General features: G+C 67.8%; 229 protein-coding genes, 1 tRNA gene and 8 pseudogenes (1 of these 238 cut by a window edge). 121 read left to right on the forward strand and 117 right to left on the reverse strand.

Features of this window, described 5'->3' with window-relative positions; translation table 11 throughout:
• The 5 genes in view from MSG_RS05680 to MSG_RS05700 are tightly spaced (at most 23 nt apart) and all read right to left on the reverse strand, a layout consistent with a single transcriptional unit that may run on beyond the window.
• Positions 1–55, reverse strand: partial view of a SufE family protein gene (locus tag MSG_RS05680; protein ID WP_096437829.1) — the start only. The gene continues 368 nt to the left of window position 1, outside the view; 55 of the gene's 423 nt are visible here — the first part of the coding sequence; its start codon is at positions 53–55; its stop codon lies beyond the left edge, outside the window.
• 10 nt (positions 56–65) lie between these two features.
• On the reverse strand, positions 66–956 hold the full coding sequence (locus MSG_RS05685) for a sulfurtransferase (protein ID WP_096437831.1): 891 nt from the start codon (positions 954–956) through the stop codon (positions 66–68).
• A gap of 18 nt (positions 957–974) precedes the next feature.
• Positions 975–1619 carry a Maf family protein gene (locus tag MSG_RS05690; RefSeq protein WP_096437833.1) on the reverse strand — a complete coding sequence of 215 codons (645 nt, stop codon included), beginning with the start codon at positions 1617–1619 and terminating at the stop codon, positions 975–977.
• The gene (locus MSG_RS05695; RefSeq protein ID WP_232011168.1) at positions 1616–1855 is read right to left on the reverse strand and encodes an acyl-CoA carboxylase subunit epsilon; all 240 of its coding nucleotides are present in this window, start codon (positions 1853–1855) and stop codon (positions 1616–1618) included. The genes MSG_RS05690 and MSG_RS05695 overlap by 4 nt, the downstream gene beginning before the upstream one ends.
• Before the next feature lie 23 nt (positions 1856–1878).
• Complete coding sequence (locus tag MSG_RS05700; RefSeq protein WP_096437837.1) at positions 1879–3519, reverse strand: acyl-CoA carboxylase subunit beta; 1641 nt, start codon at positions 3517–3519, stop codon at positions 1879–1881.
• Between the two features lie 39 nt (positions 3520–3558).
• Here MSG_RS05700 and MSG_RS05705 point away from each other — a divergent pair, with 39 nt between their 5' ends.
• The 3 genes from MSG_RS05705 to MSG_RS05715 are packed head-to-tail and all read left to right on the forward strand — an operon-like array spanning position 3559 to position 6474.
• On the forward strand, positions 3559–5127 hold the full coding sequence (locus MSG_RS05705) for an FAD-binding protein (protein WP_096437839.1): 1569 nt from the start codon (positions 3559–3561) through the stop codon (positions 5125–5127).
• The gene (locus MSG_RS05710; protein ID WP_096437841.1) at positions 5124–5945 is read left to right on the forward strand and encodes a biotin--[acetyl-CoA-carboxylase] ligase; all 822 of its coding nucleotides are present in this window, start codon (positions 5124–5126) and stop codon (positions 5943–5945) included. Before MSG_RS05705 ends, MSG_RS05710 begins: the two co-directional genes overlap by 4 nt.
• Positions 5946–5955: 10 nt before the next feature.
• Entirely contained in the window at positions 5956–6474 is a 519-nt protein-coding gene (locus MSG_RS05715; protein WP_096437843.1) for a PH domain-containing protein, read from the forward strand.
• On the opposite strand, the gene MSG_RS05720 is transcribed toward MSG_RS05715, so the two are convergent.
• Positions 6429–7109, reverse strand: a complete 681-nt coding sequence (locus MSG_RS05720; RefSeq protein WP_096437845.1) for a GtrA family protein — start codon at positions 7107–7109, stop codon at positions 6429–6431. The two genes, MSG_RS05715 and MSG_RS05720, sit on opposite strands and share 46 nt — an antisense overlap.
• Positions 7110–7197: 88 nt before the next feature.
• On the opposite strand from MSG_RS05720, the gene MSG_RS05725 reads away from it, so the two are divergent.
• The 6 genes and pseudogenes from MSG_RS05725 to MSG_RS05750 form a co-directional block, all read left to right on the forward strand.
• On the forward strand, positions 7198–8460 hold the full coding sequence (locus MSG_RS05725; RefSeq protein ID WP_096437847.1) for a 5-(carboxyamino)imidazole ribonucleotide synthase: 1263 nt from the start codon (positions 7198–7200) through the stop codon (positions 8458–8460).
• The gene (gene purE, locus MSG_RS05730) at positions 8457–8981 is read left to right on the forward strand and encodes a 5-(carboxyamino)imidazole ribonucleotide mutase (RefSeq protein WP_258173936.1); all 525 of its coding nucleotides are present in this window, start codon (positions 8457–8459) and stop codon (positions 8979–8981) included. The genes MSG_RS05725 and purE overlap by 4 nt, the downstream gene beginning before the upstream one ends.
• A 24-nt stretch (positions 8982–9005) precedes the next feature.
• Positions 9006–10175 carry an acyl-CoA dehydrogenase gene (locus MSG_RS05735; protein WP_096437849.1) on the forward strand — a complete coding sequence of 390 codons (1170 nt, stop codon included), beginning with the start codon at positions 9006–9008 and terminating at the stop codon, positions 10173–10175.
• 110 nt (positions 10176–10285) lie between these two features.
• Positions 10286–11473 (forward strand): PP2C family protein-serine/threonine phosphatase, encoded by a 1188-nt coding sequence (locus tag MSG_RS05740; protein ID WP_096444110.1) that lies wholly within the window; start codon positions 10286–10288, stop codon positions 11471–11473.
• Positions 11473–13068, forward strand: coding sequence for a sensor histidine kinase (locus tag MSG_RS05745; protein ID WP_096437851.1), 1596 nt, complete (start codon positions 11473–11475; stop codon positions 13066–13068). Before MSG_RS05740 ends, MSG_RS05745 begins: the two co-directional genes overlap by 1 nt.
• Positions 13068–13499, forward strand: a pseudogene (locus MSG_RS05750) (response regulator); the annotation flags it as partial. The gene MSG_RS05745 and the pseudogene MSG_RS05750, both read left to right, overlap by 1 nt.
• Before the next feature lie 16 nt (positions 13500–13515).
• Here MSG_RS05750 and MSG_RS05755 read toward each other — a convergent pair.
• Both MSG_RS05755 and MSG_RS05760 read right to left on the reverse strand, forming a co-directional pair.
• Complete coding sequence (locus MSG_RS05755) at positions 13516–14706, reverse strand: CoA transferase (RefSeq protein WP_096437855.1); 1191 nt, start codon at positions 14704–14706, stop codon at positions 13516–13518.
• A 13-nt stretch (positions 14707–14719) separates the two neighbouring features.
• Positions 14720–15646, reverse strand: a complete 927-nt coding sequence (locus tag MSG_RS05760; RefSeq protein ID WP_096437857.1) for a class I SAM-dependent methyltransferase — start codon at positions 15644–15646, stop codon at positions 14720–14722.
• Between the two features lie 125 nt (positions 15647–15771).
• Between MSG_RS05760 and MSG_RS05765 the strand changes: the two genes are divergently transcribed.
• Both MSG_RS05765 and MSG_RS05770 read left to right on the forward strand, forming a co-directional pair.
• Positions 15772–17391, forward strand: coding sequence for an AMP-binding protein (locus tag MSG_RS05765; protein ID WP_181159147.1), 1620 nt, complete (start codon positions 15772–15774; stop codon positions 17389–17391).
• A 1-nt stretch (position 17392) separates the two neighbouring features.
• Positions 17393–18169 carry an SDR family NAD(P)-dependent oxidoreductase gene (locus tag MSG_RS05770; RefSeq protein ID WP_096437861.1) on the forward strand — a complete coding sequence of 259 codons (777 nt, stop codon included), beginning with the start codon at positions 17393–17395 and terminating at the stop codon, positions 18167–18169.
• Between the two features lie 6 nt (positions 18170–18175).
• Here the strand turns inward: MSG_RS05770 and ctpC are convergent, their stop codons facing one another.
• Together ctpC and MSG_RS05780 are read right to left on the reverse strand one after the other, a co-directional pair.
• Positions 18176–20299 (reverse strand): manganese-exporting P-type ATPase CtpC, encoded by a 2124-nt coding sequence (gene ctpC / locus MSG_RS05775; protein WP_096444112.1) that lies wholly within the window; start codon positions 20297–20299, stop codon positions 18176–18178.
• A gap of 49 nt (positions 20300–20348) precedes the next feature.
• Positions 20349–20630, reverse strand: a complete 282-nt coding sequence (locus tag MSG_RS05780) for a DUF1490 family protein (RefSeq protein WP_096437863.1) — start codon at positions 20628–20630, stop codon at positions 20349–20351.
• 147 nt (positions 20631–20777) lie between these two features.
• Between MSG_RS05780 and MSG_RS05785 the strand changes: the two genes are divergently transcribed.
• Complete coding sequence (locus MSG_RS05785; RefSeq protein WP_096437865.1) at positions 20778–22217, forward strand: HNH endonuclease signature motif containing protein; 1440 nt, start codon at positions 20778–20780, stop codon at positions 22215–22217.
• 142 nt (positions 22218–22359) lie between these two features.
• On the opposite strand, the gene MSG_RS05790 is transcribed toward MSG_RS05785, so the two are convergent.
• Positions 22360–23046, reverse strand: coding sequence for a TIGR03089 family protein (locus MSG_RS05790; RefSeq protein WP_096444116.1), 687 nt, complete (start codon positions 23044–23046; stop codon positions 22360–22362).
• Positions 23047–23084: 38 nt separating this feature from the next.
• On the reverse strand, positions 23085–24563 hold the full coding sequence (locus MSG_RS05795) for an LCP family protein (RefSeq protein WP_373421132.1): 1479 nt from the start codon (positions 24561–24563) through the stop codon (positions 23085–23087).
• 84 nt (positions 24564–24647) lie between these two features.
• Here MSG_RS05795 and rfbD point away from each other — a divergent pair, with 84 nt between their 5' ends.
• Genes rfbD through manB form a run of 3 tightly spaced genes read left to right on the forward strand, consistent with a single transcriptional unit; the run spans position 24648 to position 27532 of the window.
• Positions 24648–25571 carry a dTDP-4-dehydrorhamnose reductase gene (gene rfbD / locus MSG_RS05800; protein WP_096437867.1) on the forward strand — a complete coding sequence of 308 codons (924 nt, stop codon included), beginning with the start codon at positions 24648–24650 and terminating at the stop codon, positions 25569–25571.
• A 10-nt stretch (positions 25572–25581) separates the two neighbouring features.
• The gene (locus tag MSG_RS05805) at positions 25582–26454 is read left to right on the forward strand and encodes a glycosyltransferase family 2 protein (RefSeq protein WP_162899293.1); all 873 of its coding nucleotides are present in this window, start codon (positions 25582–25584) and stop codon (positions 26452–26454) included.
• 1 nt (position 26455) lies between these two features.
• Positions 26456–27532, forward strand: a complete 1077-nt coding sequence (gene manB, locus MSG_RS05810) for a mannose-1-phosphate guanylyltransferase (RefSeq protein WP_096437871.1) — start codon at positions 26456–26458, stop codon at positions 27530–27532.
• Here the strand turns inward: manB and MSG_RS05815 are convergent.
• From MSG_RS05815 to cofD, 4 genes are read right to left on the reverse strand one after another with little or no spacing between them, the layout of a single operon-like run.
• Positions 27514–28065 carry an NUDIX hydrolase gene (locus MSG_RS05815; RefSeq protein ID WP_096444120.1) on the reverse strand — a complete coding sequence of 184 codons (552 nt, stop codon included), beginning with the start codon at positions 28063–28065 and terminating at the stop codon, positions 27514–27516. The genes manB and MSG_RS05815 overlap by 19 nt on opposite strands.
• On the reverse strand, positions 28062–29657 hold the full coding sequence (locus MSG_RS05820; protein WP_096437873.1) for an Eco57I restriction-modification methylase domain-containing protein: 1596 nt from the start codon (positions 29655–29657) through the stop codon (positions 28062–28064). Before MSG_RS05820 ends, MSG_RS05815 begins: the two co-directional genes overlap by 4 nt.
• Before the next feature lie 10 nt (positions 29658–29667).
• On the reverse strand, positions 29668–31011 hold the full coding sequence (locus tag MSG_RS05825; protein ID WP_096437875.1) for a coenzyme F420-0:L-glutamate ligase: 1344 nt from the start codon (positions 31009–31011) through the stop codon (positions 29668–29670).
• Entirely contained in the window at positions 31008–32000 is a 993-nt protein-coding gene (gene cofD, locus MSG_RS05830; protein WP_096444118.1) for a 2-phospho-L-lactate transferase, read from the reverse strand. The genes MSG_RS05825 and cofD overlap by 4 nt, the downstream gene beginning before the upstream one ends.
• A gap of 365 nt (positions 32001–32365) precedes the next feature.
• On the opposite strand from cofD, the gene MSG_RS05835 reads away from it, so the two are divergent.
• Positions 32366–32704 carry a WhiB family transcriptional regulator gene (locus tag MSG_RS05835; protein WP_096444122.1) on the forward strand — a complete coding sequence of 113 codons (339 nt, stop codon included), beginning with the start codon at positions 32366–32368 and terminating at the stop codon, positions 32702–32704.
• A gap of 19 nt (positions 32705–32723) precedes the next feature.
• Here the strand turns inward: MSG_RS05835 and MSG_RS05840 are convergent, their stop codons facing one another.
• On the reverse strand, positions 32724–33146 hold the full coding sequence (locus MSG_RS05840; protein WP_096444126.1) for a metallopeptidase family protein: 423 nt from the start codon (positions 33144–33146) through the stop codon (positions 32724–32726).
• Between the two features lie 167 nt (positions 33147–33313).
• On the opposite strand from MSG_RS05840, the gene MSG_RS05845 reads away from it, so the two are divergent.
• The 4 genes from MSG_RS05845 (at position 33314) to manA (ending at position 37546) form a co-directional block, all read left to right on the forward strand.
• Positions 33314–33757 (forward strand): DUF3499 domain-containing protein, encoded by a 444-nt coding sequence (locus tag MSG_RS05845; RefSeq protein WP_181159148.1) that lies wholly within the window; start codon positions 33314–33316, stop codon positions 33755–33757.
• 71 nt (positions 33758–33828) lie between these two features.
• Positions 33829–35226, forward strand: coding sequence for a phosphomannomutase/phosphoglucomutase (locus MSG_RS05850; protein WP_096437877.1), 1398 nt, complete (start codon positions 33829–33831; stop codon positions 35224–35226).
• The gene (locus MSG_RS05855) at positions 35223–36311 is read left to right on the forward strand and encodes a TobH protein (protein WP_096437879.1); all 1089 of its coding nucleotides are present in this window, start codon (positions 35223–35225) and stop codon (positions 36309–36311) included. Before MSG_RS05850 ends, MSG_RS05855 begins: the two co-directional genes overlap by 4 nt.
• Positions 36312–36319: 8 nt before the next feature.
• On the forward strand, positions 36320–37546 hold the full coding sequence (gene manA, locus MSG_RS05860) for a mannose-6-phosphate isomerase, class I (protein WP_096437881.1): 1227 nt from the start codon (positions 36320–36322) through the stop codon (positions 37544–37546).
• Here the strand turns inward: manA and MSG_RS05865 are convergent.
• Positions 37524–38921, reverse strand: a complete 1398-nt coding sequence (locus tag MSG_RS05865) for an FAD-dependent oxidoreductase (protein WP_096437883.1) — start codon at positions 38919–38921, stop codon at positions 37524–37526. The genes manA and MSG_RS05865 overlap by 23 nt on opposite strands.
• 104 nt (positions 38922–39025) lie before the next feature.
• Between MSG_RS05865 and MSG_RS05870 the strand changes: the two genes are divergently transcribed.
• The 16 genes from MSG_RS05870 to MSG_RS05945 all read left to right on the forward strand — a co-directional run bounded on the left by MSG_RS05870 (position 39026) and on the right by MSG_RS05945 (position 57070).
• On the forward strand, positions 39026–40510 hold the full coding sequence (locus tag MSG_RS05870) for an amino acid permease (protein ID WP_096437885.1): 1485 nt from the start codon (positions 39026–39028) through the stop codon (positions 40508–40510).
• A gap of 64 nt (positions 40511–40574) precedes the next feature.
• Positions 40575–41783, forward strand: a complete 1209-nt coding sequence (locus MSG_RS05875) for an alkane 1-monooxygenase (protein WP_096437887.1) — start codon at positions 40575–40577, stop codon at positions 41781–41783.
• Positions 41780–41953 carry a rubredoxin gene (locus tag MSG_RS05880; protein ID WP_096437889.1) on the forward strand — a complete coding sequence of 58 codons (174 nt, stop codon included), beginning with the start codon at positions 41780–41782 and terminating at the stop codon, positions 41951–41953. Before MSG_RS05875 ends, MSG_RS05880 begins: the two co-directional genes overlap by 4 nt.
• On the forward strand, positions 41950–42132 hold the full coding sequence (locus MSG_RS05885) for a rubredoxin (protein WP_096437891.1): 183 nt from the start codon (positions 41950–41952) through the stop codon (positions 42130–42132). Before MSG_RS05880 ends, MSG_RS05885 begins: the two co-directional genes overlap by 4 nt.
• 40 nt (positions 42133–42172) lie before the next feature.
• Positions 42173–42778 carry a TetR family transcriptional regulator AlkX gene (alkX, locus tag MSG_RS05890; protein WP_162899152.1) on the forward strand — a complete coding sequence of 202 codons (606 nt, stop codon included), beginning with the start codon at positions 42173–42175 and terminating at the stop codon, positions 42776–42778.
• 97 nt (positions 42779–42875) lie between these two features.
• On the forward strand, positions 42876–44333 hold the full coding sequence (gene ahcY, locus MSG_RS05895; RefSeq protein WP_096437893.1) for an adenosylhomocysteinase: 1458 nt from the start codon (positions 42876–42878) through the stop codon (positions 44331–44333).
• A 38-nt stretch (positions 44334–44371) separates the two neighbouring features.
• Positions 44372–45004 carry a dTMP kinase gene (locus MSG_RS05900; RefSeq protein ID WP_096437895.1) on the forward strand — a complete coding sequence of 211 codons (633 nt, stop codon included), beginning with the start codon at positions 44372–44374 and terminating at the stop codon, positions 45002–45004.
• Positions 45005–45084: 80 nt separating this feature from the next.
• Positions 45085–45771 (forward strand): two-component system response regulator MtrA, encoded by a 687-nt coding sequence (gene mtrA / locus MSG_RS05905; RefSeq protein ID WP_066990218.1) that lies wholly within the window; start codon positions 45085–45087, stop codon positions 45769–45771.
• Between the two features lie 13 nt (positions 45772–45784).
• A complete protein-coding gene (gene mtrB / locus MSG_RS05910; RefSeq protein ID WP_096437897.1) occupies positions 45785–47476 on the forward strand; it encodes an MtrAB system histidine kinase MtrB in 1692 nt (563 codons plus the stop codon).
• 35 nt (positions 47477–47511) lie between these two features.
• Positions 47512–49251, forward strand: coding sequence for an MtrAB system accessory lipoprotein LpqB (lpqB, locus tag MSG_RS05915; protein ID WP_181159156.1), 1740 nt, complete (start codon positions 47512–47514; stop codon positions 49249–49251).
• A 43-nt stretch (positions 49252–49294) separates the two neighbouring features.
• On the forward strand, positions 49295–49933 hold the full coding sequence (locus tag MSG_RS05920) for a ComF family protein (RefSeq protein WP_096437901.1): 639 nt from the start codon (positions 49295–49297) through the stop codon (positions 49931–49933).
• 347 nt (positions 49934–50280) lie between these two features.
• The gene (hpf, locus tag MSG_RS05925) at positions 50281–50970 is read left to right on the forward strand and encodes a ribosome hibernation-promoting factor, HPF/YfiA family (RefSeq protein WP_373421133.1); all 690 of its coding nucleotides are present in this window, start codon (positions 50281–50283) and stop codon (positions 50968–50970) included.
• A gap of 111 nt (positions 50971–51081) precedes the next feature.
• Complete coding sequence (gene secA / locus MSG_RS05930; RefSeq protein ID WP_096437905.1) at positions 51082–53892, forward strand: preprotein translocase subunit SecA; 2811 nt, start codon at positions 51082–51084, stop codon at positions 53890–53892.
• An 88-nt stretch (positions 53893–53980) separates the two neighbouring features.
• Positions 53981–55366, forward strand: a complete 1386-nt coding sequence (locus tag MSG_RS05935) for an amino acid permease (RefSeq protein ID WP_096437907.1) — start codon at positions 53981–53983, stop codon at positions 55364–55366.
• A 74-nt stretch (positions 55367–55440) separates the two neighbouring features.
• Positions 55441–55923: a cation:proton antiporter regulatory subunit gene (locus MSG_RS05940; protein ID WP_096437909.1), complete on the forward strand. Its 483-nt coding sequence runs from the start codon at positions 55441–55443 to the stop codon at positions 55921–55923.
• A gap of 4 nt (positions 55924–55927) precedes the next feature.
• Positions 55928–57070, forward strand: coding sequence for a cation:proton antiporter (locus MSG_RS05945; RefSeq protein ID WP_096437911.1), 1143 nt, complete (start codon positions 55928–55930; stop codon positions 57068–57070).
• Positions 57071–57118: 48 nt separating this feature from the next.
• On the opposite strand, the gene MSG_RS05950 is transcribed toward MSG_RS05945, so the two are convergent.
• The gene (locus tag MSG_RS05950) at positions 57119–57640 is read right to left on the reverse strand and encodes an Rv3235 family protein (protein WP_096437913.1); all 522 of its coding nucleotides are present in this window, start codon (positions 57638–57640) and stop codon (positions 57119–57121) included.
• A 189-nt stretch (positions 57641–57829) separates the two neighbouring features.
• Between MSG_RS05950 and MSG_RS05955 the strand changes: the two genes are divergently transcribed.
• The 5 genes from MSG_RS05955 (at position 57830) to MSG_RS05975 (ending at position 63260) form a co-directional block, all read left to right on the forward strand.
• Entirely contained in the window at positions 57830–59239 is a 1410-nt protein-coding gene (locus tag MSG_RS05955; protein WP_096437915.1) for a WS/DGAT/MGAT family O-acyltransferase, read from the forward strand.
• A gap of 45 nt (positions 59240–59284) precedes the next feature.
• Positions 59285–60145: a polyphosphate kinase 2 gene (gene ppk2 / locus MSG_RS05960; protein WP_096437917.1), complete on the forward strand. Its 861-nt coding sequence runs from the start codon at positions 59285–59287 to the stop codon at positions 60143–60145.
• A complete protein-coding gene (locus MSG_RS05965) occupies positions 60142–60660 on the forward strand; it encodes a DUF6912 family protein (RefSeq protein WP_096437919.1) in 519 nt (172 codons plus the stop codon). The genes ppk2 and MSG_RS05965 overlap by 4 nt, the downstream gene beginning before the upstream one ends.
• Before the next feature lie 61 nt (positions 60661–60721).
• Entirely contained in the window at positions 60722–61873 is a 1152-nt protein-coding gene (locus tag MSG_RS05970) for a ferredoxin reductase (protein WP_096437921.1), read from the forward strand.
• A gap of 103 nt (positions 61874–61976) precedes the next feature.
• Entirely contained in the window at positions 61977–63260 is a 1284-nt protein-coding gene (locus MSG_RS05975; protein WP_096444130.1) for a fatty acid desaturase family protein, read from the forward strand.
• A gap of 11 nt (positions 63261–63271) precedes the next feature.
• On the opposite strand, the gene MSG_RS05980 is transcribed toward MSG_RS05975, so the two are convergent.
• The 3 genes from MSG_RS05980 to MSG_RS05990 form a co-directional block, all read right to left on the reverse strand.
• Positions 63272–64117, reverse strand: coding sequence for a mycofactocin-coupled SDR family oxidoreductase (locus tag MSG_RS05980; RefSeq protein ID WP_096437923.1), 846 nt, complete (start codon positions 64115–64117; stop codon positions 63272–63274).
• 63 nt (positions 64118–64180) lie between these two features.
• Complete coding sequence (locus MSG_RS05985; protein ID WP_096437925.1) at positions 64181–64786, reverse strand: DUF5134 domain-containing protein; 606 nt, start codon at positions 64784–64786, stop codon at positions 64181–64183.
• Between the two features lie 55 nt (positions 64787–64841).
• The gene (locus MSG_RS05990; RefSeq protein ID WP_096437927.1) at positions 64842–66788 is read right to left on the reverse strand and encodes a heavy metal translocating P-type ATPase; all 1947 of its coding nucleotides are present in this window, start codon (positions 66786–66788) and stop codon (positions 64842–64844) included.
• Positions 66789–66890: 102 nt separating this feature from the next.
• On the opposite strand from MSG_RS05990, the gene MSG_RS05995 reads away from it, so the two are divergent.
• The gene (locus tag MSG_RS05995) at positions 66891–67244 is read left to right on the forward strand and encodes an ArsR/SmtB family transcription factor (RefSeq protein WP_096437929.1); all 354 of its coding nucleotides are present in this window, start codon (positions 66891–66893) and stop codon (positions 67242–67244) included.
• 3 nt (positions 67245–67247) lie between these two features.
• Here the strand turns inward: MSG_RS05995 and MSG_RS06000 are convergent, their stop codons facing one another.
• The 3 genes from MSG_RS06000 to MSG_RS06010 form a co-directional block, all read right to left on the reverse strand.
• Positions 67248–67880 carry a cation transporter gene (locus tag MSG_RS06000; protein WP_096437931.1) on the reverse strand — a complete coding sequence of 211 codons (633 nt, stop codon included), beginning with the start codon at positions 67878–67880 and terminating at the stop codon, positions 67248–67250.
• Positions 67880–68188, reverse strand: a complete 309-nt coding sequence (locus tag MSG_RS06005) for an ArsR/SmtB family transcription factor (RefSeq protein WP_096444132.1) — start codon at positions 68186–68188, stop codon at positions 67880–67882. The genes MSG_RS06000 and MSG_RS06005 overlap by 1 nt, the downstream gene beginning before the upstream one ends.
• A gap of 121 nt (positions 68189–68309) precedes the next feature.
• Positions 68310–69044 carry a VIT1/CCC1 transporter family protein gene (locus MSG_RS06010; protein WP_096437933.1) on the reverse strand — a complete coding sequence of 245 codons (735 nt, stop codon included), beginning with the start codon at positions 69042–69044 and terminating at the stop codon, positions 68310–68312.
• A gap of 120 nt (positions 69045–69164) precedes the next feature.
• Between MSG_RS06010 and MSG_RS06015 the strand changes: the two genes are divergently transcribed.
• The 3 genes from MSG_RS06015 to MSG_RS06025 all read left to right on the forward strand — a co-directional run bounded on the left by MSG_RS06015 (position 69165) and on the right by MSG_RS06025 (position 70519).
• Positions 69165–69656 (forward strand): DUF2231 domain-containing protein, encoded by a 492-nt coding sequence (locus tag MSG_RS06015; RefSeq protein ID WP_096437935.1) that lies wholly within the window; start codon positions 69165–69167, stop codon positions 69654–69656.
• A 25-nt stretch (positions 69657–69681) separates the two neighbouring features.
• On the forward strand, positions 69682–70218 hold the full coding sequence (locus MSG_RS06020; RefSeq protein ID WP_096437937.1) for a hypothetical protein: 537 nt from the start codon (positions 69682–69684) through the stop codon (positions 70216–70218).
• A gap of 67 nt (positions 70219–70285) precedes the next feature.
• Positions 70286–70519 (forward strand): hypothetical protein, encoded by a 234-nt coding sequence (locus MSG_RS06025; protein ID WP_096444134.1) that lies wholly within the window; start codon positions 70286–70288, stop codon positions 70517–70519.
• On the opposite strand, the gene MSG_RS06030 is transcribed toward MSG_RS06025, so the two are convergent.
• The gene (locus MSG_RS06030) at positions 70490–71386 is read right to left on the reverse strand and encodes a helix-turn-helix transcriptional regulator (protein ID WP_232011169.1); all 897 of its coding nucleotides are present in this window, start codon (positions 71384–71386) and stop codon (positions 70490–70492) included. The genes MSG_RS06025 and MSG_RS06030 overlap by 30 nt on opposite strands.
• On the opposite strand from MSG_RS06030, the pseudogene MSG_RS25480 reads away from it, so the two are divergent.
• Together MSG_RS25480 and MSG_RS25485 are read left to right on the forward strand one after the other, a co-directional pair.
• Positions 71277–71540, forward strand: a pseudogene (locus MSG_RS25480) (aldo/keto reductase); the annotation flags it as partial. The gene MSG_RS06030 and the pseudogene MSG_RS25480 sit on opposite strands and share 110 nt — an antisense overlap.
• A 55-nt stretch (positions 71541–71595) precedes the next feature.
• Complete coding sequence (locus MSG_RS25485) at positions 71596–71772, forward strand: hypothetical protein (RefSeq protein WP_232011352.1); 177 nt, start codon at positions 71596–71598, stop codon at positions 71770–71772.
• A gap of 1288 nt (positions 71773–73060) precedes the next feature.
• Here the strand turns inward: MSG_RS25485 and MSG_RS06040 are convergent.
• Entirely contained in the window at positions 73061–73384 is a 324-nt protein-coding gene (locus tag MSG_RS06040; protein WP_096437941.1) for a hypothetical protein, read from the reverse strand.
• A gap of 119 nt (positions 73385–73503) precedes the next feature.
• Between MSG_RS06040 and MSG_RS06045 the strand changes: the two genes are divergently transcribed.
• Complete coding sequence (locus MSG_RS06045; RefSeq protein WP_096437943.1) at positions 73504–73869, forward strand: metal-sensitive transcriptional regulator; 366 nt, start codon at positions 73504–73506, stop codon at positions 73867–73869.
• Between the two features lie 14 nt (positions 73870–73883).
• Here MSG_RS06045 and MSG_RS06050 read toward each other — a convergent pair whose 3' ends face one another.
• Positions 73884–75071: a thiolase family protein gene (locus MSG_RS06050; protein WP_096437945.1), complete on the reverse strand. Its 1188-nt coding sequence runs from the start codon at positions 75069–75071 to the stop codon at positions 73884–73886.
• A 99-nt stretch (positions 75072–75170) separates the two neighbouring features.
• Here MSG_RS06050 and MSG_RS06055 point away from each other — a divergent pair, with 99 nt between their 5' ends.
• Positions 75171–75644, forward strand: coding sequence for a winged helix-turn-helix transcriptional regulator (locus MSG_RS06055; protein WP_096437947.1), 474 nt, complete (start codon positions 75171–75173; stop codon positions 75642–75644).
• Here MSG_RS06055 and rsgA read toward each other — a convergent pair.
• The gene (rsgA, locus tag MSG_RS06060) at positions 75631–76617 is read right to left on the reverse strand and encodes a ribosome small subunit-dependent GTPase A (protein ID WP_096437949.1); all 987 of its coding nucleotides are present in this window, start codon (positions 76615–76617) and stop codon (positions 75631–75633) included. The genes MSG_RS06055 and rsgA overlap by 14 nt on opposite strands.
• The gene (aroA, locus tag MSG_RS06065) at positions 76614–77969 is read right to left on the reverse strand and encodes a 3-phosphoshikimate 1-carboxyvinyltransferase (RefSeq protein WP_232011170.1); all 1356 of its coding nucleotides are present in this window, start codon (positions 77967–77969) and stop codon (positions 76614–76616) included. The genes rsgA and aroA overlap by 4 nt, the downstream gene beginning before the upstream one ends.
• Before the next feature lie 78 nt (positions 77970–78047).
• Between aroA and MSG_RS06070 the strand changes: the two genes are divergently transcribed.
• The 5 genes and pseudogenes from MSG_RS06070 to MSG_RS25830 all read left to right on the forward strand — a co-directional run bounded on the left by MSG_RS06070 (position 78048) and on the right by MSG_RS25830 (position 82105).
• Entirely contained in the window at positions 78048–78824 is a 777-nt protein-coding gene (locus MSG_RS06070) for an SOS response-associated peptidase (protein ID WP_096437953.1), read from the forward strand.
• A 129-nt stretch (positions 78825–78953) separates the two neighbouring features.
• Positions 78954–79094 (forward strand): annotated as a pseudogene (locus MSG_RS06080) (ATP-binding protein); the annotation flags it as partial.
• A 128-nt stretch (positions 79095–79222) separates the two neighbouring features.
• Positions 79223–80713, forward strand: coding sequence for a peptide MFS transporter (locus tag MSG_RS06085; protein ID WP_096437955.1), 1491 nt, complete (start codon positions 79223–79225; stop codon positions 80711–80713).
• 35 nt (positions 80714–80748) lie between these two features.
• On the forward strand, positions 80749–81546 hold the full coding sequence (locus tag MSG_RS25825; protein WP_170063138.1) for a PLP-dependent aminotransferase family protein: 798 nt from the start codon (positions 80749–80751) through the stop codon (positions 81544–81546).
• Positions 81473–82105, forward strand: coding sequence for a PLP-dependent aminotransferase family protein (locus MSG_RS25830; RefSeq protein WP_170063139.1), 633 nt, complete (start codon positions 81473–81475; stop codon positions 82103–82105). The genes MSG_RS25825 and MSG_RS25830 overlap by 74 nt, the downstream gene beginning before the upstream one ends.
• Before the next feature lie 154 nt (positions 82106–82259).
• Here MSG_RS25830 and MSG_RS06100 read toward each other — a convergent pair whose 3' ends face one another.
• Genes MSG_RS06100 through MSG_RS06110 form a run of 3 tightly spaced genes read right to left on the reverse strand, consistent with a single transcriptional unit; the run spans position 82260 to position 83945 of the window.
• The gene (locus MSG_RS06100; RefSeq protein WP_096437961.1) at positions 82260–82496 is read right to left on the reverse strand and encodes a hypothetical protein; all 237 of its coding nucleotides are present in this window, start codon (positions 82494–82496) and stop codon (positions 82260–82262) included.
• A gap of 53 nt (positions 82497–82549) precedes the next feature.
• Complete coding sequence (locus MSG_RS06105) at positions 82550–83182, reverse strand: TetR/AcrR family transcriptional regulator (protein ID WP_096437963.1); 633 nt, start codon at positions 83180–83182, stop codon at positions 82550–82552.
• Position 83183: 1 nt separating this feature from the next.
• Positions 83184–83945 carry an SDR family NAD(P)-dependent oxidoreductase gene (locus MSG_RS06110; protein ID WP_096437965.1) on the reverse strand — a complete coding sequence of 254 codons (762 nt, stop codon included), beginning with the start codon at positions 83943–83945 and terminating at the stop codon, positions 83184–83186.
• Positions 83946–84022: 77 nt separating this feature from the next.
• On the opposite strand from MSG_RS06110, the gene MSG_RS06115 reads away from it, so the two are divergent.
• Positions 84023–84772: an SDR family NAD(P)-dependent oxidoreductase gene (locus tag MSG_RS06115; protein ID WP_096437967.1), complete on the forward strand. Its 750-nt coding sequence runs from the start codon at positions 84023–84025 to the stop codon at positions 84770–84772.
• A gap of 26 nt (positions 84773–84798) precedes the next feature.
• On the opposite strand, the gene MSG_RS06120 is transcribed toward MSG_RS06115, so the two are convergent.
• Complete coding sequence (locus MSG_RS06120; protein ID WP_096437969.1) at positions 84799–86220, reverse strand: phytoene desaturase family protein; 1422 nt, start codon at positions 86218–86220, stop codon at positions 84799–84801.
• A complete protein-coding gene (locus MSG_RS06125; protein WP_096437971.1) occupies positions 86217–87992 on the reverse strand; it encodes a DUF3556 domain-containing protein in 1776 nt (591 codons plus the stop codon). Before MSG_RS06125 ends, MSG_RS06120 begins: the two co-directional genes overlap by 4 nt.
• A 146-nt stretch (positions 87993–88138) precedes the next feature.
• On the opposite strand from MSG_RS06125, the gene MSG_RS06130 reads away from it, so the two are divergent.
• A complete protein-coding gene (locus MSG_RS06130) occupies positions 88139–89416 on the forward strand; it encodes a PucR family transcriptional regulator (protein ID WP_232011171.1) in 1278 nt (425 codons plus the stop codon).
• 160 nt (positions 89417–89576) lie between these two features.
• Positions 89577–90164, forward strand: a complete 588-nt coding sequence (locus MSG_RS06135; RefSeq protein ID WP_096437973.1) for an HdeD family acid-resistance protein — start codon at positions 89577–89579, stop codon at positions 90162–90164.
• A gap of 5 nt (positions 90165–90169) precedes the next feature.
• Here MSG_RS06135 and MSG_RS06140 read toward each other — a convergent pair whose 3' ends face one another.
• Positions 90170–90622 carry a PucR family transcriptional regulator gene (locus MSG_RS06140; protein ID WP_096437975.1) on the reverse strand — a complete coding sequence of 151 codons (453 nt, stop codon included), beginning with the start codon at positions 90620–90622 and terminating at the stop codon, positions 90170–90172.
• 205 nt (positions 90623–90827) lie between these two features.
• Here MSG_RS06140 and MSG_RS06145 point away from each other — a divergent pair.
• A pseudogene (locus tag MSG_RS06145) lies at positions 90828–91577 on the forward strand (alpha/beta fold hydrolase).
• A 301-nt stretch (positions 91578–91878) separates the two neighbouring features.
• A complete protein-coding gene (locus MSG_RS06150) occupies positions 91879–92763 on the forward strand; it encodes a cyclopropane mycolic acid synthase family methyltransferase (protein ID WP_096437977.1) in 885 nt (294 codons plus the stop codon).
• 9 nt (positions 92764–92772) lie between these two features.
• Here MSG_RS06150 and MSG_RS06155 read toward each other — a convergent pair whose 3' ends face one another.
• On the reverse strand, positions 92773–93624 hold the full coding sequence (locus tag MSG_RS06155) for an SDR family oxidoreductase (protein WP_096437979.1): 852 nt from the start codon (positions 93622–93624) through the stop codon (positions 92773–92775).
• A gap of 278 nt (positions 93625–93902) precedes the next feature.
• Here MSG_RS06155 and MSG_RS06160 point away from each other — a divergent pair, with 278 nt between their 5' ends.
• Entirely contained in the window at positions 93903–94580 is a 678-nt protein-coding gene (locus tag MSG_RS06160) for a sigma-70 family RNA polymerase sigma factor (RefSeq protein WP_373421134.1), read from the forward strand.
• Positions 94577–94879, forward strand: coding sequence for a mycothiol system anti-sigma-R factor (gene rsrA / locus MSG_RS06165; RefSeq protein ID WP_096437981.1), 303 nt, complete (start codon positions 94577–94579; stop codon positions 94877–94879). Before MSG_RS06160 ends, rsrA begins: the two co-directional genes overlap by 4 nt.
• Positions 94880–94909: 30 nt before the next feature.
• Here rsrA and MSG_RS26095 read toward each other — a convergent pair whose 3' ends face one another.
• Positions 94910–94984: a 50S ribosomal protein bL37 gene (locus MSG_RS26095; protein ID WP_011728008.1), complete on the reverse strand. Its 75-nt coding sequence runs from the start codon at positions 94982–94984 to the stop codon at positions 94910–94912.
• 197 nt (positions 94985–95181) lie between these two features.
• On the opposite strand from MSG_RS26095, the gene MSG_RS06175 reads away from it, so the two are divergent.
• Positions 95182–95397, forward strand: a complete 216-nt coding sequence (locus MSG_RS06175; protein ID WP_067833296.1) for a biotin/lipoyl-binding carrier protein — start codon at positions 95182–95184, stop codon at positions 95395–95397.
• A 17-nt stretch (positions 95398–95414) separates the two neighbouring features.
• Positions 95415–96917: a sensor histidine kinase gene (locus tag MSG_RS06180; RefSeq protein ID WP_096437983.1), complete on the forward strand. Its 1503-nt coding sequence runs from the start codon at positions 95415–95417 to the stop codon at positions 96915–96917.
• Between the two features lie 80 nt (positions 96918–96997).
• On the opposite strand, the gene whiB1 is transcribed toward MSG_RS06180, so the two are convergent.
• Together whiB1 and MSG_RS06190 are read right to left on the reverse strand one after the other, a co-directional pair.
• Positions 96998–97252: a transcriptional regulator WhiB1 gene (whiB1, locus tag MSG_RS06185; protein ID WP_036467351.1), complete on the reverse strand. Its 255-nt coding sequence runs from the start codon at positions 97250–97252 to the stop codon at positions 96998–97000.
• 290 nt (positions 97253–97542) lie between these two features.
• A complete protein-coding gene (locus MSG_RS06190) occupies positions 97543–98511 on the reverse strand; it encodes a diacylglycerol/lipid kinase family protein (RefSeq protein WP_096437985.1) in 969 nt (322 codons plus the stop codon).
• Between the two features lie 92 nt (positions 98512–98603).
• On the opposite strand from MSG_RS06190, the gene MSG_RS06195 reads away from it, so the two are divergent.
• Positions 98604–99029, forward strand: coding sequence for a hypothetical protein (locus MSG_RS06195; RefSeq protein WP_096437987.1), 426 nt, complete (start codon positions 98604–98606; stop codon positions 99027–99029).
• Here the strand turns inward: MSG_RS06195 and MSG_RS06200 are convergent.
• From MSG_RS06200 to MSG_RS06210, 3 genes are read right to left on the reverse strand one after another with little or no spacing between them, the layout of a single operon-like run.
• Complete coding sequence (locus tag MSG_RS06200; RefSeq protein ID WP_096437989.1) at positions 98981–99463, reverse strand: GNAT family N-acetyltransferase; 483 nt, start codon at positions 99461–99463, stop codon at positions 98981–98983. The genes MSG_RS06195 and MSG_RS06200 overlap by 49 nt on opposite strands.
• Positions 99460–100560, reverse strand: a complete 1101-nt coding sequence (locus MSG_RS06205; protein ID WP_096437991.1) for an isochorismate synthase — start codon at positions 100558–100560, stop codon at positions 99460–99462. Before MSG_RS06205 ends, MSG_RS06200 begins: the two co-directional genes overlap by 4 nt.
• Positions 100557–101168, reverse strand: coding sequence for an acid phosphatase (locus tag MSG_RS06210; RefSeq protein WP_096437993.1), 612 nt, complete (start codon positions 101166–101168; stop codon positions 100557–100559). Before MSG_RS06210 ends, MSG_RS06205 begins: the two co-directional genes overlap by 4 nt.
• A gap of 80 nt (positions 101169–101248) precedes the next feature.
• On the opposite strand from MSG_RS06210, the gene MSG_RS06215 reads away from it, so the two are divergent.
• Positions 101249–102049, forward strand: a complete 801-nt coding sequence (locus MSG_RS06215; protein WP_096437995.1) for a ParA family protein — start codon at positions 101249–101251, stop codon at positions 102047–102049.
• Between the two features lie 7 nt (positions 102050–102056).
• Here the strand turns inward: MSG_RS06215 and MSG_RS06220 are convergent, their stop codons facing one another.
• On the reverse strand, positions 102057–103277 hold the full coding sequence (locus MSG_RS06220) for an Rv3212 family protein (RefSeq protein ID WP_096437997.1): 1221 nt from the start codon (positions 103275–103277) through the stop codon (positions 102057–102059).
• Positions 103278–103291: 14 nt separating this feature from the next.
• The gene (locus MSG_RS06225; RefSeq protein ID WP_096437999.1) at positions 103292–104830 is read right to left on the reverse strand and encodes a DEAD/DEAH box helicase; all 1539 of its coding nucleotides are present in this window, start codon (positions 104828–104830) and stop codon (positions 103292–103294) included.
• 241 nt (positions 104831–105071) lie between these two features.
• Here MSG_RS06225 and MSG_RS06230 point away from each other — a divergent pair, with 241 nt between their 5' ends.
• Positions 105072–105767 (forward strand): ferritin-like fold-containing protein, encoded by a 696-nt coding sequence (locus MSG_RS06230; RefSeq protein WP_096438001.1) that lies wholly within the window; start codon positions 105072–105074, stop codon positions 105765–105767.
• A gap of 63 nt (positions 105768–105830) precedes the next feature.
• Here MSG_RS06230 and MSG_RS06235 read toward each other — a convergent pair whose 3' ends face one another.
• Positions 105831–106559: an MmpS family transport accessory protein gene (locus MSG_RS06235; protein WP_096444140.1), complete on the reverse strand. Its 729-nt coding sequence runs from the start codon at positions 106557–106559 to the stop codon at positions 105831–105833.
• 193 nt (positions 106560–106752) lie between these two features.
• On the opposite strand from MSG_RS06235, the gene MSG_RS06240 reads away from it, so the two are divergent.
• Complete coding sequence (locus MSG_RS06240; protein ID WP_162899156.1) at positions 106753–107028, forward strand: DUF3107 domain-containing protein; 276 nt, start codon at positions 106753–106755, stop codon at positions 107026–107028.
• On the opposite strand, the gene MSG_RS06245 is transcribed toward MSG_RS06240, so the two are convergent.
• Positions 107015–107701: a TetR/AcrR family transcriptional regulator gene (locus tag MSG_RS06245; protein WP_096438003.1), complete on the reverse strand. Its 687-nt coding sequence runs from the start codon at positions 107699–107701 to the stop codon at positions 107015–107017. The two genes, MSG_RS06240 and MSG_RS06245, sit on opposite strands and share 14 nt — an antisense overlap.
• 174 nt (positions 107702–107875) lie before the next feature.
• Here MSG_RS06245 and MSG_RS06250 point away from each other — a divergent pair, with 174 nt between their 5' ends.
• The 3 genes from MSG_RS06250 to MSG_RS06260 all read left to right on the forward strand — a co-directional run bounded on the left by MSG_RS06250 (position 107876) and on the right by MSG_RS06260 (position 111083).
• Positions 107876–108910, forward strand: coding sequence for a DUF3152 domain-containing protein (locus MSG_RS06250; protein WP_096438005.1), 1035 nt, complete (start codon positions 107876–107878; stop codon positions 108908–108910).
• A gap of 33 nt (positions 108911–108943) precedes the next feature.
• Entirely contained in the window at positions 108944–110134 is a 1191-nt protein-coding gene (gene moeZ / locus MSG_RS06255) for an adenylyltransferase/sulfurtransferase MoeZ (protein ID WP_096438007.1), read from the forward strand.
• Between the two features lie 94 nt (positions 110135–110228).
• Entirely contained in the window at positions 110229–111083 is an 855-nt protein-coding gene (locus tag MSG_RS06260) for a TIGR02569 family protein (RefSeq protein WP_096438009.1), read from the forward strand.
• Between the two features lie 10 nt (positions 111084–111093).
• On the opposite strand, the gene MSG_RS06265 is transcribed toward MSG_RS06260, so the two are convergent.
• Both MSG_RS06265 and MSG_RS06270 read right to left on the reverse strand, forming a co-directional pair.
• Positions 111094–111402, reverse strand: a complete 309-nt coding sequence (locus MSG_RS06265; protein WP_096438011.1) for an MGMT family protein — start codon at positions 111400–111402, stop codon at positions 111094–111096.
• 1 nt (position 111403) lies between these two features.
• The gene (locus tag MSG_RS06270) at positions 111404–112189 is read right to left on the reverse strand and encodes an alpha/beta hydrolase (RefSeq protein WP_096438013.1); all 786 of its coding nucleotides are present in this window, start codon (positions 112187–112189) and stop codon (positions 111404–111406) included.
• 76 nt (positions 112190–112265) lie between these two features.
• Between MSG_RS06270 and MSG_RS06275 the strand changes: the two genes are divergently transcribed.
• From MSG_RS06275 to nudC, 4 genes are all read left to right on the forward strand, one after another.
• On the forward strand, positions 112266–115406 hold the full coding sequence (locus tag MSG_RS06275) for an ATP-dependent helicase (protein WP_096438015.1): 3141 nt from the start codon (positions 112266–112268) through the stop codon (positions 115404–115406).
• Positions 115373–118720 carry an ATP-dependent helicase gene (locus tag MSG_RS06280; protein WP_373421135.1) on the forward strand — a complete coding sequence of 1116 codons (3348 nt, stop codon included), beginning with the start codon at positions 115373–115375 and terminating at the stop codon, positions 118718–118720. Before MSG_RS06275 ends, MSG_RS06280 begins: the two co-directional genes overlap by 34 nt.
• Before the next feature lie 67 nt (positions 118721–118787).
• A complete protein-coding gene (locus MSG_RS06285; RefSeq protein WP_096438017.1) occupies positions 118788–119858 on the forward strand; it encodes a potassium channel family protein in 1071 nt (356 codons plus the stop codon).
• A gap of 18 nt (positions 119859–119876) precedes the next feature.
• Entirely contained in the window at positions 119877–120800 is a 924-nt protein-coding gene (gene nudC, locus MSG_RS06290) for an NAD(+) diphosphatase (protein ID WP_096438019.1), read from the forward strand.
• A gap of 17 nt (positions 120801–120817) precedes the next feature.
• Here nudC and MSG_RS06295 read toward each other — a convergent pair whose 3' ends face one another.
• Positions 120818–121447: a sensor domain-containing protein gene (locus MSG_RS06295; protein ID WP_096438021.1), complete on the reverse strand. Its 630-nt coding sequence runs from the start codon at positions 121445–121447 to the stop codon at positions 120818–120820.
• Between the two features lie 58 nt (positions 121448–121505).
• Complete coding sequence (gene mrx1 / locus MSG_RS06300; RefSeq protein WP_096438023.1) at positions 121506–121760, reverse strand: mycoredoxin Mrx1; 255 nt, start codon at positions 121758–121760, stop codon at positions 121506–121508.
• 204 nt (positions 121761–121964) lie between these two features.
• Here mrx1 and MSG_RS06305 point away from each other — a divergent pair, with 204 nt between their 5' ends.
• The 3 genes from MSG_RS06305 (at position 121965) to MSG_RS06310 (ending at position 124691) form a co-directional block, all read left to right on the forward strand.
• Positions 121965–124061 (forward strand): ATP-dependent DNA helicase UvrD2, encoded by a 2097-nt coding sequence (locus MSG_RS06305; RefSeq protein ID WP_170063189.1) that lies wholly within the window; start codon positions 121965–121967, stop codon positions 124059–124061.
• Between the two features lie 96 nt (positions 124062–124157).
• Positions 124158–124289 carry a hypothetical protein gene (locus MSG_RS25835; protein ID WP_258173937.1) on the forward strand — a complete coding sequence of 44 codons (132 nt, stop codon included), beginning with the start codon at positions 124158–124160 and terminating at the stop codon, positions 124287–124289.
• A 132-nt stretch (positions 124290–124421) separates the two neighbouring features.
• Positions 124422–124691: a WhiB family transcriptional regulator gene (locus MSG_RS06310; protein ID WP_096438025.1), complete on the forward strand. Its 270-nt coding sequence runs from the start codon at positions 124422–124424 to the stop codon at positions 124689–124691.
• 13 nt (positions 124692–124704) lie between these two features.
• On the opposite strand, the pseudogene MSG_RS06315 reads toward MSG_RS06310, so the two are convergent.
• Positions 124705–126049 (reverse strand): annotated as a pseudogene (locus MSG_RS06315) (macrolide-binding ATPase MABP-1).
• A gap of 47 nt (positions 126050–126096) precedes the next feature.
• Entirely contained in the window at positions 126097–126957 is an 861-nt protein-coding gene (locus MSG_RS06320) for a cyclodehydratase (RefSeq protein ID WP_096444148.1), read from the reverse strand.
• A 120-nt stretch (positions 126958–127077) separates the two neighbouring features.
• Here MSG_RS06320 and MSG_RS06325 point away from each other — a divergent pair, with 120 nt between their 5' ends.
• On the forward strand, positions 127078–127977 hold the full coding sequence (locus tag MSG_RS06325; protein ID WP_142404456.1) for an NHL repeat-containing protein: 900 nt from the start codon (positions 127078–127080) through the stop codon (positions 127975–127977).
• 9 nt (positions 127978–127986) lie between these two features.
• Here the strand turns inward: MSG_RS06325 and MSG_RS06330 are convergent, their stop codons facing one another.
• The gene (locus tag MSG_RS06330) at positions 127987–129360 is read right to left on the reverse strand and encodes a zinc-dependent metalloprotease (protein WP_170063141.1); all 1374 of its coding nucleotides are present in this window, start codon (positions 129358–129360) and stop codon (positions 127987–127989) included.
• A 78-nt stretch (positions 129361–129438) separates the two neighbouring features.
• On the opposite strand from MSG_RS06330, the gene MSG_RS06335 reads away from it, so the two are divergent.
• Positions 129439–130461 carry a YlbL family protein gene (locus tag MSG_RS06335; RefSeq protein WP_096438033.1) on the forward strand — a complete coding sequence of 341 codons (1023 nt, stop codon included), beginning with the start codon at positions 129439–129441 and terminating at the stop codon, positions 130459–130461.
• Positions 130462–130550: 89 nt separating this feature from the next.
• Positions 130551–133532, forward strand: a complete 2982-nt coding sequence (locus MSG_RS06340) for a UPF0182 family protein (protein ID WP_096438035.1) — start codon at positions 130551–130553, stop codon at positions 133530–133532.
• A gap of 3 nt (positions 133533–133535) precedes the next feature.
• On the opposite strand, the gene MSG_RS06345 is transcribed toward MSG_RS06340, so the two are convergent.
• Positions 133536–134507 (reverse strand): GlxA family transcriptional regulator, encoded by a 972-nt coding sequence (locus MSG_RS06345; RefSeq protein ID WP_096438037.1) that lies wholly within the window; start codon positions 134505–134507, stop codon positions 133536–133538.
• A gap of 73 nt (positions 134508–134580) precedes the next feature.
• Between MSG_RS06345 and MSG_RS06350 the strand changes: the two genes are divergently transcribed.
• The 4 genes from MSG_RS06350 (at position 134581) to MSG_RS06365 (ending at position 136995) form a co-directional block, all read left to right on the forward strand.
• Positions 134581–135225 (forward strand): HD domain-containing protein, encoded by a 645-nt coding sequence (locus MSG_RS06350; RefSeq protein WP_170063142.1) that lies wholly within the window; start codon positions 134581–134583, stop codon positions 135223–135225.
• A gap of 16 nt (positions 135226–135241) precedes the next feature.
• The gene (locus tag MSG_RS06355) at positions 135242–135769 is read left to right on the forward strand and encodes a cupin domain-containing protein (RefSeq protein ID WP_096438039.1); all 528 of its coding nucleotides are present in this window, start codon (positions 135242–135244) and stop codon (positions 135767–135769) included.
• A 62-nt stretch (positions 135770–135831) separates the two neighbouring features.
• Positions 135832–135908 (forward strand) — tRNA-Met (locus tag MSG_RS06360).
• Between the two features lie 565 nt (positions 135909–136473).
• Positions 136474–136995: a CGNR zinc finger domain-containing protein gene (locus MSG_RS06365; protein ID WP_118914442.1), complete on the forward strand. Its 522-nt coding sequence runs from the start codon at positions 136474–136476 to the stop codon at positions 136993–136995.
• Positions 136996–137186: 191 nt separating this feature from the next.
• Here the strand turns inward: MSG_RS06365 and fmdA are convergent, their stop codons facing one another.
• The 3 genes from fmdA to MSG_RS06380 form a co-directional block, all read right to left on the reverse strand.
• Complete coding sequence (gene fmdA, locus MSG_RS06370; RefSeq protein WP_096438041.1) at positions 137187–138440, reverse strand: formamidase; 1254 nt, start codon at positions 138438–138440, stop codon at positions 137187–137189.
• 237 nt (positions 138441–138677) lie between these two features.
• A complete protein-coding gene (locus MSG_RS06375) occupies positions 138678–138965 on the reverse strand; it encodes an FmdB family zinc ribbon protein (RefSeq protein WP_096438042.1) in 288 nt (95 codons plus the stop codon).
• Positions 138966–139000: 35 nt separating this feature from the next.
• Positions 139001–139447, reverse strand: a complete 447-nt coding sequence (locus MSG_RS06380) for a MarR family winged helix-turn-helix transcriptional regulator (protein ID WP_142404457.1) — start codon at positions 139445–139447, stop codon at positions 139001–139003.
• A 161-nt stretch (positions 139448–139608) separates the two neighbouring features.
• Between MSG_RS06380 and MSG_RS06385 the strand changes: the two genes are divergently transcribed.
• Entirely contained in the window at positions 139609–140670 is a 1062-nt protein-coding gene (locus MSG_RS06385) for a substrate-binding domain-containing protein (protein WP_232011173.1), read from the forward strand.
• Positions 140671–140764: 94 nt separating this feature from the next.
• Here the strand turns inward: MSG_RS06385 and MSG_RS06390 are convergent, their stop codons facing one another.
• The 6 genes from MSG_RS06390 to MSG_RS06415 form a co-directional block, all read right to left on the reverse strand.
• Positions 140765–141037: a hypothetical protein gene (locus tag MSG_RS06390; RefSeq protein WP_096438046.1), complete on the reverse strand. Its 273-nt coding sequence runs from the start codon at positions 141035–141037 to the stop codon at positions 140765–140767.
• Between the two features lie 264 nt (positions 141038–141301).
• Positions 141302–141574, reverse strand: coding sequence for an RNA-binding protein (locus tag MSG_RS06395; RefSeq protein WP_096438048.1), 273 nt, complete (start codon positions 141572–141574; stop codon positions 141302–141304).
• Positions 141575–141602: 28 nt separating this feature from the next.
• Positions 141603–141986: a DUF1330 domain-containing protein gene (locus MSG_RS06400; RefSeq protein WP_096438050.1), complete on the reverse strand. Its 384-nt coding sequence runs from the start codon at positions 141984–141986 to the stop codon at positions 141603–141605.
• Between the two features lie 3 nt (positions 141987–141989).
• Entirely contained in the window at positions 141990–142457 is a 468-nt protein-coding gene (locus MSG_RS06405; RefSeq protein ID WP_096438052.1) for a 2,4'-dihydroxyacetophenone dioxygenase family protein, read from the reverse strand.
• 118 nt (positions 142458–142575) lie between these two features.
• Positions 142576–142917: a helix-turn-helix domain-containing protein gene (locus MSG_RS06410; protein WP_232011174.1), complete on the reverse strand. Its 342-nt coding sequence runs from the start codon at positions 142915–142917 to the stop codon at positions 142576–142578.
• 54 nt (positions 142918–142971) lie between these two features.
• On the reverse strand, positions 142972–143433 hold the full coding sequence (locus MSG_RS06415; protein WP_308737749.1) for a winged helix-turn-helix transcriptional regulator: 462 nt from the start codon (positions 143431–143433) through the stop codon (positions 142972–142974).
• Between the two features lie 162 nt (positions 143434–143595).
• Here MSG_RS06415 and MSG_RS06420 point away from each other — a divergent pair, with 162 nt between their 5' ends.
• Complete coding sequence (locus MSG_RS06420) at positions 143596–143859, forward strand: hypothetical protein (RefSeq protein ID WP_096438058.1); 264 nt, start codon at positions 143596–143598, stop codon at positions 143857–143859.
• Positions 143860–143862: 3 nt separating this feature from the next.
• Here MSG_RS06420 and MSG_RS06425 read toward each other — a convergent pair whose 3' ends face one another.
• Entirely contained in the window at positions 143863–144351 is a 489-nt protein-coding gene (locus tag MSG_RS06425) for a glutathione peroxidase (protein WP_096438060.1), read from the reverse strand.
• Between the two features lie 175 nt (positions 144352–144526).
• Entirely contained in the window at positions 144527–145000 is a 474-nt protein-coding gene (locus MSG_RS06430) for a GtrA family protein (RefSeq protein WP_096438062.1), read from the reverse strand.
• Between the two features lie 200 nt (positions 145001–145200).
• On the opposite strand from MSG_RS06430, the gene MSG_RS06435 reads away from it, so the two are divergent.
• The 4 genes from MSG_RS06435 (at position 145201) to MSG_RS06445 (ending at position 147591) form a co-directional block, all read left to right on the forward strand.
• Positions 145201–145533 (forward strand): DUF732 domain-containing protein, encoded by a 333-nt coding sequence (locus MSG_RS06435; RefSeq protein ID WP_096438064.1) that lies wholly within the window; start codon positions 145201–145203, stop codon positions 145531–145533.
• Between the two features lie 608 nt (positions 145534–146141).
• Positions 146142–147002, forward strand: coding sequence for an MFS transporter (locus tag MSG_RS25495; protein WP_232011175.1), 861 nt, complete (start codon positions 146142–146144; stop codon positions 147000–147002).
• The gene (locus MSG_RS26290) at positions 146999–147115 is read left to right on the forward strand and encodes an MFS transporter small subunit (RefSeq protein WP_420872400.1); all 117 of its coding nucleotides are present in this window, start codon (positions 146999–147001) and stop codon (positions 147113–147115) included. The genes MSG_RS25495 and MSG_RS26290 overlap by 4 nt, the downstream gene beginning before the upstream one ends.
• Before the next feature lie 47 nt (positions 147116–147162).
• The gene (locus MSG_RS06445; RefSeq protein WP_096438066.1) at positions 147163–147591 is read left to right on the forward strand and encodes a pyridoxamine 5'-phosphate oxidase family protein; all 429 of its coding nucleotides are present in this window, start codon (positions 147163–147165) and stop codon (positions 147589–147591) included.
• A gap of 14 nt (positions 147592–147605) precedes the next feature.
• Here the strand turns inward: MSG_RS06445 and MSG_RS06450 are convergent, their stop codons facing one another.
• Together MSG_RS06450 and MSG_RS06455 are read right to left on the reverse strand one after the other, a co-directional pair.
• Positions 147606–148292, reverse strand: a complete 687-nt coding sequence (locus MSG_RS06450; RefSeq protein WP_096438068.1) for a PAS and ANTAR domain-containing protein — start codon at positions 148290–148292, stop codon at positions 147606–147608.
• Between the two features lie 284 nt (positions 148293–148576).
• A complete protein-coding gene (locus MSG_RS06455) occupies positions 148577–149026 on the reverse strand; it encodes an Hsp20/alpha crystallin family protein (protein ID WP_096438070.1) in 450 nt (149 codons plus the stop codon).
• Positions 149027–149166: 140 nt separating this feature from the next.
• Here MSG_RS06455 and MSG_RS06460 point away from each other — a divergent pair, with 140 nt between their 5' ends.
• Positions 149167–149538 (forward strand): MerR family transcriptional regulator, encoded by a 372-nt coding sequence (locus MSG_RS06460; protein ID WP_096438072.1) that lies wholly within the window; start codon positions 149167–149169, stop codon positions 149536–149538.
• Between the two features lie 76 nt (positions 149539–149614).
• Here MSG_RS06460 and MSG_RS06465 read toward each other — a convergent pair whose 3' ends face one another.
• Positions 149615–149890 (reverse strand): hypothetical protein, encoded by a 276-nt coding sequence (locus tag MSG_RS06465; protein WP_096444156.1) that lies wholly within the window; start codon positions 149888–149890, stop codon positions 149615–149617.
• A gap of 283 nt (positions 149891–150173) precedes the next feature.
• Here MSG_RS06465 and MSG_RS06470 point away from each other — a divergent pair, with 283 nt between their 5' ends.
• The gene (locus MSG_RS06470; RefSeq protein WP_096438074.1) at positions 150174–150875 is read left to right on the forward strand and encodes a GAF and ANTAR domain-containing protein; all 702 of its coding nucleotides are present in this window, start codon (positions 150174–150176) and stop codon (positions 150873–150875) included.
• 12 nt (positions 150876–150887) lie between these two features.
• Here the strand turns inward: MSG_RS06470 and MSG_RS06475 are convergent, their stop codons facing one another.
• Entirely contained in the window at positions 150888–152042 is a 1155-nt protein-coding gene (locus tag MSG_RS06475; RefSeq protein ID WP_096444158.1) for an NAD(P)/FAD-dependent oxidoreductase, read from the reverse strand.
• A gap of 80 nt (positions 152043–152122) precedes the next feature.
• Between MSG_RS06475 and MSG_RS06480 the strand changes: the two genes are divergently transcribed.
• From MSG_RS06480 to MSG_RS06495, 4 genes are all read left to right on the forward strand, one after another.
• Positions 152123–153325: a zinc-dependent alcohol dehydrogenase gene (locus MSG_RS06480; RefSeq protein ID WP_096438076.1), complete on the forward strand. Its 1203-nt coding sequence runs from the start codon at positions 152123–152125 to the stop codon at positions 153323–153325.
• 67 nt (positions 153326–153392) lie between these two features.
• Positions 153393–155549, forward strand: coding sequence for a glycogen debranching protein GlgX (glgX, locus tag MSG_RS06485; protein WP_096438078.1), 2157 nt, complete (start codon positions 153393–153395; stop codon positions 155547–155549).
• A gap of 128 nt (positions 155550–155677) precedes the next feature.
• The gene (locus MSG_RS06490) at positions 155678–157462 is read left to right on the forward strand and encodes a sensor domain-containing diguanylate cyclase (RefSeq protein WP_096438080.1); all 1785 of its coding nucleotides are present in this window, start codon (positions 155678–155680) and stop codon (positions 157460–157462) included.
• Between the two features lie 137 nt (positions 157463–157599).
• On the forward strand, positions 157600–158370 hold the full coding sequence (locus MSG_RS06495) for an SDR family oxidoreductase (RefSeq protein WP_096438082.1): 771 nt from the start codon (positions 157600–157602) through the stop codon (positions 158368–158370).
• Here MSG_RS06495 and MSG_RS06500 read toward each other — a convergent pair.
• Together MSG_RS06500 and MSG_RS06505 are read right to left on the reverse strand one after the other, a co-directional pair.
• The gene (locus tag MSG_RS06500; RefSeq protein WP_096438084.1) at positions 158356–159327 is read right to left on the reverse strand and encodes an aldo/keto reductase; all 972 of its coding nucleotides are present in this window, start codon (positions 159325–159327) and stop codon (positions 158356–158358) included. The two genes, MSG_RS06495 and MSG_RS06500, sit on opposite strands and share 15 nt — an antisense overlap.
• A 21-nt stretch (positions 159328–159348) precedes the next feature.
• Positions 159349–160404, reverse strand: coding sequence for a sensor domain-containing protein (locus MSG_RS06505; protein ID WP_096438086.1), 1056 nt, complete (start codon positions 160402–160404; stop codon positions 159349–159351).
• Between the two features lie 363 nt (positions 160405–160767).
• Between MSG_RS06505 and MSG_RS06510 the strand changes: the two genes are divergently transcribed.
• Positions 160768–161328, forward strand: coding sequence for a hemerythrin domain-containing protein (locus MSG_RS06510; protein WP_096438088.1), 561 nt, complete (start codon positions 160768–160770; stop codon positions 161326–161328).
• An 8-nt stretch (positions 161329–161336) separates the two neighbouring features.
• Here the strand turns inward: MSG_RS06510 and MSG_RS06515 are convergent.
• Positions 161337–163129, reverse strand: a pseudogene (locus MSG_RS06515) (thiamine pyrophosphate-requiring protein).
• 425 nt (positions 163130–163554) lie between these two features.
• Between MSG_RS06515 and MSG_RS25105 the strand changes: the two are divergent.
• From MSG_RS25105 to MSG_RS06530, 3 genes are all read left to right on the forward strand, one after another.
• A complete protein-coding gene (locus MSG_RS25105) occupies positions 163555–163725 on the forward strand; it encodes a hypothetical protein (protein WP_096438090.1) in 171 nt (56 codons plus the stop codon).
• Positions 163726–163949: 224 nt separating this feature from the next.
• Positions 163950–164183 carry a microaggregate-binding protein 1 gene (gene mbp1 / locus MSG_RS06525; protein ID WP_096438092.1) on the forward strand — a complete coding sequence of 78 codons (234 nt, stop codon included), beginning with the start codon at positions 163950–163952 and terminating at the stop codon, positions 164181–164183.
• Positions 164184–164356: 173 nt separating this feature from the next.
• Positions 164357–164665, forward strand: a complete 309-nt coding sequence (locus tag MSG_RS06530) for a DUF3349 domain-containing protein (protein WP_096438094.1) — start codon at positions 164357–164359, stop codon at positions 164663–164665.
• 3 nt (positions 164666–164668) lie between these two features.
• On the opposite strand, the gene MSG_RS06535 is transcribed toward MSG_RS06530, so the two are convergent.
• Genes MSG_RS06535 through MSG_RS06555 form a run of 5 tightly spaced genes read right to left on the reverse strand, consistent with a single transcriptional unit; the run spans position 164669 to position 168505 of the window.
• The gene (locus tag MSG_RS06535; RefSeq protein ID WP_096438098.1) at positions 164669–165433 is read right to left on the reverse strand and encodes an endonuclease/exonuclease/phosphatase family protein; all 765 of its coding nucleotides are present in this window, start codon (positions 165431–165433) and stop codon (positions 164669–164671) included.
• A 4-nt stretch (positions 165434–165437) separates the two neighbouring features.
• On the reverse strand, positions 165438–166067 hold the full coding sequence (locus MSG_RS06540) for an SAM-dependent methyltransferase (RefSeq protein ID WP_232011176.1): 630 nt from the start codon (positions 166065–166067) through the stop codon (positions 165438–165440).
• Complete coding sequence (locus MSG_RS06545) at positions 166064–166837, reverse strand: PIG-L deacetylase family protein (RefSeq protein WP_096438102.1); 774 nt, start codon at positions 166835–166837, stop codon at positions 166064–166066. The genes MSG_RS06540 and MSG_RS06545 overlap by 4 nt, the downstream gene beginning before the upstream one ends.
• Before the next feature lie 7 nt (positions 166838–166844).
• A complete protein-coding gene (locus MSG_RS06550) occupies positions 166845–167789 on the reverse strand; it encodes an acyl-CoA dehydrogenase family protein (protein WP_096438104.1) in 945 nt (314 codons plus the stop codon).
• A complete protein-coding gene (locus MSG_RS06555; RefSeq protein WP_096438106.1) occupies positions 167786–168505 on the reverse strand; it encodes a glycosyltransferase in 720 nt (239 codons plus the stop codon). Before MSG_RS06555 ends, MSG_RS06550 begins: the two co-directional genes overlap by 4 nt.
• A gap of 96 nt (positions 168506–168601) precedes the next feature.
• Here MSG_RS06555 and MSG_RS06560 point away from each other — a divergent pair, with 96 nt between their 5' ends.
• Complete coding sequence (locus MSG_RS06560) at positions 168602–169177, forward strand: nucleotidyltransferase family protein (RefSeq protein ID WP_096438108.1); 576 nt, start codon at positions 168602–168604, stop codon at positions 169175–169177.
• On the opposite strand, the gene MSG_RS06565 is transcribed toward MSG_RS06560, so the two are convergent.
• A complete protein-coding gene (locus MSG_RS06565) occupies positions 169178–169435 on the reverse strand; it encodes a DUF7218 family protein (RefSeq protein ID WP_096444160.1) in 258 nt (85 codons plus the stop codon). It lies immediately after the preceding gene.
• Positions 169436–169634: 199 nt separating this feature from the next.
• Between MSG_RS06565 and MSG_RS06570 the strand changes: the two are divergent.
• The 3 genes and pseudogenes from MSG_RS06570 to MSG_RS06580 form a co-directional block, all read left to right on the forward strand.
• A pseudogene (locus tag MSG_RS06570) lies at positions 169635–169748 on the forward strand (chemotaxis protein CheB); the annotation flags it as partial.
• A gap of 64 nt (positions 169749–169812) precedes the next feature.
• On the forward strand, positions 169813–170568 hold the full coding sequence (locus MSG_RS06575) for an STAS domain-containing protein (protein WP_096438110.1): 756 nt from the start codon (positions 169813–169815) through the stop codon (positions 170566–170568).
• Between the two features lie 55 nt (positions 170569–170623).
• A complete protein-coding gene (locus tag MSG_RS06580; protein WP_096438112.1) occupies positions 170624–172468 on the forward strand; it encodes a CheR family methyltransferase in 1845 nt (614 codons plus the stop codon).
• A 20-nt stretch (positions 172469–172488) separates the two neighbouring features.
• Here the strand turns inward: MSG_RS06580 and MSG_RS06585 are convergent, their stop codons facing one another.
• A complete protein-coding gene (locus MSG_RS06585; RefSeq protein ID WP_232011178.1) occupies positions 172489–173388 on the reverse strand; it encodes a chemotaxis protein CheB in 900 nt (299 codons plus the stop codon).
• Between the two features lie 175 nt (positions 173389–173563).
• Between MSG_RS06585 and MSG_RS06590 the strand changes: the two genes are divergently transcribed.
• The 3 genes from MSG_RS06590 (at position 173564) to MSG_RS06600 (ending at position 176502) form a co-directional block, all read left to right on the forward strand.
• On the forward strand, positions 173564–174673 hold the full coding sequence (locus tag MSG_RS06590) for a glycosyltransferase (RefSeq protein ID WP_096438114.1): 1110 nt from the start codon (positions 173564–173566) through the stop codon (positions 174671–174673).
• A 114-nt stretch (positions 174674–174787) separates the two neighbouring features.
• On the forward strand, positions 174788–175789 hold the full coding sequence (locus MSG_RS06595; RefSeq protein WP_232011179.1) for a helix-turn-helix transcriptional regulator: 1002 nt from the start codon (positions 174788–174790) through the stop codon (positions 175787–175789).
• Positions 175790–175983: 194 nt separating this feature from the next.
• Positions 175984–176502: an STAS domain-containing protein gene (locus tag MSG_RS06600; RefSeq protein WP_096438118.1), complete on the forward strand. Its 519-nt coding sequence runs from the start codon at positions 175984–175986 to the stop codon at positions 176500–176502.
• Positions 176503–176640: 138 nt separating this feature from the next.
• On the opposite strand, the gene MSG_RS06605 is transcribed toward MSG_RS06600, so the two are convergent.
• Positions 176641–177039, reverse strand: a complete 399-nt coding sequence (locus MSG_RS06605) for a heme-binding protein (protein WP_096438120.1) — start codon at positions 177037–177039, stop codon at positions 176641–176643.
• A 324-nt stretch (positions 177040–177363) separates the two neighbouring features.
• Here MSG_RS06605 and MSG_RS06610 point away from each other — a divergent pair, with 324 nt between their 5' ends.
• Positions 177364–177798, forward strand: coding sequence for an SRPBCC family protein (locus MSG_RS06610; RefSeq protein ID WP_096438122.1), 435 nt, complete (start codon positions 177364–177366; stop codon positions 177796–177798).
• A 26-nt stretch (positions 177799–177824) separates the two neighbouring features.
• On the opposite strand, the gene MSG_RS06615 is transcribed toward MSG_RS06610, so the two are convergent.
• The gene (locus tag MSG_RS06615) at positions 177825–178193 is read right to left on the reverse strand and encodes a hypothetical protein (protein WP_096438124.1); all 369 of its coding nucleotides are present in this window, start codon (positions 178191–178193) and stop codon (positions 177825–177827) included.
• A 125-nt stretch (positions 178194–178318) separates the two neighbouring features.
• Here MSG_RS06615 and MSG_RS06620 point away from each other — a divergent pair, with 125 nt between their 5' ends.
• On the forward strand, positions 178319–179200 hold the full coding sequence (locus tag MSG_RS06620; RefSeq protein WP_096438125.1) for a helix-turn-helix domain-containing protein: 882 nt from the start codon (positions 178319–178321) through the stop codon (positions 179198–179200).
• 15 nt (positions 179201–179215) lie between these two features.
• Here MSG_RS06620 and MSG_RS06625 read toward each other — a convergent pair whose 3' ends face one another.
• Positions 179216–180610: a flavin monoamine oxidase family protein gene (locus MSG_RS06625; RefSeq protein ID WP_096438127.1), complete on the reverse strand. Its 1395-nt coding sequence runs from the start codon at positions 180608–180610 to the stop codon at positions 179216–179218.
• A 171-nt stretch (positions 180611–180781) separates the two neighbouring features.
• On the opposite strand from MSG_RS06625, the gene MSG_RS06630 reads away from it, so the two are divergent.
• Complete coding sequence (locus tag MSG_RS06630; RefSeq protein ID WP_096438129.1) at positions 180782–181738, forward strand: alpha/beta fold hydrolase; 957 nt, start codon at positions 180782–180784, stop codon at positions 181736–181738.
• Here MSG_RS06630 and MSG_RS06635 read toward each other — a convergent pair.
• The gene (locus MSG_RS06635) at positions 181733–183076 is read right to left on the reverse strand and encodes a flavin monoamine oxidase family protein (protein ID WP_096438131.1); all 1344 of its coding nucleotides are present in this window, start codon (positions 183074–183076) and stop codon (positions 181733–181735) included. The genes MSG_RS06630 and MSG_RS06635 overlap by 6 nt on opposite strands.
• A gap of 146 nt (positions 183077–183222) precedes the next feature.
• Between MSG_RS06635 and MSG_RS06640 the strand changes: the two genes are divergently transcribed.
• Both MSG_RS06640 and MSG_RS06645 read left to right on the forward strand, forming a co-directional pair.
• Complete coding sequence (locus MSG_RS06640; RefSeq protein ID WP_096438133.1) at positions 183223–184458, forward strand: MFS transporter; 1236 nt, start codon at positions 183223–183225, stop codon at positions 184456–184458.
• Complete coding sequence (locus MSG_RS06645; protein WP_096438135.1) at positions 184455–185813, forward strand: LLM class flavin-dependent oxidoreductase; 1359 nt, start codon at positions 184455–184457, stop codon at positions 185811–185813. Before MSG_RS06640 ends, MSG_RS06645 begins: the two co-directional genes overlap by 4 nt.
• Here MSG_RS06645 and MSG_RS06650 read toward each other — a convergent pair.
• Entirely contained in the window at positions 185810–186925 is a 1116-nt protein-coding gene (locus MSG_RS06650; RefSeq protein WP_096438137.1) for a hypothetical protein, read from the reverse strand. The two genes, MSG_RS06645 and MSG_RS06650, sit on opposite strands and share 4 nt — an antisense overlap.
• Positions 186925–188061: a phosphotransferase family protein gene (locus MSG_RS06655; protein WP_096438139.1), complete on the reverse strand. Its 1137-nt coding sequence runs from the start codon at positions 188059–188061 to the stop codon at positions 186925–186927. Before MSG_RS06655 ends, MSG_RS06650 begins: the two co-directional genes overlap by 1 nt.
• 56 nt (positions 188062–188117) lie before the next feature.
• Here MSG_RS06655 and MSG_RS06660 point away from each other — a divergent pair, with 56 nt between their 5' ends.
• From MSG_RS06660 to MSG_RS06695, 8 genes are all read left to right on the forward strand, one after another.
• On the forward strand, positions 188118–188720 hold the full coding sequence (locus MSG_RS06660; protein WP_096438141.1) for a TetR/AcrR family transcriptional regulator: 603 nt from the start codon (positions 188118–188120) through the stop codon (positions 188718–188720).
• On the forward strand, positions 188717–189592 hold the full coding sequence (locus tag MSG_RS06665) for an SDR family NAD(P)-dependent oxidoreductase (protein ID WP_096438143.1): 876 nt from the start codon (positions 188717–188719) through the stop codon (positions 189590–189592). Before MSG_RS06660 ends, MSG_RS06665 begins: the two co-directional genes overlap by 4 nt.
• Before the next feature lie 86 nt (positions 189593–189678).
• Entirely contained in the window at positions 189679–190302 is a 624-nt protein-coding gene (locus MSG_RS06670; protein WP_162899162.1) for a class I SAM-dependent methyltransferase, read from the forward strand.
• A 102-nt stretch (positions 190303–190404) separates the two neighbouring features.
• On the forward strand, positions 190405–191349 hold the full coding sequence (locus tag MSG_RS06675) for a DUF4129 domain-containing protein (RefSeq protein WP_096444164.1): 945 nt from the start codon (positions 190405–190407) through the stop codon (positions 191347–191349).
• Entirely contained in the window at positions 191346–191828 is a 483-nt protein-coding gene (locus MSG_RS06680) for a hypothetical protein (RefSeq protein WP_096438147.1), read from the forward strand. Before MSG_RS06675 ends, MSG_RS06680 begins: the two co-directional genes overlap by 4 nt.
• 14 nt (positions 191829–191842) lie before the next feature.
• A complete protein-coding gene (locus MSG_RS06685) occupies positions 191843–192814 on the forward strand; it encodes an AAA family ATPase (protein ID WP_181159157.1) in 972 nt (323 codons plus the stop codon).
• A gap of 7 nt (positions 192815–192821) precedes the next feature.
• Positions 192822–194087: a DUF58 domain-containing protein gene (locus tag MSG_RS06690; RefSeq protein WP_096438151.1), complete on the forward strand. Its 1266-nt coding sequence runs from the start codon at positions 192822–192824 to the stop codon at positions 194085–194087.
• Between the two features lie 14 nt (positions 194088–194101).
• Positions 194102–194539 carry a hypothetical protein gene (locus tag MSG_RS06695; RefSeq protein WP_096438153.1) on the forward strand — a complete coding sequence of 146 codons (438 nt, stop codon included), beginning with the start codon at positions 194102–194104 and terminating at the stop codon, positions 194537–194539.
• Here MSG_RS06695 and nuoN read toward each other — a convergent pair.
• The 31 genes and pseudogenes from nuoN to MSG_RS06850 all read right to left on the reverse strand — a co-directional run bounded on the left by nuoN (position 194536) and on the right by MSG_RS06850 (position 226074).
• Positions 194536–196113, reverse strand: coding sequence for an NADH-quinone oxidoreductase subunit NuoN (nuoN, locus tag MSG_RS06700; protein ID WP_096438155.1), 1578 nt, complete (start codon positions 196111–196113; stop codon positions 194536–194538). The genes MSG_RS06695 and nuoN overlap by 4 nt on opposite strands.
• Positions 196110–197711 carry an NADH-quinone oxidoreductase subunit M gene (locus MSG_RS06705; RefSeq protein WP_096438157.1) on the reverse strand — a complete coding sequence of 534 codons (1602 nt, stop codon included), beginning with the start codon at positions 197709–197711 and terminating at the stop codon, positions 196110–196112. The genes nuoN and MSG_RS06705 overlap by 4 nt, the downstream gene beginning before the upstream one ends.
• Before the next feature lie 51 nt (positions 197712–197762).
• On the reverse strand, positions 197763–199652 hold the full coding sequence (nuoL, locus tag MSG_RS06710; protein WP_096438159.1) for an NADH-quinone oxidoreductase subunit L: 1890 nt from the start codon (positions 199650–199652) through the stop codon (positions 197763–197765).
• Positions 199653–199662: 10 nt separating this feature from the next.
• A complete protein-coding gene (gene nuoK / locus MSG_RS06715) occupies positions 199663–199962 on the reverse strand; it encodes an NADH-quinone oxidoreductase subunit NuoK (RefSeq protein ID WP_096438161.1) in 300 nt (99 codons plus the stop codon).
• Complete coding sequence (locus MSG_RS06720) at positions 199959–200723, reverse strand: NADH-quinone oxidoreductase subunit J (protein ID WP_373421136.1); 765 nt, start codon at positions 200721–200723, stop codon at positions 199959–199961. The genes nuoK and MSG_RS06720 overlap by 4 nt, the downstream gene beginning before the upstream one ends.
• A gap of 23 nt (positions 200724–200746) precedes the next feature.
• Positions 200747–201304 carry an NADH-quinone oxidoreductase subunit NuoI gene (gene nuoI, locus MSG_RS06725; RefSeq protein ID WP_232011180.1) on the reverse strand — a complete coding sequence of 186 codons (558 nt, stop codon included), beginning with the start codon at positions 201302–201304 and terminating at the stop codon, positions 200747–200749.
• Positions 201297–202571, reverse strand: a complete 1275-nt coding sequence (gene nuoH, locus MSG_RS06730) for an NADH-quinone oxidoreductase subunit NuoH (protein ID WP_170063190.1) — start codon at positions 202569–202571, stop codon at positions 201297–201299. Before nuoH ends, nuoI begins: the two co-directional genes overlap by 8 nt.
• Positions 202572–202576: 5 nt before the next feature.
• A complete protein-coding gene (locus MSG_RS06735; protein WP_096438169.1) occupies positions 202577–205000 on the reverse strand; it encodes an NADH-quinone oxidoreductase subunit G in 2424 nt (807 codons plus the stop codon).
• Entirely contained in the window at positions 204997–206334 is a 1338-nt protein-coding gene (nuoF, locus tag MSG_RS06740; RefSeq protein ID WP_096438171.1) for an NADH-quinone oxidoreductase subunit NuoF, read from the reverse strand. Before nuoF ends, MSG_RS06735 begins: the two co-directional genes overlap by 4 nt.
• The gene (gene nuoE / locus MSG_RS06745) at positions 206331–207113 is read right to left on the reverse strand and encodes an NADH-quinone oxidoreductase subunit NuoE (RefSeq protein WP_096438173.1); all 783 of its coding nucleotides are present in this window, start codon (positions 207111–207113) and stop codon (positions 206331–206333) included. The genes nuoF and nuoE overlap by 4 nt, the downstream gene beginning before the upstream one ends.
• A complete protein-coding gene (gene nuoD / locus MSG_RS06750) occupies positions 207110–208438 on the reverse strand; it encodes an NADH dehydrogenase (quinone) subunit D (protein ID WP_096438175.1) in 1329 nt (442 codons plus the stop codon). Before nuoD ends, nuoE begins: the two co-directional genes overlap by 4 nt.
• Positions 208438–209166, reverse strand: a complete 729-nt coding sequence (locus MSG_RS06755) for an NADH-quinone oxidoreductase subunit C (protein WP_096438176.1) — start codon at positions 209164–209166, stop codon at positions 208438–208440. Before MSG_RS06755 ends, nuoD begins: the two co-directional genes overlap by 1 nt.
• Positions 209163–209717: a NuoB/complex I 20 kDa subunit family protein gene (locus MSG_RS06760; protein WP_096438178.1), complete on the reverse strand. Its 555-nt coding sequence runs from the start codon at positions 209715–209717 to the stop codon at positions 209163–209165. The genes MSG_RS06755 and MSG_RS06760 overlap by 4 nt, the downstream gene beginning before the upstream one ends.
• Before the next feature lie 8 nt (positions 209718–209725).
• Positions 209726–210103, reverse strand: a complete 378-nt coding sequence (locus tag MSG_RS06765; RefSeq protein WP_096438180.1) for an NADH-quinone oxidoreductase subunit A — start codon at positions 210101–210103, stop codon at positions 209726–209728.
• Between the two features lie 250 nt (positions 210104–210353).
• A pseudogene (locus tag MSG_RS06770) lies at positions 210354–211328 on the reverse strand (MFS transporter); the annotation flags it as partial.
• Positions 211329–211397: 69 nt separating this feature from the next.
• A complete protein-coding gene (locus MSG_RS06775; protein ID WP_096438184.1) occupies positions 211398–211811 on the reverse strand; it encodes an Rv3143 family two-component system response regulator in 414 nt (137 codons plus the stop codon).
• A gap of 29 nt (positions 211812–211840) precedes the next feature.
• Positions 211841–212272, reverse strand: coding sequence for a YceI family protein (locus MSG_RS06780; RefSeq protein ID WP_096438186.1), 432 nt, complete (start codon positions 212270–212272; stop codon positions 211841–211843).
• Between the two features lie 10 nt (positions 212273–212282).
• Entirely contained in the window at positions 212283–212630 is a 348-nt protein-coding gene (locus MSG_RS06785; RefSeq protein ID WP_096438188.1) for a DUF6285 domain-containing protein, read from the reverse strand.
• The gene (locus MSG_RS06790; RefSeq protein ID WP_096438190.1) at positions 212627–213619 is read right to left on the reverse strand and encodes a phosphotransferase family protein; all 993 of its coding nucleotides are present in this window, start codon (positions 213617–213619) and stop codon (positions 212627–212629) included. Before MSG_RS06790 ends, MSG_RS06785 begins: the two co-directional genes overlap by 4 nt.
• Positions 213616–214854, reverse strand: coding sequence for an acyl-CoA dehydrogenase family protein (locus MSG_RS06795; protein ID WP_096438192.1), 1239 nt, complete (start codon positions 214852–214854; stop codon positions 213616–213618). Before MSG_RS06795 ends, MSG_RS06790 begins: the two co-directional genes overlap by 4 nt.
• An 8-nt stretch (positions 214855–214862) precedes the next feature.
• Positions 214863–215486, reverse strand: a complete 624-nt coding sequence (locus MSG_RS06800) for a TetR/AcrR family transcriptional regulator (protein WP_096438194.1) — start codon at positions 215484–215486, stop codon at positions 214863–214865.
• A complete protein-coding gene (locus tag MSG_RS06805) occupies positions 215486–216388 on the reverse strand; it encodes a hydroxymethylglutaryl-CoA lyase (RefSeq protein ID WP_096438196.1) in 903 nt (300 codons plus the stop codon). Before MSG_RS06805 ends, MSG_RS06800 begins: the two co-directional genes overlap by 1 nt.
• A gap of 48 nt (positions 216389–216436) precedes the next feature.
• Positions 216437–217642, reverse strand: coding sequence for a CaiB/BaiF CoA transferase family protein (locus MSG_RS06810; protein ID WP_096438198.1), 1206 nt, complete (start codon positions 217640–217642; stop codon positions 216437–216439).
• Entirely contained in the window at positions 217639–218826 is a 1188-nt protein-coding gene (locus MSG_RS06815) for an alpha/beta fold hydrolase (RefSeq protein WP_232011181.1), read from the reverse strand. The genes MSG_RS06810 and MSG_RS06815 overlap by 4 nt, the downstream gene beginning before the upstream one ends.
• A 19-nt stretch (positions 218827–218845) precedes the next feature.
• A complete protein-coding gene (locus MSG_RS06820) occupies positions 218846–219949 on the reverse strand; it encodes a homogentisate 1,2-dioxygenase (protein WP_096438202.1) in 1104 nt (367 codons plus the stop codon).
• Between the two features lie 102 nt (positions 219950–220051).
• Positions 220052–221023 carry an NADPH:quinone oxidoreductase family protein gene (locus MSG_RS06825; RefSeq protein ID WP_096438204.1) on the reverse strand — a complete coding sequence of 324 codons (972 nt, stop codon included), beginning with the start codon at positions 221021–221023 and terminating at the stop codon, positions 220052–220054.
• A gap of 20 nt (positions 221024–221043) precedes the next feature.
• Positions 221044–222051, reverse strand: coding sequence for an acrylyl-CoA reductase family protein (locus MSG_RS06830; protein WP_096438206.1), 1008 nt, complete (start codon positions 222049–222051; stop codon positions 221044–221046).
• A 55-nt stretch (positions 222052–222106) separates the two neighbouring features.
• Positions 222107–223315: an acyl-CoA dehydrogenase family protein gene (locus MSG_RS06835; RefSeq protein ID WP_096438208.1), complete on the reverse strand. Its 1209-nt coding sequence runs from the start codon at positions 223313–223315 to the stop codon at positions 222107–222109.
• A 25-nt stretch (positions 223316–223340) separates the two neighbouring features.
• Entirely contained in the window at positions 223341–224750 is a 1410-nt protein-coding gene (locus MSG_RS06840; RefSeq protein ID WP_096438210.1) for an acyl-CoA dehydrogenase family protein, read from the reverse strand.
• Between the two features lie 77 nt (positions 224751–224827).
• On the reverse strand, positions 224828–225610 hold the full coding sequence (gene hisN / locus MSG_RS06845; RefSeq protein WP_096438212.1) for a histidinol-phosphatase: 783 nt from the start codon (positions 225608–225610) through the stop codon (positions 224828–224830).
• Between the two features lie 35 nt (positions 225611–225645).
• A complete protein-coding gene (locus MSG_RS06850; protein ID WP_096438214.1) occupies positions 225646–226074 on the reverse strand; it encodes a pyridoxamine 5'-phosphate oxidase family protein in 429 nt (142 codons plus the stop codon).
• A gap of 121 nt (positions 226075–226195) precedes the next feature.
• On the opposite strand from MSG_RS06850, the gene MSG_RS06855 reads away from it, so the two are divergent.
• Positions 226196–226525 carry a hypothetical protein gene (locus tag MSG_RS06855; protein ID WP_096438216.1) on the forward strand — a complete coding sequence of 110 codons (330 nt, stop codon included), beginning with the start codon at positions 226196–226198 and terminating at the stop codon, positions 226523–226525.
• The last annotated feature ends 108 nt before the right edge of the window (positions 226526–226633 follow it).

Consider the following 226633-nt stretch of genomic DNA (forward strand, 5'->3'; position numbering starts at 1 on the left):
CCTGCACTTCGGCGAAGTCGGACACCACTTCGGCCAGGGGTGCGGGCATGCTCATGCGCGGGTCCTCAGGCGGGCACGGCGCCGGGGCTTTCGCCCGCGACGATCGGGACCCGCACGGTGTTGCCCCACTCGGTCCAGGATCCGTCGTAGTTGCGCACCCCGGCCTTGCCGAGCAGGTGCGTCAGCACGAACCAGGTGTGGCTGGAGCGCTCCCCGATGCGGCAGTAGACGACGGTCTTGTCGTCGGGCTGCAGAAAGCCGTAGAGCTCCTCGAGCTCCTCGCGGCTGCGGAACCGGCCGTTCTCGTCGACCGCCTTGCCCCACGGGATCGACCGGGCGGTGGGGATGTGGCCGGCGCGCAGCGCGCCCTCCTCGGGATAGTCGGGCATGTGGGTGCGCTTGCCGGTGTACTCGTCGGGCGAGCGGACATCGATCAGCGGCTGGCTGCCCAGGACCGCCAGCACGTCGTCCTTGTAGGCACGGATCGGTGCGTCGTTGCGCGTCACGACGGGATAGCCGGACGACGTCCGCGTCGGGACCTCCAGGCTGGTGTCGCGGCGCTCGGCCAACCACAGGTCGCGCCCGCCGTTGAGCAGCCGCACGTCGGGGTGACCGAACAGGGTGAACACCCACAGTGCGTAGGCCGCCCACCAGTTGCTCTTGTCGCCGTAGATGACCACGGTGTCCTCGCGGGCGATGCCTTTGCGGTCCATCAATTCGGCGAATTGCTCGCCGTCGATGTAGTCGCGGACCCGGGGGTCGTTGAGGTCGGTGTGCCAGTCGATCTTGACCGCGCCGGGGATGTGGCCGACGTCGTAGAGCAGCACGTCCTCGTCGGATTCGACAATCGCCAGCCCGGGCGAACCCAGGTGGCCGGATAACCAGTCGGCGGTGACCAATCGCTCCGGGTGGGCGTAGGCGGTCAACGTGGGGCTCGGATCGGGTGGCAGCGGCACGAAACCGAGCCTACTCACCTATTGCGGAAACGAATTGTCCGCCCACAGTGCGGCAATGGACAGGCCGGCACCGCGCAGCAGCGAACGTGTCAGGGGCAACCCGATGCCCACCACGGCCGACGGGTCGCCGTCGACGCCGTCGATGAACCAGCCGCCCAGCCCGTCGAGGGTGAAGCCGCCGGCGACCCGCAGCGACTCTCCGGAATCCAGGTAGGCCTCGAGGTCCTCGGCGTCGGGAGTTCCGAAATGCACTGTGGTGGTGGATGTTTGCGTGGATGTGTGAGTAATCTCGTTGTCTTGCAATCGGATAACGCAGTGCCCGGTGTGCAGCTGGGCGCTCTTGCCGGCCATCGAGTGCCAGAGTTCGCGTGCGGCGTCGACGGATGGCGGCTTGCCGCACAGCTGTCCGTCCAGGTGGAGCATCGAATCGCAGCCGATGACAACGCAATCGGCCGCGACGCCGTCGTCGAGCCGGCTCGCCACGTCACGCGCCTTGGCCTGCGCCAGCGCGCACACGACGTCGCCCGGCGACGCCTGGGAGCCCAGGCTCGCGGCGATGCGGTCCTCGTCGACACCGGAGACCACGACCAAGGGATCGACACCGGCCTGGCGCAGCACCTTGCGGCGACCCGGTGAGGCCGACCCGAGGACCAGCCGGGTCACCGTCGCTTCATGTGCGTGATCTGTTGCAGCGTGAGTCGCTGATAGTTGGACATCGCGAAACGCAACTTGTCGACCGGAAGTCCCCAGCGGGTGTTCTCGGCCGGCGGCTGCGGGGGCGTGCCGCCCGCGCAGCCGAGCACGGTGATCAGCGCGGCCAGCTCCGCGTCGGTGGGCTCGCCCTTGAGGATCTGGATGCGCGGCTGGGGCGCTTCGGCGGCCTGAGTCTCGTCACTCACTTCGTTCGTTCCGCTCACTCGACTCACAGCGGGATGTTCCCGTGCTTCTTCGGCGGCAGGTGGGAGATCTTGCGTTCCAGCAGACGCAGCGCGGTCGCGATGTAACCGCGGGTGTGCGAGGGCGGGATCACCGCGTCCACGTAACCGCGCTCGGCGGCGACGTAGGGGTTGACCAACGTGTCCTCGTACTCCTGCTGCAGCTGCAGCCGCAGCTCGTCGACGTCCTTGCCCTCCTTGGCGGCCTCCTTGAGCTGCTGGCGGTAGACGAATCCGACCGCCCCGGAGGCGCCCATGACCGCGATCTGGGCGGTCGGCCAGGCGATGTTGACGTCGCAGCCCATGTCCTTGGAACCCATGACGCAGTAGGCGCCGCCATAGGCCTTGCGGGTGATGACGGTGATCTTCGGGACGGTGGCCTCGCCGTAGGCGAACAGCAGCTTGGCGCCGCGCCGGATGATGCCGTTGTATTCCTGGCCGGTGCCCGGCAGGAAGCCCGGGACGTCCACCAGCATGATGATCGGGATGTTGAAGCAGTCGCAGGTCCGGACGAACCGGGCCGCCTTCTCCGAGGCGTTGATGTCCAGGCAGCCGGCAAACTGGGTGGGCTGGTTGGCCACGATCCCGACCGGCCGGCCCTCGATGCGGCCGAACCCGACGACGATGTTCTGCGCGTAGCCGTTCTGGATCTCCAGGAACTCGTCGTCGTCCAGGATCCGGGTGATGACCTCATGCATGTCGTAGGGCTGGTTCGGCGAGTCCGGAATCAGCGTGTCCAACTCGAGGTCTTCGTCGGTGAGGTTGTCCTCGATGGCTCCTTCGGGATGCGGCTCGGCGTAGCGCGGCGCGTCGGTGAAGTTGTTCGGGGGCAGGTAGCCCAGCAGGTCCCGAACCCAGTCGAAGGCGTCCTGCTCGCCGGAGGCGACGTAGTGCAGCGTGCCCGACTTGGCCATGTGGGTGTGCGCGCCGCCGAGCTCCTCCATCGTGACGTCCTCGCCGGTGACGGTCTTGATGACGTCCGGGCCGGTGATGAACATCTGGCTGGTCTGGTCGACCATGATCACGAAGTCGGTCAGCGCGGGGGAGTAGACGTGCCCGCCGGCGGCGGCGCCCATGATCAGCGAGATCTGCGGGATGACGCCGGAGGCCAGGATGTTGTTGCGGAAGATGCGGCTGTAGAGGCCCAGCGAGACGACACCCTCCTGGATGCGGGCGCCGGCGCCGTCGTTGATGCCGATCAGCGGGCGGCCGGTCTTGATGGCCAGCTCCTGGATCTTGACGATCTTTTCGCCGTACACCTCGCCCAGGCTGCCGCCGAACACGGTGGCGTCCTGGCTGAAGATGCACACGTCGCGGCCGTCGATGGTGCCGTAGCCGGTGATCACGCCGTCGCCGAGCGGGCGGTTGTGCTCCAGGCCGAAGTTCTTGCTGCGGTGCTTGGCCAGCGCGTCGAGCTCTACGAACGAGTCGTCGTCGAGCAGCGCGAGGATGCGCTCGCGGGCGGTCAGTTTGCCCTTGGCATGCACCTTCTCGACCGCTTCTTCGCCGACCGGGTGCAGTGCCTCTTCCCGGCGCTTGTGCAGCTCGGCCAGCTTGCCCGCGGTGGTGTGGATGTCGATGGTGTGCTCGGCAGCGGGTTCCGCAGTGTGGTCGGTAACGCTCGTCATGGATGTCGAGCTTAGCGGCGCAGCTAGTCTCAGCTGAGTATGGGCACGGTGGAGTGGGGCGAAGAGTGCGACGTGCTGGTCGCGGGGTCGGGCGGCGGCGGCGTCACCGGGGCATACACCGCGGCGCGCGAGGGCCTGGAGGTGCTGCTGGTCGAGGCCACCGACAAATTCGGGGGCACCACCGCGTACTCCGGTGGGGGTGGCGTCTGGTTCCCGTGCAATCCGGTGTTGATCCGCGCCGGCAATTGGGGTGGTGTCGAGGACACCATCGAGGACGCGCTCACCTATTACCGCGCCGTGGTCGGCGACCGAACCCCCCGCGAGCTGCAGGAGACCTTCGTGCGCGGCGGCGCGCCGCTGATCGAGTACCTGGAGGCCGACTCCGCGCTGAAATTCGTGCCGTTGCCCTGGCCCGACTACTACGGCAAGGCACCCAAGGCGCGGGTGGACGGTCAGCGCCACATCGCCGCAAAGCCGTTGGCGGTCGCCGCCGCGCCGGAGCTGCGCGACGCGATCCGCGGGCCGCTGGACACCGACCGGCTCGGCGTGCCGCCGCCGGCCGACTACTTTCTCGGGGGCCGCGCGCTGATCGCGCGGTTCCTCAAGGCCATCGGGCAGTACCCGAACGTGGCGCTGCGGCGCAACACGGCGCTGGTCGACCTCGTGCTGACCGACGGCCGCGTCGCCGGCGCGATCGTCGAGACCGACGGCCAACGACGCGCCATCCGCACCCGCCGGGGAGTGCTGCTGGCCGCCGGCGGCTTCGAGAACAACGACGAGCTGCGCCGCGAGTTCGGGGTGCCGGGCGTGGCGCGAGACACCATGGGCGGACCGGGAAGTCGCGGTCTGGCGCTGCAGGCCGGCATCGCCGCGGGCGCGGACACCGATCTGCTGGACCAGGCCTGGTGGTCGCCGGGCATGACGCATCCCGACGGCCGTTCGGCGTTCGCGCTGTGGTTCACCGGCGGCATCTTCGTCAACCAGGACGGCAAGCGATTCGTCAACGAGTCCCGGGCCTACGACCGGGCCGGCCGCGAGATCATCGCGCAGCTGGCCGACGGCTTGATCACGTTGCCGTACTGGATGATCTACGACGACTCCGACGGCGAGGTGCCGCCGGTGAAGGCGGCCAACGTCAGCATCGTCGAGACCGAGAAGTATGTCGCCGCCGGCCTGTGGCACACCGCGGACACCCTGGAAGGGTTGGGCGACAAGATCGGGGTGCCGGGTCCGCAACTGGCCGCAACGGTGTTGCGATTCAACGGCTTTGCGGCCTCCGGCGTCGACGAGGACTTCGGCCGCGGCGACGAGGCCTTCGATCGCGCCTTCTCCGGCGGTGCCTCGCCGCTGGTGGCGATCGACACGCCGCCGTATCACGCGGCCGCGTTCGGGATCTCCGATCTGGGCACCAAGGGCGGCCTGCGCACCGACACCGCGGCGCGGGTGCTCGACATGTCCGGAAATCCCATTCCCGGGCTGTACGCGGCGGGCAACACGATGGCCGCGCCCAGCGGCACAGCGTATCCCGGCGGCGGCAATCCGATCGGAACCAGCATGTTGTTCAGCCACTTGGCCGTCTTGGACATGAAAGACATGCTTGGCAGATGACCGACTCCGACCAACTCGGCGCGCCACTGGACGCCGCCGCGCTGCGCGCCGAGCTGATCGGCACCGGATTGGGCTGGCGACAGCTCGACGTGGTCGAGCAAACCGGTTCCACCAACGCCGATTTGCTGGCCCGCGCGGCCGCCGGTGACGACGTCGCCGGAGCGGTGCTCATCGCCGAGGATCAGACCGCGGGTCGCGGGCGGCACGGCCGCGCCTGGTCGGCAACGCCGCGGGCGCAGATCACCATGTCGGTCGGGGTGAGCGTCGTCGACGTCCCGACCGAGGGCTGGGGCTGGCTGTCGCTGGCGACCGGGGTGGCCGTCGTCGACGCGTTGGCCCCGCTGCTGGATCCGATCGGTGTGGCGGCCGGCCTGAAATGGCCCAACGACGTGCTGGCCGGGCCGGCGGATTCCCGCGCCAAGCTGGCCGGCATCCTCGCCGAGGTCACCCGGCCGGTCGTGGTAATCGGCTTGGGGCTCAACGTGTTCGGGGCGCCCGCCGGCCTCGAGGGTGCGACTTCGCTGTTGGACCTGGGGGTCGCGGCCCCGGACCGCACGCAGCTGGTCGGCCGGCTGTTGCGCGAGCTCGGGAGGCGCTTCCTCGGCTGGCGCGCGGCGCGCGGCGCGGACTGGCAGCTGGCGGCCGACTACCGGGCGCGCAGCCTGACCATCGGCGCCCGGGTGCGCGCCCAGCTGCCGGGCGGCAAGGAAGTCGTCGGAACGGCGACCGCCGTCGACGACCAGGGCAGGTTATGCCTGCAGACCGGCGCCGAAGCCGTCGTGGTTTCCGCAGGTGACGTCATTCATCTGCGGGGCTAGTGTCTCGACCATGGGCTATCCGGATAACGCGTTGGCCGCCGGCGAGCAGGTTGTCATTCACCGCCATCCGCACTGGAAGCGGCTGATCTGGCCGGTCGTGGTGTTCGTCCTGGCGACGGGGCTGGCGGCGTTCGGGTCCGGCTACGTCAACTCCACGCACTGGGAGCAGATAGCGAAGAACATCTTGCACGGCGTCATCTGGGCGGTGTGGTTGGTGATCGTCGGCTGGCTGACGCTGTGGCCGTTTTTGACCTGGCTGACCACCCATTTCGTGGTCACCAATCGGCGGGTGATGTTCCGGCACGGGGTGCTGACCCGCAGCGGCATCGACATCCCGCTGGCGCGCATCAACAGCGTGGAATTCCGGGACAGGCTGACCGAACGGCCGTTTCGGACCGGGACGCTGATTATCGAATCGGCGTCACAGGATCCGTTGGAGTTCTACGACATTCCGCGACTGCGCGACGTGCACTCGCTGCTGTATCACGAAGTCTTCGACACCCTGGGTTCCGAGGAATCGCCGAGCTGATTCGACCGGCTCGCGCGGTTGCGCCAGGCGCGCAGCAGCGTGACGTTCCCACTGAGCGAGCCACCCTCGAGCTCGTCCTCGAAGACCTCGGCGATGCCGCCGGCGGTGAGTGCGGTCTCCGCGGATTCCAGGGCCCTCTCGGGGTTGCGGGCGAACTGGTCGGGAAACACCCAGCGCCGGAAAGCCCAGAACCGGAAGGCCATCTGCAGCAGGTTGCCGATGACGTAGGCGGAGATGAAGTCCGCGATGTTCTCGACCGTCAGCGACACCATCGGCACCCGCAGCCCGAAGACGTAGCTGGAAATCCACAGCGGCGCCATGGACAGCAGCACGCCCACCCCGCTGAAGGCGAAGAACAGCAGCGCCTCGTGATGGCGCTCGCGGCCGCCCCGGTCGCGGAAACTCCACTCCCGGTTCAGCACGTAGGACGCGATGACCGCGACGATGCCCGCGACGACCTTGGCTGTCACCGGCTTGGGCTCGAGAATGGTCAGCTTCAGCGTGTAGAAAATTGCCGAGTCGATGACAAATGTGGTGCCGCCGACGATGGCGAATTTGATGAATTCGTGATGGCGCTGCGCAAAGGGCTGAAGAAACCCGGGCAAACGCGCGATCGTGGCATCGGCGAAGGACACAACAGGTGAGTGTACGGACGGACGCGAAAACGACGCAAAATGGTACGGAACAATTCCGTGTCATCGCCGGTCAACACGCCATGACACGATGATGGCCGTGCCGAGTACACGCAGCCCTTCCGCAGCTCCGTTGGTCGCGATGGTCGGGGGTGGCCAGCTCGCCCGGATGACGCACCAAGCGGCGATCGCGCTCGGGCAGTCGCTGCGGGTGCTGGCGACGTCGGCCGACGACTCCGCCGCGCAGGTGGCGCCCGACGTGGTGATCGGCTCGCACACGGAGCTGGAGGACCTGCGCCGGGTCGCGGCCGGGGCCGCCGCGCTGACCTTCGATCACGAGCACGTCCCCAGCCAGCTGCTGGAGAAGCTGGCCGCCGAGGGCGTCAACGTCGCCCCGCCGCCGGAGGCGCTGGTGCACGCCCAGGACAAGCTCGTGATGCGGCGTCGGCTCGAGGCGCTGGGCGCCCCGGTGCCGCGCTACGCCGGCATCGACAGCCTCGACGAACTCGACGCGTTCGCCGCGCGGGTGGGCGGCCCGGTGGTCGTCAAAGCGGTCCGCGGGGGTTACGACGGGCGCGGGGTGCGGATGGCCCGCGACCCGTCGCACGCCCGCGAGATCGCGGCCGCCTTCCTGGCCGACGGGGTGCCGGTGCTGGCCGAGGAGCAGGTGGACCTGCACCGCGAGCTGTCGGCGCTGGTGGCGCGCTCGCCCTTCGGCCAGGGCGCGGCCTGGCCGGTCGTCGAGACCGTGCAGGCCGACGGGATCTGCGTGCAGGTCGTCGCGCCGGCGCCGGACCTGGCCCCGGAGTCGGCGGCGACCGCCCAGCAACTCGCGCTGCGCCTGGCCGCCGAGCTCGGCGTGGTCGGCGTGCTCGCGGTCGAGCTGTTCGAGACGCCCGACGGCGCTCTGCTGGTCAACGAGTTGGCGATGCGGCCGCACAACTCCGGGCACTGGACCATGGACGGGGCCCGCACCAGCCAGTTCGAGCAGCATCTGCGGGCGGTGCTGGATTACCCGCTGGGCGACACCGACGCCATCGTGCCGGTGACGGTCATGGCCAACGTGCTCGGTGCCGCGCACGAGCCGCAGATGACGCTCGACGAGCGGCTGCACCATCTGTACGCGCGGATGCCCGACGCCCGGGTCCACCTCTACGGCAAGGCCGAACGTCCCGGTCGCAAAATCGGACACATCAACATCCTGGGCACCGCCTGCGATGCGGAGAACATCGCGAAGCTGCGTGAGCGCGGCGCGCTGGCGGCACACTGGTTGGCACACGGGCAGTGGACGGACGGATGGGATCCGCATGCCGGCGACGATGCAGAGCGAAGCGATGAGGAGGAGCGGCATTGACGACGGCGAGTAGACCGCCTCGCGTCGGGGTGATCATGGGCAGCGACAGCGACTGGTCGGTCATGGCCGACGCGGCCGCGGCGCTGGCCGAGTTCGACATCCCGGCCGAGGTCCGGGTGGTCTCGGCGCATCGCACCCCTGCCGCGATGTTCGACTACGCGCGCGGCGCGGCCGACCGTGGTCTCGAGGTGATCATCGCCGGGGCCGGCGGCGCGGCGCACCTGCCCGGCATGGTCGCGTCGGCGACGCCGCTGCCGGTGATCGGCGTCCCGGTGCCGCTGGGCCGGCTGGACGGGCTGGACTCGTTGCTTTCGATCGTGCAGATGCCCGCCGGTGTTCCGGTGGCCACTGTGTCGATCGGCGGCGGGCGCAACGCCGGCCTGCTGGCCGTGCGGGTGCTGGCGGCGTCCGACGCCGCGCTTCGGGCCCGGGTCGTCGCCTTCCAAGACGAGCTCGCGGACAGCGTGCGGGCCAAGGATGCGGCACTGCAGGAGCGCCAGGGTAAAGTTACCGGCGAGTAACGCCAAGATCAGGAGGCTCGCGAGATGGCCAGATGGGCCGGAAACCCCACGTTTGATGTGTTCAAGTTGCCCGAGGAACACGACGAGTTGCGGGCGGCGATACGGGCGCTGGCGGAAAAGGAGATCGCTCCTTACGCGGCCGACTGCGACGAGAACTCGCGGTTCCCGCAGGAGGCGCTGGACGCGCTGAACGCGTCGGGCTTCAATGCGGTCCACGTGCCCGAGGAGTACGGCGGCCAGGGCGCGGACTCCGTGGCGGCGTGCATCGTCATCGAAGAGGTCGCCCGCGTCGACGCGTCTGCGTCGTTGATCCCGGCCGTGAACAAGCTGGGCACCATGGGCCTGATCCTGCGCGGCTCCGAGGAGCTGAAGAAGCAGGTGCTGCCCTCGATCGCCGACGGCACCGCGATGGCGTCCTACGCGCTGTCCGAGCGGGAGGCCGGCAGCGACGCGGCGGCGATGAAGACCCGCGCCAAGGCCGACGGCGACGACTGGATCCTCAACGGCGCCAAGTGCTGGATCACCAACGGCGGCAAGTCGAGCTGGTACACCGTGATGGCGGTGACCGACCCGGACAAGGGTGCCAACGGCATCTCGTCGTTCATGGTGCATATCGACGATGAGGGCTTCACCGTCGGCCCGAAGGAACGCAAGCTCGGCATCAAGGGTTCGCCCACCACCGAGCTGTATTTCGAGAACTGTCGCATCCCCGGCGACCGGATCGTTGGTGAGCCCGGCACCGGTTTCAAGACCGCGCTGGCCACGCTGGACCACACCCGCCCGACCATCGGGGCGCAAGCGGTGGGCATCGCCCAGGGCGCGCTGGACGCCGCGATCGCCTACACCAAGGACCGCAAGCAGTTCGCGCAGTCGATCAGCAGCTTCCAGGGCGTGCAGTTCATGCTGGCCGACATGGCGATGAAGGTGGAGGCGGCGCGGCTGATGGTCTACAGCGCGGCGGCCCGCGCCGAGCGCGGCGAGGGCAATCTGGGCTTCATCTCGGCGGCGTCGAAGTGCTTCGCCTCCGACGTCGCGATGGAGGTCACCACCGACGCCGTGCAACTGTTCGGCGGCGCCGGCTACACGGTCGACTTCCCGGTCGAGCGGATGATGCGCGATGCCAAGATCACCCAGATCTACGAGGGCACCAATCAGATTCAGCGTGTGGTGATGTCGCGCGCCCTGCTGCGCTGAAGGTAGCTTGGTCCACACCGGGTGGCAAAACAGGCTGACCGCCCCTTTAAGATCGTCCTTTGCATGGGAGGTCGAGCACGTGGCTTCACATGCACACCTGCCGGGATTCGATGCCGGTGCGTAGCCCGGTGACTTCGGTGGCAAATCGCCAGACGCTCTCGCTGCTGTTGGTCGAGGACGACCGTGCCGATGCCCTGCTGGTCGAAGAACTGATCGCCGAGGCGGTCGACGACATCCGCGTGGTGTGGGCGCAGTCGATGGCCCATGCCGAGCGGGCGCTGGAGTCCGCCCGTCCCGATTGCGTGCTGCTGGATCTGAACCTGCCGGACGCGAACGGCATGGACGCGCTCGACCGCATCGCCAAGAACGACGTGACTCTCCCCATCGTGGTGCTGACCGGGCTCAACGACGAGTACTTCGGCGCCTCCGCGGTGGCCGCCGGGGCGCAGGACTATCTGGTCAAGGGCCGAGTCGAGCCCGAAATGCTAAGGCGCGCGGTGCTTTACGCGATCGAGCGCAAGCGCGTCGAGCTTATCGCCGCGGACCTGCACGCCAGCCAGCTGCGTGCCCGGGAGAACGCGTTGCTCGAACGGGGCCTGCTGCCCTCACCGCTGCTGCTGGACGACCCCGGCGTGGAGATCGTGGCCCGGTACCGGCCCAGCCGGGTGGACGCGCTGCTGTGCGGCGACTTCTACGACGTCGTGCAGACACCGGACCGGGTGCTGCATGTCCTGGTCGGCGATGTCGCGGGGCACGGACCCGACGAGGCGGCATTGGGCGCCGCGCTGCGAATCGCTTGGCGCGCATTGACCTTCGCCGACGTGCGCGGCACCGAATTGATGCGTCAGCTCGAGCGGGTACTGCACGCCGAACGGACCGCCACCGGGATCTTCGCGACGGTGCTGAGCCTGGAGCTTCCGCCGCGCAGTCCGCACGTCACGGGGATCCGCGCCGGTCACCCGGGAATGCTGCGGCAAGACGGCACCAACGTGGAATGGGTCGAGCCCCCCGCGGGGCCGGCGTTGGGCCTGCGCGCCGGCGATTGGGCGCAGTTCGAGATGGAATTGCCGGTGGGACAGGGGTTGATGCTGCTCACCGACGGGCTTTTCGAGGGGTACCGCGGGTCGGGCACCGAGCGGTTGGGGGAGGACGGTTTGCTTGCATTGGCTCGTTCGCGGGTGAATCTGCCCGGTCCGGCGTTCGTCGACGCGCTGATCGACGGCGCCGAGGAACTCGCCCAGCCGCGCGGCGGCCTGACCGACGACATCGCCGTGGTGCGCGTGGAGCGGACCGCCTGATGGACGCCGATTCGCACCCGTTGTGGCGCGCCCGGCTGACCGTGTGGGGATGGTTGGCGCTGGTGCTGGTCGTGATGGGCGTGCTGGTCCTGGCCGGTGCGCTGGTCGGTGCGGCGCTGCTGCACCGCACCGACACGGTGTCGCGCGAGCTGAGCGACCAGATCCAGCCGGCGCGGGCCGCCGCCATCGAGCTGCAGGCCGCGCTGCGCGACCAGGAAACCGGGATCCGCGGTTACCTGCTCGCCGCCGATCGTCAGTTCCTCACGCCGTACTACGACGGTCAACAAGCCGAACACGCGGCGGCCGAAGAGATCCGGCGGCTAGTCGGTGGGCGCCCCGACCTGATCGCCGACCTGGACGCGATCGAGCGGGCGGCCGCGAGTTGGCGGTCCAGCTACGCCGAGCCCCTGATTTCGAGTGTGACGCCCAATGCGCCCAGGGTCGTCAATGGCTCGGTCGCCGACCGCGGCAAATACGAATTCGACCATCTGCGCGGCCTTTTCGACACCCAGAACGCGGATTTCAACGCGGCCTCCAGCAACGCCGACGATCAACTCAGAAGCATCGACACCTGGCGCGATCGCACGCTGGGCGCGATCGTGCTGTTGTTCTTCGGCATGGCCGTGCTGCTGGGCTTCATGACCCGGGCCGCGATCACCGTTCCGCTGGCCCGGTTGGCCGAATCCTGCCGGCGGATCACCGACGGCAACTTCGACGAGACCATCCGACCGCCGCGGCGGCCCAAGGACATTCGCGACATGGCGATCGACGTCGAGAACATGCGCCAGCGGGTGGTGGCCGCCCTCGAGGCGTCGCGCGCGGCCGAGGCCCGGCTCGACGAACAGGCCGTCGATTTGCGGCGCTCCAATGCCGAACTCGAGCAGTTCGCCTACGTGGCGTCGCACGATCTGCAGGAACCGCTGCGCAAGGTCGCGTCGTTCTGCCAGCTGCTCGAGAAGCGCTATGGCGACCAGCTCGACGAGCCCGGAACTGAATACATCGGCTACGCGGTCGACGGCGCCAAGCGCATGCAGGTGCTGATCAACGACCTGCTCAGCTTCTCCCGGGTTGGCCGGGTGGGTACCAAACAAGCCGAGGTCGACCTGGACAGCACGCTGGATGCCGCGGTGGACAATCTCGCGACCGCCATCGAGGAGACCGGCGCGCAGGTGGTGCGGCCCGAGCGGCTGCCTCGCATCGTCGGCGATCCCACGCTGTTGACGATGTTGTGGCAGAACCTGATCGGCAATGCGATCAAGTTCCGCCACCAGGGGCGCGTCCCGCGGATCGTGATCGACTGCCGGCGCGGTGCCGAGGAATCCGACTGGCAGCTGACGTTGGCGGACAACGGCATCGGCATCCCCAAGGAATTCACCGATAAGGTCTTCGTCATCTTTCAGCGGTTGCACGGCCGCGAGGTGTATCCGGGAACCGGCGTCGGCCTGGCGCTGGTGAAGAAGATCGTCGAGTACCACGACGGGACCGTGCGCATCGACTCCACCTACACCGACGGCACGCGATTCGAGTTCACCCTGCCCGCCGCCGCAGACGTCGGGGACACCGAGCAGCAAGGCACCCTTGAAGGAGCGCACTGATGACACCAGCCGCCCGGCCGATCGAGATCCTGCTCGTCGAGGACGACCCGGGTGATGAGCTCATCACGCGAGAAGCTCTGGAGCACAACAAGTTCCAGAACAGGTTGCACGTCGCCCACGACGGCGAGCAGGGCCTGGACTTTCTGTATCGGCGCGGCGAGTTCAAGGACGCGCCGCGGCCTGACCTGATCCTGCTCGACTTGAACCTGCCGAAGTACGACGGCCGCCAGCTGCTCGAGAAGGTCAAGTCCGACGCCGACCTGTCGCGCATCCCGATTGTCGTGCTCACCACCTCCTCGGCAGAGGAGGACATCCTGCGCAGCTACAAGCTGCACGCCAACGCCTATGTCGCCAAGCCCGTCGACCTCGACCAGTTCATCAACGCGGTGCGCCAGATCGACGAGTTCTTCCTCCAGGTCGTTCGCCTGCCGGGGGGGGGTGAACTGCTCAGCCGAGGATGTCGTTGTGCTCGCCCAGCCCCGGTGGCGGCTCGGCGACGGCGGCGTCGAAGCTGGCGTAGCGCGCCGGTGTCCGCACCACCGTGACGGCGTCGTCGCCGCCGCCGACCGTGAGCGCCAGTTCGTTTTCGGCAAACAGCTCGGTGCCCACCACCTGTTTCCAGTTGTAGGCCAGGCAGGCCATCAGGCCGCCCTGCTGCAGCAGCTCCACCCATTCGGCGGCGGGCCTGGCGGCCAGCGCCTTTTCCAGCTCTTCGGTCAGCTCGTGGTAGTTGACGGCGCGCGCCCGCTGGTCGACGAACCGCTCGTCGGTCAGCAGGTCGGGCCGGTCGATGATCTCGCACAGCTTGGCCCAGTGCTTGGGCACATACGCCGACAGGACCAGGTAGCCGTCGGCGGCCTTGAACGCGTCGGATGGTTGGGTCGCAAATCCAACTCCCTTGCGCTTCTTGGCATTTAGATCAGCGACCGGCTTCGGCTTGGGTGCCTCGGTGGGCTTGTTCAGGTGGATCGTGAGCTGGCCGGCTTGCAGGCTCACCGCGACGTCGTACATCGCGACGCGCACGACATCGCCGAGGCCGTGGCGCTCCCGGTTGAGCAGCGCGGCCAGTACCGCCTGGGCCAGTACGTGCCCGCTGGCGGCGTCGACGAGCTGGAACGGGATGATCTGCGGTTTGCCGGTGGGCGTAGGCATTCCGGTCGTCATGCCCGACTCGGCGGCGACCATCAGATCGACGCCCGGCCTGCTGCCGTGCGGGCCGTTGCCACCGTAGGCCGACAGCCGCGCATAGATGAGTTTCGGGTTGCGCGAACGCAATTCGTCGGGACCCAGCCCCATGCGCTCCATGACGCCGGGCCGGAAACCCTCCAGCACCACGTCGGCGGTGTCGACGAGGTGCAAGATCTGTTGTTTGGCTTCGTCGGTCCGCAGATCGGCCATGACCGATTTCTTGCCCCGGTTGTGCGGTAGAAACAGCGTGGCCAGCGGCGGGCGCCCGGGCAGCACCGCGGTGATGTGGCGGGCCGCCTCGCCGACGGGCGCCTCGATCTTGATGACCTCGGCACCCAGGTCGGCCAGCACCTGCCCGGCCAGCGGCCCGGCGATATTCTGGGTGAAGTCGAGCACCCGGAATCCATCGAGTGGTTTGGCGGGCTTGCTATCCGGGTTGCTGTCTGGCATGCGCGGCCTTCCGTCACACTGCCTTGCGCAGTACCGCGGAGCAGTAATAGTTCTTGCCGAACGGGGCGTCTTCGCCGTCGGCTTGCAGCGGCAGCCCGTTGTCGGCCAACAGCTGATTCAGCGGGGTGTTCACCGGCTGCCAGCCGAGACCGGCAAGGTAGGTCGCAGCGTCGTTACGGTCGCCGGGGAAGCCGAGGTTGTCCAGCGCGACATCGAGTCCGTGGTCCTGCCACCTCTTGGTCGCCCCGTCCAGGGCCGCGCCGCCGTTGCCGGTATTCACGAATATCTCGGCGACCAGTCGGCTGCCGTCGGCGGACAGGTCGGTGATCTTGTCCAGTAAGCGATCCTGGGCCTCCGGCGGCAGGAACCCCAGCAGGCCTTCGGCGGCCCACGCGGCCGGCTGCTCGGTGTCGAAGCCGGCCCGTAGCAGCGCCGCCGGCCAATCGTGGCGCAGGTCGACGGGGACGGCCCGGATCTGCGCGGTGGGTTCGGCGCCCAGCGCCTCGATCGCAGCGACCTTGAACTCGATGACCTCCGGCTGGTCGATCTCGAACACCGTGGTGCCCGCAGCCCAGGGCAGCCGATAGCCGCGGGCGTCCAGGCCGGAGGCCAGGATCACGACCTGGCGGATGCCGGCGTCCGCCACGTCTTTTTGGGAGTCGGAGAAGAAGGCGTCGATGTAGCGGGTGCGAGCCGCCAGCAGGTCGGTCATCCGCTGCATGCCCCACGCGGCGCCGGGGACGTCGACCTGCTCGGCGTCCAGTTCACCGGCGGCCCACCGGGTGAAGAAGTCGACCCCGACGGCGCGTACCAGCGGTTCGGCGAACGGGTCGTCGATCAGGCCGTCGCGCGTGGCCCGGCCGCGTCCCGCGGCCACCATCGTCGCGGTGGCTCCCACACTCGTCGCCAGGTCCCAGCTGTCGTCGTCGCTGCGCGCCATGGTTAGACACAGTAACGAACCGGCCTGCCCGCGTGTCCCGTGGCCGGGGTCTGTGACCAAAGACCTCTGTCGCAATGGCAATGCGCCCTAACCAACGGCGGCCCGCCCGAGGCAGCATTCAGCTAATGATGAGACGCCTCGGTTTGGAAGCGTGGTCGCTGCTGCTCTACGCGCGGTCCGGCGGGCTGCGGATGATTCGGCCGGGTGAGATCGTGGCGGTGCTGCGCGCGGTCGAAAGGTACGGCCTGCTGGGTGCGGCGACGGTCATCACCGCCGGGCGGGATCCCGACGGGTTGGCGTTGATCGACGAGCGTGGTCCGCTGAGCTTCGGCGACCTGGACAAGCGGACCAACGCATTGGCTAACGAGTGGCGCCGCATCGGACTGGGCCCGGGCGCCAGCGTGGCCATTCTGGTGGGCAACCATCGGGGCTTCCTGGAAGCGGTCTTCGCCGCCGGCAAGTGCGGCGCGAGCATCTTGTTGCTCAACACCGGCTTTGGCAGCGTGCAACTCGCCGAGATGCTCGCCCGCGAGGGCGCCGACCTGCTGGTGTACGACGAGGAGTACAGCACCGTTGTCGCCGACGTGCACCCCAAGCTCGGGCGCCTACGCGCCTGGGCCGAAACGCCGGCGGCCGACACCCTCGACGGTCTGATCGAACGCGGCGATCCCGCGCCGCCTCCGCGTTCCGGAGGCCATCCCAAGATCGTCATCTCGACCAGCGGCACGACCGGGGTCCCCAAGGGCGCAGTACGTTCGGAGCCCTACTCGCTGATCCCGGTCGGCGGGCTGCTCGGCAAGGTGCCGTTCCGGGGCAGGGAAGTCACCGAATGCTGTGTGCCGCTGTTTCATTCGAACGGATTCAGCCAGGCAATGTACGCGACGGTGCTGGGTTCGACGCTGGTGCTGCGCCGCCACTTCGATCCCGAGCAGGCCTTGGCGAGCGTGGCCGCGCACCGGGCCAGCGCGATGATCGTCGTTCCCACCATGCTGCGGCGCATCTTGGACCTGGGCCCCGCGTCGCTGGCCGCACACGACCTGTCGTCATTGCGCATCGTGTTCATCGGCGGATCCCAGCTCGGAGCCGCGCTGGCCGCCCGCGCGCTCAAGGCATTCGGCCCGGTGGTCTACAACATGTACGGGTCCACGGAGGTCGCCTTTGCGACCATCGCCACGCCCGCCGATCTGGCCGCCGAGCCGGGCTGTGTCGGTTCGGTGGCACCCGGGTCGATGGTCAAGATCTTCACCGACGACGGGCACGAGGCACCTGCGGGAACGACGGGGCGGATCTTTGTCGGCAACATCCTGGCCTTCGAGGGATACAGCAGCGGCGGCGCGAAGGAGTCGATCCAGGGCCTGATATCCACCGGTGATGTCGGTCATTTCGACCGGGCCGGCAGGCTGTTCATCGACGGGCGCGACGACGAGATGATCGTCTCCGGGGGCGAAAACGTCTACCCGGGCGAGGTGGAAGACGCGCTCGCGCATCACCCCGGCGTGCTGGACGTGGCGGTGATCGGCGTCGACGACGAGGAATTCGGCCAGCGCCTGCGCGCCTACATCGTGCGCCGCCCCGGCGCATCGCTGACCGAGCACGACGTCACGGAATACGTGCGAAACCGGTTGGCGCGATTCAAAATTCCACGCGACGTGGTATTCGTCGACGAGCTGCCCCGCAACGCCGGGGGGAAGGTGCTCAAACGCTTGCTGAACGACCAACCTATCGAAGACCAGGCAGGGGTCTGAGATGTCCCGACCGATCGCGTTGATCACCGGGCCCACGTCGGGCTTGGGGGAGCGGTTCGCTCGGCGCTACGCCGCCGACGGCTACGACCTGGTGCTGGTGGCCCGCGACGCCGAACGGCTCAAGCAACTGGCCGCCGAGCTACACCGCGCGCACGGTGTCCACAGCGAGGTCCTGGTGGCCGACCTGACCGACCCGGCGGGTCGGACCGACGTCGCGCACCGGTTGTCCGAGGGCGTGCAGGTGCTGGTCAACAACGCCGGCGTCGGCATTGCCGGCGAGTTCTGGACCATCGATCCGGCGGTGCTGCAGGCTCAGCTGGACGTCAACGTCACCGCGGTGATGCAGCTGACCCGCGCTGCCTTGCCACCCATGGTGGCGGCCGGGTGCGGCACGATCATCAACATAGGCAGCATTGCGGCCCTGCTGCCGGGCCGGGGTTCGACGTACTCGGCGTCCAAGGCCTGGGTCGTGTCGTTTTCCGAGGGGCTGTCGAGCGGCTTGGCCGGTACCGGCGTCGGCGTGCACGCGCTGTGCCCCGGTTACATGCACACCGACTTTCACCACCGGGCGGGCATCGAAATGTCCTCGATGCCGCCGTTCATGTGGCTCGACATCGACTACGTGGTGGACAAATGCCTGTCCGGGGTTGCCAAGGGTGACATCGTGATCGTCCCGAGCCTGCAGTACAAGGTGTTGACGTCCGGGGGAAGGCTGCTGCCGCGCGGCCTTACCCGCCGGCTCACCAAGATGTTCGGGCAAGGGCAGGGTCGCACCTGAGCACCGTCAGCCGGACCTGCCGATCGCGTCGTCCGCCGTGTCCAGCCGGTAGCGGATCAGTCGTGAGCTGTTGGCTACCACCGCAACTGACGAGGCGTTGTGCAGGATCGCGGCCAGTACGGGGGACAGGGCCCCGCCCGCGCCGATGAGCAACCCGATGGCGTTGACGGCGATGGACATGCCGTAGTTCTCCCGGATGACGTCGACGGCGCGGGCGCCCAGATCCCCGACGTCGAGCAGGCGGTGCAGATCGTCGTTGGCCAGCGCGACGTCGGCGGTCTCGACGGCCACGTCGGTGCCGGCCAGACCCATCGCGATCCCGATGTCGGCCGCCGCCAGCGCCGGGGCGTCGTTGATGCCGTCGCCGACCATGCCGACGATGTAGCCCTCGCTTTGCAGCTCGCGCACCGCCGCGAGCTTGTCCTCTGGCATCACCTCGGCGCGCCACTCGTCGATGCCGAGCTCCGCGGCGACCACCCCGGCGATGTCCGGGTGGTCGCCGGTGAGCATGACGATACGGCGAATCCCATTGGCGCGTAAACCCTTCAACACCTCGGCCGCCTCGGGCCGCACCTCGTCGCGCAGGCTGATCAGGCCCACCAGGGTGCCGTCCACGGCGAGCAGCAGCGGCATCTCGGCCTGGCGCCGGAACTTGTCGACCCACTCTTGGGCCTTCTTCGACACCTTGACCTTCTCGCCGCGCAGCAACGAGGGGCTGCCCAGCAGCAGGGTGCGGCCATCGGCCCAGGTGCGCATGCCCAGCCCGACCAGCACCTCGCACTCCTCGTGCGGCGGGATGGTGATGTGGCGTTCCTCGGTCGAGCGGATCACCGCCTCAGCCAGGGGGTGCCGCGAGTGGATCTCCGAGCTGGCGGCGTACGCCAACACCTGCTCGGGCTGCCAATCCTTATGTATAGCAACGATATTCGTGACCACGGGACGCCCTACCGTCAGGGTTCCGGTCTTGTCGAACACGATCGCGTCGACCCGGGCCGCCTGCTCCAGGTGCGATCCTCCCTTGATCAGGATGCCGCGGCGCGCCCCGTTGCCGATCGCGGCGCTGATCGCCGTCGGGGTGGCCAACCCCACCGCGCAGGGGCAGGCGATCAACAGCATGGTCATCGCGCGCCGGATGTCCCCGGTGATTGCCAGGGTGATCGCAGAGACGATGAACGACGTGGGAACGAAACGGCGGGAGAAGTTTTCGCCGACAGTCTGAATGGGCGCCCGATCGTGGTGCGCCTCCTCGACGCGGGCGATGATGCGGCCGATGATGGTCTGGTTGCCGACGGCCTGCGCGCGCACCACCAGCCGTCCGCGCACCACCACCGAACCCGCGTGCACGTGCGCGCCGACCGCGACGCTGACGGGCAGGTTCTCCCCGGTGATCGCCGACTGGTTGACGACAGCCTCGCCGTCGATCACTTCGCCGTCCACCGGGATGCCGACGTGATCGTGCACCACCACCTCGTCGCCGATCTGCACGGTGTCGATCGGCACCTGAATCTCGCTGTCGCCCAGCCGGATCCATGCCGTGTCCTGGTTGCCGCGCAACAGCTCGGAAATGGCCCGCCGGGTCCGGCGCAGCGTCAAATCCTGAAGGTACTCACCGATATTCAGCAGCCACAGCACGGTCAGCGCGACCACGTTCTCGCGCAGGACGAGGCTGGCCACCGTCGCGGCCGAGACGAGCGCATCGGTGCCGGCCCGTCCCGAGCGCAATGAGCGCAGCGCCCCGCGCAGGAATGGGTAGCCGGTGAAGATCGTCGCGCCGGTGGCGACCGCTCGGCCGCTCGGGCCGAGCAGCGGCGGCCGGGCGAACACATAGCGCCGCACGCCGAGCAGCGCCAGCGCCGCGCCGCCGATCACCATGCGCAGCACGTCGATGTTGCGGATCTCCGACGAATGCGGGGCGCGGGCCGGAATCAGCTCGGCGGGTTGGCGCGCGGCGGCGTCGATCGCCGCCAGCACCGCGGCCCGGTCACAGCGGCGGGGGGAGTACCAGACGACGACGGATCCGGTGCGCGGGTAGGCGTGCACGACGCGCACCCCGAGGCATCCGGCGACAGCCTCTTCCACCGCGACGGCGCGCCGCGAGTCGGCGCGCACCCAGTCGACCAGCACGCGCATGCGGCCGGCCGCATCCGAAACTACCTCGTGCGCACGGTCATTCACCTGGTCAGTGCTCGTGATCGTGCACTTCGCCGACGGCCGGCGTGGGTGCCTCCTCGCCGATGCGCTCCCGGGCCTCGGCCACCACGTCGGCAATCTTCAGCCGGGCCGATTCCGCGGCCTCTTCGGCCTTGCGGGTTCCGCGCAGCCCGAGCTCGGCGCCCTTAACGGCGGTCTCGTGCAGCGGCGCCTTGTCCAGGGCTTTGCGTGCCAGCTCGTAGGCCGTCACTCCGACCAGACCGGTGAATACCGTCCCTGCAGCTTTAGCCAACAGTGCGTACGCCGCCATTGCCTGAACCTTTCTCCTTGTTCGCCGGAGCGTCAACCAAACCGGACCCGACGTTAACATCGATATATAGCGATATCAATATGGATCGGAGTCGTCGGCGACCCTGCCAAAAAGTTTGAGCCAGTGGATCCGGCTATAGTCGAATGTATGTTCGAATCATCGGGGCTGCGAAAGCCGACGCCGGAGTCCGCGTCGTGGCTGGAGCAGATCACTGCGGCGGCACGGATCGAAAACCGTTCTGCGGCTGCACAATTGGTGGCGATCGGGGAGTTGTTCGCCTACCGATACGCGTCGGTTTCGGCAACGGATGACTGGGCGATCGACACGCAGGCGGCGGTGGCCGCCGAGGTGGCCGCCGGCCTGCGGATCAGCCAGGGGTCGGCCGCCGGCCGGCTGCGGGCCGCCCGCGCGATGCGCGAGCGGCTGCCTGCGACGGCCGCGATCTTCATGGCGGGAGACATCGGTTACCAGGCATTCGACACGATCGTTTTTCGCACCGACCTGATCGTCGATCCCGACGTGCTGGCCCGGGTCGACGAGCTGGTGGCGGTCAACGTGACCCGCTGGCCTTCGATGACGCGCGGGCGGCTGTCCGGCAAGGTCGACGCGATCGTGGCCCGCGTCGACGCCGATGCGGTGCGCCGCCGTAAGGAGCGCCACGTGGATCGGGAGATCTGGATCGGTTCCGACGCCGACGGGATTTCCGAACTCAACGGCAGCCTGTACACCGTCGACGCCCACGCCCTGGACAGACGCCTGGATGCCCTGGCGGCCACGGTATGTGAGCACGATCCCCGCACCAAGGACCAACGCCGCGCCGACGCCTTGGGGGCGTGGGCCGCCGGGGCCGACCGGCTCGGCTGTCGCTGCGGGGCCGCCGATTGCGCCGCGGGCAAGCGGCCCGCCGCCGCACCGGTGACCATCCACGTCATCGCCGAACATGCCACCCTCGCCGGCGCCGGAACGGTACCCGCCTCCGAGTTCACTGCCGACGGGCTGATCACCGCCGAGCTGCTCGCCGAATTGGCGACATCGGCCAAATTGGTGCCGATGGCCCACCCGGGCGGAGCCCCGCCGGAGCCCGGCTACACCCCGTCCACGGCGCTGGCCAACTTCGTGCGCGCCCGCGACCTGACGTGCCGGTGGCCCGGTTGCGATGTCCCCGCGGTCGACTGTGACACCGACCATACGATCCCCTACGCCGACGGCGGTGCCACGCACGCGGCCAACCTCAAGTGCTATTGCCGAACTCATCATTTGGTGAAGACGTTCTGGGGCTGGCGCGACAAGCAACTTGCCGACGGCACCCTGATCATGACCTCCCTGTCGGGGGACACCTATGTCACGACCCCGGGCAGCGCCCTGCTCTTCTCCGGCCTGTGCCGCGCGGTGGGCGGCATGCCCGCCCTCGAAACCGGCCCGCCCCCGCAGGATTACTGCGCCGACCGTGCCGCGCTGATGCCCAAACGCCGGCGCACCCGCGGCCAAGAACGCGCCTACCGCGTGGCCGCCGAACGCCGGCAGAATCGCGACGCGCGCCTGGCCAAGATCGGACCCGCCCCGCCCGACGACCCACCGCCGTTCTGACGGCTGGTCGACGTTTCACGCAGAAGCAGCGGCGGACAAACGCCATTCGCCGGGGAATCCTTTGAGAATTTGGGTACCACGGGCTTCGAACTCGAGCCCCGAGCCGATCACGAGGTCCACGGCGTGCTGGTCCGGCCACCGTTTACAGGACGCGGGTGACCTTTTCGGTGTCGATGCGGCGTTGCAGCGCAGCGGGGTCGGGATTGGCCACCTGCACCAGCGAGGCGCCGACGGCCATGATCGCCAGCAGGTGGTCGATCAGTTCGGCGGGGCTGGGCCACGATGCGGTGGACAGCACCCGATCCTTGGCCGTCAATTCCCTTGCCGCCGCGGACTTCTCGCAGTCGGCGAGGATGTCCTGGGCCGACCGGCCGGCGAGTGCCGGGCCGGGATTTTGTTCGGCGGCGATCTGGTCACCGTGCACGCGCACCGCGGTGGCGTAGTCGGTGACGCCGATCGGCAGGTCAGGTGCGGGCCGGCCGAACGCGTCCAGCGACAGCACGGCGACCTCGGCAGCCCCGGTGGCGTCGGCCTCGTCCAGCCGGTCGGCGGTGCACAGGGCCACCTCGGCCGGCCCGGCCACGTCGAGCACGACCTCGGCGCCGATCCACCACACCCCGAACAACACCGCCGCCGTCTGCCAATGCGCCGGCAGCAAAATCCCCACCCGACTGCCCGGGCCCGCGCCCAGCTCGTCGCGTAACAGGTTGCCGGTCTTGGCCGCCCAGTTCGCCAGCGTCACCGCGGACAACTCGATGCGTAAGCCGGTGGGCCCGAAAGAATCGTCGTAGTAGGTGATGCGCGGACCGACGGGGTCGGCACGCAACATCGGATCCAGGATCGCGCCGGAAAGCGTGGCCACCGGGCCTAGTTTATGCACTCCGGCTTGTCGGACCCGGCGGTGAGGATCGGTGACGGCGCCGGCACGTCCGGATCGGCGGGGCCCCCGGAAGTCGCCCGGGCCGGCACGATGGAGGCGGTGCCGGACAAGCCGGAGCCCGGGCCGCTGTAGTCGTTGGCCAGCACCACCCGCACCGTCCCCGCCGCCAGCGATGTGTCCGGCACCACGGGCAAGCCGCCGAGTTCCTTGGAGATCTCCTGCGCGCCGCGGTCGTCGGAATTGGCGGCCCGCACCTGGCTGGCCTTCACGTGGCCGCCGTCGTTGTTGCCGACGGGGCCGGTGGTAAAGCCCTTGGAGCTCAATACATCTGAAACCGCCGCCGCCAGCCCGTTGATGTCGGTGTCGTTGACCACGCTGGCGGTCGTTTTGGCGGGGGTGTAGGCCAGCTGCTCGGTCTTGCCCTGGTTCTGGTCGTTGAGCAGGCCGGCCACCCAGTCCTGCACCTGATGCGGGTCCACCCGGACGACGCTTTGCATGCCGTCGTCACTCCAGCCGGCTCCGTCCAGCACCGGGATGGTGGCGAAGGCGACCTTGCCGCCGGCCAGCTTGGACAGCTGCTGGACGAAATCCATCACGTCCCAACCCGAGGAGATCACCACCGAACGCTGCACGGCGGCCTCCAGTCGCTTGAGCGTCGCCGGGCTGGACAGCGTCTTGCTGGAGATGATCGAATGCGCCAGCGAGGCCATCACGGCTTGCTGGCGGACCACCCGGTCCAGGTCGCCGCGCGGCAGGTCGTGGCGCTGGCGCACGAAGCTCAGCGCCTCGGGCCCGCTCAGTTTCTGCTGGCCCGCTGGGAAGTCGGCGCCCGAAAGCGGTTCGAACACCGGATCTTTGAGGCAGACCTGGACGCCGCCGAGCGCGTCGGTGATCGACGCGAAACCGAGCAGTCCGATCTCGGCGTAGTGGTCCACGGTTACCCCGGTGAGGTCGGCGACGGTCTTGATCAGCGCGTCGCGGCCGGCCTCGGTGCCCTCGGTCGCGGCCTCCTGCGCGGAAGCGCCCGCCCGGACCAGGCCGGCCCGCTTGGCCTCGCGGGTCTGACCGTAGACGCCGTTGATCTTGGTCTTGCCCAGGCCGGGCGCCGCGACATAGGAGTCCCGCGGAATCGAGATCGCGGTGGCCGACTTCCCGTTGTTCGGTATCCGGATCAGGATGATGGTGTCGGTGTTGGTGGCTTCCTCGTCGCCGGCCCGCAGCGTCGCCAGTTCCTCTTGGGAGAGCGCGTTGCCGTGCGCGTCGGTGCGGCTGTCCACGCCTACCAGCAGGATATCGATCGCGCCGTCTTGACCTATCTGGCCGCCCTTGCCCAGTGCGGACGCGGACATGTGGAAGATGCCGTCTTCGAATCCCCGGACGTTGTTCCATGCGACACCGGTGCCGATCACGACGGCGACAGCGAGCACAGTTGCAACCACACGAATCACACGGTGCACAGGCATCACATTAGGTTACTTGCGAATCACCAGTTCGCGGGTAGCCGACCCGGTGTGCCCAAGGCGTGCCTGGGACATGCCAGACTCGAAACCATGTCGGGCAGGATCGTCATCACCGGGGCCGCGGGTCAGCTGGGCGCCCGTCTAGCGGCACAGGCCATCGATCAGGGCCGCGACGTGCTGGCATGTGACTCGGCGCAGTGGAACATCACCGATCCGGCCGCGGCCTCCTCGATCGTCGAGAGCGGCGACGTGGTGATCAACTGCGCCGCCTACACCGACGTCGATGGCGCCGAGAGCGACGAGGTCACCGCGTACGCGGTGAACGCCGCCGGTCCGGACCACATCGCGCGCGCCTGCGCCCGCGCCGGCGCCCGGTTGCTGCACGTCTCCACCGACTACGTTTTCAACGCCGAGCCCTTCGACACCGACGCCGCCAATCCCCGCCCCTTCGAACCCAGCGACTCCCCGACTCCGCTGGGTGTCTACGGCCGCAGCAAACGCGCCGGCGAAGTGGCGGTGCTGGCCGCGCTCCCGGACCCCACCCAGGGCATCGTGGTCCGCACCGCCTGGGTGTACACCGGCGGCACGGGCAAGGACTTCGTGGCGGTGATGCGGCGGCTGGCGGCCGGGCACGGCCCGATCGACGTCGTCGACGACCAGACCGGCTCGCCGACCTACGTCGCCGACCTGGCCGCCGCGCTGCTGCAGATCGCCGACGACGATGTCCCCGGGCCGATCCTGCACGCCGCTAACGAGGGCGCCGTGTCCCGGTTCGAACAGGCCCGCGCCGTCTTCGAGGAATGCGGCGCCGACCCGGCCCGGGTGCGGCCCGTCAGCAGCGCGCACAATCCGCGGCCTGCGCCGCGTCCGACCTACTCGGCGCTGTCCGGCCGGGAGTCGGTGGCCGCGGGCATGGCACCGCTAAGGCCATGGCGCCCTGCGCTTGTCGCCGCGTTGGCCGCGTCCGGCGGCGCTGTCGTGCCCGATCGACCGATAGCCTCTACGCGTGACTGACGTTCTGCCGGTGGTGACGGTGACCTTCTCGCCGGGGCCACACCTGGAGCGCTTCCTGGCGTCGTTGGCGCTGGCCACCGAGCGGCCGGTCAGCGTGCTGTTGGCGGACAACGGCTCCACCGACGGGACGCCGCAGGAGGCCCTGCAGCGCTACCCGAACGTGCGGCTTTTCGACACCGGGGCCAACCTGGGCTACGGCACCGCGGTCAACCGCGCGGTGGCGCACCTGAGCCAGAGCGGGGAAGTCGACGACTGGATGATCGTGGCCAACCCGGACGTGCAGTGGGGCCCCGGCAGCATCGACGCGCTGTTCGAGGCCGTGTCCCGCTGGCCGCAAGCGGGGGCGCTGGGTCCGCTGATCCGCGACCCCGACGGCTCGGTCTATCCGTCGGCGCGCCACCTGCCCAGCCTGATCCGCGGCGGCATGCACGCGGTGGTCGGGCCGTTCTGGAAACGCAACCCGTGGACGGCCGCCTACCGCCAGGAGCGCCTCGAGCCCAGCGAGCGCCCGGTGGGCTGGCTGTCGGGATCGTGTCTGCTGTTGCGCCGGTCGGCTTTCGATCAGGTGGGGGGCTTCGACGAGCGCTACTTCATGTATATGGAGGACGTCGACCTCGGCGACCGGCTGGGCCAGGCCGGGTGGCTGTCGGTCTACGTGCCGACTGCCGAGGTCTTGCATCACAAGGGTCACTCCACCGGGCACGACCCGGAAAACCACCTGGCCGCCCACCACAGAAGCACGTACCTCTTCCTGGCGGATCGGCATGCCGGTTGGTGGCTGGCCCCGCTGCGCTGGACGCTGCGGGCGTCGCTGGCGCTGCGTTCCCGGCTGATGGTGCGCAGTTCGCGACGGAAACGTCTGCTTTCAGAAGGGCGACGCTGAATTGTCAAATCCCCCAGTCGATGTGGTGATCCTGGTCGGCGGCAAGGGCACCCGGTTGCGGCCCTTGACGTTGTCGGCGCCCAAGCCGATGCTGCCCACCGCCGGGCGGCCCTTCCTCACCCATCTGTTGTCGCGGGTGGCCGCGGCGGGTATCGAGCACGTCATCTTGTCGACGTCGTATCAGGCCTCGGTGTTCGAGGCGGAGTTCGGTGACGGCGCCCAGCTGGGCCTCGAGATCGACTACGTCACCGAATCCGACCCGCTGGGTACCGGCGGCGGCATCGCCAACGTCGCCGACAAGCTGCGCCACGACACCGTCATGGTGTTCAACGGCGACGTGCTCTCCGGCGCCGACCTGGGCCAGCTGCTCGAGTTTCACCACGACAAGCAGTCCGACGTTACCCTGCACCTGGTGCGGGTCTCTGACCCGCGCGCGTTCGGCTGCGTGCCCACCGAGGACGGCCGTGTTACCGCGTTCCTGGAGAAGACCGAGGATCCGCCGACCGACCAGATCAACGCCGGCACCTATGTTTTCGAGCGCAAGATCATCGACCGCATTCCGCGGGGCCGGGCGGTGTCGGTGGAGCGCGAGGTGTTCCCGGCGTTGCTGGCCGACGACGCCGTCAAATTCTGCGGCTACGTCGACGCCACCTATTGGCGCGACATGGGTACGCCGGAGGACTTCGTCCGCGGGTCGGCGGATCTGGTCCGCGGCATCGCGCCGTCGCCGGCGCTGGGCGGCCACCGGGGCGAGCAGCTGGTGCACGAAAGCGCGGCGGTGTCGCCGGGTGCGCTGCTGATCGGCGGCACCGCCGTCGGGCGGGGCGCCGAGATCGGGCCGGGCGTCCGGCTGGACGGCGCGGTGATCTTCGACGGCGTCAAGATCGAGGCGGGCAGCGTGATCGAGCGGTCCATCATCGGCTTCGGCGCGCGCATCGGCCCGCGCGCGCTGATCCGCGACGGGGTGATCGGCGACGGCGCCGACATCGGGGCACGTTGCGAGCTGCTGCGCGGCGCGCGGGTGTGGCCCGGCGTTTCGATCCCCGACGGCGGAATCCGCTACTCGTCCGACGTCTGAATCGCCGCGGCCCGGCTCACCAGGTAGGCCAGGGCGTGATCGGTGCCGTCGGGCAGGACGTCGGCGGGCCACCAGCGCAAGTCGTCGGACTCGTCGCTGATCGCGATTCGCGCGTCCGGCGGCGCGTGCGCGACGAACTGCAGATCCAGGTGACGGGTCGGCACACCCAGTGAGCAGGTGACCGGGTGCACGTGGATGGCGGCCAATCCGGGCGCCAAGCGCAGATCGTCCACCCCGGACTCCTCGATCGCCTCGCGCAGCGCCGCGGCCGCGATGTCGGGGTCGTCGGCGTCGCAATGCCCGCCGAGCTGTACCCACCGGCCAAGTCGCGGATGCAGGGTCAGCAGCACCCGGGTTCCGGTGGCGTCGAGCACCAGCGCCGAAGCGGTGACATGGCCCGCCGCGCACTCGCGAAGGCACGCGTCGGCGCGGGCGGCGACGAACGCCAACACCGCGTGCCGCAACGAATCCTGGGTCGGGTCGGGAGCCCGCCAGTCGGTGAGCAAGGCGCGCACCGACTCGCGAACGCTCACCGGGACCCCCGCCGTATCCTGCGGTCGCGCAGCGCGACCCAGGCCGCGCGGCACTGCGCCACGACGTCGGGCGACCAGCCGAGCCCGTCGATGAGCACCCGACGGTCGACGAGGTCGAGCGCCTTGTCGATCTCGTTGGCCTTCAGCAGCAGATCGACGTCGGCGGCAAGCTCGGCGTCGGCGTGCGCCGGTGGGGGAATGGGCAGCTGCTCGGCCTCTCGCGGCTCCAGCTCCAGGATGCCTCCACCGTAGCTGCGGCCCATGATCTCGGCGAAGGCGAACGTCGCGCTGTTGTGGAACACCGCGGCCAGCGCGGTCGGGTCCGTCGCCGGGTCGGCCAGCCGCACCCGATGGACGGTGTCGGTGCTGGTGGCCGCGGCCGCGTTGACGGTCAGCCGGGGCGCGAGGTGAATCTGCCTCAGCATGAACAGGTTTGGCATCCACAGCGACGGCGTGCTCCACCAGGGCTTTCGGATCGAGCACTTGTAGCCGCGGTCCACCCCCGCGGCCGCGCCGGCGCCGATGTGCGCGAGCAGCGCGGGGTCCGTCGGGTTTGGCGGCGCATCGAGCAGCCAGGTCCGCCGGCTCGTCGCGAGATCGCTTGCCCGGCAGTCGTTGTCGTACACCAGGCCGCACAGCTGGTTGCTGCGCGAGACCAGCGGGACGCAATACGGCGCCAACCCGAGCTCGCGGGTCTGCGCGTCGGTGAAGGTGAAGAAGCTGTTGCGGCCGGTCACGATGCCGACGTCGACCTCGGCGACGGACCCGAGCCGGGTCATCATGCCGGATGCCTTGAGGGTCCGCAGCAGCGCGATCGCCGCGGGGTCCAGGAAGTACTTGGTCCACTTCTCGTTCTCGTGCAGCAGCGCGGGTGCGGCCGGAACGTCGAGATCGGCGTGGTCGAGCGCGTCGGCGTCGGGCAGCGCCACCGTTCGTATCCGGGCGGGGCCCGCACCGGCCACGGCGCAGAACAGCACGACCTCCTGCAGGACGCCGTCGAACACCAACCGCTCGAACGTGATCAGGGTGATTTCGTGAAATCGCGCCAGCAGAAATTCGCGCAGCGGCGCGGCATAGCCGACTTGGAGCAACTCGGCGGGCAGCACCAGGCCCACCCGGCCGCCGTCGCGCACCAACGCCGTGCTCGCGACGACGAAGGGAACCCAGGCGTTGGTCAGCTTGCTGGGGCGCAGGCCCTCGCGCCGCATCAGCTCCAGCGCCGGCTCGCGCTGCTCGGCTGCCCAGTTGCCGAAGCGGATGTAGGGCGGGTTGCCCGCCACACCGTCCCAGCCGTCCCACCCGCCGGCGGCGCACGCGGTGTCCGCCAGCCAGGTGAACAGGCTGCCCGCGTCGACGGGCGCGAATTCCCGCGCCTTGGCCGCCTCGGCCGCGACGAGCTCCACGCCGTGCGCCCGGTCGCTGAGCAGGGCCAGCTCGCGCAGGATACGGCCGTCGCCGCACGACGGTTCGACGATGCGGGCACCCGCTTGGCGAACCCAGCCGGCCAGAAACCGGGCGACCGGCGCCGGCGTGTAGTACCCGCCGCGCACCTTGTCCGCCGACGCTGTCGGCTTGCCCGCGAACGTCTTCACCGGGCCAGTATCACTTGCGGATCAGCAAATCCCCGGCATCGGCGGCCTCCCGCGGGCCGCCGGGGTCTTCGGCGGCGTAGCCGATCGCGATGGCACCCAACGGCTCCCAGTCCGCCGGCAGCTCCAGCTCGGCGCGAACCAGGTCGGCCGCGAAGATCGTCGAGCCGATCCAGCAGCTGCCCACCCCGCGCACGGCCAGCGCCACCAGCAGCGCCTGCACGGCGGCGCCGACGGCGACGGTGAACATGGTGTGTTCGGCGTCGGTGCGCGCGGCGTCAGGATAGCTGTGGGCGCCGTCGAGCACCAGCATCGGGATGACGACCTCGGGGGCGTCGTAGAGAATCTGGCCGCGCCCGACGCGGCGCGCCACGGCCTCGGCGGGCTTGCCGTCGCCGGCCAGATCGGCACGCCACTTGTCCTTCATGCGGTCCAGCAGCCGGGTCCGGGTCGACGCCGTCCGCAGCCACATGAACCGCACCGGCCGGGTGTGGTGGGGGGCGGGCGCGGTCAGCGCCTCGGCGACGGCCGCCTCGATCAGCTCCGGCGCAACGGGCTCGTCCGAGAACCGGCGCACCGAGCGGCGCAGCAACTGGGCTTGCTGGCGGCCCAGCTCGATGGCCTCCGCGGTGCCCAGCCAGAACAGATCCTCCGCGCCGGCGCGCAGCAGGTCCCGGGCCGTCGTGCCGTCGTCGCTGACGGCCAGCCCGCGCACCACGGCCACCGGCAGCGCGGTCAGCTTGCCCTTGACCAGGTCGGCCGCGGCCGCGACCTCGTCGGCCACCGCGATCTCGGTGACCACTAACTCGTTGCCGTGCTCGTCGACCGCGCCCGAATAACCGTGCAACACAGCCAGACCGGCCGCGCCAATCGCGACGTCGATCTGGCCGTTGCGCCAGGCCCGGCCCATGGTGTCGGTGATGACGACGGCGACGTCGACGCCCAGCCGCTCCCGCAGCGCGCCGCGCAGCGCCGCCGCGCTGCCGTCGGGATCGACGGGCAGCAACGCCAGTTCGGCGCGGCTGACGTTGGAGCCGTCGATGCCGGCGGCGGCTTGCACCAGCCCGATCCGGTTCTCGGTGATCAGGGTCCGGCCCTTGCGGGCCAGCACCCGCACCGCCTCCTGGTCGACCAGCGTGCGGCGCAGTTCGTCGCGCTCCTCGGGGTCCTCGGGCGCCGCCACCAGCCGGCCCTCGCACTTGGACACCACCTTGCTGGTGACCACCACGACGTCGCCGTCGCGCAGCCACGGCGCGGCGCCCGCGAGAGCGGCGCCCAGATCGTCGCCGGGGCGGAACTCGGGAAGCCCCGCGACGGGGAGGATTTCGACGGCCGCGGCCGCGCCGTGCTCGATCATGGGGCGACGCCCGCCAGGTCCAGTCCGGCGCGCACCATCTCGGCCGTCGCGGTGGGGTCGGTCATCAGCAGCGGTATGGAGCGCACGGCGACGCCCTCGATGTCGGCGTGATCGCCCTCGGCCACCAGCCAGGCATCCAAGACCCCGGTGCCCCGCCGCGCGCCGAAGTGACGGCCGACCGCCTCCGCGGTGGACTCGACGCCGACGACCTTGAGGCATTCATCGGCCATGCCGCGCAACGGCTTTCCGCCGATGATCGGTGAGTAGCCGACCACCGGCGCGGCGGCCGAGCGCAGCGCCCCGCGGATACCGGGCACGGCCAGGATGGCCCCGACGCTGACGACCGGATTCGACGGTGCCAGCAAGATGACGTCGGCCTCGGCGATGGCCGTCAGCGCTTCGGTTGCGGCGCTGGCCTTTTCGGCGCCGACGAACGCGAAGCTGTGCGTCGGCACCTTGGCCCGGTAACGCACCCACCATTCCTGGAAATGGATCGCCCGGCGGCTGTCGTCTGCCGGATCGGTGATCACCACATGGGTCTCGCAGCGGTCGTCGCTGGCCGGCACCAACCGCGCGCCGGGTTGCCACCGGTCGCACAGCGCCGTGGTGATCTGTGATAGCGGGTAGCCCGCCTGCAGCATCTGGGTGCGCACTAGGTGGGTGCCCAGGTCGCGGTCGCCCAATAAAAACCAGTCTGGTTGTACGCCGTAGCGCGCCAATTCCTCTTTGGCGTGCCAGGTTTCGTCGCGGTGACCCCACCCTCGCTCGGGGTCCACGCCTCCACCTAAGGTATACATACAGGTGTCCATATCAGGACACACGCGCACTCCGTGGATCCAGGCATCGTCGCCAATGTTGACGACCGCAGTCAGCTCATGACTGGTCGTATCGGATCCCGCTGCGCCGAATTGCCCTAGGCCCAGCAGTTGTTGGACCCCGAGCAGGAAACGAGCGCCGCCGACCCCCCCGACGAGAACGGTGACCTTCACGTGAGCCTCACGAAGCACGACAGTACCGGCCGCCGACAGTGCCACTGTGAGGCCCTTTTTGACGACGACATAAGGAGTGTTGCGAGCCTGTGATCGACACGCCGAAAGCCTCTTGCAACAGAAACGCCGAAATTTGGTCACGAGATGATATGGAATTGCGGCGAAACGCTTGACCCGGCTGATCAACCCGTGTCTAATCACATCAGTGTCATTTCCCGGTTAGCCGGCCGGTTCCGGTGTCGCAGACCGAGATTCGATCACTTGTTCGAATTGTCTGTTACATCAGAACAGTGGGCAACTTTCACTCTCTCAAAATGAAGCTGAGGAGGCGGACGCGCATGTCTTATGAGCACCTTCGGGGCATTATGACTAGCACACCGCACACCGCGATTGGCTCAGCAGCGACGCCAATCGTCCGGCCGCACCTGACCGTGGTTCCGGATGCGCCAGTCGCATTCGAACCCGAGCCGTTGCCACCGGCCACCCCCGACCAATGGCAGGACCGTGCGCTGTGCGCGCAGACGGATCCCGAAGCCTTCTTTCCGGAGAAGGGCGGCTCCACCCGAGAGGCGAAGAAGATCTGCCTCGGGTGCGAGGTGCGTCATGAGTGCCTCGACTACGCCCTGGCGCACGACGAGCGCTTCGGCATCTGGGGCGGTCTGTCCGAACGGGAGCGTCGCCGCCTCAAACGCGGCATCATCTGATCTTCCGAGCCCGCCCGGGCTATTCGTCGTCGATCGTCGGATCGATGAGCGAGGGTTCGACATCAAGGTAGATGGCCACCTGAGCCACCAGGATCTCGTGCAGCAACTCGCCGAGTTCGAGCGTGTCCTTGGCCCGTCGTTCGATGGGTTTGCGGAACAACACAATTCGGGCTCGAGTGGCGTTGCCGCGGATGTCGACGCCGGCCGGGATCAGCCGGGCGAGCGCGATCGGGCCGTCGGCGACGACCTCCGGCGGCCACTGCACGCTGTCGGGGTCCTTGGCCGAGATGCGCGGGATCTCGTCGACCGCCACATCGAGTTCGGCCACGCGATCCTGCAACCTTCGCTCGATGGGTTCGTAGGCCTCCAGCACGGCCATGTCGAAGCGCTCGGCGCGGCTGCGCCACCCCGGCACCGTCGGCGGCAGCAACGGCCCGCGCATGTCACGGCCGCGCCGCACCGCACGGTGCGCCGCCGACCGGCCGCGCGAATCGCCCACGCGCCGATGGTAACGGCTTGTCCGCCGTTGGTAACGGTTCGGAACTGCGCGCCCGCCGGTTGCGCGTGTCCGGCGCTTCGGCAGCGTTTCCGCACGATAGCCTTTGCGACGTGAACGTTCCCCGTCGCTGCTGCCGGCCCGGGTGTCCGCATTACGCCGTAGCGACCTTGACGTTCGTCTACTCGGACTCGACGGCAGTCGTAGGTCCACTCGCCACCGCGCGTGAACCCCACTCGTGGGACCTGTGCGTCAACCACGCCGGCCGGATCACCGCACCTCGCGGGTGGGAGCTGGTCCGCCACGCCGGGCCCCTGAACGCCGAGCCCGCCAACCCCGACGAGGACGACCTGGTCGCCCTGGCCGATGCCGTCCGCGAGGGCAGCCCGGCGGCGGGCGCCGCCCCGTTCGTGCCGGTGAACGGATTTGCTGATCCGCACGTCCACCACACCGGGCCGCACGCCACCGTGCCAACCAGCGGACTGCTGGCGCCGCCGGAGCAACGCTCCGGTCGCCGGCGGGGACACCTGCGGGTGTTGCCCGATCCCAGCGACTAGGGGGTCGTGCGCCGGGCCGATAGGCTGACGTCGAAAGGCAAAGCGAACCACGGCGTCAGGAGGCCCCCCGCATGTCCCGGCTTGCCGAGACTGTCCACCGTGTCATCAAGGCCTACGACGTCCGTGGGCTGGTAGGTGACGAGATCGACGAGGCGTTCGTCGGCGGCGTCGGGGCGGCCTTCGCGAAGTTGGTGCGCGGCGAGGGCGCCCGGCGCGTGGCGATCGGTTACGACATGCGGGACAGCTCGCCGGCGCTCGCCGCGGCCTTCGCCGACGGGGTGACCGGTCAGGGCCTCGACGTAGTGCGCATCGGACTGGCCTCGACCGATCAGTTGTATTTCGCCTCGGGGCTGCTGGATTGCCCCGGCGCGATGTTCACCGCGAGCCACAACCCCGCCGCCTACAACGGCATCAAGCTGTGCCGGGCGGGGGCCAAACCCGTCGGGGCCGACAGCGGGCTGCGGGTGATCAGCGAGGACCTGATCGCCGGCGTCGCCCCCTACGACGGGCCGCAGGGCAGCATCTCGGATGCCGATGTGCTCGACGATTACGGCGCATTCCTGCGATCGCTGGTGGACACGTCCGGCTTGCGGCCGTTGCGGGTTGCGGTGGACGCCGGCAACGGCATGGCCGGACACACCACGCCGGCCGTGCTGGGCGCCATCGACTCGATCACCTTGGTGCCGTTGTACTTCGAGCTCGACGGTTCGTTTCCCAACCACGAGGCCAACCCGCTGGACCCGGCAAACCTGGTCGACCTGCAGGCCTGTGTGCTCGACACCGGCGCGGATATCGGGCTCGCCTTCGACGGGGACGCCGACCGCTGCTTCGTGGTCGACGAGCGCGGGGTGCCGGTCTCGCCGTCGACGGTGACCAGTCTGGTCGCTGCCCGCGAGCTGAGCCGCGAGATTGGCGCCACGATCATCCACAACGTCATCACGTCGCGCGCGGTGCCCGAACTCGTCACCGAGCGTGGTGGCACGGCCTTGCGCTCGCGGGTGGGGCACTCCTATATCAAGGCAATGATGGCCGACACCGGTGCGATCTTCGGCGGCGAGCACTCCGCGCACTACTACTTCCGGGACTTCTGGGGAGCCGACTCGGGCATGCTCGCGGCGCTGTACGTCCTGGCCGCCCTTGGTGAGCAGGACCGCCCGCTGTCCGAGCTGACCGCGGACTACCAGCGCTACGAATCGTCGGGCGAAATCAACTTCACCGTGGCCGACGCCGCGCAATGTACGGAAGCCGTGCTGAGGTCGTTCGGCAGCCGGATCCACTCCATCGATCACCTGGACGGGGTGACCGTCGACCTGGGCGACGGCAGCTGGTTCAACCTGCGCAGCTCGAACACCGAGCCGTTGTTGCGCCTCAATGCCGAGGGCCGCACCGCCGAGGACGTCGATGCGGTGGTCGCGCAGGTCAGCGCCGAGATCGGCGCGGTGGCGGTGCCCAGTGGGGCCGCACCGTGAACACCACCCGGGCGATCGATCTCGAGGACACCGACGGCCTGCTCGCCGCCGACCGCGACGGCCTGCTGCGCGCCGCCTCGTCGGCCGGCGCCCAGGTGCGGGCCGCCGCCGCCGCGGTCGACGAGGGCGCGCTGGAATCGCTGCGCACCGAGGATCGCGCCCGCAGCGTGATCTGGGTGGCTGGCCGCGGGACCGCCGAGACGGCCGGGGCGATGCTGGCGGCGACACTCGGGGGCGCGGCGTCGGCCCCGATCACGCTGGTCAGTGAGGCCCCGCCGTGGGTGGGTCCGCTCGACGTGCTGGTCGTCGCGGCCGACGATCCCGGCGATCCCGCCCTCGTCGGTGCCGCCGCGACCGGCGTGCGCCGCGGCGCGCGGGTCGTGGTCGTCGCCCCGTACGAAGGTCCGCTGCGGGACGTCACCGCCGGGCGGGCCGCGGTGCTGGCGCCGCGGTTGCGGGTGCCCGACGAGTTCGGGTTGTGCCGCTACCTGGCCGCCGGTTTGGCCACGTTGCACGCCGTGGACCCGAGGCTGAGCGTCGACCTGGCGGCGCTGGCCGACGAACTGGACGCCGAGGCGCTGCGCAACAGCGCCGGGCGCGAGCTGTTCACCAATCCGGCCAAGACCATCGCCGCGCGGATGTCCGACCGACAGGTCGCGCTCGCCGGTGACTGCGCCGCGACGCTGGCACTGGCCCGGCACGCCAGCTCGATCCTGTTGCGCATCGCCCACCACGTGGTGGCCGCCGCCGGGCTGGCCGATGCGGTGGTCGCGCTGCGCTCGGCCGCCCACGCCGGCTCCGGATTGGGTCAAGCGCCCTCCTCGGTCGACGCCTTGTTCCACGACGAAGAGATCGACGGACCGCTGCCGCAGCGGGTGCGGGTGCTGGCGCTCACCTTGACCGACGACCGGACGGTCGCGGCTGCCCGGGTGGCCGGGCTCGACGACGCGCACATCGTCACGGCCGAGGACGTGCCCGACGCGCCGCAGCCGTCGACCGGTGCGGGACGGGCCGAACAGCAACTGGCAGTATTGGCCGTCCGGCTGGAGATGGCCGCCGTTTACTTGCGACTGGTACGGGGATAAAGAAGAAAGTGGAACTGCTTCGCGGAGCCTTGCGGACCTACGCCTGGGGATCGCGCACCGCCATCGCCGAATTCACCGGGCGTCCGATCCCGGCGGCCCATCCCGAGGCCGAGCTGTGGTTCGGCGCGCACCCCGGCGACCCGGCCTGGCTCGAGACCGAGGGCGGCGAGACGTCCCTGATTCAGGCCCTGGCCGCCGACCCGGAGGGCCAGCTCGGCGCCGCGTCACGCGCCCGGTTCGGCGACGTGCTGCCGTTCCTGGTCAAGGTGCTGGCCGCCGACGAGCCGTTGTCGCTGCAGGCCCACCCCAGTGCCGAGCAGGCCGTCGAGGGTTATCTGCGCGAGGAGAAGCTGGGCATTCCGGTGGCTTCGCCGGTGCGCAACTACCGCGACACGTCGCACAAGCCCGAAGTGTTGGTGGCGCTGCAGCCGTTCGAGGCTCTGGCCGGTTTTCGCCACGCGTCGCGCACCACGGAATTGCTGCGGGCCCTGGCGGTCTCCGACCTCGACCCCTACATCGAGTTGCTGAACGATCAGTCCGACGCGGACGGATTACGGGCGCTGTTCACCACCTGGATCACCGCGCCGCAGCCGGACATCGACGTGCTCGTGCCCGCCGTACTCGACGGGGCGATCCAGTATCTCAGTTCGGGCGCAACGGAATTCGCCGCCGAAGCCAAGACGGTGCTCGAACTCGGCGAGCGCTATCCCGACGATGCCGGCGTGCTGGCGGCGTTGCTGCTCAACCGCATCACTCTGGCCCCGGGCGAGGCCATCTATCTGCCGGCCGGCAACCTGCACACCTATCTGCGCGGGTTCGCGATCGAGGTGATGGCGAACTCGGACAACGTTTTGCGCGGCGGCCTGACCCCCAAGCACGTGGATGTGCCGGAGTTGCTGCGGGTGTTGGACTTCGCGCCCACCGCCGAGTCGCAGCTGCGGCCGCACGTCCACCACGAGGGGATCGGGCTGATCTACGAGACTCCGGCCGCCGAGTTCGCGGTCGCGTTGTTGTCCATCGACGGCGAGAATCTGGGGCACGAGGTCGATGCGTCGTCGAGCCACGAAGGCCCGCAGATCCTGTTGTGCGCCGAAGGATCCACGACGGTCCACGGCAAGACCGGCTCGCTGGCGCTGACGCGCGGCCAGGCCGCCTGGGTGCCCGCCGACGACGGCCCGATCCGGCTGGTCTCGCGCGAGCCCACGAAGGTGTTCAGGGCGACCGTAGGTTTGTGACGGCCCGCTTTCTGGCGGCGTGCCGCAGTTCGCGGCGCTCGCGCAGCCACAGCCGCAGGTTGTGCGCGATGGTGCGACCGACGATACGCGGCGGCGGGACCATGCACAGGCTGTCCAGCAGCGAAAAGCGGCGCAAGAACCATTCGGCCAGAACGGGTTCGGACTCGGCCGCACCCAGGAATTGGTCGAACAGCGCACCCGACGGCCGCCACCACCAGGGGGCGGGTTCGTCGGTACTGGCGTGGTGGAAGGTGACGTCGCCGATCGAGTTCATCGTCCAGACCGGGAAGGTGGTCTTGGCTGTGGCGCGGTTGACTTCGGTGGCAAGGTCGCCGGCGGCCGGGTCTGCGTGTCGCTGTAGCGCCCGCCGCAGATGCCCGGCCTGCAGCGCCGTCATCGTCATGCCTTGTCCGAACGTGGGATTGAAGCTGACCACGGCATCGCCGAGCGGGATGATGCCGGCCGGGAAGCGGTCCAGCTTGTCGTAGCGATGCCACTTGCTCGCCGGAAATGCGTGGAATGCCGTGCTGCCCAACGGCTCCGCGTGTGCCAGCGCGTCGGTCAAGTGCCGCGGCAGGAGCCTGTCGGCCAGCGACAGCATGTCAGCGAAGGTCGTGGGCGGCTTGGCGTGAGCCACCCCGAACGTCGTGAGCACCCAGGTGCCGTCCTCGTAGCACAGCATACCCAAGCCCAGCGACTGGTCGTGGGAAGCGCCCGCGACGACGACCCGCTCCTGGATCAGTCCGTCCGGAATGCGGAAGTAATGCGTGGCGTAGTTGATGCCGATGTCCACGATCTGTTCGGCCGGGCGGGCAAATCCCCACTGCGGCAACCAGATCGGCAACCGGGTGCCGCGCCCCGCGGCGTCGACCACCAGGTCGGCGGCCACCGACTCCGGCTCCCCGCCGCCGTCGGCGGGGTCCAGCAGCACGCCGGTCACCCGCCCCCGCGCGCGGTCGAAGCGCGGCTCGGCGACCGAGCGGCGCCGGATCGCGACGTTGTCGATGTCTTGCACCCGCCGGCGGATCTGCCACTCCAGGTGGGGCCGGCTGGGGACGTAGGCGGTGAATTCGTCGCGCAGGCTGTGCCCGGTCCCCAGCACGTGACCCGCGGCGCCCAGGTGGATGCAATCCGGCCGGTTCTCCAGGATCGGCACCCCGGCGGCGACCATGTCCTTTAGCAGGCCGGGAAAGAGGTTTTCGAACTCGGCCGCCCCGCGCGCCATCAGCATGTGCAGGTGCCGGTCCTGGGGAACGGTGGCGCGGTTGGCCGGGGCATCCGGCAACTCGTCGCGCTCGTAGACGGTGACTTTCGAATAGCAATCCGCGAGCACGCGCGCCGCGCACAGTCCCGCGATGCTGCCCCCGATCACCATCGCATGGTCCGTAGCGTTTACTTCCGTGACCCCCATCTGACGCTGATTACCCAGTACTGTGCGGTTCCAACGGGCCCCAATCGAACGGGAAAGGGCTGGGCAAAATGGCCGATCGAGCCAATCGATGGCGCACGAAGTCGGTAGAACAGTCGATCGACGACACCGACGAGCCGGAGACGAAGCTGCGCAAGGACCTCTCCTGGCGCGACTTGACGGTGTTCGGTGTCGCGGTGGTGATCGGCGCCGGCATCTTCACGGTCACCGCGTCGACCACTGGCGACATCACCGGCCCCGCGATCTGGATATCGTTCGTCGTCGCGGCCATCACCTGCGCGCTGGCCGCGTTGTGTTACGCGGAATTCGCCTCGACCCTGCCGGTCGCGGGCAGCGCGTACACCTTCTCCTATGCGACCTTCGGCGAATTCGTGGCCTGGATCATCGGCTGGAACCTGTTGCTGGAGTTGGCGATCGGCGCCGCCGTGGTATCGAAGGGCTGGTCGAGTTATCTGGGTACAGTGTTCGGATTCGCCGGCGGCACAGTCAAATTGGGGCCGATCGATTTCGACTGGGGCGCGTTGCTGATCGTGTTCGGGGTGGCGGTCCTGATCGCCGTCGGCACCAAGGTGTCGTCGCGGGTCTCCGCGGTGATCACCGCGATCAAGGTGTCGGTGGTGATTCTGGTCATCGTGGTGGGCGCGTTCTACATCAAGGTCGCCAACTATTCGCCGTTCATTCCGAAACCGGAAGCCGGACAAGATTTTTCGGGCGTCAATCAATCGGTGCTGTCGCTGCTGACCGGTGCGCACAGCAGCAGTTACGGCTGGTACGGCGTGCTGGCCGGGGCGTCCATCGTGTTCTTCGCGTTCATCGGGTTCGACATTGTGGCGACCATGGCCGAGGAGACCAAGCAACCGCAGCGCGATGTTCCGAAGGGCATTCTGGTGTCGCTGGCGATCGTGACGGTCCTATACGTCGCGGTCTCGGTGGTGCTGTCCGGCATGGTGTCCTACACCCGGCTCAAGACGGTGGGCGGCAAGCCGGCGAACCTGGCCACCGCGTTCGCCGTCAATGGGATCGGTTGGGCCAGCGAAATCATCGCCATCGGGGCGCTAGCCGGTCTGACCACCGTGGTGATGGTGCTGATGCTGGGGCAGTGCCGGGTGCTGTTCGCGATGGCGCGCGACGGGCTGTTGCCGCGGTCGCTGGCCAAGACGGGCAGCCGCGGCACCCCGGTCCGGATCACCATCCTGGTCGCCGCGGTGGTGGCCGCGACCGCCGGGGTGTTCCCGATCACCAGGCTGGAGGAGATGGTCAACGTCGGGACGCTGTTCGCCTTCGTCCTGGTGTCGGCCGGCGTCATCGTGCTGCGCCGCACCCGGCCGGACCTGCCACGCGGGTTCCGCGCGCCGGGGGTGCCGCTGCTTCCCATCGCCTCGATCAGTGCCTGCGTGTGGCTGATGGTGAACCTGACCGCGCTGACCTGGGTGCGGTTCGCCGTCTGGGTGGCGGTCGGCACGGCGCTCTATCTGGGTTACGGCTACCGCCATTCCGTGCAGGGCCGCCGCAACGCCGGTGAGACGCGCGACTAGGCCGTTTTACAAACGCATACTATTTGTCTAGACACACGACGTGTCCTGTCGTATTGTCCAATGCATGACCACACTCGAAGCCCCCGTCTGGCAGGACAAGAAACGTCGCCTCTGGCTGATGGGGCTGATCGCCCCGACCGCGTTGTTCGTGATGCTCCCGCTGACCTGGGGGCTCAATCAGCTCGGCTGGCACGCCGCCGCGCAGGTGCCGCTGTGGATCGGGCCGATCCTGCTCTACGTCTTGCTGCCGATACTGGACCTGCACTTCGGGCCGGACGGGCAGAACCCGCCTGACGAGGTGATGGAGCAGCTGGAACACGACAAGTACTACCGGTACTGCACCTACGCCTACATCCCGTTCCAGTACCTCAGCGTGGTGCTGGGCGCGTACCTGTTCACCGCGTCGGATCTGCACTGGCTCGGGTTTGACGGCGGGTTGGGCTGGGCCGGAAAGCTCGGCGTGGCGCTGTCGGTCGGTGTGCTCGGCGGCGTCGGCATCAACACCGCGCACGAGATGGGCCACAAGAAGGACGCGCTGGAGCGGTGGCTGTCGAAGATTACCCTGGCGCAGACCTGCTACGGCCACTTCTACATCGAGCACAACCGTGGCCACCACGTGCACGTCGCCACCCTGGAGGATCCGGCGTCGTCGCGCTTCGGCGAGACGTTCTGGGAATTCTTGCCGCGCAGCGTCGTCGGCAGCCTGCGCTCGTCCCTGCGGCTTGAGGCCCAGCGCATCCGCAGGCAGGGTGCCAGCCCGTGGCACCCCAAGACGTACCTGTCCAACGACGTGCTCAACGCCTGGCTGATGTCGGTGGTGCTGTGGGGCGCGCTGATCGCCATCTTCGGGACGGGCCTGATCCCGTTCGTCGCCATCCAGGCGGTCTTCGGCTTCAGCCTGCTGGAAACGGTCAACTACCTCGAGCACTACGGGCTGCTGCGGGAAAAGACGGTCAACGGCCGCTACGAGCGCTGCGCGCCCGTGCACAGCTGGAACTCCGACCACGTCGTCACCAACCTGTTCCTGTACCACCTGCAGCGGCACAGCGATCACCATGCCAATCCCACCCGGCGCTACCAGACTCTGCGCAGCATGGCGGGCGCGCCCAATCTGCCGAGCGGGTACGCATCCATGATCTCGCTGACCTACTTCCCGCCGCTGTGGCGCAAGGTGATGGACCATCGGGTGCTGGCGCACTACGACGGCGACATCACCAAGGTCAACATCCACCCGCGGGTGCGCGACCGGGTGCTCGAGCGGTACGCGGCATGACCGCCTACCGCTGTCCCGGCTGCGACTACACCTACGAAGAAGCCAAAGGCGCTCCGCGGGAAGGCTTTCGGCCCGGCACGCCGTTCGCCGACATCCCCGACGACTGGTGCTGCCCCGATTGCGCCGTGCGCGAGAAGGTCGATTTCGAAGAAGTGGGAGTGAACTCGTGAATGACTACAAACTGTTCGTGTGCGTGCAGTGCGGCTTCGAGTACGACGAAGCCCGCGGCTGGCCGGAGGATGGCATCGAGCCCGGCACCCGCTGGGACGACATCCCCGACGACTGGAGCTGCCCGGATTGCGGCGCCGCCAAATCCGACTTCGAGATGGTCGAGATCGCTCGTTCCTGAGCGGCCCAACACCCCGGCGAAAGCGGCTATTGTCGCGCCTGTGAAGCGGATTCCCTACGCCGAGGCATCGCGGGATCTGCTGCGCAATTCGGTACTGGACGGCATGCGCGAGCTGCTCGGGACCCGCGATTGGTCCGCGATCACGCTGTCCGACGTGGCCCGTGCCGCGGGCATCAGCCGGCAGACGATCTACAACGAGTTCGGCTCCCGGCAGGGCCTGGCCCAGGGGTATGCGCTGCGCTTGGCCGACCGCCTGGTCGACGCGGTCCACGCCGCCATCGACGCCAACGTCGGTCACGTCTACGAAGCGTTCCTGGAGGGCTTCCGAGCCTTCTTCGCCGAATCGGCGGCCGACCCGCTGGTGATCTCGCTGCTGACCGGCGTCGCGAAGCCGGACCTGCTGCAGATCATCACCACCGACAGCGGCCCGATCATCACGCGGGCGTCGGAGCGGTTGACCGTGGCGTTCACCCACAGCTGGGTCGCCACCAGCGACGAGGACGCCGGCGTGCTGGCGCGCGCCATCGTGCGGCTGGCGCTGAGCTACGTATCGATGCCGCCGGAAGCCGACCACGACGTCGCGCAGGATCTCGCCCGGTTGATGACGCCCTTCGCGGAGCGTCACGGCGTCATCAACGTCCCCTGACCTGGCGGCCTTTCGGCCGCCTACTACAGTGGCGGAAGAACATACCTAAGCTAATTACTCCCGTGAGCTCCTGAGCCGCAGAAGGAACAGACACGCCATGACCCTGACGCCCGACGTTGTTAACGGCATCGATTTCAAGATCGCCGATTTGTCGCTCGCGGAATTCGGCCGCAAGGAACTGGACCTGGCCGAGTACGAGATGCCCGGCCTGATGTCATTGCGCCGCGAATACCACGACGTGCAGCCGCTGAAGGGAGCGCGTATCTCGGGGTCACTGCACATGACCGTGCAGACCGCGGTGCTGATCGAGACGCTGACCTCGCTGGGCGCCGAGGTCCGCTGGGCCTCTTGCAACATCTTCTCCACCCAGGACCACGCCGCAGCGGCGGTCGTCGTGGGCCCGCACGGCACGCCCGAGGAGCCCAAGGGTGTCCCGGTGTTCGCCTGGAAGGGCGAGTCGCTCGAGGAGTACTGGTGGTGCGCCGAGCAGATGCTGACCTGGCCCGGTGAGCCGGCCAACATGATCCTGGACGACGGCGGGGATGCCACCATGCTGGTGCTGCGCGGCGCCCAGTACGAGAAGGCCGGCGTGGTGCCGCCCGCCGAGGACGACGACTCGGCGGAATGGAAGGTCTTTTTGAACCTGCTGCGCAACCGGTTCGAGACCGACAAGACCAAGTGGACCAAGATCGCCGAGTCGGTCAGGGGCGTGACGGAGGAGACCACCACCGGCGTGCTGCGGCTCTACCAGTTCGCCGCGGCCGGCGACCTGGCTTTCCCGGCAATCAACGTCAACGACTCGGTCACCAAGTCCAAGTTCGACAACAAGTACGGCACCCGGCACTCGCTGCTGGACGGCATCAACCGCGGCACGGATGCGCTGATCGGCGGCAAGAACGTCCTGATCTGCGGTTTCGGCGACGTGGGTAAGGGTTGTGCGGAGGCGGCAAAGGGCCAGGGCGCCCGCGTTTCCGTCACCGAGATCGACCCCATCAACGCCTTGCAGGCGTTGATGGAGGGCTACGACGTGGTGACCGTCGAGGACGCCATCGCCGATGCCGACATCGTAGTGACCGCGACCGGCAACAAGGACATCATTTCGCTGGATCACATGAAGGCGATGAAGGACCACGCCATTTTGGGCAACATTGGCCACTTCGACAACGAGATCGATATCGCCGCCCTGGAGCGTTCCGGTGCCACCAAGCTCAACATCAAGCCGCAGGTGGATCTGTGGACGTTCAAGGACTCGGGTAAGGCGATCATCGTGTTGTCCGAGGGCCGGCTGTTGAACCTGGGTAACGCCACCGGGCACCCGTCGTTCGTGATGAGCAACAGCTTCGCCAACCAGACGATCGCCCAGATCGAGTTGTGGACCAAGAACGACGAGTACGACAACGAGGTCTACCGGCTGCCCAAGCACCTCGACGAGAAGGTGGCCCGCATCCACGTCGAGGCGCTGGGCGGGCGGCTGACCAAGCTGACCAAGGACCAGGCCGAATACCTCGGCGTCGACGTCGAGGGCCCGTTCAAGCCCGACCACTACCGCTACTGATCCGCGTCCGCGCGGCGCGGGCTCGATAGGCTCGCGCCGTGCTGATCGCGATCGAGGGCGTCGACGGCTCCGGCAAGCGGACGCTGACCGAGGGGTTGAAGGCCGCGTTCGAGGCCGCCGGCAAGACGGTGGCCACGCTGGCCTTCCCGCGGTACGGGCGATCGGTGACCGCGGACGTCGCGGCCGAGGCGTTGCACGGCGAGCACGGGGATCTCTCGTCGTCGGTGTACGCGATGGCGATGCTCTTCGCGCTGGACCGCGCCGCCGCGATCGAGGAGATCAACGGCCTTGGCCGCGACCATGACGTGGTGATCCTGGATCGCTACGTCGCCTCCAACGCCGCCTACAGCGCCGCCCGCCTGCACGAGGATGCGGCCGGACCGGCGGTGGCCTGGGTGCAGGCGCTGGAATATCAGCGGCTGGGGCTGCCGTCGCCCGACCGGCAGGTGCTGCTGGCGGTCACTGCCGAGCTGGCCGGGGAGCGGGCCCGGCGCCGCGAGGCGTCCGAGCCGGGACGTGCGCGCGACAGCTACGAGCGCGACGACGGGCTGCAGCAGCGCACCGGCGCCGTGTACGCCGAGTTGGCCGCCGCGGGCTGGGGCGGCCGGTGGCTGGTGGTCGAGGCGGACGTCGATCCGGGCCGGCTAGCCGCCGAATTGACGGCCGGATAGCACAGATTTGTCACGATTTGGCCTTATCGAGTAAGAAACGCCCGTGTGGTGCGCCGGTTTTGTCCCGATCTGGTGACACCATGGTCTTCATGAGGCAAAGAATTTTGGTCGTGGACGACGACGCGTCGCTCGCGGAGATGCTGACCATCGTTCTTCGTGGGGAGGGCTTCGACACCGCGGTGATCGGTGACGGCACGCAGGCCCTGACCGCGGTGCGCGAGCTGCGGCCCGACCTGGTGCTGCTGGACCTGATGTTGCCGGGCATGAACGGCATCGATGTGTGCCGCGTGCTGCGCGCCGACTCCGGCGTTCCGATTGTGATGCTGACCGCCAAGACCGACACGGTCGACGTGGTGCTCGGCCTGGAATCCGGCGCCGACGACTACATCATGAAGCCGTTCAAGCCCAAGGAGCTGGTCGCCCGGGTGCGGGCGCGGCTGCGGCGCAATGACGATGAGCCCGCCGAGATGTTGTCCATCGCCGACGTGGAGATCGACGTCCCGGCGCACAAGGTCACCCGCAACGGCGAGCAGATCTCGCTCACACCACTGGAGTTCGACCTCCTGGTCGCGCTGGCACGCAAACCACGCCAGGTGTTTACTCGTGATGTGCTGCTCGAACAGGTATGGGGATACCGTCACCCGGCCGACACGCGCCTGGTGAATGTGCACGTCCAGCGTCTGCGGGCCAAGGTCGAGAAAGACCCTGAGAACCCGACTGTGGTGTTGACCGTTCGAGGAGTGGGATACAAGGCCGGACCTCCGTGATCCGGGGGCGTCATTGATTTGGGGCTCGCGGCGACGTATCCACGGTCATCGCTGGGGGCGTACCGGCCCCTTGACGCGCGGCATCAGTGCACTGAATCGGGCGGTCGGCATCGCCTGGCGCCGCTCGCTGCAATTGCGCGTCGTGGCGCTGACGCTCGGCTTGTCCTTGGCCGTCATCCTGGCGCTGGGTTTCGTGCTGACCAGCCAGGTCACCAATCGCGTGCTCGACGTCAAGGTCCGGGCCGCCATCGAGCAGATCGAGCGGGCGCGCACCACCGTGGGCGGGATCGTCAACGGCGAGGAGACGCGCTCGCTGGACAGCAGCCTGCAGCTGGCCCGCAACACGCTGACCTCCAAGACTGACACGGCCTCGGGCGCCGGCCTGGCGGGCGCCTTCGACGCCGCCCTGATCGTTCCGGGCGACGGCCCGCGCGCGGCGACCACCGCCGGGCCCGTCGACCAGGTGCCCAATTCGCTGCGGGGCTTCGTCAGGGCGGGACAGGCCGCCTACCAGTACGCCACGGTGCACGGTGACGGCTTCTCGGGTCCGGCACTGATTGTCGGCACGCCGACCTCGTCGCAGGTCGCCAACCTGGAGCTCTACCTGATCTTCCCGCTGAAGAACGAGCAGGCCACCATCACGCTGGTGCGCGGCACGATGATCACCGGCGGCGCGGTACTGCTGGTGCTGCTGGCGGGGATCGCGCTGCTGGTCTCGCGGCAGGTCGTCGTGCCGGTGCGCTCGGCATCCCGGATCGCCGAGCGGTTCGCCGAGGGGCATCTGACCGAACGGATGCCGGTACGCGGTGAGGACGACATGGCCCGGCTTGCGGTGTCCTTCAACGACATGGCCGAGAGCCTGTCGCGGCAGATCACCCAGCTCGAGGAGTTCGGCAACCTGCAGCGCCGGTTCACCTCCGACGTCAGCCACGAACTGCGCACGCCGCTGACCACGGTGCGCATGGCCGCCGACCTGATCTACGACCACAGCTCCGACCTCGACCCCACGCTGCAACGCTCCACCGAGCTGATGGTCAACGAGCTGGACCGGTTCGAGACGCTGCTCAACGACCTGCTGGAGATCTCCCGCCACGACGCCGGTGTTGCCGAATTGTCCGTGGAGGCAGTCGATTTGCGCAACACCGTGCAGAGCGCGCTGGGCAACGTGGGCCATCTGGCCGAGGACGCCGGCATCGAGCTGCAGGTCGATATGCCGGCCGAAGAGGTGATCGCCGAGGTCGACCCGCGCCGGGTGGAGCGCATCCTGCGTAACCTGATCGCCAACGCCATCGACCATGCCGAGCACAAGCCGGTGGACATCCGGATGGGGGCCGACGAGGACACCGTCGCCGTCACCGTCCGCGACTACGGCGTCGGGCTGCGACCGGGGGAGGAGAAGTTGGTGTTCAGCCGGTTCTGGCGCTCCGACCCGTCGCGGGTAAGGCGTTCTGGCGGAACAGGTTTGGGCCTGGCGATCAGCGTCGAGGATGCGCGGTTGCACCAGGGCCGGCTGGAGGCGTGGGGCGAGCCCGGCCAGGGCGCCTGCTTCCGGCTGACCCTTCCGCTGGTGCGCGGTCACAAGGTCACCACCAGCCCGCTGCCCATGAAGCCGATTCCGCCGTCCGCGCAGCCGGTCGCCGAACCGCTTGCGCCGGAGCGTGATAAGCGTCAGCGTCACCGCGAGCCCGCCGAGCGGAGCGGCTGATGCGACGAAAGCCGCGGTGGAATCTCGCGGTGCTGATGTCGGTGGCGTTGCTGCTCGCGGGCTGCGCCGCGGTACCCAGCTCGTCGGCGCCGCAGGCCATCGGTACCGTCGACCGGCCGGCCCCGTCGAACCTGCCTAAGCCGACCCCGGGCATGGATCCTGACGTGCTGCTGCGCGAATTCCTCAAGGCCACGGCCGATCCGGCCAACCGGCACCTGGCGGCGCGGCAGTTCCTCACCCAATCGGCCTCCAACTCCTGGGACGACGCCGGTAGCTCGCTGCTGATCGACCATGTGGTCTTCGTGGAAACTCGTGGCGCCGAACGAGTTTCGGCGACCATGCGGGCCGACATCTTGGGCTCGCTGTCCGATGTCGGGGTCTTCCAAACGGCCGAGGGCGTGCTGCCCGACCCGGGGCCGATCGAGTTGGTGAAGACGTCGGGCGGCTGGCGAATCGACCGCCTGCCCAACGGGGTTTTCCTGGATTGGCAACAGTTCCAGGCCACCTACAAGCGCAACACGCTGTACTTCGCCGACCCGACCGGCAAGACGGTGGTGCCCGATCCGCGCTATGTCGCGGTGTCCGATCACGATCAGCTGGCCACCGAGCTGGTGTCCAAGATGCTGGCCGGCCCGCGGCCCGAGATGGCCCACACCGTGCGCAACCTGCTCGCGCCGCCGCTGCGCCTGCGCGGGCCCGTGACCCGCGCCGACGGCGGCAAGAACGGCATCGGCAAGGGCTACGGCGGCGCGCGCATAGACCTGGAGAAGCTGTCCACCACCGATCCGCACAGTCGGCAATTGCTTGCCGCACAGATCATTTGGACGCTGGCCCGCGCCGACATCCGCGGCCCGTACGTGATCAACGCCGACGGCGCGCCGCTGGACGACCGGTTCCGCGACGGCTGGACCACCTCCGACGTCGCGGCCACCGACCCCGGCGTGGCCGACGGCGCCGGTGCGGGGCTGCACGCACTGGTGAGCGGCTCGCTGGTCGGCCTCGACGGGCAACGGACCAGCCTGGTGCCCGGCGCGTTCGGGCGGATGGGCGACCAGAGCAGCGCCGCGCTGTCCCGCAGCGGCCGGCTGGTGGCGTCGGTGGTGACGCTGCACCGCGGCGCCCCCGACATGGCGGAGTCACTGTGGATCGGTGATCTCGGCGGCGAGGCCGTCCAGTCCGCCGACGGCCACAGCCTGTCGCGGCCCAGCTGGTCGCTCGACGACGCGGTCTGGGTGGTGGTCGACGCCAACAACGTGTTGCGGGCCATTGCCGAACCGGCGTCCGGCCAGCCGGCCCGCATCCCGGTGGATTCCGGCGCGGTCGCCAGCCGGTTCCCCGGGCCGATCTCGGACCTGCAGCTGTCCCGGGACAGCACACGGGCGGCGATGGTGATCGGCGGCCAGGTGATCCTCGCCGGTGTCGAGCAGACGCAGGCCGGGCAGTACGCGCTGACCTGTCCGCGGCGGTTGGGTTTCGGCCTGGGCAACACGGTGGTGTCGCTGTACTGGCGCACCGGCGACGACATCGTGGTGACGCGCAACGACACCGCCCATCCGGTGTCGTACGTGAACCTCGACGGGGTGAACTCCGACGCGCCGGCGCATGGCCTGCAGATCCCGCTCACCGCGATCGCGGCCAACCCGTCGACGGTCTACGTCGCCGCGCCCCAAGGGGTGCTGCAGTATTCGGCGTCCGCCGCCCCGGAAACCCAGCAGAGCTGGTTCGACGTGCCGGGCCTGATGACGGGCGGGGCCGTTCCGGTGCTGCCCGGCTGAGCGCCGGCCCGGACCTGTCACCGCCCGGCGCGACACTGCACGTGTGCTCGATCTTGTTTTGCCGCTGGCATGCGGCGGCTGCGGCGCCCCGGCGACCCGCTGGTGTGCTGCCTGCGACGCCGAGCTGGCCGTGGCGCCCGACGAGCCGCACCTGATCTCACCGCGCGTCGACGCGGGGGTGCCGGTATTCGCGCTCGGCCGCTACGCCGGCGCGCGCCGGCAGGCGATCCTGGCGGTCAAGGAGCACGGCCGCGGCGATCTCGTTCCGCCGCTGGCGCGCGCGCTGGCCACCGGGGTGCACCGGTTGCTGAGCTGGGGCATGGTCGAGGCCCCGCTGACGATCGTGCCCGCCCCGACGCGGCGGCAAGCCGCGCGGCGCCGCGGCGGCGACCCGGTCACCCGCATCGCCACGCATGCCGTCGCCGGCCACCCGGAGATCGGCGTCGCCGCGGCGCTGCGGCTGCGGGCGCTGACCCGCGACTCGGCGGGTCTGGGCAGCGCCGCGCGGCAGCGCAACATCGCCGGCCGGGCGGTGCTGCGGCGGCGTGCGATGCCGTCGGATCCCGAGGTCCTCGTCGTCGACGACGTCGTCACCACCGGCGCGACCGCCCGCGAGTCGGCCCGGGTGCTGGCGGCCGCCGGGGTGCGGGTGGCGGGCGTGCTGGCCCTCGCGGGGGCCTGAGCGGGGGCCCGCGCGGTTCGCCCGAAGCCGTCGAATCCGTTTCAAACCAATGAATTCGCCAAGAGGATGTGAAGAACTCGCAACGGGTCCATCAAATCGGTGGCACGGCGAGGCGAACACGAGCTAACGTCGGAACCAACCTTCAACGTCTCCAGTCGCGATCACAGTTGAGACGCCCTACGCGAAGGGGGTGAGTATTCGACACCTTGCACCGGCGGGCTGCCTGCGGCGGTGACCACTTTGCGATCCGTTCTCCAACCCCGTCGGCGCGCGTTCCTGGAAAGCCGTCACGCAGGTCGCGTGGACGTGAAAAGAGAAACGAGTTGTCGCGTATGTCAAGGCTCACCGTGGATTCCGGTCTGGTTGTGGACGAACCGCCGTTAGACATAGACCCGCAGGAAACGACCGTCAGCGCCGAGGTGGTCTTCAAGGGCCGCAACGTCGAGATTCCCGATCACTTCCGTGTCTACGTCATGCAGAAACTTGCACGTGCGGAACGATTCGACAAGACCATCTATCTGTTCGACGTCGAACTCAAACACGAACGCAACCGCCGCCAACGTAAGTCCTGTCAGCGTGTGGAGATCACCGCGCGGGGCCGTGGGCCGGTAGTCCGCGGTGAGGCGTGCGCCGACAGCTTCTATGCCGCACTCGAGGCCGCCGTCGTCCGGCTGGAGAGCCGGCTGCGCCGCGGCAAGGACCGCCGCAAGGTGCATTACGGCGAAAAGACCCCGGTTTCCCTGGCGGAGGCCACCGCGCAGCCGCCGGCGCCGGCGAAGTCCGCCACCAACGGCGACGCCGTCGAGGGGCATCAACACGACGGTGCCGCGCCCGAGCCGGACGGCGCCGATCACGAACCCGGGCGGGTGGTGCGGACCAAGGAGCACCAGGCCACGCCGATGTCGGTGGACGACGCGCTCTACGAGATGGAGCTGGTCGGGCACGACTTCTTCTTGTTCTTCGACAAGCAGACCGAGCGCCCATCCGTGGTCTACCGCCGGCACGCCTACGACTACGGGCTGATCAGACTGTCCTGACGCCGCTCCGAGCGTCGACGGCCATCGCGGGGTTGTCACCTACCATGGGAGTCGCCTCATAGAAGAAGACTCCTAACCAACAGGGAAACCATCCCAAAAGGGGACAACACCGTGCTGTCGAAGTTGCTGCGCCTTGGTGAAGGTCGCATGGTCAAACGCCTCAAGCGGGTGGCCGACTATGTCAACACGTTGTCCGACGACCTGGAAAAGCTCAGCGACGCCGAGCTGCGGGCCAAGACCGACGAGTTTCGCACCCGTCTCGAGGAGGGCGAGACCCTCGACGACCTGCTGCCCGAGGCATTCGCGGTGGCCCGCGAGGCCGCGTGGCGGGTGCTCGACCAGCGTCCCTTCGACGTCCAGGTGATGGGTGGGGCGGCCCTGCACCTGGGCAACGTCGCCGAGATGAAGACCGGTGAGGGCAAGACCCTGACCTGTGTGCTACCGGCCTACCTCAACGCGCTGGGCGGCAAGGGCGTGCACGTCGTCACCGTCAACGACTACCTGGCCAAACGCGACAGCGAGTGGATGGGCCGCGTACACCGCTTCCTGGGCCTCGAGGTGGGCGTCATCCTCGCCCAGATGACGCCCGAGCAGCGCCGCGTCGCCTACAACGCCGACGTCACCTACGGCACGAACAACGAGTTCGGCTTCGACTACCTGCGCGACAACATGGCGCACTCGCTCGACGACCTGGTGCAGCGCGGGCACAACTTCGCCATCGTCGACGAGGTCGACTCCATCCTGATCGACGAGGCTCGCACGCCGCTGATCATCTCCGGCCCCGCCGACGGCGCCTCGAACTGGTACACCGAGTTCGCCCGCATCGCGCCGCTGATGGAGAAGGACACCCACTACGAGGTCGACCTGCGCAAGCGCACGGTCGGCGTGCACGAAAAGGGCGTGGAGTTCGTCGAGGACCAGCTCGGCATCGACAACCTATACGAGGCCGCGAACTCGCCGCTGGTCAGCTACCTCAACAACGCGCTGAAGGCCAAGGAGCTGTTCAACCGCGACAAGGACTACATCGTCCGCGACGGCGAGGTGCTGATCGTCGACGAGTTCACCGGCCGCGTGCTGATCGGCCGCCGCTACAACGAGGGCATGCACCAGGCCATCGAGGCCAAGGAGCACGTCGAGATCAAGGCCGAGAACCAGACGCTGGCCACGATCACGCTGCAGAACTACTTCCGGCTCTACGACAAGCTCGCCGGGATGACCGGTACCGCCCAGACCGAGGCGGCCGAGCTACACGAGATCTACAAGCTCGGCGTGGTCTCCATCCCCACCAACAAGCCGATGGTCCGCACCGACCAGTCCGACCTCATCTACAAGACCGAAGAAGCCAAGTACATAGCGGTCGTCGACGACGTCGCGGAGCGCTACGAGAAGGGCCAGCCGGTCCTGATCGGTACCACCAGCGTCGAGCGCTCCGAGTACCTGTCGCGGCAGTTCACCAAGCGCCGCATCCCGCACAACGTGCTCAACGCGAAGTACCACGAGCAGGAGGCGGGCATCATCGCGGTGGCCGGCCGCCGCGGCGGTATCACCGTGGCCACCAACATGGCCGGCCGCGGTACCGACATCGTGCTGGGCGGCAACGTCGACTTCCTGGCCGACCAGCGGCTGCGCGAGCGCGGTCTGGACCCGGTGGAGACGCCCGAGGAGTACGAGGCGGCCTGGCACGAGGAGCTGCCGAAGGTCAAGGCGGAGGCCAGCGAGGAGGCCGCCGAGGTGATCGAGGCCGGGGGCCTGTACGTACTGGGCACCGAGCGGCACGAGTCGCGGCGCATCGACAACCAGCTGCGCGGCCGCTCCGGCCGGCAGGGCGACCCGGGCGAGTCGCGCTTCTACCTGTCGCTGGGTGATGAGCTCATGCGCCGGTTCAACGGCGCCGCGCTGGAGGCCATGCTCAACCGGCTGAATCTGCCCGACGACGTGCCGATCGAGGCCAAGATGGTCACCCGGGCGATCAAGAGCGCCCAGACCCAGGTCGAGCAGCAGAACTTCGAGGTCCGCAAGAACGTCCTGAAGTACGACGAGGTGATGAACCAGCAGCGCAAGGTGATCTACGCCGAGCGTCGCCGCATCCTCGAGGGCGAGAACCTCAAGGAGCAGGCGCTGGACATGCTCCGCGACGTCGTCACCGCCTACGTAAACGGCGCCACCGCCGACGGCTACGCCGAGGACTGGGATCTCGACGCGTTGTGGTCGGCGCTCAAGACGCTGTACCCGGTCGGCATTAACTATGCGTCGCTGACCCGGCAGGACGCCGAATCCGAGCGCGACGAGCTGACCCGCGAGGAATTGCTCGAAGCGCTGCTCAAGGATGCCGAAAACGCTTACGGCGCAAGGGAAGCCCAACTCGAGGAGCTCGCCGGAGAAGGCGCGATGCGCCAGCTGGAGCGCAATGTGCTGCTCAACGTCATCGATCGCAAGTGGCGCGAGCACCTCTACGAGATGGACTACCTCAAGGAGGGCATCGGGCTGCGCGCGATGGCCCAGCGCGACCCGCTGGTGGAGTACCAGCGCGAGGGCTACGACATGTTCATGGCCATGCTCGACGGCCTGAAGGAGGAGTCGGTCGGCTTCCTGTTCAACGTCAGCGTCGAGGCCGTGCCCGCCCCGCAGGTGGCGGTGCAGGCACAGCCGGAGGGTCTGGCGGCGCTCGGCGGCGAACCGGCGGAGCCCGCGCAGGAGAGCGTTCCAAGTACGTTGCGCGCCAAGGGTATTGACGACAGCGCGCCCGCGCTGACGTATTCCGGTCCGGCCGAGGACGGTTCGGCGGAGGTGCAGCGCAACGGCGGCGGTGCGCAGAAGACGCCGGCTGGGGTGCCCGCCGGTGCCAGCCGGCGCGAGCGGCGGGCGGCCGCGCGCCAGCAAGGCCGCGGCGCCAAGCCGCAGAAATCGGTGAAGCGGCGCTGACGCAGGCGAGGCGGTAGCAGCGCCATATTTGGTGGAGATGAGCCAAACCCTTGTCGTCACAGGCTGCTTCGTCGATCGTGAGCGCGTGATGCACCGCGCGAGTGGCGAAGTCGCTGAGCTGGTCAAAGGGCTCAAGCGCCGGCACATGAATCTGATTGCCCTCGGTGGGGTCATTGGAGCCGGACTGTTCGTCGGCAGCGGTGTCGTCATCGGCGAAGCGGGTCCGGCGGCCATCGTGTCATTCCTGATCGGCGGGACACTGACCATGCTGGTCATGCGAATGCTGGGCGAAATGGCGGTAGCCCGGCCGAGGGTCGGCGCCTTTTACGCCTATGCACGCGATGCGCTGGGACAACGCGCGGGGTTCGTTACCGGGTGGATGTATTGGTACTTCTACGTCATCGTGGTTGCGGTGGAAGCCGTTGCGGGCGGCCGGATTCTGCATCTGTGGTCGCCGGCCATCCCGCTGTGGGTGCTGAGTCTGGCCGTCATACTGCCGCTCACCGCGACCAACCTGGTGTCGGCCCGCTCCTACGGCGAGTTCGAGTACTGGTTTTCCTCGATCAAGGTGATCGCGATCGTGATCTTCGAAGCGATGGGATTGCTGTGGATCACCGGCTGGTGGCCGCACGCAACGCCGGGGCTGGGCAACCTCGTTGATCACGGCGGCTTCACCCCGATGGGCTGGGGCCCGGTGCTCGCGGCCGTGGTGCCGTGCGTTGCCTTCTACACCGGCGCGGAAATCGTGACAATCGCGGCGGCCGAATCGACTGAGCCGAAACGAGCGGTGGCGCGCGCCCTGAAATCCATCGTGCTCCGGATCGTGTTGTTTTACGTCGGGTCGATCTTCGTGGTGGTGTCGATCCAGCCGTGGAACGCACCCAACGTCGGTGTCAGCCCCTACGCGGCGGTGCTTTCGGTGCTCGGGATCCCTGGTGTCAGTGCCGTCATGAACGTTATCGTCCTGACCGCGGTGTTGTCCTGTCTGAATTCAGCGCTGTATACAGCATCACGAATGCTGTTCGCGCTCACCATAAACGGGGATGCACCGCGGTACTTCGCCAAACTGTCACGCAGCGGAGTGCCGCGCCGGGCCATTCTGTTGGGTACCACGGTCGGGTATGTGTCCGTCGCGGCCAGCTACCTCTGGGGCGACTTGGTGTTCCAGTTTCTGGTTAACTCCTACGGCGCGGTCGCGCTGTTCGTTTATCTGGTGATAGGCGTCGCCCAGGTGGTGTTGCGCAAACGGCTCGATCGCGAAGATCCAGGGGCACTCAAGCTGAAAATGTGGCTGTTTCCCTGGCTGAGCTACGCGACCATCGCGCTGATGGTAGCCGTCATCATCGCGATGGCGCTGCTGCCCAGCACCCGATCGCAATTCGTCATGAGTGGGGTCACTCTGGTGGTGATCCTCGCGGCTTACCAGTTGCGACGGCGCTTTGCGCCCAACAGCGTTGCAGTATCGAGCCACTGATGGCCATCCGCGCCGAGCTATGAGCTTGGCCTGTGACCTTCACTCGGCGCGTGCTTTCGTGAAGGATTGACGGCATGGACGTCAAGGAGGTGCTGCTGCCGGGGGTCGGCCTGCGCTACGAGTTCACCAGCCACAAGGGTGAGCGGATCGGCATCATCGCGCGGCGCGGCGGCGACTTCGACGTCGTCCTCTACGGCGCCGACGACCCCGACCAGGCTCGGCCGGTCTTTCGCCTGACCGACGAGGAGGCCGACACGGTGGCCCAGATCCTCGGCGCACCACGGATCGCCGAGCGGTTCACCGAGCTGACCCGCGAGGTGCCGGGACTTGAGGCAGGTCAGGTCGACATCGAGCCCGGCAACCCGTTCGTGGACCGCCCCTTGGGCGACACCAAGGCCCGTACCCGCACCGGCGCCTCGATCGTCGCGATCGTGCGCGACGAGGACGTGCTCGCCTCGCCGGGTCCGGCCGAGACGCTGCACGCGGGCGACGTTCTGATCGTGATCGGCACCGAAGAGGGCATCGCCGCCGTCCGGCAGATCATCGACAAGGGTTGAGCCAGTGCAGGTTTCGGGGGCGCTGCTATTCCAGCTCGGCGCCCTCCTGGCTGGGCTGGCGGTGTTGGGTGCCGTCGCACGCCGCTACGCGCTGTCGCCGATCCCGGTGTATCTGCTAGCCGGGCTTTCGCTGGGCAAGGGCGGCATCTGGCCGGTGGCGGCCGCCGGTGAGTTCATCGTGACCGGCGCGCCCATCGGTATCGTTCTGCTGCTGCTGACGCTGGGTCTGGAATTCTCGGCGACCGAGTTCGCCGCCAGCCTGCGCCACCACCTGCCGTCTGCTGGCGTCGACATCTTCCTCAACGCCACCCCTGGCGCGGCGGCCGGGTGGCTGTTGGGGTTCGACGGTGTCGCCATCCTCGCCCTGGCCGGAGTCACCTACATCTCCTCCTCGGGTGTCATCGCCCGGCTGCTCGAGGACCTGCGCCGGCTGGGCAACCGCGAAACCCCGGCCGTGCTGTCGGTACTGGTGCTCGAGGACTTCGCGATGGCCGCCTACCTGCCGCTGTTCGCCGTGCTGGCCGCCGGCGGCAGTTGGGTCGAGGCCCTCGTGGGCGCCCTCGTCGCGGTCGCAGCGCTGCTGGCCGCGTTCGCCGCGTCGTATCACTGGGGTCACCACGTGGGCCGGCTGGTGGCACACCCCGATTCCGAGCAGCTGTTGCTGCGGGTCCTCGGCGGCACCCTGCTGGTGGCGGCGCTGGCGGAGTCGCTGCACGCGTCGGCCGCGGTCGGGGCGTTCCTGGTGGGGCTGACCCTGACCGGCGAGACCGCGGACCGGGCCCGCCGGGTGCTGGGGCCGCTGCGCGATCTGTTTGCCGCGGTCTTCTTCGTGGCGATCGGGCTGTCGGTCGACCCGCACGAACTGATTCCGGTGCTGCCGGTGGCGCTTGCCCTGGCCGCCGTCACCGCCGTGACGAAGGTTGCCACCGGCGCCTTCGCCGCCCGGCGCGACGGGGTGGCGCGCCGCGGGCAGCTGCGGGCCGGTGCGGCGCTCATCGCCCGCGGCGAGTTCTCCCTGATCATCATCGGCCTGGTCGGCACAGCGGTGCCCGTCGTGGCCGCGCTGGCCACCGCGTATGTGTTCGTCATGGCGATCGTGGGCCCGGTGCTGGCGCGCTTCGCCGGCGGCGTCGGTCCCGCGCATTGACCCCGCGCATCAGCCCCGCGCATCAACCCCGCGCATCAACCCCGCGCATCAACCTATGTGCAGGGCGACGACCTGCCAGCGGGCCCCGCTCCCAGTGGGCAGCCGTTCGACGCGACAGGCGATGGCATGCATCCGGTCCCCGCGGCTGTAGGAGCCGAACACCTCGGCCGCCGTCTCGTGATCGCGATGACCGACCGGCTGCACGCGCATCCGACGCAGCACCGCGACGCCCTCCTGCGCGGCAGCGGTCCGGCTCACCGACAGCACCGGGTCGACCAGGCCGGCCACCAGCAGCGGTCGCAGCTGGGCCAGCGGGCGGCGCCGATCGATGACCTCCAGGACGCGGCGCAGCGCGGCATCGGCGAAGACCGCCGCCTGGCGCATCGGCGCGGACAACACCGTCGCCGCCGGGGGCGGTTCGCCGACCCGTCGTCCGCGGTGGGGCCGGCGCGTCGTTCGGCACAGCGCACCGGTGCGCGGCACGTCCCGGGCCGGCGGCTCGTAGTCCGCGACGGGCTCGACGGCAAACGCGTCGCGGCGGGTCGGGTCCGTGGCGGGGCTGATGGTCAACGCGCACTCTCCGTCTCATCGCTGGAACCAGCCTGCCGGAGAGTCGCAGACGATCGATTCTGAATTACCCTTGCCCGTTGCGCAATTCGCGTTCGCACACACCCGCACGGTGCCATGTCCCGGGCAGACGATTACGGTGGTGGCCAACAGCGGTGGTCGGGACGAATCGGCGAGGAGGCCAGGGCCGCAATGGTGACCCGGTTGTCCGCATCGGACGCCTCTTTTTATCGGCTGGAGAACACGGCCACCCCGATGTACGTCGGATCTTTGTCGATCCTGCGCCGCCCGCGCGCCGGATTGAGCTACGAGACGCTGCTGGCCACCGTCGAGAAGCGGCTCGCCCAGATCCCGCGGTACCGCCAGAAGGTGCGCGGGATCGGGGTCGGCGCTGCCCGGCCGTTCTGGATCGACGACGCCGACTTCGACATCACCTATCACGTGCGGCGCTCGGCGTTGCCGTCGCCGGGCAGCGACGAGCAGCTGCACGAGCTGATCGCGCGGCTGGCCGCCCGGCCGCTGGACAAGACGCGGCCGCTGTGGGAGATGTACCTGGTCGAAGGGCTGGAGAAGAACCGGGTCGCCCTGTACACCAAATCGCATCAGGCGCTGATCAACGGGATGAGCGCGCTGGAGATCGGGCACGTCATCGCCGACCGGACGCGCAATCCGCCGCCGTTCCCGGAGGACATCTGGGTGCCGGAACGCGACCCCGGCAACACCCGGCTACTGCTGGGGGCGCTCACCGATTGGGTGGCCGGACCCGGAACCCAGCTGCAGGCGGTCGGCTCCGCGCTGGCCGAGATGACGACCAACTACGGCGAACTGCTCGCCGTCGGCCGCCGCGCCGTCAACATCGTGCGCACCGCGGCGCGTGGCACCGCACCCAGCAGCCCGCTCAACGCCCGGGTGTCGCGGCACCGCCGCTTCACTGTCGCCAGCGGCAGCCTGGAGGACTACCGGGCGGTGCGGGCGCGCTACGAGTGTGACATCAACGACGTCGTGCTGGCGGTGGTGGCCGGGGCGCTGGGCAACTGGCTGATGTCGCGGGGTGTCGCGGTGTCACCGACTGCGACGGTGCGGGCGATGGCGCCCCTGTCGGTCTACGCCGAGGGCCAGCACGATTCGACCGGTCCGGGTCAGATGATCAGTCAGGTCACGCCGTTTCTGGTCGATCTGCCGGTGGGGGAGGCCAACCCCGTGGTGCGGCTGTCGCAGATCGCCCACGCCACCGAGTCGATCCCGGCGGCCGCGCGGCTGGTCGACGCCAGGACGATCGTCACGTTGTCGGGCTTTGCGCCACCGACGTTACACGCCATGGGTATCCGGGTGGCGACCAGCTTCTCGGCGCGGTTGTTCAATTTGTTGATCACCAATGCGCCTGGCGCCCAATCGCAGATGTACATCGCTGGCACCAAATTGCTCGAGACTTACGCCGTGCCGCCGCTGCTGCACAATCAGGCGCTGGCCATCAGCGTCACCTCCTACAACGGCATGTTGTATTTCGGGATCAATGCCGATCGCGACGCGATGAGCGATGTCGATCTACTGCCCGCATTGCTGAGCCAGTCCCTCGAGGAACTGCTGGAAGCTTCCCGTTAACCTTCGCCGCGTCAAAATGGCTGCGTGCGTATACCATCCGATGGTATGAGCGCGCCCAGCAGCAACGGTAAGCCAACCAAGACCAAGGCGAAGGTCAAGCCGAAAGCGGCCGCCAAGATCTCCCAGGAGGTCTACGAGGCCGAATTATTCCGACTGCAAACGGAATTCGTGAAGCTGCAGGAGTGGGTGCGTGCCGTCGGAGCCCGCGTGGTGGTGATCTTCGAGGGCCGCGACGCCGCGGGTAAGGGCGGGGCGATCAAGCGGATCACCGAATATCTCAGCCCCCGTGTCGCCCAGATCGCCGCGCTGCCGGCACCCACCGACCGCGAGCGCGGCCAGTGGTACTACCAGCGCTACATCGCGCATCTGCCCGCCAAGGGGGAGATCGTGCTCTTCGATCGCAGCTGGTACAACCGCGCCGGCGTCGAGAAGGTGATGGGCTTCTGCACGCCGCAGGAGTATGTCCTGTTCCTGCGCCAGACGCCGATCTTCGAGCAGATGCTGATCGACGACGGCATTATCTTGCGTAAGTACTGGTTCTCCGTGTCTGACGGCGAACAGCTCCGGCGATTCAAGTCACGCTTGAACGACCCTGTGCGGCAATGGAAATTGAGTCCGATGGACTTGGAATCGGTGTATCGGTGGGAGGACTATTCGCGCGCCAAGGACGAGATGATGGTGCACACCGATACCGCTGCCAGCCCGTGGTACGTGGTGGAATCCGACCTCAAGAAGCACGCGCGGCTCAACATGATGGCGCACCTGCTGAATTCCATCGACTACCACGAGGTGGACCGACCCGAAGTCAAGCTGCCGCGACGCCCGATCGTCAGCGGTAACTACCAGCGGCCGCCGCGGGAGCTGTCGAACTACGTGGAGGACTACGCGGCTACGTTGATCGGATGATGCAGGTCTATATCCCTGCCACCTTGCCGATGCTGCAGCAACTCGTCATCGACGGATCGCTGCGGCCGGTCAACGGCACCGCCTTCGCGGTGACGCCGGCGTTGCGCGAGGCCTACGCCGAGGGCGATGACGACGAACTCGCCGACGTCGCGCTGCGCGAGGCGGCGCTGGCGTCGCTGCGGTTGCTGGCCGCCCACGAGCCGGAGGGGACGGGCGAGGCCGCGCGGCCGCGGCGCGCGGTATTGTCCGCGGAGGTGGACCAATCCGGGGCGACCTTCCGGCCCGATCTCGACGACGCGGTCGTTCGGCTCGGTGGGCCGGTGACGATGGATGAGGTGATCGCCGCGTACGTCGACAACTCGGACGCCGAGCCGGCGGTGACGAAGGCGATCGAGGCGATCGACGCCGCCGACCTGGGCGACGAGGATGCCGACCTGATCGTCGGCGACGCGCTGGACCACGATCTGGCCTGGTACGCCAACCAGGAGCTGCCGTTCCTGCTGGACCTACTGTGACGCAATCGGGGCCGTCGGTCCTGGATGGGATACCGTAACCTACGGTACCGTAGGGTTGATCATGGGTAGGACATACGCATCTATCACCGCCAACGTCATCGAGACCCGGCGCGCCACGGTGGCGGGCGCCGAGCGGCACCCCGGCTGGCATGCGCTGCGCAAGCTCGTCTCGCGTATCACCACACCGTTGCTGCCGGACGACTATCTGCATTTGGCCAACCCGTTGTGGTCGGCGCGGGAGTTGCGTGGCCGGGTGGTGAAGGTTCGCCGCGAGACCGAAGACTCCGCCACCCTGGTGATCAAACCGGGCTGGGGATTCAGCTTCGACTATGAGCCCGGTCAGTACATCGGCATCGGATTGTTCGTCGACGGGCGCTGGCGCTGGCGATCGTATTCGCTGACGTCTAGCCCGGTCGCCCGGTCGGGGTCCGGCCCGGAGCGCACGGTGACCATCAGCGTCAAGGCGATGCCGGAGGGCTTTTTGTCCACCCACTTGGTCGAGGGCGTCGAGCCGGGCACGATCGTGCGCCTGGCCGCGCCGCAGGGCAACTTCGTGCTGCCTGATCCGGCGCCGTCGTCGATCCTGTTCCTCACCGCGGGGTCGGGCATCACACCGGTGATGTCGATGTTGCGGACCTTGGTGCGGCGCAATCAGATTGGTGACATCGTGCATGTCCACTCGGCGCCCAGCCGGTCTGACGTGATGTTCGGTACCGAGTTGACCGAGCTGGCCGCCGTGCATGCCGGCTATCGGTTGCAGGTGCGCCAGACCCGCACCGAGGGCCGGCTGGACCTGGCCCGGCTCGACGAGGCGGTGCCGGACTGGCGCGAACGCCAGACCTGGGCTTGCGGGCCGGAGGGCCTGCTCGCCCAGGCCGAGCAGGTGTGGGAGGCGGCCGGGGTCGGCAACCGGCTGCACCTGGAGCGCTTCGCGGTGGCCAAGGCGGCCCCCGCCGGCGCCGGCGGAACGGTCACGTTCGGCCGCAGCGGGCGCACGGTCAGCGCCGATGCCGCGACGTCGCTGATGGATGCGGGCGAGGGCGCCGGCGTGCAGATGCCGTTCGGGTGCCGCATGGGCATCTGCCAGTCGTGCGTGGTTCCGCTGTTGGAGGGCCACGTCCGCGACTTGCGCACCGGCCAGGAGCACGAGCCCGGCTCGCGGGTGCAGACGTGTGTGTCGGCCGCGTCGGGTAATTGCACCCTCGACGTCTAGACGCCGTGACATGTTAAGGCTACTCACAGGTAACCTACGCCGTCGTAGGTTACGATAACGTAGGTATGGACCGCAGAGACTACCCCCAAGGGAGGTGAAGTCGATGGCGATCACAGACGTCGACGTATTCGCGCATCTGACAGATGCTGACATCGAAAATCTGGGCGTTGAGCTCGATGCCATCCGACAGGACATCGAAGACTCACGGGGAGAGCGGGACGCCCGTTACATCCGTCGCACCATCGCAGGCCAGCGCGCGCTCGAGGTGGTCGGCCGGCTGCTGCTGACCGCCAGTTCGCGGCGCTCGGCCTGGTGGGTCGGGACCGTGACGCTGGGCGTGGCCAAGATCATCGAGAATATGGAGATCGGCCACAACGTCATGCACGGCCAGTGGGATTGGATGAACGACCCGGAGATTCACTCCTCGACGTGGGAGTGGGACATGGCCGGGTCGTCCAAGCACTGGCGCTACACCCACAACTTCGTGCACCACAAGTACACCAACATCCTCGGGATGGACGACGACGTGGGCTACGGCATGTTGCGCGTCACGCGCGATCAGCGCTGGAAGAAGTTCAACGTCTTCAACCTGGTGTGGAACACGTTGCTGGGCCTCGGCTTCGAGTGGGGCGTCGGGCTGCAGCATGTGGAGATCGGCAAGATCGTCAAGAAACGGATGGATCAGGACGAGGCGCGGCAGCGCACCGACGAGTTCCTGGCCAAGGCCGGTCGTCAGGTGCTCAAGGACTACGTCGCCTTCCCGGCGCTGACCTCGCTGTCGCCCGGCGCGACGTACCGCTCGACGCTGACGGCCAACGCCACGGCCAACGTGATCCGCAACGTCTGGGCCAACGCCGTGATCTTCTGCGGCCATTTCCCCGACGGCGCAGAGAAATTCACGAAGACCGACATGATCGGTGAATCCAGGGGGCAGTGGTACCTGCGCCAGATGCTGGGCAGCGCCAACTTCGAGGCCGGACCCGCGCTACGGTTCATGAGCGGCAACCTGTGCCACCAGATCGAACACCACCTGTACCCGGACCTGCCGAGCAATCGGTTGCACGAGATCTCGGTGCGGGTGCGCCAGGTGTGCGACAAGTACGACTTGCCTTACACCACAGGCTCGTTCCTGCTGCAGTACGCCAAGACGTGGCGCACGATGGCCAAGCTGTCGCTGCCGGACAAGTACCTGCTGGACAACGCCGACAACGCGCCCGAGACGCGCAGCGAGCGGATGTTCGCCGAGCTCGGCCCGGAATTCGCGGGCATCGACCCAGCCACCGGCCGGCGGCGCGGCCTCAAGACCGCCATCGAAACGGTGCGGGGCTGGCGGCGTCGCAAGAAGGACGCGGCGACCCGGCCCGGTGCCAACGACCTGGCGGCCTAGAACTTCGCGCCTCAGAACTTCGCGACGGCCCCCGCGTCGATCGGCAATGCCGCGCCGGTGATGTACTGCGCCTCGTCGGACGCCAGGAACAGCACCGCATTGCTGACCGCGCGCGCCTCGATGACCGGCACCGGCAGCATGTGGAAGTGCCCGAGCACCGCGGCCGTGTCGTCCATGGTCGGCTCGGGAAGGTCCGGCCGCAGCGTGCGGTGAAACTGCTCGTTGTCGATCATCGGCGTCCGGATGTTGCCCGGGTGGATCGAGTTGACCCGAATCAGCTGCGGCGCAAGCTCATTCGCCAGCGAGTTCATCAACCCGACCACACCGTGTTTCGCCGACGCGTAGTGCGCCATGTACCCGCCGCCGCGAAGTCCCAGCATGGAACTGACCAAGATGATGGACCCGCCGCGCCCGTCGGACATGTGCGGCACCGCCACCTTGATGGTGTGCCAGACGCCGGTGAGATTGATGTCGAGCATGGTCTTCCAGGCCGTTTCTTCGATCAGCGCGGCGGGTGCGGGACTGCCGCTGATGCCGGCGTTGGCGATCACCACATCGGGCCGGCCCAATTCGTCGACCCCCTGCTGCAACGCATCGCGAAGACTCGCGACGTCGCGAACATCGGCCTTGGCGGTCACGATGCGCCGGCCCGATTTTTCGACCAGGGTCGCGGTCTCGTCGAGGTCGGCCTCCGTCGCTCCCGGATAGATGACCCCCTCAACGTCGCCGCACAGGTCCACCGCGATGATGTCGGCGCCCTCCTCGGCGAGGCGGACGGCGTGCTCCCGGCCCTGGCCGCGCGCGGCGCCCGTGATGAACGCGACCTTGCCGGCGACCCTGCCAACGGTTTTCGTCATCGTGCCTCTCCTACGATCGATGGGTTACACCCGAGACGATATCGGTGATCGCCGCGGCGCTCGTTACAGGAGGGCAAAGAACATCGCGGCGGTACCCGCGGCCGTGCACGCCTGGTACAGCGGTTCCATCCGCGTGCCCGGCCGCCGGGCGATCCAACGGCAGGACCAGTACAGCGCCACGACGGCGAAGCCAAGGGCCGCGATCCAGTTCACCGCGGCGATCCACCCGAGTCCGGTTGGCGCCCGGGACATCTCATGTCCGGTCAGCTCCATTCCCGGCATGTCCATGGCCATCGCGTCCGGCGCCGGGTGGCTCGCAGGGCGCGGCATCTCGCCGCTCATCTCCGCGTACATCCACACCATTGCCGCGGCCATCACGGCGTAGTAGGAATTGGTGAGCCGCTCACCGAACGCGGAGGCGGCTCGGCCGGCCGCGTACGCGAAGGACGCGCCGGCCAGGGCGAAGAAGATCATCGGCCCGACCGCCGAGAGTTGCACGCCGATGTGCCAGGCCATCAGGATCATCGCCGCCGCCATCGTCAGATGAAACAGATGGCTCAGGGTGCCGGTTCGCTGGCTGCGTTGTGCGACAAGGACATAGACGTATGCCGCGATACCGACGCCGAAGAGCGCGGTGACGATCCACCGCAGCGTGAGGTCGCCGATCAAGAGGCGGCTCCGCCTACTAGCATGGCGCGAACGGTACCCCCCCAGGGTACTTGGGTCAAGCGACGCGGCCGAAGTCCTGCCGCCAGGCGCCGGAGCTCAGCAGCCGCAGCCCGTTGAGCGCCACTACGACCGTGGAGCCCTCGTGGCCGGCGACACCGAGCGGCAGCGGCAGGGTGCCGAGCAGGTCCCACACCACGAGCCCGGTGATGAACGTCGCCGCGATGACGAGATTGGCGACCACGACGCGGCGCGCGCGACGAGCCAGGGCAACGACCGCCGGGATGGCCGCGAGTTCGTCCCGGACGGTGACGGCATCGGCGGTTTCCAACGTCAGGTCGGCGCCGTTGCGCCCCATGGCAATCGACGCGTGCGCGGCGGCCATCGCCGGCGCGTCGTTGATCCCGTCGCCGACGAACAGCACACGGTGGCCGTCGCCCTGGAACTGGCGGACGGCGGCGACCTTGTCGTCGGGCAGCAGGTCGGCGCGCACGTCATCGATTCCGGCCTGTGCGGCCAGGTGCTCTGCGGCCGGCCGGGTATCGCCGGTCAGCAGGACCGGCGCGTTCGACGTGATCGCGGCGATCGCGCGGACCACCTTCCCGGAACCTTCGCGCGCGGTGTCGTCCAGTCCGAGAATGCCGACCAGCGTCGCATCGACGACCACGAGAACGGCGGTGGTTCCCCGGCTTTCGAGGCGGCCTACGGCAGACGGGTTGCGGTGGAATGCGCGCGGGCTCAGCACCTCGATCGCCCGGCCCACGACCCGGGCGCGCACGCCACGGCCGGGAAGGGCCTGGAAGTCGGCGGCATCGGAAAGCGCGAGCCCACGGGCGCGGGCGGCTGAGACGACCGCGCGCCCCAGCGGATGCTCGCTGAATTGTTCGGCGCTGGCGGCGATCCGCAACACGTCGTCGTCCGAGTACCGGTCGTCGGTCGCGGCGATGCTGGTGAGTTGTGGTGTTCCCGTCGTGAGGGTCCCGGTCTTGTCGATCGTCACCAGGGTGGTGTCCGCGAGGTGTTCCATCGCGACCGCCGACTTGACGAGCACGCCGTGCCGTCCGGCGTTGGCAATCGCCGAGAGCAGCGGCGGCATGGTCGCCAACACCACTGCGCACGGCGATGCCACGATCATGAACGTCATCGCCCGCAGCAGCGTGGGCTCGAGCTGGGCCCCGAGCAGCAGGGGGACCGCGAACAGGGCCACGGTCGCCGCGACGACGCCCACCGAATACCGTTGCTCGACCTTCTCGATGAACAATTGTGTCCTGGCTTTGGTGGCCGATGCCCGCGCGACCAGGGCGACGATGCGGGCGACGACGGTGTCGGAGGGCTCCGTGGTGACGCGGATGCGAAGTGCCCCAGCGCCGTTGAGCGTGCCCGCGAAGACCTGGTCGCCGACGGCCTTGCCGGCCGGCAGGGGCTCGCCGGTGACCGACGACTGGTCGACGTCCGATCCGCCGTCGACGACGACGCCGTCCGCGGAGACGCGCTCACCCGGGCGCACGCTGACCAGGTCGCCGACGTACAGCTCCGCGGCGTCGACCGGCTCTTCGGTCCCGTCGGTGTGGATGCGGACCGCGCGAGCGGGCGCGAGGTCGAGCAGCCCCCGCACCGAGTCCTCGGTGCGCTTGGTCGCCGCGTCCTCCAATGCGCCCGAGGTGGCGAAGATGACGATCAGCAGGGCCCCGTCGAAGACCTGGCCGATACCCGCCGCGCCGATGGCCGCCACCACCATGAGTAGGTCGACGTCCAGGGATCGCGACCGCAGGGCCTGCAGACCTGCCCAGGCCGGCGACCAGCCGCCGGTGCCGTAGCACGCCAGGTAGCACGTCCACGGCAGCCATTGCGGCGCGTGCCAGAGCTGGGCAGCAAGGCCGGCCAGGAACAGGAGCAACGCCGCGGTGGCCCATCGCACGGCGGGCACCGACCACAGGCCCGCGACGGTCGACGGCACGGCGCTCGCGGCGGGCGCGTGCGTCGGCGCGGCGGTGGCGGTGCTCATCCGACGCCTACTCCGATCCGTCGATAACCCGTCTTATACATGTATACATGTATACCTCTACATATATCATCTCAATTGCTCTGGCGTGCTTCAATTGAAGACATGGGGCATGGAGTGGACGGCAGGGTGACGCCGCCGGCAATACTCGATCCCGCGTCGGCGGGCAAGATCGCCGAGACCCTGCAAGCGCTGGCCTCGCCGAACCGGCTGATGATTCTGACCCGGCTGCGGCAATCCCCGTGTGCGGTCGGCGACCTTTCGACCGCGGTCGGGATGGAGCAGCCGGCGGTGTCGCACCAGCTGCGGTTGCTGCGCGCGCTCGGCCTGGTCGCGGGCGACCGCAACGGCCGCAACATCGTCTACCGCCTCTACGACAACCACGTCGCGCAATTGCTCGACGAGGCCGTCTACCACATCGAGCACCTGCGCCTCGGCGCCACGGATGCGACGGCTTAGGCCCTAGCCGCCGCAGCAGTCCGCGTCGGCTTCGCTCACGGGGGCGCAGCAGGCTTCGCCGCGCCACGCCTGTATACCCTCCCGGACGGCGATGCCGGCAATCGCCAGTGCGGCAACGGGATCCGCCCACGACCAACCCAGTAGCGAATTCAGCAACAGCCCGACCAACAACACCGACGACAGATACGTGCACAGCAGCGTCTGCTTGGAGTCGGCGACCGCCGATCGCGAGTTGAGTTCGGCACCGGCGCGGCGCTGCGCCAGCGACAGCACCGGCATCACCAGCAGGCTGACGGCCGCCAGCGCAATGCCCACCGCCGAATGCTTTGCCTCGCTGAGACCGAACAGCGAAGCGATGGATTCAGCCGTGACGTACGCGGCCAGGCCGAAGAACGAGAAAGCTATGAGCTGCAATGCGATTGGTTCGCGCGCCTCGTGTTCGCGTCCGGCGAACTGCCACGCAACGACGGCTGCGGACGACACCTCGACCACCGAGTCCAGTCCGAAGCCGATCAGCGCCGTGGACGAGGCGCGCGTGCCCGCGACGAGTGCGACCGCGGCCTCGATGACGTTGTAGGTGATGGTCGCTGCCACCAGCAGCCGGACGCGCCGTGCAAGCACCTGACGACGCGACATCAGCGCTCACAGCAATCGGGTTCGACGGCCAGCACCAGGCCGACCAGGTCGTTGAGGGCGTGGGCCAACCGCGCGTCGGCCAGCTCGTAACGGCTGCGCCGCCCCTCGGGCACCGCGATGACGAGCCCGCAGCCGCGCAGGCAAGCGAGATGATTCGACACGATCTGCCGGGACGCCCCGAGCTCCTCCGCCAAGTCGGAGGGATACCGTCCGCCGTTGCGCAGCCTGAGCAGGATCGCGGTCCGGGTCGGATCGGACAACGCGTACCCAAACCGTGTCAACGCGTCGCGATGCGCCAGGATCTGCATGTCCGGATAGTACAACGATTGCTGAATTCAGAAAATCCTGTACTTGGCGCCGAAGCCCGCCAGCCCGGGCACCGTCGTGCAGATCGGCGCCGAACGTCGCAATGTGGGCGCGGCCCCGTCGCTAGCCGACCGCGGCGCCGAAGAGATGTCCGATGCCGTAGGTGAACGCCAATCCCGCCGCGCCGCCGAGCACGACACGCAGCACCGCACGCGAGACGTTGCCGCCACCGATCCGGGCGCTGAGCGCGCCGGTGAACGCCAGGGCGACGAGCACCGCGACGAACGTCACGGGGACGCGCCAGGCGTTGGGCGGCAACAGGATTGACACCAGGGGCAACACCGCGCCGACGATGAACGACGCCGCCGAGGCGCTGGCGGCCTGCCACGGGTTGGCCAGCTCGTCGGGATCGATGTTGAGCTCGGCGTGGGCGTGAGCGGTCAGCGCGTCGTGCTCGGTCAGCTCCCGGGCGACCAGCGCGGCGGTCTGCGGTGAGAGGCCCCGGCTTTGGTAAATGGCTGTGAGTTCGGCCAATTCGGCCTCGGGCAGGTGCTTCAACTCATGCCGCTCGATGGCCAGCTGGGCCTTTTCGCTGTCGCGTTGGCTGGACACCGACACGTATTCGCCCAGCGCCATCGAGACCGCGCCGCCCACCAGCGCCGCCAGGCCGGCCGTGAAAATCGGGCCGCGTCCGGGGGTGGCCCCGGCCACGCCGACGACGATGCCGGCCACCGAGACGATGCCGTCGTTGGCGCCCAGCACCGCGGCCCGCAGGCTGTTCAGCCGGCCGGAGCTGTGGCCGGCGTGCGGTTCGGCGTCGTGCAGGTGGTCCGCCGGGTCTAGTTGGTCGTTGGTCATGCCGCTCAGCGAAGCGTATGTTCGGCCGACGCGCTAGCAAGCCAAGCCTCATCAAACTCGCCGGTCAGAGGCGTTAGCGTTGGCTCGGCCGGGGTGCCGGGCGTTAGGGTGGCGACAACCATGACGATCATCCATGACTTGCCCGCCCATGTGCTGTTTGTTCATTTCCTCGTCGTCTTGGCGCCACTGACGGCGCTGCTGGAAATCGTGTGCGCCCTGTGGCCCGCGGCGCGGCGCGGACAACTCGGCTGGCTTACCGGCATCCTCGCCGTCGTGACGATGGTGCTGACGCCGATCACCGCCGATGCCGGCGGATGGCTGTATGACCTGCGGCGCAGCCCCAGCCCGATTCTGCAGCAGCACGCCGAGCTGGGCGACACCATCGTCTATTTCGCCGTTGCGTTATTGGTCGTCGCCGCCGGTCTTTTGGTGCTGGGACGAATCGAGCGGCGGTCCGGATCGCGCGGCCGGGTCGTCAACGCCTCGGTCGCGATCGCCGCCATCGTGGTGGGTGTCGCGACGATGATCCAGATCTACCGGGTCGGCGACGCCGGCGCGCAATCGGTGTGGGGCAACGAGATAGCGCATCTGAAGCAGGCCAATCCCAAGTAGGCCGGGTTGGGGCTACCCTCGAGACATGCTCGCAGCATTTGGATTCGAAACCATGGGTGTGGTCGTGGGGGACATGTTCTTCGTTGACCCGAACCCGAACGAGGGCCAGGAAACCCCGGAACGGGGAGTCCGGCTGGAACTTCGTCTCGTCGATCGGGCCGAGCCGCAGGGGTCCATTTACGCCGGCGTCCCGATCTCCTTCAACCGCCCGGTCTGGCGGGTAGACCTGTTCGGGTCCACCGAGAGCCCGCCGGGGACCCTGGACCGGGCCCATCACCACCCCCGGTTCACGGGCTGGGAACCCGGCCGGCGGAATTTCGTGCCCGAGCTGTCGGCCGACCCGGTGGCGTGGTTGGCGGGGGAGTTGGCCGATCCGGCCGCCGTGCTGGCCAGGGCGGGAGTCGAACCCGACGAGGTCACCGAGGCCGACAAGGCGGGACTCGCCGCGGCGGCCCCGGAGATCGTGGCGGCGGTGCGACGGATGCTCGACGGCGTGCGCGACGGTGAGCTTGCGCCCGCGCCGCCCGAGCCGGTCGCGGCCGCCCGCACCGGCTGGCTCTAAGCCATTTGCGTGCCGGCGGAAGCAGGGTCGCGTAGGGTGAGCGTTAACAACGCGAGGATGGGTGCAGGTGAACAGCCAGGACTGGTACGACGCGCCGCAGATTCATCCGTCGAAGATCGGGGTCGGTGACGTTATCGGCACCGTTCGTCCCACCGCCTCGCGCCTCACCGTGAAACTGATCAGCGGGTCGCAGTCGGCACCGCGCCGGTGGACGTTCTTCACCCGTGATGCCAACGGCCAGCAGCGCACGACGACGTTTGGCGAGGACGACCTAGTTCGCCGGTACGCCAAGGCATCCTGAGGGCGAGAAGTCGGGACGCGGATCCCGTGTCCACAACTGGTCCAACGCCTCTCGGCTCTCATCGTCGGCGGCGCGGCATATCATCAGACGTTGGTCCGTATCTTGAAGGGGGATAAGGACTTCGAAGTCGACGGCGATCGCGCCGACGTCGGGATGTCGCAGGGCCTTGCTTCCCCGGCCGTTGACCGCGACGCTTCCTTCGGCCCACAACCGCGCGAACTCGTCGTCGTGAGACATGAATTCGGCGAACAGGTCGGCCAACGCCTGATCATCCTGATGGGCGGCCCACACGGCGCGCAGGTGAGCAACCCCTTCCCGCACTACGCGATCACGGTCAACGTAGTACTCGCGTATCTGGGGGTGCATCAGGCACAGCCACATCGAGTTGCGTTGCGAGGGGGGCAGGGTGTCGAAATCCACTAATAGCTGGGTTATTTCGCGGTTCCAGGCCAGGATGTCGAAGCGGTGGTTCATCAGCATCGCCGGCAGGGGCGACAGTTCATCGACCAGATCCACCAGTGGCGGGGCCGCAGCGGTGGCGAGCTTGTCCGACCTACGTGGTCGCTGCCCGGTCAGGTCGAATAGGTAGGCGCGTTCGGCGGCGGTCAGGCGCAGCGCCCGCGCTAATGACTCCACCACGTTCGCGGAGGGTCGGAGCCCGCGCGCCTGTTCCAGCCGGACGACGTAGTCGATACTGACCCCGGCCAGTTCGCTGCAAATCGAATGCAACCTGATCGAGCGCACCGGCGAACGGGACTTGATCCCCATGGCGCAGGAGATGGGATTGGGGGTGATCCCGTATGCACCGCTGGCCGGTGGGGTACTCAGCGGCAAATACAGCCGCAGCGACCTCACCGCGACGAACATCGCCTCCGGCGACGGCACCCGCAAGAGCTTCAACTCCGCCTTGGGCACGCTCACCGAGCGCAACCTCGGCATCGCCGATGCCGTGAAGTAGACGGCCAGCGAAATGGGTCGCACACCCGCGCAGGTCGGATTGGCTTGGACCCTGCGGAATCCGGGGGTGACGGCACCGATCATCGGCGCGCGCACGCCCCATCAGCTCGAGGAGAACCTTGGGTGCCCCGGATGTCAGCTTCACCGCCGGCCAGCTGACCCGCCTCGGCGAGGCCAGCGCGATCCGGCTCGGCTTCCGACACGACATTCTTGCCAGTGACCACATCCGCACTGTGACGGCGGGCGATCTGACGATCGAAAGCCGGCGCACTCCAGATTCGGTGAGCGCCGCTTGAGGCGCCTGGCCGGCTCGGGGCTCCTAGCCCAGCCGCTCGACGATGGAGCCAGAGGTTCGCAAAACAACTAGCTCGGCGGGTTCTGCGTCCTGCCGGGATTCGGAAACGCCGGGTTAGTGTAGGCCGGCGTCTGAGGCTCTTCGCCGGGATTCGAACTCTCTGCTTGTGGTGGCCCGGACACTGCCGCAGCCGGTGAAGTCGGAGGCCCTCGATGTTCGGGCGGTGGCGGCTTGGGTACCAAGTAGTTCCTCCACGCGCCCGGTGGGTTTGGTGCAGGGCCGATGGTGTTGTCCGGCCAGCGCCATGAACACCCCCCGATAGCGCCGCCGAAATCGCCTGCAGGAATGGTTAATCCAAAACCCATAAAAGTTGCACCGATGGGGGCATTACCACCTGGACCACCCAGGTTCCATCCGCCATATTCGCAGTGCCAGTGCGTGCTGTTCTCTTCGATAGGGAAATCGCAGTAGTACGACGTGGCCCCCGCCTCGAAATTACTTCCGCCAATACCGGGATAGTCGCACACGCCAGGGCCTGGAATGTTGCCGCCCGGCCCGGCCCAGGCCGCGGGGGAATTGAGGAGTGCCCATAACGTAACGCCTGGCGCTACAAGTAATCTACTTCCCTTGCTCAGCGACTCTTTCACTGTAAACACCTTCTGGCCTCGGCAGTGGCAGCACGTGCCTCGAGTCTGCATCCTGCAATAGCAGTGTGTCTACCACAATCATCAGATTCGCTGTGGCTGAACGTAAGTCCCGCGACTCGCTTCGAACTTTTCCGCCGAGCGAGCTGCCAGATCGATCTGCCGGCGAGCGGTGCGTGCATGAATATCTTCGTTGCGCGTTGGACCAGCTCCCGAACCACATGTTCCGGAGCCCATCATGCCTCGCTTCATCGGCGGCATTCCTGGAAGATACTGACCGCGGCGCTAGCACCCAAGGCGGCAAAGAGTGTCCGCCGAGCGAATCTAACCACCGCGAAAAATGTTGGTGGGTAACGCTATTGATGCGGCTACATTAATCGTCGATACCATTGGTCGTTGTCCTCCGGCTCAGCGCGAGGGCTGTCCCAAAACATGGATCCCGTCCGGGCTGGAGCCGGATCGCTGAGCGCGGGCGGACCGCTTCGTCGCCTGGTGAGAAAGCCGCCCGCAAGGATGCCGGCGACGATGACAGCACCCCACAGCACTGCCATCACCAGAGCCTCCGGCAGGCATCCAGCCCAGCCCCAGCCGATCCCGTGGAACCACATCATGTTTGCATCGCCTCCGCACTCATCACTTTGACCGCTACGGGCGGGGGCCGCTGGGCGGCATCATCGCGCCCGGTTTCATGTGCCCGTCCGGCTTCATCATTTGCTCGCCGTGCTTCATCTCGGCACAGGAGGCCATCATCCCCGATCCCATGTGGCCGTAGTGCGCGCCGCCGAAATTCCAACTCAGGAAGAAGCCCGAGAAGAAGATTGCCGCGACGATGAAGAGGCCGCCGGCGACTATTCCCACCCACGCCAATGCCTGGTTCAGGCGACTCGGTCGGTGGGGTGAGTCCGTGGGTATGTCGGTCGTGACGCCGGAGTTGTCGGCCGGTGCGGAAACGTCGCTGGCGCTTGCCATGAGTTGAATCTCCTGTCCCGAAGCAGTGGATTACTCGTCATGCTACCCCACCCAGGGTGGGGTGGGATAGCATGACCCGATGAGATGATCGCCTGACGGCAAGCCAGAGGGAGACAGCGATGCCTCAGGAAATGACAGCGAAGAAGCGGGCGGCGCTCAACCGACTCAGGACGGTGCGCGGACATCTCGACGGGATCATTCGCATGCTGGAAAACGACGCTTACTGCATTGACGTCATGAAGCAGATTTCTGCTACCCAGTCCGCGTTGGAACGGACCAACCGGGTGATGCTGCACAACCACCTGGAGACCTGCTTCTCGGAGGCGGTCATGGATGGCCGAGCAGCGATCGCGGTCGACGAACTCGTTGACGCGCTCAAGTTCAGTCCCGCGTTGACCGGGCCGGATTCCGCTTTGAATGACACCGCCCCAGGTGAAGCCGTGACCGCCGGCGCACCCTGCGCCGGTTCAGAACACCAGGCCTGACCGAAGGCTGCGACCTACCCCAGCCGCTCGATGATCGTGGCGTTGGCCATGCCGCCGCCCTCGCACATCGTTTGCAGGCCATACCGTCCACCGCGCTGTTCGAGCGCATTGACCAGCGTGGTCATGATGCGCGCACCGCTGGCGCCCAGCGGGTGGCCGATCGCGATGGCGCCGCCGTTGACGTTGGTCTTGGCCAGGTCGGCGCCGGTGTCGTTCGCCCAGGCCAGCACGACAGGGGCGAACGCCTCGTTCACCTCGAACAGGTCGATGTCGGCGAGCGTCAAACCGGCGCGCTGCAACACCTTTTCGGTGGCCGGTATGACGCCGGTGAGCATGTACAGCGGATCGGACCCCACCGCGGTCGCGGTGTGAATCCGCGCCAACGGGCGCAGGCCGAGCTTGCGGGCGACCTCGCTGGTAGTGATCAGGACCGCGGCGCTGCCGTCCGACAGCGGCGACGAGTTCCCGGGCGTGATCTCCCAATTGATCTGGGGGAAACGCTGTTCGGCCGCCTCGCTGTAGAACGCCGGCTGCAGCGCGGCCAGGGTCTTCACGGTGGTCGCGGGCCGGATGATCTCGTCGGTCTGCAGCCCGGCAATCGGAATCAGCTCGTTGTCGAACAGACCGTCCTTGGTGGCGCGGGCGGCCCGGTTGTGGCTCTCGGCGGAGAATTCGTCGAGCTGGGTGCGCGACAGGCCCCACTTGGCGGCGATCAGTTCGGCGCTGATGCCCTGGGGCACGAGGCCGTCCGGGTAGCGGTTCGTCATGTCGTTGCCGAACGGATTGCTGCCGGGCAGCACCGAGCTGCCCATCGGCACCCGGCTCATCGATTCCACGCCGCCGGCGATCACCAGGTCGTAGGCGCCGGCGAGCACGCCCTGGGCGGCGAAGCTGATGGCCTGCTGGCTGCTGCCGCATTGCCGGTCGACCGTCGTTCCCGGAACGGACTCGGGGAATCCAGCCCCCAGCAACGCGTTGCGGGCGATGTTGACGGCCTGGTCGCCGGCCTGGGTGACGGCCCCGGCGATCACGTCGTCGATCTGCACCGGGTCCACCCCGGTGCGCGCCACCAGTTCGCGCAGGCTGTGCGCCAGCAGGTCGGCCGGCAGCACATCGTGCAGGGCGCCGCTGGCCTTGCCCTTGCCGACGGGGGTGCGCACGGCGCCGACGATGACTGCGTCGCGGCCTTGAAAGCTGGTCATGACTCCTCCTTGAGTCCATTATCGGCCCTGAGTATGGCTCGATATACCCAGCAAAACGCCTAGGTATACTAAAATCAACCCAGACGGGAGGTGATTTAGATGACATTTCTGCAAGGTGTGCTGGCGGACCGGGACAAATGGTCGGCGGTCGGTCAGTGCGCGATCGAGAAGACGATGGCGGTGGTGGGCACCAAGTCCGCGATGTTGATCATGCGCGAGGCGTATTACGGCACCACGCGGTTCGACGACTTCGCCCGCCGGGTCGGCATCACCAAGGCGGCGACCTCCGCGCGGCTGGCCGAGCTGGTCGAGCTGGGGTTGCTGGAGCGGCGGCCCTACCAGGAGCCCGGGCAGCGCAGCCGCGAGGAGTACGTGCTGACCAAGGCCGGCATCGACTTCATGCCAGTGGTCTGGGCCCTTTTCGAGTGGGGGCGCAATCACCTGCCGGGGCGCAACCGGCTGCGGCTGACGCACCAGGGGTGCGGCGCCGGGGCGACCGTCGAAATCCGATGCGCCGAAGGGCATTTGGTGCCCCCCGACGAACTCGGCATGCGGCTGGCTAAGTCTCCCTGAGTGCGGCGAGCAAGCGCCGCGCGGCGGCGACGCGGCGGGCGGCCGGTCCGGTGAGCGCGTCCAGCGCGCATTCGGGGTCGGCCGGCGGTCCCATGTGTCCGCAGCCGCGCGGGCAATCCTGCACGGTCTCAGCCAGATCCGAGAAGGCCATGAGCACGTCGTCGGGCTGGATGTGGGCCAGGCCGAAGGAGCGGATGCCCGGGGTGTCGATCACCCAGCCCGACCCCTCGGTTTGCAGCGGCAGGGCCACCGACTGCGTCGACGTGTGCCGCCCGCGGCCGATATCGGTCACCTCGCCGACGGCCCGATCCGCCTCGGGCACAAGGCGATTCACCAACGTCGACTTGCCGACCCCGGAATGCCCCAGCAGGACGGTGATCCTGCCGATCAGCAGGTCGGCCACGGCCAGCAGGGGATCGTCGCGACCGGCGGCGACGACGGTCAGGTTCAGATCGGCGAATTGCTTGGCGAACGGTTCCGGCGGGGCAAGGTCAGTCTTGGTCAAGCACAGGATCGGGGTCAGCCCGCCGGCATACGCCGCGATCAGCGCCCGGTCGACCAGCCCGGTGCGAGGCGGCGGATCGGCCAGGGCCACCACGATCAGCAGCTGATCGGCGTTGGCGACCACCACGCGCTCGGTGGGATCGGTGTCGTCGGCGGTACGCCGCAACACCGTTCGCCGCTCCGCCCGGCGCACGATGCGGGCCAGGGTGTCGGTGCGCCCTGACACATCCCCGACGACGTCCACGTCGTCGCCGACGACGATCGGGGTGCGCCCAAGTTCACGGGCGCGCATCGCAGTGACCCGGCGATCGGGATCCCCGCCCAGCACGCAGCCCCAGCGGCCGCGGTCGACGCTGACCACCATGGCCGCTTCGGCGTCGGCGTGTTCGGGGCGGGTCTTGGTCCGGGGCCGTGTGCCCCGACCGGACCGGACTTTGACGTCGGATTCGTCGTAGTCGCCTGGCCTCAATCGTTGGGCTCCGCCTCAATTGTCCGACTCGTCCGCGGGCCGCCGCCGCGGCCCGCATCGTCGCCGAACCCCAACATGTTTGCCCACAGCCGCGGGAATTCCGGCAGCGTCTTGCTGGTGGCGCCGATGTCGTCGACCTCGACGCCGTCGACCCGCAGCCCGACGATCGCGCCGGCCATCGCCATCCGGTGATCGGCGTAGGCGCGCCACAATCCGGCCCGCAGCGGGGCGGCGGTGATGACGAGGCCGTCGGGCGTCTCCTGGCAGTCGCCGCCCAGCCGATTGATCTCGGTGCTCAGCGCGGCGAGCCGGTCAGTTTCGTGGCCGCGCAGATGCGCGATGCCGGACAAGCGCGACACCGATCCCGGGGTTGCCAGCGCCGCCAGCGCCGCCACCGACGGCGCCAGCTCACCGACGTCGCGCAGGTCGACGTCGAACCCCGGGTAGCCGTCCGCCGAACCCTGCACCTCGAGTGACGAATCATCGCGCGTGACAACGGCATTCAGCTTGCCCAGAACGCTCAGGATGTCGTCGGCGGCCTGCACGCTGGTCTGCGGCCAACCGGTGATGCGTACCGCCCCGCCGGTGACCACGGCCGCCGCCAGGAAGGGGACGGCGTTGGTCAGGTCGGGCTCGACCTCCCAATGCCGCGCCGCCACCTTGCCTGCCCGCACCTGCCAGCGGTTCGGGACCGAATCGTCGACCTCGACGCCGGCCTGGCGCAACATCACCACCGTCATCGCGATGTGCGGCGCCGACGGCACTGCGGAGCCGGTGTGCTGCACGGTCAGCCCGTTGGTGAACGACGCCCCGCACAGCAGCAGGCCGGACACGAACTGCGACGACGCCGAGGCGTCAATGGCCACCGTGCCGCCGGCGATCGCGCCGCTGCCCAGCACCCGGAATGGCAGGCCATTCCCGTCGATCCGCACGCCGAGGTCGCGCAGCGCGTCCAGCAGCGGAGCGATGGGCCGGGCCCGGGCCTGTTCGTCGCCGTCGAACTCGACCGCAGTGTCGGCCAGCGCGGCCAGCGGAGGGACGAACCGCAGCACCGTTCCGGCCAGGCCGGTGTCGATGCGCGCCCCGGGGTCGGGGGCGATGGCGCCGCTGACCGCCAGCTCCGAACCGGTGCCGTCGACGCGCAGGCCCAAGATTGTCAGCGCCCCGATCATCAGGTCGGTGTCGCGGCTGCGCAGCGCGCCGCTGACGGTCGACGAGCCTTTGCCCTGGGCGGCCGCCAGCGCGGCCAGCAGCAGCGTCCGGTTGGTCTGCGATTTCGAGCCCGGGACGGTGACGGTCGCGTGGACCGGTGTCGTCGCACGTGGGGCCGTCCAGGCCTGGGTTCCGCTCACCTGCACCATCCTGCCGTGTCGGTGGGTGTCGTGGATACCAGCCACCCAAAGGAGTGGGTGCGGAGCACTATGGAAGCTATGTGCGGACGGTTTGCGGTCACGACGGACCCGGCCCTGCTGGCCCAGAAGATCAAGGCGATCGACGAGGCCACCGGTACATCGGAGCGCGCATCGGAGCCGAACTACAACGTGGCGCCGACGGCCGACATCGCGACGGTGGTGTCGCGCCACAGCGAGCCAGGGGACGAGCCGACGCGCCGGGTGCGGCTGATGCGCTGGGGGCTGATCCCGCCGTGGGTCAAGCCCGGTCTGGACGGGGCCCCGGACAACAAGGGCCCGCTGCTGATCAACGCCCGCGCCGACAAGGTGACCAGCTCGCCGGCCTTCCGCGGCTCGGCCAAGTCGAAGCGGTGCCTGGTGCCAATGGACGGTTGGTACGAGTGGCGGCCCAATCCGTACAGCGCGTCCGCTGACAAGAAGGGCAAGAAGACGGCCAAGACTCCGTTCTTCATGCACCGTTACGACGGCGACATGGTATTCATGGCCGGGTTGTGGTCGGTCTGGAAACCCGCCAAAGATGCTGCGCCGCTGTTGAGTTGCACGATCATCACCACCGACGCGGTGGGCGAGCTGGCCGGCGTGCACGACCGGATGCCGCTGATGCTGGCCGAAAAGGATTGGGACGCTTGGCTGAATCCCGACGCCGAGGCGGATCCCGAGGTGCTGGCCCGCCCGCCGGATGTGCGCGGCATCGAGCTGCGCCAGGTGTCGAGGCTGGTGAACAGCATTCGCAACAACGGACCCGAGTTGCTGGTACCGGCCGAGCCGGAGCCCGAACAGATCACGCTGCTATAGCCATTTTTCGGGGTGGTGGTGGGTGTTGGTGCGGGGTTGGTTGTGGTCGAGGTGGGGTGTTGGGATCCATTGGGTGTGGCCGTTGGGTGTTTTCGGGTGGTCCAGCCGCGGGGTCCGAGGAGGCGGTGGTGGGTCGCCCGCCTCAAAGCCGCCCACAACGCTGGCCGGCTCCCTGCCGAACTGGCCAAGCTGCGCCGCATCGGCCTACTCGTCGTCGACGAAGTCGGATACATCCCCTTTGAACAGGACGCCGCTAACCTCTTCTTTCAACGGCACAATAACCACGACCACGTAGCCTACTTTTCACCGTCGCTTCTGGCCTACTTTTCGACCGTCGTCAACAACAGGTATGTGAGCACACTCACGGGTGCTGCGGCCCACTGACACAAGGATGTGCCATGACAACTCGGCTCGACCCCACCGAGGCGCGCTCGGATCGCGAACCTCAATTCTTCGGACACCCACGCCAATTGATGACCCCGGTCTCGGTCGAGGTGTGGGAAAGGTTCTCGTTCTACGGCATGCGGGCCATTCTGGCGCTGTACCTGTTGACCCCCACAGCACAAGGCGGCATGGGTCTGCCAACGGCGGCCGCGTTGTCGCTTACCGCGATCTATAGCGCCAGTGCCTACTTGACGTCGGTCTTCGGGGGATGGATAGCTGACCGATTCATCGGCGCACGCAAGACGGTTCTCAGCGGTGGTCTGATCATCATGTGCGGCCACATTATCCTGGCGATCCCTACCACGACGCTGTTTTACTTCGGGCTTACCGCCGTCGTGCTCGGGACCGGGCTGCTCAAACCCAACATCGCATCGCTGGTCGGTGCGCTCTACTCACTCGAAGACCAGCGCCGAGACTCCGGCTTCTGCTTGTTCTACATGGGCATCAACATCGGTGGCTTCGTGGCTCCGCTGGTCTGCGGGTGGCTGGGGCAGAACATCAACTACCATGCGGGATTCATGGCCGCCGCGATCGGCATGGGTATCGGGGTCGCATATTTCATCGTCAACTTCCGGGCATTACCTGACGTCGGACCACGCACGCACGACTCCGCCGCTGTTCTCGTCCATCCAGCGAAGCCAGCGGGAATCGGCGCGACGGGCTATTCCGCGGCAGCTGTTGTTTTCGTCGTCACGGCGACGTCCGTGGTCACCGGTGGCGGACTGCAGGGCGCGATCAACGCCATCAGCGCGGCGACCTTCACCATTCCGGTCGCGGTAATGCTGGTGATGATGCGCAGTGCGCGCGTCACCAGCGCCGAGCGCAGCCACCTCAAAGCCTACGTTCCGCTGTTTCTGACCTCGGTGGCGTTCTGGATGATGTTCGAACAAGGATCCACGGTGCTCTCCGAACTCGCCGCAGACCGAGTCGCAACCAACCTGTTCGGAGTTGGATTCCCCTCGTCGTGGTTTCTGTCCATCAACTCCCTGGCCATCATTATCTTCGCTCCGGTGATAGCCGCGGTGTGGATCAAACTGCGCCACCGCAATCCCGGGGCGGCCACCAGGATGGGCACCGGCACGCTGGTCGGCGGGGTCACCTTCGCTGCCGTTCCGCTGGCCCTGGCCACCGCGGGGCACGGCGGGCTCATCTCTCCGGTGTGGTTGATCGGCATCTACCTCGTTCAAGCCGTCGCCGAATTAGCCGTCTCGCCGGTGGGCATCGCCGAGACCACACGGTTGGCGCCATACGCCTACGCAAATCAGACAATGGGTTTCTGGTACCTGTCCATGGCAGCCGGAGCCGGTCTGGGTGCCCAGATGGTGAAGCTGTCCACTGTCATCCCCACCGACTACTACTACTTCCTGCTCGCCGTGATCGGCGTGGGTGTCGGTGCCGCAGTGTTGACGCTGCGTGGCCGGATCGGCAGGCTGTCCGCCGCATGACACCGCCAGATTCGCACAGCAGACGCGCTTCTGCCGTGCCCGACACCCGCCCTCATCCCTACCTGCCGAACGCGACCGAGCAGGCGGTGGCCGGAATGCTCGACGACATTGGAGTGGCGCAGCTGGACGATCTATTCACCGATGTGCCGAGCCGGTTGCGGCAACGGCGCCCATTCGGATTGCCGCCCGCGCTGCGCTCAGAAGCTGAGCTGATCCGCCACGTTCGACAACGCCTGCGCCTAAATATATCCACCGACGACGCGCTGAACTTCTGCGGCGCGGGCACGTACCAGCACGACGTGTCGTCGGTATGCAGTGAGATCGCCGGACGCGCGGAGTTCATCAGTGGCTACGCTGGTGAGCCCTACGAAGACCAGGGCAAGCATCAGGCGCTGTTCGAATATCAAGGCCTGATGGCCGATCTGTTGCAGATGGACGTTGTGTCCGTTCCCAGCTATGACGGCTATCAAGCGGCGGGGACCGCGTTGCGAATGGCGGCGCGGATCACGGGGCGGTGCCGCGCCGTGGTCTACGGTGCCATCCTCGCCGACCGCAGGTCGCGTCTCGACGAGTATGTACGCCCGACGCTGGCCCAGATGGAATATCTGGTCGGCGAGTCGGACCTGAGGCAGCTGCGGGCGGCCGTAGACGACACCTGCGCCGCGGTGCTGGTCGAACTGCCGGACGCGCACGGACTGATCGACGTCGACCTCGCCGAAGTGTCCCGCGCACGCCCACGCCGCCGGTGCCATCGTCATCGTGGCCGTGGACCCCATCGCGCTGGGACTATTGGGGGCTCCGGCAGATTTCGGCGCCGACATTGTCTGCGGTGAACTGCGGTCGCTGGGCAATGGCATGCATTTCGGCGGATCTCACTCGGGACTCCTTGCGGTGCACGATGGTCCGACGTTCGTCTACGAGTTGCGAACGCGACTGTTCGGGCTGGCACCCACCGGAACCGCTGGTGAAGTGGGATTCATCGACATCGCCTATGAACGCACCTCGCTGGCTGCGCGGGAGAACGGGGTGGAATGGATCGGCACCGCCTCGGCGCTCTCTGGGATAGTGGCGGGCACCTTCCTGGCTCTGCATGGGCCAGCCGGGCTGACCGAGTTGAGTTCCTCGATCTTCGACCGCACCTCCTATGCCATCGATCGCCTCGACGCGCTCGATGGATTCCGGGTGGCCGACGTGCACCGGCCGCACTTTCGGGAGTTCGTGTTGCACCTCCAGGACGGGGCGAAGACCGCGTCGGAGCTGTTGTCACAGTTGGCCACCCGCAACATTTTTGGTGGGGTCGCGCTGTCGAGGCAATCGATCCTGGTATGCGTCATCGAAGCCCGCTCGACCGACGACATCGAAACACTGGCTACCGCATTGGAGAATTTGTGATCGACTTTCCGACCCGACGCAGGCAATCGCACCGCCATCACGGCGTGCGGTGGAATGAGCCGCTGATCAGCGAGCTGGGTGGCCCGGGCGAGCGTGGGCTGCTACCTGCGCTGGCGTCCGCAGCGATGACGTCGAGCGGTAACCGCCGACGCCACTAGTTGCTCAGCACGAGCTTCCAGTTGCCGTTGATGTTGCGGTCCGGCACGCACCAGAAGTTGTTCCAGTTCCCCGGCGTCGAGGCCTTCACGCCCGGGCCGGCGTCCTGGCACGCCTGCCGGGTCTGGTAGTTGCCCTCGGTCTGTATCGTGTCGGCGCTGCTGATGCCCACGCCGGCCGTGATCAATCCCGCGAAGGCCAGTACCCCACCGGCGACAAGTCGCTTCATGTTCATGGGCGATAGGTTAGGCCTTGTCAGACGGCCGCATGGGCCTTTTGGCGCGATGTTTAAGTTTGCTGGGCTTGCAGCGACACGGCCGTGGCGACGGCCTGCAGCATGTCCGCCAGTTCCTCGGCGGTCCCGACGTTACGGTCGCCGGCGACGAGCCGGGAGAACACCCCGGCGATGAAGGTGGTCACCGCTGTCGTCTGGGCATCCAACAGTTCGGGATTATCGGTGTCCGGCTGCAGGTGGGCGATGGCGTCACGGGACATCATGATGATCTGCGCCGTGAAATCCCGGGACATCTCGGCCAGGCCGGGATCGCGCGCGGCCCCCAGCAGCAACTCGTGCCGGGCCCGGCTCAGCCTCAGGCCCGCGCCGTCGGCCTGCATCATGGTCACCCGCCCCAGGTGAGCGAACGGCGTGAGCGGATCGAGGGGCTCGTCGATCACTGACCGCATGTTGGCGAGGTCTATTTCGCCGACGCGCTTGGCGACCCCGCGCAGCAGGGCCGCCCGGGTTCGGTAGTAGTACGACGTGGTGCCGTCGGGGACGCCGGCGCAGCGATCCACCTGCGCGTGCGTCAGGCCCCGCGATCCCTGCGTGGCCAGCACCTCGATGGCCGCGTCGCACAGCTCGCGCCGGCGCTCGTCGCCGTCGCGTCTGCGTGCCTTGCCGGACGTCGATGCGCCGGCCATGTCAGCGCAGGACCGTTCCGCCGTCGATGTTGACGACCTGGCCATTGATCCAGCCGCCGTCGTCGGAGAGCAGGAAGGCGACTAGGTCAGCGACGTCGCCCACCTCGCCGACGCGGGCTCCGCGGATTCGTTTGAGCGCGCCCGCCTCCAAGTCCGGCCACTGCGGCGCCGAGCGGATGGCGTCGGTCGCGGTGAACCCCGGCGCGACGGCGTTGCAGCGGATGCCCTCCTTGCCCCACCTCGACGCGACATGCCGGGTGAGCGCGCCGATCCCGGCCTTCGCGGTCGCATACGCCGGTCGCGCCGGCTCGCCCTGAAACGCCGCCGCCGACGACATGTTCACAATCGAACCGCCTCCGCGGCCCAGTATCCGGGGGATGGCGTACTTCATGGCGGCCATGTACCCGCGCAGGTTGACCGCCATCACGCGATCCCACACGTCGAACTCGATGTCGGCCACGTCGGTGTCGGAGCGGATCGCGCCCATGTCGGCCCCGACGTTGAACAGCAGGTCGATTCCGCCGAAAGCCGTTGCGGCCGAATGCATCAGCTCGGCGACCGACGACGGGTCCGCCAGGTCGAACGTGACGGGTACGGCCGTGCCGCCCGCCTCGGTGATCCCGGCGGCCGTCCGTCCCGCGGCGACGTCTCCGACGACTACCCGGCAGCCCTCCGCGCCGAGGCGGGCGGCGGTCGCGGCGCCGATGCCGGTGGCGCCGCCGACCACGACGGCAACCTTGTTGGTCAGACCCTGCAGTCCCATAGCTATTGACTTTACCTCTAGAACTATAGAGGATCGCCAGTCATGGTGGCCCAGACCGACGAATTGAGGACGGACGCATGAACAGCCTGAGCTTCAACTTCACCGGCACCAACGTGCTGGTGACGGGCGGCACCAGCGGCATCGGCCACGGGATCGCCGCCGAGTTCGTCAAGGCCGGAGCCGCGGTCACCGTGACCGGCACGCGCGGCTCCACCGTGGACTACCCGGACGTGGACCTGAGCGACTTCACCTACCGCCAGTGCCAGATCCAGGATCCCGACTCCGTCGACGCCCTGGCGGACTCGCTCGGCGAACTGGACATCCTGATCAACAACGCCGGCGGCCCGTACCCTGCGGGCGACGAATACGACCCAGACGGCTACGTCGCATCGGTGGCACAGAACATGTTGGGCCCCATGCGATTAACGATGCGCTGCCACGACCGGCTGAAGTCAAGCAAGGCCAGCGGCGGCGCGAGCGTCGTCAGCATCGTCTCGATGTCGGCGTTCCGCTCGGCGGTCTTCGTGCCGGGGTACGCCTCGTCGAAGATGGGCCTGCTCGCGTTGACAATGAACCTATCCCGGCGTTGGGCCAAACACGGAATCCGCGTCAACGCGATCGCGCCAGGGCTGATCGACACCCGAATGACGCTTCCCGCCATGGGAATTCCCGAGGTGATGGACGTCGAGATCGGCTTCCACACGCCGATGGGCAGGCCGGGGACGCCGCAGGACTGTGCCGGGGCGGTGCTGTTTTTGTGCACCGACTCAGCCTCGTACATCACCGGCACCACCATCGCCGTCGACGGCGGATACCTGACGGTCTAGAAGCAACGAGATCACCATGTGAACTTCTAGCTGCGCCGGGCCAGGTATTCGAGCGCGAGTCCCGCGGCGTTGGCGCCGCACATGCCGTGCGCGCCGGGTCCCGGCGGGGTGGCCGCCGAGCAGATGTACCTGCCCGGAATGCCAATTTCATACGGCGACAGCGTGATTCGCGGACCGAACACCAGCTGGCGGATATCCTTGGCGCCGGTCATAATGTCGCCGCCGACATAGTTGGCGTTGTAGGCGGCTAGCTGCGTCGTCGAACGTACCACCTGCCCGACGATGCGATCGCGGAAACCGGGGGCGAACCGCTCGATCTGGGTGATGATCGCCTCGGTCGCGTCGCCCGGGTATCCGTTGGGCACATGGGCGTAGGTCCACAGCGGGTGGGTGTTGCCCACCGAGCGTTGCGGATCGGCCAGATACTGCTGGCCCACCAACACGAACGGCCGCTGCGGCATCCGCCCGGCGTGGACATCGCGCTCGGTGGCCGCGAGTTCGGCGTAGCTGCCGGCCAGGTGCACGGTGCCGGCCCGGTGCGCGTCGGGGTTCGTCCAGGGCACGCCGCCCTCGACGGCGAAGTCCACCTTGAACGCTCCGGGGCCCCGGCGGAACCTGGTAAATGACCGCGAAACACGTTGCGGCAGTAGATCTCCCAGAATGCTGGCGACTGCGCCGGGGGCCAGGTCGAACATTGTGACGTCAGCGGGCGGCAACTGCGACGCGGTCTGGACGCGGACGCCGGTTTCGATCTTACCGCCCAAGTCGCCCAGCACCGTCACCATGGCATTGGTGATTGCCTGCGATCCACCCTCGGCGACTGCCCAGCCGTGCCGGTGGCCGGCCGCGATGATGCCCATCCCGATGGCCGACGTCATCGGATAGTGCAGCGGGCGGAAGGCATGGGCCGCAACACCTCCGAACAAGGCGCGGCCCTGCTCGGTGCGGAACAAACGCGCGAAGGCGGACCCGGGCAGCACCGTGGGTACGCCGAAGCGGGCGAGCATCAGCGGATGGTGCGGCAACCGCAGCAGCGGGCCCATGATGTCCTCGCTGAGCGTGTCGAACCGGGCGGCCGAATACCCGAAGGCAGTGCGCCATCGCGCGCCATCGCGGCCGAGGGCGGCCGCGGTGTCTGCCACGGAGCGGTGCAGCACGCCGGCGCTGCCGTCGTCGAGGGGGTGCACGCAATCGATTTCGGGCCAGCGCCAGGTCAACCCGTGGTGCTGCAAGCCGAAGTCGCTCAGGAACTGCGAGCCGACGGCCATCGGGTGAATCGCCGAGCAGTGGTCATGCACCAAGCCGGGGATAATGGCTTCGCTGCTGCGGGCGCCGCCGCCCACTTCGTCGGCGGCCTCGAGCAGGGTGACCTGCACGCCCTCGGCGGCCAGGGTGATGGCGGCGGCGAGCCCGTTAGGGCCGCCACCCACCACCACCGCGGTGCTCATGCCAGGGCTCCGTGCTTGCTGCCGCCCAGCGACCACGTCACCTGAGTCGGGATGGGACCGTCGGGCAGCCAGGGCTGTTCCTGCACGGCGTCGGCCACCTTCCACGTACCGCGTTCGATCACCCCGAGCGCGGCGTCAATCACCTTGTAGTGCTGCACGCCGCTGCCGAACGCCTCCGACTCCACCCAGGCGATGACACACTCGCCCGGCTCGAATGCGGCTTCGGTCTGCATGGCTGCGATCAAGTCTTCATTGTGCAGGTGACCGTCGCCGAAGTTGAAACCGATCAACGAGTTGCAGATGAACTCGCCCTCTCGCACGGTGCGTACGTCGATGTCGGGCAGGTGGGTCAGCAGCAGTGAGAACAGGCCGCGGCCCTGGCTGTGCATGGTGCGCCAGGCGATCGTCCGCTGCGAGGTGATCTCCGCCCACTGCGGCTCGTAACCGAATTCGATGAATTGGTCGACCTGGTTGCGGGTCGACCGCGTGACCCGGTCGAGTTTTGCCTCGGCGCCCGGCGCGAACGCCCAGACCGCCGAGGCCCAGTTGCCCGCGTACTGCCGCATCGACGGCAAAAACGACACCTTGTCGGGCCGCAGGTTACCCAGGACAGGGAAGATCAGCAGTACTGCGGCGATGACGAGGGCGAGCCAGGACGGCTGCATGTTCCAGGCCGCGTAGCCGTTCCAGTTCGGGAAACCCAGGAATAGAAAGATCGTCGTGTATGCGAAGACCACGTTCCATTCCAGCGGCACCGCGAGCGGGAAGGTGGAAATGATGAACAGGTGGAAGCCCACCATCAACAGCACCGCGCCCAGGGTCAGCCACTTGTTGGTGGAAAAGAACAGGACCAGCGGAGCCGCGATCTCCACCGTCGTGCCGTTGACGTGTGCCATGAAGTCCGCCAGCCGTGACGGCCGCAGGTTGTCCGGGAATTGGCGGTAGTGGGCGAGCCGTACCCATTTCGGCGCGAAAATTGTGTTGCTGATCATCGGCGGAATGACGTTAGAGAAGTGCTTACCGACCTTCGAGAAGCCGGCGCCGACCCACACCACCACGATCACCATCTTCAGCGCAATGATCATATTGACGAACGGCAGGATGGTGAAGATCAGCAAGACCGGTAGGTACTGCTCCCCGCGGGCGGCGAGAAAGATGGTCTTGTCCCGCAGGCCGACCAGCACCAGCAGCGCGATGGGCGCCATCAGCAGTGCCGGGTTTACCAAGCCGGATACGTTGCTCGGCAACGCTTTTGAGAGCGAGTCGCTGTGCACGCCCGGTGCCAGTAGCGGGACGGCAAGGCTCACCAGCAATGCCAGGTAGACCGTGACATCGAACCAGCCGCGGCGGTCCCCCGCGGTGAGCGGCACCCACTTCCACGGCCGCAACCGGATGGTCCCCGGTCGTGCCCAGAACAGGATGCCGCCGGTCATCGGCTTGACCTTGCCGGCCAGCGGCCCCCAGGAGCCGGCGACCCCGATGGCTTCTAGCAACACCGTCCACAGGATGACCTTCTGGTAGACGATGGGCTGATTCCACCACTGCGCGACATGCCAAAAGGCGGGCAGTCCGGACGTCGCCGTAGCGACGGTGATGCCGCCAAGCGTGAAGAAGAAGACCAGCTTGACGATATAAATGGTGTGGACCATCCGCGGTGCGCCAAAGCCATTTTCGGCCCATTCGGTCGCGAGGATCCGCATCCGCTCCATCAGCGGCTTCGGTAGGAAAGTGTCGGGCTCGACGTCGGGCAAATGCGGCTTGGTGAATCCCATTTTGCGCGGCTCCTTTCGGGGTTCGATTGATCGGCGAAACGGCGACAAGATTAGGTACCGCGCCGATCGCAAAAACAGTGGTCACCGGACGAAGAAGTGCGCTCGAGTTGTCGCAGGAAGACAATCTCGGGGTCTACCGTCGGGGTGTGACAAAAACGCAGGCAGGCGACGACGTCGAGATCGACCGTCACGTCGCCGAGACCGCCGAGCGACTGCATAATCGGTTGCTCGAACTGACCGTGGGCATGCACCAGTTCCTTGAGGCCGAGATCCCCGAGCTGCGCGGTGACGAGCGGGTCACCGCACTGCTCAGGCCCAGCGTCGAGGGGAACGTGGACACGGTGCTGCGCGCGCTGCGCTATGGCATCGCCGTCGAACGAATCGAGCCGCCGACCGCGGCGTTCGAATATGCTCGGCGACTGGCCCAACACGGGGTGCCCGTCAACGCCCTGGTTCGTGCCTATCGCCTTGGCCAGCGGCTGATGAACGACCTGGTTTTCGGTGAGGTGCGCCTGATCGACACTGCGGAGCAGACCAGGTATTCCGTCATCGAGAAGATCTCCGGCACGATCTTCGAGTACATCGATTGGATCTCGCAACAGGTCGTCGCCGTCTATGAAGACGAGCGCGAACGGTGGCTGGAGAACCAGAACAGCCTGCGTGCCCTGCGCGTGCGTGAGGTGCTGGCGGCGTCCAAGCACTTCGACGTCGATGCCGCGACCACGGCCATCCGTTACCCGCTGCCGTGGCAGCACCTGAGCTTGGTCATGTGGTACGGGGATCCCGGCACCGAAGGCGACGAACTCACCCGGCTCCAGCGGTTCCTGCGAGATCTCGCCTATGCGGTCGACGCGGCCGCCGCCCCGCTCTTCGTGGCCGCCGATCAGACCTGCGCGTGGGGCTGGTTGCCGTACCGGGCCGCGGTGCCCGACGCTGCGGCCAAGGTTCGTCAGTTCGCCCGAGCCCGGCCCGATTGCCCGAGTGTGGCCATCGGCACGCTCGCGCACGGCGTGGAGGGTTTTCGCCAGTCGCACCGGGAAGCGCAGAACGCGCGCCGCGTCGCGATGGTCGCCAAGCGGGAGCCGACGATCATCGCGGCGACCGACCCGGGGCTTTCGATTGCCGCGTTGCTAAGCGGCGACGTCGCCGACACCCGTGCCTGGGTGGACAAGGTGCTGGGTGAGCTGGCGGGCGACGACGACAACGACGTGCGGCTGCGGGATACGTTGCGGGTGTACCTAGGGTCCGGCTGCAGCTACAAGACCGCGGCCGAGGAGCTCAACCTGCACTTCAACACCGTGAAATATCGCGTGGGCCGCGCCGTGGCCCGGCGTGGCCGCGAGATCGGCGCCGATCGGCTCGAGGTCGAACTCGCGCTGCTGATCTGCCATTGGTACGGCATCGCGGTGCTGCGGCCCAACTGATCGGGCTGTTTCAAGCGGTTGCCAGACGCGGCGTTGCCGCGCGACCGCGTACCTTACCTCAGCGGTTTCGGTCCAACATTGTTCGCAATACCTGTGTGCGATACAAAATCGTGTCGCTGCGGACATTTCGTAGACACCGGCTTCCGCTAATAATGTTGAAATGACAATTGGCGACAACACTGTATTGGAAGGTCCCCTTCAGCAGCTTGCTCGCAGCGCGTGGCAGCTGCTCCTGCTCACCGGCGTCCTAGCGGTGGCACTGGGTGTCATTATCCTCGCCTGGCCAGGTAAGACGCTGTTTGTGGCGGGTGTGCTGTTCGGTATCTACCTGGTGGTTTCGGGTCTCGGCTACGTGTTTGCCGCTTTCGGCACGCACGCTGGCGCCGCCATGCGGGTATTGACGTTCATCACGGGCATCGTGTCGCTGATTCTGGGCTTCTTCTGCTTCCGCGACAAATTCGAGGCCGTCGCGCTTTTGGCCATCTGGATCGGCATCAGCTGGCTGTTTCGCGGTTTCACCCTCCTGGCCGCGGCGCTGTCCTTTGATCATCTGCCGGGCCGCGGCTGGCAGGTGCTGTCCGGGTTGATCATCGTGATCGGCGGCGCCGTGCTGATCGTCTCGCCGCTCGACTCGATCGCCATCTTGACGCTGGTCGCCGGCGTCTGGCTGATCGCGATTGGCATCGTAGACATCATCACGAGCTTCCAGGTGCGCAGCCGAACAAAGGCGGCCAGCCCGACCGGCTAAGGCGGCTAGGGCAGCCGCCGCTCGACTTCGAAAGCCAGACACAACTCCGCGACGTCCTGCGGCCGCGACAAGTTGCGGCCGGTCAGTTCCTCGATGCGGTGCAGGCGATGCCGCACCGTATTGGGGTGGCAGAAGATTGCTGCTGCAGTGTCATTGGCGGTTCCGCCCGCGGTCACCCAGGCCCGGAACGTATCGAGCAGGATGGTGCGTTCCTCGGCGGGCAGCGCTTCCAGCTGTCCGAGAACCGACGACCTGATCTTCGCCATCACCTCCGGGGTGCTGACCGCGGCGACGGCCAGGGGAGTGTCGTCAAAGACGACGACGAGAGACTGGGTCGGCGCCTTCCCACTGGCGGCAAGTCGAGCGAACCGCAGCGCCGCGCTGGTTGCCTCGACGAGACTGTCGAGGGTGCCTGTCGTCGACGGGCCGCGGAGGTGGACGACAGGCCCGGTCGACACCGAAGATCCGCAGCGGTGGCTGGAGTCGTCTCAGAAGTGTGCTGATTCCTGGAGGTCGGACTACGCCGAGTGGCTCGCCGAGCGCAGCGGCTCGGAGGTCGATGCGCCGAAATCGCTTGGTGGTGATGGGCTTCCGCCGCTCGGGGCCGCCCCTGGCGGATACGTGATGGAGAAATAAGTGAAACGTGGCTCTCGACGAAGGTCGCTGCGAGTGGTGACGCCGAGCACCATCGGCACCGAGCGCCAGGTGCGCGCCGGCGGGCAGCGGATCCGCGTGAATGTGCGCCAGGGGACCGGTGCTCCGTTGGTGCTCTGCAACGGCATCGGGGCGAGCCTGGAAGTGCTCGATCCGTTGGTGGAGCGCCTGCGCCAGACGGTGATCCGATTTGATGCTCCCGGAACCGTGGGATCGCCCAACTCCGTTCTGCCCTAAGGGTTTCCGTACCTGGCCTGGGTGCTCGGTCGAGCGCTCTCCCAATTGGGCTTGGGCGTGGTCGACGTGTTGGGCCTGTCCTGGGGCGGTGCGATGGCACAGCAGTTCGCCTTCCAGAATCCCCGAAGGTGCCGCCGCCTGGCGCTGGTGGCGACGGGCACCGGCATTCTCATGGTGCCCGCTCATCCCACGACTCTGGCGAAAATGGCCGCTTCGCGCCGGTTCTCGGATCCGGACTACGCCGCGTCGATCGCGGGGGAGCTGTACGGCGGCACCGTACGCGCGCACGGCGAGGACGTCGCGCGACTGTTCGTGTGGCAGCTGCACGCCGGCTCGAAGGTCGGTTACTCGGGGACCGACGATCCCATCATCCCGGTGATCAACGCGCGCATCATGAACGCGTTGCTTCCCCATTCGCGGTTGCACCTGCACCCTGGCGGCCACATCGACCTGGTGTACAACGCCGTCGAGCCCGCACCCGTCGTCGAGAGGTTTCTGCACGATCCCCTGGAAAGATGTTGAGCGACAACAATTTTGGCTGTTACGAGCAGCCGGAGGCTGGGCCCGGGGCAGCGGCCGCGCTCGTCCTCCCGTATTGCTTTTCGTTATCTGGCTAACGCAGTTTGCCCGATCCGGCACCTGGCCCGGCGGTGGCCGGTATCCAACCTGTTGAGCCGTTCTATCACGACCATTGCCGAGGTCGGGAAAGTTCGCTGAATGTCGTCGCCGGCGGGTCGGATAGACTGAACTGCCGGAATGTCGATCCCCCTTCGATCGTCCGCCGGAAAGTCCACGTAAATCCAACTGCCAAAGGTGTTGCGTCTTGTCGTCAAACGAAAGCGAAAACTCAGGCTTGAAACCGCATTTCGAGGACGTGCAGGCGCACTACGACCTGTCCGACGACTTTTTTGCGCTTTTCCTGGACCCGACGCGCACCTATAGCTGCGCCTATTTCGAGCGCGACGACATGACGCTGGAAGAGGCGCAGTACGCCAAGGTCGACCTTTCGCTGGGCAAGCTCGGGCTGCAGCCCGGCATGACGCTCCTGGACGTCGGCTGTGGGTGGGGCACCACGATCGTGCGAGCGCTGGAGCGCTACGACGTCAACGTCGTCGGCCTGACGCTCAGCCGCAACCAGCAGGCGCACGTTCAGCAACGCCTGGACCAGCATTCGTCCCCGCGCACCAAGCGGGTGCTGCTGCAGGGCTGGGAGCAGTTCGACGAGAAGGTCGACCGCATCGTGTCGATCGGCGCCTTCGAGCACTTCGGGCGTGACCGGTACGACGACTTCTTCAAGACGGCCTACGCGGCGCTGCCGGACGACGGCGTGATGATGTTGCACACCATCATCCAGCCCAGCGGCGAGGAGTTCGCCGAGCGCGGCCTGCCCATCACGATGACCAAGCTGCGGTTCATGAAATTCATCATGGACGAGATCTTCCCGGGCGGGGACCTGCCGAGCGTCAAGACCGTCACCGAGCACGCGACGCGCGCCGGCTTCGGCGTCAAACTCGTCCAGCCGCTGCGCCTGCACTACGCGCGCACCCTGGACAACTGGTCGGCCGCGCTCGAGGCGCGCCGCGACGACGCCATCGCGATTCAGTCGCAAGAGGTTTACGACCGGTACATGAAGTACCTGACCGGCTGTGCCGACCTGTTCCGCGAGGGCTACACGGACGTCGCGCAGTTCACCCTCACCAAGGCGTGACCAGGGTCCCTACGACGGTCCCGAGTACCCCGGCGGGTTGACGCCCTCGACCCAGAAGTCTTCACCCAGCGTGGATCCGGGCACGCAGTCGTACACCGACAGGTCGGTGACGCCGGAGTCGACGAGCACGTCCTCGCACAGCAGGGTTCTGCCGGTGAAGTCGCGGGCCGGCTTGTTCAGGATGATGTAGGCCGCGTCGGAGTACACCTCCGGCTTGCGGGCCCGTCCCATCGCCTCGTCGCCGCCGAGCAGGTTCTGCACCGCGGCGGTGGCCACCAGCGTGCGCGGCCACAAGGTGTTCGACGCGATGCCCTCGGCGCGCATCTCCTCGGCGATCCCTAGCGCGCACAGCGTCATGCCGAATTTGGCCATCATGTATGCGGTCGGCTTGAGCCACTTGCTTTCCAGCAGCACCGGCGGCGACAGCGTCAGGATGTGCGGGTTCGCGCGGCCCTTCAGGTGCGGAATGCATGCCTGCGACACCGCATACGTCCCGCGCACCTGGATGCCGTTCATCAGGTCGAAGCGCTTCATGGGCACCTCGGTGATCGACCCCAGGTTGATCGCCGACGCGTTGTTGACGCAGATGTCGATGCCGCCGAACTGATCGACGGTTTTGGCCACGGCGGACTCGACGGAATCCGGGTCGCGGACGTCCCCGACGATCGGCAGCGCCTTGCCGCCCGCCTCCTCGAGCTCCTTGGCGGCGGTGTACACCGTGCCCGGCAGCTTGGGGTGCGGCTCTGCGGTCTTGGCGATCAGGGCGATGTTCGCCCCGTCCTGGGCGGCGCGTTTGGCGATTGCCAGGCCGATACCGCGACTGGCGCCGGAGATAAACATGGTCTTGCCATTCAGGGACATGGCGCCACATTAACGCCCTCCACCAACCGGTCGGTTCGGGGGACCGGCCGGTTGGCGATCGGGACCGGACACCGCGTCCGGAAATAGCGGCTGGTCTCGCGCCGTTGATCAAAACGGTCTCTGATGTGGACGTGGACGGACCCGGGCAAACGGCGTCGGTCCCAGCCTTTAGATTGGGAGGAGGGAGTCGGGTGTCAACGGCGACGATCTATGCGCGTCCGGTGTCGCTGGCGGTGCTGTCCAGCGACGCCTTGACAGAAGGGACCGTGTTAATCCAGATGGATGACCCTGAAGGCGGACGAGACGGAGCGACCGGCTCCGAGAACGCCGAGATCACGCTGCCCGAGGCCGAGCTGCCACAAGAGACCGACGCGGAGTTGACCGCGCGTTTCGAGCGCGACGCGATTCCGCTGCTGGATCAGCTGTACGGCGGCGCGCTGCGCATGACGCGCAATCCCGCCGACGCCGAGGACCTGCTGCAGGAGACGATGGTAAAGGCCTACGCGGGCTTCCGTTCGTTCCGTGCCGGCACCAACCTCAAGGCGTGGCTGTACCGGATTCTGACCAACACCTACATCAACAGCTACCGCAAAAAGCAGCGCCAGCCTGCGGAGTATCCGACCGAGGCAATCACCGACTGGCAACTGGCGGCCAACGCCGAGCACTCATCGACGGGCCTGCGCTCGGCCGAGGTCGAGGCGCTCGAGGCGCTGCCGGACACGGAGATCAAGGCGGCCCTGCAGGCCCTGCCCGAAGAGTTCCGGATGGCGGTCTACTACGCCGATGTCGAGGGTTTCCCGTACAAGGAGATCGCCGAGATCATGGACACGCCGATCGGCACGGTGATGTCGAGGCTGCATCGCGGCAGGCGGCAGTTGCGTAGTCTGTTGGCCGATGTGGCCAAGGACCGGGGCTTCACCCGCGGGCAGCAGGCGCACGAGGAGGTGACGTCATGAGCGAGTCCTCGCCCGCCGACGCCTCGGGCGCGACGTCCCCGCAGCCCACGAAGGCCGAGTGCGCCGAGCTGATGGCCGAGGTATGGACCCTGCTCGACGGCGAATGCACGCCGGAGACGCGGCAGAAACTCAAGCAGCACCTCGACGAATGCCCGCCGTGCCTGCGGCTGTTCGGCATCGAGGAGCAGTTCAAGGCGCTGATCGCCACCAAGTGCAGCGGCGACAAGGCCCCCGAGGGTCTCAGGGAGCGCCTGCGGCTGGAGATTCGCCGCACCACGATCATCCGCGAAGTGCCATAACGCGCGCGAGCGCGAAGCGACCCCCCGGGGTCAGGCGTTGGGGCGCTTGCCGTGGTTGGCCTTGCTGTGCTTACGGTCACGCTTTTTGCGGCCACGCTTGGCCATGGGAGAACCTCCGTCGTTCGTTCGTGATTTTTCGAGCGTCGGGCGCCCGTAGGGTTGCTCACAGTCTCTCATGGCGCGTTTCACGTGCCGCTGTGTGACCGGGTCTTGTGGTTCGATATACATGACCCTGAACAAATGCCTGGACCAGCAGCCAGCATGCAGTATCCCGAAAAGTGGCCCGAAAGAGTGGGGTGAAAATGGCCGAGGATGTTCGAGCCGAGATTGTGGCCAGCGTGCTCGAAGTCGTCGTCAACGAGGGCGACGAGATCGGCAAGGGCGACATCGTGGTGCTGCTGGAGTCCATGAAGATGGAGATTCCCGTGCTGGCCGAGGTCGGCGGCACCGTGAGCAAGGTGAGCGTCGCCGTGGGCGACGTCATCCAGGCCGGCGACCTCATCGCCGTCATCAGTTAGCCGTCGCACCGTGATCGATGTCCACTCTCGGTGATCTGCTTGCCGAGCACACCGTGCTCCCCGGCAACGCCGTGGATCATCTGCACGCGGTGGTCGGCGAGTGGCAGCTGCTGGCCGACCTGTCCTTCGCCGACTACCTGATGTGGGTCCGCCGCGACGACGGCGTCCTGGTGTGCGTGGCGCAGTGCCGTCCGACGACCGCGCCGACGGTGCTGCAGACCGACTCGGTGGGCAGCGTCGTGGCCGCCGACCGGTTGTCGCTCGTCGCGCAGGCCTTCGCATACGGCACCGCGCAGCAGGAAAGCGCTGCGGGCCAACCGGATTCGTGGCAACTGCCCGGGCCGCACGTGGTGGCGTCCCCGGTCCGCTACGCTGGCCAGGTGGTGGCGGTGCTCACTCGGCATCAAACGACGCCAGCGGCGGACCAGAACTCCGGTCACCTGGAATCCGCCTACCGCGACTGCGCCACCGACCTGGTGCACATGTTGGCGGAGGGCACTTTTCCCGATGTGCGCGACGTCGCTATGTCGCGTTCCACGCCCCGGGTGGGCGACGGGTTCATTCGCCTCGACGTCGACGGTGTGGTCGCCTACGCCAGCCCCAACGCCCTTTCGGCGTATCACCGCATGGGACTGACCAGCGAGCTGGAGGGCCACAACCTCATCAGGATCACCCGCCCGCTGATCTCCGACTCGTTCGAGGCCCAGGAGGTGGCCGAGCACATCCAGGACCTGCTGGCCGGCGGCAAGAGCATGCGCATGGAGGTCGACGCGGGGGGCGCCACCGTGTTGCTGCGTACCCTGCCGCTGATGGTGCACGGGCGCAGCGCCGGCGCGGCGATCCTCATTCGCGACGTCACCGAGGTGAAGCGGCGGGACCGGGCCCTGATCTCCAAGGACGCCACGATCCGCGAGATCCACCATCGGGTGAAGAACAACCTGCAGACCGTGGCGGCCCTGCTGCGGCTGCAGGCGCGCCGGACGGTCAACGCCGAGGGCCGCGAGGCGCTGAACGAATCGGTGCGCCGGGTGTCGTCGATCGCCCTGGTGCACGACGCCTTGTCGATGTCGGTGGACGAGCAGGTCAACCTGGACGAGGTCATCGACCGCATCCTGCCGATCATGAACGACGTGGCGTCGGTGGACCGCCCGATCCGGATCAACCGTGTCGGCGATCTCGGCGTGCTGGACTCCGACCGCGCGACGGCGCTGATCATGGTGATCACTGAGCTGGTGCAGAACGCGATCGAGCATGCGTTCGACCCGGCGATCCAGGAGGGGTCGGTGACGATTCGCGCCGAGCGCTCGGCGCGCTGGCTCGACGTCGTGGTGCACGACGACGGGCGCGGCCTGCCCGAGGGCTTCAGCCTGGAGAAATCCGACAGTCTGGGGCTGCAGATCGTACGAACGCTGGTGGCCGCCGAACTCGACGGCACGCTGGGCATGCGCGAAGCGCCGCGCGGCGGCACCGATGTGGTGCTGCGGGTGCCGATCGGCCGCCGCGCCCGATTGCTGTTGTAATCCGTGCGGCTGTGGTGGTGCCCGACGTAACAGTGCGGCCCCGACGAATTGTCGGGGCCGCACTGTTACGGAGACTGGGATCAGACTCCGCTGCGAGCCTTCGTCCGGGCGTTGCGGCGCTTCAGTGCACGCCGCTCGTCCTCACTCATGCCGCCCCAGACGCCCGAGTCCTGGCCCGTGTTCAGAGCCCAACCGAGGCACTCTGTGGTCACCGAACACCGATTGCAGACCAGTTTTGCGTCAGCGATCTGCGCGAGCGCGGGGCCGCTGTTCCCTACCGGGAAGAACAGCTCCGGGTCCTCGTCGCGACAGACCGCCTTGTGGCGCCAATCCATAAGTAACTACTCCTCAACTATGTGCGCAGCATCGCGCACTCGCGTTTTATCTTCGGCTCTTTACGCTTGCACGGTAAAGGTCGGTCACCCGAGTACCTCTACGGCTTTTTTGCATGCAACCTTTCGATCGTTTCATAGGCTCAACAGATGTCAATAGCGTGCGTTCGTCCGTGTGCTATCTCACTTTGATCACGCCGTAGCCGAGCCCTAACACCGTTGTACTACACTCACCGGTTACTTTCGACGGAAATTTTTCTTCGGCCGTCCGCACGCGGCGTCGTAGTCCCAGCTCAGCGAGCTTTTTGCTGGGGCGGGGCGGCGACCGGCAGCGCATCGTGGGCGGCCCGGAACGTCATCGTTTCCCGCATGCCCAGGTATTCGCCGTCGAACTGGCTGGCGACCGGCGCTCCCGGCGAGCTGATGCGCAGGCAGGCCGCGTCGTCGTCCCGGACCAGTTGCTTGGCCTGCGGATTCGGCCGCTTGGCCAGCAGCTGACTCAGCAGCCGCAGTGTCGGAATCGTCTTCATCTCGGTGACGGCGAACACGCCGAGCCCGGTTTCGAAGCTGCAGCCGGGGTTGGTCACCATCGGCCGGCTGTTGCTGTAGGTCCACGGCGTGGTGTTGGACACCCAGGCGAAGTTCACTCCGTCGACGGGCTCGCGGCCGGGCAGTTCCAGGGTGAGATTAGGGGCGCGGCGGCTGTAGCCGATCGTGATGGGAATGGCGACCCGCCAATACCGCAGCGGCGTCACTTTCACGCCCTTCTTGCGCTGCGCCTCGACGCCGGCCACCACCTCGGCGTCGACGCCCATGCCCGCGTTGATCACCGCCCACTGCTCGCCGCAGTCGATCAGGCTGATGCGGCGCCACGTCTGGTGGCGGCGGTAGTCGTCGATCAGCTGGATGAGTTGATTGGTGGCCGCGACCGGATCCCGCGAGATCCCCAGCGATCTGGCCAGCACATTGGCCGAGCCGCCGGGCACCACCGCGACCGCGGGCAGGTGCCCCGACGGGTTCGTGGTGCCGGGACGGCCGAGCAACCCGTTGACCACTCCGCTGACCGTGCCGTCGCCGCCGTGTACGACGACCAGGTCCATGCCGTCGGCGACGGCTTTCTGCGCGAGTTCGGTGCCGTGCCCGCGGTGGGTGGTGTGTTCGACGCTGAGTTCGAGGCGGCTCTTGAGCGCGTGCGCCAGCAGATCGCGTCCCGCGGCAGTGGTGGAAGTGGCCGTTGGGTTCACGATCAGCACCGCGCGCATGATGAACGAGCTTATGCGGGGTCGCTATGCCGTGGCCGTGGGGGAAGGGTCGCACGCTCCGAAACGCCGGGTGCCCTGACTACGCTGACGCTGTGACCGCAGCCCCTTCCGCCGTGCGCGGCGCCGGCCTGATCGTCTCGGTGCAGGGCGCGGCCGCGCTGGTGATGGCCGTCACGCTGGTGGTCCGCGCGATCGCCGGGGCCGACCAGCGCGTGGTCAACGGCCTGGGCACGGCGGCGTGGTTCGTCGTGGTGGGTGGCGTGGTGCTCGCCGCAGGCCGCGCGCTGACTCTCGGCAAGCGCTGGGGCCGCGGACCGGCCGTCTTCGCGCAGCTGTTGCTGTTACCGGTGGCCTGGTATCTCGGGGTGGGCTCGCATCAGCTGGGCTTCGGGATTGCGGTGGCCGTCGTGGCGCTGGCGGTGCTGGGCCTGCTGTTCAGTCCGCCCGCGTTGCGCTGGGCCGGCGGCGATCAGCGCGGTCCGGCCAGCTCGGCCAACGGGGACCCGGACAGCCGGTAGGTCGTCCATTCTCGTTGCGGCACTGCGCCGATGCCGTCGTAGAGCGCGACGGCATCGGAGTTCCAGTTCAGCACCGCCCACGACAGCCGCGTGTAGCCGTTGTCGACGCACTCCGCCGCCAGCGCCGCCAGCAGTGCGCGGGCCAGGCCGCGGCGGCGAAACCTCGGACGTACGAACAGGTCTTCGAGATAGATACCGGCGACGCCGTCCCACGTGGAGAAGCTGAGGAACCACAACGCCATCGCCGCGACGTCGCCGTCGACTTCGGCGACGTGCCCGTACACCGTCGGGGCATCGGCGAAAAGCGCTGCCACGATTTGCCTTTCGGTAACCGTGCACTGATCCGGGGCTCGCTCGAATTCGGCCAACCCGTGAATCATGTCGGTGATATCGGCGGCATCGGAAAGTGTTGCGCGGCGGATTGTGTGGTTCAACGCTGGACTCCCAGGGCCCGTAGGATGGTGGCGAATTTCGTTGTCGTCTCCGCGACTTCGTCGTCGGGATCGGATTCGGCGACGATGCCGCCGCCGGCGTGCGCCACGGCGGTACGGCGATCGGTCGACAGCCGCGCGCAGCGAATGGACACCACCCAGCGGCCGTCGCCGGCGGCGTCGCACCAGCCCACTGCGCCCGCGTAAAACCCGCGATCGCCCTCCAGTTCGGTGATGAGTTCGGCCGCGGCCTGGGCCGGGACCCCGCCGACCGCCGGCGTGGGATGCAGTGCCAGCGCGAGATCGATTGCAGTGATTGATGTTTCGCGCAGGCGGCCGCTGATCGGCGTGCACAGGTGCCAGACGGCCGCGGTGCGGCTGAGTTCCGGCTCGGGCGCGATGGTCAGCTCATCGCACAGCGGCGCCAGCGCGGCTCGTATCGCGTCGATCACCAGCCGGTGCTCGTGCCGGTCCTTGGCCGATGCGGCCAGCGCCGCGCCGTTGGCCGCATCGAGTTCCGGGTCGGCGGCGCGCGGGGCCGAGCCGGCGAACGGCTGACACGTCACCCGGTCGCCGGAGCGTGCGACCAGCAGCTCGGGGCTGGCGCCGACCAGTGCGGCGCCGGCGTAGTCGCCGCCCGCGGCCGTGAGGTCGACGAGATAGCCGTAGGCCGCCGGGTCCGCGGCGACTAGCCGCCGCAGGACGGCGCGGCCGTCCAGCGGCGCGTCGGCGGACAACCGCAGCGCGCGGGCCAGTACCACCTTGCTCAGCGCGGCCCCCGGCGCGATCAGCCGGTCGCGCGCCCGGCTGATCCGGGTGCGGTAGTCGGCCGGTGGCGGCACGGCGGCCGCCACGCGCACCGTCGGCAACGGCCCCGTCGTCCAGTCCGGCAACGCGTCGGGGCGCAGCACCGCGCCCGGTGCCAGCAGGGCGGCCGGCCTGCTCACGTCAAAAGGTAACGCCCCCAACACGATTGGCACCAACCCCGAGCGCAGCGCCTGCTGGGCCGCGGCCACCTCGCGGTAGCGCGCCCGGACTCCGTCGGCGATCAGGGTGCCGGCCGGCCCGCTCAGCGCGAAGGGCGGTTCGGCGGACGTCACCCGGGCGCGATGGCCTGCGGGAGGCCGGTCAGTCCGAGTGCGGCGAGTTGTCGCACGCCGTGCTCGAACCCGCACACGGCGATCGAGCCGGCCAACATCCAGAACCGGCTGCCCTCGACGAGCGGCAGCTCCACCCAGCGGGTGATCACCGAACGGGAGAAGTGGCTGTGGCCGACGAACACCACGTCGCGCGAGCTCATGTGATCCAGAGCGAACGCGACGGCGCGATCGGCGCGGTCGCTGACTTGGGCCACACTCTCGCCCCCGGGGCAGCCGTGGGTCCAGACCAGCCAATCGGGGACCGACTCCTGTATCTGCGGGGTCGTCAACCCCTCGTAGGAACCGTAATCCCATTCGGCGAGCAGCTCAGTCACCTCGTCCACGGTGAGTCCGGCCAACTTCGCGGTGATCAGGGCGCGTATCCGCGGGCTGCTGATCACCAGCGGGTCGGTCAGTTTGAGTTCGCGCAACACATGCCCGGCCAGCTCGGCCTGGAGCCGGCCGGTATCGGTCAGCTCAATGTCGGTGCGGCCGGTGTGCTGCCCGGACTTCGACCATTCGGTTTCCCCGTGGCGGAGCAGGATCAATCGGTGTTTTTGCACGACCATGCCCAGAATTCTGCCGGACGACTCGCCGTCGCCGAAGAGGGAAGCCGTAGCACCCGCCCAGAACGTGCCAGGATGGCAGGGTGAGTGACTTGCGCGTACTGGCGGTGGCCAACCAGAAGGGTGGCGTTGCCAAAACGACGACGGTCGCCTCGCTCGGCGCGGCGCTGGCCGAAAGCGGCCGGCGGGTGCTGCTGGTCGATCTGGATCCGCAGGGCTGTCTGACGTTTTCGCTCGGCCACGATCCCGACAAGTTGCCGGTCTCCGTGCACGAGGTGCTGCTCGGCGATATCGAGCCGAGTGCGGCGCTGGTCACGACCATAGAGGGAATGACGCTGTTACCGGCCAACATTGACCTCGCCGGTGCCGAGGCGATGCTGTTGATGCGGGCCGGCCGCGAGTACGCGCTCAAACGCGCACTGGCCAAGCTGAGCGATCAGTTCGACGTGGTGATCCTGGACTGCCCGCCGTCGCTGGGGGTGCTCACGCTCAACGGGCTGACGGCCGCCGACGAGGTCATCGTGCCGCTGCAGTGCGAGACGCTGGCCCACCGCGGTGTCGGCCAATTCCTGCGCACGGTCGCCGATGTGCAGGCGATCACCAACCCGGATCTGAAGCTGCTGGGCGCCCTGCCGACGCTGTACGACTCGCGCACCACGCACACCCGCGACGTGCTGCTCGACGTCGCCGATCGCTACGAGCTACCGGTGCTCGCGCCACCGATCCCGCGCACGGTTCGCTTCGCCGAGGCCAGCGCGTCGGGCTCGTCGGTGATGGCGGGCCGCAAGAACAAGGGTGCGGTCGCCTACGCGCAGCTGGCCCAGGCGCTGATCAAGCACTGGAAGTCCGGCAAGCCGCTGCCGACGTACGCCGTCGAAGCCTAGCGGCGGGTCAGCCGAGGGCCACCACGGTGTCGCCCCGCTGCTCGAACACGCGTGACCCCGAGACCGCCGGAACCACCGGCACTCCCGGTGCGCCGGGGGCCCGGAGCACCGGGATGTAGCGCTCGTTGGCGCCGCTGACGGGGTCATAGACCCCGATCGCCCCGGTCACCGGGATCAACAGCTTGCCGGCCATCATCGCGCCCGGCCCCAGCGGCGCGGTCGCCTCACCGGCGGCCACCGTGTAGCGCGGCGTCAGGGTGGCCGCGTCGAAGACCAACACCGAATCGCCAGTCCACCAGGTGACCGAGTTGCCCGCCAGCGACGCCACCGCCGCGGGCGACGGCGCCCTGGGCAGCAGCGTGCTCGACACCGCGGTGCCGGTCTCGTCGATCACGTCGACGTGGGGCTGCGGCAGCGGCACGTACACGGCGGTGTTGTTCTCGCGCACCGCCACGACGCGTGCACCGGAGTCCGCACGAATGCCGGGCTCCGACACGGCGTGCTGGGCGGGCTCGTCGTCCTCCTTGCCCGGGCGCAACAGCACCAGCCGCAGGTCGGCCTGGTTGGCGCAGCTCTCCAGCACCGAGACCGTCGAGGTGCTGGCCGCCGCCGAGATCAGCCGGCATCCGGAGTGCAGGCCCCGCGCCGAGGGCTTGACCCGGGCATCGGTCTCGCCGTACGCCAGCATCCGGACCATGTCCGAGCGCCACAGTTCCAGGCGGGTGTCGCCGGTCGACAGCACCGTCATGCCATCGGAGGACAGCCGGACGCGCGGATCGGCGTAGCTGCTGCGGGCGGCCCCGCGCCGGCCGGTGGACCCGTCGAGGGTGGTGACCTGCCCGCAGCCGCGGTCGTCCTTGAAGACCGCGACGGCGAAGCGGTAGATCCACGAGACGCCGCACAGGTCGGCGTCGCGGGCGTAGCTCCAGCGCGTCTGTCCCGTGGCGGGATCGCGCCCGTCCACCTCGCGGCCCATGCCGGTGGTGAGTGTCCCGCTGACCACGACCGGCGCCGTGGTGGCGGGGCTGGCCGCGGTCCACAGCTGGTGCAGCGCCGCCGGCACTTCCCGGGCTGGCGTGGGATTGGGCAACGGAACCGCCGCCGGCCGGCTGGTGGTGGCCCGTGCGTCGCTGGTCCACCAGATCAGCGCGGCCGCGGCGGCGACGACGACCACGATCGCCGCGGCGGCCAGCAGGTCACCCTTGGTCCGGCGTTCGGGTTTGACCATGCGCCAGCGACGGCTCAGTTGGCGGTAGCGGCGGCGGCGTTCTCGGTCGGCTTGCGGCGGCGACGACGCCGGGTAGAGCCGCCGGTCCCGGCGCCGTTGGTGGGGGAGCCGCCCGCGGGTGCGTCCGCGGCACCGTCACCGTTGGTGCTCGCGGCGGCGTTGCCGGTGGGGTGCCCGGTGACGGGCTCGCCACCCCGGGTCCGCCGGCGCCGGTTGCTGGACCGGTTGCGGGCGGGCTTCTGGCCGTCGCCGCCGCCCGAACTCTCGGTGACGCGACGCTTCACCGGCGACTTACGGGGCGTGCCGACGGCGCCGCCGGCGTCGGTCGGAATGCCCAGCTCGCTGTACAGGTGCGGCGAGTTGGAGTACGTCTCGGCCGGGTCCGGGGAGCCAAGGTCGAGCGCCTTGTCGATCATCGTCCAGCGGGGCAGCTCGTCCCAGTCGACCAGGGTGATCGCGATGCCGGTCTTGCCCGCGCGGCCAGTGCGCCCGATGCGGTGCACGTAGGCCTGCTCGTCCTCGGGGATCTGGTAGTTGATCACGTGGGTGATGTCGTCGATGTCGATGCCGCGGGCGGCGACGTCGGTGGCGACCAGCACATCGATGTCGCCGGCGCGGAAGGCCTTCAGCGCCTTCTCGCGCGCGATCTGGCCCAGGTCGCCGTGCACGGCGCCGACCTTGAATCCGCGCTCGGCCAGCTCGTCGGCCACCTTCTGCGCGGTCCGCTTGGTGCGGGTGAAGATCATCGTCGCGCCGCGGCCGTTCGCCTGCAGGATGCGGCTGACCATCTCGACCTTGTCCAACGCGTGGGCGCGGTAGACGAACTGCTCGGTGGTGTCGTGGGTGGCCGCGCCCTGCACGCCCTCGGCCCTGATATGGGTGGGCTGGACCATGAATGTGCGGGCCAGCGTGATGATCGGGCCCGGCATGGTCGCCGAGAACAACATCGACTGCCGGTCGGCCGGGATCTGCCGCAGGATGCGCTCGATGTCGGGCAGGAACCCGAGGTCGAGCATCTCGTCGGCCTCATCGAGCACCAGCACCGACAGCCCGCCCAGCTGCAGGTGGCCCTGCTGGGCCAGGTCGAGCAGGCGGCCCGGCGTGCCTACGACGACGTCGGCGCCGGTCCGCAGGGCCTCGATCTGGGGCTCGTAGGCCCGTCCACCGTAGATGGACACGACCGCCAGCGGACGCCCCTGATCGGCGGTCAGGTACTTGGCCGCGGTGGCCAGGTCCTCGGCCACCTGCAGGCACAGTTCGCGGGTGGGCACGACGATCAGAGCCCGGGGCGCGCCGGTGAGCGGTCGCGTGGCGGCGGCGGCGGTGATGCGTTGCAGCAGCGGCACGCCGAACCCGAAGGTCTTGCCCATGCCGGTGCGGGCCTGGCCGATCACGTCGTCGCCGGCCAGCGCCAGCGGCAGGGTCAGTTCTTGGATGGCAAAGGCATGCTCAATGCCCTGTTCGGCCAGGGCGCGGACGATTTCGTCGCGCACGCCGAGTTGAGCGAATGTGGTTTTGGGGGTGGTTTCGGTCGCACTTGTCAGAGCGGTCATATGTGGTTGATGTGCCTTTCGGTGACATGGAATTGTTCGGTGTTCTCGATTGCGGTCACGCGCGCACGAATTCCGACTCCAAGTCGCCGAGTCGCCGGCCCTAACTCTCGGGTGGGCCCGCGGTGCACGCACATTTCGCCGATAGCGACGGTCAGAGAAATACAGTCCCTATCTATTTGCATGATAGCTGGTCGACAGCTGGCGCCCAGCTAGTCCTAAAACCGCCGACTAGAGTGATGCCATGACTTCGGCCTCCTCCGCCGACCAGGTGGACGATTCGCCTACCTCCCGCGTCACCGCAGACCATCCCGGGTTCAACGAGCTCTTCGCGGTCCTGGCCTACGGCGAGGTGGCGGCGTTCTACCGTCTGACCGACGAGGCTCGCATGGCCCCCGATCTGCGCGGGCGCATCTCGATGGCGAGCATGGCCGCCGCGGAGATGAAGCACTACGAGCTGCTGCGCGACGCCCTGGAAAGCCGTGGTGTCGACGTCGTTCCGGCGATGTCGAAGTACGTCGCCGCGCTGGAGAACTACCACCGTCTCACGATGCCGAGCACCTGGCTGGAAGCCCTGGTGAAGACTTACGTCGGCGACGCGCTGGCCGCCGACCTGTATCTCGAGATCGCCGACAGCCTGCCCGACGGGGTCGCCGACGTCGTGCGGGCGGCGCTGTCGGAGACCGGGCACTCGCAGTTCGTCGTCGCCGAGGTGCGCGCCGCGGTCACCGCGAGCGGCAAGCAACGTAGCCGGCTGGCGCTGTGGTCGCGCCGGCTGTTGGGCGAGGCGATCACCCAGGCCCAGTACCTGCTGGCCGATCACGACGAGCTGGTCGACCTGCTGATGTCGGGGACGGGCGGCCTGGGGCAGCTCAGCGCGTTCTTCGACCGGTTGCAGGAGACCCACGACCGGCGGATGCGCGAACTCGGGCTCGGCTAGCGGGCCGTCAGCCGTGATCGCAAGCGCGGCGTAGCCGGGCGCAGCGGGTCACGGCCATCGGACTCAGCGGGTGCAGGTCGCCATCGATGAGTTGTTGGTCGACGACGCGACGACCTGGCCCTCTGCGTTGACCACCGAGCAATTCAGGTGGCTGTAAATGCTTTGCGCGATCACCGATTCGGTCGTCACGCCCGGATTGAGCACCACCATCTTCGACCAGGGCAGCGAGACGTTGAACTCCGTCACCGGATAGCCGCGGGCATCGGTGTAGACGATGTTCACCAGGTCCAGCAGCTGCTTGGTGCCCGCGACGCTGTAGATGACGGTGCGCGGGCTCAGCGCGGCCGTCGGCGGCTGCGCAGGCGGCGCCAGGGCCCGCGGCGGCAGGTAGGTGGGCAGCGGCGCGGCGGTGATGGTTCCCGGCGCCGCGCTCGGCGGGGCCAGCGTGGTGACGGTCTCGGGCGGTAGCTGGGGCACGTTCGAGGGCGCCGGGCTGGCCGACGCGCTGGGCGGGCTCAGGGTGCGCGGCGCGGATGTCACCGGGCGGGGACCCGGACCCACCGTGGCCTTCGTCGAGGCGCTGTCGCCGCTGTTGATGATCACCGCGGTGGCGACGGCGCCCACCGCCACGATCACGCCGAGGAAGGCTGCGACGGGGCGCCAGCGGGGGTCCGACGGCCATACCAGTTCGCCGTAGCCCTCGTCCTCGTAGTCCGAGTCGGCTCCGTCGTAGATCTCGTCATCGGGGTAGTCGTGGACTGGGCCGTCGACTAGGCCGGTGCGGTCATGCAGCGTGTTACTGATGGTGCCGATGCTACGGATGAGGTGTGTCGGCTCGGGGGGTTGCGCGACCACGTTGACCCAGTTGGGAGCGAATCGTTACCAGCCGGCGACGTAGCGGGGGACCCTCTGCGTCAGAGCGCCCCGCGCGCGTCGATTAGCCTGCTGCTGACGCGTCTGGGACGAAGCACAAGACGAACCACGAATGGAAGGGGCCACGGTGGAGGTCAAGATCGGAATCACGGACAGCCCACGCGAGCTGGCCTTCTCCAGCGCGCAGACGCCCGGCGAGGTCGAGGAACTCGTCACCGCCGCCCTGAGCGGCAGCTCGAACGTGCTCAGCCTGAACGACGACAAGGGCCGTCGCTACCTGATCAACACGGCCAAGATCGCCTACGTCGAAATCGGCGCCGCCGACAGCCGCCGGGTCGGCTTCGGCATCGGTGCGGACGCCAAGGGCAAGGCCGCTAAGAGCGGGTGAGCGGGACGTGTGACAGGCCACCCCAGGCGAATGCCACGGTGCCGTCCACGGCGTCCGACTTGGAGATCGGGCGATCGGAGTCCAGCCAATAGCGGGCGCAGTCGACGCTGATACCGACCAGCCCGACGGCGATCATCCGGGCGCGATGCGGGTCCAGCCCGGAGTCGGCACTGATGAGCGCGAAGACGGCGTCGATGCACGATTCGGTGGCGGCCCGCACGGTCGCGGCGACCTCGGGCTCGGTGACGTAGTCGTTCTCGAAGATGAGCCGGTACCCCTGGCTGTCATGCTCGATGAAATCGAAGAACGCCTGCACGGCCGAATGCAACCGGCGGCGGTTGTCGGTGGTCGTGCTCAGCGCGTTCTGCACGCCCGAGACCAGGTTGTCGACGTGCCGATTCAACACCGCCAAGTACAGCTCGAGCTTGCTCGAAAAGTGTTGATAGAGAACAGGTTTGCTGACTCCGGCACGTTCGGCGATCTCGTCCATGCCGGCGGCGTGGTAGCCGTGGTCGACGAAGACGTCGCTGGCGACGACGAGCAACTGGCCGCGACGCTCGTCGCGGGGCAACCTGTTGCCGCGCCGGTTCGCGGTCGCCATGCCATCGGTCGACCGACTACGGTCGGTCGGCTTGACAGCACGCCGGGGTGCTGCCTTGGCGACTTCGCTCATCGAGTCCTCATCTGATCGTGGCCACTGACCGGAGTCAGCGCGCGCTCGTCGCAACGACATTACTACCCACGAAGTCTGCACGACCGGCATCGGCGGGGCTTGCCAGACGGTGTCGCGGCGGATGCTCGGGCGCGCCAGGGGCGCCCGCGCTCCCGGCTATGCCATCCTGGGGCAATGACGTCCGACCGACCTGGGCGCGGCGCCGGTCGAGTTCCCGCGGTGCACGACCAGTGGCGAGAACCACTTCGGGCCCTGCGCGACCCGATAGCGCGGGACGCCGGACGGATCAGGGCCGACCGGGAGCGGCCGCGCCAGTGGCGCAAGCAGACCTGGCTGGGGCGGTTCATCTCGACCTACGGCTGGCGCGCCTACGCGCTGCCTGTCCTGCTAGCCCTCACCGTGCTGATCGGCTATCAGACGGTGACCGGCGCGAGCACCCCGAAACCGGCCGCCAGCCAGCCGATTCAGGGTCCGCCCGTCGTCGGCGCGGTGGGCACGGCCATCCTCGACGCCCCGCCGCGCGGCCTGGCCACCTTCGACGCCAACCTGCCCGCCGGGACGCTGCCCGACGGCGGCCCGTTCACCGAAGCCGGGGAGAATACCTGGCACATCGTGCCGGGCACCACGCCACAGTTCGGTCAGGGCACTGCCAAGGTGTTCAAATACACCGTCGAGATCGAAAACGGGCTCGATCCCACGATGTTCGGCGGCGACGACGCCTTCGCCGGGATGGTCGACCAGACGCTGGCCAATCCCAAGGGCTGGACGCACAATCCGCAATTCGCCTTCGCCCGGATCGACGGGACGAGCGGGGGCAAGCCCGACTTCCGGATCTCGCTGGTGTCGCCGGTGACGGTGCGCGAGGGCTGCGGCTACGAGTTCCGCCTCGAGACGTCCTGCTACAACCCGGTATTCGGGCCCGACAGGCAGGCGCGGGTGTTCATCAACGAGGCGCGCTGGGTGCGCGGGGCGGTGCCGTTCCAGGGCGACATGGGGTCCTACCGGCAATACGTGATCAACCACGAGGTCGGCCACGCCATCGGTTACGTGCGCCACGAGCCGTGTGACCAAAACGGCGGCCTGGCGCCAGTGATGATGCAGCAGACCTTCTCCACGTCCAACGACGACGCCGCGAAGTTCGACTCCGAATACGTCAAGGCGGACGGCAAGACCTGCCGATTCAACCCCTGGCCGTATCCGATCGCCTGACCCGGGCTACGACCAGGGCCTAACCTCGGTGGTGTGCGAACTTCGTTGCCGCCCCTCGTCGAACCCGCCCGCGAGCTGACGCGGGACGAGGTGGCGCGCTACAGCCGGCATCTGGTCATCCCCGACCTGGGTGTGGACGGGCAGCGGCGGTTGAAGAACGCCCGGGTGCTGGTGATCGGCGCCGGCGGCCTGGGTGCCCCGACGTTGCTGTACCTCGCCGCGGCCGGCGTCGGCACGATCGGCATCGTCGATTTTGACGTGGTCGACGAATCGAACCTGCAGCGCCAGATCATCCACGGGACCGCCGACGTCGGGCGGTCCAAGGCCCAGTCGGCGCGCGACTCCATCGTCGCCATCAACCCTCTAGTCGACGTGCGATTGCACGAGTTCCGGCTGGAAGCGGCCAACGCCGTCGAGCTGTTCGCGCAATACGACCTGATCCTCGACGGCACCGACAATTTCGCCACCCGGTATCTGGTCAACGACGCCGCGGTGCTGGCCGGCAAGCCGTACGTCTGGGGCTCGATCTACCGCTTCGAGGGCCAGGTCTCGGTGTTCTGGGAGGACGCCCCGGCCGGCCTGGGGTTGAACTATCGCGACCTGTACCCGGAGCCGCCGCCGCCCGGCCTGGTCCCGTCGTGCGCCGAGGGTGGCGTGCTGGGCATCGTCTGCGCGTCGATCGCGTCGGTGATGGGCACCGAGGCGATCAAACTGATCACTGGCCTGGGCGAACCGCTGCTCGGGCGGCTGATGATCTACGACGCACTCGAGATGAGCTATCGCACCGTCAATGTCCGCAAGGACCCGTTGGCGCCCAAGATCACCAGGCTCGTCGACTACGAGCAGTTCTGCGGCGCGGCGTCCGACCCCTCGTCCCCCGAAGCCGGGGCGGCCACCCCCGGTTCGGCGATCACCCCGCGTGAGTTGCGGGCGCTGCTGGACTCCGGCACGGAGCTGGCCCTGATCGACGTCCGCGAGCCGGTCGAGTGGGAGATCAATCACATCGAGGGTGCCCAGCTGATCCCGAGCTCGTCGATCAGTTCCGGCGAGGGTCTGGCAAAGCTGCCGCGCGACCGCAGAGCCGTCCTGTATTGCAAGACGGGGGTGCGCTCGGCCGAGGCGCTGGGCGCGTTGCAGCAGGCCGGATTCACCGATGTGGTGCACTTGCAGGGTGGGATCGTGGCCTGGGCCCAGCAGATGCAACCCGACATGGTGATGTACTGAGCCGATACCCCCTACGGGGCTCCACCGAACCGATTGAGCGGGCGCCTCAGCGAGTCGTGCCGACCCGCATCGTGGCCCAACTAAGCTAACCCCCGTGAGTGTCGAGCCGCCGCCGGAGCACGTGCTGGCGGCGTTCGGTTTGGCCGGTGTCAAACCCGTCGCCCTGGGCGTCACCTGGGAGGGCGGCTGGCGGTGCGGCGAGGTCGTGTTGTCGACCGTTGCCGACCATGCGCGTGCGGCGTGGTCGGCGCGGGTGCGCGAGACGTTGTTCGTCGACGGCGTGCGGCTGGCCCGGCCGGTCCGCTCGACCGACGGGCGCTACGTGGTCTCCGGATGGCGCGCGGACACCTTCGTCGCCGGCACTCCGGAGCCCCGGCACGACGAGGTCGTCTCGGCCGCGGTGCGGCTGCACGAGGCGACCGGCAAACTGGAACGCCCGCGATTCCTGACCCAGGGGCCCACGGCGCCCTGGTCGGACGTCGACGTGTTCATCGCCGCCGACCGCTCCGCGTGGGAAGAGCGGCCGCTGGCATCGGTGCCGCCGGGCGCGCACACCGCGCCGCCGCGCGCCGACGGTCAGCGCTCGGTGGAATTGATCAACCAGCTGGCCACCCTGCGCCGGCCGACCAAGAGCCCTAACCAGCTGGTGCACGGGGACCTCTACGGGACGGTGTTGTTCATCGGCACCGCGGCCCCGGGTATCACCGACATCACGCCTTACTGGCGGCCCGCGTCGTGGGCGGCCGGCGTGGTCGTCGTCGACGCGCTGTCCTGGGGTGAGGCCGACGACGGGCTCATCGAGCGGTGGAACGCGCTGCCGGAGTGGCCGCAGATGTTGTTGCGCGCGTTGATGTTTCGCTTGGCCGTGCACGTGCTACACCCGCGCTCGACCGCCGACTCGTTCCCCGGGCTGGCGCGCACCGCGGCCCTGGTGCGGCTGGTTCTTTGAGAGGCCTGTGCTAACCGCCGGAGGGAAACTCGAAGCGCACCTCGCCGAGCGCGATCCTGCCGTCCTTCGCGAGGACCCCCTCGGCCCGCAGCAGCTCCAGTTGCCGAGTGGTCAAATGCCGGGCGGGGCGCCCCGACGCGGTGATCACCCGGTGCCAGGGCAGGTCGGAGGAGTCGGTGCGCATGATCCAGCCGACGATCCGCGGGCTGGAAAGCCCTGCGACAGTGGCGATGTCGCCGTAGGTGGCGACCCGGCCCGGCGGAATGCCCGCGACCAGCGAGCGCACCCGCTCGACCTGCTCGTCGGTCACCGGCGCCATGTCAGCCCGCTTCCAGCAGCTTGCGAACCAGCGCGGAAACTTCGGTGGGCTTCGCGGCGGCCACCATGTGATTGCACTCGAAGGTCAGGAAGTCGAACTCGGATCCCGACCGTTGCCGCAGCCCGGTGATGAGTTGGTCGCCGACGTAGGGCGGCGACGTCCACGCCGCCCGCACCAGCGTCGTCGGCGTCCCGGCGGGTGGCAGCACGATCTCGCGGGCGAGCTGGCTCCAGTAGGACATCATCGCCGGCACGCTCACCCGCCAGCCGCACCTGCCGTTGGGCAGCTCGACCAGGTGCTCGTCGAGTTCGGCGTCGAGCACCGCCGGGTCCACGTCCGCCCAGGAGCCCGTCGCCTTCTCGGCTCGGGCCTCGGCGGGATCGGGATAGTCGGGGGAGGAGAGCATCCCGTCGGCGATCTCGCGCATCCAGCCGCCGTCCAGGCCGACCGCCGGGTCGAGCAGCAGCAGCGCCGCCACCCGGTCCGGGCGCGCCGCGGCCAGATGCATTGCCAGTCCGCCGCCGAAGGAATGGCCGACGACCAGCACCGGGCCGTGAGCCTGCTCGTCGAGCAGCGCGCCTAGTGCCGCGACATTCGCTTCGATGGTCCACGGCGCGGCCCACGTCGACCGGCCGTGGCCGATGAGATCGGGTGCGGCAATGGCGATTTCGGGCAGATAGTCGGCCAGCTGCTGCCAGCGCTGCCCGTGGCCGGTCAGCCCGTGCAGGGCGAGCAGCCGCACCGGGCCGGGCGGACCGTAGCGGTGCACATGAAGGTCGGTGCTCACGCGTCGATGATGCCAGGCTCGCGTGGCGTCGTGCGGCGACACCGAATTTGTCGGACCCTCGTGATGTCATGCCGCTATGTCCTACACGTGGGGTGCGGAGGCACACGCCGTCCTGGAGCCGGGCGCGCGCGGCGTGGTGCGCATCCTCGGCGGGCCCGGCACCGGCAAGAGCAGCTTGCTGGTCGATGCCGCCGTCGGGGCGATCGGCGGCGGCATCGACCCGAAATCAGTTCTGCTGCTGACCGGTTCGGGCCGCATCCCGCTGTCGGCGCGCAGCGCGCTGACCACGGCGTTGCTGGGTTCGCAACCGAGCGGTTCGGCCCCGGTGGCGGTCCGGGAGCCGGTGGTGCGCACCGTGCACGGCTACGCGTACGCGGTCCTGCGGCGGGCCGCTGAGCGCGCCGGCGATGCACCCCCGCGGCTGGTCACCAGCGCCGAGCAGGACGCGATCATCCGCGAGCTGCTGGCCGGCGATCTCGAAGACGGGCCCGCCGCGGCCGTCGCGTGGCCCCGGCACCTGTGGCCGGCCCTGACCACCGCCGGGTTCGCCGCCGAGCTGCGAAACCTGTTGGCGCGCTGTGCCGAACGCGGTGTGGACGCCCAGGCGCTGGAGCGGCTGGGGCGGCAGTCCCGGCGGCCGGAATGGACCGCGGCGGGGCAATTCGCCCGGCAGTACGAGCAGGTGATGCTGTTGCGGGCGGCAGTTGGGACGGCGGCGCCGCAGGCGACGACGCCCGCGTTGGGCGCGGCCGAACTGGTCGGTGCGGCCCTCGAGGCGTTCGCGGTCGATCCCGAGCTGCTTGCCGGCGAGCGCGCCCGCATTCGGTTGTTGCTCGTCGACGACGCGCAGCAGCTCGACCCGCAGGCGGCCCGACTGGTCCGGGTGCTGGCCGCCGGCGCCGAACTCGCGCTGGTCGCCGGCGACCCGAACCAGGCCGTGTTCGGCTTCCGCGGCGGCGAACCCGGCGCGCTGCTCGACGGCGACGCCCCGGCGGCGACGCTGACGCAGTCACACCGGTGTGCGCCGGCGGTGGCGCGGGCTGTCAGCGGCATCGCGCGCCGGCTGCCCGGCGGCAGCGCCGGGCGGTGCATCGAGGGCAGCGGCCCCGACGACGGATCGGTCCAGGTCCGGCTCGCCGCCTCGGCGCAGGCCGAGGCGGCGATGATCGCCGACGCCCTGCGGCGCGCCCACCTGATCGACGGCGTGCCGTGGTCGCAGATGGCGGTCATCGTCCGGTCCGTGCCGCGGGCCGGGGTGCGGTTGCCGCGGGTCCTGGCCGCCGCCGGCGTCCCGGTGGCCGCACCCGCCGCCAGCGGGCCGCTGGTCGAGGAGCCCGCGGCACGGGCCCTGCTGACGGTGCTGGCGGCGACGGCCGCGGGTCCGACCGGGGACCAGGCGTTGGCGCTGCTGACCGGGCCCATCGGTCGCGTCGACCCGGTGTCGCTGCGGCAGCTGCGCCGGGCGCTGCTGCGTGCGCAAGCGGCCGATGGTCCGGACGATTTCGCGAACCTGCTGGCGGCTGCCGTTACCCCCGACGCCGCCGCACCGGCCGCGCAATCCCGCCCGCTACAGCGCGTCCGCGCGGTACTGAGCGCGGCCGCGCGTTGCCACGCCGACGGCCTGGACGCGCGCTACATCCTGTGGGCGGCGTGGCAGCGGTCCGGTCTGCAGCGCCGCTGGCTGTCGGCCATCGAGCGCGGCGGTCCCGTCGGCGTCCAGGCCGGCCGCGACCTCGCGGCGGTAACGGCGCTGTTCGACATCACCGACGATTACGCGTCGCGCACCCCGGGCGCCTCGTTGCGCGGGCTCATCGAGCACGTCGCCGCCCTGCAGCTGCCGAATGTCAACACCGATCCGGTATCGGCGGCCGAGCAGGTCAGGGTGCTGTCCGCGCACGCCGCCCTGGGGCACGAGTGGGACCTGGTGGTCATCGCCGGTCTGCAGGAAGGGTTGTGGCCCAACACGATTCCGCGTGGTGGTGTGCTGGGAACGCAGCGGCTGCTCGACACGCTGGACGGCGTCGGCGAGGATGCCTCGGTGCGGGCCCCGCTGCTGGCCGAGGAGCGCAGGCTGCTGGTCGCCGCGCTGGGCCGGGCCCGGTGCCGGCTGCTGGTCACCGCGGTGGACAGTGACACGGACGGTCCGGACCTGGGATCCGCCCTGCCCTCACCGTTTTTCGACGAGGTCGCCCAGTGGGCCGACGCCGGCCTTGCAACTCAAGCAGCACCGCCTGTTTCGGCCCCGCGGGTGTTGTCGTCGACGGCGCTGGTCGGCCGGCTGCGCGGCGTGGTGTGCGCTCCCGACGGCGCGGTCGACGACGCCGCACGACGTTGTGCGGCAACACAATTGGCCCGGCTCGCCGCGGCCGGCGTGCCGGGTGCCGATCCCGCCGGATGGCACGGCCTGACACCGGTCAGCACCACCGAACCGCTCAGCGGCGGCGACCAGCCGACCACCTTGACGCCGTCGACGCTGCAGACCCTGACCGACTGCCCGTTGCGCTGGCTGGTGGAGCGGCACGGCGGAACAAACCCGCGCGAGCTGCGGTCGACCCTCGGCTCGGTGCTGCACGCGCTGATCGCGGAACCGGGCAAGAGCGAGGACCAACTGCTCGCCGAGCTCGACCGCGCCTGGGCACACCTGCCATTCGACGCCCGCTGGCACGCCGACAACGAGCGCGATCGGCACCGCGCCATGGTCCGGGCGTTCGTCGAGTGGCGCGCGCGGACGCGCGGCGAACTGCGCGAGGTCGGGGTGGAGGTCGACGTCGACGGCGTGCTCGGTACGCCGCGCACCGACGGCGGCGAGGTTCGGCTGCGCGGCCGGGTCGACCGCCTGGAACGCGACGGTGCCGGGCGGTCGGTGGTGGTCGACGTCAAAACCGGCAAGACCCCGGTTAGCAAGGACGAGGCGCAGCAACACGCTCAGCTGGCGATGTACCAGCTAGCCGTCGCCGAGGGCATGATTGCCGGCTCCGACGACGCAGAGCCCGGCGGTGCGCGCCTGGTCTACATCGGCAGGACGGGGGCGGCGGGCGTCACCGAACGCCAGCAGGATCCGCTGACCCCGGACGCCCGCGCCGAATGGCGCGAGATCGTCCGGCAGGCGGCCGACGCGACGACGGGGCCGCAGTTCGTCGCCCGTCGCAACGGCGGGTGCGGCCACTGCACGCTGCGGCCGAGCTGTCCGGCCTACGCCGACGGGGCGGCGCAGTGACCGCGCGCTACAGCCCCGCCGAATTGGCCGGCGCGCTAGGGCTTTTCCCTCCGACGCCGGAGCAGGCCGCGGTCATCGCCGCGCCGCCGGGACCGCTGGTAGTGATCGCCGGGGCGGGCGCGGGCAAGACCGAGACGATGGCGGCGCGAGTGGTGTGGCTGGTGGCCAACGGCTACGCCGAGCCCGGACAGGTGCTGGGGTTGACGTTCACCCGCAAGGCCGCGGGCCAGCTCTTGCGCCGGGTCCGGTCCCGGCTGGCCCGGCTGGCGGGCATCCGCCCGGGAGCGGGCGGCGCGGCCGGGCCCGATGCCGACCCGGTCGGCGCCCCGACGGTCAGCACCTATCACGCTTTCGCGGGCTCGCTGCTGCGCGACTACGGGTTGCTGTTGCCGGTCGAGCCCGACACCCGGCTGCTCAGCGAAACCGAGTTGTGGCAGTTGGCCTTTGACGTGGTCAGCCGGTACGAGGGGCCGCTGCGCATCGACAAGACTCCGGCCGCGGTCACCTCGATGCTGCTGCGGTTGTGGGGTCAGCTCGCCGAGCACCTGGTGGACACCGACCAACTGCGCGACACCCACGTCGAGCTCGAGCGCCTGGTCCACACCCTGCCCGCGGGACCCCATCAGCGCGACCGCGGCCCGAGCCAATGGCTGCAGCGGCTGCTGGCGACCCAGACGGAGCGTACCGAGCTGGTGCCGCTGCTCGACGCGCTCCAGGAGCGGATGCGCGCTGCCAAGGTCATGGACTTCGGCGCGCAGATGGCCGCCGCGGCAAGGCTCGCGGCGGCATTCCCTCAGGTGGGCCAGGACCTGCGTAGCCGCTATCGGGTGGTGCTGCTCGACGAGTACCAGGACACCGGGCATGCCCAGCGCGTGGCGTTGTCGTCGCTGTTCGGTGGCGGTATCGACGACGGGTTGGTGCTGACGGCCGTCGGCGACCCGATTCAGTCGATCTACGGCTGGCGGGGCGCGTCAGCGACCAACCTGCCGCGGTTCACCACCGACTTTCCTCGCTCCGACGGCAGTCCCGCGCCGGTCCTCGAGCTGCGGACCAGTTGGCGCAACCCGCCGCGCACGCTGCACGTCGCCAATGCCATCTCCGCCGAGGCGCGGCGGAGATCCGTCGCGGTACACGCGTTGCGGCCTCGTCCGGACGCCCCGCCCGGCACCGTCCGCGCCGCCTTACTCGCCGACGCGCGCGCCGAGCGAGAGTGGATTGCCGATCACCTGCAGGAGCGGTACCGCCGGGCCGACGCCGACGGAGTCAGCCCGCCCACTGCCGCAGTCTTGGTGCGCCGCAACGCCGATGCCGCGCCCATCGCCGATGCGCTTCGCGCCCGCGGCCTGCCGGTCGAGGTGGTCGGGCTGGCCGGCCTGCTGTCCGTCCCGGAGGTCGCCGACGTCGTCGCGATGCTGCGGCTGGTCGCCGACCCGACGGCAGGCGCCGCGGCCATGCGGGTGCTGTCGGGACCACGGTGGCGCCTCGGCGGCCGCGACATTGCCGCCCTCTGGCGGCGCGCGTCGGCGCTTGCCGGACCGCGCCGCGGCGACGAGACGCCCTCGGCCCAGGCCATCGCGATGGCCGCCGCACCCGCCACCTTCGATGCCGACGCCGCATGTCTGGCCGACGCGCTCAGCGACCCGGGGCCGTCCGATTTGTATTCCGCTGCGGGGCATCAGCGTATCGTCTCGCTGGGCGCCGAGGTCAGCGCCCTGCGCGGCCACCTCGGGCATGCACTGCCCGACCTGGTCGCCGAGGTGCGCCGCGTCCTGGGTGTCGACTGCGAGGCCCGCGCCGCGGCGGGGGCCTCCGGAGGCTGGTCCGGCGCCGAGCACCTCGACGCGTTCGCCGACGTGGTCGCCGGCTACGCCGAACGGACGACGGCCACGGCCGGCGCCATCGACGCATCCGCGGCGGCATCTGTGCTCGGTCTGCTGGCTTACCTGGACGCGGCCGAGGCCGTCGAAAATGGTTTGGCTCCAGCCTCTTTGGCGGTCGCGCGGGACAGGGTGCAGGTGCTCACCGTGCACTCGGCGAAGGGCCTGGAGTGGCAGGTGGTGGCGGTGGCGCACCTGTCGGGCGGGACATTTCCGTCCACTGCCTCGCGCAGCAGCTGGCTCACCGACGCCGCCGAGCTGCCGCCGCTGCTGCGCGGTGATCGCTCCTCGGCCGGCTCGCTGGGCGTCCCGGTGCTGGACACCTCGGACGTGACCAATCGAAAGCAGTTGTCGGACAATATTTCCGAGCATCGCCGCCATCTGGAGCAACGCCGCATCGACGAGGAGCGACGGCTGCTCTACGTGGGGATAACTCGCGCGGAGGACACCCTACTGGTGTCCGGGCACCACTGGGGTCCAACCGGCGCCAAGCCGCGAGGGCCGTCGGACTTCCTGTGCGAACTCAAGGACATCATCGACCGGTCGACGGCCGCCGGCGAGCCCTGCGGCATGGTGGACGAGTGGGCTCCCGCGCCCGCCGATAGTGAGCGAAACCCGCTGCGCGACAGCGCTATCGAGGCGGTGTGGCCAGCAGACCCGCTGGCCGGGCGACGCGGCGACGTCGAACGCGGCGCCGCGCTGGTCGCGCAGGTCATGGCAACCGGCCCGGCGCAGCCCGGCCCCGACGTCGACGGCTGGGCGGCTGACGTCGATGCATTGCTGGCGGAGCGGGCCCGCAGCGCGGCGCCCGCGGCCCGCGATCTGCCCAGTCAGGTGTCGGTCAGCGGCCTGGTCGACCTGGCGCGTGACCCGGCCGGTGCCGCGCAGCGGCTGGCTCATCGGCTGCCGAGTCGGCCGGACCCGCATGCCCTGCTGGGCAACGCCTTTCACGCCTGGGTGCAAAAATTCTACGGAGCCGAATGGCTGTTCGATCTCAGCGACCTGCCGGGGGCGGTGGACTCCGACGTCGGTGACACCTCGGAACTGGCTGCGCTGCAGGAGGCATTCGCCGCGTCCCGGTGGGCGACCCGCACGCCCATCGCCGTCGAGGTGCCCTTCGAGATGCCGATCGGCGACACCGTGGTGCGCGGCCGCATCGACGCCGTGTTCGCCGACCCGGACGGCGGCGCCACGGTGGTGGACTGGAAGACCGGTGAGCCGCCGCACGGGCCGGAAGCCCTGGGGCAGGCCGCCGTCCAGCTCGCCGTCTACCGCATGGCGTGGGCCGCGCTGTCCGGATGCCCGGAATCGGCGGTGCGCACCGCGTTCCACTACGTCCGCACGCGGACCACCGTCACCCCCGACGAGCTTCCCGACGTCACCGAGCTGGCCGGGTTGTTGGCCCCCGTCGTCGACAGCCACGATGTCGCCGTCTGATGCGCCGTGGGCGGTTGATCGTGGTTACATGTGAGAGGTGTGTGGGGCGAGCCGGTGATGGGCCACTGTGCCCAAGGGTAGGTTGCGGCGACTCAAAGGTCTCGACGAGAGGCTGACCGTGCAGCCCGGCCACCTATTGGTCGGCGTGCTGCGCATCCCCGAAGACCAAACCGGCCCCGGGCGGGTCATCGCCCGACGACTGGCCATCGCGTTGGTGCTGTTGTGCGGCGCGGCCCTCGTCGTCTACCTGGACCGCAACGGCTACCGCGATGTGCGCGGCGCGCCGCTGACGTTCCTGGACTGCCTCTACTTCGCGGCGGTCTCGCTGTCGACGACGGGATACGGCGACATCACCCCGATCAGCGAAGCCGCGCGACTGGTCAACACCGTGGTGTTCACGCCGCTGCGGATCGCGTTTTTGATCGTATTGGTCGGCACGACACTCGAGCTCTTGTCCGAGCGGTCGAGGCAGGCGTGGAAGATCCAGCGTTGGAGGAACAAAGTGCGCGACCACACCGTCGTGATCGGCTACGGCACCAAGGGCAAAAGGGCCGTGGCCGCCCGAATCAGCGACGAAGACGCCAGGGGCGAGATCGTCGTCGTCGACACCGACCGCAGCGCCCTCGAGCATGCCGCGGCGGCCGGACTGGTCACCGTGCACGGCGACGCCACCAAGTCCGACGTGCTGCGGTTGGCCGGGGTCCAGCACGCGGCGTCGGTCATCGTCGCCGCCAACCGCGACGACACCGCGGTGCTGGTGACCCTGACGGCGCGCGAGATCGCGCCCAAGGCCCGCATCGTGGCCGCGATCCGGGAGGCTGAGAACTCGCATCTGCTGCAGCAGTCGGGTGCGGATTCGGTGGTGGTGTCCTCGGAGACCGCCGGTCGGCTGCTGGGCCTCGCGACCACCACGCCCAGCGTCGTCGAGATGATCGAGGATCTGCTGACCCCGGACGCCGGGCTGGCCATCGCCGAGCGGGAGGTCGAGCCGGCCGAAGTCGGTGGATCCCCGCGGCATTTGAGCGACCTTGTGCTCGGCGTAGTGCGCGAAGGCCGGCTGCTGCGCATCGGGGCGCCCGAGGTGGACGCCATCGAGGCCACTGACCGGCTCGTGTACATCCGAAACACCGGGCACTAGCGGCCGAAAGGGCTCAGTGTGGACTTTCAGCTGACCAGTGTTCCGCTGCTGTCGCGGGTCGGTGCCGACCGCGCCGACCAGTTGCGCACCGACATCGACGCCGCCACCGCCGGGTGGGCGGACGCGGCGCTACTGCGGGTGGATTCCCGCAACCAGGTGCTCGTCGCCAACGGCCGGGTCGTGCTGGGCGCCGCGGCCGAACTGGCCGAAACGCCGCCCAAAGGCGCGGTGTTCCTTGGCCGCATCGACGGCGGGCAGCACGTGTGGGCCATCCGGGGAGCGTTGCAGGCGCCCGGGGACCCCGAGGTGCACGCCGAGGTGGTCAACCTGCGCAGCCTCGGCCCGATCTTCGACGACACCAGCAGCCAGCTGATGTCCTCGGCGGTCGCACTGCTGAATTGGCATGACAGCGCACGGTTTAGCGCGATCGACGGCTCCCCGACAAAACCCGCCAGGGCGGGCTGGTCACGGATCAACCCGGTCACCGGGCAGGAGGAATTCCCGCGCATCGACCCGGCGGTGATCTGCCTGGTGCACGACGGCGGCGACCGCGCGGTGCTGGCCCGCCAGGCGGTATGGCCCGAGCGGATGTTCTCGCTGTTGGCCGGATTCGTCGAGGCCGGTGAGTCTTTCGAAGTCTGCGTCTGCCGCGAGATCCGCGAGGAGATCGGCCTGACCGTGCGCGACGTCCGCTACTTGGGCAGTCAGCCGTGGCCGTTTCCGCGCTCGCTGATGGTCGGCTTCCATGCCCTGGCCGATCCGGCCGAGGAATTCGCGTTCAACGACGGGGAAATCGCCGAGGCGGCCTGGTTCACCCGCGACGAGGTGCGTGCCGCGCTCGACGCCGGTGACTGGTCCAGCGGGTCGGAGTCGAAACTGCTTCTGCCCGGGTCCATTTCGATCGCGCGCGTGATCATCGAGTCCTGGGCGGCGGCCGGCTGATCCGGCCACCCGGGCCGTTACTTGGCGCGATCGGTGATCGTCTGCAGGACGGTGTTGGCGACCTGATCGGCCGCCTCGAGGCCCACCGCGCCCACCGAGATCAGCACGGCCGATTTCACGCGGTACAGATGGCACCACTGATGGTCGCTGAGCCGCATAGTATCGGGATCCGCCTTGTTGAGGGCGAAGTCATAGTCGGCGTTGTGCAGCGCGACGCACGCCTGCAGCGCGGATTCCAGCTGGTGGAAGGCGGCCAGCGCGTTGTCGGAGGTCGGGTATCGGGCAATGGCCTGGGTCACCCCGTTGACCATCGAGTTTCCGAGCGGTTCGATGTCGTCGGTGACGCCGTGATAGCTCGCGCTGCGGAATTCCGACCAGCCGTTGCCGAAGGTGTTCTCGTTGTGTCCCACCGCCCGGCACGGCCCGGGCGCATTGCCGTCGGCCGGCGGCGGCTTGTGCGTATCACCCTCACTGCGCGGCGCGAGGTCGTCTGCCTCGGCGATGTGCCGCACGTCCTGGACGCTGACGATCATGTCGTCGATCCGCGCCACGCGGCCCACGGCCGGCTTGCTGGTGTAGGTGTAGGAACAACCCGCCACCACCACCGCACTACAGACAGCTGCCACCCACCGCGAAATTGATGACATGGCTCGTATCCTAGGCGCCGCAGCGGGCTGGACCGCTCATCGCCTTTCGGCGCTACGGTCAGCCGGAGACGGCGCCCAACTTCGCCTTGACCTCGGCGACGCTGGGGTTGGTCAACGTCGACCCGTCGGAGAACTTGACGGTGGGAACCGTCCTGTTGCCGCCGTTGACCGAGCTGACGAATTCTGCCGCCGCCGCGTCGTGTTCGATGTCGACGGTGTCGTAGGGAATTCCGTTGGACTTGAGCACGGTCATCAGCCGATGGCAGTAACCACACCAAGACGTCGAGTAGACGGTAACCGCAGCGTTGGCCATAGTCGGTAAACGTAGCCCAGCGACGATGTGTTCCGCGAAGCGGGCGCGAGGAGCCGGGCCGTTCGGCGGAGCCCAGCGACGATGTGTTCCGCGAAGCGGGCGCGAGGAGCCGGGCCGTTCGGCGGAGCCCAGCGACGATGTGTTCCGCGCGCCGGGCGTGGCGAAACGCCCGTTTTGTCGGTGATCGCTGCCAAGATGGACGCCATGCCGTTGGTCGCCGACCCGTTGACCGCCGGACTGGACGACGAACAGCTGGAAGCGGTGCTCGCGGCGCGCGGGCCGGTCTGCGTGCTCGCCGGCGCCGGAACCGGCAAGACCCGCACGATCACTCACCGCATCGCCAACCTCGTTGCCGGCGGCCACGTCGCCGCGGGCCAGGTGCTGGCGGTCACCTTCACCCAGCGCGCGGCGGGGGAGATGCGCGCCAGGCTGCGCGCGCTGGATGCCGGCTCGCGGACGGCCGCGGCCGTCGGCGCGGTGCAGGCCCTGACGTTTCACGCGGCCGCGCTCCGCCAGCTGCGGTATTTCTGGCCGCGGGTGGTCGGCGAGACCGGCTGGCAGCTGCTGGACACCAAGTTCCCCGTCGTCGCCCGGGCCGCGAACCGCGCCCGGATGAACGCCAGCACCGATGACGTGCGCGACTTGGCCGGCGAGATCGAGTGGGCCAAGGCGTCGCTGATCAGCCCCGAGCAATACCCCGGCGCGGTGGCCGCGGCCGGCCGCGACATTCCAATGGACGCCGCCAAAGTCTCGGGCGTCTATGCGGCCTACGAGGCGCTCAAGGTCCGCGACGAATCGGTGACGCTGCTCGACTTCGACGACCTGTTGCTGCACACTGCCGCCGCCATCGAGAACGACGCCGCGGTCGCCGAGGAGTTCCGAGATCGCTACCGCTGTTTCGTCGTCGACGAGTACCAGGATGTGACCCCGCTGCAGCAGCGGGTGTTGTCGGCCTGGCTGGGCGATCGGGACGACCTGACCGTCGTCGGCGATGCAAACCAGACGATCTACTCGTTCACCGGGGCCTCGCCGAGGTTCCTGCTCGACTTCTCCCGGCAGTTCCCCGACGCCACGGTGGTGCGCCTGGAGCGCGACTATCGGTCTACGCCGCAGGTGGTGTCGCTGGCCAACCAGGTCATCGCCGCCGCACGCGGCCGGGTGGCCGGCAGCAAACTGCAGCTGTCCGGCCAGCGTCCGCCCGGCCCGGCCCCGTCGTTCCACGAGCATCCCGACGAGACCGCCGAGGCGGCCGCGGTCGCGAAGGCGATCGCCCGGCTGATCGAATCCGGCACCGCGCCGGCCGAAATCGCAATCCTGTATCGCGTCAACGCGCAGTCCGAGATCTACGAGGAAGCGCTGACCGAGGCCGGGATCGCCTATCAGGTTCGCGGCGGCGAGGGGTTTTTCAACCGCCAGGAGATCAAACAGGCGCTGCTCGCGCTGCACCGCGCAGCCGAACGCGGGGCCGACGGACCCCTGCCCGAGTTGGTGCGCGCGGTGCTGGAACCGCTCGGGCTGACGGCCGAGGAACCGGTCGGCACGCGGGCCCGCGAGCGGTGGGAAGCATTGACCGCGCTCGCCGAGTTGGTCGACGACGAGGTGGCCCAGCGCCCGCAACTGGACCTTCCGGCGCTGGTGACCGAGCTGCGCACGCGGGCCGACGCGCGGCACCCACCGGTGGTGCAGGGAGTCACGCTGGCGTCCCTGCATGCCGCGAAGGGACTCGAGTGGGATGCGGTGTTCCTGGTCGGTGTGGCCGACGGCACGCTGCCGATCTCGCACGCCCTGGCGCACGGCCCGGAGAGCGAACCCGTCGAGGAAGAGCGCCGCCTGCTCTACGTCGGAATCACCAGGGCCCGAATGCATGTGGCGCTCAGCTGGGCGCTGTCGCGAAGCCCGGGCGGTCGCCAGACCCGCAAGCCGTCGCGGTTTCTCAACGGCATCGCCCCGCAAGCGCGCGTCGATCCGGCGTCGGCCAAGTCCCGCCGCAAACAAGGCAAGACCCGCTGCCGGATCTGCAACCAGGATCTGACGACTCCGGCGGCGATCATGCTGCGGCGGTGCGAGACGTGCTCGGCCGACATCGACGAGGAGCTGCTCAACCGCCTCAAGGCGTGGCGGCTGGAGGTCGCCAAGGAACAGAAGGTGCCCGCCTATGTGGTGTTCACCGACAACACCCTGATCGCGATCGCCGAGCTGCTGCCCGACGACGACGCGGCCCTGATCGCGATCCCGGGTATCGGGGCGCGCAAGCTCGAGCAGTACGGGGCCGACGTGCTGGAGCTGGTACGCAGCCGCTGAACGCGCAGGTCGGAAAATCGTTTGCCTGTTTGCGCCGCCAGCGTTTACCCTCGGAATCGCGTATTCGCTGTCTGAGTGGAAAAGGAGGTGGCCGCGATGATCAACACCGTTGGAGTAGACGTGGCCGGCGCGGTGCTTTCCGCGTGGACCTCCCGTGCCACGCACGCCGCCGCCAAGCATCACGCCGCCGCTGCGACTGACGCGTCCGTGGATTGGGGCCAGAACTAGCCAGCCCCCTTTCCCAAATGGCCACGGACCCGAAGTCACCAGGATCCGTGGCCATAGTTTTCGGGTAAGAACCCGCAACCTGGTCCGGATCACCCGCCACAGGAACCCAACCAGGAAGCAGGTGAGCACGAAATGTCGGCATCGACGGTGCCTAGACAGACGCGGCCGGTGTTGCCATGCCACGTCGGCGACCCCAACTTGTGGTTTGCCGACACCCCGGCCGGCCTGGAACGGGCCAAGGCCCTGTGCACCGGCTGCCCGATCCGTCGGCAATGCCTGGCCGCGGCGCTGGAACGGGCCGAACCCTGGGGTGTCTGGGGAGGCGAGATCTTGGACCGGGGGTCGGTGGTGAGCTACAAACGCCCGCGCGGGCGCCCGCGCAAGGACACCGTCGCCGCCTAGCCCAAAGCGATCGCTAGATGGCGGCGGTGTCGGGCTCGGCGAAGCCGGGGACCAGCTCCTCGGTCAGTTTCTTGACCGGCACCCGCGCATCGAGCTGGCACAGGATCGCGGCCACCGACAAGATCACCCGCATCGGGATCACCAGCTTGGGTGGTAGATCCATCTGCCGGACCGTCCTGATCTGCGACACCGACCGGTCGATCTCGATGGTGGACATCTTCTGCAGCCACTTGCGCGTGTAGTGGAACTCGTCCACCTCGATGGGTTCGACGTACTGGCGCAGCATGTCGTCGATGTCGCGCACCGACACCTGCTCGCCCTTTTGGATGAAGCCAACCTTCTCCATCGTCGGCAACAGCAGGTCGTAGTTCTTGTCGCGGGCCAGTCGGATGGTCATCCCGAGCTCGATCGGCAAGCCGCCGGGCAGCTCGGCCACCGCGCCGAAGTCGATCACACCCATCCGCCCGTCGGGCAACAGCATGAAGTTGCCCGGGTGGGCGTCGCCGTGCAGCATCTCGACGCGCCGCGGTGCGTCGAAGGTGAGTTCGAGCAGGCGGGAGCCGATCAGGTCGCGCTGCTCCCGGGTGCCGCTGCGGATGATGTCGGCCATGTGCACGCCTTCGATCCACTCCTGGATCACCACCTTGGGGGCGCTGGCCACCACCCGCGGCACCGCGAAGTGGGGATGGTCGCGATAGGCCTTGGCGAAGGCGCGCTGGTTATCGGCCTCGAGCCGGTAGTCGAGTTCCATCTCGGTGCGCTCGATCAGCTCGTCGACGACGCCCTGGACGTCGGCGCCGGGCGAGAGCTGCTTGAACACCCCGACCAGGCGCTGCATGGTTTTCAGGTCGGCGCGCAGGGCCTCGTCGGCGCCCGGGTACTGGATCTTGACCGCGACTTCGCGGCCGTCGGACCACACCGCCTTGTGCACCTGGCCGATGCTGGCCGACGCGATCGGCGTGTCGTCGAACGACGTGAAGCGCCCGCGCCACTTGGTGCCCAGCTGAGCGTCGAGTACCCGGTGCACCTTCTCGGCGGCCAGCGGCGGGGCGTCCTTCTGCAACTTGGTCAGCGCTTCGCGGTAGGGCTCGCCGAACTCGTCGGGGATGGCGGCTTCCATCACCGACAGCGCCTGGCCGACCTTCATGGCGCCACCCTTGAGCTCGCCCAGCACGGTGAACAGCTGGTTGGCGGCCTTTTCCAGCAGCTCGGCCTGGACCTCGTCCTTCGACTTGCCGGTCAGGCGCTTACCGAAGCCCAACGCCGCACGCCCCGCAAACCCGACCGGAATGCTGGCCAGCTTGGCGTTGCGGGCAGCGCGCCCCCGTTTGATCTCCGACACAACTTCCATCATCCATGACGGCTCAGCCGTCGGGAGTTTGATCTAGGCAACAGTGACGGGCGGTCAACACCCACACAGCGGGTGCCTGGTCCAGTGCCGGGCGCGGATGGCGCCGGCGTTGAGGTCGAACTCCAGCGTGGCATTGAGCGCCTGGGGCGGACCGGGATCGGGTGCCTGCTGCTGTCCGCGTACCGCGGCGATCACTCGGTTCACCTGGCTGAGCGCCAGTGCCGCCGTCGCGAGCAGCGTCGCCCGGTCGGCCACCCCAACCGTCTCGCGCAGCTGGGCGGCGATCGCCGGCCATGCGGCGTCGCGGTCGAGGCGATGCAGATCCGCGCACGTCAGGCACGAAGTCACCCCGGGTATCACCAGCGGTCCGACCAGGCCGGTGCCGTCGCGGACCCGGACCGGGAGGTGCGCGACCCCCTGGCTGTGCAGGTCGCGCAGCAGACGCGGGTCGGCGACCAGGTAATCGGTCAGCACCACCAGGTCCGCCGCCGCGGGGGAGACCGTGGCGTGGGGCTGGCTGCTGTGCGCAATCCGCGCCCCCGAACAGCGCAGCGATTCGACCAGCAGGTCCGACAGCGGTCCGCGTCCGTGGATCCGGATCGACGCCGTCCGGCCGACGGGCCGGCGGCGGCAGCTGGTCACCACCCGGGCGCTCACCAGTTGCGCGACGAAGTCGGCCAGGCCGTCGGTGTCAGTCCACCCTCGCTCGACCGCTTGGCGCTGCAGCTCGGTGATCGGCAGGGGTGATCGCATCGAACGCAGCAGCGCGGCCAGGGCAGGTGCGGTCAGGCCGGGCGGTGGGCGGACCAGCACCGCCCGGCGCGGATCCCAGCCCACCTGCACCGCACCGTCGGGGCGCAGCAGCACCGGCAGCGACGGGTCCAACGCATACAGAGCTGTGGCTGCCTGCGGCATAAGTTCCGACAGTGCCAGGCGCTGGCGTGCGGCCCGCTCGGTTATCCACAGCACCCGCCGGGCACGCATACTGATGCCCTGACAAAGCTTGATCGTTCGCGAGCCCGCAGGAGTGATCGTTTGGGTCGGCGTGAGGGCCGCTATGTGCCGGGGCGCCCGACGTCACTTGTGCTGGCCGCCGTCGCCCTCGTCGCCATCGCCGGGTGTCACTCATCGCAACAGGCCGCGTCGTCGCAGTCCGGCCGGCCGGCGCAGGTCGAGCTGCCGTTCACCGGCCTGGTCGGTCCCAAGGGGCTGTCGCTGGACGGCGCGGGCAGCGTGTATGTCATCGGCGACGGCAAAGATCGGCTACTCAAATTGCCTGCGGGGTCGACCGCCTCGGTCGACGTACCGCTACCCGGCCTGGAAGATCCGCTGGGGCTGGCGGTCAGCGCCGACGGCAACCTCTTTGTCGCCGACAACAGCGACAACCGGGTGTACGAACTGCCGACCGGGTCGCCGACGCCGGTCGAGCTCCCGTTCGGTCCCCTGAAGATGCCGTTCGGCATGGCGGTGGGCACCGCGGGCGACGTCTACGTCACCGACTACACCCCCCGGGTGCTCAAGCTGCCCGCCGGGGCGAAGGCTCCGGTCGAGCTGCCGTTCACCGGCCTGAAAGACCCGCTGGACGCTGCGGTGAGCACCGCCGGCGACGTTTATGTCACCGACTGCGACGTCATCGACGGCCGGGAAAGTCGGGTCCTCAAGCTGCCCGCCGCGTCGAACCTCCCGGCCGAGCTGCCCTTCACCGGGCTGCGGTGTCCCAAGGGGGTGGCGGTGAGCGCCGCCGGCGACATCTACGTCATCGACGTCGGCGGCAACATCGGTCGGGTGTTCAAGCTGCCGGCTGGGTCGAACACGCCGGTCGAGCTGTCGTTCGCCGGCCTGAAAACCCCGCTGGGCGTCGCGGTGGACGCCGCCGGCAATGTCTACGTCACCGACAACACCAACAATCGCGTGCTCAAGCTGCCGGCGAGATAGGCCGGCGGCTCAGTTCTTCGTCGAACCGCCGTCGGCGCCCGGGTTGTCCTGCTCGAGGCGCGCGATGGCCTCGTCGATGCCGCTGGTGTCGCCGCCGATGACGCGGTCGATGAAGCCGGCCGGTTCGTCCAGGTCATCGGCGGCGGGCAACAGGTCGGGGTGCTGCCAGATCGCGTCGCGGGCGTCGACGCCGGCGGCCTCGGTCAGCCGCTGCCACAGGCCGGCGGCCTCACGCAGCTTGCGGGGGCGCAACTCCAGCCCGACCAGCGTCGCGAACGTCTGCTCGGCCGGTCCGCCGCTGGCCCGGCGCCGGCGCAAGGTCTCACCGAGCGCGGCCGCGCCCGGGATCCGATCGCCCAGGGCGTCGGTGACCACGACCTGCACCCAGCCCTCGATCAGGGCGAGCAGCGTCTCGAGCCGTTCCAGCGCCTGGGTCTGAGCCGGCGTGGCCTGCGGCTCGAAAACTCCCTGCCCGAGCAGGTTCTCGATGGCCCCGGGATCCGACAGCGACGCCGGGTTGAAGTCGCGGGCGAGCTCTTCGATGCCGCTCATGTCAATCTTCATGCCCATGGCGTAGGCCTCGACGGCGCCCAGCAGCTGGCTGGACAACCAGGGAATGTGGCTGAACAACCGATGGTGGGCCGCCTCCCGGGCGGCCAGAAAGGTCAGGATCTCGCTGCGCGGCTGCTCGAGTCCGCTGGCGAACGATTCGACGGCGTCCGGCATGATCGCGGCCACGCCCCTGGGACCCAGGGGCAATCCGATGTCGGTGGACGTCAGCACCTCGCGGGACAGCCGGCCCAGCGCCTGGCCCAGCTGCGAGCCGAACGCCATACCGCCCATCTGCGACATCATCGCCAACAGCGGACCGGCCATGCTCTTGGCCTCTTCGGGCAGCGACGAGGCCCACACCGTCGAAATCTGGGTCGCCATCGGGTCGCACAGCCGCTTCCAGGTTTCCAGGGTGTTGTCGACCCAGTCGCTGGGGGTCCACCCCACGGCCCTGGTGGTGCCGGCGGGCAGCGCGGTGGCCCCGTCCAGCCAGGTGTCGGCCAGGTGCACCGCGTCGGCGATCGCCGAATTCGTGGTCGCCGGGATCGGCGCGACGAATCCGATCGAGCTGGACGCCACCTGCCGCGCCAATTCGTAGTTGACCGGTCCCGACGCTTTGTCGCCCGCGGTCATCGTGCCGGCATTGCTGAACATCTGACCGAGCTGGGTGAAGATCTGCCCGAGGTCACCCATGCCGAAATCGCCGCCCATCCCGAATGGATTGGATCCGGCCGGGCCGGACTCGGGATCTTTCCCGTGCTTGTCGCGGTCAGGGTCTTCTCCAGAGGAGAACCCGAAAGGCAGGTCAGGCATGACCTCAACGGTACCCACCGGCGGAACAGAAAGCGCGACCTCGGGTCATGCTTGTAGCTGAACGGGACCGAATAGCGTCCGGTTAGGGTAATCGGCGTGAACAGGCGGATTCTGACCCTGATAGTCGCGCTGGTGCCCATTTTGGTGTTCGGCGTGTTGCTGGCGGTGGTGACGGTGCCGTTTGTCTCACTCGGCCCCGGTCCGACGTTCGACACGCTCGGCGAGGTCGACGGGAAAGAAGTCGTTGCGATTCAAGGCACCCAGACCCACCCGACGACCGGCCACCTCAACATGACGACGGTGTCCCAGCGCGACGACCTGAGCCTGGGCGAAGCCCTGACGTTGTGGCTGTCCGGGACCGAGCAGCTGGTCCCGCGTGACCTCGTCTACCCGCCCGGCAGGTCGCGTGAGGACGTGGACAAGGCCAACAACGCCGACTTCAAGAACTCCGAGGACAGCGCCGCCTACGCCGCGCTGGGATACCTCAAATACGCGCCCGCGGTCACCGTCGCCACGGTCACCGATCCCGGCCCCTCGGCGGGCAAGCTCAAGGACGGCGACGCCATCGACGCCGTTAACGACACCCCGGTCGCCACCGTCGAGCAGTTCACCGAGCTGCTGAAGAACACCAAGCCCGGCCAGGTCGTGACGATCGACTATCGCCGCAAGAACGAACCCGCCGGCGTCGCCCAGATCACGCTGGGCACCAACAAGGATCGCGACTACGGCTTCATGGGCGTCGCGGTGCTTGACGCGCCCTGGGCGCCGTTCGCCGTGGACTTCAACCTGGCCAATGTGGGCGGGCCATCGGCCGGGCTGATGTTCAGCCTGGCCGTCGTCGACAAGCTCACGACCGGAACCCTGGCCGGGTCGACGTTCATCGCCGGGACCGGCACCATCTCGTCGGACGGCAAGGTGGGCCAGATCGGCGGCATCACGCACAAGATGGTCGCCGCCCACGCCGCCGGCGCCACCGTGTTCCTGGTGCCCGCCAAGAATTGCTACGAGGCGAACTCGGACAATCCGTCCGGCCTGCGCTTGGTGAAGGTCGAGACCCTCAGCGGAGCGGTGGACGCGCTGCACGCGGTCACCTCGGGCGGTCAGCCGCCGAGCTGCTAGCCCGCGATTGCCGTGCGGCGATGCGTACAGTTGTTTGCGCGCCAACTAACTGAATCGACGCCAGCCACATTGACCAGGGAGCGTAGCCAGTGGGGATGCGGCCCACCGCACGGATGCCGAAGCTGACTCGTCGGAGTCGGATCCTGATCTTGATCGCACTGGGTGTGATCGCCTTACTGCTTGCTGGCCCACGACTGGTCGACGCGTACGTCGACTGGTTGTGGTTCGGCGAGCTCGGCTACCGCTCGGTGTTCACCACCGTGCTGGTCACCCGGATCATCGTGTTCCTGGTCGCCGGGCTGCTGGTCGGCGGCATCGTGTTCGCCGGGCTCGCGATCGCCTATCGCACCCGTCCGGTGTTCGTCCCCAGCAACGACAACGACCCGGTGGCGCGCTATCGCAGCGTCGTGGTATCCCGGCTGCGCACGGCGGGAATCGGGATCCCCGCCGCGATCGGCCTGCTGGCCGGCATCATCGCCCAGAGCTACTGGGTGCGCGTCCAGCTGTTCCTGCACGGCGGCGAGTTCGGCATCAAGGATCCGCAGTTCGGCAAGGACCTCGGCTTCTACGCGTTCGAGTTGCCCTTCTACCGGCTGGTGCTCAGCTACCTGTTCGTCGCGATATTCCTGGCCTTCGTCGCAAATCTATTGGCGCACTATATTTTTGGCGGCATCCGGCTGTCCGGGCGCACCGGTGCGCTGAGCCGCTCGGCGCGCATCCAGCTGGTCAGCCTGATCGGAACGCTGGTGCTGCTCAAGGCCGCCGCCTACTGGCTGGACCGCTACGAGCTGTTGTCGCACACCCGTGGCGGCAAGCCGTTCACGGGCGCCGGGTACACCGATATCAATGCGGTGCTGCCGGCCAAGCTGATCCTGGTGGCCATCGCGCTGATCTGTGCGGCCGCCGTGTTCTCCGCGATCACCCTGCGCGACTTGCGGATCCCGGCGATCGGGCTGGTCCTGTTACTGCTGTCGTCGCTGATCGTCGGCGCCGGCTGGCCCTTGATCGTCGAGCAGATCAGCGTCAGACCCAATGCCGCGCAAAAGGAAAGCGAATACATCAGCCGCAGCATCACCGCGACCCGGCAGGCCTACGGCCTGACGGCCGACCAGGTGACCTACCGCAACTACAGCGGCGACAGTCCGGCCAACGCCCAGCAGGTCGCCGCCGACCGCGCCACCACGTCGAACATCCGGTTGCTCGACCCCACCATCATCAGCCCCGCGTTCACCCAATTCCAGCAGGGCAAGAACTTCTATTATTTCCCCGACCAGCTGTCCATCGACCGCTACCTGGACCGCAACGGCGCACTGCGCGACTACGTCGTTGCGGCCCGAGAACTCAATCCGGACCGGCTGATTGACAACCAGCGCGACTGGATCAACCGGCACACCGTCTACACCCACGGCAACGGGTTCATCGCCTCGCCGGCCAACACGGTGCGCGGCATCGCCAACGACCCCACCCAAAACGGGGGCTACCCCGAGTTTCTGGTCAACGTCGTCGGCGCCAACGGCGGCGTGGTCTCCGACGGGCCGGCCCCGCTGGACCAGCCCCGCATCTACTTCGGTCCGGTCATCTCCAATACGTCGGCCGACTACGCGATCGTCGGAAAGAACGGCGCCGACCGCGAATACGACTACGAGACCAACACCGAGACCAAGAATTACACTTATACCGGTCTCGGGGGCGTTCCGCTCGGCGACTGGCTGTCGCGCAGCGTGTTCGCGGCAAAGTTTGCCGAGCGAAACTTCTTGTTTTCCAGCGTGATTGGCAACAACAGCAAGATCCTGTTCAACCGCGATCCGGCGGCGCGGGTGGAGGCGGTGGCGCCGTGGCTGACCACGGACAGCTCGGTGTATCCGGCGATCGTCAACAAGCGGCTGGTGTGGATCGTCGACGGCTACACCACCCTGGACAACTACCCGTATTCCGAACTCACCTCCCTGGAGTCGGCGACCGCCGACTCCACCGAGGTCGCGTTCAACCATCTGGGGCCCGACAAGCAGGTCTCCTACATCCGGAACTCGGTGAAGGCCACGGTCGATGCCTACGACGGCACCGTGTCACTGTATGCGCAGGACGAACAGGATCCCGTGCTGAAGGCCTGGATGCAGGTGTTCCCTGGGACGGTCAAGCCCAAGAGCGACATCACGCCCGAGCTCGCCGAGCATCTGCGCTATCCCGAGGATCTGTTCAAGGTGCAGCGGATGCTGCTGGCCAAGTATCACGTCAACGACCCGGTGACGTTCTTCTCCACGTCCGACTTCTGGGATGTGCCGCTGGACCCCAACCCGACGGCCAGCAGCTATCAGCCGCCGTATTACATCGTCGCGAAAAACATTGCCAAGAACGACAATACGTCGTCGTATCAGCTGACGAGCGCGATGAACCGATTCAAGCGGGACTATCTGGCCGCCTACATCAGCGCCAGTTCCGATCCCGCGACCTACGGCAAGATCACTGTGCTCACCATCCCGGGTCAGGTCAACGGTCCCAAGCTCGCCAACAACGCGATCACCACCGATCCGGCGGTGTCCCAGGATCTCGGCGTGATCGGGCGCGACAACCAGAACCGAATACGGTGGGGCAACCTGCTCACCCTGCCGGTGGCGCAGGGCGGGCTGCTCTACGTCGAGCCGGTCTATGCGTCACCGGGCGCCAGCGACGCCGCCTCGTCGTACCCGCGGTTGATCCGGGTGGCGATGATGTACAACGACAAGATCGGCTACGGCCCGACCGTGGGTGACGCGCTGACCGGGTTGTTCGGGCCCGGTGCGGGGGCGGCCGCGACGGGGATAGAGCCCACCACCGACGGCGCGCCGCAGGCCCAGCCCGCCGGTCCGTCGGCGCCGCAGGGCACGCCTCCGGGGTCGCCGCCGCCGACCGCGGTGCCACCTGCCCCGGAGGGTGCGACGACGTTATCGCCGGCCAAAGCCGCTGCACTGCAAGAGATTCAGGCCGCGCTGGGCGCCGCGAAGGACGCGCAGAAGAAGGGCGATTTCGCCGGCTACGGCGCTGCGTTGCAGCGCCTCGACGACGCGATCACCAAGTACAACAACACGAAGTAGTACTCACGCGTAGGCGGTCCGAAACCGGCCTCGGTAGGCCTTCGGGCTGATGCCCAGGTGGTTGACGAACACCCGGCGCAGCGTCTCGGTGCTGCCGAAGCCGGCCATGCTCGCGGTCTCGGTGACCGAACGGCCGGATTCCAGTGCGCCACGGGCGAAATCGATGCGGACCAGTTCGACGTAACGGGCCGGGCTCATCCCCAGCTCCGACTGAAAGAGCCGGGTCAGCTGGCGAGTGCTCAAAGATGCCCGGGCCGCAAGCCTTTTCACGCTGTGGTCGCCGGCAGGATCGGCCGCGATCGCATCGGTGACCGCGCGCAGCGGTGACTGCGGCGGCGGGTCGGCCTCGACCAAGACGGAGAATTGCGATTGGCCGCCCGCGCGTTTTAGATATACGACCAGCCACCGGGCCACGTCGCGGACCAGCTCGGTGCCGTAATCCATTTCGACCAGCGCCAGCGCCAAATCGATGCCCGACGAGATCCCGGCCGAGGTGAACACGTCGCCGTCGCGGACGAAGATCGCGTCCGGTTCGACGGTGACGTCGCGAAAGGCGCGGGCCAACAGCCGCGTGTCGTGCCAGTGTGTGGTGGCGCGCCGGCCGCTGAGCAGCCCGGCTTGCGCGAGGACGAACGACCCGGTGCAGATGGACGCCATCCGCCGGGTGCGTGCCGCCACCGACCGGACGGCGCCGACGAGCGCGGGGTCGATCGGCCGGGCCGGCAGTTCGTCGCTGCCGGCGACCAGCACGGTATCGGCGGAGTCGATCGACGACAGGGCGGCGGTGACGCCCAGCCGGGCGCCGATCGACGACGTCACGTCGCTGCCGTCCACGGACGCGATTTTCAGCTGGTAGTCGGCGCCGAATCGGTTGGCTTCGACGAACACTTCGGCCGCCCCGGCGACGTCCAACAGCGTCACCCCGTCGAAGACGACGACCACCACTACCCGCGCACCTTCGGCCACGTAAGACATTGTGTCGCTTTCTGTGGAGTAGACGGCTGCAACGCCATGGCAGGTTCGTTCGCTCGTGCGCAAACTGACGGTCATGACCACCGCCGAGATCATCGCCGAAATCGCCATACCGAACACCGCGCTGGTCCGCGACATCACCGAGTTCATCCGCGACGCCGAAGACGACCTGCTCTTCGACCACTCCCGCCGGGTGTTTCTGTTCGGAGCCCTGCAGGGTCGCCGGCGCGGAATCGAACCCAAGCTGGAGCTGCTCTATGCCGGGGCGATGTTCCACGACCTGGGCCTCACCGAGCGCTACCGCACCTCGCAGCGGCGTTTCGAGGTCGACAGCGCCAACGCGGCACGGACGTTCCTGCTGGAGCGCGGCGTTGACGAGGCCGACGCCGGCCGGGTGTGGCTGGGCATCGCCCTGCACACCATGCCCGGGATCCCCGAATTCCTGGCGCCCGAGGTCGCCCTGGTCACCGCGGGCGTGGAGACCGATGTGCTGGGCATCGACCGCGACGAGCTGTCACCCGAGGCTCTTGCCGCCGTCACCGCGGCGCACCCGCGCTCGAACTTCAAGCGGCGCATCCTGGCCGCTTTCAACGACGGCATGAAGCACCGCCCGCACAGCACCTTCGGCACCGTCAACGACGACGTGCTCGCGCACTTCGATCCGGCCTTCACCCGCGAGAACTTCGTCGACATCATCCTCGACAACAGCTGGCCGGAGTAACGGGAAGGAACCCCAGATGAGCGACATCGGGGTTTCGGTCGTGCGGCCGGGGGAGGGTGACCACGTCGCCATCCCGGGCTTCGGGGCGACGTTCAAGCTGTCCGGCACGAACAACAACGGCGAGGTGTCCATCGTCGAGCACCCGTTTGCGGTCGGGTTCATCTCCGCGGCGCACCGCCACACCCGCGAGGACGAGCACTCCATCGTGCTGGCGGGTGAGATCGGCTTCCGCTCCGACGACAGCGAGGTGGTGCTCGGCCCGGGCGGATACATCACCAAGCCGCGCGGGCAGCTGCACGCGATGTGGAACGCGGGCAGCGAGCCCGGTCGCATCATCGAGATCATCACCCCGGGTGGGTTCGAGAACTACTTCCGCGAGCTGGGGGAGCTGTTGGCCGAGCGCCCCGGCGACCCCGGCGGGGTGCCGCTGCACGAGTTGCCGGAGTTCGGCGAGCTGGCCGACAAGTACGGTCTGACCTATGGCTCGCCGGCCTGGATGGACGACATCGCGCGTCGCTACGGGCTGCACCCGCCGACCCACTAGACCTGCGCTGAGCATGCGATTTGGTCGGCCCCGCACCGGTTCGGTAACCTCTCATTTACCGACGCGGGGTGGAGCAGCTCGGTAGCTCGCTGGGCTCATAACCCAGAGGTCGCAGGTTCGAATCCTGTCCCCGCTACCATGTGAAACGGCTCCCGGAGGCAACTTCGGGAGCCGTTTTCGTTGGGTTTGTGAACGTATTTGTGAACGTTAGCCAAGCTACCTTTTTCACAAGGTCGCGCTGGGGGACCCCGCGCTGTTGGTCATGACTGAGTAGCACTGCGTCGACCTCGGAAACATCCCGTGGCGCGATGGCGGGGCCTGATGTCTTTCGGTAGGGACCGTAGTCGCCGGGCGGGTCGAACGTCGGTCGGTGATGAATCGCAACCCGCCGTAATCGACGACGGTGGTTGCGCCACCTATCACGCCGATCGCGAGCGGGTGCCGCTCGGCGGTGATTGGCTCGTCGGTTGTGAGGTGCATGATGGCTACCTTTCACGATGATGTTGTGCACGAAGGGCTTTCAGGGGCTGGCCGCGGCCGCCGACGGCTTGCGACTCAGTCCGCTTTAGTGGGTGCACCTGAAGCTATGCGCCAATCAGGGGACACGTCCTGGCATAACCTCCGAAACGCTGAATGCAAGTTAGGACATAGACAGGGGTAGCATAACCCTGTCAAGATGTGATTGGGGGTTAGGTACCTTGGCGGTGGTCACCACACCTGACGAGGACGTCCTGCTGGCGCTGTTGAACACGACACCGATGGTCGCCGGCGAGCGCACCGACGTCCTGGCCGATCCCGCGCGGGCGCTGGCCTGGCTCGATCGACAGTCGGGTGCACCTGGCCGTGATGAGGACTTTGAGTTCCTGCGAGCAACGCGAGACTGCCTGCAACAGCTGATCTCAGAAGGTACGGGCCTTGCTGCGCTGGCCCCCGCATTGGTGGGGGTCAGTTACCGGGCGGCCGTGGGCGATAACGGCATCACTTGGGAGCTGACGCTACCAACTACCCGTGGAGTGGCGGCCCGAGCGGTCGTCGCCTGGGACGCTCTCGAACGTAGGTCACCGGGGCGGATTCGCCCCTGCGAGAACACCGCCGAGTGCAGCCTGTTCCTGATCGACCACTCCAAAGGCAATAGCGCTCGATGGTGCTCGATGGCCGGGTGCGGCAACAGGATGAAGGTGCGCCGCCATTACGAACGGCAGCGCGCAGCCAAGTGCGCGGACTGAACCGGTAGACGCGTGTTCGGCGCTCGATACATGCGGTCTCGGCCTCGTCGCTTTCGTGTGGGGGTCGACCCTTCATCGGTGGAGTGAGCGAGTCCGGTGGCGCGAAGACGGTTCGTCAGTCGACCAGAATTCCTCGCTGCGCCGACGCGTTCGGTCAACGGCCGAGCGTTGCCGGGTTCCCCTCCGGGTCGTCAGAAGCTCGCGTGCGGGGCTCCGATGCCGGGGTCGATCTTATGGGGTCCCGCCGCAGTGGGTGCGACGGGGAAGTCGAAGATGGCTGTCGGAATATACACGGTGGCGCACGAATTGGGGATGTCGACGACTCCCGACAGTCGGCCCTCGATCGGCGCCGACCCCAGCAGGAGGTAGGCCTGCTCGGGGCTGTATCCGAAGGTGGTCAAGTAGTCGATGGCGTGCAGACACGCGCGTTGGTAGGCCAGATCGGAGTTGAGGTACTTCTGCTCGCCGTCGAGGGTGACCGAAATCCCGGAAAAGGCAATCCATTCCGAATACTGAGGGTCGGTGTTTCCGGGCATGAAGATGGCGTTCTCCTTTACGCCGTAGGTGTTCATGCCGCCTTTGATCAAATCGACGTGCAGGTCGATGAACCCGCCCATCTCGATTGCTCCGCAGAAGGTGATCTCACCGTCGCCTTGAGAGAAGTGGAGGTCGCCGACTGAAAGGTTCGCGCCGGGGACGAACACCGGGTAGAAGATGCGGCTTCCCTTGGTGAGGTTCTTGATGTCCTGATTGCCGCCGTTCTCGCGCGGCGGCGCGGTTCGCGCACCTTCTGCGGCCACCCTGGTGAAGTCGGTTCCCGACAGGCTGCCCAAGATTGCGGCTTCCGGTTCGGGCGGTAGTGCCAGCGGTGGCACGCGATCGGGGTCAGTGGCGATCAAGGCGGCTTCGCGGGTGTTCCACGTCGACAGGAGTTCTCGAGAGGGTGCGGTGCCCATGAGTCCCGGATGCACGATGCCGGTGTATTTGACGCCGGGCACGTGGCGGGAGGTGGTGGTCTGGCCGGAGAAGTCCCAGATCGCCTTGTAGGCGTCGGGGAACTGATCGGTGAGAAAGCATCCGCCGTTCTGCTTGGCGAAGATACCGGTGTATCCCCAGCCCTGTCCGGCGAGCGGGCCGCTGTCTTCCTGGGGGATCGGGCCGACGTCGAGGATGTCGACGATGAGGAGGTCACCGGGTTCGGCACCTTCGATGGCGAAAGGCCCCGACAGGCAGTGCACGCCTTTGAGTGGGGCGTTGAGCATGTCTTCGGCGGAATCGTCGTTGCGGATGGCTCCGTCGAACCATTCGCGGCAGTGTGCCCGGAAGCTGTCACCGGGTTTGACAGTGACAGCCGGGGGGATGTCGGGGTGCCAGCGGTTGTGTCCGACGATCTGTTGATCGGTGAACTTCTTCGACGAATCCAGCGGGAACACGAGTTCGGGCACAGTATCTACCTTCGTGGGTGAGCGTTAACGGCCGACAGGAATATCTCCGTATGGAAATATTCCATATGAACGGTATAGCCGGAAGTGGTCGGCGGCGTTAAGATCTTGTGACACACCGGCTTTCGCGTGGGCCGGGCTTTGACAGGATCGCGCGTCACCGTCAGACGGAGGTGATCAGTCGCGGGCGCGTGTGCGCGACGGGTGAAATGTGGGCGCCGATCTACGAGGGTGCGAGGTTCACGGTCGTGGTAGGCGTGCGTGGCGGGGGTCGCGGGTGATGGGCGTGGGTCTTCGTCGCGGCCGCCCGGGAATGGACGAGACCACCGGTGGCGCGTCGGCGCTGCTGGCGGCGGCATCGAGGCTGCGCCGCAGGCCACCGTCAAGGGTGCGGAGTGACGGCTGACCGAACACACGGCGCGAGACCGATCGGCAGTCGGGGCAGTCGACCGACGGTGTCACCGAGGCCATGGGCATCGACACGGGAAACTCACCGCATTCGGGGCAGTGGTAACGGTAGGTCGGCATGGGCGTCCTTATCGGTTAGGGGGGCGCGCTGGGTGTCAGTCGGTGGCCGCGTCCGTGCGGAGCCGCTCGATGAGGTCGGCGAGTGTGGCGATGAGGTGGTCGACGTCGTCGGTGAGGACGTCTTCACTGAGGTCGGTCAGGAGTGTGCACTGAGTCTCGTAGAGCTGTGCACCGCGGCGGGTGGCGGCGACCAGCACTCGGCGGCGGTCGACCTCGCCCGTCTTACGAAGGACGAGGTTGGCATCGATCATGGCGTCGATCAGGCGGGTAAGGCTCGGCCCGGTGAGTTGTGTGGCTGTTTGCAGTTCGGCCATCGGCCGCGGCTCGCCGTGTGACAGCGCGGCCAGCACTCTCCACTGCGCCACTGGGATCTTGCGCAGGTGGTCTCCGATGCGCTTGTCCATCATCGTCGACGCGGTGCGCAGGAATCGTGAAAGCTCCTCGAGCGCCTCAACTGTGGCGATGCTAGAATTAGCGACCACGTGCACAGATTACACCCAACCGAAATAGTTTCATCTGGAATCGGTGGGTTCGGCGCGGAACCCAACCCGTAGGGCGGGGCGGAGGTGGCATCGGTGATGCCGCACAACGACCGCCGCAGCGTCGGTGGCGAGTGGCCGTGATGGCGCAGCGGCGGGTACCGGTGAGTCGTGACACGGTCGACATCGCTTTGGTGGTGCCGCTGAGCGGTCCGGCGGGGATGTTCGGCCCGTCGTGTGAGGCGTGCGCTGACTTGGCGTTGTCCGACATCAACCAACGCGGCGGGATATTGGACCGGCCGGTGCGTGTCCATCCGGTCGATGCAGGCGCCCCCTTGCCGGCGCTGGCACGTGAAGTGGATCACTTGATCACCCAGGGAGCGGTCGACGGCGTGGTCGGATGGCATCTGTCCAACGCCCGTAAGGCCATCACCCCCAAGACCGCCGGCCGTGTGCCCTATGTTTACACCACGTTCTACGAGGGCGGGGAGAACGCCGACGGGGTGTACATGGTCGGTGAGACACCCGACCAACAACTATTTCCCGCGCTGCTGTGGCTCAGAAGAGCTCGCGGCATCCGGCGGTGGTGCGTCGTGGGCAACGACTACGTGTGGCCGCGTGAGACGGCCCGCGCGGTACGCGAATTCACCACGAGCACCGATCTGGACTACGTCGGTGAGACTTTCATTGCACTGGGGCACCGTCGATACTCGGCAGCACTGCGCCTGATCCACGAATCGCAGGCCCAGGCGGTTTTGGTCTTGATGGTGGGGGCCGACAACGCGGCGTTCAATCGAGCCTTCGCGCGTGCCCGCCTCGATGAGACGCGGGTCCGGCTGTCGATGATGATCGGCGAGGACGTACTGCTTGCCAGCGGAGCTGAAGCGACAAACGACTTGTACACCGCCAGTGGCTATTTCGAAAGCGTCATTTCTACGCAGTCGATGGATTTCGGTGCGCACTATCAGCGTCGATTTGGAGCAGCCGCCCCGGTGTTGAACAACATCGGCGAATCGTGTTACGAGGGGTTGCTTCTGTTCGCGTCCCTGGCTGAGGCGGCCCGCAGTCTGAATGTCGCTGACATACAAGCGCATTCGGCCGAGGTCACCTACCTGGGGCCGAGGGGCGAAGTCAGCGTTCAGGGCTCTCACACCACTCAGCCGGTCTACTTGGCGGGTACCAACGAGTTGGACTTCAGTGTGCTGACTCAGCTCGACAAGAATTGATTCCGCTCAGCGCACCGGGTGAGTCGGCGTCCTTCGCGTGCACAGCGTGTACCCGTTAGCGAGCCCTCTTCGAAATCGTCGTGCGCTTGCCGCGCTAGACGTGTCCGCCGCGCCCGCACAGCCAGCCCGCGATCGTCATCGGGACGATCGCGATCAGGACAACGGTCCACCCCAATGTCCAGTGTCCGGTGGCGTCCTTGGCGGCGCCGAAGAGGGCCGGCCCGGCCACGGCGACGAGGTAGCCGACGCATTGCGACATCGCCGAGAGTTGGCCCGCAGAGCCGTGGTGGCCGGCATGGGTGGACATGAAGGTGATGCCGAGGCTGAGCACCGCACCCAGGCCCAGTCCGAGCAGCGCGGTCCACATGCCTCCGAAACAATTGTGAACGGATTTGTGAACGAAACTGTGCGCAACGGGTCCGACAACATCGACACGACGTGACATGTGAGACGCGTAAACGCTGCTGAGCTGCACGTTAGCGACGTATTCAGGAGTGCAAGACCGCAACCGGCCGGCTCATAACCCAGAGGTCGCAGGATCGAATCCTGTCCCCGCTACTAGTGGGAACGGCCCCCGGAGACTTCTCCGGGGGCCGTTTTCATGCCCGATCCGAACGATCGGAGTCGGCGATCAGGTGCAGCCGCCAACGCTGACGCGCCGGCCGACGCTTGCGCAGGCGTCCACGTCGGGTGGTGGGGGAACGCTGTCGTTGGGCGGCGCGCCGTCCTGCGGCGGGGACCCGGGACTTGCACCGGGGTCCGCGCAACCGCCGACGGACACGTGTCGGCCGCCCACGTCGGTGCAGACGTCGGCAGCACCGGTCGGGGCGGTTCGGACGGCCAAGCCGCAACTCAGGATCAGGGCTGCACCCCATAGCGGCAGGCGCCATTTTTGTGCGCTCATCGTGTCCTTTCTAGGGGTGCTGGACCAGTCAGCCGAGCTGCCACGGATCGGTGGCGATCAGGTGGGTGTTTTCTAACGCGGCGGCCCTGTGCACGTGAGCGTGCTCATGGTAGTCGGGGCTCGTCGCCATGGTGACGAAGGCGGCCCGCGACGGGTAGCGGACCGCCACGATGGCGTCCCACCAGGGCCTGTCGAGGTCGCCGGCGACAACGTGGCTGGCTTCGCCTGCATAAAGCACCGTCGCCCCGACCGATTCCAGGAAGGGTTGGACCGCCTGGGCGTAGCGCTGATAGCAGTCCGCGCCGTTCGAGCCGAACTGCAGCAAGTTGATCATCACGACGGGCTCATCATTGTCGGCAGCCGCCGTCAGCAGCGTCCTCAGCTGGGTTTCGTCGGGCTCGATGCTGTTCATGGGTCAGGCATCCCAGCTGGTCAGGTCTCGCGGGGTGATGCCATTGGCGGCGCAGTACGCGCTATAGCGGTCGACGGAGGTTTTGTGGTTCTCCTGCCAGAGGATCTTGTTGTCCTGGTCGAGGAACAATAGCTCGCCGACCAGGAAGAAGAACACCTCGGTTTCTTCCAGGCTCTCGGGTGTGTGTGATGATCCCGCCACCTCGTACACGGTGTCACCGGCCCTGGAGATCCAGTCGTTCTCCTGGTAGCGCCACGCTCCACTGACGGTGTGTCCGACCACGATGCCGGTGTGGTAATGGGCCGGAAGCACCAGTCCGGCATTGAATTTCATCGAGACGATGATTTCTGCCCGCACTGGGTCGATCTTCCAGTACTTCAGGAACACCTCGTCGGTGAGCGGAGTGAACGGAATCCACGGGTTGTCCGCGCCCTTCATGTAGTTGACGTCGAGTTCTTGTAGTACCTGCATGACTTCTCCTAGAGGTGGTGTTTGCTGCCGTGCTGCGGCTGGAGGCAAACCTAGGAGAGCAACCTGCCCATTCGCTCGGACCACGGCGACAACGTTGCGGAGCCGGTTTGTTGTCGCGTCACAGTTCGGTGGCGTGCCGGTGTGCCAGGCGAGGTAGCGCCGGCAGCAGCGCGAGCGCGACCGACAGCTCGAGGGTGTCGGTGTCGATACTGCGGCCCAAGATCCGTTCCGCCTGGTTCACGCGATAGCTGACCGTATTGGGGTGCACCGTGAGCCGGCGGGCGGCACGCGCGCGGCTCCGGTTTTCTTGCAGATAGACCGCGAGTGTCGTCGCCACTCGGTAGGTGTCCTCGTCGGCCGCGGCCAGCGGTCCCAACACCCGGGTGACAAATGAAGCTGCATGCTCGACATCGGCGCTTGCCAAGGTGCTGGCATTGGACGGTGATCGATCGATGGTCACGGTTGCCTCTCGGTCGATTGCGTGATGCAAGTGACTATGCCACGGTCACTTTCATCACGCAATGGACCCTTTTGAGCCTGGTCCGGACGTCAGCACGATATCCCCATGTCGCAATGTGTCGCCGCACTCGGCACAGGTGAGTTGAGCAGTGAGGCGACCTCCGCAGTCGCGGTGCAACGACAACACGGGCGGACCATCGGGAGCCAAGTAGCGGTCACCCCACAGCAGCAGGGACATCAACACGGGCCACAAATCTCGGCCCTGCTGAGTGAGGTGGTAATCGTAGCGATCTGGCCTCTGTTGATAGCGGCGTCGCTCGAAAACACCCGCTTGCGTCAATCGCGACAATCGGTCGCTGAGCACGTTGTGCGCTAATCCCAGCCGAGCGCGGAAATCGTCGAACCGGCTTACCCCCCGTAGCGCGTCCCGCACAATCAGCAACGTCCACCGGTCGCCTATCAGTTCCAAGCTGCGGGCGATCGAGCAGACCTGGTGCTCGTAGGCGCGCGGAAGCATGCTCGCCATGTTAGTTGCATCACGCAAGTAATGAAGGAACGGAGTCGAACCGCAGTATGAACGCCGCTTGTTCTGCGGCTTCCTAGGTGCGTCGCTTCAAGCGCCAGTGGGTAACCCACGCCACAGCGCTTACAAGCAGGTGAATCGGAAGGGGGTATCGGCATGGGTCACGAAGGCGGCCGGTGGGACGTCAGCGCGAAGAGCAACGCGGTGTGCCTCGAGCGGGTCTCGGACGGCGAGGAGCAGGTATTCGAGGATTCGTTGACTCCCGAGGATGCCCGCAAGCTCGCGGGGCTCCTGACGAAGTTCGCCGACAAGGCCGAAGAGTCCGATGACTCCGGTGAGTCGGACGAATCGGACGACAAGGACTCGGACAGCACCGAGGACTCCGACAAGTCCGACGACTCGGATAAGCCCGTGGGTTAGCAGCTAGCGCGGCAGTACGGCCTCGATGGCGCTGATGACCTCGGGGGCGTCGGGCTCGGTGCGCGGCCGAAAACGGTTGACGACCTCACCGCCGGGCGCGATCAGAAATTTTTCGAAGTTCCACTGAATGTCGCCGCTCTCGCCGCCGGAGTCGGGGGTTTTGGTCAACTCGGCGTACAGCGGGTGGCGGTCGGCGCCGTTGACGTCGGTCTTGGCCAGCAGCGGAAAGGTCACCCCGTATGTCGTCGAGCAGAACTCCTGGATTTCCTCGGCCGTGCCCGGCTCCTGGCCCATGAACTGATTGCACGGGACGCCGACCACCGTCAGGCCGCGGTCGCGGTAGTCCTTGGCCAATTTTTCCAGCGCCGTGTATTGCGGTGTCAGCCCGCACTTGGAGGCTACGTTCACGACCAGCGTTGCGCCGTCGGACAATTCGGCCAGTGTGGTCGGCTTGCCGTCGAGGGTGGTCAGGGCGATGTCGTTGAGGGTCACGCGGACGACGGTAACGCACGGAAATTCGAGGAGTCCACTACTCGTCTTCTCCCGTCGCTCAACGCCGGTCACTTCGCCTGCCCGGCGATTCCGGACGTCGCGACTAACACCGACCCGATCATCTCGGCGGCAGGCTGCAATCGTCGGCGGCACAACCGCTTCCGCGTCCGCAGGATCAGCGGCGGAAGACCAGCCACCGCATCGCGCAATACATGTACACCGCCTCGCAGATCGCCGCCGCCAGGCGCGACACCTGATACTGCACGCCCCCGGCCGCCAGCCCGGTGGACACCCCGAGGATGAACGCCAGATAGTTGACGATCACCACCACCACGTAGACCGCGAGCTGGGGCCCGACGGGCGCGTGGGACTGAAAGTTGAAGGTCCGATTGAGTGCGTAGCTGAGCATGAACGCGGCCGCATAGGAGACCGTCACGGCGACCGGCACCGCAACGCCGAAACCGCTGTGCAGCCCGGTGAGCAGCGCCAGGTCGACGCCGAAGGTGAAGCCGTTGATCAGGCAGAAGCCCAGGAAGGTCGGCGCGACGACGGAGTCGAGCCCGAACGGAAGCCGGGCCACGACCGCCTCGCACCATTGGTGAAACCGGTCGACGAGGCGCCGTGGGCGCGTCCCCGCTTCGCCGTGCACACGCGCACCGTGCCATGGGCAGGTATCCACGACATGACTATTGGGCGACGGCCGGGCAGACAGCCTGCCCGGCGCCGGTTTTTGCGCAACTTCTACCGCCGATCAGTCGGGTGTGCGACAGTGGTCCAGTGAACGATGCAGACGCTCGTTAGCAATGATTTGGTCCGTCCGGAACGAATCCTTATATCGAGGAGTCAACGATGAAGAACACGGCACGGATCACCGGCACCATGGCTGCTGTTCTGGGGGGTCTCTTGGTGGCCGCCGCCCCGATGGCGAATGCGGATATCGCCGATGACGCCTACCTGCACGCGCTGACCCAAAACGGCATCAGCTGGGATAACGGCGCGGATTCGAAGATGATCGCGGTCGGCCACGCGGTATGCCAGGACTGGGCCGGCGGCAACACGCTGGACCAAACCGTCTCCGATGTGCGCAAGGCGCTCGGGCTCAGTGACGGCGGCACCGGCACCATCATCGGTGCGGCGACGGCGGCGTACTGTCCTCAGTACCAGAGCAAACTTCCGACGTAATGTCGAGTTAACACGACGTCTGCTGCGCGGCGGCGTGGCAATGGTCGTTGTCACCGCTCTGTTCGGCGGGCGGGGTTGTCGAGGCTCGGAAACAATGTCGCGGTGCCGCAAAGACGGCCCGCCGGATTTTTCTCGCGCGACCGCATCGTCGCTGACCCCGGCTGGAGCAGATCGTTGGTTTCCCCGGCCGCGCTTTCCATTCACCTCGCGATAGGCGGCGTCTACTCCTGGAGTGTTTTCAAGCTTCCACTGCGCGAAACCCTCAGGGCCTCAGGTCTTCTCAGTGCCATTCCGTTCACGTTGGGCATTGTGATGCTGGGGACGTCGGCCGCCGTCTTCGGCAAGGCCGTCGAACACCGGGGTCCGTGCCGGGCGATGTTCACGGCGGCAACGTGTTTTTGTGGCGGACTGTTCGTCTCGGCGGCAGGTGCCCAGCTGGGTCAGATGTGGCTCATCATCGCGGGTTACGGGGTGATCGGTGGGGTCGGCCTCGGAATCGGTTACATCTCACCGGTTTCGAGGCTGATGAAGTGGTTTCCGGATCGTCCGGGCATAGCCACCGGCTTTGTCATCATGGGATTTGGCGGCGGCGCACTCATCGCCTCCCCATGGTCGGTACCGACCGCCAGGGGTTGGGTGCGACCTTCGCGACGATGGGCGCGGTGTACGCGGTCTTCATGGATTTGGGAGTCTTGTTGATTCGCCTGCCGCCAACGGATTACCTGCCTCCCGTCGTTCGTGCGGCACCGACCCAGCGGCGCGCCGCGGGCCCCGATCGCACCGCGGACGAGGCGATCAAGACCCCGCAGTTTTGGCTGCTATGGGTGGTGCTGTGCTTCAACGTGACCGCGGGCATCGGCATCCTGGAGCGGGCGGCACCCATCTACCGGGGCTATTTCCCCCGCGCCGCCTCGCCCGCGGCGTTGACGGCGGCCGCGGCGGGATTCGTCGCGATGCTATCGCTGGCGAATTCGCTGGGGCGCATCCTGTGGTCGTCGGCGTCGGATGCGGCCGGCCGCAAGAACTCCTATCGGCTCTATCTCGAGCTCGGCGCGGTGCTCTACCTCGTCCTGATCGTCGTTCAGAACGCCAGCAAGCCGTTGTTTCTGGTGGCGTGCATCATGTTGCTGTCGTTTTACGGCGCGGGCTTTGCCACCGCGCCGGCCTACTTGCGCGACCTCTTCGGCTACCGGGAGGTCGGCGCGATCCACGGGAGGCTGTTGACGGTCTGGTCGACCGCGGGGGTCGTCGGACCGGCCCTCGTCAACGCAATTGCCGACAACCGGATCGCGGCCGGTGTCGTGGGTCCCGACCGATACCGTTGGTCGTTCGCGATCATGGTGGTGCTGCTGCTGATCGGATTGGCCTGCAACGAATTCATCCAGACACCGCGACCGCCCAATCCTGTTGCCGCCGGGGGAAATACTCCCACATCGAGGGCGTCGATCCCCGAGGAGGTGAGCAGATGAGCCACGCATCGAACGCGCGCAACACGATCGTCGGCTGGTTGTGGGTCGGCGTGCCATTCGGCTACGGCGTGTACGAGCTGCTCGTCAAGATCCCCGCTCTTTTCGCCAACTGATTACGACGGGAGGGAATAGCCCGCCGTTGCCGGGGCGTTCACCGCCCATGACTGCTTTCAGTGAGCCCCAGCGCGAAGACTTCCTCGCGGCACTGCACGTCGGCGTGCTGTCCGTCGCCGCCGAGGACGGCCGCCCCCCGGCCAGCGTCCCGATCTGGTACGACTACGTGCCCGGCCAGAACATCCGGGTGAACACCGGTGCGTCGTCGCGCAAGGCCAAGCTGATCGAGCGGGCCGGCGTCGTGACGCTGGTGGTCCAGCGGGAGGAGCCGCCGTACCAATACGTGGTCGTCGAGGGCACCGTCGTCGACACCACCAAGCCCGCTCCCATCGGAGTGCGCGAGGAGATCGCGATCCGGTACCTCGGTGACGAGGCCGGCCGGGCATTTGTGCGCAGCCTCGAGGGGCAGGAAAGTGTGCTGTTCACCATCCAGCCGGACCGTTGGATCACGGCCGACTTCTCCGGCGAACTCTGAGAAGGCAGAAGCGCCTACGTCTTCGGCTCGGTGGCGCGGTCGACGCGGTGCTGCGCGGTCAACAGCAGGTGGTCGAACTCCGACTTTGAGGTCAGGTCCGGTCCGGCGTCGCGGAAGTCCTCGCAGATCCGCTCGGCCAGCGGCCGCAGCTTGATGTTCGCCTCCTGGGACAGCCATTTGAGCAGATCGAAGGCCGCGCCGTCGCTGATGCCGTAGATCAACATCAGCATGCCTTTGGCTTGCTCGATGGACGCGCGCTGCTCGGCGATCTCGGCCAGCCGGGCGGTGACGGCGTCTTCGTGTTGCTGGTCGGACGGTGCGGTCACGTCGACGTAGAAGCCGTGGGATCCGATGATGTCGCCGTCGTCGTTGTGCAGCTGGTCGCCCACGACGACGACATGGCGCACTGCTCCGCGGGTATCGACAATCCGGTGGCGGGTGCTGAACGCTTCGTGGGTGTTCAGAATCTGCTCGATGGTGGCCGCGACCTGGCCGCGGTCGTCCGGATGCTTGTGCTCGAGCACCAATTCGGTGGTCGGCGTGACGGTGCCCGGTTCGTAGCCGTGCATCTGCTGCACCTGCTCGGACCATTCCCATCGCTGGTCGTCGAAATAGAACCGGAACCAACCCGCCCGCGCGGGCGCGCCGCCGACCAGGGCCTGCTCGACATCGGCCGATTCGCCGTTGAGGTTCCAGTTCATCTCGGACGTTTTCTCCTCGGGCTCAGTTCGTCGGACCGCGACCGACCGCGGGAATGCGCGCGCGCCATCGAACCGGATGGGTACGGGGCTGATTGCGAAAACTCGCGACGTGGCCGGACAGGGAAAGCCGATGGGAATGGCGCTGGCTGTTCAACACCGAGGGCGGCTTCAAATATGTCATAGGGCGTTGACCTCCGATGAAGTTCTCGATCGATGTCGCGGTGCCGGGCGGAGGGCGGCGGCCGCGATCGTGTCGCGGCGGCCGCCGCCCCATCCGACTGTAATCAGGCGTTGATGACCTCGCGTTTGACGGCGTTGTCGCCGATCGACTGCCGGCCGGCGCCGCGGCCGACCGAGATCTTGCGCGGCTTCGCCTTTTCTGCCACCGGAATGCGCAGGCTGAGGACACCCTCCTGGTAAGTCGCCTCGATTCTTTCGGTGTCGAGATTCTCTCCCAGAACCAGCTGGCGGCTGAACACTCCCCGCGGCCGTTCGTTGGCTAGCATCTCCCGGTTGGGGTCGACGCTCGGCCGTTCGGCCCGCACAGTGACGACGTTGCGTTCGATATCGATGTCCAGCGAGTCGGCGTCGATTCCGGGCAGGTCGAATTCGACGACGAACTCCTCGCCTTCGCGCCAGGCGTCCATCGGCATCACCGCTGGGCGAGCGGCGGTGCCCAACACCTGGTGGGCGAAACGGTCCAGGTCGCGGAACGGGTCGGTACGCATCAGCATTGCAGTCACCTCTCACTCCAATCTGTTGCTCTGTGCTAGCTTATCTGTGCCTAGAGGCACAGATTTTGTATATCACTACCCAAAGTTGAGTGCAAGTGTGATAAACAGTTTTTCTATGCCGACGAGTAAGGGGGTGCGCGATGGATGATCTGCCGGGCGCCGCTGGCGCCCCGTCGTCCGACCATGGCGTATACGGAATCTCGGTGGCTGCCGAGCTTTCCGGCGTCCCGGTGCAGTCGCTGCGCCTCTACGAACGGCACGGGCTGCTGACCCCGGTGCGCAGTAACGGCGGAACCCGGCGTTACAGCGCCGACGATCTGGCCCGGCTACGCCGGATCAGCGCGCTGTTGCAGGCCGGTGTCAACCTGGCGGGGATCGCCCGCATTCTCAGCCTCGAGGACGACAACGCCGCACTCTCGGCAGCGAACACCGACCTGCGGTCCAGCAAGCGTGCGCTGCGCGGATCAGCGAAATCTACTCGTTCCCAGCAGAAGTCGCGCAACGCGACATAACGTCAGGCCTGCTGCTCGCTTAAGTCAGGCCGCAGCAATCCGCCAAGAGCTGAAACTCGGCGTGGCGCGGCGTGATTCACCGCTCGACGTCGTAGAAGGAGTCGCCGTCTTCCGGTGTTCCGTCAATCTGGCCGCGCTCGCGGCCGTGCGCCTCGGGGTCGATGTTGTCCGGGTCCTCGGGTTCGCCGAGCGGGCGGTCCTGCCCTGCCCGGTCGGAGACCTCGGCCGCAAGTTTCTCGTCGAGCGTCTCGTGCTCCTCGGCGCTGATCCACCGCTCCGGGGGATCGGCCACCGCGTCGCCGTCGTCGTTGCGCACCTCGTCGGAGTCCAGACTCTCCGACTGCTCGAGCATGTCGTTGCTGTTGTCGCTGTCCACGATTGCCGATTGCCCGACCCGGCGGGCGGTTAAACCGGCCGCGCCGGTGGCGAGCCGCCCTCGGCGGCGCAAAGCCGTGTGTCGTTTCGGCGAAAGCCGTTGTCCGAAAGTTAAATACAAGTGCGGTTTCGTTTGCGGCACGTCGATTTCGTTCTCGCGTCGTGCGCCGAACTTTTGCCTGTGCTGTGCGAATGGGGCTGGCGTAGGCTGAGGACCTGCGGTTGGTGGCCTTGGCCGGGCGTCCAGAAGGGGGCGTGTCATCGCGAACAGCAACAATGCGGTCCTCGCTGAGCTGGCGGACCTGGTCGCCAGCCTCGAGCGCGAGGACGCCGACACCACGGCCGGCTTGCGCGAACTCGTCGCCAGCGGGGCGCAGCATGTGGCGGGCGCTCAGTACGCGGGCATCGCCCTGGCCGAAGGCCGCAACGTGGTGAACAACGTCGTTGCCACGCATCGCTATCCGGAGCTGCTGGACGCGGCCGAGAGCGAGTATGGGGAGGGGCCGTGCGTCGCGGCGGCCTGGCAGCACCACGTCATGCACATCGCCGACCTGAGCGCGGACGAGCGCTGGCCGCGTTATCAGCGGTACGCACTCGCGCAGACGCCGATCCGGTCGATCCTGTCCTATGAGTTGTTCATCGACGGCACCACCACGGCCGCGCTCAACTTCTATGCCGAGCGGCCGCACGCGTTGAGCGAGGACGCGGTTGAGCTCGGGGGTGTCTTCGCCAGCCATGTCGCGCTGGCCTGGTCGATGCTGCGCCGCCAAGACCAATTCCGCAGCGCCCTGGCGACGCGCGACATCATCGGGCAGGCCAAGGGGATCGTGATGGAGCGCTTCAACCTCGACGCCGTCGAGGCATTCGAGCTGCTGTCGCGGCTGTCGCAGCAGTCCAACACCAAGCTCCACAACATCGCGCATGCGCTGGTGGACAGCGAACATCCGCTCAAGCGCCGCTGAGCGCGGCGGCTGTCACCCCATCGGCGTCGGGCAGGGCCGCTGCTCGGCGATGAGCCGCTCGCCCAGGTCGTAGTCGTCGTCGGCCTGGTAGGTCAGGACGCCCACGGCCGCATTCCCCGATTCGTACCAGACGGTGAATCCGTCGCCGCGCTCGACCAGCCGGCTGCGCTCGTAGCCGTCCCCCCAGGCGTGGTACTTCAGTGTCGCCTCGCCGATGGTGGTCCAAAAGCCTGGAACGCCAACCCATCTCGTCGGGTTTCCCGCCGCGCACGAGCCGGCGATCGCGCCCTGGTCGGTCGCGTCCTGCCAGTGTTCGACGGCCAGGTGGCGCCCCGCGCCCTCGTGGTGGGCCAGCGCGACGTCGCCCGCCGCGTAGACACCGGGAGCCGACGTGGCCATGTCGGAGCCGACGACGATCCGACAGTTGTCGATTGTCAGGCCGGCCTCGGCGGCGAGGCGGCTCTGGGGTTCGACGCCCGTCGCGGCGAGCACCAGATCGGAATCGATGGTGACGCCGTTGTCCAACCGGACGCCGGCTTCGGTGATCTCCTCGACGGCCACTCCGCCGACATGGCGGGCGCCGGTGTCGTTCAGCAGATCGCGCAGGCGTTCGGCGGCTTCGGCGCCCAGGCGCTTGTGCTGCGGAAGCGGTTCGGGCGCAACGAGAGTCACCGCGACGCCGCCCAGCGCCAGGGAAGCGGCGGCCTCGCAGCCGATGAACCCGGATCCGATGACCACGGCGGAGGAGGCGCGGTGTGCGCCGTCGCGCAACGAGATGGCATTGGCCAGGGAGCGCAACAGCCGCGCGTGCTCTCCGCCCGGGATCGGCGGCGCGACAGGTGCCGCGCCGCAGGCCAGGATCAGCGTGTCGAATACGTGGCGGCGCTCGCCGGCGTGCACGACGCGCTCGGTGAGATCCAGCCGGTCGACCGGTGCGCCGTGGCTGATTTCGATGCCCCGGTCGTCGAACCATTGCGCGGGATGCAGTGCGACGTCATCGGTCTGGCCGCGCAGGAACTCCTTGCTCAGCGGCGGTCGCGCGTACGGCACGTCGACTTCGGCGGTGAGAATCCGCACCGGTGCCGCGGTGTCGTGCTCGCGGAACGACTCGGCGGCAGCCACCCCGGCCGGCCCGCTGCCCACGATGATCACTCCCGGCTTGGTCATGACGGGCTGATACCCGCGCACGCCGGCCGCAACCGGTATTCGTCTCGTTTCGGCGCCGACAAGGCGGGTACCAGCCGGACATGCAAGCTGTCACCTGGCACGGCAAACGCGATGTGCGCGTCGATTCGGTACCCGACCCGAAGATCGAGCAGCCCACCGATGCCATCGTCGAAATCACATCGACCAACATCTGCGGGTCCGACTTGCACCTGTACGAGGTGCTCGGAGCGTTCATGAAACCGGGCGACATCCTCGGCCACGAACCGATGGGAATCGTTCGCGAGGTCGGCGCCGAGACCGGTGACCTGCGGGTGGGTGACCGGGTCGTCATCCCGTTCCAGATCTCCTGCGGCAGTTGCCACATGTGCCACCACCGGTTGTTCACGCAGTGCGAGACCACCCAGGTACGTGACCAAGGGATGGGTGCGGCGCTGTTCGGTTATTCGGAGCTCTATGGCGAAGTCCCCGGCGGACAAGCCGAGCTGTTGCGGGTGCCCCAGGCGCAATTCACTCACATCAAAGTCCCTGTGGGACCGCCGGATTCACGGTTCGTTTACCTGTCCGATGTGTTGCCGACCGCCTGGCAGGCCGTCGCTTACGCGGACATCCCGGACGGCGGATCGGTGGCCGTGCTCGGTCTGGGGCCCATCGGGGACATGGCCGCACGCATCGCGGATCACCTCGGTTACCGCGTCGTCGCCGTCGACCTGGTGCCCGAGCGGCTCGCCCGTGCGGCCAAGCGGGGCATTCACACCATCGATCTGTCGCGCCTGGACGTGCCCGTGGGCGAGGCGATCCGGGAGCTGACCGAGGGGCGGGGCGCCGACTCGGTGATCGACGCGGTGGGCATGGAGTCGCACGGATCCCCGGCCGCCAAGTTCGCCCAGCAGGCCACCACGATATTGCCGGACGCAATTGCCAAGCGATTCATGCAGACCGCGGGCGTGGACCGGCTCAATGCGCTGTACTCCGCGATCGATATCGTGCGCCGCGGCGGCACTATTTCGCTGATCGGCGTGTACGGCGGGATGGCCGATCCGCTTCCGCTGCTCACCTTGTTCGACAAGCAGGTGACCCTGCGGATGGGCCAGGCGAACGTCAAGCGGTGGGTCGACGACATCATGCCGCTGCTGACCGACGACGACCCGTTGGGCGTCGACGATTTCGCCACCCACGTGCTGCCGCTGGACCGGGCTCCGCACGGCTACGACATCTTCCAGAAGAAGAAGGACGGGGCCGTCAAGGTCATCCTGAAGCCCGGACTGGCCACCAACGCCTCCTAAGAGGCTGTCCGCCACAGCATTTCGTTGCAGGGTTTGGGTGGTGCCGCGCTAGGGTATCAAGTGCCGCATGACCAGAGCAGATGCGCCTTTTCCGACGCCGACCGGTGAGCTGTGGCCGGGCAAGGCATATCCACTGGGCGCCACGTACGACGGCGCGGGCACCAACTTCGCGTTGTTCAGCGAGGTGGCCGAACGGGTGGAGTTGTGCCTGTTCGACGCCGACGGCACCGAGACGCGGATCGCTCTGCCCGAGGTCGACTACTTCGTCTGGCACGGTTACATCCCGAGCATCGAGCCCGGACAGCGCTACGGCTACCGCGTGTACGGCCCGTACGAGCCGGAAGCCGGGCGGCGGTGCAACCCGAACAAGCTGCTTCTTGACCCCTATGCGAAGGCGATCGACGGCACCTTCGATTGGAACCAGTCGCTGTTCAGCTACAACTTCGGCGAACCTGAGAGCCGCAACGACGAGGACTCGGCGACGAGCATGCCCAAGTCGGTGGTGATCAATCCATACTTCGACTGGGGCACCGACCGCCCGCCGGGACACGAATACGCCGACTCCGTCATCTACGAGGCACACGTCAAGGGCCTGACCCGGACGCATCCCGACATCCCCGAGCAGATGCGCGGCACCTACACCGCGGTGGCGCACCCGGTGATCATCGACCACCTCAAGAGCCTGGGCGTCACCGCGATCGAGCTCATGCCGGTGCACCACTTCGCCAACGACTCGACCCTGGTCGAGCGGAATCTGTCGAATTACTGGGGCTACAACACAATTGGTTTCTTCGCCCCCGACTTCAAGTACTCCAGCGGCGCCTCGCCGGGCGGACAGGTACAGGAGTTCAAGGCGATGGTGCGGGCGTTGCACGAGGCAGGCATCGAGGTGATCCTCGACGTGGTCTACAACCACACGGCCGAGGGCAATCACATGGGACCCACGTTGTCGATGCGCGGTATCGACAACGCGGCGTACTACCGGCTGGTCGACGACGACAAGCAGTACTACATGGACTACACCGGCACGGGTAACAGCCTCAACGTCGGGCATCCGCACGCGCTGCAGCTGATCATGGACTCGCTGCGGTACTGGGTGACGGAAATGCACGTCGACGGCTTCCGCTTCGACCTGGCGTCGACCCTGGCCCGGGAGTTCTACGACGTCGACCGGCTGGCGGCGTTTTTCGAACTCGTCCAACAGGATCCGATCGTCAGCCAGGTCAAACTCATCGCCGAACCGTGGGACGTCGGGCCGGGCGGTTATCAGGTGGGTGGCTTCCCGCCGCAGTGGACGGAGTGGAACGGCAAGTACCGCGACACCGTCCGCGACTTCTGGCGCGGCGAGCCGGCCACGCTCGACGAGTTTGCCTACCGGCTGTCGGGGTCGGCCGATCTCTACGAACACACCGGGCGCCGGCCGGTCGCGTCGATCAACTTCGTGGTCGCCCACGACGGGTTCACGCTGCGCGATCTGGTCTCCTACAACGAGAAGCACAACGAGGCCAACGGCGAGGACAACAACGACGGCGAGAGCCACAACCGCTCCTGGAACTGCGGCGTCGAAGGACTCACCGACGACCCGGGGATCAACGCGCTGCGTGCCCGGCAGCAGCGCAACTTCCTGACCACGCTGCTGCTGTCGCAGGGCGTACCGATGATCTGCCACGGCGACGAACTGGGTCGCACGCAGCGCGGCAACAACAACGGCTACTGCCAGGACAGCGAGCTCACCTGGATCAACTGGGCGCAGGCCGACACCGGTCTGCTGGAATTCACCCGCAAGGTCTCCGGTCTGCGCGCCGACCACCCCGTGTTCCGGCGGCGGCGTTTCTTTTCCGGCAAGCCCGTCGGCCGGCGCGGGCAGGACGGCCTGCCCGACATCTCCTGGTTCGCGCCGGACGGCTCGGAGATGACCGACGAGGACTGGGGCGCGGGCTTTTCCAAGTCCGTCGCGGTGTTCCTCAACGGGCACGGCATCCCCGACCGCGACGCGCGTGGGCAGCGGGTGCTCGACGATTCGTTCCTGCTGTGCTTCAACGCCCACCACGAGGCGCTCGAATTCACGCTGCCGCCGAAGGAGTTCGGTGCCTCTTGGCAGCTCGTGGTATTCACCGGGCCCGAGGAGGAGACGCCCGCCGACGAGGTGCCCGGTGGCGGCACGCTCACCGTCGACGCCCACAGCGCCGTGGTGCTGCAGGCCATCGCCACTGACGGGCGCTGACGAGCCTCTCCGTCGCCGCCCGATCCGATGAGCTTTGCTCGTCGGTTGGTGACTCTGTGCCCGGACACCGGGTCTACTAATGCGCGTACGCTGTCCGTGCCGTGTGCTTGGGGAGGAAGGGGCAGCCGATGGGAAGGCGGAGCCCCGACGCATGCCTGAATGATGCCGCGCGGTGCAGGCGGATCGCGTTGCTGGCGGTGTTCGCCATCGCCGCGCTGGATTGGGTGGGCTGGGGGACCGGTTTGGACCGGCTGACCCGCATGCATCCGATCTGGCCGCAAATGATGCCGTGGACGGCGTTGTGGCTGGTGGCGCTGGGCGCGGCGATTGGAGCGCAATCGGGTGATCCATCGCGACTGCGCGTGTGGGCCGGGCGCGGTCTGGCGCTGGTGGTAGTTGTCTTAGCCCTCATCATGCTGGCGGAGTACGGCACCGGTCGATCGGCCGACCTGGATCAGGTGTGGTTCGGCGACGCGGTCCGCGCGTCGGGATGGACCTGGCCGGGCCGGCCGAGCCTACAGACCACGTCGTCGTCCCTGCTCTTGGCCAGCGCCGTCGGGCTGATACGGGTGGATGGCAGGGTCCGAGTGGTCTGGCCCGTGTTCATCCCCACCGGCGCGGCCATCCCGTTCGTCACGGTCGGGGCCTACCTGTTCGACGTCCTGTCGCTGGTAGGCACCTCGTCCACGACCGGCCAGGCCTTGATGACGGCGCTCGCGCTCTTGCTGCTTGCCGCCGCGACTTTGCTGGCACGCCCCGACCGGTTCCCCGTTGCCTGGTTGCTTGCCCGGCCCGACAAGTCGTCGCTGCTCCGGCTGATGGCCATCCTCGCCGGCTTTCCGGTTGTCGTGGCGTTGTCGCGGCCGGCCCTCCTGGTGCTTGGGATCGGCGAGCACACGGTGTGGACCTTCTCGATCCTGTTGGGCACCGCCATCGTTGGGACGGTGACGTTCTTCTTCACCCAGGGCGAGCAGAAATTGCTGATAGAGAAGGAGCTGGTCAGCAAGCAACGCGCCGACGCCGAGATGCGCTATCGCATCCTCTCGGAAAACGCGGTGGACATCGTCGTACACCTGCGAGACGGAGAGCTCGCGTGGGTCTCGCCGTCGGTCGAGGCCGCACTCGGGTGGCTGCCGCATGCCTGGAGCGCCGCGGAGTTGGACCGCTATATCCATCCACTGGACTTCGAGGCCGTCAGTGCCGCGCTGAGCAGGGTCGCGGCCGGCGAATCGGTGGTGCAACGGTTCCGGTTACAGTCCGCCGACGGTGATTATCACTGGGTCGAGGGCCACGGAAAACCGTACGTCGACGCGACGGGTGACACCGATGGATTGATCGCGGCGCTGCGCATCGTCGACGATCAGGTGGAGGCGGAGCAGCGACTCGAACGATTGGCCCGGTTCGATACCCTTACCGGACTGGTGAACCGGGCCGAGGCCCTGGCCAGGTTCAGGTCCGCGCTGGGGCGACCCCGCCCGTCCGGGACCTACGTCGGCGTATTGTTCTGCGACGTCGACCATCTGAAGCAAATCAACGACATGTGGGGACATGCGGCCGGCGACCGCGTGCTGGCGACCGTGGCCGCACGGATCCGGGGAAGCGTCCGCGAAGACGACACCGTGGGACGGACTGGCGGCGACGAGATCCTCGTCGTTCTGTCGGACGTCCGCAGCATCGACGAGGTCGCCGAGATCGCCGAAAAGATCCGCTCCCGCGCCGCCCGGCCCGTCCATGTCTCCGGCGAGTCGATCAGCGTGACCCTGAGCATCGGCGCCACCGTCGCTATGCCGGGCGAGCTGTCTTCCGCCATCATGGCCCGTGCGGACGCCGCGATGTACCAAGCCAAATTGGGCGATAGGAACAGGGTCACCCGGATCTCGGCCGAGCCATCCCCGCACCGGGCGTCGTCATAATCTAATTGGCAAGGCGCGCAGAGCCTTTCGTGGAGCACATCAGCCGATGTTCTGCCCGTCGTCGCCCGCCAGGCCCCTGGTGGATACGCTGTGCTGCAGCGTGGTCGTTACAGGAGAGGGCAAATATGTCACGGACAGTGGTGGTGGGTGCATCGAGTGGCCTCGGGCGCTGTATCGGAATCGGACTTGCGCAGCGCGGTGACCGGGTCGCGCTGCTGGCGCGCCGAAAAGAGCGCATCGAGTCGGCGGCCAGGGAAGCCGGATCGGGCGCGGTCGCCGTCGAGTGCGACAGCACCGACCAGGCATCCTGCCAGTCGGCGATCGGTGAGGTCGCCGCCGCGTTCGGCGGCATCGACAACATCGTGTACACGCCCGCGATCAGTCCGCTCGTTCGCTTGGTCGACACCGATGCCGAAACGTGGCGGCGCATCTTCGACACCAACGTGATCGGGGCGTCGCTGGTGACCGCGGCGGCGATTCCGCACCTGACCGCGTCCGCGGGCAAGGCGGTCTACCTGTCCTCCGACGCGGGTCCTTACGGCCCGCCCTGGCAGGGTCTCGGCGCGTACGGCGTCAGCAAGGCGGCCCTCGAGCGGCTGGTCGACGCCTGGCGCGCCGAACACCCTGACGTCGGCTTCACCAACCTCGTCGTGGGCGAGTGCGCGGGCGGCGAGGGCGAGGCGGCGACCGGGATGAATGCCGGCTGGGACATGGACCTCGCCATGCAGGCCGTCCCGGTGTGGGTGGCGGATCGCTGCATGCCGGGCAAGCTCATGCCCATCGAGGACCTGGTCGAGGTGGTGCACACCATCCTGGGCACCAACTCCGCTACGTCGATGCCGGTCGTGGTCGCCCGGGGCGCCCCGGCCGGCACCCCGGCATTAGCGCCCTCGTCAGTGACGCCCTAGCTTCTCCCGGACCAAGTCGGTCAGGAAGCGCCCGGCCGATACCGGCCGAAACGCCAGGGCCGCCTCGGTTAGCGCGTCGCGGGACGCGGTGGGCAGCTCGATGTCGGCGGCGGCGACGTTGAATTCGAGCTGCTCGACGCTGGACGCGCCAGGAATGGCGACCACGCCCGGATAGCTGATCAGCCAGGCCAGAGCGACCTGGGCCGGCTTGGCGTCGACCTGCTTGGCGACATCGCGCAGCGTCTGCAGTAGCGGCTCGACGCGGCGCAGGTTCTCGGTGCCGAACAGCGCATTGACCGCGCGAATGCCGCCCGGCCGGTTGTCGACGCCGTACTTACCGCCCAGCAACCCCTGTTCCAGCGGGCTCCACGCGATCACGACGCGGTTCTCCCGCTCGGCGAACGGCACCAGATCCTTCAGCGCCCTGGGGAAGGCCAGCGAGAAGTGGACCTGGTTGCTGATCACCGGACGCCCCAGCGCGGCGTCGGCCTTCTGCCAGCGCTCCAGCGAATAGTTCGAGACGCCCGCCGCACCGATCTTGCCGCTGTCCAGCAGATCGCGCATCCCCGGCATGATCACCGAGTCGGGGACGACGGGGTTGGACTGGTGGATCTGGTACAGCGGGATGCGGTCCAGCTGCAGCCGCCGCGCGCTTGCCCGCTCGCGCTGCTTGATCACCGCGGGGAAGGGCGCGACGGGGAATATCTTGCTGGCCACGGCGACCTTGGCGCGCTCGTCGCCGAGCGCCTCGCCGAGGATCCGCTCGCTCTTACCGAGCCCGTAGACCTCGGCGGTATCGAAGAACGTCACCCCCAGGCCCAGCGCGCGTTGCACGATGTCGCGGGCCGGTCCGGACGCGTACTGGTCCCCGTAACCCCACTCGCGCGAGCCGAACTGCCAGGTGCCCAGCCCGATTCGGCTGACCCGTCCCACTCCGTCGACGTCGATGAATTTCATAACGCCACCGTAGTGCGAGACCTAGTCGGGAATCTTGTTGAGGACGTAATTGGCGATCGCCACGGCCGACTGCCGGGCGCCGGCGGTATCGGTGGTGCCGAGCTGGGCTACGTAAAGGTCGACGACGACGTTGGCCTTGGCCGCGGCCGCCCGCACGAAGCGCACTTGAAGTCCCTTGGGCGCCAGGTCCATCGTGCTGATGCCGTTGCCGGCGTCGGCGGGAGGGCTCAGCGTCAACGAATACGTCGGGCCGCCGGGAGCGGTGAGCGTCACGGGCACGCTGCCACACGTGCGCCAGCCGTCCACCAGCTTCGTCTCCTGCGCCTGGGCCGTCGGCGGATCGCGAAAGCCGATGACCGCTTGGGTCACCTGAATCGACTTCAACAAAGTCCGGGTGTCGGAGTACGCCTCCGCGCGGTACCGGAGCATGGAATCGGTGCTGTAGGCCTCCGGGGCGCCCGGAACGATGCTTCCCCAGCACTCCGGGCGGTCGACCGACCCGTCCTTGTCGGATTTGCCGGGACGGTCGAAGGTCTGGCCCGGTTCCAGGTTTTGGTCGCCGGTGAGGGTTTTCAGGGTTTCCAGACCGGGCAGCAGCTTGATGATCGCGTCCGGCGCCACCGTGGGCGGCGGTGGTGTCTCGCTGGTGGTGACGGGGGCGCTGGTCGCAGGGGTCGCGGTGCGGCTTCGGGTGGCGCCGGGCAGGGTCGCCCAGCCGGCCAGCGCGACGACGGCGAGGACGATGAACGCATACGACAGGGACACCCCGACGAGCGCGCGATGGCGGCCGATCTCACCGGTGCGGCGGATTTGCGCGAGCCCCACATGGCCCAAGACGGCGCCGACGGGCGCGAAGACAAAGGCGAACACCAACGACAGCGTCGCGAATGTGTTAACGCGCGGGCGATACGGCAGGGGGGGTGGGGGCGGCGGGAACGTCGGCGGGCCCGGTGGTGGCCCCATGGGTGGTCCCATGGGAGCGCCGAGCGGCGGCGGCATCGGTGGGCCGTAAGGGACCCGGCCCAGCGGGTCGTAGGTGAACGGGTTGTTCCAGAACGGATCCTGAGGGTTCGTCAACGGGCGCCCTCCTTCGCCTGCGATCCTTTCGCGACTGTAGTTCACCACGCCGTCTGGTGACCACGTCGCCGCGTCGTTGTTCCTCGGCGTGGCCGCCGCCTACAACCATCTCCTGCTGACCGGTCGAGGCGCGGTGCCGGGACTGGCGGCGCTAGTAAACGCGTTGTGGCGCAGATAAATTGGGTGGCGGGCAGCAACCGCTTTTCGATCGTCCTCGTGTCGCCATCGGCTGCGGTACCCCTGCTGGCCGCGGCTACCCCCGCTGACCTGGGGAACGTTTTGTCGATTTCGGCGACGGGTAGCCGCCCCGAAGGGCGTGAAGTAGACCCGCGCGCCAGCCCATGACTAACGGGGAGGACACCTATAGCTCAGACCGCCATCCAGTCGCCCACAGATGTGGTCGACTTTCTCACCAGCCAGCACCAGCAGATCAAGTCGCTGTTCGCCACGACGCTGGCGGCCTCCGGCGAGGCGCGGGAGAAGTCGTTCGCTGACCTGCGCCGCCTGCTGGCCGTCCACGAAACCGTGGAAGAAGAAATCGTGCACCCGCGAGCCAAGCGCAAGATCGCCAACGGTGACGCGGTGGTTTCCGAGCGCCTGGAAGAAGAGCACGAGGCCAAGACGGTCCTGCAGAAGCTGGAGAAGCTCGACGTCGACAGCGAGGAGTTCACCCGGACGCTGTCGCAACTGCGCGACGCCGTCCTGGTGCACGCCGAGCACGAGGAGCACGACGAGTTCGTCCGGCTCGGGCAGGAATTGAGCAACAAGGAGCTCGAAAGCATGGGCCGCGCGGCGCGCCTCGCCGACGCGATCGCCCCGACCCGGCCGCACGCCGGGGTCGAATCGCAGGTGGCCAACCTGGTCGCCGGCCCGTTCGCGGCAATGCTGGACCGGGCCCGCGACGCCATCGTCGGCAAGGGCTGATTTCCCTATCAACTCTTCTTGTGCGGCAAGAACTCTTGGGCCTTGGTCTTGAGGCCCTCCTTGACGAAGCCGATCCGTTCTCGTCGCCGGCCAACACGGCGGCGGCGGTGGCCTTGAACTGGTCCCAGGTCGCGTGCGGGGGTATCGGCGGCATGTCCGGGTCGGTGTAGACGTCCAGCACTGTCGGCCGGTCGGCCGACAGTGCCTGGCGCCATGCGCCGGAAAGTTCTTCGGGGTCCTTGATCGCGTGCCCGTTGAGGCCCAGGTTAGCCGCGAAGGCGGCGAAGTCGACATCCGGAAGTGATTGGGATTCAACGAATTTCGGCGCTCCGGCCATGGCCCGCATCTCCCAGGTGACCTGATTGAGATCGTTGTTGTGCAGGATGGCCACGATCAGGCGCGGATCGTCCCATTCCTGCCAGTACCGCTTGATCGTGATCAATTCAGCCATACCGTTCATCTGCATGGCGCCGTCGCCGACAAGGGCGATGACGGGGCGATGCGGGTGGCCGAACTTCGCGCCGATCGCGTAGGGGACGCCCGACCCCATCGTCGCCAGGGTGCCGGAAAGCGATCCGCGAATATTGCCGCGGAAGCGTAGGTTTCGCGCATACCAGTTGGCCGCCGACCCCGAGTCCGCGGCAACGATCGCGTCGTCGGGCAGCTGCGGCGAGAGCTCCGAGAACAGCCGCAGGGGGTTGATCGGATGCGCGCTGACCATTGCCTCCCTGTCCATCGTCTCCCACCAGCGCGCCACGTTCTTCTCGATGCCCTGGCGCCAGGACCGTTCTTCCTTGCGGCGCAGGATTGGGATCAGCGCCCGCAGTCCGGCTTTGGCGTCGGCCACCACATTGACCTCATACGGGTAGCGCATCCCGATCAATCTGCCGTCGACGTCGATCTGGATCGCCCGGCACTGATCGAACTCCGGCATGAACTGGGTGTATGGGAAGCTGGACCCCACGGTCAGCAACGTGTCGCAATCCCGCATCAGCTCCCAGCTCGGCCGGGTGCCCAGCAGGCCGATCGAGCCGGTGACCCAAGGCAATTCGTCACTCAGCACGTCCTTGCCCAGCAACGCCTTGGCCGCCCCGGCACCGAGCAGCTCCGCTACTTCGGCGAGCTCTTCGCGTGCACCACGCGCGCCGGAGCCCACCAGCATGGCGACCTTCTTGCCTTCGTTGAGGATCGCGGCCGCGCGCGCGATGGCCGCATCATCGGGTGCGATGTCCGGCCACTCGATACCCAGGCTGGACGGCACCATCTTGAAGGCATGGGTGGGCGGGGAGTACGGCAACTCCTGCACATCCGCCGGGATGATCAGCGCGGTCGGCGCGCGCTGGCTCAACGCGACTCGGATGGCGCGATCCAGCACGTTGGGCAATTGCTCTGGTACCGTGACCATTTGGACGTAGTCGCTGGCCACATCCTTGAACAGGTTCAGCAGGTCGACCTCTTGCTGATAGTTCCCGCCCATCGCGCTGCGGTTGGTCTGGCCCACGATCGCCACCACCGGTACGTGGTCGAGCTTGGCGTCGTAGAGGCCGTTGAGCAGATGGATCGCACCGGGACCCGAGGTGCCGGTGCACACCCCGACGCGACCGGTGAACTTCGCGTAGCCGACCGCCTGGAACGCGCTCATCTCCTCGTGGCGCGACTGGATGAACTTCGGCTTGTTGTCGGCGCGGCCCCACGCGGCCAGCAGGCCGTTGATGCCGTCCCCCGGGTATCCGAAGACGTGCTGCACATCCCAGGCCCGCAGCCGCTCCAGTAGATAGTCGCTGACCTGTTGCTTCGACATTGCCTTGTCTCCTAACCGGAACGCTTCGCCGAGGATCGAGCAAGCCGGGTGCCTTCCCGGCAGAGCAGAGGTGTGCGGTGGGAAGCCGCGCTCACTCGAGGTGGAGCCGGCCCGCGCGAGGCAGCGTCCGGCGACGGCACTGTCTTGCGTGCGGGCAGCCTCAGCACCCCACGGGTCTCCTGATACCCGCAATGTGCCGTGTTATTCCTGCGAAAGACCGGTGACGCTCGGCCGGCCGGCAGCCTTCGACGCACCGGTGTTTGCTCGGCACCGAGGCGGGTATGCCACCGCAATGCCTTTCGACCATCAGGCGAGGGTAAGGCGCTGCGCACCGCGCTGTTCAACTCGCGAAAGTGCTTCGCTACCAACAGCATTCGCCGTATCACCGGGCACCGGCATCATCGACCGGTAGGGGAGGGGACACGATGAGCGGAAAGCACCGTAGGGAAAAGGCCGAGGAAGATGTGGAGGCCGATCCTCACGTCGCGGGATCTCGGGCCGGCCGCGAGGGGAACGGCAGCTACGTGGGCCGCGCCTCCGGCGACGACGACTTCGGCAGCGGGGAGACGGGCGCCGAAGCCCGTAGCCAAGGCTAGCCAGGGGGAGCGCCAACCCGCTATCCGATGTGAAGGATTGCAACCGATTACCAGATCCGTTTGACGGTCCCCGCCGCGGGAACCCCACAGGTTGCGGGCAGGTTGAACGGCTCCGGCAGGTATGCCGAGGCGATGCCCGAGCAATGTCGCCGGGCTCGAAGCCGTTCAGCGGATCCGCAACCCGAATGGGAAACACTCAGCAATGCCGAGAGGGAGGTATATCCATGGGCGACAAGAGTGGACCGCAGGAAGCCGTCGAAGGTGCCGTGGAAGGCATCAAGGGCAAGGCCAAGGAGTTCGGTGGGACGATCGCCGGGCGCGACGACCTGGTCGAAGAGGGCCAGGCGCAGCAGGACAAGGCCGACGCACAGCGCGATGCCGGCAAGAAGGAAGCCGAGGCCGAATCCGCCCGCGCGGGCGCGAAAGCCGCCGAGGAGCGCCAGAAGGAAAATCAGTAGGACGCGCGTCAAAGTGGTCCGGACCGGGCGGTCCGGACCACTTTTTTCCGCCGATGCGGGTGTAGCATCGGGCCGGCCGATTCACCGGCACGGGTTTCAAAACGGACAGCGAGGTTATCCCAGCCGATAACGGTCGCTGGTTCACGGTGGCGGCGAGGTTAGCGAGGTGGGCGATGGGCCTGGGACAAGGGGTTTCGCGCGTTGTCGCGTTCTTTCGTGCCGGTTATCCCGCCGGGGCGCCGACCGTAGGATACTCGCCGCTGTTGGCGCTGCTGCCGCGGCGGGTGTCCGACGACGAGCTGGGATTGTTGGCGGCCAAGCTCATTGGGGCCAGGCGGCGCCTGCTGGACCGGGTCGATCTCGGTGTCGAAATCACTCGGGTCACCCACGAGCTGCCGTTGCTGGACGACCTCGAGCGCCTGCAAGGGCGGCTCTCGGCGCTGGGACGGCCGGGTCGTCGACACGACACGCCCCCGGTGTGAGCGCTACTCGTTGATCAGGTCGACGGCCAGCGGGCGGTGATCCGAGAGCGGCATCGGCTCCGCCTGCGGTGGGCCGCCCCACAATCGATCGTCGTCGGTGAGAATGTGGTCGAGCTGACGATCCGGCGACCCGGCGGGAAACGTGTCCGCCTCTGCCAGCGGCCGCATTCCGGACCAGCGGTGCACCGTCGTGGGTGTCATGTTGAGATCCCCCAGCAGCAGCCGGGGCGCGGCGAAGCCGTGCATGTCGTGGATGAGCCGACGCAGCTGCCGGCGATTCCAACCGGGCACGAAGGACAAATGGGTATTCGCGACCGTCAGCGGGCCGAGCGGGGTGTGCAGCTGCGCGATCACGGCGGTCCGGGGCTCCTCGTCGACGACCATCACCCGATTGGGACCCGGCAGATACATGGGGAACCGCATCGGAATTCGCGGCAGACGCACGACTTGCCAACTGGCCACTGGAAATCGGGACAGCAGCGCGATGCCATACGCCGCGGTCCCCGGTTGCTCCAGACCGGTGGCGGCCATCCAGGTCGCCCCGGGAGTGCCGGAGATCGCAGCCACGAAGCGGTGTTCGACCGCACCCATCGCCTTGGCGGCCACGCCGGTGAGGTCGGCCAGCGACGACCGTGGCTGGTCGCAGTCGACCTCTTGCAATGCCAGTATGTCGGGATCAAGCCGGCGCACGCAGTCGTCGAGGCGCTGCGGGTGCACCCCGTCGCCGACGGTGCGGCCGTGCAGGATGTTGAACGTGGCCACGCGCATCGGTCTAGCGGGCTCCGGGCACGTTTTCGCGGGATGCGACCGATCGCCCGTCCCCGGTGTCGAACACCTCGACGACCACGTCGTCGTCCCGGTAACAGCCCACCGCCGTCAGTCCCGGCGTCGCGGCGATGATCTCGTGGGCCGCATCGCCGCACAGCGGGTAGTCGGCCACCGGGTGACGCCAGTGTGCAGCAATGATATTCGCGCCCCGTCGCAGCCCGGCGCATTCGCGGCGCAACACCCGCGCCAAGGTGTCCGCGCCAAGGTAGTAGGCCACCTCGCTGAGTACCAGTAGATCGAACGGCCCCGCCGGCCACGCCTCGTCGATCGATCCCCGGCCCAGGGTCACCCGGTCGCGGCAGCCGGCTTCGCGCAGCCGCGCATCGGCGCCGCGCACCGCCGCTTCGGCCACATCCAGCGCGGTCACGTGAGCGCAACGCTGCGCCAGCCGGGTGGTCAGCGTCCCGATCGAACAGCCGGGCTCGAAAGCGTGGCGATAGCGCGGTTTCGGCAGCATCGCCAGTGTGATGGCGTACTTGCGCTGCTCGTACCACCGCGTCGTCAGTTGCCACGGATCTTCCCCAGTGGCATACACCCGGTCGAAATAGGTGTCGGGCAGCCGGGCGCTGCTCACCGAAACACCAGCTCGCCCACGGCCAGCAGTCGCGGTAACACGAAACCCGGCAGGACGGGCGCCGACCCGGCGTTGGCCGGCCCGAATTGACTCCGGAAGCATTGCGCCGCCAGGCGTTTGCGCGCGATCGCCCGATCGGAAACGACCACCGTGTGGGCACGGTCCCAGGGCACCGCGGCGTCGAAAGGACTGGCCCAGTGCCACATCCAAATCGGGTACTCGAGCAGCGCGGCGCCGGTGCGTGCACATGCGGTCGCGGCTGCCCGCCCGACGGCCTCGTGATCGGGATGCCCGTCGCCTCGCCAGGTGGCAGCGCACCAGGGCCGGGCCCCGGTGGGCTCGAGGATCTCGGCAAGCAAATCCGCGAGCCGGTCTTCGTGGTCGGCCAGCCGACCATCGGGCAAGCCCAGCGGCACCGGGGGCGCGACTTTCAAAGCATCTGCCGCTCTGCGTAATTCGTGTCGCCGGGTGGCCTCCAGACGAGTTTGCGCCCACGGCGTCGCATCTGGGTAGGCCGCGCCGCCGTCGCTGACCGACACGACGCGAACGGCGACACCCGAGGCGGCCAGTTGGGCGATCGTCGCGCCCAGGCCAAGCGTCTCGTCGTCGGGGTGGGCCGCCACGACGACCAACCCCGGGCAATCCGCCAAATCCAGGCGGGGCAACGGTTCCCGGTCGAGGCCTGCCAGCCACACCGGTGCCGGGGTCCCGCCGTGCGTCAGCGGCTTGGCCGCGAACCGGGCGCAGTTTCCGATCGAAGTGGTGGCCACGTCGCCCTCAGCGCAGGCGTCCCGCGAGGCGCCCGAGCGCGGCCAAGTCCCGCTCGGCGTGGCTTTGCCGTATGTAGATGCTCAGGTCGGCCACCCGCTGAGCGTGCCGCCCGTCCTGGCACAGCGGTCCGGGGCCGAGCGCCCGGCCGGTGCGGGTGATCGCTTCCTCGGCCGCGTATTCCACGATCGCACGGGTACGGCGAGCGAGCAGTTCCGCGTCGTGAGCTCGGTCGAATGGATCCGCGTCGACCCGCGCCGCCGCGGCGTTCAACATCGCTTCGCCGGCGGCCAGCGCAGCGTCGACGGCGCCCAGATGGGCCAGCGAATACGCGTCGGCCGATTCGCTTCCGGCGCAACGGTATAGCGGTTCGGCAACCCGGCGGGCACCGCCGAGCCAGCATGCGGCGACCCCGATGCCGCCGTGCCAGAAACCCGGCCGGGCCAGATAGTCACCGGGGTCACCCACGGCGACGGCCTGGGCGTTGGTGAACTGCACCGGACGGGTGTCGCTGCCGGCCATGCCGGCGTTCCACCAGGTGCTGGGCAAGGCCTTGACGGTCGAGTCGAACAACGACACCGCGAACAAGCCGCGCTCCCCGTCGGCTAGCCGCGCCGTCACCAGCGCATGCGTGCAGAATCCAGCTCCCGAACACCAGACCTTGGTGCCGTTGAGGGTGAACGCGCCGCCGCCGACGCTCGTGGCAGTCAGCACCGCGTCCGGGGATTCGGCGGCCCACACACCCCACAGCTGACCGGAATCCGGTGGCTTGCCACCTAGTTCGTGAAGTATCGCAACCGCGTCGACGTGCGCCTCGGCGATGCGGGCCGCGGCGATGTCATCCTCGGCGAGCGCGACCAGTCGTTGCCATCGTTCCTGCGTGCGTCCCGACGCGGGCAGCGGCAGCTCGAGCCGGCCCGAGTCCAGCCAATGCTGTACTAGCCCCGCCGTCACGCGCAGTCACCCGCCGCCGTTCTCCCCAGCTCGCTGAGGTAGTGAGCGAATCCTTGCGGGGCCCGACCCTGGATTCGCGCCGAGGTGATCACGGACAATTCCGTGTCCCGGTGGATGAGGTAGCCGGCAGCCTCGAACTGCTCCACCAGGTCGACGTCCTCGCCGGTGGGCAGCATGCGAAAGCCGCCGACGCGCCAGTACGCACGGGCGCTGAAGCCCATGTTGGCGCCGTGCACGTGCGAGTGTTCGCCCTGTGCCGTTCCGGCAGCGTAGGCGCGCAGGTAGCGGTCGGCGGCGCTGGCGGAATGCAGGCGCCAGTTGGTGACCCGGACGACGCCCAGCACCATGTCGACACCCAGCTGCAGCTGGTGGATCAACCATCCCGGATCCACCCGGCTATCGGCGTCGGTGGTGGCGTACCAGCACTTCTCGTCCTGTGCGCACAGCGAGCGTCCGTAACCGAAACCGACCGCCCGGGCGGCCCCGACGTTGCGCACGTCGACGCACACGAAGTGCACATCGGGCCCGTACTGGCCGGCCAGCTCCACGCTGTCGTCGTCGCTGGCGTCCAACACCACGATTACCGTGACGGGAATCGGTACGCACAGGGCCGCGGTCAGCACCGCGCGCAGACACGCCGGCAAATCCGCCTTCTCATTGTGGGCGGGGATGACCACTACGGTGCGGTCGTATGCGCGAGACACGGGCGCTGGCATACCTTCCCGAGTGCCCGTTTGGCCGCTACTTAAACGGGCATAGAACCGAGGCGGGGTCGGTTGCCCACCCCGTCGGCCGGGTATGACCTACCCACTATGGCAAATACCGAGCCGCCCGCGGAGTCGCTCCCGTGCCCCGCGCAGCTGCGAGAGTCGCTGCGCAGTGCGGCATCAGCGCTCAAGGAGCACGGCCCGCGCTTCGCCCTGGCCGGCAGCTACGCGTTGTGGTCCTATGGCGGACCCGAACCGAGCCATGACGTCGACCTGGTGGTCGCCGAGTCGGACGTGACGTCGGCGATCGACACGCTGCGCGCCGCCGGATTCGTTATCGAGCACCCGCCGGAGGACTGGCTGTTCAAGGCCCGCGCCGGCGACACCCTGGTCGACGTGCTGCACCGGGTCAACGGCATTCCCGTCGACGCCGCCTTCCTGGACCGCGCCGAACTCCGCGACGTGCTGGCCATCAGGATGCCCGTGCTGCCGCCGACCATGGTGCTGACCCAGAAGCTGTTGGCCCTGCACGAACATCACTGCGACTTCGGGCGACTGCTGCCGGCCGCCCGAGCCGTTCGGGAACGGCTCGAGTGGGACGACCTCCGCAAAGCTACCGACGACAACGACTACGCGGCCGCGTTCTTGGTGCTGGCCGACCGGCTCGGCCTCACCGACTGATCAGTGGTTGCGCAGCTTGCTGACCAACTTGTCCTTCGTCAGGCTCGAATACCCGCACATCCCAAGCTCTTTGGCCCGCCTCTGCAATTGCGGCACTGTCCAGTCGCTGTAGGACCCGGACTTACCGCCTTTACGGGCAACCGAGGACTTGCCCCGGCCGGCAGCGGCGTTGGCGATCCGTGCGGCCTTTTCCTTGGAGTGGCCCTGCTTGCGCAGATCCTGGTACATCTTCTCGTTTTTGATCGACGAGTTCGGCACGATCTTCACCTCCCGTGTTCCGACGAAGCACCGCTGGGAGGATTGCCGTGCGGAACGGCGGCCAAACCTGAGGGAGCTGGTGCTCGATTCCGATGGGCGCGCGGATAACTTTCGTCAAGCCAGGCCAGACGGCAACGATTCGTGCACCTGATCCACGGGCGCCAAGGTTGCCCAGCCGCAATGCGGGTAACCGAAAACGGTGACCCAGGCAAACGACGACCTGCGGGGCGTGGTGACGATCGGTGCATCGGCGGGGGGAGTCGAAGCCCTGACGAATTTGGCTGCAGAATTGCCGGACGACCTGCCCTACGCCGGATATCCCTGGCCTGACCGCAACGGATGGCCGGCCTCGATCGGCGCGGGCCCCGGCGGCGTCGATGGATGAGTCCAGCCCCGTCCGGGTCGACCTGGAACGCCTGCCGGAAGCGGCGGTCCTGACGGTCGCCGGCGTGCTGGACAGTGCCACCTACCGTGAGCTGCGCGATGCCGTGATCAAGACTGCGCTGGACGAGCCACGCGCCGTGATCGTCGACGTCGACGGGCTGGTGCTGCCCTCCGAATCGGCGTGGTCGGTGTTCACCAGCGCGCGTTGGCACGTCAGCACTTGGCCTGACATACCAATTTTGTTGTGTTGCACCGACCCCCGACGACGGCAGGGGATCGAACGCAGCGGGGTGGCCCGCTATGTGCCGGTGCATCCGAATCGTTTCGTGGCGCTCGAAGCCGTCGCCGGCCACGTCGTGGGTATCCGCCGGCGGGCGCGGACCGAGCTGCCGGCGCGGGAGATCAGCATCAGCCTTGCCCGAGCGTTGATCGCCCGGTGGCTGCAGGGGTGGGCTCAGGGTCAGTTCATCCCCGTCGCCGGCACGGTGGCGACGGTGCTGATCGAGAACGTCCTCGACCACACTGACAGCGCACCGGTGCTGATCGTCGAGAGTTATCGCGACACCGTCACGGTTGCGGTGGAGGATGGCAGCGCAACGCCGGCCGGTCGGATCGAAAACGGCGACAACGGGACCGAGGTGTTGTCCGGTTTGGCGATCGTCTGCGCCCTGTGCCGGGCCTGGGGAAGCACCCCGACCTCGTCGGGGAAGACGGTCTGGGCGACGGTCGGTCTCGAGAACCAGCTGTAGCTTCGCGAGTAGTGTTCAAGGCCTTCGGTGGAACTTCGTTTCGAACAGGACCTGCATGGACGCCACGACCGACGAGGCCTTCGAAACTCTCCTGCTCTATTTGCGGGATTCGCGGGGCTTCGACTTCACGGGTTACAAACGCACGTCGCTGATGCGCCGCGTCCGGCATCGGATGGACCAAGCGGGATACGGCACCTACGAGGAGTACCTCGATGTGCTGCAGGCCAGCTCGGATGAGTTCGCGTCCCTGTTCAACACCATCCTGATCAACGTCACCGCCTTCTTCCGCGACCAGGAGGCCTGGGACGTCGTCAGCGCCGAGGTCATACCGCGGATGCTGGCCGAGCGCGGCCCGAACGACCCGATCCGGGTATGGAGCGCCGGCTGCGCGTCCGGGCAAGAGGCCTACACGCTGGCCATACTGCTGGCCGAGGCGCTGGGCGCGGACGAATTCCGGCGGCGGGTCAAGATTTACGCCACCGACATCGACGAAGGGGCGTTGGCCCAGGCGCGTGCCGCATCGTATGACGCACGGGCCGTCGAATCGGTGCCGCCCGAACTGCTGGCCCGATACTTCGAACAAGTCAACGGCCACTGTGTATTTCACAAAGATCTGCGGCGCGCCGTGATTTTTGGTCGCAACGACTTGGTCAGGGACGCGCCGATCTCCCGGGTCGACCTGCTCGCCTGCCGCAACACCCTGATGTACCTCAACGCCGAGACCCAGCGAAATGTGCTCGGGCGCTTGCATTTTGCGCTCGGACCTCATGGCACGCTATTCCTCGGGCATGCCGAGATGTTGTTGAGCCACGGCGACCGGTTCACCCCGCTGGATTTGAAGAACCGAATCTTTCGCAAGGCGGGCGGAAGTCATGTCGGCGTCGATCGCTATGACCCGGCCGCGGCGTTCTACGACCGCCAGGGCGACTCGCCGGGCTTGAGCACGGTGCGTGATCTGGCCTTTCGCGCCAGCCCGGTGGCCCAAATCGTGGTCACCGGCGAGGACACCGTGGCGATGATCAACCAGCAGGCGGAGACCGTCTTCGGCCTGTCGGCGCGCGACATCGGCCGGCTGCTGCGCGACCTGGAGGTGTCCTATCGCCCGGTCGAGCTGCGCGCGTACCTCGAGCAGGCCAAGGTGGAGCGGCGTTCGGCGCGTATTCCGGACGTCAAATGGCAGCGGCCGGGTGTCGAGACGGTGTGGTTCGAGATCCATGTCAACCCGCTTGTCGATGCCGAGAACGGCCTGCGCGGAGTGTCGATCGTGTTTTTCGACGTCACCGCGACGCGCGCGCTGCTCGACAAGGTCGTCCAGACCAACCGCCAGCTGGAGGCGGCCTACGAGGAGCTGCAATCTACCAACGAGGAACTCGAGACCACCAACGAGGAACTGCAGTCCACGGTGGAGGAGCTGGAGACCACCAATGAGGAGCTGCAGTCGACCAACGAAGAGCTCGAGACGATGAACGAGGAGCTGCAATCCACCAATGACGAGCTGCACACAATCAATGACATGCTGCGGGAACGCAGCCTGGAACTGGACGACTCGAAGAGCTTCCTGGCTTCGTTGATCAACTCCGTTCACAGCGGCCTGGCCGTGGTGGACCAGGAGATGCGGGTCGTTGTGTGGAACCGGGGCTGCGAGGACCTGTGGGGGTTGCGGGCCGAAGAGGCCACTGGTGCCAAGTTGACCGGGCTCGACATCGGCCTGCCGCTCGAGGCGGTGCGGCCACTCATCGGCAACGCCTTCGTCGATGCGGACAGCTACGGGGAAGCGGTGGTCGACGCCGTGAACAGGCGCGGCCGGCCCGCCCGGGTGCGGGTCACCTGCGCGCCGTTTCGTGGGGGCGAGGGAAGTGCCGGCGGCGCGCTGCTGCTGATGGAGGCGCTAGACGGTTAGACGTTGGCCGGCGCTGCGGCTCAGTGTCCCCAGTGGGCGGCCGCGCGCGACGCGGCCTGATGCGCCAGCTGCGCGCGGCGCTTCGATTCGTGGGCGTTGCGCCGCGCCGCGGTCACCGTCTCGGCGGTGGTGCCGAGTCCCGCGGCCAGCTCCTGACGTCTGCGCCGCAGTTCCGCAGCGCGCAGCCGCGCCGCTTCGGCGCGACTGGCCGCGCTGTCCATCACGTGGTCCAGCGATGACGGGATGCGGTCGGTGTGGTGGGCGATCGCGGGTACGGAAGATTGCTTGATCGGCAATCCAGTTGCCGCACTGGCCTTTTCGCGTGTGGACGCGAGCAGGGGCACCCCAGCGACGAGGGCGGCAACCGCCCGGCCGATTTCGGGCAGCGGTAACACCGGAGTCGCACCGGCTTGGGCCGCCGCGCGCGGCATCGATGGATAGTCCGCGGTTTCCTGGCTCTGCGCGATGACGATGGCCCCGGCCCGCGTCATCGCTGCGGTGCCGGCGGCACCGTCGCGACCGGCCCCCGACAACACCACCGCGAGAGCCCGCGGCCCGTACGAGCTGGCCACCGACGTCAGCAGCACGTCGAAACGGCGCTCGACGGGGGAGTGCATCCGGTGCAGGTGCCACGAACCGTTGGCCCGCAGCTCCATGTGCCGGTTCGGTGGGCACACGACGACCCGGTCTGGTTGGACCGCACGCCCGTCGACCGCCCAGCCGACCGCGCGCGCCGTAGACCTGCCGAGAATGGTCGGCAGGACACTGGACTGAGCGCCGAGGTGTTGTTGCACCACGACAGCGGCGGCGAACGTGTCGGGCAGGTCACGCAACACGAGCGAGAGCGGATCCAGCCCGCCGGCCGACGCGAGCAGGACCACCAGCTCGACCAGCGGTGGGCGCACGCCGGACGCCATCATGCAGCTAGTGTCCTCCGAATTGCGGCCCCGCGCAGATCGGGCTGTCCGGTTTGCGAAGCCGGCCGACGCAGCGCGAAGCAGCCCACCCGACACCGTTTAGCGAGTGCGGGACTGGGTATGCCGCCTCGGTCTGCCAAGAGATTCGGGATCTCACGGCATACGGAGGAGCTTTCTGGTGAAAATCGCAATCGTCACCGGCGACGACGTCGCCGGTGACGACACCGCGCGCTTCGCCGCCGCGCTCGCGGCTCAACACCACGACGTCACCGCATACGTGCGCCTGCAGGACCAGCACCGGCAGGCCGAGTCGGGGCATCGGGTCGTTCCCATCCCCGTCGGGCCCGCGGTCGTGCGATCAGCGGCCGACGTGCTGCCGTTCGTCGGCGAGTGGGCCGCCGCGCTCGAGGACCCGTGGTCGTCGGACGAACCCGACATCGTGCACGCCCACGGCTGGCTTGGTGGCTTGGCCGCCCAGCTGGCCGCGCGACGGCACAAGCGGCCGACCGTGCAGACCTTCCGGCGCCTGGCGTCGGCGTCGCGTACCCCTGTGGCAGGCAGGCCGGGCAAAGGCATGGAACGCCGACGCATCGAGCCGCTGTTGGCGCGTAATGCGGCCTGGGCGACCGTCGAGAGCACCGCGGACGTCGAGCAGTACCACCCGGTAGGCCCGGCCGCCGATCGGGGCCACTGCCCTCGAATTTTGTGCATGGCACCGAACCCGTTACCAGGCAACGGGTTTGACATTGCGGTGCGCGCCCTGCCTCGGGTCCCAGGTGCGGAACTCGTTGTCGCCGAGACCGACCCGAACAATCGCCGTCACAGCGAGGCGCGCACCGTGCTCAAGCGCCTGGCCGTGGAGCTGGACGTCGACGACCGGGTTCGGCTCCTGGGCGCCGTGGGCGGCGACGATCTGCCGGCGCTGGTGCGATCCGCCGACCTCGTCGCGTGCACGCCGCGGCGGCCGCCCCATCCGGCGGCGGCATTGCGGGCGATGGCCTGCGGTGTCGCGGTGGTCGCCCTGCCGGAGGGGGTGTTGACCGACATCGTCATCGACGACGTCACCGGGCTGGTGTTGTCCACCCATAGTCTCGGCGAGCTCTCCGCGGCATTGAGAAGTCTTTTATCGCAAGACTTTCGCCGTAACGGCATGGGAGCGGCGGGGCGGAGTCGAGCCCTTTCCCGCTTCATGTGGGATCGGGTCGCCCAGGACGCGCTGAGCATTTACCGCCAGCTTCAGTCGCACCAGCTGTCCGCTTCACCGCTGCAGCCCGCGGGAGTACTGTAAGCGGATGGGTGAGGTCACGCCATGACCGGGCTGCGGGCGGCCGCGCCTGCCGGCGGCGCCGTGACGGGCCTGGCCGACCAGTCCGTGCCCGGGACAACCGATTCCGCGGTTGGGTTGGCGGCCACCGCATTGCCAGACGTTCACTTCGGCGGCGAGTTCGGGGGATTGGCCGGTCCCGTCCTGGTTTCCTACGACCAATTCCGTTCGGCCGACGCGGGCGCCGCGCGTCGGTTCTTTTCGGCGGCGTACGCACCTGCCTGGCAGCTGCGCAGTTTCACGAGTGGCTCGACCGTCACCCACCGGCGCTGCGAAACGGCCGGGATGATGCTCGACGATGTGCTGATTCAGGGTCGCGCACAGTTCGAGATCTCTTGCGATGAACGCATTCTGGTGGTCCAGCCGCGATCGGGATCGTTGACCGCGACGGGCGGGTCGTCGCTTGCGCCGGATAGCCCACGGCTCGTCGCCGCGGGCCTGCCCTGCCTGCTCGAAGCGAACACGGCGCGATTCCAGATAATCAGCGTGGCTGCGGACGTGCTGCGCAAGGTCGCCGCCGATCGGCATCTGCCGCTGCCGCGACGAATCCAATTCCTCGCCGCGCGGCCGCGCTCGCGCGCCGCGGTGCGAGCGTGGCACCGTGCGCTCGATTACGTAACGGCCACTTTCGGTTCCGCCGAGACCGCACGCCAACCGCTGACCGTCGCTTCGACGGCTGCCCTACTCGCGGCCATGCTGCTCGAGTGCTACCCGTCGAACGTAACGGCCGAACAGGATTTGCTCAGCGACCCGACGGTTCCCGAGCCGCTCAAGGAAGCGGTCTCCTTCATCCACACGCATGTCGGGCGCGATATCGGCATCAGCGATGTCGCGGAAGCGTTGCATCTGACCCCCAGGGCGGTGCAGTATCTCTTCCGCCAGCGGCTCGACACCACGCCAACCGAGTACGTGCGCCGCGTGCGGCTGCACCGGGCCCATCATGAGCTGATCGTTGGCGACCGGTCGTCGATAAGCGTCGGCGAGGTCGCACAACGCTGGGGTTTCGTCCACACGGGTCGATTCTCGGTCCTGTACCGACAAACCTATGGCCAGAGCCCGCACACCACGCTGTGGCTCTGAGTCTTCGGTACGGCCCGGGCATACGGCAACGGAATATACTGTGCTGCTGGCTATTTCGCTGCGAAATGCGCCCTCGGGGCATTGCTGCTAGGCTGTGGTGAGTTGAGTCTGCAGCTACCGATTTAACGAGTGGCACATCGGATTCGCAGTCCGTCGCTCGCCCTGCTTACCACCAGTTACGGGGGCGTAACCATATGACCGCTTTACCTGATACTCGCGCGCCCAGTGGGCGCGGAGAGCCGCGCAGCCGCTATCTGATCGATTGTGGCGCCGCCCGACTGCATGTCCACACGCGCAGCACAGCAACCGTCCTGCGTCTCGAAGGCGAGGTCGACGTTTCCAACGCCGACCTGGTCGGTGCGGCGATCGGGCGTTTTTGCCGGCTGAACGCGCCGCTGGTGCTGGATCTCAGTCAGCTGGGGTTTCTCGGCATCGCGGGCTTTCGCATGTTGCTTGTCCTTAACGACGAAAACCGAGCTGCGAAGCGGCATTGCAGCGTGGTCGGCGGTTCGGCGCTGCGCCTGCTCACCCGGGTGTTCATCGACCATGGCTTACCCGTCATCGCTTCAGTGCCCGAAGCCATACACATCATCGAGGATCGCATCAGCGCCCGTCAGCGTTTCCGCTCGGGCGCCGTACACCAAGCGGAACCGCAGCGCGAAAGCTCTTATGCGGCAATGAAAACGATCCGCGTCTTAAGCGCTTTTGGTTAGCGTGGCCGATCGGGATGCGTTCTCGTCCTTCACCACTCGACGAATCAGCATGCGGAGCGCGTCGTTCACACGGATGTCTCGCACCGACGATGCAAAACGACCCGCCACGGCGCCGTGGCGGGTCGTTGCCGGGGATGATCAGCCGGCCATGAATTCGTGGTAGGCCGATTCGAGGTTGCCCGGCAGCGCCGACACGTTGCATTGGCGCTCGGTGTCGCCGATGGGCGCCAGGATGCCGCGCAGGTCGTAGTACTCCTGCGGGTGTGCGGTGAAGTAGCCGCGCAGGTTGGACGCGGCCTCCGCGTGGGGCTGGCCGTAGGCGGCGGTGACCACCTGGTTGGCGCCCGGGTGGGCGGCCAGGTACTGCTGTGCCGCGGCCTCCGCCGAGGACACGGTGGCATTCACACCCGCGGGGCTGCAGTCGGGTGCCGCGGCCGCCGACGGCGCAGCGACGAGACCGATGGCCATGCCCCCGAGCAGGCAGCCGGCGCTGATGCCGGCTGCGCGTCGGCGCGCAACGATACTGCTGTTTTTCATGATTCAAGTTGCCCTTCGAAGAATCTGATTCGGCGGGGCGCCCGGACCCCTAGGCCCAAGGTAGCTGAGCGCTCCACGCGAGCGGCCCGTCCAGCTCTGTGCAGCTAATAATAGAGCAGAAGCTATCTCTTAGGGTATGGGAGACATCAGCGGAATTTCATAGTTTTGTGCTGATATTTTACTTAGCTTTAGGCTAAGAAGCGTGCCTAATCAAACCTAGCTGAACCAGGTACCAGCAAACCCTCTTTGGACGCAGCGCGGGGCGCGGCCGGCGGCGTCTAGCATGGTCGGGGGCACCGCCGACACTGCCGAGCAGGAGTTCTGATGGTCGAGATTCACTTGGAACGGACGATCGCAGCACCCCAGGGGCGGGTATTCGATTGGCTCGCCGATCCGGCCAACCTCGCGAAGGCGCCGCTCGCGCTCAAGGCCGGCTGGGTCAAGGGCAGCTCAGAGCCGGCCCCCGGCGCGTTGCGCCAGGTGATCGGTGCGGGCACCTACTTCCTCGAAGAGATCACGGCCTACGACCGCCCGCACAGCTACTCCTACCTCATTATTCGATCGGTCCCGCCGTTCCATCACGACGGCGGCACGCTGACTTTCACCGCTGCCGACGGCGGCACGCACGTCGACTGGCTGACGAATTACACCCACCCGGCGTGGGCGGCCGGCGTGCTGCTCGAGGCGGTGACCCGCCCGCTGCTGCGCTCCAGCTTCCTTGCGATCCTCGACGCATGCGCGCGGGAACTCGCCACCTAAGCGTCAAAAGACGTTGTGCGACAAGGTCACTGGTGCGGTAACACCGAGCCCGCCAGCAATGTTCCGATGGCGAACGTGACGACGATCAGGCCCAGTGCCCCGGTCGGCCATATCCACATCCGGCGCCGCCGAGCCGCCGCGAAGACGGTGCCCCCGATGGCGGCCACCGCCGCCAGACCGAGCCCGCCCCACGTCACCGCATAAGCCCATGAGATCGCCGCGGTGTCGCAATTGTGATTGTCGCACGGGTCGGCGGCCATGACGAAAAGGGGGGAGAGGGAGAACGACAACACGGCCGCGGCCGCAGCCAGCACGAACGCGACGATCGTGGCGATGATGTCGGAGCTCGGCCGCTGCCTCGATGCTGTTTCAGGTTCGGAGTGCGGTGCCGTCATGTCACAGCTATTCCCATTCAGTCGCGGCCCTAACAATGGGCGGCCCGACCGCGACCACCGCCTCGACCTGTGCGCGGCCCAGGACCGTGACGCTTCCGTCGGGCGGTGTTCGGGTATCCGTGGGCATGGATATCGCCAATGACATCAAGGATTTCTTGATGAGCCGGCGCGCGAGAATCAGCCCCGGGCAGGTGGGCCTACCCACGGGCGGTCGACGTCGGGTGCCCGGATTGCGGCGCGAAGAAGTCGCGAAGATGGCCGGGGTGAGCATCGAGTACTACATCCAGATCGAACGGGGAAACGTCGCCGGCGTCTCCGACGAAGTCCTGCACGCCATCGCTCGGGCACTGCGCTTCGGCGAGGCCGAGGAAACGCACTTGTTCGATCTGGTTCGTGCCGCCACCACCAAGGCCGAGCGGCCCCGGCCGGCGCGCGGCCAGGCTCGGACGATCCCCGCCGGCGTGCAGGCATTGCTCGACAGCATGGTGACCGCGCCGGCGATCGTGGTCAACGGCCAGCTCGACGTCGTCGCGGCCAACGCGCTCGGGCGTGCGCTGTTCGCGCCCGTCTTCGCACATGCCGAGCAGACGCCCAATGCGGCCCGCTTCATGTTCGTCGACGCCGCGGCGGGCCAATTCCTTCCCGAATGGGCCAAGGAGGCCGACGACGTGGTCGCCCTGCTGCGCGCCGAGGCGGCCCGCTCACCGGACTCGCCGGCTGTCACGCGCTTGGTCGACGAATTGGCAACGCGCAGCCAGGAGTTCCGCACCCGCTGGGCAGCCCACAATGTCAAGGCGCATCGGCACGGCGTCAAGCGGTTCCGGCTTGCCGAAGTCGGTGAGCTGGTGTTGACCTACAACGTCCTCGACATCACCGGCAGGGGCGAGCTGTCGTTGATCGGCTATAGCGCGCAACAGGATTCGCGCTCCGAGGCGGCGTTGCGGATGCTTGCCAGTTGGACGGCGACCGGCTCCTACGCGGCCCGCAACGACATCGCAACCACCTAGCGCGCCGGACGGAGGCTATTGCGCGCGCGGCAATCGCTCCATCAGTAGGTCGGCGGCGTGCCGCCCACTGGCCAGCGCGCCGGTGACTGTCGCCGGGTTGTCGACCCCGACGGCCTCGCCGGCCAGATAGAGCCGGTCGCTGATCGGTTCCTGCAGTTTCAGCCGGTCGTCGGGCCCGGAACCGGGGGCGTGGAACGAATAGCTGCCCCGCGCGTACGGATCGGTGCTCCACGTGGTGGTCCGCACCTCCGCCGGCGCGACGTCCTTGCCGAACAGCTGGCGTGCGACGGGCAGCGCCCCGGTGATCAGGTCGTTGGCGGCCGAGGACTCCACCGACCGGGCGAAGTCACCGGCGTTGAAGGCCACGGCAACGGGCCCGCCGCCGCTCGGCGCGGTGAGCCACTGCGCCCATGGGCCCGGATTGACGCCGATGAATTGGTAGAAGGCGTTCGGCACCTTCCATGTCTGCCGGTCGAAGCGAAAGTAGCTCTTGGACAGCACGCCGAATCCCAGCGCGTCGATCGCATGGGCATGCCCGGACGGCAGGGGCGGGTCGAAGGCGATCGCGCCGGACTTCAGCACCCCGAGCGGAACGGTGACGATCGCGGCCGGTCCTTCGAACGACTGGCCGCCCGCTCGCACGATGACGGACGTGTTCTGTCGTGCGATTGCGGTTACCGGCGCGTTGAGCACGACCTGCAGTCCGTTGCCGAGTGTTCTCGGCAGAGCGTCGTAGCCATTGGTGATGATGTCCTGATCGCCGGTGGAGTAGTCACCCTCATCGAATGTCTTGGCGGACAGCTGTTTTGCGTCGGCTGCGTATTCGTCCTCGATCTCGGTGGCGACATAGAAGGCCAGCAACACGCGGTCCGGGCCGGACAGCTGTTCGCGGGTGACCGCGGCGTCGAGCGCGGCCGCGAGGGTGCCTCCGGCGGCCCGACGGCAGGCCCGCTCGACGAACTTCTGCCAGCGATCACGCTCGTAATCCAGCGGCTGCAGCGCGGGCTCCACCGCGAGTTTGGCCCAGCTGTCGTCGTCGGTCGTGACGAGTTGCGCGCCGGCGCTGTGCGCCAGTTCCATCACGGGTTCGTTGGCGGTGCCGTGTATCCACGACGCGCCCATCTCGATGGGGAAACCCCAGTCGCGGTTCGTGTACACCCTGCCGCCGATGCGGTCGCGGGCCTCGATCACCCGAACCGGCCAGCCTGCGTCGGTCAGGCTGCGTGCGGCCGCCAGTCCCGCCACCCCGGCTCCGACGACGAGGATCGACCTAGTATCCGCAGCCGGTCTCGATCGCGGCCCGGGCGCCGGCTTCGACGCGGGCCGGCCCGGGCCGCAGGCAACCATCGACCCGCCGCCGGCAAGGCCGGCCGCCGCGGCGAAAAACTCGCGGCGGGACAACGGGGGCATGCGTGTTAGGGTCTCACACCGACGACAGAGCCACCTGGGATTTGCGTCTGATCAGCAAACATCGACGGCGCGGCGTGCGGTTAGCGAATCTGCCGAGTTCGGCGCCGGTTCACGATAGGATCGTGGCCACCAGCACGCGACACCGTGGCCGTGTGCAAAGGCGGAGCGGCGATGAATGCTCGGCGATCGACCTACGCATCCGAACGGCTGCCCCCGTTACCCCCCAGCCGCACGCTGACCGTCCGCGCGGTCGACGGCACCCCGTTGCACGCGGAGGTCTTCGGGCGGCCCGACGGCTATCCCATCGTGCTGACCCACGGCATCACCTGCGCTGTGCGCGCCTGGGCCTATCAGATCGCGGACCTGTCGGCGGACTACCGGGTGATCGCCTTCGACCACCGCGGCCATGGGCGAAGCGGTGTACCCCGGCGCGGCGGATTCAGCCTCAAACTGCTTGCCGCCGATCTGAATTCGGTGCTGGACGCGACGCTGGAGCCGCACGAGCGCGCGGTGCTGGCCGGGCATTCGATGGGGGGCATCACCATCGCCGCGTGGTCGGCGCGCTATCGCCACAAGGTTGCCCGGCGCGTGGACGCGGTCGCCCTGATCAACACCGCCACCGGCGATCTGGTGCGCGAGGTGAGACTGCTGCCGCTGCCCGGCGCCTTGGCGCCGGCCCGGGTCATGGCCGGGCGGCGGCTGGTCGGCACCTTTGGCGGACTACCGATTCCGGCTGTCGCCGTGTTTGCCAGTCGCTCGCTGGTCGCGATGCTCGCGGTCGGCAGGGACGCCGATCCCAGTGCGGCGACACTGATTTACGAGTTGTTCGCCAAGACGCCCGCCGCCGGGCGCGGTGGCTGCGCAAAGATGCTCGTCGATGCGCTGGGTTCGCGCCATCTCGATCTCGCCGGCCTGACGGTACCGACGCTGGTGATCGGCAGCCGTCACGATCGCCTGACGCCGATCAGCCAGTCCCGCCGGATCGCACGCACCGCACCCAACGTGGTCGGCCTCGTCGAGCTGCCCGGCGGTCACTGCTCGATGCTGGAACAGCACCGCGCGGTGAACCGCGAGCTGCGGGCCCTTGCCGGCTCTGCGAACCTTTCGGCCACGAAGATCAGCTCATAGCCTGGCGATGACGTCGGCCGCGGCCCGCTGGCCGGACCGCACCGCACCGTCGAGGAATCCGGTCCATTCGTCCGCGGTCTCGGTGCCGGCCCAGTGAATCGGCCCGACCGGTTCGCGTAACCAACGCCCAAAGCGCGTCCACGACCCCGGCGGCACCGCCGCGGTGGGACCGCCAGGCGCGAAATCCTCTGCGCCCCAACGTTGGTCGGTGTAGTCCAGCGGAGTGAGCGCCTCGTCGCCGAACAGGGATGCGAAGCAGCGTAAGGTATTCTGCCGGCGCTGATCGGTGGGCAGCGAGTCGAACGCCCGTGCATCCACGAACCCCAGCAGAATGCCGGGCCCGTCGGCTTGCGGGCTGACATCGAAGGTGATGAAGACCGGGCCCTTGTCGGACAGCGCCTGGCCCGAGTAGCCGTTGGCGCGCCAGAACGGCGTCGAATACGCCGCGTAGGCCTTGCTGAGGCGGCCCTGCGGCCAACGCTCGGCGAGTTGTTCGTAGTGGGCCGGCAGCGGGGGAGCGAACTCGATCGACGCACGGTGGGCGGGCGGGACCGCGACGATGACATACCCGGCATCGGCCCGGCCGCGTGCGGAGGTGACCGTGACGCCCCCATCGTGGCGGTCGATGCGATGGACTCGTGCCCGCAACACGACCCGGTCGCCCAGTTCGGCCGCGGCCGCGTCCGCAATCTGTTGGGTGCCACCCGGGAACCAGTCCTGCTGGGCGCCGTTCTCGACGTCGAGCATGCGGTCCAGTCCCCCGGCGGCGTGGATGTAGCGCGCCGCATGCAGCATCGAAACGTCGTCGAGTTCGCAGCCCCACGTGACCCGGGCCATGATCGTCATCAGGTCGAGTGACGAGGCGGTTGCGTGCGCCGAGCGCAGCCACCCCCCGAGCGACAGACCGTCCAGCTGACGCGCCTTGCGCGCGTCCCATGGGGCCGACACCGGGATGCGGCGCGAGATGCGCTCGAATTGCCAACGCAACCGGCCGATGTCGATCAGCCCACTCAACGACAGCTTCGGGATGGTGCCGTGGTAGGACCGTGTCCAGCCGCGCCACTGGATGAGGTTCTTGCCCTCGTGATAGGTCGGAGTGCTCGCGACGCCGAGCTCGGCCGCCAGCGCCAGCACCGCATCTTGCGTCGGGCCGACGAACGTGCCGCCCAGATCCACCGGCAATCCCGCGACGCTGCCGGTGAACGAACGGCCGCCGACGCGGTCGCGACCTTCGAAAACCACCACGTCACAGCCATGCCGGGCCAGCTCGCGCGCCGCCGAAAGACCGGCGAAGCCGGCGCCGACCACCACGACGTCGACCCTGGACGGTGGATTCACGCCTCCAGTATTCACGTTGCCATCACGGCGATGGCAAACCTACGCCGAGACAAATGAGATTGCTAATCTGGTAATACGTGATTATCCCCGAACCAGCGCCGGCTGCCGACCCGAGACCGCGGCTGCGCACGGTAGCCCTGGGCAGCATGGTCGGCACCACGATCGAGTGGTATGACTTCTACCTCTACGCCACCGCATCCGCGCTCGTCTTCAAACCGCTCTTCTTTCCGCAGGTTTCGCCCACCGCGGGGACGCTGGCGTCGTTCGCCACCTACGCCGCCGGGTTCGGGGCCCGGCCCCTGGGCGCGGTGATGTCTGGACACTTTGGGGATCGGCTGGGGCGCAAGGCGGTTCTGGTCGTCGCGCTGTTGGTGATGGGCTTCGTCACGACCGCGATCGGGGTGCTGCCGACCTATGCCGAGGCCGGGTTGCTCGCTCCGGTCCTGCTGGCGGTGCTGCGGGTACTGCAGGGTCTCGCGGTGGGCGCCGAATGGGGCGGTGCCGCGGTGCTGTCGGTGGAGCATGCGCCGCCCAACCGGCGCGGGCTGTTCGGCAGCTTCACCCAGCTCGGTTCGCCGGCCGGCATGCTGCTGGCGACATCGGTGTTCTCGGTGACCCGCACCCTCACCGGACCGGCCGGATTTCTGTCCTTCGGCTGGCGGATCCCGTTTCTGCTCAGCATCGTTCTGGTGGCGATCGGATTGTTCGTCCGACTCAAGCTCACCGACGCCGAGGTCTTCGGGCGCCTCAAGCAGCGCAATGAGCTGGCACGGCTGCCGGTGCTCGAGGTGCTTCGGCGCCAGCCGCGGAATGTGTTGATAACCACTGGCTTACGGCTATCGCAGATCGCGCTGTTCGTGTTGTTGACAACCTATTCGCTTACCTACCTTCAGGAATCGTTCAGCAAGGGCGCCGGGGTGGGCCTGACTGCGGTGTTGATTTCCTCGGCAATCGGATTTGTCAGCACCCCTGGCTGGGCGTGGCTGTCGGATAGGGTGGGTCGTCGACCGCTGTATCTGTTCGGGGCGCTGGCCGGGGTGCTGGCCTTGCTGCTGTTCTTCGTCGCCGCTGCGACCGGTTCGGCGATCGCGGTGGTGGCATCAATTGTGTTCGGCATCAACGTCGTTCACGATGCCATGTACGGTCCCCAGGCCACCTGGTTCGCCGAACTGTTCGACACCCGGCTGCGCTACAGCGGCGCGTCGCTGGGTTATCAGATCGGGGCCGTGCTGTCCGGTGGTTTCGCCCCGTTGATCGCCGCGGCCCTGCTGGCCGTGGGCGGCGGCCGACCGTGGCTGATCGTGGTGTATTTTGCTGTGCTATCGGCGATCACGGTCGTGGCGGCCTACGCGGCGCGGGAAACGCGCGGGGTGAGCATATGAGCAGGATCTTCCTCAACGCATTCGACATGGCCTGCGTCGGGCACCAGTCGGCGGGGCTGTGGCGCCATCCCGAAGATCAGGGTTATCGCTATCGCGAGCTCGGGTATTGGACCGAGCTGGCCCACACCCTCGAGGCTGGCGGTTTCGACGCGCTGTTTCTGGCCGACGTACTGGGCGTCTACGACGTGTACGGCGCCTCGCGGGATGCGGCGGTGGCCGACGCGGCACAGTTTCCGGTCAACGATCCGACTGCGGCCATCTCGGCGATGGCCGCAGTCACCGAGACCCTCGGGTTCGGCGTCACGCTGTCGCTGACCTACGAGCAGCCCTACGCCCTGGCGCGGCGGTTGACGACGCTGGATCACCTGACCGGCGGGCGGGTCGCGTGGAACATCGTCACGTCGTATCTGGACAGCGCGGCGCGCAATCTCGGCCTGGATGGCCAGATTCCGCATGACCAGCGTTACGAGATCGCCGACGAGTACCTTGAGGTCTGCTACAAGCTGTGGGAGGCGTCGTGGGAATCCGGCGCGGTGGTGGCCGACCGGGAACGAGGCGTGTTCACCGACCCGGCCAAGGTGCACGACATCGAGCACAAGGGGCGTTATTTCACCGTGCCCGGACCGTTCCTGTGCGAGCCGTCGCCGCAGCGGACGCCGGTGTTGTTTCAGGCTGGAGCCTCGCCGCGGGGCGTGCGGTTCGCGGCGGCGAACGCCGAGGCGGTCTTCGTGTCCGGACCGACGCCGCAGATCGTCGCCGGCCCGGTGCGGGCATTGCGGGCGGCGGCGGTCGAGCTGGGCCGAGACCCCCGTTCCATCAAGGTATTCACGATGGTCACCCCGGTGGTCGCCGAGACCCACGACGCCGCCGTCGCCAAGCTGGCGGAGTACCGGCGGTACGTCAGCACGCCTGGGGCGCTGGCCCTTTTCGGCGGCTGGACCGGCATCGACCTGGCCGAACTCGATGCAGCAGAGCCCCTGCGCTACAGCGAGACCGACGCCAACCGGTCCGCGCTGGCCTCCTTCACCACCGCCGAGCGCCCGTGGACCCCGCGCGAATTGGCCGGAGAGCTCGGTATCGGCGGTCGCGGCCCCGTGCTGACGGGCTCGGCCGCTGAGGTGGCCGACGAGCTCGAGCGCTGGGTGGAGGAGGCCGATGTCGACGGGTTCAACCTGGCTTACGTCACCACTCCGGGTACCTTCGTCGACTTCGCCCGGTTGGTCGTGCCGGAGCTGCGCCGGCGCGGCCGGGTGCCCGAGTCGGTGTCGCGGACTACGCTGCGGGAGCGCCTCGGCGGCGCCGGGCCGCTGCTGCCGCCCGGGCACCCCGGTGCGGCGTATCGCCGAAAAGCCTAGGGCGCGACCGTCAACCAGTCGGCGAACCCGGACGGGTCGTGGCGCCCCAGCGCGCCGTGCTCGTAGAGGCCCCATCCCTCGACCGGCTCGCCGTCGCCGTCGCGGCACACCGCCCGGCCGACGTGGTCGATGACGCCGAAGCCGGCCCGCCCGATGATGGCCGGGTCGGTCATGTCGTAAGTCAGCCGCTCGGCGAACTTTTCGCCCTTCCACATGCCGTGGATCCAGTCGGAGTCACCGCCGTAGCCACCACCGACGTGGATGGGGACCGGGAGCCTGGACTCGACGTCGAAGTGGACCGGGGTCCCGTCGGGCGTGGTGGCGTCGATCGTCGCGCCGGTCGGGATGCGGGTACCGGAGGTGTAGTGGATCTTGACCCGCGGCCAGCCCAGCTGCTCGACGCGGCCGTCGCGCCAGACCCGTGTGCAGTCGTTGAGCGAGCGGAACCCGTTGGGCTCCTCCTGGATGATCAGCACGATCGCGAACTCGTCGAACGCCATGGGGACATACAGCCACCACATGCCCTCGAACGGCGGGTCCGCGGGCCGGCCGGCGGGCTCGGCCTCGCCGATCGGGCGGATCCCCCAGGACCGGTCGCGGCTGCCTAGCCAGGTGTTGGGGTCGACGGTGGTCTCCTCGCCGTCGATGACGATGTGCCCGCTCCAGCTGCCGAGCTGAGCGAACCGCTGCGCGTCCAGCGTCACCCGGTTGCCCGAGCGCAGGATGTGCGGCTGCTCCTGGACGACGTCGAACAGGCCCTTCCAGGTGAGATCAGCCGCGATGCCCTCGGTTTCGTCGAGGATCAGCCGCAGCTTGTGCAGCGGCTCGACGACCTCGATCTGGTAGCCGTTGACGTGCTGATTGAGCCGGTCCTGGTCGATCGCGTCCGAAACATGCACGGCGGTCTGGGTGTTGCCGCGGCGGACCAAGAAGAACGCGTCCTTGACCCCGAGATTGGGGTAGTAGCCGATACCGCTGATCACGAAGATGTCGCCGGTGCGGTCGTGGGCGTTGAAGTAGGAACGATCGTAGAAGTTGCGGTCCGAGGAGCCCGGCCAGGCGATCGGCTGGGGGATCTGGTGGACCGGGAATTCGTCGAGCGGTCCGAGCATTACAGATCCTCTCCGATAAGACGTTTCATCAACCCGGCGTGGTAGAACAGCGATTCGACGTCGGCGGGCTTTTCGGTTTCGCCGAAGTGCACGCGGCGCGCGCCGGTGCGCATGAACACGCACGCCCACATCACCCCCGAGTACACGTAAAACCAGTTCAGGTCGCCCACCTCCACGCCGGCCAACCGCTGATAGGTCGCGCGGACGTCGTCCTCGCGCATCACCTCGGGTAGCCCCGGCAACCCCGCAAGCCCAGTGAGTTCTTGAAACACCATGTGCGCGTAGATCATCCACGCGACGTCGAGTTCACGCGGGCCCAGCGTCACCATTTCCCAGTCCAGCACCGCCACCGGGCTGAAGTCGTGGTACAAGACGTTGCCGATCCGGGCGTCGCCCCACAGCAGCACGGGTTGGCGAGCGGCGGCCTCGGTCGGCCAGTTGTCTTCCAGCCACCCGAACGTTCGTTCCAGCAGCGGTGATCGGCCGATGTCGGGCACCGCGAAGTCGTACCAGCCGCGCACCCAGTTGAAGTGTTTGCGCAGCGCCGAGCCGCCCTGCTGCCCCTCGGTCAGGAACCCAAAATCGTTCTCCGCGTTCGGAATCGAATGCAGGGTGGCGAGCACGCCGACGGTGGTGTCTTGCAGTTCGCGTTGCCGCTCGACGGGCGCATCGGCGAACCAGTTGTTACCGAAGGTGTAGGGCATGACGTCGGGGGGCACCACGCCATCGACGTAGCCCATCACGAAAAACGGCGTACCCAGGACATCGCCGGTCGGCTCCAGCCAGCGCACCGGTGGGACCGGGACGTCGGTGAGTTCGCCGACCTTGCGGATCACGTCGAACTGATGGTCGAGTCGGTAGGTGGGGAAGACCTGCACATCTTCGGGAGCCGGCGCCACCCGGGCCACCAGCTTCTGCTCGGTCGGCTGCCCGTCCTGTTGCCAGCGGGCGGTCAAGATGATGGTCTCGGACGACATGCCCGTCGAGTCCACCCCGCTTTCGACCGTGACCTCGGGATTCGCGCTGCCGGGAAGGACGGTCGCCAGCCATTTCGACAGGACCGCGGGCAGGGTGGTGACGTCGCGGCTGGAACGCTGGAGTCGGTCGACCTTGTCGAGCACAGGCTCGTTTGCCACCGGTGCCTCCTTCTTTGAGACTTCTTCGCGGCAATTACGATACGGTAGGTAGCGTTATGAAAGCAGACCCGTCCGACCTTGACAAGAGCCCAGGTGCCGGCCGCCCCAGGGATCCGCGTATCGACTCCGCCATCCTATCGGCGACCGCCGAGCTGCTGGTGCAAATCGGCTACTCCAACCTCAGCCTGGCCGCGGTCGCCGAGCGGGCGGGCACGACGAAGTCGGCGCTGTACCGCCGTTGGTCCAGCAAGGCGGAGTTGGTGCACGAAGCGGTGTTCCCGATAGCGCCGAGCGCGCTGGAGGCCCCCGCCGGCGACTTCGCGGCCGATCTGCGGATGATGATCGAGGCCACCCGGCAGGTTTTCACCGCCCCGGTGGTGCGCGCGGCGTTGCCCGGTCTGGTGGCCGACATGACCGCCGACCCCGATCTGAACGCCCGGGTGATGTCGCGCTTCACCGACCTGTTCGTCGCGGTCCGGTTGCGCCTGCGCGAGGCGGTCGACCGGGGCGAGGCGCACCCCGACGTGGATCCGGACCGGCTGATCGAACTGATCGGGGGAGCGACGATGCTTCGAATGCTGCTGCGCCCCGACGAGGAGCTCGATGACGCGTGGGTCGACCAGACCACCGTGATCGTGGTGCACGGGGTGACGCGATGACGCCGCGACTCGGCGGCCGCACCGCGATCGTGACCGGCGCCAGCCGCGGGCTGGGCCGGGCGATCGCCCTGGCGCTGGCCGCCGAGGGCGCCGCCGTCGCCGTCGTCGGGCGCACCGAACAGGTGTGGGACGACCGGTTGCCGGGCACCATCGGCGAGACCGTTGCGGCCATCGAGGCGGCGGGCGGCAGCGCGGTCGCAGTGCGCGCCGATCTGACCGACCGCGACGACATCACCCGGGTGGTGAGCGAGACCCGAGACGCGTTGGGGCCCATCACGATCCTGATCAACAACGCGGCCTTCACGGCGCCCGGGCGCCCGCCGACGCCCGGTGCGCAGGCGCGCGCCAAGCCGGCCAAGGCCGCCGCTCCGGGCGTCGCCAAACCCGGCTGGCCGGGTTTCGTCAGTACGCCGCTGCACGCCTTCCGGCGCCACTTCGAGATCGCGGTCTTCGCGGCCTACGAGTTGATGCAGCTGGTGTCCCCGGACATGATCACCGCTGGCGGAGGCTCGATCGTCAACATCACCTCGGTCGCCTCGCGGCTGCCCGGCGACGGGCCCTATCCGAACCGCAGCGGCGGCGTTCTGCCCGGTTACGGGGGATCCAAGGCGGCCCTAGAGCATCTCACGCAGTGCGCAGCGTTCGACCTCGCCGGTCACAACGTGGCCGTGAACGCCCTGGCGCCGTCGAAACCGATCCAGACGCCCGGGCTGTCTTACTACGCGACTGCGTTCACCGACACCTCGTCAGAGGACGAATTCGCCAGGGCCACAGTAGAATTGGCATTGGTCGATCCCGGGGCGGTGACGGGCCGCACGATCGGCCACCGCGAGGTCCTCGACGGAAGCTTCCGCTCGTTCACACCGGTCTAGTGGCGCTCGTCGGCGCGAGCGGTTGAACGGCGCTCGAACGGGGAAGTCACTTCGCCATGGGTACCGCGCTCCCGACGATCACGCAGATGAAACGGGTTGAGAGAAAACTGTACTGGCGGTTGCTGCTGAGACGGATGGGTGCCGGTGAGGGATCGAGCTCGGCCGAGGAGCTGCTGTACCTGGTGCGGGTAGCCAGACGCACCGGAGCCCGTTTGATCGCCGAAATCGGTTTCAACGCAGGGTGTTCCAGCTATGCCCTGCTCAGGCACATTCCCGGTGGCACGGTCGTATCCTTCGACCTCGGCGAGCATGCCTCGGTGGCGGTCAACAAGAGGCTCATCGACAAGACATTCCCCGGCCGTCACACGCTCGTCTGCGGCGACTCGCGCCGGACAGTGCCCGCGTTCGCCGACAGCAACCCCGACCTGCGATTCGATCTGGCGTTCATCGACGGCGGTCACGACTACGAGGTCGCCCGCGCCGACATCCTCAACATGCGTCGCCTTTGTGATGGTCGCACGGCGCTCGTCATGGATGACCTGGTGCCGTGGCGGTCCTACGGCGCGGGCCCGACCAAGGCGTGGGAGGAAGTCATCGAAGGCGAATTGGTCCACCAGGACGAGTTGATTCAGGACGGCGTGCGGGTGGCGGAAGCGCGGCCACCGGGCGACAGGGTGTGGGCGTTGGGGCGATACGTCTCGCCGGCCTAACCGCGCCGTGAACTCGTCGCTGGCCACACCACCGCCCGGCGTGCAAGTATTAGACAAGCCCGTGCCGCAATGGTGGTGGGTAACCGGTCGAGTGGTGTGCCGATGCCCGGTATTGACAAGCCGACGAGGCGCGTGGTCGCGCTCATCGTGCTGTTGATCGTCGTCGCGGCCGCTCTGCGTGGATATCTACCGGTCCGCGACCGGATGCCGCATGCCGGCCCGGGTGCCGGCCGCACGGCAATGGTTTTCGTCGTCGTCGCGCTGAGCGCGACGCTGACCCTCCTCGCGGTGGCGGTCATCGCGCGCCTCCGGGATCCGCGTGCGGTCGCGCCGCAACCGAAGGACCTCTCCGACATGCTGGGCACCGGGTCGGCGCGGCCGAACTGGCGGGTGTTGCTGATCGGACTGGGCGTGATCATTTCGTGGCTGGTGATCGTGACGCTGTTGGCCCGATTGTGGTTGCCGCACAACGCCGCGTCCTCCGGCGCGCCGGACGTGACTTCGCAGCCGTCGCCGGGTGGCGGCGCACCCCCGACGCAGCTGCGGCGCCCGCAACACGACACCGGCAACATGTTCGGCATCCTGTCGGCCGGCGTCATTCCGATGATGCTGCTGCTGGTCGTGGCAACGCTCATCAATGCCAGGCGGCGCCGGCGCGGGTCGGCGACGATCCTCCTCGCCGGTACCGATGCCGAATCCGGCCCGCCGGCGCGGCGTTCCGAATCGCTCGCGCGGGCGGCCGAACTCGGGCTGGCCGCGATGACCGACCTCAGCCGCGAGCCGCGGCAGGCGATCATCGCGTGCTACGCGGCGATGGAATGCGAGCTTGCCAACGTGCCCGGTGCCGTTCCTCAGGAATTCGACACCCCGACCGAGGTGCTGGCCCGCGCCGTCGAACACCATGCGCTGCAGTCCGATAACGCCATTGAGCTGGTGAACCTGTTCGTAGAGGCGCGCTTTTCCCCGCACGTGATGAACGAGGGACATCGCCAGACGGCAGTCGACATGCTGGGGCTGGTCCTCGCCGAACTTCGGAACCCCGTATGAGAAGGCTTATCACTCTTGGTGTTTGCCTGATCGTCGGGGTGGAGCTGCTGGCGCTGATTGTGCACGATCGCCGGTTGGTGGTGGCGGCGTCCGGCGTCACCCTCGCGTTGGTGCTGCTGGCCATCCGGCGCGTCCTGGGCGGCGCCCGGCAACCCGACGCAGAACTGGACGCCGACGAACCGGGAGATACGTTGCGCCGCTGGCTCGCCACCACCGAGACGACGGTCCGATGGGCGGAGTCCACCCGCGGCGACTGGGACCGGCATCTGCGCCCCATGCTCGCCCGACGATACGAAATCGCTACGGGCCAAAGGCAAGCCAAGGACCCTGCGGCATTCCAGGCCACCGGCCGAATGCTGTTCGGCCATGAGCTCTGGGATTGGGTCAATCCCAACAACATCACCCGCACCGCGGAGCACCAGCCGGGTCCCGGCCGGGGAGCATTCGAGGAGATCCTGCGAAAGCTGGAACAGGTATGACAGAGGGCGCCACGATGCCGGCCGCCACGACGACCGCACACTGCGAGGCCGTGCTCGACGAAATCGAACGGGTGGTGGTGGGAAAGCGTGCCGCGCTCACCCTCATCCTCACGGCGGTGCTCGCACGCGGCCACGTGCTCATCGAGGATCTGCCCGGCCTGGGCAAGACGCTGATCGCGCGGTCTTTCGCTGCCGCGCTGGGGCTGCGATTCACCCGGGTCCAGTTCACCCCGGACCTGCTGCCGGCGGACCTGCTGGGCTCGACGATCTACGACATGCAGTCGGGTCGTTTCGCATTCCGTCCGGGACCGATCTTCACCAACCTGCTGCTTGCCGACGAGATCAACCGCACGCCGCCGAAGACGCAGGCCGCGTTGCTCGAGGCGATGGCCGAGGGTCAGGTCAGCATCGACGGCGAAACCCACAAGCTACCCGCCCCCTTCGTCGTGCTGGCGACCGACAATCCGATCGAGTACGAGGGCACCTACCCGCTACCGGAAGCTCAGCTGGATCGGTTCGCGATCCGGCTGGAGCTGCGTTACTTGTCTGAGCACGACGAGACGTCGATGCTGCGCCGACGCCTGGATCGCGGTTCGGCCGAGGCCACGGTCAATCAGGTGGTGGACGGCCACGACCTGCTGGCGATGCGCGAATCGGTCGAGCAGGTCACAGTGCACGAGGACGTCCTGCACTACGTGGTCTCGCTGGCCACCGCGACCCGGCGTCATCCGCAGGTCGCGGTGGGCGCCAGCCCGCGCGCCGAACTCGACCTGGTCCAACTCGCCCGCGCCCGAGCGCTGCTGCTCGGCCGCGACTACGTGATCCCCGAAGACGTCAAGGCGCTCGCGACGCCGGCGATCGCGCACCGGATCACGCTGCGACCGGAGATGTGGGTCCGCAAGATTCAAGGCGCCGACGTGGTCGGGGAACTGCTGCGGCGCCTACCGGTGCCGCGAACGGCCGGCGGGCCCGGAGACACGCAGTGAGAGCCCGGTGAGCGACGGCGGCTATGCCGACTTCCACTGGCGTGCATCACAACTCACGCGGGCGATCGCGACCTGCGCGGGCGTCGCGCTGGCAGCCGCGGTCATCGGCGGGCGCTGGGAGCTCATCGCCTTCGCGGCGCCCCTGCTCGGGGTGCTCTGCTCGATCAGCTGGCAGCCTGCAGTGCCCACGATCCAGGTGCAGGCCGACCCCGACTCCCAGCGCTGCTTCGAAGACGAGCAGGCCCGACTGAGCGTCTGGGCAACCGAGGAGGCGAAGGGCGGGGCCTACGCTGTCGAATTGTCCATTCCCGCCATCGAGGGCATGCGGCTCGATGTGCTGGATTCGCCGACGGGACAGGGCAAATCGGTCGTAGCATCCGCGCGACGCTGGGGGCGATATTTCATCCGTGCCCAGGTCGATGTGGTGACGCGCGGCGGGCTGCTGGCGGGGACCGCGACCGTCGACGCCGCCGAGGTCATCGTGTTCCCCCTCACTCCGCCGCAGTCCACCCCGATCCCGCCGACCGAGCTGCTCGATCGCCTCGGTGCTCACCTCACCCGGCACGTCGGCCCAGGCGTCGAGTACGCCGACATTCGTCCCTTCGTGCCCGGGGATCAACTGCGAGCAGTCAATTGGCCGGTGAGTGCCCGCCGTGGGCAGTTGCACGTGACGCAGCGGCTGACCGACCGCGCGGCCGACGTGATCGTGCTCATCGACACCTATCGGCAGCCGGCCGGCCCGGCGACCCAGGCCACCGAGCGCGTCGTGCGGGGCGCGGCACAGGTGGTGCAGACCGCGTTACGTCACGGTGACCGCGCCGGTATCGTCGCATTGGGGGACAACCGCCCGCGCTGGCTCGGCGCGGACATCGGCCAGCGCCAGTTCTACCGCGTGCTCGACACGGTGCTCGGCACCGGCGACCGATTCGAAAACACCACGGGCACACTGGCGCCGCGCGCGGCCGTTCCCGCCGGCGCGATCGTCATCGCATTCTCCACGCTGCTGGACACCGAATTCGCATTGGCGCTGATCGACTTACGCAAACGCGGCCACGTCGTCGTCGCCGTCGACATCCTCGATCGCCTTCCGTTCGCGGGCGAACAAGACCCGCTTGTCGAACGCCTGTGGGCGGCGCAGCGCGCCGCGATGTACCGCGACATGGCCACGATCGGTGTCGACATCGTGTCGTGGCAGGCCGACCGCAGCCTGGAGCAGTCGATGAATGCGCTCCCGGATCGCCGGCACCGGGCCCGTACGCGGGTGCGGAGGTAACAATGCGACCTCCTATGATTTCCGGAACCCATTTTCTGGCAACGGTATTCGGCCTGTTGATGGCCGGAGCGCCCGCGGTCGGGGCGCACGGGATGGCACTGGCAACCGGGGCGGCTGCCGTGCTCGCGATCGGCGCGGGGATCGTGTTTCGCCCCGCCGCCACGCTTGCCGTCCTGCTGGCGGCGGCCACGATCGTGCTGGCCGGCCCGTCGCAGTTGCTTGTCGCGCTGTCCGGACTGTGCGCCGCGGCCTACCTGGTATGCCGACATGCGGTCGGCCCGCGCCCGGCCGACGTTCTGGGGAGCTGGCCGACAATCGTTGCAGCCCTTGGTTTTACTTTGGTCGGACTGGTCGCGACGTCATTTCCCGTGCAGCTTCCGTGGCTGCCGCTTGCCGCCCCGCTGGGGGTGTTGGCGATCTACGTGGTGGCGACGCGTCCGTTCCTGAACTAGTGCAGTAGCTGCGCGGCGTGATCGGCCAGGTCGAGCAACGGCTGCGGGAAAATACCCAGAATCACTGTGGCGGCCGCGCATACGGCGATGGCGATCTTGCTCAGGATGCCGGGCTCGACCACTTGCGGCGTGTTCTCGGTCGGCTCGTTGAAGAACATCGACACGATGACCCGCACATAGAAGTAGGCGGCGATCCCGCTGGCGACCACGCCGATGATCACCAGCGGCACGGCGCCGCCCTGGGCGGCGGCCTTGAAAACCGTAAGCTTGCTGATGAATCCACTCGTCAGCGGGATGCCCGCGAACGCCAGCAAGAACATCGAAAGCATCACGCCGACAATGGGGGAGCGCTGTCCCAGGCCGGTCCAGTGGGACAGGGTGGCGTCCTCGACGCCGTCTGCGTCGCGGATCAGGCCGACGATGGCGAACGCTCCCACCGTGCTGAAGCTGTAGGCGACCAGGTAGAACAGGGTGGCCGACAGGCCGGCCGCGTTGTCGGCGATCACGCCGGTGAGGATGAAACCGACGTGTGTCACCGACGAATACGCCAGCATCCGCTTGACGTCGCTCTGGTTCACCGCGGTGATCGTGCCGACGGCCATGGTCAGGATCGCGATCGCCCACAGCACGGGACGCCACTCGGCATGCAGCGGGGGCAGCGCGACGTAGACCACCCGCAGCAGCGCTCCGAACGCCGCCACCTTGGTGGCCGCCGCCATGAAGCCGGTGATCGGCGTCGGTGCGCCCTGGTACACGTCGGGAATCCAGGAGTGGAAGGGGACCGCGCCGACCTTGAACAGGAGGCCCACCGACAGCAGCGCGACACCGACCAGTGCCATCGAGCTGTCGCCGTGTGCGCCAAGGGCATCGCGGATGCCGGGGAGTAGTAGCGTGCCGGTCGCGCCGTAGATCAACGCGACACCGTAGAGGAAGAACGCCGACGAAAAGGCGCCCAGCAGGAAGTACTTCAGCGCCGACTCCTGCGACATCAGCCGGCGATGACGAGCCAGGCCGCACATGAGGTACAGCGGCAGCGACAGGACTTCCAGCGCGACGAACATCGTCAGCAGGTCGTTGGATGCCGGGAACACCATCATGCCGCCGACCGAGAGCAGTGCCAGTGGGAACAGCTCCGTCTGCGCGGCCCCGGCCCGTTCGGCCTCGCGCTCGGCGGCGCTGTCCGGCACCGCTGATGCCTGCGGCGTGAAGGAATCCAGCCCGGCCGCGACTCCCACCGGCACCTTGGTGTCCGTTCGTGCGTGCGTGCGCTCGGCCATGAAAACGACGGCCAACACGGCGACCAGTACCACGGTGCCTTGCAGGTACAGGGTGGTCCGGTCGATGGCCACCGCCCCGAGGACCGCGCTGCGGCCAGCCGCCGGAAGCGATTGCGCCACCTTGATGATCGCGATGAACGCCGCGATCAAACCGGCTAGCGACAGCGTTACCTGCGTCGCGTAGCGGATTCGCCTGGGCAGGAACGCTTCGACCAGCACGCCCGCGACCGCGACGGCAAAGACGATGAGCATCGGGGACAGCAGGAAATACTCGACGCTGGGGGTGGGCAGGGTCATCGGTGGGGTCCTTCGGCTGTCCGGGGTGCAGCTTGCGGTCTCGAGGCCGGTTTCACGGCATCGACCGGGACGCTCGGTGCGGGGTCATGCTGGCCGATGGTGATCATGGTGTGGTCTACGGCCGGATTGATGATGTCCAGCACCGGCTTCGGGTAGACGCCCAGCACGAACAGCAGCGCGAGCAACGGCGCCACGACGACCAGTTCGCGCGCCCGCAGGTCGGTGATGCGGTCGTTGCCCTCGGCCACCGGACCGGTCATCACCCGCTGGTAGAGCCACAGCATGTAGATCGCGGCGAGCACCAATGCGGTCACGCCGATCGCGCCCGCCAGCCAGTACCGGCTGAAAGTGCCCAGCAGGACCAGGAATTCGCTGACGAAGGGCGCCAGTCCGGGCAGCGAGAGGGTGGCCATGGCCGAAACCAGAAAGGTGCCGGCCAGGATCGGCGCCACCTTCTGCACTCCGCCGTAGTCGGCGATCGACCTGCTGCCGCGCCGGGCCACCAGGAAGCCCGCGATCAGGAACACCGCGGCGGTCGACAGGCCGTGGTTGAGCATGTACAGCGTCGAGCCGCTCTGCCCCTGGCTGGTCATGACGAAGATGCCGGCGATGATGAAGCCGAAGTGGGAGATCGACGTGTACGCGATCAGGCGCATCAGGTCTTTCTGGCCGATCGCGACGACCGCGCCGTAGATCACACCGATGATCGCCAGCGTCACAACCAGCGGGCGGAAATACGTTGACGCGTCGGGGAACAGCTGCAGGCAGTAGCGCAGCATGCCGAAGGTGCCGACCTTGTCCATCACCGCGGTGATCAGGACGGCGGTCGCCGGGGTCGCCTCGACGCAGGCGTCGGGTAGCCAGCGGTGGAACGGCCACAGCGGCGCCTTGACGGCGAACGCGAACATGAAGCCCAAGAACAGCGCCTTGAACACCGCGGGGTCCACACCGGCGAATCGGCCCGACGAGATGCCGGTCACGATTTCGCGGAAGTCGAAGGTGCCCGAGCCGTGCTGGGCGGTCACGACATACAGTCCGATTACGGCCGCCAGCATGATCAGGCCGCCGAACAGGTTGTACAGCAAGAACTTCACGGCGGCGCGCGACCGGCTGGCGCCCTTGCCGAAGCCACCGATGAGGAAGTACATCGGGATCAGCATGGCCTCGAAGAACACGTAGAACAGCAGCACGTCCAGCGCCATCACCGAGATCAGCACCATTGACTCGATGGCCAGCGTCAAGGCGACGTAGGCGTGCACGCCCCGAGTGCGCTGGCCGCCGTCGTTCCAACCGGCCACCAGCAGCAGCGGAATCAGGATCGCGGTCAACAGCACCAGCACCACCGCGATGCCGTCCACGCCGAGGTGGTATCCGGCGCCGAAAGCCGGTATCCACGGGTGGTTTTCCAGGAACTGGTAGGGCGCGCCGCCGGTCTTGAAGCCCGCCGCGACGGCGATCGCCACGCCCAGCGTCGCGACGCTGAAGACGACGCCGCTCCACTTGGCGAGCTGACGCAGGCCCGGCGGCAGCAGGATGATCAGGATCGAACCCGCCAAAGGCAGCAGCCACAGCACGCTCAGCCATGGCACGTTAGTCATGAGCGCCGCTCCTTCTCATCGCTGCGCGCTGCATCGTCGCCACGCGCATGCTCACCACGTCTGCACCGCCAGGATCGCTGCGACCACGAGTACCGCGCCGGCCAGCATCGAGAGCGCGTAGGAGCGCGCGAAGCCGGTTTGCAGTCCCCGCAACCGATTCGAGGTCCGGCTCACCAGCGCGGCCAGCGCATTGACCGAGCCGTCGACACCGGCGTCGTCGAATTCGACCAGTGCGTCGGTGAGTTGCGCGCCAGGACGCATGAACACCTCCTCGTTGAAGGCATCGCCGTAGAGGTCTCTGCGCGCGGCCGTCGTGAGCGCGGAAACCCGGACGGGGGGAACGCTCGGGATCTCCGCCTTGCCGCCGTACATCCGATAGGCCACTGCGATACCGACCACGACGACCGACAGTGCGAGCGTGGTGCTGAGCCAGGCGGGGAGGGCGTGCGTCGCTTCCTCGTGCGCGCCGACGACCGGTTCCAGCCAGTGCGGCAGGGTGCCCCCGATGGCGAACAGGCCGCCGGAGAACACCGAGCCAAAGGCCAGCAGGATCATCGGCCCGCTCATCAGCGCTGGCGCTTCATGCGGGTGACTGCCCGGGGCCCAACGCTTTTCGCCGAAGAAGGTCATCAGCATCACCCGGGTCATGTAGAAGGCGGTGATGCCCGCACCCAGCAACGCGGCCCCGCCCAGCGTGTAGCCCCGGATGCCGCCGGCGCCCAGCGCCGCCTCGATGATGGCGTCCTTGGAGTAGAAGCCCGCGAAGGGCGGCACGCCGATGATGGCCAGGTACCCCAACCCGAAGGTGACGAATGTGATCGGCAGGGCGGCGCGCAGCCCGCCGTAACGACGCATGTCCTGCTCTTCGTGCATCGCGTGGATGATCGAGCCCGACCCGAGGAACAGGCCGGCCTTGAAGAAGCCGTGGGTGAGCAGATGCATGATCGCGAACGCGTACCCGGCGGGACCGAGTCCCGCCGCCAGCACCATGTAGCCGATCTGGCTCATCGTCGATGCCGCCAGCGCCCGTTTGATGTCGTCTTTGGCGCAGCCGATGAACGCCCCGAACAGCAAAGTGACGGCACCGACGAGGACGACGCCCAATTGCGCACCGGGAGCAAGGTTGTACAGCGGGTTGGACCGCACAATCAGGTACACGCCCGCGGTCACCATGGTCGCCGCGTGAATAAGGGCGGAGACGGGGGTCGGGCCCTCCATCGCGTCACCCAACCAGGCCTGCAGCGGCACCTGGGCGGATTTGGCGCAGGCGCCGAGCAGCAGCAGCAATCCCATCGCCGTGAGCACGCCGCGGCTGGCGGCGGGTGCACCGGCGAAAACGCCGGCGTACGAGAGGGTTCCGAATGTGGTGAACATCAAGAACATGCCCACCGCCAGGCCCGCGTCGCCGACCCGGTTCATCACGAATGCTTTCTTCGCGGCCGTGGCCGCCGACGGCTTGTGGTACCAGAAACCGATCAGCAGGTAGGACGCCAGGCCCACGCCTTCCCAACCGACGTAGAGCACCAGGTAGTTGTCGGCGACGACGAGCAGCAGCATGGAAGCCAGGAACAGGTTGAGATAGCCGAAAAACCGGCGGCGGTCCGGGTCTTCGGCCATGTAGGCGACCGAGTAGATGTGGATCAGCGATCCCACCCCGGAGATCAGCAGCACGAAACAGATTGACAGCTGGTCGATCTGCAGCCCGAAGTCGACCTGGAATTGGTTGACCGGAATCCAGGTGAACAGCGTCTGGTGCAGTGCGCGGTGTTCGCTGTCGCGACTCAAAAGGTCCGACAGCAGCGTGGCACCCACGGCGAAGGCCCCTAGGGCGGCCAGGACGCCCAGCCAGTGGCCCCACGCGTCGGTGCGTCTGCCCCCGAACAGCAGGATCGCGGCACCCGCCAGCGGCAGCGCCACCAGCAGCCAGGTGTAGTCAGTCATCGTGGCGTTCTCAGCCTCTGAGTAGGTTCGCGTCGTCGACCGACGCCGATTTGCGGGCACGGAAAATCGTCATGATGATGGCCAGGCCGATGACGACCTCGCAGGCTGCCACCACCATCGTGAAGAATGCGATCATCTGCCCGTCCAGGTGGCCGTGCATCCGCGCGAAGGTGACGAACGCCAGGTTGACGGCATTGAGCATGAGCTCGACGCACATGAACATGACGATGGCGTTGCGGCGCAGCAGCACACCCGAGGCCCCGATGGTGAAGAGCAGCGCCGAAAGATAAAGGTAATTGGCCGGATTCATGAGGTGCCGCCTCGAACAGTTTCGGGAGAGGAAATCGCTTTGCCGTCGGCGTCGCGGATGCGCAGGATCTTCGACACCGACAATTCGGAGTACGAGCCGTCGGGCAGCCGCGCGGCCACGTCGACCGCGTTGTGCCGCGCATAGATACCCGGGTTGGGCAGCGGGGTGGGATGCCCGCCGGGCAGGAAGCGCTCCTGGGAGAGCTCGCGCTGCGTCTTGCGGCGTTCGAAACGCTCCCGGTGCGCCAGGATCATCGCACCCACGGCAGCGGTGATCAGCAGCGCGCTGGTCAGTTCGAATGCCCACAGATACCGCGAAAAGATCAGTGCTGCCAGGCCTTCGACGTTGCCGCCGGAGTTGGCGGTGGTCAGCCCGACGAAGCCCCCGGTGGCCACATTGCCGATGGTGGCGACCAGCAGGATGCCGAACCCGAGCCCGGTGACCACCGCGGCGATGCGTTGCCCGCGCAGCGTTTCCTTCAGCGATTCCGCGGAGTCCACGCCGATCAGCATCAGCACGAACAAGAACAGCATCATCACCGCGCCGGTGTAGACCACGACTTGAACGACACCCAAAAACAGCGCGTCCTGGATCATGTAGAACACGGCCAGGATGATCATCGTCAATGCCAGGAACATCGCCGAGTACACGGCGTTGACCGCCAGCACGACGCCGAGGGCACCGAGCACCGCGACCACGCCCAGCACCCAGAACGCGACGGCCTCGCCGGTCGAGGTGCGCACGATGGCGTCGGTCGCCAGGTTTGTGGCGAGGTAGGCCGTGGTCACCGCACGTCCCCGGCTGTTTCTTTCGCGTCAGCTCGGGCCTTCAGCCCGTCTGCCGTCACATTGCCCCGGTAGTAGTCCTTGTCGGTCGCGCCCTCGGCTCTCGGGTGCGGCGGCGCGAGCATGTTCTGCAGCAGGGGCGCCAGCAGCCGATCCTTTTCGTAGATCAGGTCGGCCCGATTGTCGTCGGCCATCTCGTAGTCGTTGGTCATCGTCAGCGCCCGGGTGGGGCAGGCCTCGATGCACAGGCCGCAGCCGATGCAGCGCAGATAGTTGATCTGATACACCCGACCGTAGCGTTCCCCGGGGGAAAACCTCGCCTCGTCGGTGTTGTCGGCGCCCTCGACGTAGATGGCGTCGGCCGGGCAGGCCCAGGCGCACAGCTCGCAGCCGATGCACTTCTCCAGCCCGTCCGGATACCGGTTGAGTTGGTGACGGCCGTGGTAGCGGGGCTTGACCGGCCCGGGCTTCTCCGGATATCCCTCGGTGACACGCTTTTTGAACATCGAGCTGAACGTCACGCCGAAACCGGCGACTCCGTCGAGGAATTTAGCCACCTGCGTTCTCCTTGCTCGCGCCGACCGGCAGCGCACGACTGGGCGCCTTCGGCAGCGGCGGTGTCGGGAATGCCGGCTCAATGCGGTGCAGGCCGGGACTTTGTTTGCTTTGCCGCCGGAGCTCACGCTCCAGGGCACGAATGCTGGGCGCCGCGAATGGCTTTCGCAGCAGCAGCACGACGACGACGGCGAAGACGAGGCTGCTGAACACCAGTATCGGGGTCCAGTGCGGGTAGCCCTGGTTGCGCGCGGTGCGGATCACCGCGGCGATCAGCACCCACACCAGCGAGGCCGGGATCAGCAATTTCCAGCCTAGCGCCATGAATTGGTCGTAGCGCAGGCGCGGCAGCGAGGCGCGCAGCCACATGTAGATGAACAGGAAGGTCCACATCTTGGCGGTGAACCAGAGCACCGGCCACCAGCCGGTGTTGGCCTCGGGCCACATGTCCAGGGGCCAAGGCGCGTGCCAGCCACCGAAGAACAGGACGGTCGCCAGCGACGAGACCGTCATCATGTTCACGTATTCGGCGAGCATGAACATCGCGAACTTCAGCGACGAGTATTCGGTGTGGAAGCCAGCGACCAGTTCGCCCTCGGCCTCGGGCAGGTCGAAGGGGGCGCGGTTGGTCTCACCCACCATGGAGATCAGGTAGATGACGAACGACGGCGCCAGCAGGAACACATACCAGACGCGGTCTTGGGCGGCAACGATTTCCGACGTCGACATGGAGCCGGCGTAGAGGAACACCGCCGCGAACGAGAGCCCCATCGCGACCTCGTAGGAGATGACCTGGGCGGTCGAGCGCACCCCGCCGAGCAGCGGGTAGGTGGACCCGGACGCCCAGCCGCCCAGCACGATGCCGTACACCCCGATCGCCGACAGACCCAGGATGAACAGCACCGCGACCGGCATGTCGGTCAGCTGCAGGGGCGTGCGGTGGCCGAAAATCGACACCTCGGGACCGAACGGGATGAACGCGAACGCGGTGAACGCCGGGATCGTCGAAAAGACCGGCGCCGCAAAGTAAACGAATTTGTCGACGCCGGCGGGTGTGATGCTCTCCTTGAGGGCCAGCTTGATCCCGTCGGCCAGGCTCTGCAGCGTGCCCCACGGCCCCGCCCGGTTGGGGCCCGGCCGCAGCTGCATCCAGCCGAGGATCTTGCGTTCCAGCAGAATTGCGAGCAGCACGTTCAGCATCAGGAACACGAAGATGGCCAGCGCCTTGCCCAGCACCAGCCACCAGGTGTCGTGTCCGAAGGCGGCCAAATCGGTCATGAGCCCACTCCAATTCGCACAACCTCGCCGACGGTGACGCCGAGATCGGTATGCACTGCCGATCCCGCCGAGTTCAGCGGCAACCACACCACCCGGTCGGGCATGTCGGTCACGGCCAGCGGCAACGTGATCGAGCCCTTCGACGTGCTGACGGTCACCGCGTCACCGTCAGCGGCGCCGATCTCCGCCGCCGTGTCGGCCGACAGCCGCGCCACGACCGCATGCGCGGTCCCGGCCAGATACGGTTCGCCGTCTTGCAGGCGGCCGTTGTCGAGCAGCATCCGCCAGCCGGCCAGCACCGCTTCACCGGTGCCGGGTTGGGCGGGCTCACCGGCCGCCACCGTTGGCGCGGCGGCGTATTCGCCGTCCCAGATGCCCAGCGCGGACATTTCCTCGCGGGCCGCGGCGACGTCGGCCATCCCCAGATAGACGCCCATCTCGTCGGCGAGCGCGTCGAGTACCAGGTGGTCCGACTGGGAAGCCTGCTGGGTGGTGCCGTGCAGAGCGGGCTCGAATGGCCGGAATCGGCCCTCCCAGTTGATGAATGCCCCGGCCTTCTGCGTGGTCGGCGCGACGGGGAACACCACGTCGGCGCGCTCGGTGACCTCGCTGTGCCGCAACTCCAGGCTGATCACGAACTTTGCGGCGTCCACCGCGGCCAGCACCGCGGCCGGGTCGGCGAAGTCGGCCGGCTCGATCCCGCCGATCAGTAGCGCCCCCAGCGTGCCGTCGGTGGCGGCGGCCAGGATGCCGCCGGCGTCGCGCCCCGGTGTGGTGGGCAACTCGTCTACGTTCCACGCCGCGGCGACCTGTGCGCGCGCCGATTCGTCGGCGACCGGACGGCCGCCCGGCAGCAGTCCCGGAAGCGCGCCGGCTTCCAGCGCGCCGCGTTCGCCGGCGCGGCGCGGCACCCACGCCAGCCGGGCCCCGGTGGCGTCGGCGAGCCGGGCCGCGGCGGACAAGCCGCCCGGCACCGTGGCCAGTCGTTCCCCGACCATGATCACCGCACCGGGGCGAGACAGCAGTTCGGCGATCTCGCCGTCGGCCAGTCCGTCCAGCGCCGCCGGCTCCGCGCCGGGAGCGGTCTTGATCAGCGTGCCGAACATCTTCTGCAGCCCGCGGGTGGCGAACGGGGCGATCGAGTGCACCGGAAGGTTGCGCTTGCGGGCCGCCTTGCGCAGCCGCAGGAACACGATGGGCGCCTCTTCCTCGGGCTCCAGGCCGGCCAGCAATACCACCGGCGCCGATTCCAGGTCGGCATAGCTGACGGTCAGCGGCCGGCCGGCGACCCGGGCCGCCAGGAAGTCGGCCTCCTCGGCGGAGTAGGGGCGGGCCCGGAAGTCGATATCGTTGCTATCCAACAAGATTCGGGCGAACTTCGAGTACGCGTAGGCGTCTTCCCAGGTGACCCGGCCGCCGACCAGCACGCCCGCTCGTTCGCGGGCCGTCTCCAGCCCGGCGACGGCGACGGCGATCGCGTGCGACCAGGACGCCGGCGTCAGCTGACCGTCGGCGTCGCGGATCAGGGGAGTGGTGATGACGTCTGGCTGGGTGGCGTAGCGGAAGGCCCACCGGCCCTTGTCGCAGTTCCACTCCTCGTTGACCTCGGGGTCGTCGCCGGCGAGCCGACGCAGCACCTTGCCGCGGCGGTGGTCGGTACGCTCGGCGCACCCGCCGGCGCAGTGCTCGCAGACGCTGGGGCTCGACACCAGGTCGAACGGGCGGGCCCGGAAGCGGTAGGCGGTCCCGGTCAGCGCGCCTACCGGGCAGATCTGCACGGTGTTGCCGGAGAAGTACGACTCGAACGGCTCGTTGGCATAGATACCGACCTGCTGCAGCGCGCCGCGCTCCTGCATGTCGATGAACGGGTCCCCGGCGATCTGGTCGGAGAACCGCGTGCAGCGGGCGCACAGGATGCAGCGTTCGCGGTCGAGCAGGACCTGCGAGGAGATGTTGATCGGCTTGGCGAAAGTGCGCTTGACGTCTTCGAAGCGAGAATCGGTACGGCCGTTGGACATCGCCTGGTTCTGCAGCGGGCATTCACCGCCCTTGTCGCACATCGGACAGTCCAGCGGATGGTTGATCAGCAGCAGCTCCATCACGCCGTGCTGGGCCTTGTCGGCGGCCTCCGAGGTCAGCTGGGTGTGCACCACCATGTCGTCGGTGCACACGATGGTGCACGACGCCATGGGCTTGCGCTGTCCCTCGACCTCGACCATGCACTGCCGGCATGCGCCGACCGGGTCCAGCAACGGGTGGTCGCAGAACCGCGGGATTTGGATGCCTATCAGCTCGGCCGCCCGGATCACCAGAGTTCCCTTGGGAACACTGATTTCGGCTCCGTCGATGGTCAGCGTCACCATGTCCGGCGGCCGCTGGTCGCCGGCCGCAGGCTTGGCCGCATCCGAAACAGAAGTCATGGGGCTGTCGTCCCTTTCACGCTGTCGCGCTGACTGGTCAACATCGAGTCGCGGGGGTCGAACGGGCACCCGCCACCTTCGACGTGGGCGATGTACTCGTCGCGGAAGTGCTTGATGGACGACATCACCGGGCTGGCAGCGCCGTCGCCCAACGCGCAGAACGACTTTCCGAGGATGGCATCGGAGATGTCGAGCAGCTTCTCGAGATCCTCGGTGGTGCCGCGGCCGGATTCCAGGCGCTCGTAGATCTGGCTGAGCCAGAAGGTGCCTTCGCGGCACGGCGTGCATTTGCCGCACGATTCGTGGCGGTAGAAGTCGGTCCAGCGCTGCACCGCGCGCACCACGCAGGTGGTCTCGTCGAAGATCTCCAGGGCCTTGGTGCCCAGCATCGAGCCAGCCGCGCCGACTCCCTCGTAATCCAGTGGTATGTCCAGATGTTCGTCGGTGAGCAGCGGAGTCGACGAGCCCCCGGGGGTCCAGAACTTGAGCCGATGCCCGGCCCGCACCCCGCCGGCGTAGTTGAGCAGCTCGCGCAGCGTGATGCCCAGCGGGGCCTCGTACTGACCCGGGTTGGTGACGTGGCCGGACAGCGAATACAGCGTGAAGCCGGGCGATTTCTCGGTGCCCATCGACCGGAACCAGTCGACGCCGTTGAGGATGATCGGCGGCACGCTGGCGATGGTCTCGACGTTGTTGATCACCGTGGGGCAGCCGTAGAGGCCGGCGACCGCGGGGAAGGGGGGCCGCAGCCGCGGTTGGCCGCGCCGGCCCTCCAGACCCTCCAGCAGCGCGGTTTCCTCGCCGCAGATGTAGGCGCCCGCGCCCGCGTGCACCACCAATTCCAGGTCATAGCCGGAGCCCAGGATGTCGCGGCCCAGAAAGCCCGCGGCGTAAGCCTCGGCCACCGCGTTCTGCAGCCGGCGCAGCACCGGCACCACCTCGCCGCGCACGTAGATGAAGGCGTGGCTGGCCCGGATGGCGTAAGACGCGATGATGGCGCCCTCCACCAGCAGGTGGGGCGTGGCCAGCATCAGCGGGATGTCTTTGCACGTACCGGGTTCCGACTCGTCGGCGTTGACCACCAGGTAGTGCGGCTTGGCGGCCGGCCCGGAATCGCCCTGCGGGATGAACGACCACTTCGTTCCGGTCGAGAAGCCGGCGCCGCCGCGGCCCCGCAGTCCCGAATCCTTCACTGCCCCGATCACCGCGTCGGGCTCCATCTTCAGCGCCTTCTGCAGTGCCGCGTAGCCGTCGTGGCGCTGATAAGTCGCCAGCGTGAACGATTGCGGGTCGTCCCAGTAGCGGCTGATGACCGGCGTCAGCGGTGTAGTCATGACTTGTTCTCCGGAGCCGCGTCGGCAGGATCGGGGGCCTGCATGTTCTGTTCCTGCGCCACCCGCAAGCCGGCGAGAGTGGCCGCGCCTGCGCCACCTTGGCCCTCGTCGGGCCGCTCGTCGGGCAGGCCGGACAGAATGCGCGAGGTCTGCTTGAAGGTGCACAGCGGAAGGCCGCGGGTGGGGGCCTTCGGTTCGCCGGTGCGCAGCGAATCGACGAGTTCGCGCGCCGATTCCGGGGTTTGGTTGTCGAAGAATTCCCAGTTGACCATCAGCACCGGTGCGAAATCGCACGCGGCGTTGCATTCGATGTGCTGCAGGGTGATGGCCCCGTCGCCGGTCGTCTCGTCGTTGCCGATGCCGAGATGCTCTTTGAGATCGGCGAATATCGCGTCGCCACCCATCACGGCGCACAGCGTGTTGGTGCAGACACCGACCAGGTAGTCACCCGTGGGGCCGCGGCGGTACATGGTGTAGAAGCTGCCTACGGCCGATACCTCGGCGCCGGTCAATCCCAGTAGCTCACCGCAGAATTCGAGTCCGGCCGGCGTCAGGTACGAGTCCTCGGACTGCACCAGGTGCAGCAGCGGCAGCAGCGCCGAGCGCTTGTTGGGATAGCGAGCGATGATCTCCTTGGCGTCGAGCTCCAGCCGCGCCCGGACATCGGGCGGATAGCTCTGCGGAGCCCCCTCGACCACGAACTGGTTGGGTTCCTCGGGCGGCGGGCCCAGCCGGAGGAAGACCCGCTCGCCGCTGCCGCTTACGTGGGGTTCCGTCATCGGTCCACCCCGCCCATCACGGGGTCGATGCTGGCGACTGCGGTGATGAGGTCGGCGACCAGCCCGCCCTCCGACATCGCGGCGACCGACTGCAGATTGGTGAAGGAGGGATCCCGGTAGTGCACGCGGTAGGGGCGGGTACCGCCGTCGCTGACCATGTGCACGCCGAGTTCGCCGCGCGGGGATTCGACCGCCGCGTAGACCTGGCCCGCCGGCACCCGGATGCCCTCGGTGACCAACTTGAAGTGGTGGATCAGGGCCTCCATCGAGCCACTCATGATCTTGGCGATGTGCTCGGGTGAATTGCCCATCCCGTCCGGGCCCACCTTCAAATCCGCGGGCCAGGCGATCTTGCGGTCCTCGACCATGGTCGGCCCCGGCTGCAGTTTGTCCAGACACTGCTCCACGATCTTGACCGACTCCCACATCTCTTTGACGCGAATGATGTAGCGCCCGTAGGCATCACAACCGTCATCGGTGATGACGTCGAAATCGTAGTTCTGGTAACCGCAGTACGGTTCGCTTTTGCGAAGGTCGTGCGGTAGGCCCGTGGAACGCAGGATCGGCCCGGTGATGCCCAGCGCCATACAGCCGGTTAGGTCCAGGTACCCGACGTCCTCGGTGCGGGCCTTCCAGATGGCGTTCTCGTTGAGCAGGTCGCCCATTTCGCGCAGCGGCTGGCGCAATTCCTTGAGCGCGTTGGCGATTTCGTCCTTGGCGCCCGGCGGCAGGTCCTGCGCCACGCCGCCCGGCCGGATGTAGGCGCTGTTCATCCGCAGCCCGGTGATCGACTCGAACAGCGTGAGCACGATCTCGCGGGCCCGGAAGCCGACGAACATCGGAGTCATGGCGCCCAGCTCCATGCCGCCGGTCGCCAGCGCCACCAGGTGTGACGAAATACGGTTGAGCTCCATCATCATCACCCGAATGACGTTGACGCGCTCGGGAATCTCGTCGGTGATGCCGAGCAGCTTCTCGACGCCCAGGCAGTACACCGTCTCGTTGAAGAACGGTGACAGGTAGTCCATCCGGGTAACGAACGTGACACCCTGCGTCCAGTAACGGTATTCGAGGTTTTTCTCGATTCCGGTGTGCAGGTAGCCGATCGCGCACCGGGCCTCGGTGACCGTCTCGCCCTCGATCTCGAGGATCAGCCGCAACACGCCATGGGTGGACGGGTGCTGCGGGCCCATGTTGACGACGATGCGTTCGCCGGGATCCGCGTCGCGCGCGGCCTGGACGATCTCTTCCCAGTCCTGGCCGCCGGCGACCAGGACGGTCTCGGCGGCGCCACCATTGTGCGTCGACTCTTGGGTAGTGCTCATTAGTTGTAACCCCTCCGCTCGTTGGGCGGGGGTATCTGCGCGCCCTTGTATTCGACCGGGATGCCGCCGAGTGGATAGTCCTTGCGCTGCGGATGCCCGTGCCAATCGTCGGGCATCTCGATTCGGGTCAGCGCCGGGTGTCCGTCGAAGATGATCCCGAAGAAGTCGTAGGTTTCGCGCTCGTGCCAGTCGTTGGTCGGGTACACGCCGTACAGCGACGGGATGTGCGGATCGTCGTCCGGCGCAGACACTTCCAGCCGAAGCCGGCGATTGTGCGTGATCGACTGCAGGGGGTAGACGGCGTGCAGCTCGCGGCCGGTTTCGTTCGGGTAGTGCACCCCGCTGACGCCCAGGCACATCTCGAAGCGCAGTTCCGGCTCGTCGCGCAACCGTTGGGCAACCTGCGGCAGCAGTTCGCGGCGCACGTGCAGGGTAAGCTCGTCGCGGTCGACGACGACTTTCTCGATCGCATCGTCGAAGTCGATGTCGTGGCCCGTCAGTGCCTCGGCCAGCCGGTCGGCGATGTCGTCGAAGTAGCGGCCGTAGGGCCGGGGGCTGCTGCCGGGCAGGGTGACCTCGCGCACCAGCCGCCCGTATCCGGAGGTGTCGCCGGTGCCGGTGACGCCGAACATGCCTCGGCGGACGTTGATTACTTCCTCGTCGGCGCCGGGAATGGATCCACCCACCTCGCTGGCCGCTACCTTCGGGTCGTGGTCGGGCGAACTCATCGCAGCAGTCCACGCATTTCGATCGTGGGCCTGGCGGTCAGCGCCGCCTGCTCGGCTTCGGAAATCGCCTCCTCGCGGTTGACGCCGAGCGGCATTTCCTGAATCTTCTCGTGCAGCTTGAGAATTGCGTGCAACAACATCTCCGGGCGGGGCGGACAGCCGGGCAGGTAGATGTCGACCGGAACGACATGGTCGACGCCCTGCACGATCGCGTAGTTGTTGAACATGCCGCCGGACGAGGCGCACACGCCCATGGCCAGCACCCACTTCGGCTCGGCCATCTGGTCGTAGATCTGGCGCAGTACCGGAGCCATCTTCTGGCTGACCCGCCCGGCCACGATCATCAGATCGGCCTGCCGCGGTGTTGCCGAGAATCGCTCCATGCCGAACCGGGCGATGTCGAACCTTGGCCCCGCCGTTGCCATCATCTCGATCGCGCAGCACGCCAGCCCGAACGTCGCGGGCCACAGCGAGTTCTTGCGGACATAGCCGGCGATCTTCTCGACAGTTCCCAGCAATATGCCCGCTGGCAGCTGTTCTTCCAGGCCCACGTCTTACCTCAATCCCACGTCAGGCCGCCGCGGCGCCACACATAGGCGTACGCCACGAAGACCGTGAGCATGAATATGACCATTTCGACCAGAGCGAATGTGCCCAGCGCGTCGTAGCTCACCGCCCAGGGGTACAAGAAGACGATCTCGATGTCGAACACGATGAACAGCATCGCGGTCAGGTAGTACTTCACCGGAAACCGTTGGCCGGGCGTCGCGTGCGGACCGCTCACCGGGGTCGCGGTGGGCTCGATGCCACACTCGTAGGCCGCCAGCTTCGACTTGTTGTACCGCGACGGGCCGGCGATGCTCGCGATGCCGACCGAGCCTACGGCAAAAGCGGCCCCGATTGCTCCCAGCACCAGGATGGGTATGTAGACGTTCAACTCGCTCCAAGATCCGTCGTACGAGCCGCCTGCAGCGGCCAGGCGGTACCGGGCTGCTGTGATGAGCCTGGCTGGGGCCCGTCACAGTGATCTTCAACATAGCGTCGTAGACCTCGACGCGCTTGCCCGGGGTGGATTTTCGTGACGCATCCATCATTGCGAGCCACGCGAGTCCCATAAATCGGCGCGACAGTGGTACCGGGATAGCTCACCTCGGCGGTGCCGTTACGGGCCGGCGTTGGTTGGCGTCGAGCGCGTAGATGCCGATGATGGCCACCGCAAACAGCACGGCATCGCGGGTTTCGATCAGCGGGATGATCGCCAGCGACCAGGGCAAGCCCAGGATCCAACCGCTGAGGATGACGGGCCGGCGCCCGAATCGGTCCGACATCCGCGCCGACAACGGCACCACCGCGGTCCACGCGACGCCACCCGATAACCCGGCCCATAAGACGGCGTTCGACGAAAGTGCCAGGCGGCTGTGCGCGTAGCTGGCGAGGTAGGTGCCGCCCATGAACACAAAACAGAACACGGCGACGACGCTGCCGGAAGCCAGCACGATGTAACCGGGCTGGTGCCGGATGGCCTCGGCGATCGGCGCCCGTGATTGCGCTCGTTGGGCCGTGAACACCGGGGTCTCGCCGATGTTGATCCGCACATAGAGAGCAATCGCGATGAGCACTGCGCTCAGCAGGAACGGCACCCGCCAACCCCATTGGGCAAATGCGTGGCTAGTTTGGCCGATGGTGATGTTGACCAGGAGAAAGGTCAAGCTGGTCAGCACTAGCGCAACTCCGACCCCGAGCGGAGTGAACATGCCGAACTGGCCGCGTTTGTCGGCAGGTGCGGATTCGGCGCCCAGCAAGGCCGATCCCGCCCACTCACCGCCGACCGCGAACCCCTGCAACAGCCGCAGGATGAGCACCAGCAGAGGTGCGGCGATGCCGATCGCCGCGGCGCTGGGAATCAGCCCCACCGCCACGGTGGACAGGCCCATGATCGACAGCGTTGCAACCAAGGTCTTCTTGCGGCCCATGCGGTCGCCGAAATGCCCGAAGACCGCCGCGCCGAGCGGGCGGGAGACAAAGGCGGTGCCGAAGGAGCCCATCGAGGCGACCGTGCCCAGCGCGGGGCTCAGGTTTGGGAAAAACACGGTGGGAAAGGCCAGTGCCGCCGCGGTTCCATAAATATAAAAATCGTAGAACTCGACGGCGGTGCCGACCATGCACGCGATCGCGATACGTCTCGTGGGCGTCGCTTGGTCTCCACCCACGGTGCGCGAGGCCCGGTCGTATTAGCGAACCGGCGCGCGGAGCAGGCCCAGCACTGTCTTGCCCAGCACGATGGGGTCGATGGGGTGCGGCACCGCGGCCTCGGCACGTGACCAGGTGGCCAGCCAGGCGTCGTCGGGACGGCCGGTGAGAACGACCAGCGGCGGACAGGTCTCAAGTTCGTCTTTGAGCTGTTTGGCGATTCCCATGCCGCCGGTCGGGGAGGCCTCGCCGTCCAGGATGGCCAGGTCGATGCCGCCCTGATCCATCGTGCGTATGACCATCGGGCCGGTGGCTACCTCAACGTAGCTCAGCTTCGGCAGATCGGGAGCGAGCTGTTTGCCGAGGGCCCGCTTCACGCGTTCGCGGGTTTGCACGTTGCTGCTGTAGACGAGGATCCGCAGGGCAACGCTGGATTCGGGGCTGGAGGCGGGCACGGTGCAGATGGTACTGCGTCGCGCGCGAATTACCCTGGCGACCGCGTGAACACGAGGTTCGCTGCTGCCGTCGCGGTCGGGCCGATAATGCCGAACTTGTTCCAGTCCAGGTCGAACTGGGTCCGGTTCACCTGGGTTTTCGCCTCGATCCGGATTGAGCCGTCATCGAGTTCGGTGATTTCTGCGGGCAGCGGTAACAGCGCGGTGATGCCCTTGATCGTGAAGTTGACCCGAAGGTCGCCGGACCTGCCCTCGCTCGGGTGCACCGCGGTCACGACGACATTGATCTCCTCGAAGCGCTCGATTTCGAAGAAGTCGGCCGAGCGCAGGTGCCGGTCTCGATGGCCGATGCCGGTATCCAGCGAGGCGGTCCGGATGTCGAGACGGCCGAACACCGCACTTTTGCCGGTGAGCTGCTCGTCGCCGCTGAACTCGGTGACCTCGGCGGTAGCAGCGGACATGGCAAGGCTTCTACTGAGCGTGGTATCCGGGGTGGGCCACGGCTAGTCGATGTCGCACCAGCGCGCGCAGACAGGCGGTGACGTCGGCGGCCCGGGCGTCCAGCCGCCCGTCCCGGATGGCGGCGGCCAGCGTGGCCTCGTCGTCGAAACCCAAGGCGGCCAACGCCGCGCGGGCCTCCCCGTGGCCGGCGTCGAGCAGCTCGCGTTCGACGGTGCGCAACACGTTGGCGGCGACCCGCGCGTGGAAGTTGACCTGCCCGGTCGTCGCCTCTCGCACGTCGCCTTCGATGAATTCGGCCACGGCCGCAACCAGTTCGGCCGCCGTGGGCCGCCCGTGCAACGGATTGCCGGGCGTCATCGCGGCGCCTCGTCGAGCAGGTCGAGCAGGTCCCATTCCGTCTCGCAGACCCGGCGCCCGATGGCCGCCAGTTCCACCGAGCGGGACTGTCCGCTCAGATGTCGCTGCGCCTGGAAGCGGCAGATGACGCCCCAGCGCAGCGTGGCCAGCACCAGCCACCAGTGAAACGCCACCCGATCGACGGTAGTCCCGCTGGCCTGTTCGTAGGCCAGCAGAAAACTCTCGATGCTGCCCAGGCCGCCGGCGCCGAAACCGGACGGGGCACCGAACCGCCACGCTCGGATGCAGAACCAGGCCAGGTCTTCATAGGCATGCCCGACGTGGACCAGCTCCCAGTCCAACACCGCGGCAAGGTTGGATTCGTCGACGATGAGGTTGCCCATCCGGAAGTCGCCGTGCACCAGAACGGCCGGCGACTGCGGGGGCCGGTGCGCGGCCAGCCAGCGAAACCCCCACTCGAAGATGGCCGTCGTATCACTCATGGCGTCGAGCCGAGCGCGCCACTCGTCGAGTTGGTCCTCGTGGGTCAGGCCTGGGCCGTCCACCGCGGCGCGATGGATGGCGGCGAGCGCCTGGGCGCATTGGTGTAGCAAGTGGGCCCGACCCACGTCTCCGGCACCGCCGTCGAACTGGCGCTGGATCCGCCGCACGATCGTCTCGCCCTTGATCTCGTCACAGACAAGGAACGGATTACCCAGTGCCGCAGTCGAATTCTCGGCTATGAGAATATGTGGGACCGGCGCGCCGGCTGCCGCCGCTGCGGCCTGAGCCCAGGCTTCCAGCTCCATGCCGGCGTGCACCTCGTCGGGCGGCCCGGTGCGCAGGATCAGCGAACGGCGTTGTCCGCCGCTGACGGCTTCGAAGGCCCGCGTGGTCCGGCTGGCGCCGCCGGTCAGTGCCTTCAGCTTGTCCACAGCGGTGCCGGCGCCAAGGACCGGCGCCAGCACCGCGGCCAGCTTGGCGGCCAGTTCTGCCTCGTCGACGCTCACTTCTTGCCAAATTTGAACAGCCGCTGGGCCACCCGGCGAATCTGGATCTCTTCGGCGCCCTCGGTGATCCGGTAGCGGCGATGATGGCGGTAGATGTGCTCGAACTGCTCGTGGCGGCTGTAGCCGAGACCGCCGTAGATCTGCATCGCGCGGTCGGCCGCGTCGCAAACCAGCCGGTTAGCACGGTAATTCGCCATCGAGACCTTGTCGGAGACCTCCATGTGATGGTCGCGATCCAGATGCCACGCGGCATATTGCACCAGCAGCCGCACCATCTGGGCCTCGGTCTGCAGCTCGGCCAGCGGCCATTGGACGGCCTGGTTCACCGCTAGCGGCTTGCCGAAGACGACACGGTTGCCGGCGTATTCGGCGGCCCGGTCGATGCAGTACTGGGCGGCACCGAGGCTGCTGGCCGCCTGCCGAATCCGGTTCTCGTGCAAGAAGGTTTGCGCGACTTCGAGGCCGCGATCCACCTCGCCGAGCACCGCGTCGGCGGGCACTCGGACGTCGGTCAGCTCGACCTCGCCGTGGTCGGTGGGCATGTTGAACGTCCACCAGTAGTACGGGACGTCGAATCCGGGTGTGTCGGTGGGCACCAGGAAAGCGGTGATGCCACGGGCCGCGCCGGGCTCACCCGAGGTGCGGGCGAAGATCAGGTCGTGGGTGGCCCGATGCACACCGGTGTTGAATCGCTTGGAGCCGTTGATCACCCACTCGTCGCCGTCGGGCGTGGCGGCCGATTCCAGCCAGGTCGCATCCGACCCGTGCTGCGGCTCGGTGAGTCCGAACGCCATCGAGCGCTCCCCGGTGATCAGCGCTTCGGACCAGTCCCGGCGCTGCGCGTCGGTGCCGAAGCGCTCCATCATGATCACCTGGGGGAAGTTGCCGACGATCGACGACTCGTTCTGCAGGTCGTTGTGCAGGCCAAGGCCCTTGTGCGCCAGGTGTTCCCGGATGACGGCCATGTCGACATTGGTGCCGTCGCGCCCGCCGAGCGACGCGGGCAAACCGTAGCGCAACCAGCCCGCCTTGTCGGCGCGCCGGCGCATCTCGGAGAGCAGCTCCTCCCACTCGCGGGTCGGGATGCCGTCGTTGTCCCAGTCGGTGCGCGCATGCTCGCGACGCTGGTCGAAGTACTGGATGTGCTCGCGTTCCAGCGGCTTGATCTCGGCTTCGATGAAGGCGTCCATCTCGGCGAGCACTCCTGGAAGGTGTTCTGGCAGAGTGAAATCCATTTCTTCTCCTAAGATCTGCGGAGGCTGCCGTAGAGGGTTTTCTTCCAGATCGTCGACAAGGTCGCGATGGCGTCCTGGTCGCTGATTTGCACATCGAGGCCGTGGGTGCCCACGAACACGGTGGTGAAGTTCTCGAACAACAGCGCGATGGCGGCCGCGGTGTGCTCCGGGTTGAGCTCGCTTCCGTAGCCCTGGTCCTGGGCGCGGCGCACCGATGCGGCCACGATGTCCATGCCGAACCGGCGAAATTCGTTCTGCACTGCGGCGAAGCGCGGCTGGGTCGCGGCGAGTTGGGCGACGGCGATCATGATGCCGATGTGCTGCTTGAACATGTTCCAGTAGCCGCTGACCACCGACGCGAAGAAGTCGTCGTCATCCGGAGAGTCCGGCAGATGCAGGCGCAACCCGGACGGTGTCACGACGTCGTGCAGAAACGACTCCGCCAGCGCGGCCAGCAGGTCTTCCTTGTCGGTGAAGTACCGGTAGAACACCGCCGGTGACTTGCCGGCGGCCGAGGTGATATCGGCCAAGTTGGTGCCGTGAAAACCACGCTCGGCGAACAGCTTACGGGCGGCCTGCGCAATGGCCTGCCTGGTCTGGCGGCCCTTGGCGGTCAGCTGTTCGGCCGGCATCAGGCCCGGATTCGGTCGCCGGCGCGCAGCAGTGCGCTCGGCAGTTCGTGACCGACCAGCGATTTCGCGACGCCCGCCGCGGCGATGGCCCCCTGCAGGTCGACGTCGACGTTGATGCCGCTGTCGGTCAGCAGGTAGACCAGATCCTCGGTGGCGATGTTGCCGGTGGCCCCCGGCGCGAACGGGCATCCACCCAGGCCGCCGACCGACGAGTCCAGCCGGGTGACCCCCGAACTCACCGCGGCGTACGCGCTGGCCAGCCCGGAGCCGCGGGTGTTGTGGAAATGGCCGCCCAGCGGCAGGTCGCCGATCACCGGGAGTAGATGTGCGATCAGCGAACTCACGCGCCCCGGGGTTGTGGTGCCGATCGTGTCGGCGATCGACAGCCGGTCGGCCCCGCGATCGCGGGCAGTCGCCGCTATGTCGAGCACACGCTGCGGCGGGGTGGGACCTTCGAACGGGGAGTCCCACGCGGTGGCGATGACGACCTCGACGGCGACTGCAGGGCCTGGGCCGTCGTGCGCAATCGCGACGATCTCGTCGATCTGCTCGGTGGCCTCGGCGCTGGTGCGCCCGACGTTCTTCTGGCTGAACGTGTCGTCGGCGGCCACCACGTATTCGATGGCGCGCAGCCCCGCGGCGACCGCCCGCTTGGCCCCGTTGGGGCTGGCCACCAGGGCCGAGAATTCGATGTCGGGGTAGTCGTGCAGGTGGGCGGCGACCTCGGCCGCATCGGCCATCGACGGCACCTTGGACGGAGACACGAACGCGGTGACCTCGACCTCGCGCACCCCGGTGGCCGCCACCGCCGCGAGCAGCTCCAGCTTGGCCGCCAACGGGATTGGGGCTTCGATCTGCAGGCCGTCGCGCAGCGCGACCTCCCGGATGTCGACGTGGGTCATGGCACCACTCTTCCTCATCGCTTCGCTCTGCATCGTCGTCGGTGCACGTCAGAGCACCTCCTCGGCCTTGAGCTCGTCGAGCTCTGCGGCGGTCTTGCCCAACAGGCCGACATAGACGTCGGTGTTGTGTTGGCCCGGGTATGCCGACCCGGCGGTGCGGACGCCGCCGGGCGATTCCGACAGCACCGGCACCACGCCCGGCCCCAACACGGGACGCTGGATGCGTTCGTCGTGGTGCTCGACGAGCATGCCGCGGGCCCGCAGCTGCGGGTCGGCGACGACCTCGGCCACGGTGTTGATCGAGCCGGCGATCACGCCTGCGGCACTGAGTGTTTCGACGATGTCGCCGGGCTGGCGTTCGGCGGCCCAGGCCGCGATGATCTTGTCGAGTTCGTCTTGGTTGCGGCCGCGGGCGGTATGCGTGACGAACCGGTCGTCGCCGGCCAGCTCCGGGCGGCCCATCGCCTTGCACAGGCGGGCGAAGACCGTGTCCTGGTTGGCGGCGATCACCACCCACGAGTCGTCGGCGCTGCGGTAGATGTTGGACGGCGCTATGCCATCGAGGCGGGTGCCCGATGGGCCGCGGACCACGCCGCCGACGTCGTAGTCGGGGATCGTGGATTCCTGAACGGCCAAGCATGATTCGGTGAGCGCGACGTCGACCACTTGGCCGTGACCGGTCACGCTGCGGCGGTACAGGGCGGCTAGCGCGCCCTGTGCGCCGAACATGCCGGCCAGGCTGTCACCCAGCGACAGCGCCAGCCGGGGCGGCGGCCCTCCGGGAAAGCCGTTGAGGTGGCGCAGTCCGCTGGCGGCTTCGGCCACCGACGCATAGCCCGCCTTGTGCGCGTCGGGCCCGGTCTGCCCGTAGCCGGAGACGCGAACCAGGATGATACGCGGATTGCGTTCGTTGAGCACGTCGTAGCCCAGGTCCCACTTCTCCAAGGTGCCGGGCCGGAAGTTCTCGACGATGATGTCGGATTTGTCGACGAGTTCGAGGAACAGCTCGCGACCGCGTGGCCGGCGCAGGTCGAGGGTGATCGCTTTTTTGTTGCGCGCATGCACCGTCCAGAAGACATGGTGCCCGTCGACCTCTGCCTGCCCCCAGGTGCGCAGGGGGTCGGGCGCGTTCGGCGGTTCCACCTTGATGACGTCGGCGCCCATGTCGCCGAGCAGCCGGCCGGCGAACGGCCCCGCGATCAGGGTGCCGAGTTCGAGCACCCGGATCCCGTCCAGCGGTCCCGATGGGGTCATTCGCTGCTCGCGAAGTCGTGTCGAACCAGCCAGTCGGTCACGATGTCGATGGCCTCGCGCAGCTTGTCGCGCTGGTCGGGACCCGCGTAATAGTGTGTAGCGCCGTGGATTTCGTGCATCTCCTTGTCGGGGTGCCCGATCGCCTCGAACAGTCGGCGGGTGTGGCTGGGGGTGCAGGCGTCGTCTGCGAGATTCCCGATCACCAGCGCCGGGACCGCGATGTCACGCCCGCATTCCACGCCGTCGCCGCGGGCGTCGTCGTAACTCCACTGCGAGAGCCAGCCGCGCAGCGTGGAGAACCGGGCTAGCCCGACCGGGCCGTTGTTAACCACCTGCGGGTCGCCCAGGTAGCAGGTGCCGGGCTTGCGTTCGTTGGGGTCGACGGCCGGATCCAGCCAGCGCGGGTCGGCCATCGTGCCGTGCACGACGAACCCGAACTCGTCTTGCGGGCGTCCCTGTGCCTTCAATTCGGCCAACTTGTCTCTCACCCAGGCGGTGATGCGCCGGTTGCGGTCGATCTGAGCCTGACGGTACCGCTCCAGGAATTCCTCGGTATAGGGCGGTTGGTTGGGGTTGTCCGGGTTGTACAGGTCGAGCTCGGGATCGCGCTTGGTGGGATCGGATTCGTCGAGGATCGACGCGTCCATCCATTCGGTCAGCGTGCCGTGCCGGCTGATGTGTGCGGCCAGCAGCATGATGCCGTCGGCGGCGGGCAGCTCCAGCTTGGTCAGGTCGGGACCGTCGCCGGACGGGCTGCTGGTAATCGTCGCGTGCTGAGCCTGCTGCTGGTAGAGCACCGACAGCGAGCCGCCGCCGCTCCAGCCGGCTAGCACGACCTTCTGATAGCCCAGCCGGTTCTTCGCGTCTTTGATGCACTCGCCGAGGTCCTCGACCACCTTCTCCATCAACAGCGCCGAATCGGTGCCGCGGAACCGGCTGTTGCAGTAGATGACATGGTGGCCGGCGCGAGCCAGCCCGTTCATCATCGGCAGGTACGCGCCGCCGCCGATCGGGTGCATGAACACCAGCACGGTGTCCGACGGTTTGTTCTTCGGCTTGAGCAGATAGCTTTCCAGCACGGTGATCTCGGCCAGCCCGCCGTACACATCCCGGACATCGGAATTGTTCTGGAACGCAACAAGATACGGAATCCGGTCGTATTCGTGCTTGCCGGCTTGTTTCACCGTCTGTGCGCTCCCCATCTCAGTGTTGTCCCAGTTCGTTGGCGAGCACCTCGGCCGACGGCGTCAGCCGCCGGCGCGTGTCGACGGCGATGACCTGCCAGTCGACCCGCGAATGCTCATCGAACTTGCGGCGCGCACGTTCGCGGGCCTTTTCCGGCGCGCCGTGGTGAACCCCTTGCGGCGCATGCGAGATCAGGCCCGGCGGCATCGGGATGCCGTACAGCGAGCCGCCGTGGAAGAAGGCGATCTCGTCGTAGTCGACGTTGCGGTGATACCAGGGGGTGCGTTCGGTGCCGGGCACGCCCTCGGCGGGCTTGGGCAGGAAGTTCATCACGTAGACGCCGGTGGCCTGCATGAACAGGTGGACGGTCGGTGGCAGGTGGACGCTGTCGGAGGTGACGACGTTGTAGTCGTCGATGTTGAAGGTGAAGGCGAAGTTGTCGCCCCGCCAGCCTTCGACGTCGAGCGGATTGTGTTGGTAGAACAACGTGGTCGGGCCGCCGTCATGGATGAGCCGGACCTCGTACTCGTCGCGGCCGTCGTGGAATGGATCGGGGTCGATCGGGGCCGGTTCCGGAATGACGGCCTGCGACGGGTCGAACGGGAAGTGCCGGCCCAAAACGCCTGGGGGAGGGACGCGGAACTCGTCGGTGGCTTCGATCATCAGCAGCGTGGTCTCGCGGTCCGGCAGCTGCCGCCAAGTGCACGCCTTGGGGATGTAAACCCAGTCGCCGGCGCGGTAGCGCAGCGGGCCGAATTCGGTCTCCAGCAGGCCGGCGCCGTCGTGCACGAAGCAGAGCAGGTCCCCGTCGACGTGCCGCGCGAAGTAGGGCATCGGCTGGTGGCGGCGGCTCAGCGAAATCCGGCAGTCGTCGTTGCTGAACATGAGCAGCGGCCCGCCGTTGGCGTCGTTGGCGTCGCTGGGTTTGAGCTCGCTGGCCAGCACGTCGACAGGGCGCAGCGGACCGACCGATCGGTAAGCGGTCGGGTCGTGGCGGCGGTAGATGTTGGCCGTCCGGCCGGCGAATCCGCCGCGGCCGAGCTCGTCGTCCTTGAGACCGTCGAGGTCGGCGTGCAGGCGCCGCGGTGTTTTGCCTTTTCGCAGGTGAACAAAGGATTCCATGGATGACTCCCGGGCTCCGGCGAGCATAGAGGTGAGAACAGAAATGAAAGTAACATTACTTTCTTTTCTAGCACCGCACAAGGGCGCGGCTTTCGCGTGCGCCTAGTCGCGCACGCGCAGGACGACCTTGCCTTTGGCGGTGCGATTCTCCATGGACGCAACCGCGGCGGCGGCCTCCTGCAGGGGGAAGACGTCGGGCTGCGGGGCGGGCAGCTGTCCCGAGCTGAGCAGGCGCTCGAGTGCGCTCCACTGCTCGGTCAGCGCTCCGGGGTGTGACCCGGCCCAGGCGCCCCAGCCCACCCCGACCACGTCAATATTGTTGAGCAACAATCGGTTCACCTTCACGGTGGGTATCTCACCGCCGGTGAAGCCGATCACCAGCAGGCGTCCGCCCGCAACGAGCGAACGCAACGAATCGGTGAACCGGTCGCCGCCGACGGGGTCGACGACGATGTCGACGCCGCGCCCGTCGGTCAGTTTCTTGACCGCGTCCTTGAAGCCGTCGGCCAGCACCACATCCGTCGCGCCCGCCGCGGTGGCGATCTCGGCCTTCTCTTCGGTGCTGACCACCGCGATGGTGCGCGAGGCCCCGAGCACTGGCGCAAGCCGCAGCGTCGAGGTGCCGATTCCGCCGGCCGCGCCGTGCACCAGCACCGTCTCGCCTTGCTGCAGACGCCCTCGTGTCGTGAGCGCGAAGTACACCGTCAAGTCGTTGAACAGTAGGCCGGCGCCCGCCTCGAAGCTGACGTTGTCCGGCAGTTTGAACACCCGGTCGGGCGCGAGCACCGCGACTTCGGCCATGCCGCCGGTGAGCATCGTCAGCCCGACCACCCGATCGCCGGGACGCACGTGCGACCCGTCCGGCGCCGCCCGGACCACGCCGGCGATCTCGGCGCCGAGTACGAACGGCGGCTGCGGGCGATATTGGTAGAGGCCGCGGGTGAGCAACGCGTCCGGGAACGCCGCGCCGGCCGCGTGCACGTCGACCACCACCCCGTCGCCGGTGGGTTCGTCGATGTCGGCCAACTCGACCGCGTCGGGACCATCCAGCCGAGTCACACGTATCGCGCGCATGGGCGAAGCCTACTGTCGGCTCAGAATCCGCCGGCGACCCGCACCACGGCCCGCCCGGAGTACTTCCCGTCGCGGACCTGGTCAATCACCTCGACGACGTCCTTGACGTCAACGTCGCTGGTGACGGCGTCCAGATGCCGCGGTCGCAGCGAGTCGCCGAGCAGCGCCCAGAGCTCGCGGCGCCGGCCGATCGGCATCAGCACCGAGTCCATGCCCAGCAACGAGATGCCGCGCAGGATGAACGGCAGCACGGTCGTGTGCAGTGCCGGGCCGCCAGTGAGGCCGCTGGCGGCGACCGCCCCGCCGTATTCGACGGTGCTCAGCACGTCGGCCAGCGTCGCGCCGCCCACGCAGTCCACTGCGCCCGCCCAGCGGGCCTTGCCCAGCGGTCGCGGTTTGGCGTCGGGATCGGCGGGCAGCCGGCCGATAATCTGGCTGGCGCCAAGCTCTTTCAGCATGCCGGCCGCCGACTCCTTGCCGCTGGACGCCACCACCTGGTAGCCCGCCGCGGCCAGCAGGTCCACGCTCACCGAGCCGACCCCGCCGGAGGCCCCGGTGACGACGATGGGTCCCGCGTCGGTGGTCCCGGGTTTCAAGCCCCAGTCGATCAGCGCCTGCACGCTCATCGCGGCGGTGAAGCCGGCGGTGCCGATCGCGGCGCCCTCGCGCGGGCTCAGCGAGCCGAGCGCCACCACCTGATCGGCCGGCAGCCGCGCGTACTCGGCGTAGCCGCCGTGGTGGCCGGTCCCGATCGCATAGCCGTGGGCCAGCACCTGGTCGCCGGCGCTGAAATCGGGCGATTGCGATTCGACGACCTCGCCGGTCAGGTCGATCCCGGGCACGATGGGGTAATCGCGGACCACGCCGCCCTTCGGTGTCAAAGCCAACGCGTCCTTGTAGTTGACGCTCGAATACAGCACCCGGATCGTCACGTCACCCGGCGGCAAATCGGATGGGCTCAAGGTCTCGACCGACGCGGTCACTCGGTCACCATCTTGGCGGGCTACCAGTGCCTGAAAACTGTCCATGTCACGACGCTAGCCTTGCCCGGTGCCGAGCCCTCCGCTCGGTCGCTGATTCCGGCTACTTGAGTTCGGCCGAGGACAGGCCCAGCAAGCGGCGGGCGACGACGAGCTGCTGGATCTGCTGCGTGCCCTCGAAGATGTCCATGATCTTCGAGTCGCGCGCCCACTTCTCCAGCAACGCCTGCTCGGAATACCCTGAGGTGCCCGCCAATTCGACAGCCTTGAGGGTGATGTCGCTGCCGACCCGCCCGGCTTTGGCCTTGGCCATGGACGCCTCTTTGGAGTTCGGGATCTTGTTGTCGGCCTGCCACGCTGCGCGCAAGGTCAGCTGGTAGGCCGACTCCCAGTCGGCCTCCATGCGCAAAAACTCGGCGGCCGCGGCGCTCTGGGCGTGCGAGGGCCTGTCATAGGAGATGTCCACACCGGCCTCGGTCAGGATCTTGCGCAGCTCTTCCAGGGCGGCGCGGGCAATCCCGATGGCCATGCCGGCCACCACGGGTCGCGTGTTGTCGAACGTCTCCATCACGCCGGCGAACCCTTGGCCAGATTCGATTGCCGGCTTACCGAGCAGGTTGTCCTTGGGGATGCGCGCGTTGTCGAACCGGATGGCGGCGGTGTCGGAGCCCTTGATGCCGAGCTTGTTCTCCAGGCGCTCGACGGTGACGCCGGGATGTTCGCGGGGCACGATGAAAGACTTGATCGCCGGGCGCCCCTGGGACTTGTCCAACGTTGCCCACACCACGATGTGGGTGGCCCGCGAACCCGCTGTGACATAGATCTTTTCGCCGTTGATCACGTACTCGTCGCCGTCCAGCTTGGCGGTGGTGGACACCGCCGCCGAGTCGGAGCCGAAGCCCGGTTCGGTGATGGCCATCGCCGCCCAGACCCTGCCCAGCCGAGCCAGCTGCTCGTCTGTGGCCACGCCGCTGATGGCCGCGTTGCCCAGGCCCTGATAGGGAATGGACAGCATCATCGCCGCGTCGCCCCAGCATGCCTCCATCGTCTGCAGCACCGCGGCCATATTGGCGCCGTTGCGGTTTTCGTCCTTGCTTTCGCCGCCTCGGAAGGCTTCGGTTCCGGCCAGCCCCAGTGCATTGGACTCGGCGGCCCCGGAGAACAGGCTGGCCAGTGTGTCCAGCTCGACGGGGTACGCGTGTTCCTGCTCGTCGTACTTGCGGGCGATCGGCCGCATCATTTCCGCGGCGGCCTGGTGTGCCTTGTCGATCACCGCTTGCATCTTGCGCGGCAGTTCGAGATTGATTGCCATGATTGATCTTTCGCTAGCTGACGACTTATATGACGACAACGCCCTCGGCGACGCCGACGGCCCGTAGGTCGCGGTACCAGCGTTCGACGGGGTGTTCCTTGGTGTAGCCGTGACCGCCGAGCAGCTGCACGCCGTCCAGCCCGATCTGCATGCCCTTGTCGGCGCCGAGTCGCTTGGCCAGGGCAGCTTCACGGGTGAAGGTCAGGCCCTGTTCGGCGCGGGCCGCGCCGCGCCAGGTGATCAGGCGCAGCCCGTCGAGCTCGATCGCGATGTTGGCGCACATGAACGCGACGGCCTGGCGGCGGGCGATCGGCTCGCCAAATGCCTCGCGCTCCTTCACATACGGGATGACGTAGTCCAGCACAGCGTGTGAGGTGCCGACGGCCAGCGCCGCCCAGCCCAGGCGGGACAGCGCGACCGCCTCGGAAAAGGCCGCGTCATATTCGCCAGGTGCCGCGTCTGGTTCGCCGAGCCGGGCGCTCAGTGGCACCGACACGCCGGAAAGTTCGACCTGGCCGAGCGAGGCCGCACGAATTCCCATGCTCGGATCCGCTTTGACCGTAAGGCCTTTCGCGGAGGATTCGACGATGAACAGGGCCGGCTTGCCATTGAGTTGCGCGCCGACGATGAGCAGCTCCGCGTCGGCGGCGGCCGGCACCAACGACTTGACACCGTCGAGCCGGTATCCGCTCGGCGTGCGCACGGCCGTGGTCTGCAGGCGGGTAGGGTCGAACAACGGGCGCGGTTCGGCGATGGCCACGCAGGCCTGCGGAACGTGCTCGCCGGCAAACTCTTTGAGGTAGGTGGCCTGCTGGTCCGCACTGCCCCAGTGCGTCAGCGCGGAGGCGACGCCCCCGGGCGCCAGGATCGGCAGTGCCAGGCCCATATCGCCGTAGGCCAGCGCCTCGGCCACCAGAACGTTGGTCACGCTGGAGCGGTGCGCGGCTATGCCGTCGAAATCCTCGGGGATGTTGATCGCGGTGATGCCCAACTCGGCGGCCTTCGCGATTAGATCCGACGGGTAGGCCGCGGCCTCGTCGGCCCCTGCGGCCGCGGGACGCAGTATCTCCTCGGCGAAGTCCTCGAGCGTCTCGACGATCATCTTCTGTTCGTCATCGGGCGTCAGGTCGTAGAAGTCCTTGCCGCTGGACTTGAGCCGGGTCGGCCCGCTGCGGAGATTCTGGACCTTCTTGAACTGTCGGGACGTGGCACCGGCGGTGGAGAAGATCGTCTTCGTCCCGTAGTGCAGGCCCCGGTTCAGGGGGTCGCGCAGGTGGTATTTGTCCAGGAACCGCTGGCCGACGATCGGGGTCAGCAGCGCCAGCGTGACGTCGACTCCCGTGCGCCGGTGGGGTTGCAGCCCGACGCCGGTCTTGCGGCCGCGCCGTTTGACGCGGGAGCGGGAGGAATTTGTGCCGGAGGAAGTTTCCGTCATGTGATCAGCCTCTGTAGTTGGGGCGATGCAATCAGAAGGCTACCTTACTCCGGAGTAAGATAAAGAGCGGCTGTTAACTACTTCACACCGAGATGGTCGAGCACCCGTTCGTGCAGCAGGCCGTTGGTCGCCACGGCGCTGCCGCGATGGGGGCCGGGTTTGCCGTCCAATCCGGTGAACGTTCCGCCCGCCTCGCGGACGACGACATCGAGAGCCGCCAGGTCCCATACCGAGACTTCGGGTTCGGCGGCGATATCGACGGCCCCCTCGGCGAGGAGGCAATACGAGAAGAAGTCGCCGTAAGCACGCACCCGCCACACGGCATCCGTCAGACCGATGAACCGGTCCCGCAGGCCGCGCTCCGCCCAGCCCGACAGGCTGGAGAACGAGAGGCTCGCCGAATCAAGCTGTGCCACAGAGGAAACCGACAAGCGTCGGGGACCTCCACCGTCGATGGAGACGAAGGCGCCCCCGCCGGCGGCCGCCCACCACCGGCGTTGCAGCGCCGGGGCACTCACGACGCCGACGACCGGTACGCCCTCCTCCAGTAGGGCGATCAGGCTGGCCCACACCGGCACGCCGCGCACGAAGTTCTTGGTGCCGTCGATGGGGTCGATGATCCATTGGCGTCCGGTGAACGTCGTGGTTCCACCGAACTCCTCGCCGACGACGCTGTCGTCGGGCCGGCGGCGGCCGAGTGTTTCGCGCAGGTCGGCCTCGACCGCATGGTCGGCGTCGGTTACCGGGGTCAGATCTGGTTTGGTGTCGACTCGCAGGTCCAGCGCGCCGAACCGGTCGTGCGTGAGCGCATCGGCGCGGTCGGCCAACAGCAACGCCAGCGTGAGATCGTCCTGACCCATGCCAGCAGTCCTACCACGGCCCCACTGCAACCCAGTCAGGCAAACGACTCGTTGGGGTCTGGCTCCGGACCGAACTTGAAGTGGCGCCCGGTGATGTCGGTCGGGGTGATCCGCACGTAGTGTTTCTTGACGGTGGCGATCCACGGCATCAGCTCGGCGCGTTCGGCCTCCTCGATCTCCGCGGCGGTGCGCAGCACGCGGGCGCGACCCCTGACGATCACGCTCCATCCCTCGGCGACGTCGTGGTCGTCGGCCTCGAACACCACGACGTTGTTGGCCACCGCGGAGAACAGTTTGGTGCCTTCGGCGGACCGGAACAACACGGTGCGGTTTTGCACCACATAGTTCACCGGGAAGATCTCTGGCTCATTCGCGAAACTTGTGACCAGTCGGCCCAGGGCAACGCCGCCCAGCCTGCGCCAACTCTCATCCGCCGACAAAATGGCAGAGGGCTCATCGGTCATCGACCCACCTTTCCTCGGCGCTGCACGTCCGCTGATGTCGACGCTACGGCGAATCCGCATGCGACAGTAGGGCCCTAAGTCAATTCCCCCGGCGGTCGCAGCATGGTCGTAACCTGAACGGGTGTGGGAATTCGGTCTACTGCTCCTGCTGGTGGCGGTCCTGGGCGTGTTTCTCGCTCAGCGATTCATTCCGCGGGGTCCGCGCGGTGAGCTGCTCAGCGGCACCCTGCTAGTGACGGGCGTCAGCCCGCGGCCGGATGCGCAGGGCCAGCAGTACGTCACGATCGCGGGCGTGATCAACGGACCCACCGTCAACGAGCACTCGGTCTATGCGCGGTTGGCGGTCGACGTCGACCAGTGGCCGACGATGGGACAAACCCACTCGGTGCTGTACTCGTCGAGGAACCCGGACAACTGGCGGTTCGCGCCGAGGGAGCCGCCCGCGGGTTGAAATCTGGATCTAAAGCCGCTGTGCCGCAATCTATTTGGCGGACATCGCGGAGTTTGATCGCCGCAGAACTTGGGGGACAAGAACTTTCGTAGAGAAGGCGCTGCCCGG

The sequence above is a fragment of the Mycobacterium shigaense genome (assembly GCF_002356315.1).
GTDB classification, from domain to species: Bacteria; Actinomycetota; Actinomycetes; order Mycobacteriales; family Mycobacteriaceae; genus Mycobacterium; species Mycobacterium shigaense.

Coding starts and splice junctions, on each gene's coding strand:
- MSG_RS25495 (WP_232011175.1), top strand. CDS start 146,142: ATGGTCGGTACCGACCGCCAGGGGTTGGGTGCGACCTTCGCGACGATG.
- MSG_RS06305 (WP_170063189.1), top strand. CDS start 121,965: ATGCCGTTGGTCGCCGACCCGTTGACCGCCGGACTGGACGACGAACAG.
- MSG_RS06220 (WP_096437997.1), bottom strand. CDS start 103,277: ATGGTCAAACCCGAACGCCGGACCAAGGGTGACCTGCTGGCCGCCGCG.
- nuoE (WP_096438173.1), bottom strand. CDS start 207,113: ATGACGGAACCCCACGTAAGCGGCAGCGGCGAGCGGGTCTTCCTCCGG.
- MSG_RS06115 (WP_096437967.1), top strand. CDS start 84,023: ATGAACAGCCTGAGCTTCAACTTCACCGGCACCAACGTGCTGGTGACG.
- MSG_RS06180 (WP_096437983.1), top strand. CDS start 95,415: ATGTCCACTCTCGGTGATCTGCTTGCCGAGCACACCGTGCTCCCCGGC.
- MSG_RS05940 (WP_096437909.1), top strand. CDS start 55,441: ATGGACGTCAAGGAGGTGCTGCTGCCGGGGGTCGGCCTGCGCTACGAG.
- MSG_RS05980 (WP_096437923.1), bottom strand. CDS start 64,117: ATGACGAAAACCGTTGGCAGGGTCGCCGGCAAGGTCGCGTTCATCACG.
- MSG_RS05755 (WP_096437855.1), bottom strand. CDS start 14,706: ATGCCAGACAGCAACCCGGATAGCAAGCCCGCCAAACCACTCGATGGA.
- MSG_RS06675 (WP_096444164.1), top strand. CDS start 190,405: ATGCCCGGTATTGACAAGCCGACGAGGCGCGTGGTCGCGCTCATCGTG.
- MSG_RS25105 (WP_096438090.1), top strand. CDS start 163,555: ATGAGCGGAAAGCACCGTAGGGAAAAGGCCGAGGAAGATGTGGAGGCC.
- MSG_RS26290 (WP_420872400.1), top strand. CDS start 146,999: ATGAGCCACGCATCGAACGCGCGCAACACGATCGTCGGCTGGTTGTGG.
- MSG_RS25835 (WP_258173937.1), top strand. CDS start 124,158: ATGATCAACACCGTTGGAGTAGACGTGGCCGGCGCGGTGCTTTCCGCG.
- MSG_RS06560 (WP_096438108.1), top strand. CDS start 168,602: ATGGCAAATACCGAGCCGCCCGCGGAGTCGCTCCCGTGCCCCGCGCAG.
- MSG_RS06585 (WP_232011178.1), bottom strand. CDS start 173,388: ATGATGGCGTCCGGCGTGCGCCCACCGCTGGTCGAGCTGGTGGTCCTG.
- MSG_RS05790 (WP_096444116.1), bottom strand. CDS start 23,046: ATGTTGCGTGCCGACCCCGTCGGTCCGCGCATCACCTACTACGACGAT.
- MSG_RS06475 (WP_096444158.1), bottom strand. CDS start 152,042: ATGACCAAGCCGGGAGTGATCATCGTGGGCAGCGGGCCGGCCGGGGTG.
- MSG_RS06530 (WP_096438094.1), top strand. CDS start 164,357: ATGGGCCTGGGACAAGGGGTTTCGCGCGTTGTCGCGTTCTTTCGTGCC.
- whiB1 (WP_036467351.1), bottom strand. CDS start 97,252: ATGGATTGGCGCCACAAGGCGGTCTGTCGCGACGAGGACCCGGAGCTG.
- MSG_RS06055 (WP_096437947.1), top strand. CDS start 75,171: ATGACATTTCTGCAAGGTGTGCTGGCGGACCGGGACAAATGGTCGGCG.
- MSG_RS06455 (WP_096438070.1), bottom strand. CDS start 149,026: ATGCTGATGCGTACCGACCCGTTCCGCGACCTGGACCGTTTCGCCCAC.
- rfbD (WP_096437867.1), top strand. CDS start 24,648: ATGTCGGGCAGGATCGTCATCACCGGGGCCGCGGGTCAGCTGGGCGCC.
- MSG_RS05965 (WP_096437919.1), top strand. CDS start 60,142: ATGATGCAGGTCTATATCCCTGCCACCTTGCCGATGCTGCAGCAACTC.
- MSG_RS06645 (WP_096438135.1), top strand. CDS start 184,455: ATGAGCAGGATCTTCCTCAACGCATTCGACATGGCCTGCGTCGGGCAC.
- MSG_RS06295 (WP_096438021.1), bottom strand. CDS start 121,447: ATGTCATCAATTTCGCGGTGGGTGGCAGCTGTCTGTAGTGCGGTGGTG.
- MSG_RS06050 (WP_096437945.1), bottom strand. CDS start 75,071: ATGACCAGCTTTCAAGGCCGCGACGCAGTCATCGTCGGCGCCGTGCGC.
- MSG_RS06695 (WP_096438153.1), top strand. CDS start 194,102: ATGATTTCCGGAACCCATTTTCTGGCAACGGTATTCGGCCTGTTGATG.
- MSG_RS05715 (WP_096437843.1), top strand. CDS start 5,956: ATGGGCTATCCGGATAACGCGTTGGCCGCCGGCGAGCAGGTTGTCATT.
- MSG_RS06755 (WP_096438176.1), bottom strand. CDS start 209,166: ATGAGTTCGCCCGACCACGACCCGAAGGTAGCGGCCAGCGAGGTGGGT.
- MSG_RS06265 (WP_096438011.1), bottom strand. CDS start 111,402: ATGGCGCCGGTGACCGACGAGCAGGTCGAGCGGGTGCGCTCGCTGGTC.
- MSG_RS05840 (WP_096444126.1), bottom strand. CDS start 33,146: ATGCGCGGGCCGTTGCTGCCGCCGACGGTGCCGGGGTGGCGCAGCCGC.
- MSG_RS06640 (WP_096438133.1), top strand. CDS start 183,223: ATGGTCGGCACCACGATCGAGTGGTATGACTTCTACCTCTACGCCACC.
- nuoD (WP_096438175.1), bottom strand. CDS start 208,438: ATGAGCACTACCCAAGAGTCGACGCACAATGGTGGCGCCGCCGAGACC.
- MSG_RS06500 (WP_096438084.1), bottom strand. CDS start 159,327: ATGAAATTCATCGACGTCGACGGAGTGGGACGGGTCAGCCGAATCGGG.
- MSG_RS06240 (WP_162899156.1), top strand. CDS start 106,753: ATGGAAGGGGCCACGGTGGAGGTCAAGATCGGAATCACGGACAGCCCA.
- MSG_RS06535 (WP_096438098.1), bottom strand. CDS start 165,433: ATGCGCGTGGCCACGTTCAACATCCTGCACGGCCGCACCGTCGGCGAC.
- MSG_RS06015 (WP_096437935.1), top strand. CDS start 69,165: ATGACGATCATCCATGACTTGCCCGCCCATGTGCTGTTTGTTCATTTC.
- MSG_RS06230 (WP_096438001.1), top strand. CDS start 105,072: ATGACTTCGGCCTCCTCCGCCGACCAGGTGGACGATTCGCCTACCTCC.
- MSG_RS06345 (WP_096438037.1), bottom strand. CDS start 134,507: ATGTCTTACGTGGCCGAAGGTGCGCGGGTAGTGGTGGTCGTCGTCTTC.
- MSG_RS06600 (WP_096438118.1), top strand. CDS start 175,984: ATGACCGCTTTACCTGATACTCGCGCGCCCAGTGGGCGCGGAGAGCCG.
- MSG_RS06480 (WP_096438076.1), top strand. CDS start 152,123: ATGCAAGCTGTCACCTGGCACGGCAAACGCGATGTGCGCGTCGATTCG.
- MSG_RS06650 (WP_096438137.1), bottom strand. CDS start 186,925: ATGCTCGGACCGCTCGACGAATTCCCGGTCCACCAGATCCCCCAGCCG.
- MSG_RS06110 (WP_096437965.1), bottom strand. CDS start 83,945: ATGGGACTGCAGGGTCTGACCAACAAGGTTGCCGTCGTGGTCGGCGGC.
- MSG_RS06780 (WP_096438186.1), bottom strand. CDS start 212,272: ATGTCCGCTGCTACCGCCGAGGTCACCGAGTTCAGCGGCGACGAGCAG.
- MSG_RS06810 (WP_096438198.1), bottom strand. CDS start 217,642: ATGACCCCATCGGGACCGCTGGACGGGATCCGGGTGCTCGAACTCGGC.
- MSG_RS06225 (WP_096437999.1), bottom strand. CDS start 104,830: ATGACCGCTCTGACAAGTGCGACCGAAACCACCCCCAAAACCACATTC.
- MSG_RS06555 (WP_096438106.1), bottom strand. CDS start 168,505: ATGCCAGCGCCCGTGTCTCGCGCATACGACCGCACCGTAGTGGTCATC.
- MSG_RS05935 (WP_096437907.1), top strand. CDS start 53,981: ATGCACCGCGCGAGTGGCGAAGTCGCTGAGCTGGTCAAAGGGCTCAAG.
- MSG_RS06350 (WP_170063142.1), top strand. CDS start 134,581: ATGACCACCGCCGAGATCATCGCCGAAATCGCCATACCGAACACCGCG.
- nuoL (WP_096438159.1), bottom strand. CDS start 199,652: ATGACTGACTACACCTGGCTGCTGGTGGCGCTGCCGCTGGCGGGTGCC.
- MSG_RS06375 (WP_096438042.1), bottom strand. CDS start 138,965: ATGCCGACCTACCGTTACCACTGCCCCGAATGCGGTGAGTTTCCCGTG.
- MSG_RS06705 (WP_096438157.1), bottom strand. CDS start 197,711: ATGACTAACGTGCCATGGCTGAGCGTGCTGTGGCTGCTGCCTTTGGCG.
- MSG_RS06020 (WP_096437937.1), top strand. CDS start 69,682: ATGCTCGCAGCATTTGGATTCGAAACCATGGGTGTGGTCGTGGGGGAC.
- MSG_RS06490 (WP_096438080.1), top strand. CDS start 155,678: ATGGGAAGGCGGAGCCCCGACGCATGCCTGAATGATGCCGCGCGGTGC.
- MSG_RS05705 (WP_096437839.1), top strand. CDS start 3,559: ATGGGCACGGTGGAGTGGGGCGAAGAGTGCGACGTGCTGGTCGCGGGG.
- MSG_RS06830 (WP_096438206.1), bottom strand. CDS start 222,051: ATGGACAGTTTTCAGGCACTGGTAGCCCGCCAAGATGGTGACCGAGTG.
- MSG_RS06175 (WP_067833296.1), top strand. CDS start 95,182: ATGGCCGAGGATGTTCGAGCCGAGATTGTGGCCAGCGTGCTCGAAGTC.
- MSG_RS06275 (WP_096438015.1), top strand. CDS start 112,266: ATGTCCTACACGTGGGGTGCGGAGGCACACGCCGTCCTGGAGCCGGGC.
- MSG_RS06840 (WP_096438210.1), bottom strand. CDS start 224,750: ATGACGGAAACTTCCTCCGGCACAAATTCCTCCCGCTCCCGCGTCAAA.
- MSG_RS06420 (WP_096438058.1), top strand. CDS start 143,596: ATGGGTCACGAAGGCGGCCGGTGGGACGTCAGCGCGAAGAGCAACGCG.
- MSG_RS06610 (WP_096438122.1), top strand. CDS start 177,364: ATGGTCGAGATTCACTTGGAACGGACGATCGCAGCACCCCAGGGGCGG.
- MSG_RS05995 (WP_096437929.1), top strand. CDS start 66,891: ATGGGGCATGGAGTGGACGGCAGGGTGACGCCGCCGGCAATACTCGAT.
- MSG_RS06580 (WP_096438112.1), top strand. CDS start 170,624: ATGGACGCCACGACCGACGAGGCCTTCGAAACTCTCCTGCTCTATTTG.
- MSG_RS05770 (WP_096437861.1), top strand. CDS start 17,393: ATGTCCCGACCGATCGCGTTGATCACCGGGCCCACGTCGGGCTTGGGG.
- MSG_RS06805 (WP_096438196.1), bottom strand. CDS start 216,388: ATGACCCACGTCGACATCCGGGAGGTCGCGCTGCGCGACGGCCTGCAG.
- ahcY (WP_096437893.1), top strand. CDS start 42,876: ATGACCCTGACGCCCGACGTTGTTAACGGCATCGATTTCAAGATCGCC.
- MSG_RS06395 (WP_096438048.1), bottom strand. CDS start 141,574: ATGAGCGCACAAAAATGGCGCCTGCCGCTATGGGGTGCAGCCCTGATC.
- MSG_RS05745 (WP_096437851.1), top strand. CDS start 11,473: ATGGACGCCGATTCGCACCCGTTGTGGCGCGCCCGGCTGACCGTGTGG.
- MSG_RS06045 (WP_096437943.1), top strand. CDS start 73,504: ATGCCTCAGGAAATGACAGCGAAGAAGCGGGCGGCGCTCAACCGACTC.
- MSG_RS06680 (WP_096438147.1), top strand. CDS start 191,346: ATGAGAAGGCTTATCACTCTTGGTGTTTGCCTGATCGTCGGGGTGGAG.
- MSG_RS06070 (WP_096437953.1), top strand. CDS start 78,048: ATGTGCGGACGGTTTGCGGTCACGACGGACCCGGCCCTGCTGGCCCAG.
- MSG_RS05970 (WP_096437921.1), top strand. CDS start 60,722: ATGGGTAGGACATACGCATCTATCACCGCCAACGTCATCGAGACCCGG.
- MSG_RS06795 (WP_096438192.1), bottom strand. CDS start 214,854: ATGGATTTCACTCTGCCAGAACACCTTCCAGGAGTGCTCGCCGAGATG.
- hisN (WP_096438212.1), bottom strand. CDS start 225,610: ATGGGTCAGGACGATCTCACGCTGGCGTTGCTGTTGGCCGACCGCGCC.
- glgX (WP_096438078.1), top strand. CDS start 153,393: ATGACCAGAGCAGATGCGCCTTTTCCGACGCCGACCGGTGAGCTGTGG.
- nuoF (WP_096438171.1), bottom strand. CDS start 206,334: ATGACTACACCGCTGACGCCGGTCATCAGCCGCTACTGGGACGACCCG.
- ppk2 (WP_096437917.1), top strand. CDS start 59,285: ATGAGCGCGCCCAGCAGCAACGGTAAGCCAACCAAGACCAAGGCGAAG.
- MSG_RS06210 (WP_096437993.1), bottom strand. CDS start 101,168: ATGGTCGTGCAAAAACACCGATTGATCCTGCTCCGCCACGGGGAAACC.
- MSG_RS06005 (WP_096444132.1), bottom strand. CDS start 68,188: ATGCAGATCCTGGCGCATCGCGACGCGTTGACACGGTTTGGGTACGCG.
- MSG_RS06415 (WP_308737749.1), bottom strand. CDS start 143,433: ATGCTTCCGCGCGCCTACGAGCACCAGGTCTGCTCGATCGCCCGCAGC.
- nuoK (WP_096438161.1), bottom strand. CDS start 199,962: ATGAATCCGGCCAATTACCTTTATCTTTCGGCGCTGCTCTTCACCATC.
- MSG_RS06405 (WP_096438052.1), bottom strand. CDS start 142,457: ATGCAGGTACTACAAGAACTCGACGTCAACTACATGAAGGGCGCGGAC.
- MSG_RS06630 (WP_096438129.1), top strand. CDS start 180,782: ATGAATGCTCGGCGATCGACCTACGCATCCGAACGGCTGCCCCCGTTA.
- MSG_RS06445 (WP_096438066.1), top strand. CDS start 147,163: ATGACTGCTTTCAGTGAGCCCCAGCGCGAAGACTTCCTCGCGGCACTG.
- MSG_RS06670 (WP_162899162.1), top strand. CDS start 189,679: ATGAAACGGGTTGAGAGAAAACTGTACTGGCGGTTGCTGCTGAGACGG.
- MSG_RS06105 (WP_096437963.1), bottom strand. CDS start 83,182: ATGGCCGGCGCATCGACGTCCGGCAAGGCACGCAGACGCGACGGCGAC.
- MSG_RS06010 (WP_096437933.1), bottom strand. CDS start 69,044: ATGACCAACGACCAACTAGACCCGGCGGACCACCTGCACGACGCCGAA.
- MSG_RS05785 (WP_096437865.1), top strand. CDS start 20,778: ATGTTCGAATCATCGGGGCTGCGAAAGCCGACGCCGGAGTCCGCGTCG.
- MSG_RS06400 (WP_096438050.1), bottom strand. CDS start 141,986: ATGAACAGCATCGAGCCCGACGAAACCCAGCTGAGGACGCTGCTGACG.
- MSG_RS05765 (WP_181159147.1), top strand. CDS start 15,772: ATGATGAGACGCCTCGGTTTGGAAGCGTGGTCGCTGCTGCTCTACGCG.
- MSG_RS06135 (WP_096437973.1), top strand. CDS start 89,577: ATGACAATTGGCGACAACACTGTATTGGAAGGTCCCCTTCAGCAGCTT.
- MSG_RS06735 (WP_096438169.1), bottom strand. CDS start 205,000: ATGACTTCTGTTTCGGATGCGGCCAAGCCTGCGGCCGGCGACCAGCGG.
- MSG_RS06465 (WP_096444156.1), bottom strand. CDS start 149,890: ATGCTCGAGCAGTCGGAGAGTCTGGACTCCGACGAGGTGCGCAACGAC.
- MSG_RS06450 (WP_096438068.1), bottom strand. CDS start 148,292: ATGAACTGGAACCTCAACGGCGAATCGGCCGATGTCGAGCAGGCCCTG.
- MSG_RS06000 (WP_096437931.1), bottom strand. CDS start 67,880: ATGTCGCGTCGTCAGGTGCTTGCACGGCGCGTCCGGCTGCTGGTGGCA.
- MSG_RS06435 (WP_096438064.1), top strand. CDS start 145,201: ATGAAGAACACGGCACGGATCACCGGCACCATGGCTGCTGTTCTGGGG.
- MSG_RS06085 (WP_096437955.1), top strand. CDS start 79,223: ATGACAACTCGGCTCGACCCCACCGAGGCGCGCTCGGATCGCGAACCT.
- MSG_RS06120 (WP_096437969.1), bottom strand. CDS start 86,220: ATGAGCACCGCGGTGGTGGTGGGTGGCGGCCCTAACGGGCTCGCCGCC.
- MSG_RS06030 (WP_232011169.1), bottom strand. CDS start 71,386: ATGTTCGTCGCGGTGAGGTCGCTGCGGCTGTATTTGCCGCTGAGTACC.
- MSG_RS06620 (WP_096438125.1), top strand. CDS start 178,319: ATGGATATCGCCAATGACATCAAGGATTTCTTGATGAGCCGGCGCGCG.
- MSG_RS05725 (WP_096437847.1), top strand. CDS start 7,198: ATGATGGCCGTGCCGAGTACACGCAGCCCTTCCGCAGCTCCGTTGGTC.
- MSG_RS06625 (WP_096438127.1), bottom strand. CDS start 180,610: ATGCCCCCGTTGTCCCGCCGCGAGTTTTTCGCCGCGGCGGCCGGCCTT.
- MSG_RS05780 (WP_096437863.1), bottom strand. CDS start 20,630: ATGGCGGCGTACGCACTGTTGGCTAAAGCTGCAGGGACGGTATTCACC.
- MSG_RS06825 (WP_096438204.1), bottom strand. CDS start 221,023: ATGCGCGCGATACGTGTGACTCGGCTGGATGGTCCCGACGCGGTCGAG.
- MSG_RS05955 (WP_096437915.1), top strand. CDS start 57,830: ATGGTGACCCGGTTGTCCGCATCGGACGCCTCTTTTTATCGGCTGGAG.
- nuoN (WP_096438155.1), bottom strand. CDS start 196,113: ATGACCCTGCCCACCCCCAGCGTCGAGTATTTCCTGCTGTCCCCGATG.
- MSG_RS05850 (WP_096437877.1), top strand. CDS start 33,829: ATGTCCCGGCTTGCCGAGACTGTCCACCGTGTCATCAAGGCCTACGAC.
- MSG_RS06785 (WP_096438188.1), bottom strand. CDS start 212,630: ATGACGCCCGGCAATCCGTTGCACGGGCGGCCCACGGCGGCCGAACTG.
- MSG_RS06190 (WP_096437985.1), bottom strand. CDS start 98,511: ATGCGCGCGGTGCTGATCGTGAACCCAACGGCCACTTCCACCACTGCC.
- ctpC (WP_096444112.1), bottom strand. CDS start 20,299: ATGCGCGTGCTGGTCGACTGGGTGCGCGCCGACTCGCGGCGCGCCGTC.
- MSG_RS06125 (WP_096437971.1), bottom strand. CDS start 87,992: ATGGGATTCACCAAGCCGCATTTGCCCGACGTCGAGCCCGACACTTTC.
- MSG_RS06040 (WP_096437941.1), bottom strand. CDS start 73,384: ATGGCAAGCGCCAGCGACGTTTCCGCACCGGCCGACAACTCCGGCGTC.
- MSG_RS06575 (WP_096438110.1), top strand. CDS start 169,813: ATGGATGAGTCCAGCCCCGTCCGGGTCGACCTGGAACGCCTGCCGGAA.
- MSG_RS06835 (WP_096438208.1), bottom strand. CDS start 223,315: ATGGCAATCAATCTCGAACTGCCGCGCAAGATGCAAGCGGTGATCGAC.
- MSG_RS06155 (WP_096437979.1), bottom strand. CDS start 93,624: ATGTCCCTGAATGGCAAGACCATGTTTATCTCCGGCGCCAGTCGCGGT.
- MSG_RS05825 (WP_096437875.1), bottom strand. CDS start 31,011: ATGATCGAGCACGGCGCGGCCGCGGCCGTCGAAATCCTCCCCGTCGCG.
- MSG_RS06615 (WP_096438124.1), bottom strand. CDS start 178,193: ATGACGGCACCGCACTCCGAACCTGAAACAGCATCGAGGCAGCGGCCG.
- mtrA (WP_066990218.1), top strand. CDS start 45,085: ATGGTCTTCATGAGGCAAAGAATTTTGGTCGTGGACGACGACGCGTCG.
- mbp1 (WP_096438092.1), top strand. CDS start 163,950: ATGGGCGACAAGAGTGGACCGCAGGAAGCCGTCGAAGGTGCCGTGGAA.
- MSG_RS05735 (WP_096437849.1), top strand. CDS start 9,006: ATGGCCAGATGGGCCGGAAACCCCACGTTTGATGTGTTCAAGTTGCCC.
- MSG_RS05870 (WP_096437885.1), top strand. CDS start 39,026: ATGGCCGATCGAGCCAATCGATGGCGCACGAAGTCGGTAGAACAGTCG.
- MSG_RS06660 (WP_096438141.1), top strand. CDS start 188,118: ATGAAAGCAGACCCGTCCGACCTTGACAAGAGCCCAGGTGCCGGCCGC.
- MSG_RS05880 (WP_096437889.1), top strand. CDS start 41,780: ATGACCGCCTACCGCTGTCCCGGCTGCGACTACACCTACGAAGAAGCC.
- MSG_RS05875 (WP_096437887.1), top strand. CDS start 40,575: ATGACCACACTCGAAGCCCCCGTCTGGCAGGACAAGAAACGTCGCCTC.
- MSG_RS06605 (WP_096438120.1), bottom strand. CDS start 177,039: ATGAAAAACAGCAGTATCGTTGCGCGCCGACGCGCAGCCGGCATCAGC.
- MSG_RS06850 (WP_096438214.1), bottom strand. CDS start 226,074: ATGACCGATGAGCCCTCTGCCATTTTGTCGGCGGATGAGAGTTGGCGC.
- MSG_RS06245 (WP_096438003.1), bottom strand. CDS start 107,701: ATGAGCGAAGTCGCCAAGGCAGCACCCCGGCGTGCTGTCAAGCCGACC.
- MSG_RS05700 (WP_096437837.1), bottom strand. CDS start 3,519: ATGACGAGCGTTACCGACCACACTGCGGAACCCGCTGCCGAGCACACC.
- MSG_RS06390 (WP_096438046.1), bottom strand. CDS start 141,037: ATGTGGACCGCGCTGCTCGGACTGGGCCTGGGTGCGGTGCTCAGCCTC.
- MSG_RS06320 (WP_096444148.1), bottom strand. CDS start 126,957: ATGCCGCAGGCAGCCACAGCTCTGTATGCGTTGGACCCGTCGCTGCCG.
- rsrA (WP_096437981.1), top strand. CDS start 94,577: ATGAGCGAGTCCTCGCCCGCCGACGCCTCGGGCGCGACGTCCCCGCAG.
- MSG_RS06160 (WP_373421134.1), top strand. CDS start 93,903: ATGGATGACCCTGAAGGCGGACGAGACGGAGCGACCGGCTCCGAGAAC.
- MSG_RS06100 (WP_096437961.1), bottom strand. CDS start 82,496: ATGAACATGAAGCGACTTGTCGCCGGTGGGGTACTGGCCTTCGCGGGA.
- MSG_RS06800 (WP_096438194.1), bottom strand. CDS start 215,486: ATGCCGGCCGAACAGCTGACCGCCAAGGGCCGCCAGACCAGGCAGGCC.
- MSG_RS06820 (WP_096438202.1), bottom strand. CDS start 219,949: ATGGAATCCTTTGTTCACCTGCGAAAAGGCAAAACACCGCGGCGCCTG.
- MSG_RS06355 (WP_096438039.1), top strand. CDS start 135,242: ATGAGCGACATCGGGGTTTCGGTCGTGCGGCCGGGGGAGGGTGACCAC.
- lpqB (WP_181159156.1), top strand. CDS start 47,512: ATGTCGGTGGCGTTGCTGCTCGCGGGCTGCGCCGCGGTACCCAGCTCG.
- MSG_RS05710 (WP_096437841.1), top strand. CDS start 5,124: ATGACCGACTCCGACCAACTCGGCGCGCCACTGGACGCCGCCGCGCTG.
- MSG_RS05740 (WP_096444110.1), top strand. CDS start 10,286: ATGCCGGTGCGTAGCCCGGTGACTTCGGTGGCAAATCGCCAGACGCTC.
- MSG_RS05760 (WP_096437857.1), bottom strand. CDS start 15,646: ATGGCGCGCAGCGACGACGACAGCTGGGACCTGGCGACGAGTGTGGGA.
- mrx1 (WP_096438023.1), bottom strand. CDS start 121,760: ATGGCCAACGCTGCGGTTACCGTCTACTCGACGTCTTGGTGTGGTTAC.
- MSG_RS05835 (WP_096444122.1), top strand. CDS start 32,366: ATGACTAGCACACCGCACACCGCGATTGGCTCAGCAGCGACGCCAATC.
- MSG_RS05975 (WP_096444130.1), top strand. CDS start 61,977: ATGGCGATCACAGACGTCGACGTATTCGCGCATCTGACAGATGCTGAC.
- MSG_RS06460 (WP_096438072.1), top strand. CDS start 149,167: ATGGATGATCTGCCGGGCGCCGCTGGCGCCCCGTCGTCCGACCATGGC.
- MSG_RS06685 (WP_181159157.1), top strand. CDS start 191,843: ATGCCGGCCGCCACGACGACCGCACACTGCGAGGCCGTGCTCGACGAA.
- MSG_RS06250 (WP_096438005.1), top strand. CDS start 107,876: ATGACGTCCGACCGACCTGGGCGCGGCGCCGGTCGAGTTCCCGCGGTG.
- MSG_RS06310 (WP_096438025.1), top strand. CDS start 124,422: ATGTCGGCATCGACGGTGCCTAGACAGACGCGGCCGGTGTTGCCATGC.
- MSG_RS05990 (WP_096437927.1), bottom strand. CDS start 66,788: ATGAGCACCGCCACCGCCGCGCCGACGCACGCGCCCGCCGCGAGCGCC.
- MSG_RS05865 (WP_096437883.1), bottom strand. CDS start 38,921: ATGGTGATCGGGGGCAGCATCGCGGGACTGTGCGCGGCGCGCGTGCTC.
- MSG_RS06665 (WP_096438143.1), top strand. CDS start 188,717: ATGACGCCGCGACTCGGCGGCCGCACCGCGATCGTGACCGGCGCCAGC.